The organism is Paenibacillus terrisolis, from assembly GCF_056171975.1.
Map to the genome: position 1 here is coordinate 57672 of NZ_JBKFGG010000016.1, position 174128 is coordinate 231799.

Genomic DNA, 174128 nt, shown 5'->3' on the forward strand with positions numbered 1-174128 from the left:
TGGGCGAACCAACGGTGGAGAAAATGCTGCATCCGTTGTTTAACAGCCTCCAAGTACCTGAAGCATTGGGCAGCGCCCTTTCTTTTATCATCGCATTTATTGTGATTACTTATTTTCATGTTGTCGTGGGGGAATTGGCTCCCAAAACGGTAGCCATCCGCAAAGCGGAAGAAATCGCCATGCTTACGGCTAGACCATTGATTCTGTTTACCAAAATCATGCGCCCCTTTATCTGGGCCTTGAACGGTTCGGCAAACCAACTGGTGCGCCTGTTCGGCATTAAGCCGGCCTCCGAGCATGAAGACGCGCACTCGGAAGAAGAACTGCAAATCATCCTTAACGAAAGCTTCGAAAGCGGCAAGATCAATCAGAGCGAATACGGTTACGTCAACCGGATTTTTGCCTTCGATAATTTGCTCGCCAAGGAAATCATGGTGCCGCGCACCGACATGGTGTGCTTATATATAGACAAGTCGCGGCAGGAGAATCTGGATATCATTAAAGAACAGCAGTATACCCGTTTCCCGGTTGTAGACGGCAGCAAGGATAACGTTATCGGGATCATCAATACGAAGCAAATTTTTCTCGCCTATGACGGCAACCCGGATTTGGAGCTCGGCTCCCTGCTGCAGCCGGTGATGGCGATTTCGGAGGTAACTCCGGTAAATGAGCTCCTCAAAAGAATGCAGCGCGAAGGCACCCACATCGCAATCCTGATCGACGAGTACGGAGGAACGGCCGGACTGGTCACTATCGAGGACATTCTGGAGGAAATCGTCGGCGAAATCCGCGACGAGTTCGACAAGGAAGAAGAAGAACCGCTGATCCGGCTAAGTGAAACTCATATCATCGCCCAAGGTACTGTAAACGTTAATCATATTAACGATATCCTGCTTACCGACCTCAATACCGAGGATGTGGACACCATCGGAGGATGGCTCTACGGCATGTATCCGGGCATGGATGTCGGCGAAACGCTGGAGCATGAGGAGTTGACCTTCAAGCTTCTGGAAAAAGAGCCTCACCGCTTCAAAAAGCTCGAAATCGTAAAACATATCGGCAAAGAACAAGCCTTGAGCCACGCGTAAAAATGGCGTTGTACGTCACGCGGCTCACAGCGCGGGTCGCAGTGTTGGGTTCAATGACGGCGGTAATCGGCAGGTCGACCATATGCGTTCCCTGCTGAAAGCACAGAAGGCCTGCGATAGTTAGTCTCCCATTCATTTTTGGGGAGCCTCGTGGTTCGAAATAAACATAAAAAGACGCTCCGGCGTCTTTTTTGCATGCGTAGGGACCGAGCGTACTTAAGTTTTGTCGTGACTTACGTTGACGAAGCGATCACATTGAGCCAAGGTTCATGTCTCTCGGTCCTTCGCGATGGCCGGCCTTTGTTCTCACGTGTTTCACCGGCTCTCGAACCTACATTGTCTTAGACCCGCTAACGCCGACTGTCACACTTCGTCACTTCCTCAGTTCCACAGTCAGTTGGACACCCTTCTGCAGCTCATCCCCCCGCTGTTCGCCAACGGTCACTTCGACACTTCCACTGTCCCTCTGTCCCGTTTCACGTCCACCGCCATCGTCCCTACCTCACTCTAACGGACCGGAAAAGCGTTATTTCCGCTTTTTCCGCCCGAAAACAACTCTAACGGATTCAGTTGACCTTATTCCGCTCATTTCCCCGCTATTATTACTCGTTTGCGCCAATTAACGACTCCTGAGTCCGTTAGAATCGGGATACCTGTGGCTTTTGCTAAATAAGGACACTGGAGTCCGTTAGAATTCCGGAGGCAGCGGATATCCCGAAGGTTAGAAGCTAACCGGCAACACTGTTCCATCAACTCCTGTACTCCCCGGCATTTTATCCAACGGCATCTTTATGACGTCAACATCTATATTCCATCTGCACCAATTTTCTGAAGGCGTCCATATCCCTGCTGCACTTATCGCTCATTCACTGCTATTCACTCTTATTCACCGCTTATTCACTCTCACTGCTCCTTCACTTTCATTCACCGCTCCAGCTTCTCCCGGACCTCGGCAACCTCGCTATCCCGAGGGAGCTCATCCCCATAGCGAACTTTATAATACAAGGAGAGCAGGGATCCCACTCCACCAGGCAGATTTTCAATGGAGATCCGCCCCTTGGGAGTGCCGTTATGGTCTGGCCCCATGCCCCGATGACCGGTCTGGTCAAAGCGCGGTGTGTTCAAGGTTGAGCCCAGAGCTGGGTTTGGAGCTGGGTTTGGAGCTGGGTTTGGAGCTTGGCCCGGAACCCGGCTCGACTCCATTCCCGTTTCTTTACTCAGATCGGCACCTAAGAGCCTGCTTCGAAAGCTGTCCCGCTCGTTACCGGACTGCCCTCGGCTTTTAGGTCCACCTTTTCTCGAACGCTGACCAGGGTTACCGCCAGGATTCTGCCCCGTGTTCGGCCCCGTGTTCGGCCCCGTGTTTTTCTCCTTGCCTTTGCCCCGCTCCATGTTTTTGCCATGTTCCTTGCGCTTCCCTTGCTCCATCATGCCACGTGCCAGCTGTAGATCCTCCGCCAATTCCAGCGGTGTCAGATGGGGGTTGATTTCATAACCTTCATCGTATCTGGCGCGCAACTGCCGACGATACAAGAACCGTATCCGCTCTTTGTTGTCTTTCATATCCTCCCAGCGCTCCCGGCGCCGGCCGGGAGCGAACCAAGTGTCTCTCACATCCATCAATTTGCGCATGGCCGCTTCCCAGGAAAAAATATTGGCTTCTTCGTCCCGGTAAGCCGCCTGTTTTCCGACTCTTCCTTCACGGCGCAGCAGGGCAAGCAAACGATCGAGAGTTTGCCGCCAAATTCCGCCCGCATTCCGGTACAGCCAATAAAGCGCGAATCCGGCAATGGCAATCAACGCCGCGGTTCCCAGCACATAAAAAGCGACGTCCAGCAGGTGAGACAGCAAGCCCGGCTTATTATCCGCGGGCGGAAACATTGGCTGCGGAGGGGGCGGTTCAACCGGCTGAGGCTTTGCCGGAGCGGTTGTTCCCGGCCGGAACAACCAGCGTACCACGCTCTGCACGAGCCGCCATATTACACCGCCTATCCAGCGGCCCGCACCCGCGGCAAGCAGAACGGAAACGGCGACAATGGCTGCGATAAAGAGCTGATTATGACGGCGCAGGCCACCCGGCACCCGTTCGGATGGATCGCCGGACAGCGAACTGTATTTCAAATACTGGTGATTGGTCACCAGAAGAGTCAACGCCAGAACCGCGATCCCTGCCCATGTGATCAAGGGCCGCCAAACCTCTAGCGACGGGATCCGCGGAAACGCGATCCCCGCCGCGAAATATAAAAGCACGCCGGTCCATTGCATCCGGTAGTTGCCGATTCGGGAGGCCGCCGTCAAGCCCTGCAGGAAACAAACCGCGCCGGCTATAGCAAGCAGCACGGCATCAACGGACACTCCTTCGGCGGAAATGACCAGAGCGGCCAGTGCCGCACCGATCAGGACGGATGTTCCTAACCGCTGCCAAAGCATTCGCAGGCGTTCCATAAGCAGCACGCCAAGCAACAGCAAAAGCGGCAGCGCGAAAAGCCACTCTACCCGGAACCCCGAAGGGAACGAAAAAGTGGCGAAAACCAGCCAAAGCGGCAGTAAAAGTATGGTCTCAAACAAGCACGTAAGCAAGCAGCGCAGCGATTGCTTTTGAAAAAAGGAAGCAGCGGATGGCATGATCAAACCTCCCACGCGGATGTTAAATTCTGCCGAACAGATCCATCATACCATAATCCCCGCCTACCGCCGCGTCAGCAATCCATCCTAAGGTTGAATTTTTCAAAATTAAGGGCCTCGAATCCGGCCAATAATCAATAAACCCCCGCCTCTCTTTTTTGAGAAGCGGGGGGCGAACTGCCTTAGCGATCCTTACGGACACCATTGCATCTTTCACGGACCACCTTAGTAGTCTATCACTGGCACCTACATTTTTCACAAACAGCTTCGCAAGCTTTCGAATCACACCGCCGAAGTTTCGCTGAAGCCGATATGCTGTACAAGCAGCGGATTCTTCCGGGACTCCGTTTCAAATTCGACCATCTCGCTCAGACCGTCATAAAGCGTATATCCCGGCTCCCACCACAGCTCTTCCCTGGCTCTGCCGTTATCCAGCACGCTGTGCTCAATGTCGCCGGCTTGAGCGGGGAGAAACTGCGGGGAGACGTTCCTTGCGCATAGTTCCTTAAGAATATCGACGACCTCGAGAAGAGAAACGCCAACCCCGCCGCTGATGTTCATAACCTGTCCTTTCCCGCCCCGAAGCGCGGCTGCGTTGGCATTGGCCACGTCTTTAACATAAACGAAATCCCGAGTTTGTTTTCCGTCGCCATAGATTTCGAGCGGAAGTCCGGCCATCATGCGCTCAACAAATGCGGTGAGAACGCCGTCTTCTCCCGTTCGGGTCTCCCGAATTCCGTATACATTGGCATATCTAAGAATCGTATAATCGAGATCATGACACCGGGCAAAGGATTGGACATACATTTCCGAGACACGTTTCGACACGCCGTAAAAAGACACCGGCTCGGTCACGTGATTTTCTCCTACCGGCATTTGACGGGGATTACCGTATACCGCAGCGGACGAAGCGTACACGAGCTTTTTTACCTGATATTTGACACATTGCTGCAGCAGGTTGACCGTTCCCATAATGTTGTTTTCGGCATCGTCGGTCGGATTCAGCAGCGAACGGCGCACGCTGACCTGCGCGGCCAGATGAATGACGCAGTCCGGCCGTTCTTCGGCAAATATAGCTTCCAGCTTGTCGGAAATGATATCCTGTTGATAGAATGTAACCGACTCGTCCATATTTTGCGTTCTGGCAGGGGTTCTGCGGTCGACAACAACGACACGATCCCCCAGTTCAATGAGCCTTGCCACCGTATACCTGCCGATAAACCCTGCTCCCCCGGTTACTAGTACCTTCATCCGATCTTACTCTCCCATTCCTACGAAAATTTTCAGTCTCAACACCATATGTCAGGAAGATGGGAAATATACGAATACGCATTTTTTTCTTTTATTTTCGTAAGCATAATATACAAGTCCGCTTCAAAAACACTCCAAGGCAGCGTGAAAATATGAAAAAGCCGAAAAAAAAGAAGTTTTCTCCGGTTTTGTTGCTGCTTGCCGGCTTCGTGTTCTGCCTGGCGATTCCCGCCTTCATCACAATATGGCCGGACCCGGACCGTCACCTTCCTCCCGCCGTGCTGAACGTCAAAGAAGCAGGTGCCAAAGGCAACGGCTTAAGCGACGATACGGAGGCATTTGTTAATGTGCTGAGAAAAGCGGCTTCCTACCGGCAAGGAGCTCGGGTCATCGTCCCGGCCGGCACATATCTCATTGGGGTTAAGAAGCCGCTTCAGCTTAACAGCAACATTACCCTCATCGGTCAAGGGAGACCGGTGCTGAAGTTCGGCGTTTTGGATCAAAACGGCTTCGGATACGAAGCTGTTGCCGTCAACGGCAGCAATATCGGTATGGACGGAATCGTCATCGACGGCCAACGCCGCCTGCTCCGCGGCATCGGCATTCATACCGGCTCTTCCAATGTGCAAATCGCAAACAGCGTCATTCGGGATCTCACGCAATCGGACAATCCCCAAAGCGGGATGTACTCCGCCGTGGTCTCCGGTATCATGATCTACGGCGGCACCTCGGATATCGATATTGAGGCATGCACCATCACGTCGGTCTCGGCAATCCATTCGAGCCCCGTAGCGCGGGGGATCATGGTTCTGTATGAGCCCGGGCAGCCCATCGCCCGCTCCGTGCGCATCGCCGGCAACGCAATCTCGCATATTACGCCGCGAGAGGATGCCGACGGAATATTTTTTGACAAACCTCAGACAGGTTCCGCCCTCTCGAACTCCGTCATTGAGAACAATATCATTCACCACGCCGCCAAAAGAGGCATCAAAATTTCCGCTCCGGGAATCATTATTCGAAACAACCGCATCACGAACCCCTATTCGGGAAATAACCATTACTTGTTTCCGGCCGAGGAAACGCTGCCGCAGGACATGTATTCGGCCATTTCCGTTTATGCCAGCGAGGTTACGGTGTCGGGAAATATCATTGACGGAGCCGGCAGCTACTATGCGGCCATCGAAGCGGATTCGGGCCCTTTAACCGGGATCGTCATCGAGAACAATACCATTTCCGGAGGTAGCGGATCAGCTACTCCCGCTCCGGACTCGAGTGGCATCCGTCTTGGCGACGTCCGGGAATTCAGCATTACGGGCAATACCATCGGTCATGTGGAGACGGGAATACGCCTTGATGAACAGAAGGGACTACCCTCGTCACAATCTCCGATCGAAGACGGCAAAATTGCGGACAACCGCATGCAGGATGTGGAAACCCATATCCGGCGGCCGCGGTAAATCCGGATTTACCAAGCCCGACAGACCGGGATACAAACAAAAGAACCTTACTTCTTCCGTACAAACGGAAAAAATAAAGTCCTAAGGCTTCGACTGTTTTCATTTCGGCGGCAGCATTCCTCCGATTTATTTAACCGTAACATTCACGTTTGTAGAGGCGGTTCGTACAGTAAAGGTCTTCGCCGTAATTTTGTTGCTCAAACAAGAAATATTCTTCTGAACGTAACCGCGAAGATAAGTGCTGAGATCGATGCCGCCGCCCTTGCTCATCTTGATGATGTTGTCTTTGATTAGTCCTGCCTCCGCATTTTGCCACGTCCACACGGCGCGCTCGCCGTTCGTTATCGTGTTGGAGAGAATCCGGAAGTCCTTGATATTGCCGAGACGAATGGCCGTTGTGCCCGTGATGTTGCTTTTATCCCCCATGGCGAGGGTGTTGTTCTGAATCGTGACCGCATTCACCGCAGGGCCCGCCGACACTTCGATGGTGGCGTAAAAGCTGCCGGCGCCGCCGATTTTATTGCCGTCCGCAACGTTATTGCCGCCGTAAATGCTGATTGCGGAATACATATCGGGAGCAAGGCTGCCTTTTTGCGAGCCTTGATATTTGTTGTTGTTCAAATACGGGTTGTTGATCTCATTCCCGCGGACGATGACTCCTTCGGCGTAAATCTTGATCGCCCGTTTGGCGCAATAGTCGAATCGGTTGCCTGCGATCAAGCCGGCGACGCTTTCCCCCTGGTTGTTATCCATGGCCGGGTCCTCGTAGTATACCCCATCGCTATCGTCCGCCGGAGTGATATGGTGAATATAGCAATTTTGAATCGTGACGTTCTTGGCCGCGCGTTCCTTGCTGCCCCAGGTCGTCGTTACGTAAATCCCCCGGGCAACCAGACTTGATCCGGTTGGATTTTGGGCGGCCACCTTTGAAACTTCCGAATCGGTAATAGCGATCGCGTTTGTATTGCCGTAAACGACAATTCCCGACACTACGCCGGTATAGAACTCGCTTTTACGGTCCGTGCTATGAGTCGCGTTCGCCGCCGCTATATTCGTTACCGTAACCTGCGAGCTGCCTCCGCCAATGACGAGCACCCGATTAACCCGCTGATTGCCGTCCAGCGCAACGCCGGCGATAATGATGTTCTTGCCGGTCGCCCGTATGAGCTCCCAGCCAAAACTGCCGGATGCCGCTTTGATCACGGAAGACCGTCCGTCGCCCTTGATCGTCGTATTCGAGCCAACCGTCAGCGTCTTCGCCGGGTTGACCAAATAGACGCCGCTAGGAAAGTAGACAGTGTCCCCGGTCTGAGCCGCCTGATTAAGCGCTTTTTGAATGGCCGCCGTATCGTCGGTCACCCCGTTTCCTTTCGCGCCAACCTTGGTTACCTGAATCATGGTTATACCCCTCCCCTTGTCCCTGCAGACGCACCTACAATGTGACATCTTTTTTGGGAACCAGCATTTTTTCGCATTCTATAATGTTATTAAATGGCTGGAAGACTTCAGAGGTAAGCGGTATTTGCACCAAGGAAATTGACTCATATTTCGGGTAGGGCGAATTAGGCGTTATTAAAAAGATCAGGCTGTTGATTCGGCGGACGAAGGGACCTCCGGAATCGCCATCCATTCGATGCCGTTGCCGTTTAAACTCAGCTGCTCGGCCGTTTCCAGTAGCCTAACTCCCTGATGACACGAAATAATCAAATAATCGGTGTCGACGGAGTCCGATTCTAGCTCAAGTTCAAGCAGGCGGATCATGGACACGGTCCGATCCAAAACCATCCTCGCCATAACGCTCAGGAGCGTCTCCAATTGATCCGTCGGCGCGAGCGGTTCGACCCGGACCGGTTCTTTGAGGCCGTCAATCAGCCGCCCGTTGCATAGAAAACCGGTCTCTATGCCGCTGCGCAGCGCATGTTCCGCCACCGAAGCGGCGTACCGGATTCCGAGCTCGATCCGCTCCGGTTCAGTGACCGTTCTCCACATGGAGTCGCTATCTTCTACATTAAGGCAAATCATCAGCCGGTGATCGGCGGTAAAATCGCGCTTGTGCACCTGCAGCATCCCGGTGCGGGCCGTGGCCTTCCAGTTGACCTTTCCCATGGAATCGCCGGGACGGTATTCCCGTATTCCCGCCGACAGGAATGGGTCTTCCACGATCCAGCGCCGCACGGCAAGCTCGCCCAGCCAGCTGTGGTTCGGGAGCGGCAGCTCCTGCAGCGGGAGAATGCGCGGATAAACGAGCAGCTCCAGATTTAGCGGATATCGCCGGACTTTGGCCACAAGGCCCAGCGGATCGCCGGTCGTTAACGTGGCCGACTCCAACCGGAATAGTCCCCTCCGAGAGCAGACGACTTCATGCCGCCGCGTAATTTGCCGGTACGGCCGAAGGTAAAAAAGGCTGATGTGGTTTTGATAAATTTCACCGGCATGAATCGCGAGGTTGCTCTGATTGCCGAACGTCAGCCCCGCGTCGATGCTGGACTCCAGCCGCAGCCAGGGAAGCGGCAGCAGCTTCGCGTTGGAGATAACCTCGACCATGTCGACGGACTCCCCTTCAAACGCGGCATTTCGGGAAAAATAACGGGTATAATGAACCGCTTTGAGCGCCCGGCGCTGATAAATCCCGGCCAACAGCAAAACAAGCAATACCGCCGTAACAATAAGCCAAGGCAGCTGCATGATTAATCCCCCCGCGTCCCCTTCGCCACCGGGACAGCTTCTGACGGCACCGCCACATTTTCAAGCACCATGCGTACGATTTCGCCTCCCTGCCGTTCTCCGGTTTTAAGCCCGTGGCGAAGCAACAGGCGATGGGACAGCACCGGTGTGGCAACCTTCTTGATATCGTCCGGTGTTACATAATCCCTGCCTTGCACGAGCGCATATCCCTGGGAAGCCCGAAGCAGCGCCCCGCTGGCCCGAGGACTTGCCCCGAGCTTGACCTCCGGGGCTTTCCGAGTCGCTTCGGTAATCGTCATAATATAGCCGAGCAAATCGTCATGAACGCGGACCTCCGCCGAGCAGCGCTGAACTGCCGCGATCTCTTCCCCGGTCGCGACCGGCCTTAACCCGGCCAGCGGGTCGCTGCCGCGAAAACGCCGCAAAATATCGATACCCTCCGCAAAGGTGGGATAGCCCATCTCGACCCGCATCAAGAAACGGTCGAGCTGCGCTTCGGGCAGCGGAAACGTTCCTTGCTGATCAATCGGATTTTGCGTGGCAATGACAAAAAACGGAGCAGCCAGCGAATGAGTCACCCCGTCGATCGTCAACTGGCGCTCCTCCATGCACTCCAGCAGACTTGACTGCGTCCGAGGCGTTGCGCGGTTGATTTCATCGGCCAGCAGCACATGCGTGAACACCGGACCAGGACGAAACTCAAAATCGCCGGTCTTTTGGTTATAAAAATTGATGCCGCTAAGGTCGGAAGGCAGCAAATCCGGCGTAAACTGAATGCGTCTGAACTCTCCGCCCAGCGATTTGGCGAGCGCCTTAGCCAGCAGCGTTTTTCCCGTTCCCGGGACGTCCTCGAGCAAAACATGCCCGTTCCCGAGCAGCGAAGCAAGCAGCAGATCAACAACCTCGTTTTTGCCGACGACCACTTCCGCGATATTTTGGCGAATCCGTCCGATTATGTTCGCCGCGTCCTGTAATTCCATAAGTACGACACCGCCTTATCAGGTTATGTAAACTTAGGTTTCTATGCGTAAATCATACCACAACCCAGAAAAAACGGCCCCTTTCGGGGCAAATGCGCCGCGAGTGGGACCGTTTATGATCGGTATGCCGCAAAGTTGTCAATTTCCGCCGTTAGCGCGGGTTCAAACTTGCGGTCTCTTGGTGAAAATCTGGAAGCTGACGCCAAACTTATCCGTGACTATGCCGTAGGCAGGGCTGAAATATGTCGCTTGCAGCGGCAGGTCGACTCGTCCTCCCACCCGCAGCGCTTCGTAACGCTTTTCGGCTTCTTCCGCCGTGCCCGCTGTAACGCAGATCGACACTTTCCCTCCTGTCGGATGGGGTTCACCCGGAAGGCTATCCCCAACAAACAGCTCCGATTCCCCGATCTTCAACACGGAATGAGCAACCCTGCTTTTGGCCTCTTCAGGCAGCGGCGACCCCGGATTCTCCGGCGCCTGCCCGAAAGTCTGCTTAAAAAGAACAACGGCGCTCAGCGCTTTCTCGTAAAACCGAATCGCTTCCTCGGTTCCGCCGTCAAGCGTGATAAACGGGTTAAGCAACATCGTCATCAATACCACTCCTCATTGGTTTGAATAGCCAGCCAACCGTTCTGCTGGACTTAATCCTTATTGTAGAGGATAATAGTGACAGGTATTGTCATAGATATAAAAACGAATGGAGCCTTGCGTATGTCCAAATCCAAAAGGCTGATGGAATTGATGATGACGGTCAACCGCAAGCGAAAATTTACCGTCAAAGAGCTGGCCCAAGAGTTCGGGGTCTCTCCGAGAACGATATTAAGGGACCTGCAGGAGCTGAGCGAGCTGGGGGTCCCTTTGTATTCCGAGGTAGGTCCCCATGGCGGCTACCAGGTGCTCAACGAAAGAATTCTTCCTCCGATCGCTTTCACCGAGGAAGAAGCGGTGGCCATATTCTTTGCCAGCCACGCCCTTCGGCATTATTCGTTTCTGCCGTTTGAGCCGGAGGCCGCTTCGGCATTGGGCAAGTTTTACAACTACATGTCGGGCGATGTCCGGGACCGGATTGACGGGATGAAAAACCGGTTCGACTTCATAACGCCGGTTCGCCGGTCGGAAGCCCCTTTTCTGGCGGTTCTGCTGGATGGGGCGATTCGGCAGCAAATCGTCACCATCGAATACGAATCGCAAGGCGGCAAGTCATGCCGGGAAATTCAGCCGGTTGGCATATATGCGAGCAACGGGTTATGGTACTGTCCGGCCTATTGTTTTGAGCGGGACGATTTCCGCCTCTTTCGCTGCGACCGGATCGCTTCGGCCGTTTGCGGACCGGCCGGCCGGAACCCCCTGGACCTTCGGCACGTTCATCTCGGCAACTGGGAATCGTTTGCGAAATCGAAGCCGGCCTACGCCGATTTCTATGCAGAGCTGAGCCCGGCGGGGGTTCAGGCCTGCGAGGCCGAACTGGCCCGGCGCGTCAAGCTGGTGATCCGCGAAGACGGTACCGGCTGCTTGAAGGACAGAGTGCCAACAAGCGAGATCCCCTTCTTGGCCCGTTTTTTCATCGGCCTCGGCCAGGAAGCCACCGTCAAAAGTCCTCCGGAGTTGATCGATTCCATACGGCGCAGCCTCTCGGAGATCATGGCGAAATATTCGAGAGAGGAGTAAACAAATATGAAAACACTTGAATCCGAGCGATTGATTCTGAGAGATTGGCGGGATAGCGACGCTGCCGACCTGTTCGAGTTTGGCCAAAGCTCCAGTATAATGAATGCAGGATGGGAAGTTCACGAGAATATAGCCGAAAGTCTTGAAATGATCCGTTTGTTGATCGCATCTCAGGAATCCTGGGCGATTGCGTTACAAGAAAGCGGCAAGGTCATCGGATACTTTGAGCTTCATGATACGAACAGATATGACCGCTATAAAGAAATAGAATATATCATTTCGGACGATTATCATAACCGGGGATACGCTACGGAAGCTGTTTTGCGGGTATTGGAATATGCTTTTTCCGAGCTTGATTTATTGGTTGTGGCGGTTTGCCATTATCCTCATAATGCGCAATCCAAACGCGTCATCGAAAAATGCGGTTTTACCTATGAGGGAACCCTGCGCAAATACAGCAAAAATTTAAGCGACAGCGTGCGGTATTCCATGATCAATGAAGATTGGGCCGCCCGCAATGCCACGCGGCGCTATTAAATGCCTCCCCGTCCCTGAGCGGCTAGCCGCTTACTTGAGATACCAAGTGTTTAAGCGCCTCTAGCAAAAAAAGACGGCACAGGGCCCCCCCATGTGCCGTCTTTAGTTATTTCGAATTCCGCATTATTTCAACTTGGCGACGCTCACGGCAACCTTCTCGATTTGCGCTTTGCTTAGCGAATGGTCGGGGGAGCTGATCGTTACGAATCGATCGTCCAGCTTAAAGCTCAACATCGGCGTGTCACTCGGCGTATACCACTTGGCTTGAACGCCGTTCGACAAGGTTACGGCGGTGCTGTCATATCCGTCCGAATAGTCTCTTGGCGAAATGTTCACGGTCATTTTCTTAAAGATCAGGTTTACGCCGTCATCCGTGGCAGCGACCTTTTGGTAAACGTCTCCCGAAATCATTTGTTTAGGAGCATAGGCTGCTTCGAAACCTTCGAATTTGGCGAATTCCTTGCGGATATTCTGCAGCTCCGCCGAGCTGTATTTGATATCCGTCAAAGTGTTCGCGGTTTCGCCCTTTGAACCGGATTGGCTGCCGGAGCCAATGAGAACCTGATGATTTTTTGCGTCATAGGATACCGGAACCTTCAAGGCGTCGGCAACCGAACGTACCGGAAGGTAAACCGTGTCGCGATAGGTGATCGGCGAGAGTTTGCCCCCTTTACCGTCCACTGGCGTATATGCGGTTCCGTTGACTTTGATCGAGAGATCATGGTTCAAATAAGCCGTGATTTTTTGCAGGTTCGTTCCCGCATAAACGCCTGCTGCTCCCGTCACTGTCATTCCCAGCACCATCAGCGATACAATGGATTTTTTTGTCATTTTGTTCATTTTTATTCTCTCCTTTTTCATATTTTCTCTTTATTTGAAATCGATAATCTGCGTTGCCGAAATCCCGTCTTTATCCGAGGCAGTGACCCCAAGCCGGGTGCCGGAAGGGCTCCAGCTGAGCGGATAGGTCGGAAATGCGTTAGGGGCGACAAGCGATACTTTGCCGGAATCCGAGCTAAAAACATACACTCCGTTCATTCCGCTCTTCTCCTCGGTGTATACGGCAAAAGCGAGCTTGGACGAATCCGGCGACCAAATCATATAAGGCAGCAAATCTCCTTTTCCGATCAGCGAGCCCTGGAGGCTGCCTTGGGAATTGTACATGCGCAGCTCCGTCCCTGGCCGCTCCTTGGTCGGCATGGTCGAAACGGCGATGCGTTTTCCGTCCGGGGACACCATGAAGGAACCCACTTCATGAATCAGCGTCTCCGGCTGGCTTTGCCCCGGTTCGAATCTTTTTAAATCGTGATGATCGTCCGTATAAAAAATCTGCCCCTGCCCCGTGCCGAACTGCGAGAAGTACTCTACCTCGGGATCATGAAATTCCAGCTTTTCGGACTCGCCGCTTACGGAAATTTCGCGAAGTTCTCCGGGCCCGTTCATGGAGCCGGCCGCCAGAACATACGTGTCATCGCCTAGCCAGCCGCCAAGTTCCAAATAGTTTTCCCCCTTAACTTCAACGCTTTCGCCCGTACTCAAATTTTTCACGAAATTGCGCGCGGTGTATTTGTCCTTCCACTTCTGAACGAAGCTGTACTTTCCGTCCGGGGATACCGTTTCCTTGATAACTTCCCCTTGCTGAGCCTCCGCTCCAGTGACCGTGCGCAGCTGTTTGTCGATGGCCAGATCGTATATCGAAGTCGTGTAGGAGTATTTCGCCTCCTCCGTGTCCGTGCCGGGCTTCACCAGCTTGGTCGTGGTGATTTTCACTTCCGTCTCGGATAGCCAGCCTTCGATATTGGCGCCCTCCAAGCGATGAATCCGTTCAATGGCCACTTCGCGGCTTTCACGGTTCCCGGAGTTCTTGACTACCGTCAGTTTGCGGTCTCCCCCATTCTGATCGTCGGGATGAGCGGAGCTCCCCGGACTCTGGATGCCGCCGGGACTCACAACCTTCAGCCCGCTGTTCTGGGACTGGCAGGCCGCCAAGCCGGCCGCAAGGATAAGCACTGAGCCGATTTTCAAGGCATTCGGTGTTCTCCAACGCTTAAGCTTCATAACAGGTCCTCCTGAACTTTTATTGAACCAGGGAGCTTCCGCCGTAGGCTTGGGGCGTCCCGCTTGGCTGCCCTGCTTCAAGTTTCCCTGTTGACTACAGTATAGGAGCGGGATATCTCCAAAACATATCCGGCTTGTAACGAACCTGTAAACAATATTCCCAAAAAAACGCAAAACATGAAACAGCCAAAAACGATAAAGCGAGGCTGTCCCAAAAGTAATATGGCTCATTTACGAACCGCTTGCTTAACTGAAAAAGGAATCCAAAGTGAAAGAAAAGATGGTGTCAGGGGCTATCCCTGTACCATCTTTTTCTATTGGGTCTATTGCCGCTTTCTAAGCAAATCGTCGGGAAGTGCCGGGCAAGTGAAAGCCATCCGATCTCCGGGCTGGATTACGGCAAGTTTCGAATTGAAAACGCCGTAAGCTTTGGTTGCCCTTGATTCACAGCGCGCAGGCCTGCGTTCGGATCCGCGTGAGGGCTTGCATGACCGGCAGTCCGGTCAGCCGGAGTGGGCTCGGCATCGAGAAAGAGCTGTTCGTGCGCAGCCGGGTTGAGCCCCATCGGGTTCGGATCCGGCATACTTTTGCCACGCAGGGGCGGCGGTCGCTGAAAGGGGCCGTCCTGGCCTGGAATCAACATAAGCGGCAAAAGGCGACTCCTCGAACGATTTCTCGAATAGCGGTATAAAATGGCCTTATTTCACTTCGAAACCGCATTTTTCCAAAAATAGCGATGCAAAATGGCCCTATTTCGGCAAAATGTCCAAAACCGAGGGAACAAGGAGCCTTTCTGAAGAAATAAGGCCATAAGACGGCGCTATTCATTTGGAATGAGGCCTCTCCAGTGGAAATAAGGCCATAATAGACCGCTATTTTATGTGTCGGAAGGATGCGGCGTTTGGGGATGTCGTTGACCAGGGTTAAGCAGACTAAACCAGTCCATTTGTTCTAACGCAAATCCTCGAAATCGATCCGGCAAGTTTTCTGCTCTGTTATTATGATGAGTTTACTATATTTTCTGCGAAGATCATTTTCAATTCTCCGGCGCATCCGGATTGGGGCGAAAGGCAGGAAGCTCAATCACGAACCGCGAACCGGTATCGTCCGACTTGTCCAGCCAAACCCGGCCATGCTGCTTCTCCGCCAAGCTGCGTACGAGCGGCAAGCCCAGCCCCGTTCCTCCCGTCGCTCTCGACCGGTCGGCGCTTACCGTATAAAACGGTTCAAAGACCCGGTTTTGCAGTTCGGCGGGAATCCCGATCCCCGTATCTTCGACCTCAATGCGCATGACCATCCGGCCCTCTACATCCGTCTCCAAACGATTGAACAACATGACGCGTCCGCCGTGTTTATTGTACTTGACCGCATTGTCCAGCAAATTCAGCACCATATGCGTCAAATTATCGGGATCCGCCCAGACGGTTCCTTCCGTTAAGCGGGTTTCCAAAGTGACTTCACTTTGCGCGGCTTTGGCCGCAAGCCGTTCCGCCGCTTCCTGAAGCAGCGGTTTTACCCGGACGTCTTCCGCTTTGGTTTCAAAATCGTACACGTCCATGGAAGACAGCTGCAGTGCTTTCTCCACCAGGCGGTACAACCGCTCGGCTTCCTTGCCGATTTGCTCGCGGGCCTGCTCCAGCAGTCCCGGATCATCCCGGTACATTTCCAGCAGATCGGCATACGCCAAAATGGAGGTCAGCGGTGTTTTCAGCTCGTGGCTGATGTTGCCGATGAACTGCTTTTGCTGCTGCTCCAGCTCCTGCAGCCGGGCGATGGCCGCAAGCAGCTTCCGTTTTTCTTCCGTCAGTTGGCTGACCGAGGACGAGATGCTCCGGCTCATCTCGAAAATCCCCTGGGACAGTTCTCCCAGTTCATCGCTGCGGCGCACCGGCGGCACCTCCAGGTATTGTCCCTCGCCAATCCTCCTGAATGCGGCATTCAGTTTCCCGATCACGTTCACCTGCCGGTAAACGTATAAATAGCCGATCAGGAAACCGGCGGCCAGCACAGCGGCTCCGGTTAAGATAAACAGCTTTTGGATGCGCGCGTAGAAGGCGTACTGCTCCGCCAAGGAAGCATGAAATTGCACCGTTCCGAGAAATTGGTCCGCGTTATAAAGCGGGGCGAGATAGAGCACCTGGTCCCCTTCGGTAATGTAAGCCGACTGCCCTTTGGCCGTGTAGGCAAGCGCATCCTCCACATCGGCCTTCGGCTCGATCGGAAGCGAGGTGCCGGCAAACGTGCCGTCCGTTTTGTAAAGCGTCACCGCCATGCCGCTTTGTTCCCCGAGATCCACGGCCAGCCGCTGTCCGCTCTGCTCCATAAACGCATCCGGAACCACCCTTTGTCCGGTCAAATATTCCTGCCGTACCCGCAAATTCGCCGCATCCGCCTGGTGGGCAAAAGACTGCTCCAGCCTGGCGCGCTGATCCTCGCGGATTCCCGCCAGCACCAGCGTGCTGAGCACGATCATCACAAAGGCCAGCAGCAAGGCGAGCATCAGCAGCATTTTTCCTCTGAGGCCGATCCTTAGTTTCACGTTCGCTTTCGCTGTCATCGTTAGGGCGTCCTTGTACTTTTATAGCCGATGCCGTACACCGTTTGGATCAATCCCTGCGCATCTCCCAGTTTTTTGCGGAGCCGCTGAACATGAATATCCACCGTGCGGGTTCCTCCGGCGAAATCCATCTCCCAAACAAGCTCCAGCAAAGCTTCCCGGGAATATACGCGCTCCGGGTTCCGCGCCAGCAGCGCCAGCAGGTCGAACTCCTTCGGAGTCAGCTCCAGCGGCGCGCCGTTCACGCGGACCGTTCGGCCGAACGGATCGACAGCAAGCGCACCGAGGTGCAGGACCTCCTGCTCGGGAAGGGCAGGGGCGGCGTTTTCATTTCCGCGTCTGCGGGACAACGCCTTGACCCTGGCGATGATCTCACGCATATCGAAGGGTTTGGTCATATAGTCATCGGCGCCGAGCTCCAGCCCCAGCACCTTGTCGACAATATCGTTCTTGACGGTCAGCAAAAGGATGGCCGGCCGATCCTCCCGTCCCTCCAGCCTGCGGCACACCTCATATCCGCTCAGCCGGGGCATCATCACATCCAGCACCATCACGTCGGGCCTGAATGTCTCCACGGCACCCAGCGCCTCCTGGCCGTCTCCCGCCGTTTCCACGGCGTAGCCTTCCCTTTGGAGGGCATAAGCAACCGCACCCGAAATGCTGGCTTCATCATCCACTACGAGTACCTTAACCAAAATCGTCCACCTCTTTTCGCTGCCTCTTTGTCTGGCCTGGCTGCAGCCTACCGCAGCTCCTCGCCTCTTAGACGGTCCTCGACTTCCCGAAGCGTCGGCAGCGCCGTCATCGCTCCTTTGGCTGAGGCGGCAAGCCCGCCGGACACACTGGCAAAGCGGGCCATCTCGGCCGCTTCGTCCGGCGTAAGCCGCCCGATCCCGCCCTCGTACCGGTCCAGGCGGTACAACAAAGCGGATACGAAAGCGTCTCCCGCCCCCGTCGTATCGACGACGTTCACCTTCAGCGCCGGCACTTGCCTAGCTTCACCCCGAACAACCACGATACTTCCTTCGCCGCCCCGGGTGACGACGAGCAAAGGAACGGCGTACTTAGCCGCAAATGCCTTGGCCTTATTAACCGTTTCCCGTTCGTGGCCAGGGAAGTTAATGGTTTCGGACTCCACCGCCAAAAATTCCAGCTCTTCCTCCGAAATCTTTACAAGGTCCGCTTGGTCCATCATCGACAAAATCACGGCTCTCGCCGTATGCTCATTCTCCCACAAGCTCAGCCGGAGATTGGGATCATAGGAAACGATCAGTCCGTTTTGGCGGGCGAGTCTGAGCGCTTTAAGCGTTGCGCTTCTCGCCGGTTCGCCGATCAGGGAGATCGACCCGAAATGAAACACGCGGTGATCCCCGAATACATCCGGGCGGATCTCCTCTTCACGCAAAAACCGGTCGGCGCCAGGGTTAAGAAAAAACTCGAAGCTGCGCTCGCCGCCTGGCGCCAGGGTCACAAAAACAGCCTCGGTACGCGCCTCTTCCGAAAGGATCATGCTCTCCGTGTCCACGCCGTACTCCGCCAACGTCTCCCGCAAAAACCGGCCAAGTACGTCCCGGCCCACCTTGCCGATAAACGTTGACTTCGCTCCCAGCCGGGCAGCACCGACGGTCACATTGGCCGGCGCTCCGCCGGGACTTTTGCGGTAAGTCGAATTTTGTTCGTCGAGCGGGATAAAATCGATCAGCGCTTCGCCGAGCGAAATAATCCCCTGCCTTCTTTCCTTCATCTGCATTCTCTCCTTTGCCATAGGACTAAATACAACACGGACAAATTCGAACCTCTTTCGAATTCAAGCGGCTCCAGGGACTTACCCCGCGGAATGCGCGCCTCCCGACAGGTTCAAGCCAATCACTCCGGCGATGATCAGCATCAGGCAGATTGCTTTAAGCCAGTTCATCTGTTCCTTAAAGAAGATCATGCCTACGACAACAATGAGCACCGTGCCAAGCCCCGACCAAATCGCATACGCCGTTCCCACGTTCAGCTTTTTCAAGGACAGACTCATCGAGCCGAAACTTAATATGTAAAATACCGCCATGGCCACCGACGGCCACAGCCGTGTAAAACCTTCCGACAGCTTCATGAACGTCGTGCCGCACACTTCGAATAAAATCGCCAACCCCAGCCATACATAAGCCATAGTTACTCCTGCTCCTTTGGTTATTGTCGGGCGAAATGAAAGTTACTCCGCGAAATACCCGTTCGCCGCCGCCCTTTTTCCAGTGTATAGCAGTTAACGGCCGCCTGCAAAAAAACGCAGCTGATGAATATTGGGGCCGGAGCCCCAAATTGCGGTGCCCGAATCACCGGATTGTTGCAGGTACAAATTTGCCGTGATGCTTTACCGGGAAGTTTTGCCGGGAACTTTGCCTGGAGCTTCGCCGGGATACTGCTTTAAAACTCTGCGAGACGGCCGGTATGAAAAATGTCGAATTTCACATAACAATGGGCGCATGGATCAGGCAAAGCGGCTGATATGATGTTTAATGCGCTGCAACGGGAAATTGGTCTATGTAAATCGCTAAAATGTTGGGTTTTGTGCAGCAATCGGATCATCATCCTGGCATTAGCTGCGAAATGTTGTACTTTGTGCAACAATTCAACCGTAATCCGCACATTTATGGCCGAATGTTGCATCTTGTGCAACATTTTTGACCTTAGCGCCCGTTTTTCAGCCGATTTGCTGAAATATGTTGCACTTTATGCAACAATACCCGGCTGCAGCCGTTCCTCCCGCTCAAAAATTTGCACTTTATGCAACAATTCCTGAAGGCGCCTCCCAATGTGATTACTAAATGCGACCTTAAGTAACTTCTAACGCAACTCCTAATGCGACACTATTGCGACCTCTATTGCAACTCCTAACGTGACCTCTAATGCGAACCCTAATGCAACTTCCTAACTTGACTCCCAATGTAGCTCTATTGCGACTCCTAAGGCGTTTACCAACGCAGCCGCAAAAAAACAGAAAAAGGCCCCCGCAACATCTTTACGATGCCACGGGAGCCTTTTTCTGTCAATTTAGAGATATCAACTCTGTCCGATCGGCCCGCGTTTCAATGAACCAAGGCCGGGGAGCTTAAACGTGAATGCCGACCGTTACGATCTCGCACGGTCCGGTCAGCAGCGACAAGCCGCCTGCGGCATTCCCGGCGATCGGCTGGGCTGTTTCTTCCAGAATCGTCGTTTTGTAGAAATGGCTGTGCGAAATATTCAGGCTCAATGTCAGTTCCGACATTTTGCCGCTCATGTTGTACCAGCGAAGCATCAGGTCGCCCGACTCTTCGTTCATTTTCAGCGAAGAGAAAGCCAGTTCCGCGCCTTCCCATTGCAGCGCCGCATAGGAAGGAGTCAAGGCTCCGTCATGCAGTCCGGTTTGGGACAACGTCCACGGAACCTGGAATTGATAGGCTTCGGCATAAGCGCCGGAGGCCATGCCGTCCCCGTTGTGCGGGATCAGCTCCATACGTGCGGTATGCACGCCAAGGCACTGCGCTTCCGGTGTCGGGAACAAGCCCCAGTCGCCGAGCTCGCCCACCGAACGCAGCAGCGTGACCGCAATCGTGTTGCGGCCGTCGCGCAGCACTTCGTATTCGTTCAGGCCAAGGTTGGCCACCGTTAAGCCTGCCGTACCGTCGCTGACATCGACAAAAGCCTGTTGGTGCTGAGTATAGCTCGGATTTTCCCATTCCGGAGCCGGCTCATTGTCCCGTACGGCGATTTCGAACATGGAATCGGCGTTGTGCACCGAAGCGGCCAAATCGGTCGGGAACAACGCCCGTACCCGATGGTCCTTCGCCGTGTTGTCGATGGTCGTTTCGATGTGCAATCCCTTGCCGGCCGCTTCCAGCGACACTACCGTCCGAAGCTTCAACACGGTCGTCTGGTTGCTTCGTCCGGCTTTGCGCCAAGGATAATACACAAGCTCCCGCTGTTCTTCATCGAGCTTGGCATCGCCCGAGGCCGGAACCTCCCAATCGTGGCGAATTTCTACGGAAGCGCGGTAAGGTGCGTCTTCCAGCACCCGGATTTTGGCCGTGAGCCCCTTCGTCGTAAGCGCCCGCTCGCCGTCCGGTTGTCTGTACATATATTCGTTGCCGATATCGCCGGTATCTTCGTAAACGCCAAGATCCGTGAACCGCCGGCCCGTCGATTTGTCCGTTAATGCAAACGACCCGTCTTCGGCGATTTCCACCTTGAGCAGATTGTTCTCCATGACCATATCTCCGGTAAAGAGGGAAATCCGTTTGGAAGGGGCCGCCAAGCGGCGTACCCAAGCAAAAGTGCGGAAGCCGAGGGCCGCGATTTGATCCGCCTGGAATGTGATTCTTACCCGGCGGCACATATAAGACTGGCGGAATTTATCGTCGGGAAGGTCGTATCCGAACAACAGTCCGAGATCCTCCACCGTGCAAGGCACCGTATTGCCCTTTTCATTGACCAGTTCCCGGCCGGAAAGATCAACGGACTTCATCCGGCGGGCTGTTTCTTCCAGACCGAGGCCGTCCCTCAAGTACAAGCGCGCGGCGTCAAGTTCGATGCTCACCGTTCCCGTACGGGTCCAGCCCGTCGTGTTCATGACGATCAGCGGCAGCGGGTCCTCGCCGAACTTGGCGAAAATGGACGTGTTTACCGCTTCGGCGATCGCCGTTTTGCTGTCGTCGATCAGCGATTCGGCTACGTGGCGGCTTTTGGCATAACGCGTCACCATCTCGCGGTGCACTTCGTCCACGCTGCAGCCGCAAATGCTGTCATGCGGATGGTTCTGCATCAGCGTCTTCCATGCATACGTAAACAGGTGATGCGGATAATCCTTGCCAAGCAAACTAGCCATCGAAGCGAGCGGCTCCGCTACTTTTTCCAGCAGCGCCTGCCCTTCCTGATTCATCTGCTTCAAATAGACGCGGGCCGAAGCCGTGTTGACCAGCGTTCCCCAACCGTCGGTCCGCTGGCTGCGCAGCTCGCCCTTCACCGTGGAGAGTTCGCGGTCCAGCGCCCCGTCCAGCGCCCGCAAATAGTCCGGAAAGTTCGAATGGACGAACTCCGTATCCGGGTAGAGCTTTTGGGCCGTGCGGATCGCTTCCGGCAGATCAAGCTGCAGCGGCTGATGGTCGCAGCCGTTCATGAACAGCAGCTCGCCGGTCGAAGCGTATTTCTCCGCGTCGGCCAGCTTGCGGTCCCAGAACTCTCTTGCTTCCGCCTCGTCCACCGGTACCTCGTTCCCGTTGGAGTACCAGTTGGCGAACAGGATGCCCAGCACCTTGGAACCGTCGGGTCCTTCCCAGATCAGCTCCGAAAACGAGGATTCATAACCGCCATCGGAGACGGTGTTATTGAACCCCGTCGGCTTCACGCCGCGGCCGAAAAAGGCGTTCTTGATGCCCGACTGCTGCATCAGCTGCGGAATTTGTCCGACAAGTCCGAACGTATCGGGAAAATAACCGATCTTGGACGGCTCGCCGTATTTTTTCGCGTCTTTGTGCCCGATTTGCATGTTGCGGATATTGGCTTCCCCGCTCGTCAGGAACGCGTCCTGCAAAATATACCAAGGACCGATCAGAATACGGCCCTCTTGGATGTATTTCTCCAAGCGTTCCTTGTTCTCCGGCCGGACCTGAAGGTAATCCTCCAGAATGATCGTCTGGCCGTCCAGATAAAAGCTTTTGAACTCGGAATCGCCGTCCAGTTTGTCCAGCAGAGCGTCCACCAGCTCGATAAGACGCACATGGTGCTTTTCATAAGGCAGATACCATTCCCGGTCCCAGTGGGTGTGGGAAACGATATGCGCCGTTCTTTGCTTCTTCATGGGCCGATCCCCCGCTTTCATGAAGGCAACCGGGCGAAATACTCCAAAGATCGCTTCTTCGGAATCATTCCGCCCTCGTGCCATCGAATTCTTTTGGCTCAAACTTATCTCTTACGCTTCCAAAGGGTACTCTTCCATGTATTTCAGCAGCTCATCCACGGTCGTGAACGCAAGTCCGGTTACTGTATCTGCGCAGCCGTAGTAAATGGCGATCCGGCCGGTGTCGGCGTCGGTCAAAGCCGCGCACGGGAAGGTCACGTTCGGCACGTCGCCCGTTAATTCGTACAGCTCTTCCGGGCCGAGAATATAGTTGCGGGAACGGGCTTTAACGATCCACGGTTTGTCGATGTCGAGCAGCGCCGCGCCCATGCGGTACACAAATCCGTTGCAGGTGTTGATCACGCCGTGGTAAATCAGCAGCCAGCCCTTGTCGGTTTCGATCGGAACCGGTCCCGGGCCGATTTTTTTGGACTGCCAAGCGGAGGCGTCGCCGTTAATGGTGCCCATCACGTAGCGGTGTTTGCCCCAGAACGTCAGGTCCGGGCTCACGCTGTAGAAAATATCCCCGAACGGTGTATGGCCGGTATCGCTCGGACGGCTGAGCATTGCGTAATGTTCCCCGATTTTACGCGGGAACAGCACTCCGTTGCGGTTGTACGGCAAAAAGGCGTTTTCCAGCTGATGGAACGTTTTGAAATCGGTCGTGTAGGCGATGCCGATCGTTGGGCCGTGGTAGCCGTTGCACCAGGTGATGTAAAAACGGTCTCCGATTTTGCAGACGCGCGGATCGTAACGGTATTCGCGTTTGGTCACTTCCTCGTCGCCTTCGAACACGATCGGCTCATGGTTGATTCTCCAGTTTATGCCGTCATCGCTGAAGCCTGCGAAAATGTCCATGCTGACCGATCTCGAGTCGCAGCGGAACACCCCGGCAAATCCGCCTTCAAAAGGAACGACGGCCGAGTTGAACACGCTGTTGGCATTCGGGATGGCGTGGCGTTCGATGATCGGATTGGCCGAATAGCGCCAGACCGGCGCATTCGTTCCGGCAGGCTTATCCTGCCAAGGGATGTTTTTCAGGGACTCGCCGATAATTTGGGTCATGTTTCTCTCTCCTTTGGGGTTGAAAAGTGTATAGATCGTTGTGAAATCGCTCATCTGGGATACAAAACTTACCGAAATCCCGCTCCGGTTCAGGTTCAATAAGGCCATCCGTGAGGCTTCCCACAGATCCTAACGGGCCATAGCCACGTTATTTCGGTGAAATCGAGGGCTTGCAGAACGTAACGGACTCCCTTGACCTTATTCGGGGTTTCGGCGCATCTTTCCGGCCTTTTTCAAGCAAATAAGAACACGTCGATCCGTTAGAAATTGAATCGCCCATTTGGGCGGCCAATAAGGGCTCTCAGATCCGTTAAGCCGCTGGCGGCCTAAGACAAGCCAGTCTAGCCAGTTAAGCCGCCCCTCTAACCATCGATCTTCCCTTATATCGTCGAAAATTACAAAATGCCTTCCTTCATCGCCCGGTACACGAGCTGCGAGAACAAGCTGTTCGACCAGGCGAACCATTTGCGGGTAAAGGTGTTCGGATCGTCGGCATGGAAGCCCTCGTGCATGAAGCCGGTGCCCGCGTCCGTCGCTTCCAGCATCGCGATCATTTCCAGCTTCTCTTCCTTCGTTTGCGCCGTGATGCCCTGCATCGAAAGCGCCATGTGCCAGATGTAATCCTCCGGCGTGTGCGGGCTGCCGATGCCTTTGGCCACTTTGCCTTCATAGTAGAACGGGTTGGCTTTGCTCAACGCAAACCGTCTTGTATTTTGATAGATAGGATCGTCGGCGCCTACATAACCGAGATACGGAATGGAGACGAGCCCCGGCGTGCCGGCGTCGTCCATCAGGCAGTAGTTGCCGAAACCGTCGGTTTCGTAAGCATAGATCGGCCCGAATTCCGGGTGCCGGTAAATGCCGTACAGCTTGATGCCGTGATCGACTTCAAATTCCAGCTCCTTAAGCTCAGCCAGGAAGTCCATGTCGCGGAATACCCATTCCGCGAACTCCTGCATCTGACGAAGCGCAACGACGGCAAACATGTTGCCCGGAACGTTATAGTGGAAATCGCAGGCGTCGTCGCTTGAGCGGAAGCCGGACCAGATCATTCCGGTGTAATTTACCGGCATACCTAGGCCGTTATTTCGCAAGGAGTCGGTCGGGATGCCATTGTTTCGGCTGAAGCGGTAAGGTGTCTGCTCGAAATGATGCTGCTCGGTTTTAAACAGATCGTAAATGCGGCGCATCGCCGATTTGAAGCCGGCGTCGAAAATGTCGGTCAATTCGGTTTCTTTCCAGTAGGTATACGCAAGACGGACAACAAAGCAAAGCGAGTCGATTTCGTATTTCCGTTCCCAAACCCACGGAGACATCTCCGTCACGTCCGTCGTGTTCCAGTGCCAATCGTTGGCGAGTTCATTAAAAGCGTTAGCGTACGGATCGATATGCACATAATCAACATGGCGCTTGATCAGCCCGCGGATAATGCGCTGCAGATCGGGATCATTTTTGGCAAAAGGCACATAATGAATGACCTGTTCGACCGAATCCCGCAGCCAGGATGCCGGAATGTCTCCGGTAATCACAAATGTCGTGCCGTCATCCAGCAACTTCGTCGTCGTTTCCAGCGTGTTCGGAAAACAGTTCTTGAACAGCTGCAGCAGCTTCGGACGGTGTTTCAGCTTTTCGTCGGCCTCCGCCAGTACGTCCTGGATGGACTGCGGAAGTTCCAGCTTCGGCATCGGGATTTTAGGGAGTCTAAATTGTTCCATTGACGGTTTCGCTCCTTTTTCGGATGAAAATCTATGACGCTGTTCTATTCGTTCGGTTAGCCTTTGATTTTAATCGTTTTGATTTCATAAGGGTTAAATTGCAGGCTGATGGGACCGATCTCATTGTCCACCGGCTCCAGCTCCTGCTCCAGCGCGTTCGACAGGAACACCCCGGTGTAAGGCAGCAGCCAGCTCAGCTCTACGCGTTCGCGTCCGCCCGCCGATTCGTACATGCGCAGGACGACTCCATCCCCGTCTTCGGCTGGTTTTACGGTGTCGAGAACAACATGTTGACCGGTGAAACCGACAAAGGAATACCGGCTTGGAAGCAGCCCCGCTTTGGCGGCGGAAGGCACGGCCTCCAGGGTATGATTGAGCTCGGCGGCTGCCCGCAACGTATGGGCTTCCTGCCAACTTCCGGCATGCGGGTACAGCGAATAAATGAATTCATGCTCACCCAGATCGGCGGTGATATCCGGCCATTTCGGCGCCCGCAGCAGGGACAGGCGAATGGTGCTGCCTTGAATGTCGTAACCGTATTTGCTGTCGTTCAGCAGGCTGACTCCATATCCCCGTTCCGAAACATCGGCAAAACGGTGGCCGCACACCTCATATTGCGCCTGCTGCCAGCTCGTATTGCGGTGAGTCGGACGCTCCAGCGCGCCGAATGGAATTTCATAAGTGGCCGTTTCCGTAACCACATCGATGGGAAAACCAACCTTAAGCAGCTTATGAGCTTCGTTCCAATTCACTTTTGTGCGGAAATCGATTCTTGGGTTCCGATGGTATAACACCATATCCTGCGTAATTTCCGATTGTCCCAGTTTCCAGCGGAAGCGCAGGACGTCCTGAACCGATCCGCGAGAAACGACGCGCTTCTCCAGCAGCACCGCGTCGCCGGCCGGCTGCTGTTCGTACCGGCTATCGATATCCCAGGCGTCCCACAGCGTCGGACGATCATGGAAGAAGTGAAAGCGGTTTGCCGCTTCCCCCGGGATGACGATCTCGCGGTCCGCGCGCTTATCCCACAGGCTGATGATTTCACCGCGGTCATTAAACCGGATCCGGTAGTATTCCGTCTCCCAGCCCTCCAGCGCGGAGTGCTCGGCCGTCTTCACCGACGTATCCGCATTCGAAGAACCCTCGGTATGAGCCGTTTCTTCGGTTCTCAGCCAAATCGTTTTATAACCGAATTTCGGCACCTCGGGAACTTGGACATAAAGCATCGGCCCAGTACCCTCCGTACTGTCTGCAACCGCATCGAAAGCAAGCCGAGCTCCGGTCTCGTCGTAAACGGCGATGTTCCGGATATCCATACCGGATTCGCTTAATTCACCGGCCGAAATCGACGCCACGCCCGTATAATCCCAGCCAAAGCTGTTGAACACGATATACGGCAGACCTTCGCCTTCCGTCGCAACGAGCCCGGCCAGTGCGGAAAGTCCGTTAGCGAGTCCGGCATTCCCGTGCTTGAATACATCCTTATATTCCTTCTCCGAAGTTTCATAGGCTTCCGTGATAGCCGAACCCGGAATGATATCATGGAACTGGTTGAGCAAAATCAGCTTCCAGCCTTGGTGCAACAACCGGCCAGTCTGCAGTTGCAAATCCTCGCTCATAGTCGGAGCCGCCAGCGCGCTCCAGATTTCCGCTTCCCGGTACAAAATCTCGGCTCTGCGGTTGTTCCGCTTATTGCGCCCGTGCGTCGTGTATGTTCCGCGATGGAGCTCGAGGTACAAGTCTCCGCGCCACTGCGGAAGCTGCGGCTGCGCCGCCTCAATCCCCGCGAAAAATTCCGCCGCCGTGCTGTATTTGCTTGCCGGCTGTCCAACCATCAGCTCTGCGCGGTTAATGTATTCCAGCATTTCGCGGGTGATCCCGCCGCCGCCGTCTCCATGCCCGTAGAGCAGCATCTGCTCGGGATGTGCGGCTTTTTCCCGGTAAGATTGAAAATGATCGTGAATGTCTTTGGGAAGCGTATTTTCGTTAACCCCATGATTGAGGTAGGAAAGAATCCGTGTGCCGTCAATGCCAACCCAGTGGAACAAATCGTACGGGAACACGTTCGTATCGTTCCAGCCCAGCTTGGTCGTCATAAAATAATGGATGCCGCCATGCCGCAAAATCTGCGGCAAAGACGCGCAGTATCCGAACGTATCCGGCAGCCATTCGATCTCCGATGTCACTCCGAACTCTTCCTGATAAAACCGCTGTCCGTACAGCATTTGCCGGATCAGCGACTCTCCGCTCGGGAGGTTCAAGTCAGGCTCCACCCACATGCCTCCGACCAGCTCCCAGCGGCCTTCCTTGATTCTCGTCTTCACCCGCTCATAAAGCTCGGGATCGTTCTCCTTCAAGTAAGCGAACAGCTGCGGCTGGCTTTGGGCGTAACGGTATTCCGGATACTCGTTCATCAAAGCGTCCACCGTCGAGAACGTGCGGCTCGTTTTGCGCACCGTCTCCCGCGCCGGCCACAGCCAGGCGATGTCGATGTGGGACTGGCCGATCATGTGCAGCAGCCCTTCGGCATTCCCGCCGATCCGGCGCACTCGCAGAATCAGTTCCTGTTCCAGGGCAGTGACAGAATTTCCTTCACGTATCGCCGCCTCGTCCAACAACATGTAAGCATCCATAACGTGATGCAGCGCTTCAACCAGCCGGATGCGCCGGAAATCCTGCTCCGGCAGAAGCACGGCGGAATCGCGTACCACGGTCGCCGTATACAGCAAGCTTTGAACCGGCCCGTTCACCAGTACCAACTGGCTGTGGATGCTGGAGATCGGCGGCTGAATATTCGCCTGCCGGTTCAGCGGATCCACCGGTTCCGGGATCGGATCAAACAGCTCGATCTCCAGATCAAGCGGTCCCCGAAACGCCCCTTTTTCGGGCTTCAGGGTCACAAAGGCATGATTCCGGTCCAGGCCTTGGAACGAATTTCCGTTGACGCGAAGCAGGCCTTCCCCTCCGGACTCGAATCGGAGGCCGACATGCCCTTTGTCCCAGCCGGCCGGGAGCTCCTCAAGCCGGGTCCGAAAGAAAAATGTCGTCCCCTGGGTACTCGGAAACCACTCTAAATTTTGCCCATCATATTCGATGGCAAGCTCTTTGTATTTTCCGGGATATTGATAGATCGAAGATGTGATCTCCCAATCCTGCAGTTCCTTTTGCTCCAACCACACCGATTCCGACAGTTCCCGGATAAAACGTTTGATTCGCTCCATTATCGCTCACCCTCCCGCACTGTCAAGCCCATGCTTTGCGTATCGTCTTCCGCATGCTTGCCAATGTAAATCCGGAACGCGCCGGGTTCGACCACCGGCTTATAATCACGCCCGATATACTGCAACTGCTCGGCGCCGACCGTAAAACGGACGACACGGGTTTCTCCGGGATCCAAATGGACTTTTCGGAAACCCTTGAGCTCTTTGCCGGGTCTTGTGACCGTGCTCGCCAAATCGGAAACGTACATTTGCACCACTTCCGAGCCGGCCCGCCGGCCCGTATTCGTAATTTCAACCGACACTTCGGCCGTTCCGTCCGCCGAAATCACCTCAGGCTGAACGGTAAGTTTGTCGTAGCTGAACTCCGTGTAGCTAAGCCCGAATCCAAACGGATAACGGGGCTTGGAATCGTCTTCGAGGTATCTTTTCCCCCGGGAACGTTTGGCATTGTAATACACCGGCAGCTGTCCGACATGCTTGGGGACCGAAACGGTCAGCCGGCCGGAAGGATTGACATCGCCGAACAGGATATCGGCGACCGCATGGCCGCCTTCCTGGCCCGGATACCACGCCTCCAGAATCGCGTCGGCATGTTCGTCCACCCATGGCTCGGCAATCGGCCGGCCGTTGATGTACACCACCACAAGCCGTTTGCCCAACTTGCGGACTTCCTGCATCAGCTCAAGCTGCACGCCGGCCAGTCCCAAGGTCATGCGGTCGATGCCTTCGCCGCACTCCATGTCATTCCACGAATCGTCCGTTACCTTGGACGCGCCGGTCTTAAGATCGATCGTTCCCTCGCCAAAATCGCGCGCGCTCGAGCCTCCAACCACCATCACAACCGTATCCGCCTTGGCCGCGCAGGCCAAAGCGCTCGCAAAGCCTTCCCGCGAGTCGCCCTTGATCCGGCATCCTGGAGCGTACAATACGCGTCCTGAACCATCCGACAGCTTGGCCTCAATGCCTTTCAGCACCGTCGCGACCTTGCCTTGCGGCTGAGGAGAAGTGTAATCGCCTAACTGGTTGTAGCCCTGGTCGGCGTTCGGGCCGATCACGGCAATCGTACCGGTACCACGATCCAAAGGGAGCGTCTCCCGGTCATTTTTCAAAAGAATTATTCCTTCCGCCGCAATTTGGCGTGCCAAGGCGACATGCTCTTCGCTGCCGATCAGCTCCTCCGCTCTTTCCGAATCGGCGTAAGGATGTTCAAACAGGCCAAGCTTGAATTTCAGCGCCAGCACCCGGCGCACCGCCCGGTCCAGCACCTCCGTTTCGAGCTTGCCCTGACGTACCGCCTCAGTCAAATATTGACCGAACATCTCGCCGGACATCTCCATGTCGATTCCGGCCTTAATGGCCTGAACCGACGCGTCAAGCCCGTCTTTCGCCACATCGTGTCCGCCGGCGAGCATGTTGATGGCGCCGCAGTCCGTAATGACCATGCCGTCAAATTCCCACTCGCCCCGGAGCACGTTCTCCAGCAAATCGGCGTTCACCGTACAAGGAACGCCGTCAATTTCGTTGTAAGCCGGCATGATGGACAACGCCCCGGCTTCCACCGCTTTCCGGAACGGATACAGGTCCACTTCAAGCAGCTCCCGCCAGCCCATATGAACCGGGCCCGCGTTTCGTCCGCCCTCCGAACTGCCGTATCCGGCAAAATGCTTCAGCGTCGCAACCACGCTGTCTTCGCGATCCAGCGCCTCGCCCTGCAATCCCTCGACGGCCGCCGCGGCCATCTCACCGATCAGGTAAGGGTCCTCGGCGAAGCATTCCTCCGTACGGCCCCAGCGCGGGTCGCGGACGACATCCAGCACGGGCGAATAGGTGACCGCGCCGCCTTGCGCGCGGGTCTCCGCCGCCACCGCACGGCACATCTCGCGGTACAGCGGCACGTTCCAGGTGCTGCCGATCGACAGCGGAACCGGAAATACCGTGCCTCCGATCGCCATGTGTCCATGCGAGCACTCCTCGCCGATCAGGATCGGAATACCCAGGCGCGAATGCTCCACCGCATAACGCTGAATCAAATTGACCGCTTCCGCTCCGGCTTTCGGGGACAGCCCGTTTTCCAGCGTCACTCCGGTCCAAGGATCGGCCCGAAGCACGCCGTAAAGCGAGCCGATGCCGCCGTTTTCCACCTGCCGTTTGAACGATTCCTCAAGCTCCACGGAACCGTTTATATGTTTATAGGTCTGCCATCCGAACGGCTGTACGAGCTGGCCAACCTTTTCCTCCAAAGTCATGCGTTCGAGCAGATCATCGACCCGTTCCCCAGTTGGTTTCGTTTTATCTTTATAGATCAGCATCTCCACTGCTCTCCTGTCCGCCTTAGAGTGTTTGCATCGAATTGAATTATTCCTTAACGGCACCTACCGTCAGGCCTTGAACAAAGTAACGCTGAAAGAAAGGATACGCGAAAACGATCGGCAGCGTTGCAAGCACAACCATTGCCATCCGCGAAGTATCCTGAGGAATCGATTGCATCGCAGCCAAGCTCAGCGAGCTGTTCTGCGAGTTTTGCTGGATGAACTGGATGCTGGACTCAATCCGCATCAGCATCGACTGCAGCGGCACCAGATTCGGATTGTCGATATACAAAAGCGCGTTAAACCAGTCGTTCCAATAGCCAAGCGTACTGAACAGCCCGATGGTGGCCAGTCCCGGCAGCGACAGCGGCAGCACGATGCGCAGGAAAATAAAGAAATCCCCCGCTCCGTCGATCCGGGCCGATTCGATGATCGCTTCCGGAACGCTCGTGCTGTAGAACGTGCGAAGAATCATGATATAAAAAGCATTCATGGCCAGCGGCAAAATCAAAGCCCAGAGAGTATCCTTAAGGCCCATCAATTGGGAAACGACCATATAAGTCGGAATCATCCCGCCGTTGAACAACATGGTGATGATGGCAAAGACGGAGAAAAATCTGCGGTAACGGAAGCTCTTCCGCGAAATGGCGTAAGCGTACAGCGAGATCAAGATCAAGCTGACGAGTGTGCCGATAACCGTAACCATAATGGTTACCCCGTAAGAACGGAGCAAGGTGTCCCCGCTTTGAAACACGAACTTGTAAGCCGCGAGGCTCCATTTGGCCGGAATCAGCCGGTAGCCGTCGGTGGCCAGCGCTTTCTCATCCGTAAATGAGATGATAACGACGAAGATAAATGGGAACACGCACATAAAGGCAAAGATTCCCGCAATAAGATTCAGAACGAAATTCCATCCACGCGAAACATGGTGAAAATCGCGTTTTTTTCTGATTAGTTCCGCCATACATTGACACTCCTTTCAGCTTTTCTAGAACAAGGCGCTGTCTTTATCGATTTTGCGCACGATGAAGTTGGAAACCATGACGAGGACGAAGCCCACAACCGATTGATAAAGGCCGGCAGCCGTACTCATGCCGATTTCCCCGGTCGTTTTCAGACCGCGATATACGTAAGTGTCGATGACGTTCGTAACGGAATACAGCGTTCCCGAGTCCCTTGGAACCTGATAGAACAAGCCGAAGTCGGCGTAAAAAATCCGGCCAACCGCAAGCAGCGTCATGATGATGATAATCGGAGACAGCAGCGGAAGCGTGATGTTGAAGACCTGCTGCCGTTTGCTGGCTCCGTCGATCATTGCCGCTTCATACAAGGATTTGTCGATGCCCATGATCGAAGCCAGATAAACGACGCTGTTGTAGCCGATGGCCTTCCAGAGATTGACGAAAACCAATATATAAGGCCAGTATTTCGGGTCGGAGTACCACTGAATCTTCTCGACGCCAAACCAGCCCAGCACTTGATTGAACATCCCGCGGTCCATGCTCAGGAAGCTGAAAGCAAAGTACCCGACGATAACCCAGGACAGAAAATACGGCAAAAACATCCCGGTTTGATAGACCTTGGCCAGCGTTTTGCCTACCAGTTCGGACAGCAAAACCGCCATTGCCACGGAAAGCACCAAACCAAGAACGATAAACGCAATGTTGTACAGCAAAGTGTTCCGCGTTATCACGTAAGCGTCGCTTCCGTTGAACAGGAACTTGAAATTGTCCCAACCCACCCATTTGCTCTTGGTTATGCTGGCCCAGAAGCCTTCACGGTTGAACCGGTACTGTTTGAATGCCACCACGGTACCTACAAGGGGCAAGTAGGAAAAGAAGAAAAACCAGATGGCACCAGGCAGCACCATGAAGAGCATGACTTTGTTTTTGATGAGGTTCTTGAGAAATGCAGCCATAGCGTTCCCCTCCCGAATATAGAATGAAAAAGGATCGGGCGCACTTTCACCCGCCCGATCCCCTAATGCGAAATTGTTTATTTATTACTTACCGTTAGCAGCTTTCCAGGCGTCAAGCTGGCTTTGGGCTTCGGCGATGACTTTGTCAAGACCGGCCTCTTTGAACTTTTCGATTGCTTTTGGCAGATACGAATCAGGATCAACCGTACCGGTCATCAGCGAGGACCAGAATTGTTCTTTCACGTTTTGTACGGCAGCCATTTCGGTAGCCACTTTCGTACCGTCGAAGTTGAAGCTCAGGATTGGCGAGTTTTTGCCTTCGGCGTTAAATTTCTTGAATTGATCCCATTTGTCGTCCGGGTCGTTCGGGTTCAGATACAAGAGCATGTTGTTGCCCAAGGAATACGAAGGCATATCATAGTTTTTCGAATCAGGCAGGTTTTCCATGTGAGTATCGTCAATCTTCTTGTAGTGCGTACCTTCGATACCGGAGTCGACCATGTTGCGAAGCACCGGATCGGTATTCAGCAGGTTCAGGAATTCCATCGCTTTTTCAGGGTGTTCGGAGTTCGCGGAGATCGCCATGATCGAACCTTGAACCGAGTTGTTGTTAATGATCGCGTCGCTGGCAGGTACGGATACTACAGGATATCCGTAGGATGCGGACCAAAGGTTGTCGGCGAGCGGTTGAGTTTGCGCTTTATCGGTAAACCAGTTGCCGGAAGTCGTCAAATCGTTGGTCGAACCGGTGGTTGCCGCTTCAGGAGCGATGTAGCCGGCTTGATAGTATTTATGCATCGTTTCCAACGCTTGCTTCATTTCAGGCGTTTCCAGCACGTCTACGATTTTGTAGTCCGTTGTGTCAAGCTTCACGGCCATCGGCAGGTTTTGAACGACATAGTCGTAAGGAACGGTAGGAATGAAGTTTTTGTCCATGCCGAACGGAGTCACGTTAGGTTCGCCTGCTTTGATCGTTTTCAGCATCGGCTCCAAATCCTGCAGGGTGTGTACGGTGGAAATATCGAATTTGTATTTGTCTACGAGATTTTTGTTGAAGCGCCATACTTCCTCAGAAGGAAGCTCTTTGTTGGCAGGAATGCCGTAGTTGTGTCCGTCAACTTTCGAGCCTGCCAGGAACGCAGGGTCAATGGCTTTTTGCAGATCTTGACCGTATTTGTTCAGCAGGTCGTCAAGCTCCATGAATGCGCCTTTTCTGGCGTTTTGCACATAATCAAATCCGCCGGAAGCTGTAAAGATTATATCCATAGGTTCGCCGGAAGCGACATTGACTTGCATTTTTTGAGGGTAGTCGCCCCAGTCGATCATTTTCATCGTAATCGTGGCGTTGATTTTTTCCGTCGTATACTTGCTGACTTCTTCCATAACCTTGTCAACGTCTTTTTGCGGTGTGCCGATCGTGTACCAAATCAGGTTAACCGGCGCTTCCTCTTTAGTTCCTCCGTTATTTGCCGAGGAGTTGTTCGCGCTGTTGCCTCCCGCGTTGTTGTTGCCCCCTCCGCATGCGCTTAAAACGAGCGTTAAGGCCATCAACATCGCGAGTACGAACGAAAAGCTTCTTTTTCCCTTACTCATGTGTGTTCCTCCCTTTTGAAGTGCTTTTCTTCTAATTTACTTCACCTTGCTATGATGCTTACCGCCGGACTTTTTATGTTGCTATTGTTTCCGGCTGGTGTATTAACTACTCTAACCTTACCGGATGAAAGCAGTTTCAAAAAGAAGATAAATTTAATAAATCGAGGTACAAATTAAAGAAAACGTTTTCTGAAAACAAGAAAAGCACCTATAAGGTGCCCATTCGCGGAAAGTTCATTCTCATGTCGTTTACATCAGCTGAGAGCTTTATAATCGGTCGGTGAAATGCCTACATATTTTCTGAACTGCTTGTAAAAATATCCGATCTCCCAGTACCCCACATTGCGGGCGATTTCATGCACTTTAAGATTGGATTTCTTGAGCTGCTGCTTGGCCATTTCGATCCGGTATTTATTGATATATTCCGCAAAGGATTCTCCGGTTTCCTTATGAAACAGCTGCCCCAGGTATACGGGATGGATATGATACTGCTGCCCCAGCGTTTTCAGTGACAACTCCTCGGCATAATGGCCGTGAATATGGCTGAGCACCTGATTTACCACCGGATTTTTGCTGTCCTGCAGCAGCGAGTTCACCGTCTCTTTGGCGACCGTCTGGAGAGCCGCGATCAATTCGTTCATGCTATTGCAGCTTCGAACCCGGCTGAGTCCCTTTTTGAAAATATCCGTTTCATCCGTATGTTTGATTTGCTCAAGCTCCATTTTGAACCTGACAACCAGCTCCAAGGCCGCGTTATGCAGGTCCTCGGGACGGACGCCCTCGATTTTCTGCAGCTGCTCGACATCGCATTGAATGCGCTCCATCAAGCCTTCCTGGTCTCTTGCCAAAATCAGCTTGGCATATTCATCCCACGGGATACCTGCGTTGCGCTCTTCGCTGCCGTCCAGGGACTCCAGCGCCTTGTATTCGATGATCCGGCGGTCCGGATAGATCATGAAATATTCCAGCGCCCGCTTGGCTTCACTGTAGCTGAGGGACGCCTCATCGGGCAGTTGACCCACGCTGCCGATTCCGATCCGGACCGGCTGCCTATGCTCGTCAAGTTCGCGGGAGAGTTCTTCCAGCACCGCGACAAAATCCCGTTTGCCTTCGGCCCAGTTCAGCAGCGATCCGATTACGACCAGATCCCCGTCCACATCGCGGAACGGCGTGATTCTATCCTGTCCCTTCAAGCGCGTAAAAATTCGTTCGAAGCTGTCCTGCTGACTGCCCTCCGGCCGAAGCACGGCCACCACGATAAACGGGCAGTTCATAAACAGCCCCAGCAGCTGCGCACGTTCCGCAAATTCCGCGGCCGCGATATGTCCGGTTACCCAGCGGTAAAGCGTATTGTCCTTCAAGATTTGAACGTCAAACGCGTTGTACAGCTCTTCGGACCTCAAGCTGTCCAGCTTTTCCACCGTATTGCGGAGCGTCGACTCCAGTTCTTCCACATTGATCGGCTTCAGCAGGTAATTTTCGATCCCCAGCTTCATGCCTTCTTTAAGATAATTGAATTCGTTATAGCCGCTCAGGATAATGGCCTTCAGGTCCCTGTGGAGCTTGCGCGCCTCGGAAATCAGGGTCAAGCCGTTCATCACCGGCATCGAGATATCCGTGATCAGCACGTCTACCGGCTTGATAGCCAGCGCTTCCAGCGCCTGCTGCCCGTTTTCGGCCTGCCCGACGATTTCCAACCCTAAAGACGGCCAATCCAAAATATCATATAAACCTTCAATGATAAACGGTTCGTCATCAACGATAAATACTTTATACATCTTCAGCATCCGTTCCTTCCCGATTCGGATAACGTATTAGGATGGTGGTCCCTTCGTCCGGCCGGCTCTCGATTTCAATGCCGTACGGCGCTCCGTACAGAAACCGCAAACGGCTGTGGACGCTGCGGAGGCCGAACATTTTATCCGTTTCCTCCGTTTTGTCCAACTCCTCGCGAATTTCGGCCAGCCTGTCCGGCGGGATTCCCTTCCCGTTATCGCTGACCACAACGATCAGCATTTCCTGTTCTTCCCGCACCTCGATCTCCAGACAATTGTCATACTGGTCGGTCTTGATGCCGTGAACGATGTAATTTTCGATCACCGGCTGCAGCGACAGCTTCATTATCGATTTGCCGTCCAGCTTCGGATCGGATGTGATCGTATAATTAAACTTATCCTTATATCGGATCCGGAACAGCTCGAGATATAAGCGGCAGGCTTCCATCTCATCCCGCAGCGTATATATTTTTTTCGTCTGCACGAGGCTCTTGAACAACACGGACAGACTGTAGATCATCTCTCCCACGTCCTTGGCGCCTTGGGAGATCGCCCTCATCCGGATGACCTCCAGCGTGTTATAGAGGAAATGAGGATTGATCCGCGCCTGCAGGGCTACAAGCTCCGTCTGCTTTTGCTTGATTTCCGCCTTGAATACCCGGTCAATGTACAAATTAAGCTCATCGAGCATGTCGTTGAAGCTTTTTGAAATTTGCCCGAGTTCGTCTTCCCGTACGTCGGTGATCCGGGCGGCTAAATCTCCGTTTCGCACCTTCCGGGTGAAGCGGATGATCCCGTGCGTCCGTTTGGCGAAATTGCTGATGAAGATCGAAGGAATCAAAATGGCGAACAAAATGCAGATCGCGCTGACCGTCAGGATCGTATTTCGCAATCCGCGATAGGTTTTGGCCAAGTCCCGCTGCGGCACCGCGCTGAGCACCGTGAAGCCTCCGCGGCTTTCCGTCAGCTTAGTAAAGGTCATCCCGGCCCCGGCTATCCCGTTATCGTAAACCGAATTCACCTGATCCAAATAGGGGTATCTTCGTCCATAATAAGTATTGGAGGAATCGAACAGGACCATACCATCGCCTGTCAGCACCAGAATCGATCCCTTTAAGTCATCTTTATAATTGGCAAGGCTGTTCCAAATCTTGTCCGTATCGAAATAAACGACCAACTGGCCGATATTTTTCAAGAACTGCCGGTTACTGATCGGAACGCGAACCGAATACATCGGTAAATCCGGCAGCCCGATCGTTTTGCGGATCCAGATGTTGGCCGCGGAAACGTTGGTACCCTCCTGCGAATACATCACGTCCGGCACATAGGAATGCACCGCGTTAGTGGAAATGATTTTAAAATCCATAAAATTGCTATAGGCATAAAGCTGCTGCTGATTGGAGCTGTACAGCATCAGGCTGCGAATATCGGGATCGTCGTCGACCGCGTTTTGAAAATAGGACATCGGGTCGGTCGTAGAGCTGTAGAACCGGTCCAGCCGGTAATTAACGTAGTCCTGATAGGGGTGTTCAAGAAAATAAGACGTAATTCCCGAAAGCTCGCTATCCCGGTATACGTCGCGAATCATTCCCTGCACGGAATCATACTTGGAGCCGATGTAATTGCTGACGCTTTCAATCGCCCGTTTCTGAACGTCCAGCTGTCTCTGCACGGCCGACTCCGACATGAATTTGAACATCAGATAGGAGAACGTGATGATCGTAACGATGGTGATCACCGAGAAGAACAGAATGATCTTCATGAACAGATTGTTTTTGAAATAATTGCGGTAAATCATTCCGATGCCGATCCCCATGCCTGCGCCTCCTTAGTCTAAATGTCATTATAACATGGCAGGAAGGATCATGTTTAAGCGTTCGGGTTCACCCCCGGTTCGCTTGCTCTTTGACAACCGGAATCCAGATTTCCACCAGGTAATCCTCAGCGTCGACATCGCCGCCAAAATATTTTTCGATCGTTGGCAGCTCGGCTTGTTTATAAATGCTCTGCGGCAGGAATTCTCCGTAAATTCTCCCCCACGTGTTTCCCAGCGCCGGGTTCAGCGGGCCTCTGGATTCAAAGACCAGCCATACGGATTCGGGAATCTCCACGATTTTCATATATTCCGCAATGCCCTTCTCCGTCTCGATTCCGACCATATAATCGTTATAGCCATGTTCGTCGTATCCGAAACAAATGCCCAGCGTGCATGGATTCAGGCCGATTTCAAGCAGTCGATCCACGGTTCCGTCCCGTTTGCACTCGTCCCAAAATCCGGGCGTTATATTATGATCCAGAGATGAGGTTACGATCTTTCCGGCGACATAGAAACTTTCTCTCTCGACTAAACGATAATTCATTTCCACTTCCCCCTCAATTTTCAATGTAAAGGACAAGCGAGGACAGGACTTCAGCTTCGCATTGCGCTGCCTGGCCGCCATGGGGGTAATACCGTGGAGCTTCTTGAAAGCGACGCAAAAAGCATCCGGCGATTCGTAGCCGTACTTGACCGCAAGATCGATAATCTTCTCGCCGCCGGATTGCAACTCGAATGCCGCCATAGTCAGCTTTCTTCTCCGAATATAATCGGACAGAGTAATTCCCGTCATCAAAGAGAAGGTTCTTTGAAAAGCACCGGCGGAGCATAAGGCTATCTTCCCGATCGCCTCATAGCTGATCTCCCCGTCCAAATGATCCTCGATATATTCGATGACTTGATTAAGCCGGTCCGTCCAATCCATAGCCTCGTTTCCTTTCGAAATAAATTATAAAGGGTGCCGGAAATGCTGCCCCGTCTTTTATTAAACCAGAAATAACGGAAGCTTGAAGCATTTAGATCCAAAAAAAGAAGAGTGTGCCCCAAAAGTCATCTATGGTGGCTTTTGGAGCACACTCTAAAACTTATCATAACAACAGAGTAGAAAAATCTGCCGGGTCGCTGCCAGATACGGATTGACTTCGAAGATTTGCGTTAGAACAAATTGTCTGCTCTGGTCTGTTCAGTCCCCAAACCCGCATCCCCCTCCGACACTTATAATAGCGGTGTGATATGGCCTTATTCCACTGGGAAGCTCTCATTCTTGATGAATAGCGCCGTTTTATGGCCTTATTTCTTTCAGAAGACCTCCTTTCCCCTTGATTTTGGACGTTTCACCGAAAATAGGGCCCTTTTGTACCGCTATTTTCAGGAAAATGCGGTTTCGAAGTGAAATAAGGCCATTTTATACCGCTATTCGGGAAATCGCCGTTTATTATTGATTCCAACCTGCCTGCGTACAAGCAGAGCATCCTCGATGACGAGCTCACTCCGGCCGACCGGATGCCGGCAAGTCCGGGCCCTCACGCGGACCTCCTCGCCATCATCAAGGGCAATCGAAGCTCACGGTGTTTTCGACCTCGCGATTTGCCGGAATCCAGCCCAGAGATCAGAGGGCTTTTACTTGCCCGGCACTTCCAGCGATTTGCTTAGAAAGCGGCAATGGACACTATAGCAAAAAAGGTGGTGCAGGAACTGTCCCCTGGCACCACCTTTTCTTTTACCTTTGATCCCTTTTCAGTGAAGTGAGCGGTTCATTAAATGAGCCAATTTACTTCTGGGACAGCCTTTTCTTTCCTCAAAAAACGGATCGGTTATAGCTTTCCTTTAGCCGCGGAACTCCTGCAACCCTTCGTTCAGCGCACGAGTCGCCGAATACACTTGCTGATACAACTTGAACAAGCGGGCGTATTTGTCGACGTTCTCGGCAATCGGCTCATAGGTAGCGCCATATCCGATAAACTTGTCGGCGCATTCTTTCAGGCTCGCAAACCAGCCGCTCCCGACGGCAGCCATCATGGCGGCTCCCATCGCCGGGCCTTGCTCGTTGTTCAGCGAAACGACCGGCTTGCCGAAAATATCGGCTTGCATTTGCAGCCAAACCGGATTTTTCGCGCCGCCGCCGATCGAAATCACGCGGTCTACGGAAATGCCTGCCTGCGTGAACAGGTCAAAGGACTCCTGCAGCGAAAAGGTGATGCCTTCCATCACGGCGCGGGCCAAATGCTCGCGGCGATGCGTGCCGGACAAGCCGATGAAGCTGCCGCGGATGATGCTGTCCGCATGCGGAGTCCGTTCGCCCACCAAATAAGGAGTGAACAGCAGCCCTTCCGAACCCGGAGACACGTCGCCTACCGGAGCCAGCAGCTCATTGAAACTAAGCTCTGGCGCCAGTGAATCCTTGAACCAGGTCAGCGAATATCCCGCCGCCAGCGTAACGCCCATGGCGTAAAAGGCCCCCGGATGCGCATGGTTAAAGAAATGCACCTTGCCGGCAAAATCTTTGTTTTTGTCTTCTTCATAAGTCAAAACAACACCGGACGTTCCTACGCTGCACAACGCGTCGCCCTTGCGGACGATACCGGCGCCCACCGCTCCGCAGGCGTTGTCCGCGCCGCCGCCGAACACTTTGGTCGAAGTCGTAAGCCCCGACATCTCGGCAAATTGCGGCAGAATCGTGCCGGTTCCTTCCGTACTGCCCACGATAGGAGGGCAGAATCCGTCCGGCAGTCCGAACGCCTTGGCGATTTCCTCGCTCCATTGTCCTTCGGGCACGTTCAGCAGCAAGGTTCCCGCCGCGTCGGAAATTTCCATATGCACCTGTCCGGTCATCCGGTAGCGCAAGTAGTCTTTCGGCAGAACGAAACGGGCCGCTTTCGTGAACAATTCCGGTTCGTTCTCCTGCACCCACAGGATTTTCGGCAGCGTAAAGCCTTCCAAAGCGGCATTACGCGTAATCTCAAGCAATTTGCCGCCGAGTTTTTGCTCGATTTCGCGGCATTGCTTCGTCGTCCGGGTGTCGTTCCACAAAATGGCCGGGCGAAGCACCTGATTTTGTTCGTCCAGCAGTACCAGTCCGTGCATTTGGCCGGAGAATGATACGCCCTCGATGTCAGCCGCCTGGATACCGCTTTCACGAATCAGCTGCTGCAGACAGGACACCGTTCCTTTTACCCATTCCTCCGGATTTTGTTCGCTGTAACCCGGGCGTTCATGAATAAGCGGATAAGAAGCGGAGGCTTCCCCTTTAATCTCGCCGTCTTGGCTCACCAGCAGCGTTTTTACCGAGCTCGTTCCAAGATCGATCCCAATCACGTATTTCATCCGTTTTTTCTCCCTTCGCATTCGATCGCCCGCGTCCTTCACTTTTATAATAAAAAGGGACGACGAGCGTCCCTTTTTATTTTTACGTATAGGTTAACAAATGAAGAAACACTGGCCGGACCAAAAATTCTTCCCTTTTACTTCGTGTTGAACAGATATTCGTTCAAGCGGGCTTTGACCAGCTCGAGGTGGTTCGATTTGTTAACGATTTTGCTGTTTTCCAGCGCGTAGGCTTCCAGCGTTTTGAAGTTGGCTTTGCCGGATACGATGTCTGCGCCGATACCGGATTTGAAGCTGGAGTAACGTTCGTCAAGCAATTTGTCGAAGAATTTGTCTTCGATCATTTTGCCGGCCACTTTCAGGCCTCTGGCGAAAGTATCCATACCGGCGATGTGAGCGTAGAACAGGTCTTCCGGTTCGAAGGAGCCGCGTCTTACTTTGGAGTCGAAGTTCACGCCGCCGGATCCGAGACCGCCGTTTTCAACGATTTCATACATAGCCAGCGTAGCTGCATACAGATCTGTCGGGAATTCGTCGGTATCCCAGCCGAGCAATACGTCGCCTTGGTTGGCGTCAACCGAACCGAGCATGCCGTTGATGCGCGCTACGCGCAGTTCATGTTCGAAGGTGTGGCCGGCAAGCGTAGCATGGTTCGCTTCAAGGTTGAGTTTGAATTTATCTTGAAGGCCGTATTTTTGCAGGAACGAAATCGTGGTAGCCGCGTCAAAATCATATTGGTGTTTCGTAGGTTCTTTTGGTTTAGGTTCGATCAGGAATTGGCCGGTGAAGCCGATTTCCTTCGCATAATCGATTGCCATGTTGAAGAATCTTGCCAGGTTGTCAAGCTCCAGACCCATATCGGTATTCAGGAGGGATTCATAACCTTCGCGGCCGCCCCAGAACACATAGTTTTCTGCGCCAAGTTCAACAGCCGTTTCCAGGCCTTTTTTCACTTGAGCTGCCGCATAGGCGAATACATCAGCGTTCGAAGTCGTAGCAGCGCCATGAACATAACGCGGATTGGAGAACATGTTGGCGGTGTTCCACAGCAGTTTAACGCCGGTCGCTTTCATGCCTTCTTTGATTTTGGCTACGATAACGTCCAGGTTGGCGTTGGATTCTTTCAAGGTTGCGCCTTCAGGGGAGATATCGGCGTCATGGAAGCAGAAATATGGAGCGCCGAGTTTCTCAACGAATTCGAAGTTAACTTCTACGCGAGCTTTAGCCAGATCGAGACCGGTAACCGTTTCCCAAGGACGGATCATGTTGCCTTGACCAAACGGGTCGCTGCCGTTCATTGTCATGGTATGCCAGTACGCAACGGCAAAACGCAGATGATCCTTCATCGATTTACCGAGTACTACTTCGTTTTCGTTATAATGTTTGAATGCGAGCGGATTTGTAGAACCTGCGCCTTCATACTGGATTTTGCTGATGTTTTTGAAATAACTCACTTTAAGTCCTCCCTACCTGATTTTGGGTTTAGTAAGCCTTTACATCCGACTTTTTAAGATTAGCATGCCTCTCCTTTTGGTGCGGCATGCTTTTCACACATAGATCGTATCACGTTCCACTTTGTTTGTCTAGTAAACTAACAAAGTTATTGATTTTTATGCGGGTACCTGTGTTATGATGCTTGTATAAACTTCAATATATGCGATATACGCAAGCCATCTGGAGGAAGAAAGATGAAAATAACAGGCGATCAGCAGTTGATCAAAAAGATGAACAAGACCATCGTCCTGGATACGATTCGGGGGCGCCAGCCGCTATCCCGGGCTGACATCTCTGCTGCCATCGGCCTGAATAAAGCGACGGTATCTTCGCTGGTTTCCGAACTCATCGACAGCAGACTCGTCACCGAAATCGGTCCCGGAGAATCCAGCGGCGGACGCAAGCCGACGTTGCTGCTCTTTAACCGCAGCGCGGGTTATGCGATCGGAATCGATATTCGCGTCAACGACCTTCTGGCGATTCTTGTGGATTTGGAAGGAACTGTCATCCAAGAGAAAGCGGTGGCGTTAAGCGATTTTTCCCCCGAGAATGTAACGGAACAAATCCGGAAAACGATCCGTCTGCTCAGCAAAAAGGTGCCTGAATCCCCTTACGGCATCATCGGCATCGGCATCGGCGTTCCGGGTCTCGTGGACGAGCACAGCTTCGTCGTCTCCGCCCCCAATCTCGGCTGGGATCATGTAAACCTGCAGGACGCGCTGGTTCCCGAATTCGGAACCAACGTTCATATCGATAACGAAGCAAACGCGGGCGCAATCGGCGAGAAATTATTCGGAGCCGGGCGCGAAGCCGCCAACCTGATATATATCAGCCTTGGGGTCGGCATCGGATCGGGCATCATTGTCGGCGGGGAGTTGTATCGGGGAACCTCCAACTTTTCGGGAGAAGTCGGCCATATGACCGTGGCCAAAGACGGACCGCTTTGCCGCTGCGGCAATCGGGGATGCTGGGAGACGCTTGCTTCCGAAAAAGCCCTGCTCGACCGCGCCGTCAAGTTATGGAAGCATCCGGTCCCGGATCTGAACTATATCCTGGAGCAAGCCAAAGAAGGCAACGCCGAAGCGATTGCCCTCTTAAACGAAACGGGCTCCTATCTGGGAGTGGGTCTAGCCAATCTCGTCAACATCCTGAATCCCGAGCTCATTGTCATCGGGAATCGGCTATCGGTCGCGGGTGACCTGCTGCAAGACTCTATGCTGGAGACCCTGGAAAATCGGAGCCTGTCCTACCATCGGAAAAAGACGCATGTAGCCTTTGCTAATCTCGGCATCCGTTCGACCGCATTAGGCGCGGCTTCCCTGCCGATTACCTCTTTTCTGTCCGATCCCGACGTAAGCGCAGAGAACCCGGAGCATTCATGAATGCCCGGGTTCTCCGCTTTTTTATTCATCCAGTCCGTATACGCGGCGACTTTGCGCAAGCTCAAAAACTTCGCTCTCCGGCAAAGGCCGGCTAACGAAATACCCCTGCACCAGATCGCATTTGGCCCGCTTAACAAGCTGCATTTGCTGCAGCGTTTCTACCCCTTCCACCACAACCTGAAGGCCCATTTTCCGGCCGATCAGCACGATCGCCCGGGCCAGCGACCGGTTGTCCCTCTGATCCGGAACCTGCTCGATAAACGTCTTGTCGACTTTCAGTGTCGTAATTGGCATCTGTTTCAAATATCCCAGAGAAGAATATCCGGTGCCAAAGTCGTCGAGCGCGATTTGAATGCCTTTTGATTTCAAATACTCCAGCTTGGGAATCAGCAACTCGAAGGATTCCATGATGATCGATTCCGTGATTTCCAGTTCCAGCAGTTCAGGCTCCAGACCGGTTATACCGAGGACACGCTTCACCATGTCGATGAAATCCTCTTGGGCCAGCTGAATCATCGAAATATTCACCGATATTTTAAAGCTTCCGCAGCCCTCGTCCTGCAGCCTTTTGGCAAATTTGCACGACTCCGTAAGCACCCATTCCCCGATGGGAATAATCAGCCGGCTGTCCTCGGCGATTTTGATGAAATCAAGCGGCGCCACAAACCCCAGCTCCGGGCTGTTCCAGCGAATCAAAGCCTCGAAGCCGATAATTTGTCCGCTTCTGAGATTGACCTGCGGCTGGTAATATAATAAGAATTCGCGGTTTTGAATCGCTTGGCGGAGATATTTTTCGATGATGACACGCTTGTTCAGCGATTCGATCAAAGACGAGTCAAATACGACGTATTTGCCCTTTCCCGCCACTTTGGCGGCGTGCATCGCCACATCCGCATTTTTCAAAATCTCTTCCCCGCTGTTTCCGTCCTCCGGATAAAAGGAAATGCCTATACTGATCGAAACATACAAATCGCTTTCGGAGATTCGGAACGGCTCTTTGAACCCGTGGATCAGCTTGTCCGCGAGAATGAGCGCTTGCTCTTTTCCATTCACCCGTTTCAAAAGAACAACGAATTCATCCCCGCCCAGTCTATACAGGGTGCCGATAACGCCGACCAGTTCGGCCAATCTCGAGCTGACCTCTTTAAGCAGTTGATCGCCGATCTTATGCCCCAGCGTATCGTTAATATATTTGAAATTATCGGTATCCACGAATAATAATGCAGCATTTCCCTGATGGAGCGTCAGAAGCGATTCCAGCTCCTCCAGCAGTGAGAGCCGGTTCGGCAAATCGCTAAGCGCGTCGAAGTAGGCCAAATGCCGCAGCTTGTTCTCGTACAGCTTCCGTTCCTGAATATCGATACCGGCCACAACGAACAGGTCGGGATTTCCCGTGATGCCGCGAATAACGGTCGTTCTGAAAAGAAACGCTTTGGGTCGATCCCGGTCGGCGCAGGTCAGCAGCATTTCGTGATTGTCGACGAATTTCATCGCGAGCGCGTCGTCCATCAGGGCGGCCAGTTCCGCATACCTCTGCCCCATCCCTCGGATCCTGTCGTACTTCCTCCCGACGGCGTCATCTTCCTTGATTCCCGTCACCCACTCCGCATATTTGTTGAAACGGACGGTTTTTTTGTCGCTTTGCACGGCCCAGATGAACAGGTTCGTATGATCCAGCACTTCTTTGGAAAATTCCCGTTCCCCGTGAATGGCTCTTCTCAGCCGGTTGATATACAGCTTGAGCAGTACATAACTGAGGCCAATCAGAAGAACTACTCCGCATCCGATTAAAATGTACCGGTTTCGAATGCTGCTTTGATAATACTCCGAGTGCTTGAGAAAATACCTCTGATACATCTCTTCATAAAGTCCGGTCCCTTGCAGCGCGTCGATTCGGCGATTGACGTAGCTGACGAGTTCGGGCTTCTTCTTGCTGATCCCATAGGCGACGTCCAGCGGGTACAAATCGCGCAGAACCTTGCGAATATTCCCGGTCATTTCATGCTTAACGATGAGATAATCCACGACGTTCTCATTCTCGAAGAGCAGATCGATCTCTCCCCGTTCAAGGGCGAACAGCCCTTCCTCGACGGTGGGGAAGGATTTGTACGTTGTGACATCCGCCTGCTCCCGCAGAAGCCGTTCGGAATACTGTCCGGCCCCGACGCCAACCTTATAATGATTTAATGTCGAAGGAGTTAATTCCCCGGTAAATCCGGGACTTGCATAAACCCCGATGTATGTACGCATGACCGGCTTGGAGAATAGAACTTCCTTCTTCCGGCTCTCCTGAATCGCCATTAACCCGACAGTGTCGATCTCTCCGCTCTTTAGCCTGTCGTAGGCATCCTCCCAATTGGAGGCTGAGTAGAGGAGTGCGAAATCCTCATCCGGAAAAATGAGGTTCGTCAGTTCCAGATCGAACCCGGTAGGATATCCGTTCTGGATGAATTTGTAGGGGGGATAATCAAGCTCGGTCTGATATTTGACCGCTTTTCGCTCGGCAGATACCGGCAACACAAAACTATTCACAGTAAGCAAGATTGTGACTGCGTACAGCATGATCCTGAGTATCCGCTTCATTTCGAAATCACCCTTTATTGTCGATATTCAGCGTATTTTGTTCCATATTATCATAATTTCAAAGGGACAAATAGGAAATTTTGCCTGGGGTGGCCTATCTACAAAAAAAGCCGAATTCCTTCCCTTTTCTTCGGGTAGAATCGGCGCAAATCAGTCACTTATTTGCTCGGAATGTCGGGCTCCTCGTGAGCATCCAGAAACGGTTTGTTCACAAAATAATACATAAAACCCATCAGAAGTACTCCCCCGACCAGATTCCCAAAGGTAACCGGCACAAGATTATGGATGAGACCGGCAACCGAAATCGAGCCCGGATGATTGAGAACCAAAGCGATGGCGAAGGTGCACATATTGGCGATGCTGTGCTCGTAGCCGGAGATGAAGAAGCAAAACACAAACAGCATCATGGCGAACATTTTCGCCCCGTCTCCCTTCAGCGACATCGGAATAAAAAAGGCCAGGCAAACAAGCCAGTTACAAAGGATAGCCCGGAAAAACAATTGCAGCGCCGAGGTGGTCATTTTATGCTCCACTACGCTCAGCAGGAAGCCGTTCACTGACGCATCGTTAAACAGGCCCGTCAAGAATATAAGCAGTGCAAAGCTGGCCGCCCCCAAAATATTGCCGACGTAGCTGAACACCCACAGCTTGACGACTTCGCTCCAATCCAGCTTCTTGCGCAGCGCGGCGTACGTGTAGTAAAAGGTGTTGCCGGTGAAAAGATCTCCCCCGCCGTAGGCTATTAGAATGATTGCGGCGCCGAAGGTGATCGCGGCCATCGGATAAGTGAGAGGCGAGTGCTCCAGATAAAAATAATTCCCCGTCTTAAAGGCGACGATGACCCCAAATCCGATGAACATGCTCGCAAGCATGGCTCTGGCGATGTAGCGCAGAAGGCTTTGCCGATAAATTTTATGCTTTTTCAACGCCAGCTCTTCAACTTTCAAAAGCGATTCGATTTCCATAGGGCCTCCCGTTAAATTTCCTCATTTTCCATATATCTTGTCCTGTGCCGGGGAACGCCATGCTCCATTTTTGCGATCGCTTATTTACAATCCGGCGATAAATGTGCATAATAAAATCAGAATAACTTGATAATGATTATCATTATTGATAACTCGTTTAATCAGAAATCCTTAGTTGAGGAGACGACGTCCCATGAGAATATCGGCACGCTCACGAAAAATATCGCTTGGAATCGATGATTATCTCGATCTGCTTAATCTTGCCGCCTATTTGGGCGACGAAAAGTGGCAGAAAGAAATCATCCGCAAGCTGGAAGTTTTGCAGGCGAATTTGTCGGACATTCGCAGTTAAAATCAGGTGTGTATCCCGATTTTAACCGATGTTATGATATTTGTCACAACTTTTACACATTGTATCCGGTAATGCCGCCACTATATGCGAAGAGGGTGTCCCGAAAAGTCATCTACGATGGCTTTGGGGCACCCTCTAAAATTTATCATAACCACACAACAGAGAAACCCTGCCAAATCGCTGCCGGGTAACGGATCGACTTCGTGAATTCCCTCCGACACTTAAAATTGCGGTATTTTATAGCCTTATTTCCACGGGAAGGCCTCATTCTGAATGAATAGCGCCGTTTTATGGCCCTATTTCTGCAGAAGAATTCTTTTTTCCTCGGTTTTGGACATTTTACCGAAAATAAGACCATTTTGCATCGCTATTTTTAGGAAAATACGGTCTCGGAGCGAAATAAGGCCATTTAAGACCGCTATTCGAGAAATCGCTGTTTGCCCGGCGAAGTACAGGCAATTTATCGAAGCCGGATCCGTATGAGCAGCCGGCGCAGTCGAGCCCGAACTAGTCCATCCTCGGGTGGCGAGCCCACTCCGGCTGATCGAACCGCCGGCAAAGCCGGCCCGCACGGGAAGCTGTGCGCTGCATCAAGTGAAAACTCCATCCGTTCGTTATCATTTGGATCATGGCAAATCGGAGCTTCCCATCAAATAACGGTCAACTTCACGCGCAGCTTGACGGCCTTCGTGAATTGCCCAAACGACAAGGCTTTGCCCGCGCCGCATGTCGCCGGCGGCGAATACGCCTTCGACGTTCGTTTTGAAGCAGCCTAGCTCCGCCTTGGCGTTGGTGCGCTCATCCTGCTCCACGCCAAGCTGGTTCAGCATCCCGTTCTCCGGCCCGGTGAACCCCAAAGCCAGCAATACCAAATCCGCCGGAATGACCCGTTCACTGCCGGCAACCTCTACCGGAACGACACGGCCCTGCTCATTTTTCTTCCATTCCACCTGAACCGTATGCAGCTCGGTTATCCGGCCTTCGGCATTTCCGGCGATGCGTTTCGTGGAGGTCAAATACTGCCGCGGATCCTGGCCATACAGCTTCGCCGCTTCCACTTGACCGTAATCGGTCTTGAGCACCTTCGGATATTCCGGCCATGGATTTTCAGGCTGACGGGTCAACGGAGGCTTCGGCATGATTTCCAGTTGCGTCACGCTGCGGCAGCCTTGCCGGATAGCCGTGGCGACGCAGTCCGTTCCGGTATCCCCGCCGCCGATGACCACAACATCCTTGTCTTTGGCCGACAGGAAACGGCCATCCTCCAGTCCGGAATCGAGCAGACTCTTGGTATTCCGGGACAGGAACTCCATGGCTTGATGAATTCCGGCAAGCTCCCGGCCTTCAACGTTAAGGTCGCGGGCTTTCGTCGCCCCGCCGCAGAGCACGATGGCATCGAACTCGGTTTTGAGTTCTTCCGCGGAGATATCTTTGCCGACCTCCGTTCCGGTAATGAACGTGATTCCTTCGGCCGCCAGAAGATCAACGCGGCGCTGCACCGTCCCTTTATCCAGCTTCATGTTGGGAATGCCGTACATCAGAAGCCCGCCGATCCGGTCAGCCCTTTCGTACACTGTTACTTTATGGCCGGCTTTGTTGAGCTGGTCGGCGCAGGCCAGTCCGGCAGGGCCGGACCCGACAACGGCGATTTTTTTGCCGGTACGGGCCGTAGGAATTTTCGGGGCGATTAAGCCATCGGCAAACCCTCTGTCGATGATCGCTTTCTCGATGCTTTTGATGGTTACGGGAGCTCCGGATTTGCCGACGGTACACGCGCCCTCACATGGGGCCGGACAGACGCGTCCGGTGAATTCCGGAAAATTATTGGTTTTATGCAGCCGTTTCAGAGCCTCTCCCCAGATCCCCCGGTATACCAGATCGTTCCATTCCGGGATCAGATTGTGGAGCGGACATCCCGAAGCCATCCCCGACAGAAGCCTTCCGACATGACAGAAGGGCGTTCCGCAATCCATACAGCGTGCGCCTTGCGTTCTTAACTTGTCTTCCTCTAGCGGAACCGCAAATTCCCCCCAGGAATTGATCCGATCCAGCGGCTGAATCTCCGCGGGAACCTCGCGCTTGTATTCCAAAAAACCGGTTGCTTTCCCCATTTCCATCCCCCTGTTCTTATATCACTTATGCCGGTCGGCTCAAGGCCTGACCAGCCTGCACACATAAGGTTGCGCTATCGCATTATCACTATAAAGCAATAAACCGCACGGCTGTGACCGGTCACTAAATATATACATGTTACCACCTGAAGCCCGGTCTCCAGAATGAAGAAGATCACTAAAAGAAATCGATTGATTTCCCCAATAGGCCGATTGTATGATGGACTTATGCAGTGTCAACAACGGTGACGTTCTCCCGTATGACGAACATCGTCAGAATAGAACACTTATATGGTTCATTTCGAGGAGGCCATAGGTATGGACGATCAGGAAATCAAGTATTCCCGCTTCGAATCGATTATCGATTTCTCTGCACTGCTGCAATCCATTGACACCATGAGCGTAGGTCTTGCTATTACAGATCCTCATTTGCCGGACAATCCGCTGGTCTACGTAAATCAAGGGTTTGAGAGAATTACCGGTTATTCTCCCGAGGATGTCCTGATGCGGAACTGGCGGCTTCTTTTGGGAGAGGATACGGACCAGGAAAGGCGCGAGATCATCCGTCTGGCCATCAAGGAGAAACGTGCCGCTACCGTAACGTTCAAAAATTACAAAAAAGACGGGGAACCATTTTGGAACCAATTCATCCTTATTCCAATCATGGATTCCGACGAAGTAGTAATGTATTACATAGGCCTTTTGTTTGACGTATCCAAAGAAATGGAAGAGCGTTCCATCTCGTCGGAGCAAATCAGCCAGTTTGTGATCTTCGATCCCATTACGGGTTTGCTGAACATGAACCGGTTCAAAGAGCTGATGCATACGAAGCTAGCCACGGCTCAGGCCGAAAAAAGCGCCGCCGCCGTGCTTCGGGTAAACCTCAACCGGTTTCGCTACATAAATGAAAGTTATGGGGAAAGCACCGGCAATGAGCTGCTTCGGGGAGTTGCCGAGCGGCTGACCGTTTCTTTTCCCAAAGGAACCCCGATCTGCCGCAGCTTTGCCGATGAGTTCATCGTGCTGATCTCCGACATTTCCGATCCCTTGCAAATACATAAAATGGCTTTAGAATTAAACGATTCTTTAAAGAAACCTTATATGCTCTCCGGAGAAGAAATCAGCATCGGATTTGGTCTGGGCATCAGCATTTTCCCCGATGACGGCCAGGATGTGACACTGCTGCTGAAGCATGCCGAACTCGCCATGAAGGAAGCCAAATCGGAAGCGCTGAACGGCCCGCACTATTTCGACTATTACTTAATGGATAAGCTGATCGAACGAGTCACCATCGAGAAAAAACTGCCCCGCGCTTTGTCCGAAGGGCAATTTGAACTGCACTATCAGCCCAAGTTCGATTCCGCCGCTATGACTCTGACCGGATTTGAAGCTTTGATCCGCTGGAACGATCCCGAGCAAGGACGAATTCCGCCGGGCAACTTCATTCCCATCGCCGAGGACTCCGGCTTCATCGTACCGCTGGGGGAATGGGTGCTTTGGGAGGCCTGCCGGACCAATAAGAAATGGCAGGACGCCGGATATCCCAAGCTGCCGATTTCCGTAAACGTGTCGGCGATCCAGTTCAGGCATCCGAATTTCGTCCGTACGGTGGAGAGCGTGTTGGAGCAAACCGGGCTGGAACCCCAGTATCTTGAACTCGAGGTTACCGAAACCCTGCTGAACAATCCCGTGCTGATCAAGGAAACGCTGAATTCGCTAATGGAACGGGGAATTTCCCTTTCCGTTGATGATTTCGGAACGGGTTACTCCTCGATCAATTATTTGAAGTCGCTGCCGCTGCAGGTATTGAAAATCGACAGAACTTTTATTCAGGAGACGCCTTTCTCCGAGCGGGACAGCTCATTGCTGCTCTCGATCATTCAGCTTGGCAAATCCTTGGGAATGACGGTTCTGGCCGAAGGCGTGGAGACGAAAGAGCAATTTGTTTTCCTTCAGGAAAACGGCTGCGATCAGATCCAAGGGTTCTATTTCAGCCGTCCGTTAAGCGAGTCGGCCATGGAAGAGATGCTGATTACGAACCAGGGTTAACCCTGCCGCGCACAGATCCCAGCGCGTGATGCAACCTGGTCAATCAATCCAAATAACGCGGTTCCCCTGTGGGCGGTACCTGCATGACTAAGGAAAAGCCATGAAAGTGGTGCTCCATTGTTCCAAGAGAGCTCCCCTGTCCATGGAAATAACGGCACTTTAGGGTCTTATTTCGCGGATCCTGGCGTGTTCTTCACTAATAGGAGAACTTTTGGCCCTTATTTTCGAGCAGGCGGTGTAAAAAGCGGCGATTTCCCGGCGTTCTGCGGAAATAGCGCCCTTCCCGACCTCTATTTCACACCCAACAAGCGTTATTGATACAATAGCGACCTTTTGTTTCCTTATATTAGGATGTAGGTGGCTGAGTCGCTAATAGGGGGCATTGGATCGTCTTCTTCTTCCCGACCCAAAGCTCCCCCGCCATGCTCACCTTATTTCAGGAACCTTCTGCCGGAATCCGTTCAAGACAAAAGACGCAAGCTTATTTGGGCGGTACGGCCCTGAAGCTTGCGCCTTTTTACGTTGGCACGCGAACAACTGAATCAGCCCTTTCCTCTCCCCAGCGGATACCGGTAAAAGAACCATAAGGCAAGCAGCAAGGCGACAACCGGGATGCCGCCGAGCAGCCAATGGATTCCCGCGGCGACGGATACCGGCTGGATCGATTGATGAGCGCTGTACCCGGTCCATTCCAGAACGATCCCCATCAGCGCCGCCTGCAGCGAGACGCCCCACCTGACGATGAATCCGTTCATGCCGAAATACATTCCTTCCCTGCGCGCCCCGGTTTTTCGCTCATCCTCGTCAATAACCTCGGACAGCATAACGTCGAGCAGTACGAGCAGACCGGCCAAACCGACGCCAACCGCGGCGGCGGTAACGACGGCGCCGGCCGAGTGCGTGACAAAACCAAAAGGCAGCAAGGCCGCCATGTAGCATAAAACCGCCGCCAGCGCTCCGCGGCGGGGACCGAATCTCGCCGCGATTTTCCCCCACAGGAAAACAAACGGGATCGCCGTCAGGAAAATAGCACCGAGCAGAATCGTGTTAAAGCTCTCCTCTTGTCCCAGCACATATTTTGTGAAGAACGGAATTCCCGCAGGCAGCAGCGCAAAAGTAAATTGCACGAGAAAGCTGCCAATCACATACCAAACGAAAGCCCGGTTCCTGAACGTATGACGAATCGCTGCCCCCAGCTGAAAAGAACCTTGCGCTACTTCGGGATTCTCACGGCTCCCCCAAAGCGATACGCCCAAAAAGATCGCGGCGACGACGCCGAAGACGATCCCCATCGCTCCCCAGCCTATCTGCGAATATAAAAGCGGCGGAACGGCGACGCCCAAAATCATTCCGATGATTCCAAGCATCTGCCGCCACGATGAAACGTACGCACGGTCTTTGATGCTGTGAAACATTTCCGGGAACAGGGAAGAATAATTCAGAACGACCAAAACAAACAGCGCATCGTACCCGAATACCACGGCTATAAAGTATGGAAACGCCCATGTTTCCGACGCGGGCGGCATCCATAGCAGCGAAAAAACGGCGGCCAACGGGATCGTACCGAATAAGATAAACGGAATCCGCCTGCCGAAGCGGGTACGGGTGCGGTCGGACCAGTGGCCGATCAGCGGATTAAGCACGGCGTTCAATATACCGTGAAATACCATGGCAAGACTGATCCAGGCCGGGCGGACGCCCAGCACGTCGACATAATAATAAACCAGATAAGTCGCAAACGCCTGCGCCATCAAATTAACCGACAGATTCCCGGAGCTGTAAGCAACCTTTCTTAGCTCCCGACCGCCGGGCCGCGTAGTAATCCGCTGCATCCGCTTAGCCCCCATTCTTTGGGTTCATGACTGATTCTGCCGCTGCAGGTTTTGCAGATCCCGCCAACGGATCATGACGATTCCTTCTTCTTTCAGCGCATTTTGCACCTCCGGGTCGCGGAACATCCGGTAGTCCCACTCCCGCTTCTCCCATTCCGAATGAATTGCCTTCAGCTCTTCCGTAGCGAAAGCGGGATGGATGATGATTTCGGAGACGCCGGGCTGCAAATCCCGCAAAACGCCAATCATGTCGCGCCTGTAGCTCTCATAAGTTTCGCCCGGCTGCTTGTCGAAGGCCAGGCCGATAAGCTCGTCAAGGATGACGACGCCCATGCGGTCGGCTAGCTCCGTGACCCGCGCCGCCAGATTCGTCGCCTCGGGCTGGACGCCGCTTACGTCGGGAAGCGCCCGCGGCATGCGAAAAGGCAGTCCATAGCGGACGCAAACCTCAAATACGACATCGAGGAACGTTCTTCCCGTCGCAATTCCATACAGGCTGCCCATGTGGTTGTCGAGGTGAGTCGGTTTCATCCCGAACGCAAGCGCCATCTCAACCTGGCTGAGGATTTCCGTACGAACCTGCTGCTTGCTCGCCTCTTTTTCAAAGGTCGTGATATCGGCGGGAAAATACCCTTCTTTCGTGACCAGCGTATGGGCATCCGCGTTACGAGTCACCGGTCCCCATTTGTACCCGCTCCATTCGCTGGTCGTCGTCAGATGAACCCCAACATCGTATTCGGGATGCGAGGCGCTCCAATCCGCTGCCTCCTTGGCCCAGCCGCACGGAACCATCAGCGTGGCCGAGGAGACCGCTCCTTCCTGCAGCAGCTGCTCGATCGCCATATTCTCCGAATGGCACATACCAAAGTCGTCCGCGTTTACGATTAACAGCCTTGTTCCCGGTTCATATCCCAAACGTTGTTCCAATGTCATGAGGTCCATCCTCCATTCTGCTATGTGGTCCAGCCTTAGATTTTAGCGCTTACATTTTATGTGAGATCAAGCTGCGGCTCTAGTTACGGATAGAGCTTCGAATCCTTGTTGACGACATACGTGTTCGCGATCCAGTCATGAAGCCCGCGCTTCTCCTTGCTGAATGCAACCATGATGTAGCCGATAAAAAGAATTACAGCGGATATTATCTCGGCCAAATATCGTCCAACCGACCGCAGATAGGAAATGCGCTCTCCTTCTCCGTCCACGATCTTCGCGCCGAGAGCCGCTTTTCCGAGCGTTCCCTGCAGTTGGGTGCAAGGCAATATGGTAAAGTACAGGAAATCCAAAACCCGTTCCTGCCAATCCGAAGTGGGAAGAAACCAATACACAATGCCAAGCAGAACCGTGTCGATCAGCAAAGCCAGCAATCTTCTCCAGAACCCGACATAGATCGTATCCGGGTCCCGATAAATCATTTCCCGCTGCCCTTTATGCATATCGCTGCTTGAGGAATATTGGTTTTGATTTTGCCAGTCTTGATATGAAGACATATGAGCAACACCCTTTCTTTATAGAGCACTCCTGCTCTATTCATATGAACGAACTCTGGGTTGTATTTCCCGAAAATGCATTCGTTTGTCGTATTCGCCCAATTTCCTGAAGATTCCTCTTTTTCCTGCAAGATTGGACGGTAAACCTGTGAATGGGTAAAAAAGAGGCCGGCCGTTTCCAGCCAGCCCGATAATATGAAGTTTACTTGCGAACGAGATACCGGTAGGCCGACACGCCGTAAAATCCAAGCCTAACTTACAACTCCAGCGCAGCGGCGTTATTTGACAACACCTGAAGATACATCCGCGGCGGCAAGCACATCCAGCATTTTGATATCGGCCGCTTCGGCAGCCATCATCTTCTCGTTCATCTTAGCCACCCCTCAAAAAAATCACGGTAGCCGCGTTTCATCACGGTGCCGGAGAACATTTCAAACGCATACTCTCGATTATCGGGAGAGTATTTCAGCGGCGAGGCCGCCGCCATATTCACCAGCTCGAACCAGTTTTGCTCGTTGCCCGCAAAGGCATGGCGCGAGCTGATATGACCGTAGCAGGGATGCTCGGGTTTTACGACGATTTTCCCCATGGCGAGCGCTTCGGTCAGCGGCATGGCGAAGGTGTCGAATCTGGAGCAGCTCCAATACACCTTGGCCGAATTCATCAGTGCAAAAATATCATCCTGGCTCAGAGCGAACTTGAGGGTTACGTTGCCCGGAATATCGTACTTCTTCATGCTTTCCCGGTAACGCTCCCCGCCGAACACCATGACGACGTCCTTATCGGAATTTTGCCTTGCATACTCCAAAACAAGATCCGGACGGCGGTTCTCCTCGTCCCGACCGATCCACAGCACCCGGTTATCGACAATCGCATCCGGGTCAAAATGCTTTTCCGCCAGCTTTTCGTTAAACCCGATCGGAATCACGTCGACATCCGTAACGCCAAAGACATCCCTCATCTGTCCCCGCAAAAATTCGGTCTGCACAATCGCTTTATCAACGATGCCGTAAAACGGCTTCATCATTTCATATCCCGTCAGTGCCGGATCGGGGAAGCTGTGCGGGAACAACACGCTGTTCTTGATAAACATTTTGAGAAACGTAAATCCGGAAACGGTATAAATCACATGCTCAATACCTTGGGCATATATCTGATCCAGTACGATATCGTAATTGACCAGATCGCCTTTTTCATGCTCATATCCCGGAATCCAGTCGTGTCCGCCGACATGCCGCTCGGGAGAGATAAAAACAATCTCGACGCCAAGCTCAAGGGCGATGGCGCGCAGCCGCTCGGCAAACACGCGGGGACCCTGGGACTCGGCAAACTGGATTTTGCGCATCACAAGTCCTACTTTTTTCATGAAAGCCTCCGATGAAATGTGGTTTCAAAACGCTCCAGCTGCTCCATGCAGCCGGACAAATTCGCCGCCGTCTCGTCCCGCTGAACCAATAAGCGTTCGCGTGGCCAAACGCTTTTGCCGCTGACCAGATCTCCTTGTATCAGCAGCAGCATCCACAGGGAGAACACGGCCGAAAAGCGGCAGTAATCACGAAAAAAAGCCTCTTTATCCCAGGGCACGCCGTGGCGAGCCGACTCCTTCAAGTAAACAACGATGATCCGCTCACGATCGTTAGACGCGGTTGGCTTGGCGAACAAGGGATGAGACATATCGATCAGATGGAATAAATCCCACAGCGGAGAGTTCAGGTGTGCATGCTCCCAATCGAAAATATACAAGCGCCCGTCCCCGGCGACGGCATAATTACCCAAATGCAAATCGCCGTGGGAAAGCACTTTTTGGCGCATGTCGAATTTTCCTTTCATTATATCCGGAATTTGCCGGAAAATCCTGTCAGGCAGTCCCAAGCGGTCCAATTCGCTTTGAACCTCGCTGCGGCGGTTAAGCAGTTCGGCGGCAATGGATTCAATGCGCGGCTTAGGCCCGAGGTCGGACAACCCCGTCCATTGCGATGGAGACTGCGCGTGCCACCATGCCGCCAGCTTAGCAACCCGCAAGGCATGCTCCAGCCGATATTCGTGTTGCAGCGGCCCCAGGTCCTCAAAAATCGACCAGCTTTCCCGCCCCGTGCTTTCCCCCGAATCGTCAAGCAAGCGCGGAAAAACCGGCGGAAAAGAGCGGAGCACATTCCGATACACATATGTTTCACGATCCTGCGTATCCTCGTTGGTCAACGGTTTGAAAATATAACTTTCCTCCGGAGAAAGAAAAAAACGTTCCACAAACCGGCCGTTCATCCCCTGATAAAGAGGTTCTCTGCGCCAAAGCTTGCTTCCGTCCAGTGTTCCGTCCGGCAATACGTATTCGCTTAACTTTGTCATCGTCCTCGTACCCGATTTCATGATATTTTTTACGCCGACTTCTATTCACAGCAGGCCTTAATTTAAAAACGATTATCCTAAGGGTACTCAATGACTAAAAAGATTGTCAAACAAGAATTATTTCAATTTTAAGATCACTGGGCAAATATCCACTTTTCCTCTCTTGCCAAGCGCGTATCGGTTGTATAATGGGTTTGATCAACGAGAGAGGCGTCCATGAAATATTACGGTTACAGGGAGAGTGTTTCATTTGAAGCAATCGATCGACCCGGAGGTTAGCGGCTGGCTGCATGCCGAAGGTTCCCGGCTCCTGAACGGAGACGGAAACGAAATCCTGCTGCGTGGTGTGGGACTAGGCAGTTGGCTGCTGCCGGAAGGTTATATGTGGCGTTTTCCGGAGCAGGGAGACCGGCCCCGCCGCATGGAAAAAATGGTTGCGGAGCTCATCGGAAACGAGAAAGCCGCGGAGTTCTGGGAGACTTATTTCGAACGCTACATTGCCGAAGCCGATATTCGCCAAATGGCCGCAGAAGGCTTCAACTCCGTTCGTGTCCCGATCAATTCCAGGGTGCTTATCGCCGGCACCGATCCGCTGCGCTACAGCGAGGCCGGCCTGAAACTGATCGACCGGGTCATCGGCTGGTGCCGCGATCATCGGCTGTACGTCATCCTCGATCTGCACGGAGCCCCCGGCGGACAGACCGGAGCAAATATCGACGATTCGGAAAATGACTTGCCGGAGCTGTTTACGAACGAAGCTTACCGGGAGCAAACGATCGAGCTCTGGCGGATGCTGGCGGACCGGTACAAGGACGAATGGATCATCGCCGGATACGACCTGCTCAACGAGCCGCTGCCGGAGTGGTTCTCCGGTTATTACGAGCGGGTCATGCCGCTTTACAAGGAGATCGTGAAGGCCATTCGGGAGGTGGATTCCCAGCACTTGATCATCCTTGAAGGCGTGCACTGGGCGACGGACTGGTCCATCTTCGACGAGAAGATCGACGACGACCGGCTGATGCTGCAGTTCCATAAATACTGGAGCAATCCCGATCAGGAGAGCATCCAGGCCTATCTCGACAAGCGAGACGAATGGAATGTGCCGATCTTTATGGGCGAAGGCGGCGAGAACAATCTCGATTGGTACGTTGGGGCCTTTCGCTTATACGAAGAACTGCGGATTTCATGGAACTTCTGGACCTGGAAAAAGATGAAAACGGTTAATTCCCCCTTCTCGATTCGAATGCCGGAGGATTGGCACATGCTAACCGCTTATTTGGAAGGCGGGGAGAAGCCGGATGCCGCTAAGGCCGAACGCATCTTGCGGGAATATCTCAGCAATCTCCCTCTGGATCGCTGCGAGTACCATCCGGAGGTTGTCCGCGCCTTGTTTAGAGCGGCTTCGGTTCGGATTCCTGCCGTCTTTTACGGCTTTGGCGGGGAAGGAGACGGTTTCGGCATTCGGGAGCGGCGTTCCCGAGGCGATATCGATTACCGGGCGTCGGACGGGACGGAAATCCGCTTCGTGGCGGAGGAACCCGGGAAAAAGGTCAGCTTCCGGCATCACGGCGGGCAAACATGGGCCGCGGAAGATTGGCTTTGCGTTCGGTTGGAGCCCGGAGAGTGGCTGGCGTACGATTTCACGGTAAATTCGGAGGAAAGTGGGCTTGCTGCGTCGGGGGCAAAGGAATACAGTCTTTCGCTATCCCTGCTGGCCGAACATTCCGCTGGCGCTAGCGTTACCGTGGAAATCAACGGTGACAACACCGGCAGTGTCACCCCGGAACGCGCCGGGAAATGGGAGAAGGCCGCGTTGGCGCAGCCCTTTCCGCTCCAGGCCGGTGAGCACCGGATCGTACTGAAGGCCGCGGCCCATCCCGTTCAGCTTCAATGGCTGTCCGTGGCGGAATTGCCGCGATAACATGAATAGCCCGGCAGAGGGGCGGGGCTGTCGTGATCTATCGTCGCGGCAACGGTGACCGTTGCCTCTGGGGTGAAACGAGGAGCGAGGCCGCAGCGAGTACCTTACCTTGGCGGTTGAGGGATGTGATAGGCCGCTACGTTTACCGTCACCTCTGGTGTGGAGCGAATGGCGAGTACCTTCATCTCTAGCGTGGAGCGGAAGTGATTTGCCGCGGCCATTGCCCTCGACTCTGGCGTGGAGCGGAAGCGCCAGGCCGCTACGTTTACCTTCACCTCTAGCGTGGAGCGGAAGTGATTTGCCGTGGCCATTGCCCTCGACTCTGGCGTGGAGCGGAGTATTAGCTGGAAATGCTCCCGTTAATTTGCGCTGCAATGACAATTTGGCCTAATTAACGGGAAAAGCTCCAACTAATTATTGGATTTATTGCTTTCAAAGCCATTTAGGCAGAAATTAAATGGAGTTTTTCCTGTTATTCTCCCGGAAGGCCTGAAATCCTCGTGATTAACATGAGGATTTCCATCTAAATTGGCACCAGCCGGCATGTAATTGGCAAAAAGGCGCAACTGAATTTCCGATCCTGACTCAAGGATCGGGATTCAGCCGCGCCTTTTTAATATACTCGCGTTCACCTGCCGCCTTACCGGATGCTCCATTCGAATTCCAGAGGGGCGGAACCCGTCAGTTCAACGCTCCGCTTATCCGGCTGGCAAGTGCCGACGTAGCCTTTAAACCGGCGGCTGTCCAGTCTCCGTTCGCCGCAGTCCAATACGGCCTGCATCGAAGCCGGCCGAACCCGCAGTTCCACCGTTCTGCTCGCACCCGCCGGAAGCTCTACCCGTTTGAAACCGGCGAGGCTGTGGTTGAGGACCGCGAACGGGGATTCCAGGTCCTTGACGTAAAGCTGCACGACTTCTTCCACCGGAAACGCCCCGGTGTTAGTGATCGTTACGCTGACACGGCAATCCCCCCCTTCGGCGATTTCTTCCGGCGCCTTCAAGTCCGACAACACCGCTTGCGAATAAGTTAGGCCGTAACCGAAAGGATACAAACTGTCAGCTTTCATGTAACGGTAAGTCCGCCCCTCCATTCGGTAATCGGTGAAGTCCGGTAAATCGCCCGTGCTCCGATAAAACGTAACAGGCAGCTTCCCGCCCGGCGAGCAATGACCGAAGAGAATGTCGCAAACCGCCGTTCCGCCCAGGCTTCCGGGATACCAGGCGTTCAGGATCGCGCCGCAGTTCCTGTCGGCCCATTCAACGGCCAAAGCGCTGCCCGTTCCGAGCACCAGCACGGTCGGTTTACCTGCGGCGACGACCTGCTCCAGCAACTGATGCTGAATACCGGGCAAGCGTAAGTCGGCCTTGTCTCCACTGGCGTAAGGGTTGTTCGCGTCGCCTTCCTCGCCCTCGAAATCGGCGTCCATGCCAAGGCAAAGAATGACGACGTCGGACCGCGCCGCCATCGCTACGGCCTCCGAGATCCTGTCGCCGGGCTTGGCGCCGTCCTCAACCGTGCTGCGGGCCATATGGCAGCCCTCCGAATAATAAACACGGGTCTCCGGCGAGACCGCCTCGTGAATCCCTTCGAGAATCGTCGTATACTTCGATGCCGTGCCAAAATAATTCGCTTTGAGCATTTTTTGGCTATCCGCATTCGGGCCGATCACGGCGATGGAACCGATTTTCGTCTTATCAAGCGGGAGCAGCCCGTCGTTTTTGAGCAAAACCATCGATTTGCGGGCCGCCTCCAGCGATTTGTCCCGATGTGCCCGGCTGTCGTTCACCTCATATGGAATCATGTCGTATTCGGTGGACTCATCAAAAACGCCGAGGCGGATGCGCGTGCGCATAAGCCGTTCCGCCGAACGCGAGATTTCCTCCTCGGTAATCATGCCTTCGCGATAGGCCTCCATGAGATGAAGATACGTATTGCCGCAGTTGACGTCGCAGCCGTTTTTGAGCGCCAGCGCCGCCGATTCCGCCGCAGTCCCCGTCACTTTGTGATGGTTGTGGAAATCGCAAATTGCCCCGCAATCCGATACGACATGCCCCTGGAAGCCCCAATCCCCCCGTAAAATTTCTTCCAGCAAAGTCCGGCTGCCGCAGCACGGCTCCCCGTTCACCCGATTGTACGCGCCCATCACACTTTCAACCCCAGCCTCCCGAACGCAGGCCTCAAAGGCCGGGAGATACGTTTCGTACAAATCTTTATTGGAGACAACGGCGTTAAATTCGTGCCGCCCTTTCTCCGGACCGCTATGCACGGCGAAATGCTTGGCGCAGGCGGCCACTTTCAAATGCTCGCCTTCTCCCTGCAGCCCTTTGATGTACGCCACACCCAAGCGCTCCGTAAGGTAAGGGCATTCTCCATAGGTTTCCTGTCCTCTGCCCCACCGGGGATCGCGAAAAATATTAATGTTTGGCGCCCAGAACGTCAGCCCCTTATAAATATCGCGGTCGTTTTGCCGCAGGCTTTCATTATATTTAGCCCTGGCCTCCGTCGAGATGATATCGGCGATGTCCCGCAAGTAGTCCTCGTCAAAAATGGCGGCAAGCGCGATGGCCTGGGGGAACACCGTGGCCGTTCCGGCACGGGCCACGCCGTGCAGACTCTCGTTCCACCAATTGTACTCGGGCACGCCCAGCCGTTCAATGGCCGGGGAATGATGCAGAAGCTGCGCCGCCTTTTCCTCAAGGGTCATCCGCCCGACAAGATCTTTCGCCCGTTCTTCCGCGGTATATTCCGGGTCTAAATATATCGGTTTATCCATTTGCGACTCCCCCGTTTTCATCGATCCATACGCTTTGCTTCAGACGGATATCCTCGCTGGAGCTTCCCGCCATAATCTCAAACTCTCCCTCTTCGACGACCCATTCCCATCTCTTGTTCAACAGCTTGAAGCTGTCGAAGCCTAAGGTTATTTCCACGGTCGCCGTTTGGCCCGGGGCGAGAGATATTCGTTTGAAGCCTTGAAGCTGCTTCATCGGGGTGACGATCGAACTCTTCACATCCCGGATGTATAGCTGGGCCACCTCGTCCGCCGGAACGGAGCCGGAATTCTTAACCTCGAACAGCGCGCGGCAGCCGTAGGGCTCGCCGCCAAGCGCCTCGATCCGCAGGTTGGCATACTCGAACGAGGCATAGCTCAGCCCGTGGCCGAACGGGAACAGCGCTTGGCGCGTTCCTTCCAGATATTCATTGCTGCCCCCCGGAAGCAGCGTGTAGTAGCATGGAATATGGCCTACGCTGCGCGGAAAGGAAATCGGCAGTTTGCCGGACGGACTAACGTCCCCGAACAGCACGTCCATGATCGCTTTAGCCCCGAATTCCCCGCCGAACCAGGCCGCGACAATCGCGTCTGTATTCCCGTTTTCATAACTGAGATCCACCGGTTTGCCGTTTTCCAGCACCAGTACAGTCCGTTTTCCAAGTGCGCAAATCCGTTCAACCAGCTCACGTTGCCGGCCGTAAAGGCGCAGATCGGTACGGTCCATCCCTTCGCCGCTCGTCATCTTGTCGTCCCCGCAGACAAGCACGATCGTATCGCATTCTTCCGCCAGCTTGACCGCTTCCTCCAAACGGCCGGTGCGGCTGTCCAGGCAAAGAGATAATTGGTTGCCGTTCACATCGCACACAAATTCGACCTCAAGATCGTGCTCGGCGCCATCCACAAAAGTAAACTCACATTCCGGAATCCGCATTTTGTCCGCACCGAAGCTTTCGATCACCGTCACGCCGTCCACCTTCACCCGCACGCTGTCGCCCGAGGTAAACACCAAACGGCCCGTAAACCGCTCGCTGTCACCGAAATCCCGCGTGTTCACCTTCAGCTTCCCGGTCATGCGCACCGAATAACCCACGAAATCAAGGTCGCGGTGCGGTTTGGCCAAGATCCAGTTAAAATTGATGCGCTTCGCGTGGTCCTGCCCGACCGGTTCTCCGGCAAATTGACCGTTATTGTAATAAGTCAGCGTTACTCCGTCCGCATACCAGGAGTCCGGAACCGGATCGATGTCGTATTCGGTGATTCCACAGCCGTCACTCTGCCGGACGACCGTTCCCGGAACGGCTTTGACCATTTCCTCGTAAATGGAATTTACCGTGTACCCGTACGGCACCGAGGAATAGCTGCCGATCCGCTGATGGCCTGAGCTTGGTCCGATCAGCGCAATGGTTCCGCCGGTTTTGGGCAGCGGCAGGACTCCTTCGTTTTTCAACAATACAATCGATTCCCGGGCGGCTTGATAAGACAGCGTCTTATGCTCGTCGCACCGGATGATCTCCCGGTAACGGCCTTCATCCGTATAAGGGCGCTCGAACAGACCCAATTCAAACTTCACCCGGAGAATGCGGGATACGGCTTCGTCGATGACGTCCTGCGAAATCCGGCCTTCCTGGGCAAGACGGATCAGCGTGTCCTGCCAGTAACGGTTCGGGAAATCGAAGCCCTGTACGTCGAGCCCGGCGTTCACCGCCATCTCGATGCTGTCCTTACTGTCCACGGTCATGAAATGCTGCGTCTTCAGGCGGTTGACCGCTCCGAAGTCGGCGCGGACATAACCCTTCAGGCCGTAACGTTCCTTCAGCACCTCGCGCAAATAATGCTCGGAGGAGATGACCGTTTCGCCATCGATGTTGTTGTAGGAAGCCATGGCGTTATACGCGCCCGCTTTTCGGATGCCGGCCTCGAACACCGGCAAGTAGCTGGTTTCCACCTCGCGCAAGCCGACGCGGGCCGAAGAACAGTTCGTGCCCCCTTCGGGAATCCCGTGCACGCAGTAGTGCTTCGGCTCGGCGGCAACCGCGTCGGGCGCGGAAATATCCGCACCCTGCTCCCCGGTAATGATCGCGTAAGCCATGGCGGAGGACAGGAAGGTGTCCTCCCCGAAGGTTTCCTCCACCCGCCCCCAACGCGGTTCCCGCGCCAGGTCGAGGTTCGGGGCCAGGATTTCCGCGATCCCGAGACTGCGGGTTTCGGCGGCGATCGCATGCCCGATTTTCTCCACCAGCTCCGGATGAAACGTCGCCCCCATGTTGATCGGCATCGGAAATACCGTTGCCCCCGGATAATTGATGCCATGCAGCGCTTCCCCGGTGAACAGGCAGGGGATACCAAGCCGCGTTTTTTCCACAAAATATTTCTGCAGCTTGTTCAGCACTTCGGGAGAGGAGTATACATCATGCACAAACCCCATGCCGGTTTGGCCGATGCTCGCCTCCACTTTGTCCCAATGAAAATCGGAATCTTCCGCTACGGCGCAAAAATGCGCCTCATGCACCTTGGTGGCCAGTTCCACGCCGCGGATCATGTCCATTTGGGCGACTTTTTCCTCCAGCGTCATTCGGGCAAGAAGATCCTCCGCCCGTTTATCGGCCGGCAAATCCGGATTCCGGTATGCTTCTGCCTGCGGTTTCATATATTGAGTTCCTTCCTCTCTGTTCAATACGAAACTTTTACGGTCTTGATTTCAAAAGGACGGAAGACCAATTCGGCCTCGCTTGTTCCGCCCAGCAGCTCCAGGGCCTCCTCCAGCATGTTGGTGATTTGCTCGGCCTTGGCGCCGCCACCGAGAGACAACTTCGTCCGCGTATAGGTTCCCTCGGCTTCATACAGGCGCAGGATAAATGCACGTTCGGCGTCCTCGCAAGGCTTCACCGTCTCGATGATCACGTTCTCCGCTTCAATACGAGCAATAGGATCGACCTCGCTCTCGCCCTGGACGAGCAGATGCGGGTAATTGAGTTCGTAAGCCGGACGGATGACCGAGCCCGCGCCAAACCCTTCATCGTGAGGATAAAACGAATACGTGCATTCATGTACGCCTTTGTCGCCGCGGAAGTCGGGCCGCATGCCGCCTTTGTGCAGCGTCAGCCGCATTTCTCCGTCCTGAACGGAAATCCCGTATTTGCAATCGTTCAGCAGAGCAATGCCGTAGCGATTCTCCGAAAGATCGCTGTACTTATGGTTAACTACCTCGAACATCGCTTTCTCTTCATTGGTGTTCCGGGTCGTCGGGCGGCGAAGATAGCCGAACTGAACCTCCTGGCGGACAAAGTCCGTATGGATGGAGGTGCTGAACGCCGTTTTCAGCAACCGGTGCTCATCCTGCCAATCCATCACCGTTTCAAACCGCACTTCGGGGCTGTCGGCGTAAAAGATCATATCCTGCCGCACGACCGACCGCGGTGAAATGCGGTATTCGCTGCGGATGCGGAACTCTGCCGCGCCGTCACAAACGACACTCCGGGACAGCAGCTTGGCGGAAGGAGCCAGCTTGAGTTCGATATCGGCGTCGATATCCCAATTGTCCCAGGCTTGCGGAACATCTTCCGCCATCAGGAACGAGTTCAGCGGAAGTCCGGCGCCGCGCAGCTCGCGGCCGTTTCTTTTGTCCACGAAGGAGGACATGAAGCCGTTTTCGTCAAACGTTACTTTCGCAAACGGCGTCTCCAGCGTGTCTCCGGCATAGGCAAAAACCGAAGCTCCTTCCGGCTTTCCTTTCGTCAGCTTCAAAGATACCGAGGAGAAGGCGGGAATCGTCAGGCCGGATACCGCCAGGACCCGGTTTCCATGGAGATCCTCGAACAACTGCTGCGCATAAGCGCCCTCAACCCTCCAGTCTCCTTCGCCGTCCACGGGCAGATATACCGTATCCTTCCGGTCGAAAGACAATGGATTCACGACGGTCACCCGGCCTTCCGCCGGGCGGGAAGATATGCGCTCCTGAAGCAGCTTGCCGCCGGTTTCGAGCAGGGCCGTCATTTCTTCAATGCATTGGTCATGCGCCTTCGGAATGCTGGTGCCCGGCAGCGTGTCGTGGAACTGATTGACGAGCAGCGTCTCCATCAGCGGGCGAATGCCTTCGCTCGAAGCAATACGGCCCGCTTTGACCGCTTCATTGACGGTAATGTATTCCAGATTGCGCAGCAAAATTTCCGCTTTGCGGTTGTTGCGCTTGATGTTATGCTGGTTCGTCAGCGTGCCGCGGTGAAGCTGCAAGTACAGCTCGCCCGTATGCGTCGACGGATGGACCACCGACTCCTCCAGCTTCCGCATGAATTCCCCTACCGTCACATGAGCGGAGCGCGGAACGCCTTCCAGATCCTTGATCCGGCGGGTCATTTCGATCATTTCGAACTGCGGACCGCCGCCGCCGTCGCCAAATCCGTAGGAGACCAGCCGCATATTGTTCACCGTTTTCTCTCGAATCGGGTCCCGGCTGTGCTTGCCGTCCACCACGAGATCGATCAGGTTCGCCGCATCCGGCCAAACATGTGATCTGTTGAAATGGGTGAGCACCTGCGTTCCGTCGATTCCTTTCCAGTAAAAGGTTTCATAAGGGAACTCGGTCGTATCGTTCCAGCTCAGCTTGGTCGTCAGGAAATAATCCACGCCGCAGCCTTTCATGATTTGCGGAATCGCCGCGCTGTAGCCGAAGGTGTCCGGGAGCCAGAACACGTTCGACGTAAAATCGAAATGCTCCCGCGTATACCGCTGTCCCCACAGGAACTGGCGGATCATCGATTCGCCCGAGGTCAGGTTGCAATCGCATTCCACCCATACGCCGCCGTTGGGTTCGTAACGGCCTTCTTTCACCTTTTGTTTGATGTCCTCGAACAAAGCGGGGTAATGCTTGCGGATCATTTCCGTATGGTAAGCCGAGCTCTGGATAAACTTATATTCCGGATACCGCTGCATCAGATTGATCTGGTTCGAATACGTGCGCGCGCACTTCTTGATCGTCTCGTCGCGATGCCACAGCCAGGCCGTATCCATATGCGAATGCCCGATCAGCCCGGCAAAAGGGGCGGAGGCGGAATTGGTCGCCCGCAGGGCCTCCTTTAGCAGCGGCGCTGCCTGGCGCAACGCGGCGTAAAAGGTATCCGAATCGACCGCATCCGGCGAATAATAGAGAATTTTATGCGCTTCCATAAGCACGTTCACGACGGAAGCGCGGCGGAAGCTGTTTCCGTCCAGCGAGGCCGCCAGTTGGTTTAGCGTTTTCAAATCAAAATAGAAATCGGTGACCTCTTCGTTCATCAGGCAAATGTCCACGCCGCCGTATTCGTAATCAAAGCTTCTCATCCCGATTTCTTCAAACGGCATGCAGCCCTTGACGTAGTGCCCGGCATAATATTCAAGCGCAATCTCGATCGGTTCGTCCGTTCCGGCGTTTTGCTTCAGCATGTCGCAGTAATGATTGCCGTGGCCCGTGACGACGATTTTGCTCGCAAAGGTGCCGAAGGGCTTCCCATCCACCCACAGCATCGCTTCGTAGCCCTCGATCTTCGGCATGATGTACAGGGTTTTCCCGTCATGCTCCGGCGGCACATGATAGGTTCCTTTAAACCAGCAGTAGGTGCCCTCCCCCCGGTAACGGTCTCCCGGCCGGCATTCCTCAAACCGGCTGTCCTCCGGAATGGTATGCCACTGCCGGTCGGTGTGAAATTTGCTCATCGTTACTTGTCCGATCGCGCGGAACAAAAAGGGCTCCAGCGTCGTTTCGAACCGCGTCAGTTTGCCGAGCATGCGCTCGATCTGTTTCTCGTTCAACATGAATGATGCCTCCCGCCAATAAAATGGAATAGTTCAACTTTATTCAACTTATTTGTTCTACTTGCCTATTTGATATATCATATTATTTCATCGCATCGATCAAATTGCAACGCAAATTTTATTTGATATACTAATCTAGGATGAAGAGGCAATACCTAAGGTTCACCCTGTTCGTGAATGAGATTTCGGGAGGCGTTGAATTTGTCGCTAAAATACGGAAAAGAAAGAGATTTCCCCGCCCCGCGCTGTGCGGCGGGAGAACGGCGTGATATTGGGGTCGAGATGACGGACGGTGTGCGGTTAATGACCCATTTGTGGCTAACGGAGGACAGCCGCCCCGCCCCGGTAATCTTGGTGCGCAATCCTTATGTGGACGGGGGATTTCAGCCCGACCCCGAGGTTGTGCTTTTGTCCGAATACGGTTATAACGTCGTTGTTCAGGAATGCCGCGGCCGCGGTTCCTCCGGCGGGGTCTGGGAGCCGTTCGTCAATGAGAAGCGGGACGGCCTGGACACGCTGGACTGGATCATCACTCAGCCTTGGTGCGACGGGAACATCGGCCTATACGGCGGCTCTTATTTGGGATTATGCCAATGGGTTATGGCGAACAGTCTGCCTCCCGAGGTGAAAACCCTTTATGTCTCGGTTATGGGCACCGAACAGCACCGGTTTATGTACATGGACGGCATGTTCCGTCCGGACATCTTCACGACCTGGTCGGTCACGAACGCCGCGGCCGATCTTGGGGGGCGACCTCCTCAGGACCTCGAAAGACAGGCGCGCGAATTCCGGCCGCCTATTGAAATGGACCGAGCCCTTTTGGGAAAAGAGCTCGATTGGTACCGCGCATTCCTGATGAATCCCGGTGCCGGTGATCCGTTTTGGCAGCAGGGATTTTGGGACGAAGTACGCAAGATTCCTTCCCGGCTGACTGTTCCGATCTGCATGGTTGGGGGATGGTTCGATATTGCGCTGGAAAATATGGTCTTGACCTATCGGCGGATCCCGGAAGAAATTCGGGGGCGCAGCCGTTTTATTATCGGCCCTTGGGTGCATTCGCTTGCGCCTCACGGCGACCGCGAGTTCCCGAACGGAACCGCAAACGGCGGGAACGGAGGTTTTCGCGAGGTGCTGGGATGGTTTGACCATACGCTTAAGCATATTCCGTACGAAGAGGAAGTGGGTGTTATAAAGACTTACGTTATCGGGGAGGACCGCTGGGAAAGCCGGAAATCCTGGCCGCCTGTCGGGATAAGCCGCACTTACTACCTTCACGGAAACGGAGAACTCTGCGAAACCCCGGACCCTAAAGATCATTCCGCATCCTACGTTTACGACCCACTCGATCCGGTGATCACCGTCGGGGGCGGCGGACTGCTGTCGTCTTTCGGCGAAGCTCCCGGAGAACCCCGGACGGCGTGCGCGCTGCAGCCGGAGCCGAATTACCGGCCCGATGTCATTAGCTTCCTGTCCGCTCCGCTGGAAGAGGATATCCGTCTGGCCGGTTCGATCCGTTCGGTGCTGCAGGTGAAATCAACAGCGGAGGATACCTCCTTCACGGTAAAAATCAGCGAGGCGCAGCCGGACGGCCGCACCTTTAACATAGCCGACGGCATCACCACGCTAGCCTACCGCAGCGGTTCGGCCTCAGCGCTCCCGTATTCGCCGGGCAACCTTAAGGAGATTGCGCTTGAGCTATGGCCCATCGCCTGGACGATCAAAAAGGGCTCACGCATCCGTTTGGATATTTCCTCATCAAACTTTCCGGCGTATCATGTTCACCCCAACATGGCGGGAAACTGGGCTATGCATCAAACCACGCAACCTGCCGTTCAAACTCTGGTTTGGGGCGGAGCTTGCCAAGCCTGCATAGAACTTCCTGCTCCGGCAAGCCATGCGGACTGAACTCCGGGAACATTGACATGTTTCAAAGGTCTGCTACACTATGATATATGACAAATATGTGTCGTTATGTATTAAAAAGACCTTTCAATACCAAGAACCGGAGATAAATATGCCGAACAACCCGCCCAAATTGTTATATCAAACCATAAAAGACGATATCCTTGCGCGCATCAAGCAGCGCCAATTCTCGTACGAGGAGCCGATCTGCACGGAGAAGAGCCTGTCGGAGCAATACGGCGTCAGCCGCATCACCTCCAAAAGGGCGATCGACGACCTGGAGAAGGAAGGCATCCTTTACCGCAAACGCGGGGTGGGAAGCTTTGTCCGCCGCCTTCCCGCCGCCGGAGAGCCGAATCCTCAGAATGAGTCCGGCCCAAAGGATTCAGGGACAACAGGGAGAACCATTCCTTTGATTCTCCCGTTCTCTATCCACCAAGGAGGGATGTTCCGCATCGTCGAAGCCGCCGCCAGACGGCTTGAAAGCATGGATTACCATTTGGCCATTCACATTTGCGAGCAAGACGAACAAAAGATGAGGAATCTGCTGCTTCACCTCCATGCTCAGGATATAGACACGTTGATCTGGTATCCTACCGGCAAGGAAATGTATCTTGATCTTCTGAAAATGTTCACGGACGAAGGCAAACGCGTCATCATTCTGGATAAGCCGCATGAGATAAGCTACTTAAGTAATGTCGTCTGCGATAATTTCGGCGGAAGCTACATGCTGACCAACCACTTGATCGACTATGGACACCGTAGCATCGCCTATATATCCCGGTTTTCCACGCTTGAAGTAACCAGCTTATCCGACCGTTACCAAGGCTTTGTGAAGTGCATGAAGGATCGTCATCTTGACATCAACCCCGATTTCGTAAAAATAAACATCGATACCGACCATCATATGCTCAAACATATCATCAATAGTCTCTATAAGGCCGGGGTAACGGCGATCGAATGCGAAAACGACGAGGTAGCTTTTAACGTTTATATGTGCTGCCTGAGTCTGTCCCTTTCGGTTCCCGGCCAAATGAACATCACCGGATTCGACAATATTGAATGGGCGGTTACCGGCAGCGCGCAAATTACGACGGTGGATCAAAATTTTGCCGCGATCGGAGAAACGATTGCCGAGCTCATTCTAAGCGAAGACGCCAAACCCGTATCCAAAACAATCCCCGTCCATCTTGTTCCAAGGGCCTCGACCGGGCCTGCGGCGAGCTGAACATGAAAACCCGGCTCATTGCGGAGCTTGTTTCCTCTCTTCGCAGCGAGCCGGGTTTCTTATTTTTCACTCATCTTCAAAATGGCCGACCGACAACCCTCCGATAGAGATATTGCCGTGACCGCCCGAAAGTTTGACCGCATTCGTAGCACCCGGTTCTAAACGAACCGTAAAAGAAATGCGGCTCGCAAGTTCGAATTCGCTCGCGTCTCCGGTAGATGGCGCGTTAAGCAGGGAATAGTCGGCGCCGTTAACTTCCAAATTCAGCTTGGCTAACGGTTCCTTTGTCTCGTAATGGACATGGAGCGTTGATCGTCCGCCGCGTCCGCCGTCCACTTGTTCAAAGCGGCAATAAGAGCCGCTTTCTGCGAATCCGGCGGCGGCAGTTTCTCCCGTTTCCGTCTTCGTCAATACGGCGCCGCCACCCGTCAGGCTGCTTACAGCCGGATAAAACTTCAGACGGCGTTCCGCTCCCGGTCCCTCTGATGCCTCCGGTCGCCCGTCGACGCGCTTAACTCCGGTCTTGGTTTGGATGACCGTCCGGACCGTCCCGTCCGCTTCGAAATGCAGCTCGTCGATGCATACGCTTCGCAGATTGCCGTGTCCGGAAATCGCCTGGTTATGGTAGAACAAATACCACTGTCCCCGATACTCCGCCACCGAACCATGCGTGGTCGAACACCCCGTCGGCTCCAGAAAGATGCCTCTGTAAGTCCACGGACCCAGCGGATTGCCGCTTGTCGCATACCGCATCCGATTGTTATCCTCAAGGTTGTCGGCATAAGTCAAATAATAAATTCCGTTCCGTTTAAAGACCCATGCGGCTTCATGAAAATCCTCGAGGCCTTCCATATCCCGCATGACTCCTTTAATCGAGATCATATCTTCGTTCAGTTCTCCGCCCTGGCATTTGCCTCCGCCGCCGTAATACATATACGCCCGGCCGTCTTCATCCACGAATACGCACGGGTCGATCATGGCAAAGCCGCCCAGTCCTTCAATGTACCCCTGATCGGTGAACCCGCCGGCCGGCTTGTCGCTGACCGCCACTCCGATTTTCCAGGTATCGTTCCAGTCGGAGCCGCTCGGGTGCGGGTAATAAAAATAATACTTGCCGTTCTTAAACGCGCAGTCGGGCGCCCACATGAATCCGCCCTCCGGACGGCCCCAGGCCACGCCGCCGGAATTGAGAATCTCCCCTTCGTCGACCCAGTTCACGAGATCGCCTGAAGAAAATACATGATAGGCATCCATAAGGTCGCAACCCCTCGGCGGATCGACATCATGAGACGCATAGATATAAATCCTTCCGTCCTCCCAGACATGCGCTGACGGGTCAGCCGTAAAAATCGAAGTAATCACCGGATTGCCGGCGGCAATCCTGCCGCTGCCCGCCGAAATGTACTTGCTGGTCATTCTTCTCCGCCTCTTTCTTTGAGAATTTCAATCGTATAAACGGCCCCTGCTCTCGCGTCCCAGCGCGATGAGCCGTTTGGATTCGTTTCTGGATCTATCGGCTGCCCGTTTTCGGATACCCTCATGTTTCGAACCGTTCGAACCGTGCATACTCCGTCACGGCCGGCCCGAATAGCTGCATGATCCAGTGTTCCTCCGGACCAGAACAGGTCTACCTCGTATCCCCCTTTGGCCCGCAGTCCCCGGACTTCGCCCTCTTTCCATACCTCTGGAAGCGCGGGAAGCATATGCAGCTCGCCCGCATGGCTCTGCAGCAGCATCTCGGAGATCCCCGCCGCTCCGCCGAAATTCCCGTCAATCTGGAAGGGAGGATGATTGTCGAGCAGATTGGGCAGAGTCGAATGCGCCAGGAGGGCTTTGATGTTTTTTCCCGCCTGTTCTCCGTCCTCCAGTCTCGCCCAAAGGTTGACGATCCACGCCCGGCTCCAGCCGGTATGTCCGCCCCCGTTTGCTAGACGGCGTTCCAGCGTAATGCGGGCGGCCTTCGTCCATTCGGGAGTTCCCCGAAGGGTAAACCGCGTTCCGGGATGCAAAGCAAACAGATGCGAAATATGCCGGTGCCCCGGCTCCGCTTCCTCATAGTCCTCCAGCCACTCCCGGAGCTGTCCGTGCTTGCCGATTTCCGGCTGCGGCAAGCGGCCGCGCAATTCCCTCATTCGCCGGGAGAACTCCTCATCGGTGCCGAGGGTTTCAGCCGCCTGGATACAGGCCCCGAACAATTCGTGCAGAATCTGGCTGTCCATTGAAGGTCCCGCGCACAGGATGCCGGTGGTGCCGTCCGGCAGCAGATAGGTATTCTCCGGCGAAACCGAAGGAACGGTGACGACGCGTCCATCCGGCAATTCCACCAGATAGTCAACGAAAAACTCGGCCGCCTCTTTTAAAACCGGGTACGCTTTAGCCAAAAAGTCGAGATTCTCCCCGTACCGGTAATGCTCCCAAAGATGCAGGCACAGCCAGGCAGCTCCCATCGGCCAGTAGGTGGAGGGAACGTAGATGTCCTGAGGCGCCGTATCCGCCCAGATATCCGTATTATGGTGAGCTACGAACCCCCTGCAACCGTACATTTCCCGGGCCGTCCTTCGTCCGGGCTCGCGCATCCGTTCGATCATTTCGAACAATGGCTCGTGACACTCGGCCAAATTGCCGGATTCCGCCAGCCAATAATTCATCTGCGTATTGATGTTGATTGTGTATTTGCTGTCCCAAGGGGGCAAGAACCGGTCGTTCCAAATCCCTTGCAGGGTGACCGGCAGAGAACCCGGCCGGCTGGACGCCGCCAACAGATAACGGCCGAATTGATAATACAGGGCGACTAGTCCCGGATCTTCGGCGCCTTCGCGCACCCGTTTCAGCCGAATGTCGGTCGGCAGCCGCTCCGCTTCTTCTCCCAATTCGCCGATACGGATAAATACCCGTTTCATGAGCGCTCCAAAATCACCGATATGGCGCTGCTTTAATGTCTCATAATCCATGAGCCCCGCCTGATCGGCCGTTCGCAGCGCCGCCTGCTCCGGCTGAACATGCCGGAATGAAGTCGCCGCGGATAACAAGAGGGTAACCCGGTCCGCATGTTCCACGATCACGTGCTCGCCGACGATTTTTGTCTCTCCGCCTTCGGCATTGACTCGCAGCACGGTCCGAAAATCGACCCCGCCCGTTCCGCCTCCGTTTCCCCTCATGACCAGCGTATGATCGTCCGCTTTGACCAGCTCGTCAAGATAGCGGTTGGTGTCTCCGCGCGTTAACCGCGCTTTAAAGCTGATGGCTCCGGGAGCGTCCGATACTATGCGCACCGCAAGAACCTGGTCAGGATGGCTCGTGAAAATCTCCCGCGTGTATCGCACATCTCCGGCTTCATAACCGATGCGTACGATTCCGGTTTCCAAATTCAGCTCGCGCGAATAGGCCTTAATTTCGGAATCGTGCTCAAAAGCGAGCGACAAATCCCCCAGCGGCACATAATGGCGCTGGCTTTCCGGAGTCCCCGACAAGGCCTCCACCGCCAACTGCTCCGCCTTCCGCACCCGGCCCTGCAGCAGGTCGCGGCGGATCGTCTCCAAATGTTCCAGGGCATCCGGATTATTGCGGTCCCGAGGACCGCCGTACCACAAGCTATCCTCATTAAGAGCCAACCTTTCCCGAGTTGGCCCCCCGTAAATCATTGCTCCCAGCCTGCCATTTCCGACCGGAAGCGCTTCCTCCCAGCGGTCCGCAGGACCTGTGAACCAAATTCTGTACATTAACAATGCCTCCTTAGGTCAAACCCTGATACATAGACTAAGGATCTGCGTGTCCGCGCCGGCATCCGCCTCAGTTTTTACATGACGTGCGTTCCTGAAGCGAAAGCTCCCTGTAAGCTGATGGAGTCAGGCCGACCTGCTTCTTAAACGCGGAATAAAAATGGCTGCTGTTCGGATATCCGCACATTTCCGCGACATCACTGACCCGGTACTCGTCGTTTTTCAGCAGCTCCTTCGCATGATCGATCCGCACCTTGCGGATATATTCGCCGGAATTGATTCCCGTCACCTCTTTGAAGATCTTGGACAAATAGTTCGGCGTATAGCCCGCCCGTTCGGCCAATACCTCCACGCTTAAGCAGTTATCCCGGTAGTTCTCTTGGATGTATTGCATGATTTCCTCTACTTTGCGGTAGAACTTGTTCTCCTTCAGCTGCTTGATGCCCTCCAAGCTGCTGCTGTAATCCTCAAACTGGCGAAGCAGCCAATCCGTCGCCTGCTCAAGCGTTTCGATCTCCGTAAAAATCAGGTTCAATTCGCCAAACTGCACGCCAAGCCGTTTGTTCTCGTCATTGATGATCTGATTCATTTGAGTAATGCAAACCAGAAAAATATGAAACAGCGCCTGAACGGCATCGGCATAAATAAATCCTTTTAAAATGTAAGTCCCGTTTTGCAGCCCCTCCACGAAACCCTTGCGGTCATTTTGCACAATAGAGGAAATCAGCTTCTTCTCGACTTCGGTTGGCAGCCCGTAGCTGCGCGTCAGCATCTCTTCCGCATATTCCGGATAGATGATCCTGCCCGGACCAAGCACGAAACGCTGCTGAAGCATTTCCAAAGCCTGCGCGTAGACGCCGGCAATGTCTCCATCCTCGGCGGGATCGCTGACTCCGACGGTGACCGTAACGCCATGAGACGCGACTTGCTTCTGAATTTCCTCCAGTACGGAGAGCAAATGTTTGGCATTGTCCGGCCAGCCCTCGGCTTTGCCGAGCAAAACGGCGACCTCGCCCTTGGGCATTTGCACGGCCTCGTAGCCGAATTCGCCGTCGAGCCGTTTCGTAACGCCCTCATACAGCAGCGAGTCGTTCAGCGCCATCTCTCTTCCGTCCAGCCTTGAATAAGCGTCGATCTTAAATACGCACAGCCGCAGACGCTCTAGCCCGACCCGCAGGCCGTGATCGGCAATTTCCGCAGCCGTTGGCCTTTCGGGACCCGTTGCCGTCAGCAGGCTTCTAAGAAAGCTCTCCTTCACGATCTGAAGATTGTTCCGGTTCTCGTCTTCCAGAGAACGCATGCGCTGCAGCGTTTCCGTATACACCGACCGGATCAGCGAAATATCGCCGGATTGACTGTTCTCCACATTGAACTGGGATCTCCGGAACAATTCGATCAGGTTCTGCACCGGATTGTACAGTCTTTTGGAAATCAGGAAAATCGCCACCAGACATAGAATTAAAATGGTCAAGCACACGGCGAGCAAGCCGTTTCTTTTATCCTGAATCGGTTTCACGAGGCTTGCATAAGGCGCCCGGCTCATTACGTACCAGTCTGTCGAATTGTTGCGCACAAACGCCACCAGCGACCGGTGATGTCCCTCCTCATCGGAAATGTTCCCGCTTCTTGCGGACATCTTCGTCACCGCGGCGAACGAAGAAGTATCCTTGACGCTTCCGCCGATTTTTCGGGCATCCGTGTGCGCAAGCAGGATTCCCCGATCGTCGGCAATCTGCAGCACATCTCCCGACTTCTCCAAGTAATCCCGGGCAAAAAGATCCTCGTCCAGATTAATGATCACCGTTTGCTGATCGCCGTTCATATTCCGGTTCGTGTATTCCATGCTGATGACGTAATCGACGTTTTTATTGGTCAAAAAATTCTGCGAGTTGTCCGGCTTGACCAATTTGGTCAGGTAGATGGTCCGTTTGCCTTCCGTGCTTTTGCGGTAGGTTGCGCTCTGGTCGATAAAGCCGGACGCGTCAAAACCGGGCTCCCCTTCGCAAATATATTCGTGAATGGCGGAATTATAGACGAAAATCGAATGAATGTACGGGTTGATTTGGCGGATATTTCTGATTTGGATCCGGGCTTTGTTGCTGGTGAGCGCATCGCTTGCGCTGGAGGCCAAAAAGTAATTGATATCGTCATTCACTTCAAGGTTGAGAAAAATTTGATCCATCTCTTTAAAAAGGTTATCGATATTGCCGCTTAAAATCTCAAGTCCCTTCACCTGTTCCCGTGAAAGTTGGCCGAATAGCGTTTGAGAATAAATGTTTGAAAAAACGAGGGTCATGGTGACGATCAGAATCATCGTCAGCGCCGTAAAAGACAGAAGAATTCGGATGAATAAAGAATCCCATTTCAGTCTTATTATCCTAGCCATCGACCCACCCTCTCTATTAAGCGCTTTCAATCAATGGTTCCAAGTATAGATGAAAAGGATCGCGAATGGCAATGGGAACGCGGAGCCATTCGCGATGACCTTTCGGAGGATCTATCGGACTGGAAATTTATTTGCCGGCCATGAATTCATCCAATTGCTTCTGGACTTCGGCCACGATTTTATCGGTTCCGGCGTCTTTTTCCTTGGCGATGAAGTTCGCCACATCCTTATCGACGTCCTTTACGTTGATCCCGCACATCAACAGGTTGCCCTGCTCGCTGCGCAATTGCTCCCGTTTGGCGACCTCCGTCTTGATACTCGTCTGATCGGGAACAAAATAGTTTACCGTCGAATTGATTTGGTTAGGTCGATTGATGAAGGCGTCGTACGTATCGTAGTATTTTTGCGTATGCTGTTCATCGAGCTTTTGGAAATCCTTGCGCCAGAAACCCCATTGTCCCGGCCAATCCAGGTAATTGGTCGGTTTGCCGTTGCCTTGTCCCGGCATATACATGACTTTGTCGCCATCCAGCTTGTAGGTCTTATCCACGATACCGTAAACTACGGCGTCGTACAGCTGTTGATTGGTGGTGAGCTGTTCCAGGAACATCAGCACCCGTTCGGGATTGGCCGCATTTTTATTGATCGCTACGATGTTATCGAGCGGCGAAGCCAGCACCCATTTATTGTCGGGGTAGAACTCGGACCAGGTTTTTACGGCACCTTGCGCTTCCAATTCAGGTTTAAACGGATGGGGATTTTCCAAAATCCCTCCGTCAATCTGGTTGATCGACGAGCCTAAAGTTCCGGCGGAAAAGTCTCCCTCCGTTCCTTTCGTCGCCAGCAGGTTGCGCGGAATAAGGCCTTCCTCATTCCATTTCTTGGTGTAGGATACGTACTCCTTGAAAGCTTCGGTTTGTTCCCACGGAATCACCTTATGCTCCGGATCGTCGATTTTGACGACCAGGCCCATGGCATTCAGATTCTCGTACTCGTATTTTTCCAAGAATACCTGCGCAACGTCGCTGAACCAGCTGTCCGGGCGCCAGGTAATCGGCAGGATTTGCGGAGAGGCTTTTTTGGCGGCACGGAGATATTCGTCCAGCTCTTCGACGGTTGTTACTTTATCCTTCGTGTAACCGCCTTTTGCCGCCAAATCACCACGGTACCAAACGATCGGCTTAATGCTCTTCTTCAGCGTCCACGGAGCTCCATAGACCCGCCCCTTGACCCGGATCGGATCGAGCAGGTTCTCCTTGGTGTAAATCTCGTTCAGCTTGGGAGCGTACTTCGGCAGCAAATCCGTAATATCCAGATATGCGCCGCGGTTCATCGCATTGGAGAAGTCGTTCCAGTTCGCGTCGAAATTCAAATCGTAATCATCGCCGGAAGCTTGCAGCAGCTTCATCTTGTCTTTATAGTCGTTCCAGTTGACGAAATTGATTTCGAATTTGGCATTGAGCGTGTCCTTGGTTAATTCGGAAACATAATTCCAGACCTCGTCGGTCGCTTGCGGTTTATCGCCGGGAAAATAAAACCGCAAAGTAACCGGTTTCAATTTACCGTCCTGAGTGCCGGAGTTCTCCGCGCTGCTGCCGGAGGAGTTTCCGTTTTCTTTATTTCCCCCGCCGCATCCCGCCAGCAGCCCAGCTGCCAGCAGAACGGCCAAACCAAGAGTAAACGCCTTCCTGAATCTTGCCATACTTGTTCCCCCTTTAAGGATAATTGTATATGCTTAACGGCAATTCTGCCGGCCAAGCCTTGTCGATTCGCCAAAACCTCGGAATGATAACTCCGCCAGATTAGCCTTTGATGGCGCCCATCATAAGTCCTTTGACGAAATACTTCTGCAAAAACGGGTAGAGAAAAATAATCGGGCCGATAGTGATGATCGTTGCGGCCATTTTGACGCTTTCTTTCGGCACCATCTGATCCGCGCTTGTCGCAAGCACGCTTGAATTGGCCAAATAGTCGACGTTCGAAATGATGGTCCGCAGCAACAACTGCAACGGCTGCAATTCGATATTGTCGATCAGCATCAGCCCGAGCCACCAATCGTTCCAATAGCCTAATGCGATGAACAGGCCAACGGAGGCAAACACGGGCGTCGATAATGGCAGAATAATGGACCAGAGCGTACGGAACTCTCCGGCTCCGTCGATTTTAGCCGACTCGTGCATTTCCTCCGGAATGGAAGCAAAATAGTTTCGCATGAGGAAGACATTGAAGCCGTTAACCAGCGACGGCAAAATAAGCGCCGCCAGATTATTATGAAGATGCAGGTATTTGACACACACGATATACCAAGGAACCATGCCTCCGTTAAAAAGCAGCGTGATCAGCACGTATCCGGAGATAAACCGCCGGTATTTCAGACGGCGCAAGGACAGCGGGTAGGCCACCATTGCGGTGACCGCCAGGCTGCCGATCGTCCCGAATACGGTCGCCAAGATGGTTACCTTGTAACCGGCCAAAATGACATGGAGCCGTTGAAACAGATAGTTGTAGGCGGTGAAATCGAAATGCTTGGGAAAAATATTGTAGCCGCTCGTCAGGATATCCATCTCCCGGGTCATCGAGCTCGACAGGATGATAATAAACGGCACGACGCAAAACAAAGCGAGCAGGGCAACAAAGAAATTAAGAACCGCTTGCCCCACGGTAAACGATGAACGAACCTTCATGACGGGACCTCCTGTGCGCAATCGAATTTTAAAAAAGTGCCGAATCGCTTTCATATTTTCGGGCTACTCGATTGCTGATATAAACCAATGCAAAAGCGAGGACAGACTGATAGAAATTCGCGGCGGCGGCCATTCCCATGTCCCCCGCTCCCTTCAAGCTGCGGAACACAAAGGTATCGATAACGTCCACCGTGGAATAGATTTGGGAATTGTCGCCGACCAGCGCATAAAACATCCCGAAATCGGAATTCATGATACGGCCGACCGCAAGCAAAGTCAGAACGACAATGGTAGGGCGCAGCAGCGGAAGCGTAATGTAAAGGGTCTGCTTAAATTTAGTCGCGCCGTCGATCGTTGCGGATTCGTAGAGCGTATGATCAATCCCCATCAGCGTCGCCAGGTAAATGATGCTGTTATAACCGACGCTTTTCCAAACGAAAATGACGGCAATCAGAAACGGCCACGCCATCGGTTTGGAATACCAGTCGATCTTCTCCAGTCCCCACCGGGCCATAAGCTCGCTTAACATCCCGTGCTCATAGCTCAAAATGTTATAGGCGAACACGCCGACCACGATCCAGGAAATAAAATACGGAAGCAAGGTAAGCGATTGCGATACGCGCTTGAACCAAACCGAACGGATTTCGTTAAACAGAATGGCCACCAGCACATTCAGGAAAGTTCCTACGGCAATAAACAGCAGGTTCAGCAGAATCGTGTTCCGGGTCACGCCGACCCAATTGGATGAAGTAAAAAAATACCTGAAGTTCTCGTAAATCGGATGCGCCCAGGAACTGCGAAAGATCCCCGTGCTCAAATTGAAATTCTTAAAGGCAATGATGATGCCCACCATCGGAAAATAGCTGAACACCAGCAGCAGCAGGATGGCTGGTAAAGTCATCAAATACAGCGTCCGGTGCTTGATCAGCTCTCTGACCAAAACAATCTCCCCCTCCATGATTTAATGTTTTTACTGATCTCTCTAATCAATTGCTAATCACTTGGCGAATTAGCGAAAGCCATAGTTCAGTTTCGTGAATCCGCTTTCAGTTTTATGCTAGCACGGTCTCCCGGCGCCTTAAACTTTGCCTTCCGATGATTTTGTTGCGATTTCTACGATTCCGGGGTTTCGTTTGCTACGATTTTGTTGCGATTTGTGGAATGGGTCTGGTGTTCAAGCACACAAAAAAGCCGTATCCAAGCAGATAAATCTGCTCGGATACGGCCTAGGAAAACAATTATGGGTGTTACGGAAGAGTAATCGGATTAGAAGCCGAAGACAAACTGTTGGTTGCTTTGGTTTGATCTTTGGAGACTGATAGAACGTAAGCTTTGTAGGTTCCTCCGCTTACAATCGGGGCGCCAAATGCATCTAAATCATTAGTTGTTAGCGAAAGCGGCCTTTGTATTCCCGGATAAACAAGGTTGCGCTGCAGAGTATTAGCGGTGGTCAAATTCAGATCAGGACTCGCCGGTACAACAAAGACAACATAAGAACCAATTTGTTCTTCATTATCTGCTTGATCAAAATCGACCTTGAACCCAGTTCCGTCTAGCGTTACTCTCACGTTGTTTGCCGATGGTACCGGCAAAATAGGAGCATTAACCTGGAATGGATCAGATGCTTGGGATATTGCATTTACCGTACTGTTCCGCAAATCTGCCATAGTTAGAACATACACTCTGTAACTTTGCCCTGGTGCAATATTATTTCCAATGATGTCGGTAGTGGCTGCGGTTAATTGCAAGCTTGTATTTCCTGTACTTGGTGCCACCGAAGTAAAATTACTCTTAAGCGCATTGGCTTCATTAAGCCCGAAGCTTGACACGCTGTCAGGAACAATAAAAATACGATAACCAGAAATGATAGTCAAATTAGCTACTCGCGTGAAGTTAACGGTTATATCCTGACCGTTTCCAACCCCATTGGGATTAACGACTACGCTCAAATTTGTCACCGGACTAACCGCCGAATTACCAACAAGCGTTATTGGATCTGAAGGAGATGACAAAGCGTTCCTTCCGGCATAACTGCCGCTGCCTAACGATAAGATAAACACCGTATAGCTTACGCCGTTTTGAATTTTTGCACCGCTGATGTCATTGGCGGAGTTAGTAAGCACTCTTGTAATGGTTCCACCAGTTTTGCTTACATCCGTATAATTGCCGCTTCTAACTCCATTGGCCGCCGTCAAATCAAAGCTGCCAGATGCGCTTGTTGGAACTACCAAAATTCGATAACCGCTAATTTTCGTTTCATCCGCTGTTTTCCCGAACGAAACCTCCAGATCGCGGCCATCTCCGTTATCACCTATATCTCTTAAGGTAGGTTTTGAAGCCGGTCCGACACTTAAGTTACTCGACAAAGTAATCCACCCTGAAGGGGAAGACAACGCATTATTACCGGTATAAGCTCCGGTGCCCACAGATAAAATATACGCTCTGTATGTCGTCCCGTTTTGGATCAACGTTCCGTCAGTGTCTCTCGTTGATGCGTTGAGCACCAGGGTGAATGGCCCGGTCTTGTTTACCGAAGTATAGTAGCTATTTGAATTGGCTTTTGTCAAATCAAAACTGCTGCTTGATTTTACAATAAATACGCGGTAACCACCAATGTTCGTGTCATAGGCCGCACGTGTAAACTGTACCTGCAGATCCTGACCATTACCGGTATCATTCACGTCCGTCAAAGTCGGAGGATTCGTCGCACTCACCGCGTTGGTCCCCAACGTAATTGCCGAGGAATACCCGGAAAGTGCATTGTTCGCGGTATTGCCGTCATTGCTAACCGACAGAACGAAGACCCGGTAGCTCACTCCGTTTTGGACGAGAGAGCCGTCCACGTCTCTTGCTCCGGAGCCCAGTACTTGGGTAAGCGTGTTTCCGTTCTTAGAAACATACGTATAATAGCCGGACGAGTTGGCATCGTCGACGTCAAAGCTGCTGTAGTAGGCCGATTTGACCACAAAGATTTTGTAGTAGCTGATGTTCGATTCGTCCGAAGCCCGGGTGAACTGAACCTGCAGATCGCGGCCGTCACCGTTATCGCCGACATCGCTCACGGACAGATTCGAAACCGTGCCTACCCGATAATTGTTCGACAGCGTGATCGCGCTTGATGCCGAAGACAAGCCGTTGTTCCCCGAGTAAGATCCTGTGCCTACCGCCATCACGAACACTCGGTAGCTGACTCCGTTTTGGAGATAAGAGCCGTCCACATCTCTCGTGCCGGAGGACAAGGCCTGGGTAATGTTATAGCCCGTCTTGTTGATCTGCGTATAATACGAGCTTGACACGTTATTGGCTACGGATAAGCTAAAGCTGGAATAATTGCCCGCTTTCACCACAAAAATTCGATAAGCGCTGATTCTGGATTCATCGGAGATTTTGTTGAAGCTGACCCGCAAATCACGGCCATCCCCGTAATTGCTGATGTCCTCGACCTTCGTGATGACCGGGGCCGCCACGGTATTTACCCCAAGGGTGATCGAGGTAGAAGCCGAAGACAGCTTGCTGGCCGCCGTCGACGTATTGCTGCTGACGGACAGAACAAATGCGGTGTAAGATACCCCGTTTTTGATCAGATCGCCTGATGTATCTCTCGAGGAAGACGACAGGTTCGCCGTCATCGTCGAATTGCTGCCCGATTTGTTCACGGTCGTGTAATAAGAGCTTGACAGGTTATTCGCCGTCGTCAGACTGAAGCTGCTCGCGAGCGAGGTTTTTACAATGAACACCCGGTAATTCGAGATATTGCTTTCGCTGGAAGCCCGCGTGAAGCTGACGGACAAATCGCGGCCATCGTTATAGTCGCTGATATCGGTAGCTTTGACATTCGCCACCGCCGCTACAGATGTGCTGTTCACCAGCGTAATGGCCGGCGAAGGATTGGACAACGCGCTTTGGCTGCCGCTTTTTCCTACGGCCAGAACATACGCCACATAGGACTGGTTCGCTTGAATCAGCGCGCCATTGACGTCACGGGAATTGGACGACAGCGTAAGCACCGGATCCGCTCCCGTCGTCAAATAGGTCGTATAATTGGAAGAAGACACCTGCTGCGCTGCCGACAGATTAAAGCTGGAGGCATTGTTCGCCTTAACGATCATAACCCGGTAATGATCAACTCGCGACTCGTTTGAAGACTTCGAGAAGCTGACCTGCAAATCCCGGCCATCCCCGTAATTCGCCACATCGCGTAAGGTAACGTAAGAAACAGGGCTCGGATCCGCAGTCCCCCCGTTGTTGCCACCATTTCCGCCGCTCGAGCCGGAAGTGATCGTGACCGTTTGGGTCTTGCTGTTCCAGGCAACGTCATTGTCGAGGGATTCGCTGACGAACCGGACCGGCACCATCGTTCTTCCTTTCACGGCCTGTGCCGGAACATCCAGGAAATAAGCTTGATTATTGATCGTTGCGGTTTTCGAGTTCAATTTCAGCACGACTTTGGTACCGTTCTTATTTGCGGTTACGATTTTGGTTGACGAATTATAGTCGACCGTAGCACCCAGCGATTCGAATATGGCCCGAAGCGGAAGCAGTACCCGCCCGCTCACCGTAACCGGAGCCTGGTCCGTGTACAATCGATTTCCGTCAATATAGATGCTGATCGCCGACGCAGCCTGAACCGGAGCCTGCTGGAACAGCGGTACTACCAATAAAGCGGCTAAAAGGGCTGCCCAAATTTTTTTCACACGCTCAACCTCCCATGTTCTTTAAAAGAGTGCTAATTATTGCCTTTCCCTATTTGACGTTCTCATCCGGTAAAAAGTTTCTTCCGTCTGGACGCAAATGAATATTTCCACTGAATCCGAAGTGCCCGCCTTACCCGTTAAGTCTGGAACTCAAAGTCTGACGCCAGCTTGCGGATAACTCCGGAAGGCTGAGAATCCGCCGGATGCCGTCCCCCTCATGCTTGTCCAAATGCATAATGCGATTGGCAAAGGCCAGCGTAACTCCCTGGGGATGCTTTTCCGTCCGCCGCAGTTCATCCCCTTGGTTCACGCGGCCCTCCCGGAGGACCCGAAAATAATAACCCGTATAACCGGTTTGCTGAATTTTCAAAGGGAACTCCGGATTTCCGTGTTTCATTCCCACTTTGAAGCAGGGTTGTCTGGGCTGGCTGACCTGCACGATCGCCTCTCCCCATTCGAAAGTATCTCCGATGCATATGTCATCCTCAAGCAATCCTTCCGTAGTCAGGTTTTCGCCGAAAGCTCCAACCGTGAGCGTCTTCCCCAACTCCCGCTCCCAAAAAGCGTACCGTTCGAACGGATAGACGCATACCGCTTTATCCTTGCCGCCATGGTGAACAAGATCGGCTTGTCCGTCTCCCTCCAAATTGACCCAAGACAAGTAAAGCGATCCTTGAACCGGACTTTTGTGTATTCCGGTCATGACAACCTTGCCGTTATGATTCGCTTGATCCGGTTTGCCTACGTTCAGTGAGCGGATCGCCATCCTTGCCGTCACGTTGTTCCCTCTCCCTTCAATTCGTTGAACTTCATATCTGCTGAGATTCATTATATCCGCACTGGAAAAACTTGTCTTCCCCCTATTTGCTCAAAATGAAACGAAACTTCCCGTGCCCCTCATCCGTATTAATTTTAGGTAAGTCAAAATCAGTCGGAATCATGACCTTAACCTAGAAAATATAAACTTTCCATTCGAGAGGATACCCTAAATGAAACTTAAACTAAAACGCATTGTCATCGTTGGAACTATGGCGATCGTCGTCACCATCAGTCCAAGCCTGACCGGTTACTTGTCCAGCACCGCGTATGCCGCGAATTCTTTAAAGCAATCCAGCCAAAGCAGTTCCACGGCGAATACGAAAGACGAGCTGAGTGAACGCCTTGGCCTCACGCCGGATGAATCGGTGTACGATGAGCTGCTGCAAGGCCATTCTTTGGCCGATATAGCCGCTTCCAACGAGCAGGACGTGCAGGGCATCATCGATTTGCAAATCGGTCAGATGCAGGAGCAGCTCACCAAACGGTTTCTTCAAGGAAATTTGTCAAAAAGGGCTTATGAAGAGCAACTTAGGGAACTCCCCGACATCATCGCGGACAGCGTCCATAACCGATATGCGGCAATTACGGAAAAATAACGAAACGGCCCGGCGCATAAGTGCGTCGGGTCTCTTTATGTTCGGCCGCAGCAGAAGGAATATCAGTGTGATCCGACGAAGTTAGAACGCTGCATGATATTTTCGTGCATGGATTGCAAGGATTTATCTATCCCGGTCTCTTATAATTTGGCTTGAAAGGAGGGTCTGCATGGATTGGCTTGAACGTATGAACAGCGCCATGGAATATATTGAAACGCATCTTTTGGAGGATATCGATTATGACCGGGCTGCCCTGATCGCCTGCTGCTCGACTTATCATTTTCAGCGGATGTTTTCTTTTATCACCGATGTGCCGCTGTCGGAATACATCCGGCGAAGACGGCTGACGCTTGCGGCTTTCGAGCTTCAAAGTGGAGACAGCAGGGTGCTCGATATCGCGTTGAAATACGGATATGAGTCGCCCGAAGCGTTTTCAAGAGCGTTCAAAAAAATGCACGGAGTCATGCCTATGTCAGCGCGCGACAAAGGCGTGCCGCTTAAAGCCTATCCGCGGATGTCCTTTCATATATCGATTAAGGGAGATGCGGAAATGAATTATAAAATCGAGCAAAAAGAAGCCTTTGAACTGTTTGGCGTATCAACAAAAATTAATGCAGCCGATGATCAACCGTTTATCGAAATTCCGGCGTTTTGGGACAAATGCATTTCAGGCGGCATCGTGGATCAGATTCGCCAAGCTGCCGGACTGGATGAGAACGGACAGATCCATACGGCGCTGTACAATAGCCGGGGCGATCAATTTTCCTATATGATCGGGTATTTTATGCCGCAAGCCGGTCTGCCTGACCGGTTTGAAAAGCTTGCGGTTCCGCCGCAAACCTATGCCATATTCTCGACCGGCGTATATCCGGACGGCCAAAGCGATATTCACGGGTTATGGAAAAGAATTTTTACGGAGTGGTTTCCGACATGCAATTACGAGCATGCGGAAGGCGCCGAATTTGAAATGACCTATTCCCGAGGCAACGACATGTATGAAATGGAAGTTTGGATCCCTGTGGTAAAAAAAGCGGACGCGTGAACTGAACAATTACATGTATAAACTAAACGCCCGCCAAGGTGAATATTTCTTTCTTGTCGGGCGTTTTCCATGAGAGGCGGCAAGCCGGTTTATCTCCCTCTTTTAGGCAGCAGCTTGACGTATTCGTCGGACAGCTTCATTAGTTTCAGCACATACTCATAATCGTCCCGGTAAGCGGTAATATCGGCGACCGGCTTTAGGGTTTTCAGCGAAACCGCGGTGCCGTCCTCGAACCCTTCCCCCGGAACGAACATCACGTCATCGTTAAAAAAGGAACCGGTCGGAAGATAATACCGCATGCCGACCGCATTTCTGTCAATGTTCAGCAAATCTTGCCCCAGCGCAGTGAACCCTTCGTCCGCGAGCGAAACTCCGAGAAGATTCGCAATCGTTGGCATAATGTCCACTTGGCCGCCGGTCCGTTCCACGACTTGGCCCGCTTGAACGCCCGGGACATGCACGATAAGCGGAATATTAAACCGGCTGATCCGGTCGTCGTAAGGAACACCCAGCTTGGAGCTGATCTCCGAGGCGCTTACGGCATCAGGCTGCAATCCGAAATGATCCCCATATATCACTAGCATCGTATGGTCCCACATTTCCGCCTGCTTCAACCGGTCGATCAGGGCGCCTATGGCATAATCTGTGTAGTTGACCGCGGTGATGTAGTTGCCCAGCACCGTTCCATCCATATCCTCCGGCAGCTTAATATGACGCTTATCCTCCGGGACGACAAACGGCGAATGGCTGGACGTCGTTATGAACTGGGCGTAAAAAGGCTTTGATTGCGCCTTCAGTTCCTGCAGCTTCTCCACGCCAACCCGGTACATCTCCTCGTCGGAAGCTCCAAAATCGTTGAAGTGATCGTTTTCGTAATAAGGCTTGTCATAATATTTGTCGAAATGAAGCGCCGGGTACAGCTTGTTGCGGTCCCAAAAAGTAACCTTGTTGATATGAAACGTGTCCGCCACGTAACCCTGCTGCTGGAGCAGGCGCGGCAGACTGGGCAGCTCCCTGCTGCCGTACCCGGTAGACATCGCCTCTTCCGCCGTCGGATAGATGGAAGTGTTCGACATGAACTCGGCGTCCGAAGTGTTGCCCGGTCCAATTTGCTGAAATACGTGCGGAAAATACAATCCTTCTTTAGCCAGTCCATTAAGGACCGGTGTCACTTCCTGGCCGTTCAAAGATAGATGAACCGAAAAGTTCTGGAACGACTCCATCTGGATCACGATCAGATTCATACCCTTAGCCGCGCCAAAATATTGAGGTTTCTCCGCTTGTCCACCTGACTTATAAGGATAACCTGCCTGAAGAGCCTTAATTTGAGCAACCGTTTCGTCCAAATTCCCTTCCGCAATCTTACGGTCCTCTTCATGATTCCGAATGGCCGCATCAACCTGGAAATTCAGAAATCCGATGCTCTCCGCGCGCACCAGCTCGTTGTCGATGCCTTTCCCCTCACGGATATAAAGACCCGACAATACCAAACTGACAACCAAGAGCACGGCAACGATGATTTTTTGCAGCGTACCTCCCCCGGTTGGCCGGTCCGTCCGAAAGCTTAATCTCCTTTTCGAACGGGCACGTCTTGCGGAAAATAAAAATCGCAGTAAAAGCAGCACAAGCAGATCGGCGAAATAAAGGAACTGTTCCGGCTGCAGCAAAGCGCTTACGCTGGCTTTGACCTCCGGTACCTGGTTTAAACCGCTAAGCACGGCGTAGGTGGGCACGGTTCCAAAATAGGCGTAATATACCGTGGCCGCGAATAAAATAAACGAAAATAAAAAGTTGAAAGCCCAAAATGCGCCCCACTTGGCTTTGAACGGCGTCAAAAGATCAACCAGGCACAGCAGCGCCAAAACGGACAAGGCATCGCCCGGAACCCCGTCAATCTGAAAGCCCGTGTAGAAGAAATAACGCATAAGTAATAATTTCAGCAGAATTAGCATGAACGTAATGACTAACTGGTATCGGTTCGATTTCAAACGGTTCCCCATCTCTCTTAACTTTCTTTTTACTCCTAGTTTACAAAAGTCTCGATGATCTAACTATCTATTATAGCAGAACCCGGAAAATCGTCGAATTCTATCGTCCAAAAGTAAATACCAGTTATTTTTTCGGGAAATTCATAGTATGATGTTGTCGAAGTTGAACTGTATTTGCCGACCCTCGTCATGAAAGGGGTTTCATCATGAAGAAGATCTGGATCGTTTATTTGCTGCTGATCGCCTGTTTTCTGCTGTACGTGCTGGATTACCGGTCCCAAAGCCACTTGAACGAGCAGTGGAAAACCGGAGGATTACGCGGAGAAATCGAAGAGAAATACGTGATGGTTACGTTTCAAATGGGTATCGATTATTGGAAAAGCAGTCTGAAGGGCTTTGAAGACGCCGCCCAAGCGCTGAATGTTTCGGTGGAATACCGGGGCGCGACGCAGCGCGACATTCATGAGCAAATCACGGTGCTGGAGCAGATTATCGCCAAAAAACCGGCGGGCATCGCCATTTCGGCGATTCATCCCATGGATCTGACCGAGACGATCAACAAGGCGGTCGATGCGGGCATCCCGGTTGTGCTGTTCGATTCGGACGCTCCCGGAAGCAAAGCCTATTCGTTCCTTGGGACGAATAATTATAACGCAGGCGTAGAGGCCGCCCGAAAAATGGCCGAGCTGACCGGCGGACACGGCGAAATTGCCGTCGTCACGACGCCGAATCAGCAAAACCACCAGGACCGGACCAATGGATTCAAAGACACGATTGCGAGAGATTTCCCCCGCATGCGCGTGATTACCGTCAAAAACGGCAAAGGCGACCAGCTTGCGTCCAAGCAGTCGACGGAAGTCATTTTGCAGGATTACCCCGGAATCGCCGGAATATTTGCCACGGAGGCCAACGGGGGCATCGGCGTAGCGGAAGCGGTGCGTGAGCAAGGTGGCAACGCGCGGCCAAAAATCATCAGCTTCGATACCGACAAAGGTACGCTGGATTTGGTCAAAAGCGGGGATATCTCCGCCACGATGGCCCAAGGGACCTGGAATATGGGGTATTGGTCCCTGCAGTTCCTGTTTACGCTCAAGCATCCTTTGAACACCGCGCAAATTCCCGGCTCCCCGCCGCTTCCCGAACGGGTCGATACGGGTATCACTGTCGTCACGCGGCAGAATGTGAATGATTACTATGCAAAATAATCAAGGATGGAACCTCACCCGCCTAACGCTGAACAATTTGCCGATTCGGTATAAATTGATCGTGCACTTTCTGCTGATCAGCATCCTCCCTTCGATCGGGCTCGGTCTTTTGACGAATTGGACGGTAAACCGCGTCATCGAGCGCCAGGTCACGGATAATACCCTGCAATTGATCGGCAAAGTCAATAAATCGCTCGAAACGTACGTGGAAAACTTGCAGAACATGACCTACTTCATTTCTTTCAATCCCGATGTGCAGCGGTTTCTGAACGCGGGACATCAGCCCGGCGCCGCGGCGAACGCCTCCGAGGAGCTGGACGATTACGACATGCGGAAATTTCTGCAGGGCTTCACCACACTATACTCGGAGGTGGCCGGCATCATGGTCGTAAACGGCCGGGGCGAATATGTCAGCAACGAGATGTACGCGCGCACGACCAAAGACCTGACACAGGAGTCTTGGTATCAAGATGCCGTCAACAACAAAGGGATCTTCAAAGTGATCGGACATCCGCATAACCGCAATGTCACGACCCACGTCAATTACAAGGACAGCGAAGTTGTGTCGGCGGTGCGCGCGATTCTCGATCCCGATACGCAGCAGGTCAAAGGCGTCGTGCTTATCGATCTGAAGCTGCGCGTCATTGCGGAAACGGCGCAGGATGTCAGGCTCGGAAAGACGGGATATTTGACGGTCATCGACGATAACGGCGAGCTGATCTACGCCCCTTCCGACCCGTACACCAACAACATTCCCTTGGAATGGCTGAGCCAAGGCGGATCGGGAACGTATTCCCGCGAGGTGGGCGGCCGGGATCTGCAGTTCATTTACCGCTCTTCCCCGTTTACGAACTGGACGACGGTTGGCGTTTTTGCCATGGAAGAGTCCGCTTCGGAAATGAGGGAAATTCGTTTTTATGTCGTCAGCTTCGTGTTTATCGTCTGCCTGTTGGGCATGACCGCCTCGTTCTATCTGGCCCATTCCATTTCAAGGCCAATCGGGCAGTTGATGTCCTTTATGCAAAAAGCCCAATCCGGCGACCTGACGATCCGTTACTGGGGCGACCGTTCGGATGAAGTCGGCCTGCTGGGCCGCCGTTTCAATGCGATGTTAATGCAGATCAACCGGCTGATCTCACTGACCGAACTGCAGGAACGGCAAAAACGCGAAGCCGAGCTGCGCAGCCTGCAGGCGCATATCAAACCGCATTTTCTGTACAACACGCTGGATACGATCCATTGGATGGCCCGCCGAAAAGGAGCCGAAGATATCGCGGAAATGGCCGAATCGCTCTCCAAGCTGTTCCGGATCGGCTTGAGCAAAGGCAACGACATCATTCCACTGAATGATGAGATCGAACATATCCGCAGCTATTTGCAGATTCAGCATGTACGGTACCAAAACAAGCTGGATTACACGCTGAACATCGCGCCCGAGATTCAAGGCGTTTATGTCTTGAAGCTGATTTTGCAGCCGATCGTGGAAAATGCCATTTATCACGGCATCAAGGAGCGCCGGGGGCCAGGCCGAATATGGATCGAAGCCTCGGAAAGCGACGGGGATTTGATTATTGTGATCCGCGACGACGGCAAAGGCATTCCTGCCGACAAACTGGCCGCTCTACAGCGGGAGCTAAGCTCGGTCATCCCCGCCTCCTCCGAATATGGCAAGCCCCGCCACGAGCAGGAAGCCGGCGGCGATTCCAAAGGATACGGGATGCTGAACGTGCAGGCGCGAATGGCGCTGACCTTCGGAGCCCGCTACGGCCTAGGCATCTATAGTGAAGAAGGCCAAGGCACAACCGTAACCGTAACGCATCCGTTAATCCGGGATATCACCAAACGATGGGAGAGAACCGAACATGAATGAACAACGCAGCGAGACCACGCCCCAAAACCGGGATTTCCTATCCCCGGATTTTCGCTGGAAGGTGCTGATTGCCGACGATGAAAGCATTATCCGGGAAGGCATCCGGGAAAGCGTTGACTGGGAGAAACTGCGTCTTGAGGTAGCCGCCGAAGCGGAAGACGGAGAGGAAGCGCTGGAACTGGCGCTCCGCCATACCGTACACATCCTATTGGTCGATCTCAATATGCCGATCATGGACGGGATTGAGCTGATGAAGCGGGTCCGGGAAACGCTCCCGAACTGCAAGATCGTCATCATCACGGGCCATGACGAATTCACCTACGCGCAGAAGGCGATCCGGCTCCAGGTCAAGGATTACATTCTGAAGCCGGCCAACCCCGCCCAGCTTGAAAAGGTGCTGCGGCAGGTACGGGACGAGCTGGAGGAAGAGACCGCTTCGCAGCTTCATATGCTGACCGCCTCCCGCCAGATCTCCAGGAGTTATCCCCTGCTGCGCGAACGTTTTTGCCAGGAGTGGATGGAAGGCAACATGAGCGGGGAAGAAATCTACGAGCAGCTGCAGTTTCTGAAGCTGCCGGTTTCCTGCCCGAATACGCTCGGCGTCATCCGCCTGAACGAATCCCCCGGCTCCCCCGTTTCGATGAAGGAAGACGAGCGTCAGCTCTATCTGTTTGCGGTCGAAAATATCGCTTCCGAGTTACTCGATCCCTACACCAAGGTCGTGTTTCGCGACCCGTTTGGCTTTATCGTCGTATTGCTCTGGAGCTTCGCGGCGGAAGCCGATTTTCAGCGGATCGAAACGACGGTCCGTACCTGCCTGAAGGTCGCTGTCGACCTTCACCTCGCCGAAGGAAACGGAGATGTCACCACGATACCCGACGTTTATCGCAAGTCCAAGGCCTCCGTGCTGCAGGAAACCTCCGTCTCGCCGCTCGTGCGCCGGGCCAAACAATATATGCTGGAGCATTTTGCGGGCAGCGAACTGACGCTGGAAAACATGGCCCAAGCCCTGCAGACCTCTTCCGTGTACTTAAGCCGGGTCATCAAGCAGGAGCTTGGGACTTCGTTCAACAGCTATTTGACGCAGATCCGCATCCGCAGGGCATCCCAACTGCTTAACTCAACCGAGATGACGATGAACGAAATCGCGGAGCTCGTCGGCTACGAGACGCAGCATTACTTCAGCACCGCCTTCAAGCGGGCCACCGGCATCTCCCCCCTGCAGTACCGTAAAGGCGTCTCCAAAAGTTAGTTCGATTTTTATAAAAAGAGTAGTTTTATTGTAAATACACCCCCCGCCCCCGTTGATATACTCACAACTGAAAACGCATTCAACATTCAACTTCATTCTTCACTCAAAAAACGGGGGGTACGGCAAATGAAAAGATTGGCTTTTTTACTGCTGGCATTCACGATGGTATTCGCGCTGGCGGCCTGCGGCCAAAACGGCAGTAGCAGCAGCGGATCGGGCGGCAGTTCCGGCTCGAACAGCAGCAAAGGTACGGTCGGGATCGCCATGCCGACGAAATCGTCGGAACGCTGGGTGAATGACGGCAACAACATGGTGAAAGAGTTCGAAAATCTGGGATACAAGGCGGATCTCCAGTACGGGGAAGACGTCGTGGAAAACCAGGTGTCGCAAATCGAAAACATGATTACCAAAGGCGTCAAAATTTTGGTGATCGCTTCGATCGACGGATCGGCGCTGACCGACGTGCTGCAAAAAGCCCATGACCAAAATATCCAGGTCATCGCGTACGACCGTCTGATCATGAACAGCGAATACGTTGACTATTACGCCACCTTCGACAACTTCAAGGTCGGCGTGCAGCAAGCCTCCTATATCGAGGACAAACTCGGACTTAAAGACGGCAAAGGCCCGTTTAACATTGAACTGTTCGGCGGATCGCCGGACGACAACAACGCTTACTTCTTCTATGACGGGGCCATGTCGGTCCTGCAGCCGTACATCGACTCCGGCAAGCTCGTCGTGCGCAGCGGCCAGACCAAAATGGAGCAGATCGCCACGCTCCGCTGGGACGGCGCAACCGCCCAGGCGCGGATGGACAATTTGCTGAGCGCTCATTACGCCTCGGAAAACGTCGATGCGGTCCTCTCTCCTTATGACGGCATCAGCATCGGAATTCTCTCCTCCCTTAAAGGCGTAGGCTACGGATCGGGCAGCAAACCAATGCCGATCGTAACCGGCCAAGACGCGGAGCTCGCTTCGGTGAAATCGATTCTTGCCGGCGAGCAAACGCAAACCATTTTCAAAGATACCCGGGAACTCGCCAAAAAAGCCGTAGCTATGGCCCAAAGCATTTTGGAAGGAACCGAAGCCGAGGTGAACGATACCAAAACCTACGACAACGGCGTAAAAGTAGTGCCTTCATACTTGCTCGAACCGGTTTCGGTCGACAAAGACAACGTGGAATCAACGCTGGTCGATACCGGCTATTACACCAAGGCGGATCTCGGATTGTAGACCCGGCGGCACCGGGGGATTCGAACCCTTATCATTTTTCAAAGCGGGCGGTCACTTGGCCGCCCCTAACCTTTTAACAACGATGGGAAAGGCCTGGTGATGGGACTTGAGCGGCTACATTTTGGAGATGAGGGGCATTACCAAAACGTTTCCGGGCGTCAAAGCGCTCAGTAACGTGAATCTGCAGGTCAAAGAAGGCGAAATTCACGCCCTCTGCGGAGAGAACGGCGCGGGCAAGTCCACGCTCATGAAGGTGCTGAGCGGCGTGTATCCGCACGGCTCTTATGAAGGGGACATTCTTTTTAAAGGACAGACTTGCGAATTCAAGGATATCAAACAAAGCGAAAATCTCGGTATCGTCATTATCCATCAGGAATTGGCGCTGATTCCCTACCTCTCGATCGCGGAAAATATTTTTCTCGGCAACGAGCAGAGCAAACGGGGACTGATCAATTGGAACGAGACGACGGTAAAAACAAAAGATCTGCTGCGGACCGTCGGACTGAATGAAGCGCCGGGCACCCACGTGCTGAACATCGGTGTCGGCAAACAGCAGCTCGTAGAAATCGCCAAAGCGCTGTCCAAGCAGGTCAAGCTGCTGATTCTGGACGAACCGACGGCCGCACTGAACGAAAGCGACAGCGAAAACCTGCTGAATCTGATCCTGGAGTTAAAAAATCAGGGAATCACGTCGATCATCATCTCTCACAAATTGAACGAGATCAAAAAAGTGGCCGATACGATTACGATTTTGCGCGACGGCCGGACGATTCAGACCCTCGACATGGTGAAGGACGAAGTCACCGAGGATATCATCATCAAAGGCATGGTCGGCCGCGATTTGACCAACCGTTATCCGGAGCGCATGCCTGAGATCGGGGAGACCATTTTCGAGGTGCGGGGCTGGGAGGCGTACCATCCGCAGCAGGAAGACCGGAAAGTGCTGGATGATATCAACCTGCATATTCGCAAGGGGGAAGTCGTCGGCATCGCCGGGCTGATGGGCGCGGGACGGACGGAGCTCGCGATGAGCATTTTCGGCCGGTCTTACGGCAGACATATCAAAGGGCAGCTGTTCCTGCACGGCAAAGAAGTGCGGTTCGATTCCATCAGTCAGGCCATCGAGCATGGCGTGGCTTACGTTACCGAAGACCGCAAGCAGTACGGGCTCATTCTGATTGACGACATCAAGCGGAATGTTTCGCTCGCGAGCCTCGGCAAGCTCTCGAAGCTCGGCGTTATCAACGAGAACGAAGAGGTGCTCGTCGCCGAAGATTACCGGCGGAAATTAAACATCAAAACACCTGGCATTTTGCAAAAAACGGTCAATTTAAGCGGGGGCAACCAGCAAAAAGTCGTCCTGAGCAAGTGGATTTACGCGCAGCCGGAAATTCTGATTCTGGATGAACCGACGCGGGGGATCGATGTCGGCGCCAAATACGAAATCTACTCCATCGTCAACCAGCTTGCGAGCGAAGGCAAGGGCATTTTGTTCATTTCCTCGGAGCTTCCGGAGATTCTCGGCATGTGCGACCGGATTTATGTAATGAGCGAAGGCCGGATTACCGGCGAAGTGGCCCGCGAGGATGCCACGCAGGAAGTACTGATGAAATCCATGACTCGAGGCAGGGGGTAGGCAGATGCAAGCGCTAAACGATCTTTTCAGAAAAAACATTCGCCAATACGGGATGATTATCGCCCTGATTTTCATAACGGTATTATTTCAGATTTTGACGGACGGCATCCTGCTTAAGCCGCTGAATGTTACGAATCTGATTCTGCAAAATAGCTATATTCTAGTGCTGGCGATCGGGATGGTGCTCGTCATCATCACCGGGCACATCGATCTGTCGGTCGGCTCCATCGCCGCCTTCATCGGCGCTTTGGCCGCGATCATGATGGTCGACATGAACCTCCCTTCTTACCTGGCGGTCGTCCTTTCTCTGCTTATCGGTGCCGTTATCGGAGCCTGGCAGGGATTCTGGGTCGCTTACGTCAAAATACCGGCGTTTATCGTCACCCTGGCGGGCATGCTGCTGTTCCGCGGCCTGACGATGATCGTGCTCGGCGGACAATCGATCGCGCCGTTTCCGAAATCGTTTCAACGCATCAGCTCCGGGTTTATCCCGGATTGGTTCGGCGGAAGCAGCATCCATATTCTGACCGTCGTGCTCGGCATCGTCCTTTCCCTGCTCTACATCTGGCAGGAATGGAGAGACCGCAGAACGCAGATCAAATATAATTTCGAAGTGCCTCCGGTATGGATGTTCGTGTCGCAGATCGTCGCGCTGGTTGCGATCATCAATATCTTCACGTATGTGCTGGCGACCTACAACGGTCTTCCTAACATTCTGATCATTTTGTTCTTCCTGATCGTCATTTACTCCTTCGTCATGAGCCGAATGGTGGCCGGACGGCATATTTACGCGCTTGGCGGCAACGAAAAGGCCGCCAAGCTGTCCGGGGTCAAAACGACTAAAGTCACGTTTTGGGTATTCGTGAACATGGGCGCGCTGGCGGCGTTATCCGGGCTCATCTTCGCGGCCCGGCTCAATGCCGCCACGCCAAAGGCCGGCACGAACTTTGAGCTTGATGCCATCGCGGCTTGCTTTATCGGCGGAGCTTCGGCTTCCGGCGGCATCGGCACCGTCATCGGCGCGATCATCGGCGGCCTGGTTATGGGCGTCATGAACAACGGGATGTCCCTGGTGGGTCTTGGAGTCGACTGGCAGCAGGGCATCAAGGGCCTGGTGTTGCTCCTCGCCGTCGCGTTCGATATTTACAACAAATCGAAGACAAACTGACTTTAAAATGCGTCAAGCTCCCGCCGGGCGGTTTCGCCGGACGGGAGCTTGATTTTTAGCAATTACGCAATATCCTTATAGTCCACATTCCGGATCGCCAGATACGCGACGGCGATGCCGATGACCGCCGCCACGGCGGGAATAACAATAAAGCTGCTCAGCGTAGCATCGCCCGAACCAAAGTTACCGTTCAAGACCGAGGCCAGAATCACGGAAGAGATAACCGTAGTAATAACCGAGTGTTTCCTCATGCCGAAATAGAGCGGAATGAGCCCGATACAGCTGATCATGGCCGAGTTTACAACAGCCTTTGCGCCTTGTTCCATGAGCATGGATGCGGTAAGTATGTCCGGCACGAAATGGGCATAACGGTTATACGCGTAAAATCCGGCGAACACCAGAACCCGGGCAACGATCCCGAAAATGAACGTAAACAAGGCGACGATGAGAATCTTGGCGGTCAGCGCCTTTTTCCGCTGCAGCGGATACATGAAAAGAACCAGGATCGAGCGGCTTCTATACTCATCGATGATGTATCTGGAGAGCAATGACCCGGCAAAAATGGTAAATGTTATGGAGACGAAGAGATTGGAGACCGAAAATATCTCTTCATAACTGCGGAACGACTGCTCGGTGGTATCATAATTGACGAGAACGATGAACAATAAAATGATGAAGGTAGCGAGGAACCCGCCCCAAATGCTGCCTTTGATTTTATATTTTTTAAGCTCCAGCTTCATTAAATTAAGCACTCAGATTCCCTCCGTTCAACAGACTCAGGAAGTAATCTTCCAGCGAGCCGATTTTCTTGTGGATCGAATCGATCCCCACGTCGTGCTGAACCAACGTTTTAGTGACCTCGTTTTGCCGTGCATGCTCATCATAGATGCGGATCGTGGAGGAGTCCAACACTTTCAGGTTCGACAGATTCAACTGATTGGAAAGCACGAACGAAGCTTTTTGGCTGTCGCTGACTTTTACCTCGATGTAACCCGTATTTCTCTCGCGTACCTTATCCATCGCAACCTCCTCGATCAGACGTCCGTGATTGATCACGCCGATCGTATCCGCCATCTGCTCCATCTCTCCTAAAATATGACTGGAGACCAGCAGCGTAATGCCGTATTCTTTGGACAGCATTTTGAACAGGTCGCGAATCTCTTTGATCCCCACCGGATCCAGTCCATTAATGGGCTCATCAAGAATCAGCAGCTCCGGCTTCGTAAGGATGGCTCTCGCGATCCCGAGCCTTTGCTTCATGCCCAGCGAGAAATCTTTGACCGGCTTGTTGTCGATATTTCGCAGGTTTACCATGTCCAGCACGTCATCAATCGATTTCTTGTTGTAATACCCCATGTACTCGCAGTGCAGTTCAAGATTCTCTCTGGCTTTGAGCCGGTCGTAAAAAATCGGATATTCAATGATCGACCCCATACGGCCAAGCTGATGGTAGGATTTCGGCGTCAGCTTCTCCCCGAAAATCTCGATCTCCCCATTCGTTGGTTTCACCAGATTCGTCATCATTTTCATGACCGTGGTTTTTCCCGCTCCGTTCGGCCCCAAAAACCCGTAGATTTCGCCCTGCTTGATATTCATGCTTACGTCGGAAACCACTTCCCGGCCCTGAAACACTTTCGTCAACTGAAAGGTTTTAAGAATGCTGCTCATGTCCTCGCTCCTTTTCTTAACGCTCTCTTGCTTCTGTTTTTATTGTAGCGGGCGAAACCGGTCATATTTATTAATCAATTCTTACTTGTTTCTTAAGAGTGCGTCGAGACTTCATCCATATGCAAAAAGCCTAAAGAACAGGTTCTCCCTGCTTCTAAAGGCCTGTTTCCGAAAGAAAATTCTAAGTTGGACTAGGGATGTGCGTATGGAGGCAGCCGTATGAGACGTTCTTTCGATCGCTGTTGTTCCCGGATTTCTATGATTCTATAAATTCAAATGAAGTCGAAATCCGCTCACAAAGGCGACCACTGCCGTTTCTGCCAGAACATCTCACACTCTTGCCTGAATCCCGCGCTATATCATTCAACTTCAAAGTTAATAGCGGAACGATTTAAGCTGCAGGGTGAACATCGTCTTCTCATACGGCTTGCTGAACAGAAGGACGTCGCCTCCTAATTGCTGCGCCAGCCTTTTGGTGATCGTGAGGCCGAGGCCGCTTCCCTGATAAGATTTGTTTCGGGAATCCTCCAGCGTGTAAAGCCGCTCGAACACCCGGTTTTGATGAATTTCCGAAATGCCTTTGCCGCGGTCCCACACTTCGATTTGAACGTGCTCCTCGTCCTGTTTTAAGGTGAGGCCCACGATATTCCCTTCGCTGCCGTAGCGGATGGCGTTGGAAATCAGATTGTTCAGAATGCGATCCAGGGCGGTCTCGTTGGCGTAGGCGTAGATCGGCTCCTCCGGAATCCGGATGTCCACCTCAATGCCCTTGCCGGTCAAAACGTCGTAAAATGCAAGGATATTCTTACGGCACACCTCATTCATTTGAATCCGAGTCAGAGGAAGCGGCTGATCCCCCGATTCCAGCTTCGCCAGGTCGAAAAACTGCCGGATCATGTCCATAACTTCATGCGCCTTCCGCTGCACTTTGTCCAGTAAATCCTTTCTTTCTTCAGCCGGCATACCGGGATCGAGCTGAATGGCCTCCAAATACCCCAGCACCACGGTAAGCGGCGTTTTTAAATCGTGTGAGATGTTGGACAGCATTCTGCGAATCGAATGCTCCGCGCCGGCCCGCTCCGCCATGATCCGCTGGTTATGCTCCAGCAATCGATTGATGTCCGAGAGGAATACCCTCAGCTCCCGGTCTTCCGTGAACAGCAGCAATTTCTCCGCCGTGTTCTCGGCAATAATCCGATCCAGCTTGTCGTGAACATGCCGCAGTTGGCGGTTTCTTTTTCGATTGAAGTCGTGCGCCCGGTACAAGAGCGCAAGCAGAATCACAATGATGCCGATCAGCAGGGTTATCATCATTCCACCCCGGCCCATTTGTAGCCGATGCCCCATAACGTCTGCAAATATTTCGGATCGGACGGATTTTCTTCGATTTTCTCCCGCAGCCGGCGGATATGTACATTAATAACATTTTCGTCGCCTAAGTAATCGTCGTTCCAAATAAAGCCGTAAATTTGCGCCTTGGTAAACACGCGGTTCGGATTCTTGAGGAACAGCTTCAGAATCTCGGCCTCTTTGGCGGTCAGCTTGAATGTTTCTCCGTTTTTTTGCACCAAAAAGTTATCGAGATCAATGCTAAGCCCGCCCAGCACGACCAGCGAATCCGATTTATCCTCCGCTTCGGGGCGGGCATACAAGGTCGCTCTGCGAATGGCCGCCTTGATCCGGGCCGTAATCTCGATCAGGGAAAACGGCTTGGCAATATAATCGTCCGCGCCGAAGCCAAGACCGATCGCCTTATCGATATCGTTGTCCTTGGCGGACATAATCAGAATCGGCACGGAGCTGGTTTCCCGCACTCTTTTAATCGTCTCGATCCCATCCAGCTTAGGCATCATGAGATCTACGACGAGAAGGTCGAACGACTCGTTTTGGAATAGAGCCATGCCGTCCTCGCCATTATTGGCGGACCGGATGACGAAGCCCTCTTTGGCCAAATACCCGGCCAGCATGTCGATAATCGAGGCATCGTCTTCCATGATTAAAATTTTATGCGGCACATTTTTCACCACCATCCGATTTTCCCCATTATACAACATGCCCGCGGATGTTAGGTGCTATTTGTATAAGTTGAACCTGTGGATGAACGGATAAGGGGCGGCGTGTGAAATATTCTTCCGATCGCTGTTGTTCCCGGATTTCTTTGATTCTATAAATTCTATCAACCGCCGGCATGTTTTTGAGATTGCCGCAGGGCCGGGGTATAATGAGAAAATAAGGATAATTCGATTAATTTTTACAGGCAGGTGACACTTTTGTCCAGTTCCCATCTTACCAAAAAGGCGCTCGCCGCCTCACTGAAGCAAATGATGAGCCGTGTTCCCCTGAACAAAATCACCGTGAAACATCTCGTCGACGACTGCGGTCTGAATCGGCAAACCTTCTATTATCATTTTCAGGACATTTACGAGCTGCTCGGCTGGATTTATCAAACGGAAGCCGTAGACGCCATTGCCGGAGAACGAAGCTACAACACCTGGACCCACGGATTTTTAAAGATTTTCAAATATATCGAGGAGAATAAAACCTTTTGTCTCAATACGCTTAACTCGCTCGCTCGAAGTCATCTGGACGCTTATCTGTACGCCGTAACAAACCGGCTGATCATGGGGGTCGTGCAAGAGGTGTCCGGCGAAATACGAGTGAAAGAAGCGGACAAGCTCTTTTTGGCCAATTTTTATACGTTGGCGTTCACCGGCCTTGTGATCCAGTGGATGCGCGACGGCATGAAGGAAAAGCCGGAACGGATCATTGAAAATCTAAGCGAGCTAATGGAGGGAAACTTCGAGCGGGCCCTGCATCGGTATGAACAAAAGGGATTGCCGTCGAAAATTTAGACAATCCCGCGCCGATGTCCAAAAACCGTACACTCGCTCTCCTTTGATGATTTCAAGCTCTCCGCGAAAGGAATACATTAGGGTTGTTCAAGTATGAGCACAACCTGACAAAAACCTTTGGAGGCGACGGTTATGACAGCGGATTACAGCGGCAGACAAGTGTATTTTGTGGGTGGAGGCATTGCGTCCCTCGCCGGTGCGGCATTCCTGGTAAGGGATTGCGAGTTCCCCGGAGAGCAGATTCATATTATTGAAGAAATGAAAATCCTCGGCGGGAGCAATGACGGAGCCGGTGACGGCGAACAGGGCTACGTCATTCGCGGCGGCCGGATGCTGAACGACGAGACCTACGAGAACACCTGGGACCTGCTCAGATCGATTCCTTCCCTGGATCATCCGGGACTTTCGGTCAGAGATGAAATTGTAGCATTCGATATGGCGCATCCGACGCATTCGAATGCACGTCTGGTCAATAAGAACGGAGAAGTGGCGGACGTCAGTTCCATGGGGTTTGATATGGGCGACCGCATGTCCATGGTCAAGCTGATCATGACGCCTGAAGCAAAAATGGGAAAATCGCGGATCAACGACTGGTTTGGGCCTCATTTTTTCACGACGAATTTCTGGTATATGTGGGCAACCACCTTTGCCTTCCAGCCTTGGCACAGCGCAGCGGAGCTGAAAAGATACATGATCCGGTTCATGCATGAATTCCCGCGCATCCATACGCTGGAGGGAGTAACCCGGACGCCTTACAATCAGTACGATTCCATCATTCTTCCCCTGCACCGGTACCTGGAGAAATATAACGTCGACTTCAAAATGAAATGTACTGTAACGGATCTCGATTTCAAGGACGGAGAAGAGATTACCGTTACGAAGATGCATTATGCAAAAGACGGAGCGGAAGGCGTGCTGGATATCCGTGAAGGCGATTTGGTCATCGTCACGAACGGATCCATGACCGAAGGCTACAGCCTGGGTTCGATGTCGAAGGCTCCGAAGCTGAACGCCAAGGGAAGCGGCTGGGCGCTGTGGGACCGGATCGCCGATAAAAAAGCCGGATTCGGCAATCCTTCCTCCTTCGATGACCATATCGACGGTTCCAAATGGGAGTCGTTCACGGTGACCTGCCAGGATTCGCGCTTCTTTGATCTCATGGAAGCCTTCTCCCGGAACAAAGCCGGGACCGGCGCGCTCGTGACCTTTAAGGATTCCAGCTGGCTCATGTCGATCGTGCTGGCTCACCAGCCCCATTTCCGCAACCAGCCGGAGCATGTCAAGGTGTTCTGGGGATACGGGCTGTTCCCGGATAACATCGGGGATTACGTGAAGAAGAAAATGTCCGACTGTACCGGCAAGGAAATCTTGACCGAGCTGCTCCATCATCTCAAATTCGAAAAAGACATGAACGCCATTATCGCCTCGGCAAACTGCATTCCCTGTATGATGCCTTATATTACGGCTCAATTCATGCCAAGGGCGATTGGCGACCGGCCGAAGGTGATTCCCGACGGATCGACTAACCTGGCGTTTATCAGCCAGTTCTGCGAAATCCCGGATGATGTCGTATTTACCGAGGAGTATTCCGTACGAGCGGCAAGAATCGCCGTATACGGGCTGCTCGGAATGGATAAGCCGATTACCCCGATTAATCAATACCACTACGACGTGCGGACGCTGCTTCAGGGGTTCGTGACTTCGTTCCGGTAAAAACATAAAGAAGGGTTGCTCGCTAAACGAATCATTTTCGTTCGCGAGCGACCCTTCTTTTGATAACTTGACCGCCTCTCCTATTAGCAGGCTGTCATGTGACACATAAAACAAACCACTCTTACTTGTCCACTGAATGGAACCTACGCGATTGGCTTCTTTCTCTGGACATCTTTATATATACTCTTGTTATATTTATTGATCAGACCATCAAGAATGATTGACTGAGTAATGACCCGCTTATGCCTCAAACCATATCGTTGTGCCAATCGGTTTAACTCTTGTCTCTCAACTTCTATCCTATGTCTTATTATCTCTGAATTATTCATAGCGCTCTCACCCTATGAATATTTTAGAAGATGTTGCCAAATATTTCATAATGAAACCTACTGCAAATTATAAAAAAATTCCAATTTTCAAGTGAATAACATAAAAAAGGACCGGCCATAATAGCCGATCCCTTCACAAAAAGCCTTAAACTTAACCCCAACCGTGAGCAAATGTAGTAAATATCCCCGCAGATACAAAGAAACTAAACATAAGCGTAGCCGAAACCACCCAAGACATTGTCTTTTTCATTTTCCCACACCTCTCTACAAATTTTATAGAATTCAATGCATTGATCATCAGCCGCAAAGCGGCGGTTGACTTCAAATAAAACCATGCTGTTAACGATTGCATCTTTGCTGTTCAAAGTAATAAACAACCTCAAGCTATAAAGCAGATTGTTTAAACCATCTTTGTAAGAAGCCTGCCTAAATTTATAAATAGCGAAGTTCTGAAAAAACACGGAACATCGAAATATATAAGAAGGTTCTTTATAACTGATCTTCAATGTTCCTTGCGTAAACCAGTTGTCCTTGCCAAACTGCCTATACTGATCGATTTCACCGCTAAACTTATCCAGAATATCATCGATGAAAAAGTTATGCCGATTAGCGGATTCTATCAGAGTAATTAATCCTTCCACAATTTCATCCGGATGTTCTTCCAAGAACCGGACGTACAAAGGGATTTGCGAATGATTGCCCGACTTGATTTCTCCTACCATGTAATTGGCTTGGGCAAACATTTTTAAAAGCTCAACCTCGGCCAATCCGGACTCATCCAGACCTCGGAACCAGCTTAAATCCGCATACTCGCCAATCCATCTCTTGGACTCTTCAAACATTCCCCTATATTCATAAGAACCTGCTTTCATTAAATAGGCTCTGCCGTAATAATAGACAAGGGGACGAACAGGCTTGAATTCCGGCTGTTTCCAAGTATCCTTTTCACTGAGTTTTTTGGCCAGTTGGCACAGCTCATCGGCGTAATATTCTACTTCCGCCCAGTTGAACTTTACCGCATTGGCTTCTGCCAGCATCAACAATCCGTCCAGCGCATAGGATTCCGGCAAACGAAACCGATAGGGAAGAAACTGCATGGCAGCTTGATACCCTTTACGGCTGTCCGTCTGATAGACCTGAAAAATCCTGTAGTAGCTCATCGAAAGACGCTCCGAATGACTTGAACGCTCGCTTTCGATGACGCTTTCGTAGAGAATGACGGCCGCTTCCTTCCAGCCTTGTTCGTACATCAATTCCGCAGTTTCGAAAATTCCCGATATTTGCTTCAGATCTTCAAGCAAACGACACAACATTTGTTGGATGTACTCGTAAAGCTGCAGCTCGGCGCAGCGCATTAGGAACGGCCGAAGCCTCCGCCAATGAGGCGCTCCGGAAGTAAAACATTCCTCGACGTATAAATCATAGAAGTGGCCTTCAGAAAATCCCATCACCGCGGTAATCCGATCCAGCTGTCCGATCGATATGGGCCGGTTGCCGTTAATAATACCGCTTAACGTGCCGACGTTCACCCCAGCGGATTCCGCAAAGTGATGAAGGGTAAAACCTTCGCTCTTGATGTAGTCTTCCAGTTCCGCGCGAATCGTGGTTGTGGATATCAAAAAACTATCACCCCCCCGAATAATCCCGCCTGTTTGCTACAAAATGAACCTGATTTCGCTCTGCACAGACAACTAACGCCATCTTACGACATCCAAAATATTGAAATTGGTATTATACTGTGATAATAAGGCTAATTTTGTAAATAGTCAACAAAAAATAAGCCAAAAACAGACATTTTTGCCTGCTAAATGGCTTATTTTTGCGGAAATTTACCTATTATTGTCAGATCGTCAAGTCCGCCGCAGCCGCATTCGACTCGACTTGCGCCGGATTTTTACATCCCGGAATGACCGTGGTTACGACGGGATGCTTCAAGCACCATGCCAGCGCCCACTGAGCCATATCCACGCCCTCAGGCACTTCATTGAGCCCAATTTGCTGGACTTCCTCCAGCTTGCGGCGCGTGCTCTCGGGATCGTGGCGATGGCGCACGTCGGTGCTGTCAAACACGGCGCCAGGTTTATACTTGCCGCTTAAATAGCCGCTTGCCAGCGGAACGCGGGCCAGCACGCCCAGGTCCTGCCGTTCGCACGACGGAAATACGCGATTTTCCGGCACTCGGTCGAGCCGGTTGTAAACGACTTGAATCGCCTGCGAGTTCACCTTCGTGGACGCTTCCGTTTGATGCAGATTGTCGTTGCTGCCGATAGAAGTACCCAGATGACGGATTTTGCCCGCTTGAATCTGCTTGTCCAGCGTCGTCCACAGCTCGTCGTTGTCAAATGCCGCATCCGGCCCGGAATGGAACTGGTACAAGTCGATATAATCCGTCTTCAACGATTTCAAGGAAGCGTCGAGCTGCTTCAGGACTTCTTTGGCGCCAAATTCGTCCGTCCGGGTAAACCGCTCATGGAAGTGATGGCCGAATTTGGTAGCGATAATCCACTCGTCGCGCCCCCGCCGGCTAAGGTAATCGCCGATAAACGATTCGGACAGATGATCTCCGTAGCATTCCGCCGTATCGATCAGATTAATGCCAAGCTCTTGCCCTCTGTCGAGAATCGCGTCGACCTCGCTTTGGCCAAATTGCAGTCCCCATTCTCCGCCAAATTGCCATGTTCCGATTCCGATCACGGAAACGTTCAATTCGGTTTTGCCTAAACGACGATATTTCACAGTCATCCCTCCGATTGTTCTCTATGGAATACGGTTCTATTATAAATTTTTCCGTACGCCAAGTCACTTTTGGGATGGGCAAATCTTCCGTATAGATCTGATCGCGTTATAAAGGAAGCGGGCGAAGCAGCCGTGAGACGATTTTCAACACATCGATTTTCGTGGAAAACAATTTTTCTCCCAAACGGCCGTTCAAACTTTTAACCAGCTTATCCTTTGCGTTATCGTCGATGGATTCGAAAAATCTGCGCAAAACGAGCGAGTTGTCATAGTCCTTGCGGAGTTCCTTCGTCGTTTCCATGTACGAGGACAAACCGCAAAGATCATCCGCGGCATAAATTCCGGAGAGGAGGGAAGGAATTTGGCCGAAGCCAAACAGCGGCATAATGGAACCGAAGCAATTCCCGGTGAACAGGGAGTTGCCGATTCGGGGGTGCAGGCATTGACCGATAATATAACCGTTAATTTCAAACTGGTCCGTGACTTTTAAATCTTGATCCAGGTCGGAGCAAACTCTTTCAAAAAATCTCCGCCACATCTCTTCGATATCGCGGTTAACCGTGTCCTCATACTCCGGAAAAGCCAGCGTAATATTGGCTTCCTTGTCCGAATAGGGGATCATGTAGCCGTAACCCTTGGGCGCAAAACGATCATCAAACCAGCACATGGCCGTGTAGCGCGAAAATTCCCCGACTACGGTAGCGCCCTTGGCGGTTGCCGTTAAATCTTCGCGATAGTTTTTCACGGCTTTGGCGTACTCGGCGTCCCCGGTTGCCACAACGACATGGGAGAAATCCTTGACCAATCGTTCATAGGTATTTTCCGAATGAAAATGAATCTTTGATTGCACCTGCCGTCCAAGCTGGCTTTCAAATGAATTTTCGTGCCGGCCCCGCAGATTGCTGAACCCGAACTGTCCTGTTAACGCCGCCGTTTCGTTGACGGAATGCATCACGAACTCGCCGATATTCCCCGTCGGATGCAAATAGATTTGATGCTGATCCGCCATAAAGGCGATATCGTCCCGGATCGGACGGGAAAATAACGAAAGAAGCACTTCTCCGTTCACGAACCGGTCTCCCACGGTGCTTCTTTTCTCAAAAATTACCGGAGTAATCCCATGTCTCTCCAACTGAATCGCGCAAGCCAAGCCGGATATGCCGGCCCCCATAATCGCCACTTCCATCACGATAAGCCTCCATTCCAATCCATCACGGCTTATTGTCACCGACTTTGGACGGAAGTAAACATGATGGAATACTCTCTTGGAAATCGCTGCTGTAGATCAGCCTTCCTCCATGAATTTGATCAGTTCATCGTTAAATTTATCGCGTTCCTCATAGAACAGCGCGTGCCCGCTGAATTGAAACCAAACCAGTTTCGAGCCCGCAATTCCCCGGTGCATGGCAACCGCCAACTCGGGGTAGCAGATTTTATCGTGGATGCCATGCAAAATCAAAGTGGGAACCTGGATTTTACCGAGATCGGCAAACAAGGTCTCATCCCGGAAGGACATGGCTACTTTGGCCGTGGAATTACCCGACGCTGCAAGCTCAAGCTGCATGATCCAATCGCTGAAGGGCCCGGACAGGTGTCTGAAGAAAAACAGATTCTCCAGGTTCCGCAGCATGTCCGGCCGGTCTTTGTAGGTTTCCTGAATAACCTGGTCGATTGCCTCCCGGGTCTGGCCATACGGAAAATCCGGTCGCTGCGTCACGCTTGGCGCCGCCGCTCCGAATAAAGCCAGTTTGGCCACTCCGTGGCCTTGATGCCTGGCCATGTAACGGATCGAGGTTGCTCCTCCGTAGGAATGTCCCCCCAAAGTAAAGTCCCGCAGCTTCAGAGCCTGAACTACTCCGTGAACATCGTCGGCCATTCGGTCCAGATTGTACGGTCCCCAAGGGTGATCGGAGTGCCCAAAGCCGCGCAAATCGATGGCGACGATACGGTATCCTTTAGAAGGCAATACGTTAAATTGATATTCATAGGCTTGATGGTTAAGCGGCCACCCATGAACCAGCAGAATCGTCTTGTCTCCCTCCGGGTTTAAATCCTCGACGTAAATTTTGACATTTTGATCCACCCGAACGTAATATCCCATTTTCGGTTCCCCCGTTTTCATCATGTCTTATGAAACAACATACTCGCACAGGGGAATATGGGTGAATACCTACCCCAAATAAAAGCAAAACAGGCCGGCCAAGAATTCCTTGACCGGCCTGCTTATAAAAAAACGGTTTAGAAGTTATCTTGAATTTCAATGCGCTTGGTCCGGGCTTGCGGCCGTTTTGGAACTTCGAGCGACAGGACCCCGTCTTTCAATGAAGCGCGGATGCCTTCCTCGTCGATGTCCTGTACGTAAAATCTCCGGACGTATTCGCCGTAACGCCGCTCCTTGCGGACGACTTGCTGCTTGTTGTCTTCGACGCTGTCTTCTTCCTTGCGAACCGCCTTGATCGTCAAGTAAGGGCTCGCATAATCGATGCCGATGTCCTCTTTCCGGAACCCGGGCAATTCGGCCTCAACCAGATAGGAGGTTTCGGTCTCCCGAATATCCGTTCGAAACGACATGGCCGAATTTTTCAACGGCGCGAAGAAATCGTCGTTAAAGACATCATTCAAGGATTTCGCCAGTTGACTAAATGCATCTTCTCTGTGTCTTCCAAAAGGAATCAAATCAAACATCATCCATTCCCCTTTCTTTGACCTTATTTGACCTTACATCCTCATTATATGCGGGCTTTACGGCATTGACAAAACCGATTTACCGTTATAATGCGCCATTTTGGCTTGTTTTAGTCGGTTATGGAAAGGAGATATGGCTCCGGCTGTTGGTTTGACCTTTTTTGACTTTCAAGCTTTTCCTTCTATTTATTCCTGGTTCTCATTGACGATAACCGATTGGGATTCGGGCTCCCAAGTGACGGTTGCCGCAAAAGCTTCGCTAATGAAGCGTACAGGCACGACCGTACTGCCATTGATAACGGTTGCAGGCGCATCCAATGCTTGCTCTTCCCCATTGATGTAGGCGGTGGAACTGTTCAGGACGAGCTTCAATGTTACTCCGTCTTTGGTGACGGTAATGGACTGGTCCTCAGGATTCCATTTTACTTCAGCCTGCAGAGTTTCGGAAATCGCACGGAAAGGCACCAACGTATTTCCATCTTCTACGACCGGGACCACCTCCGTTTCCGGCTTTTCGCCGTTGACGTAGAGCTTGATTCCTTTTTTGCCCAGCTTGTCGTAGAGCTTCCCGAGCTTTTTATAAGATTCGATATTCGTAACGTCGGCCAGTACGGCTTCCTGCTGCAGATCCGCCGCTTCTCCAATGTTCCCGCTCTCTTCCATCATATCCGCAGCCGTCGATAAAGCCGCCGCTTGATCCTTGATCTCCTGCAGCTCGGCTTTCATTTCGTCCGTCAGCTTAGTATCGTATTTCGTCAGCAAAAGATCGGCCAGCACCGCACCCGCCGGCTTGTCCTTGACATTTTCGATGGCGTTGAGCAGGCCTTTATAACCGTTGTGACCTTGCGAATCTTTCTTTCCCCCTTTGCCGTCACCGTCAGGCTCCTGTCCTTCGTCCGAAGGCTCGGTACCTTCGGGCGGCTGCACTTCGCCCGTATCCTGGCCTTCCTCCAAGGCTTACAACGTTTGAGTCGTTACTTCCGCTTTTTTGTCAGTTCCGTTCCCCTTTCCCGGCTTGGCTGCCGCCGTTCCGGCCATCAAACTCATGACCAGCATACAGGACAGCGCGATGATCCAGCTTTTTCTCATGTTCGCGTTACCTCCTTGATGATTAAGTTATCTATTATTTCGGAAGGTGCCTCGATATTTGTGACAGGATCAGTTGAACAAAATACCGATAAATTTTAAAAGCCCCCCGGAAACAAACCGGGAGGCTTTAATCAAAATCGATATTTAACCGAACGGAAGTCCCGCGGACTTAAGCCGGTTTGCTGATGAAACAAACGTGAGAAATAATGCACGGAGCTGAAATGATATTTTTCGGCGATTTCCGTAATGCTTAAACCGGTATGGAGCAGATCCTCTTTGGCCCGGCCGATCCGGAACCGGTTCATGTACTGGACCGGAGTGCATCCGGTGGCTCTTCGAAACAGGTCGAAAAAATGTCCCCGGCTTAAATTTAACCCGGCATAATACGATTCCAGCGGTTTGGGCGAGTCATGCAGAAGATCCTGCTCCATCATCTCAAGCAGCCTGCTGATTCGACGGTCCGGAATCGGCCGGTCCTTCAGCATGAAGTGCAGGAAATGATCGATAAACGCCTGAAAGTTCCGCTGTACCGCCAGGCTGCGCATAAACGTCTGCTCGTCCGTAAAATCTCCCGATTTGTAAAAGCTCCGAAACAGCTCCGTCCATACCCGCAGCGAATCAACTTCGGCCTTCACCGGAAGCTCGTAGGGAAAACCCGGTCCCACAAATGCCGGCTCCAAAGGAGAGGGCGGATAACAGATCGGACAGGCCCATTCGAAAGCGCTGGCCCGCTCCACATAATGCCAATCGAAATAACAGCAAATATGCACCATGGGCTCGTACGAATCCGCCACCCATTCATGGAGCTGGCCCGCGGGCAGATATACGAGTGAACCGGGCGCTACCCGAACAGATCGCCCTTCCGTTCGAAGAAGTCCCCGCCCCTCACTAACGAGGTAGACCGAACTGGTGTAGCAAATTCTCGGCGAACTGGACTGCCCTTTAGCGAAAGGATATCGGGTAGCCAAATAAACGTAAGGGTGCAAGGAAGAGAAATTCATGTCGTTCCCTCTTCTTGTTCATGAGGCCGTTTTACTTGGCGGCGGAGTCCAAGTTTGCGTCGATGGCTGCAGTAAGGTCCTCATAAGTGGAGCCTTCCACCAGCTTGCCGTCGACCATAAACGACGGAGTTCCGTTCACGCCGTAATTGGCGGCCGTTTTAAAATCTTCTTTTACCGGAAGCATGTACGTGTGGTCCTTCAGATCCTTGGCAAAACGGTCGTAGTCGATGCTGTCGATGTTCTTCTTGACGAAGTCGATCAGGAAGTCTGGCGTGGCCCAAATCTTGGTCTCATCGCCCTGATTCGCGTACAGCTTATGCTTGAACTCCCAGAACTTGTCGTTGTTCTGCGCCGCAATCGCTTCACCGGCGCTGGCCGCCATGATCGAGTCCCGATCAATGAAGGCGAAATTCGTAAAGAACATTTCCACTTTTCCGGTGTCGATATAATCCTTCTTGAATTGGTCCATGTAAGTCGCATCCCACTCTTTGCAGGATGGGCATTTGAAGTCGGCAAATTCCATGACTTTCACCTTGGCGTCCGGGCTGCCTAAATGCGGCTGCTTCTCGTACTTGAGACCTTCCGCCACAAAATCTCCGCGAATTTCCGTATAGTTTGGCAGCTCTTTCAGTTCGGCGGATTGTGCGCCTTTCACGTAAACGATGACGCCGGCCAGCACGATTAAACCGATAGCGATTACCGTAATCACATAGAGGCTTTTCGAGTTCGTTTTTTTACCTTTTTCCACTTTTGTAGCCATAATCAACCATTCCCTCCATGTATTTTACAATTCAAGGATCAACATCCATTTTAATGTAAATTCTTCGGTGTGGACGTAATTTAGATCACACGAAGTTCATGATTCAACCGGTAAATATGGCCAGATTCCAAAAGTAGCTTCGCCTCTCGATCTCCGGTACGGACCATCGCCGTGCCCGAACTGAAAGCTTTGATTGCGGCGCCCGTCAACTTGCCATTGCTCCAGTCGATATCGACTTCCATATTGCCGTTTGCGCGCAATCCCTTCACCGAGCCGCTTCCCCATTCTTCCGGCAGCGCCGGAAGCAGATGCAGATCTCCGGCCGCACTCTGCAGCAGCATTTCGGCAACGGCCGCCGTACCGCCGAAATTCCCGTCGATGACGAAAATATTGGCCTCCGCGCCGGCGATCCCGGATTTTGAAAAGGAAAGCATATTGTCCAGACACAGCTCGCCGATCAAATGCGAAATATGCTTGAGCGCCCGGTTTCCGTCATGCAGTCTGGCAAAAAAGAGGCCAAACAACGCGGCGGTGAACTCCACATCCTCCAGATCATGCCGGGCCATCCGGTTTTCCAAGGTGACTCTGGCGGCGGCGCTAAGCTCCGGCGTTTTTTCCGGGGTAATTTGATGGCCCGGATATAAAGCGAACAGGTGGGACAAATGCCGATGCTCCGGCTGCGCCTCCTCATAATCCTCAAGCCATTCCTGCAGTTGGCCTTTCTTGCCGATTTGCAGCGGCGGCAGCAAGGAAATGGCCTGCTCCCACTTTTGCCGCAGCTCAAGATCCGTGTCCAGCTCGCGAGCGGCCTTCAGGCAAAATTCAAACAGCTCACGGACCAACACCTGATCCATCGTCGTCCCCATGGACAGCTGCTGCTGCTCTTCCTCCGAACTGCCCGTATAAAAGCTGTTCTCCGGAGAATTGGAAGGCCCCGTAACCAGCCACCCATATTTCGGATGCACCGTCATATAATCCATGAAAAATGCCGCCGCTTCCTTTAATACCGGATACCCCACGGATGCCAAAAATTCCCGGTCCAGGCTGTAGTTATAATGCTCCATCAAATGGGTGGCGATCCACAAGCCGCCGGTGACGTTTAGACCCCAGGACGTATGCCAGCCGGGATCGGTAAAACCCCATACGTTCGAGAAGACATGGGCCACCCAGCCTTCGCATCCGTAGAATTCTTCGGCCGTTCTGCGCCCGGCTTTGGAGAGATCCTCGACGTAACGCATTAACGGAAGATGGGATTCTCCGAGATTCGCGATCTCGGTCGGGTAATAGTTCATTTCCGTGTTGACGTCCAAATGGTAGTCGCAGCTCCAGGCCATCCGGTTCGCTTCGCCGTCATTCCAAATTCCCTGCAGATGATGCGGCAGAGGCGAATCCCCCCGCGAGCCGGCGATCATCAGATAGCGGCCATACTGAAAAAACAGGGCCAGCAGCTCGGGATCGTCCATTTGTCCCTTTTTGAACAACCGGATCCGCTCGTCCGTCGGAAGCTTGGAGTTGTCCGTCCGATCAAGCTGAAGGCTAACTCGGTCGTACAGAGGGCCGTAATCGGCGATATGGCCGGACTTCACGCGATCGTAGCCTTTGGCCGCGGCAGCTTCAATCTGCCGTTTGCTCTCTTCAAGCCAGAGCCCGCCTTCTTGCCGGTAATCCGTGTTGACCGCAAAATAGATAGAGGCTTCATCGGCACCGCTGACGACGATCCGCCCCGCTTCGCCGCGAACCGAACCGCCTGAAGCAACAACCTTGATCAACCCTTGGCAAGCAACGCCGCAAGTTCCGTCGCTATGCATGTCCTCCGTCGCTTTTCCTGAAAACGCTAAGGTATGGCCGTCCTGAAGCTCCGTCTGAAACTGAGGCGTCCGCCCCTTGAGCGCAAGCGTAAATGAGACTCCGCCCTTGTCCTCGCTCCAGATTCGGGAGGCCACGACGCCATCCGGATGCGAAGCAAGCAGCTCGCGGCCGAACTTCTTGCCATGCACATGGTAGGAGGATTGAACCAGGGCATGATCCAGATCCAGCTCTCTGCGGAAATCATGGGCGCCGGCGGGTTTTGCGAATTCGAGACGGACGTCGCATAAGCTGAGGTTCGTGCCGAAATTTTTCTTGTCCGGCATCAGATATTGTTTGGCCAGACGATCTCCGCCCTCGTAATCCCCCTGAAAGAAATGGTCTCTCATCCGGTTCAGACGAACCCGGCTGTCCCCGGAAGAAACGCGCTCCGCCTCGTCTGCCTTTCCCGACCAATAAGTCACTTCCGTCATGCACCAGACTTCACGTTCGGGCGACGAGATCACGACCGCGCCGATTCTGCCGTTTCCGGCCGGCAGACCCTGAGGCCAGCTCTGCGCGGGACGGGAATACCATAGCTTCAGATTATTCATCAAGCACCATCCATCCTGTTCTATATTCATCAAGCGGAAACGGTGTACGCTCCCGCAGATTGGCTTATGAATCCAAGGCGGCCTAAAGATGCAGGCCGCCTTGATTTAGTTCACCCGAATTTATTGCTTTTTGCCGATTGTCAATTTGCTGAAAGCCGAAGAATCATAGGATTTTTGCATAATATCCAGATACCCGGTCAAGTTCAGACCGTCGAAGCCTTTGACATAAGAATCCCAATCCTTGTCCAGGCTCTTGTTGCCGGTGATGAATTGCAGCGCGTTTTGGTTGACATAGTTGGTAATGTTGGTTTGCATCATGCTGGCTTCGTCCGCAGAGTTTTGATCGATCCAAACACCCCAGTAAGGGAACACTTGATCCGGCTGTTTGCCGTCGTAGTTGTCTTTGGTAGCATCGAATAATCTGCGTTCATAAGCATCGTCATCATAGATATCGGTTGCTTGAACTTGAGAGTTGCGGAAAGCGGCATCCAAATCGTATTGGCCGAGCGAGCCCCAAGAATTGTTATGCGGCTTTTCGCCGGCTTTCAGGTTAATAGACGCCCATTTCGGTTCGATTGAATCGTCCAGCGCTTTTTCGCCCGGTTCCGGTTTACGCCAGTCGACATTTTCAATCCCGGCATTCGCCTGAATTTCTCCTTCGAAGGTGTAAATGTAATCCAGCATTTTAATCGCGGCGACTTGCGCTTCTTTGCTGGCCTTGTTGGTCAATACGAACGAAGCCCCTTGGTTACCGGTGTATTGCGTGGTCGCAAAACCGACACCGTTTGGTCCCGTAATTGGCGGGATCGAATTATAGTCTTTGGAATAACGGTTGCCGTCGGAAATATCAACGAAAATGGCCGGGTGCATGCCTGCCCCTGCGCCGAGAATTTGCGCATCCCCGTTTTCCCCGATTTTCTTGAACGCATCAGCGTTTTGCGTAAAGGCCCCCGGATCGATCAACCCCTCATCGTACAGGGATTTGATGTAAGCAAGACCATCTTTCCATTCGGTTTTGTTGGCGGCGAAGTCGACTTTGCCGTCCTTCATCGTCAAATAAGTACGGTCGTCGTCATAAATAAATGCGTTCATCATGAACGGAATGACGTGTACGCCGAAGGTTTCGATGGAACCGCTAAGCGGCACTTCGTCTTTTTTGCCGTTGCCGTTCGGATCGCCATTTTTAAACGCTTCCAACATTTTCTTGAAATCTTCGGTTGTCTTCGGAGTTTCGATGCCAAGCTTCTGCATCCATGTGGTGTTCACCCACAATTTGTTCGGGAAAGAGCAGTGATAACAAGCGCTCAGCCCGTTGATCCCATAGATTTTGCCATCCGGAGCCGTATTCATGGCCGCATAGTCCGGATTGTCTTCCAGTGTCTTTTTCAAGTTCGGTGCATATTGATCAATCAGATCGTTCAAAGGAAGTATAACCCCTTGTTTGCCGTAACGCATCAAATCATTCTGTGAAAAATTATCGATGTACGGAACCAGCAGGAACAAGTCCGGGTAGTCGCCGCTGGCCAGCGAGATTTGTCTCTTTTCCGGAGCGCCGTCAAACGGAACCGTCGTCCATTTAAAGTTGATATTGAACTTGTCCTGAACCACTTTCGTAAATGCGCTCGTTGACAGGTCCTGATTGTTCGCCGTATCCTGATCGGCAAATACGCTGATCGTCACCGGACCGGCCGAGGCGGAGCCGTCATTCCCCGATCCCGAGTTGCTTGAAGCGTTTCCGTTGTTGCCGCCTTTGGAGCAGCCCGACAAAATCAGCGTCAAGGCCATTACGCACAGGCATAAGATCTTCCAATTTCTTTTCATACGACCTCTCCCTTTGAAATGAAATAGTTGCCATGCATAAACCGCGCTTCCCTGCATTTATCTTCTCTGGGCATCCCCCCTTTAAGAGGTGATTCAAAACCGCCGCTGCGTTACCCTTTCACAGAACCGATCAGCATGCCTTGAACAAAATAGCGCTGTACGAACGGATAAATAATCAGCACCGGTAAGCTGGCAACCACGATGAGCGCATACTTGACCAGTTCGAGCTGCTGCTGCTTCTCGACCATCAAGCCCGCGTCCATGTTGCCGCCGTTAGAGTTCAGAATCAGGATGCTCCGCAATACTAGCTGCAGCGGATAAAGCCCCTGCGATTTCAAATAAATCAAAGCGTCAAAATAAGCGTTCCATTGTCCTACGGCATACATCAGCGCCAGCACCGCGATAATCGGCTTGGATAGCGGAATGACGATGCTCAGAACGAATCTGATGTCGCTGCAGCCATCGATTTCACTGGCCTCGGCCAGTTCGTCGGGAATCGAGGTGCTGAAAAATGTCCGGGCGATGATGACCTGCCAGACCCAAATCGCGTTCGGAATGAGCAGTGCCCAGCGCGTATCGATCAATCCGAGCGATTTGACCACCATATAGCTCGGGATCAGGCCCCCGGCGAACAGCATAGTGAAAACGATGAATACCATAAGCGCCCCGCGGCCGAAAAACGTTTTGCGCGATAAAGGATAGGCGATCATAATCGTCAGCGATACGCTGATCAGCGTGCCGACCGCGGTGTAAAACAATGAGTTTCCGTACCCGCTGAGTACCTGGGAATTTTGGAAGACCGCCTTGTAGCCTTTCAAAGACACATCCACCGGCCATAGCCAAACACGTCCCGACGACACGGCGGCCGGACTGCTGAACGACGAACTCACAATATAAATCAACGGGTAAAGCACGACCAGCAGCGCCGCGAACAAAAGCACATAAACGATCCCCAAAAATATCCGGTCCCCAAACGATTCACGAACGGTATTTTTGCGTCCTGCCATAACCATAGCCATAACCTGTCTCCTTTCTGTAATCCCCTACCATAGGCTGTTGTTTGAGATCCGCTTGGCAACGAAATTGACCACAACCAACAGAATTAAGTTGATTACGGAATTAAACAGGCCGACCGCGGTCGCAAAGCTGTAGTTGGCATTGAGCAACCCGATTTTGTACACGTAAGTGGAAATAATTTCGGATGTGCTTAAATTCAGCGGATTCTGCATCAGATAGATTTTTTCGAAGCCGATTGCCATCACATTGCCGACGCTCAAGATCAGGATAATGACGGCAGCCGGCATGATCCCCGGAAGATCGACGTTGATGATCTTTTGAATTCGGTTAGCCCCATCGACCTTGGCGGCTTCGTAAAGGGACGGGTCGACCCCGGCCAGAGCGGCCAGATAAATAACCGCGGAGTAACCGGCGGTTTGCCAAACGTCCGACCACACATAGATCGACCGGAACATTCCCGGGCTGCCGAGGAAATTGATCGGATCCATGCCAAGTCCGCCCATTATGGTATTGACGATACCGAGACGCGGCGCAAAAAACAGCATGATGATGGATACAACGATCACGTTGGAAATGAAGTACGGCGCATAAGTCACGAGTTGAACCATACGTTTAAAGCCCTGGCCTTTCACCTCATTGAGCATTAAGGCCAGAATAATCGGAATCGGAAAGCTGACCGCCAGCAAATACAATGAGATGAACAGTGTGTTCTTTAGCAGGCTCAGGAAAGCCGGATTATGAAAGAACAGCTCGAAGTATTTGGTCCCGGCCCATGGGCTGCCCCAGATTCCTTTAATGACGTTGTATTCCTTGAAGGCCAGGACTGCGTTGCCCATCGGGATATACTTGAAAATGATAAAATACAAAACCGGCGGTATGACCAGCAGATAAAGCTGCCAGTGTCTTCTTAAGCTTTTTGCCGCCTTCCCTTTGAGTCCCGGAGACGTGCTTTCTTTCTTCCGTCTTGTTTGTTTTGTTGCCAACTCCGTGGTTGCCAGATGAATCCCCCCCTGTTGATACCGCTCCGTCCAAATTGTACGGCTCGAAAATTTGTGAGCGCTTACGACCCGATGGTAGCGCTTTATCGGCAGGACCGTAAAGGTACAATTGGGGAAAAAAGCGTACGTTTGGCCGTTTCGGCGAGCGTACGCTTCTTACTCCGGCGTACAGTTCTCGCGGCATGCTTGGCAGCGGCAGCGGTACGCCTATAAGGGATTGCAAAGAGCCCTGCGGAAGACTCCTCTTCCGCTTAATTTTGACGGTACACGCTTGGAGAAATTCCTTTGACGCGCTTAAAAGCGCGGCGGAAGGAGTGGCCGCTGTTGTACCCTACCCGCGAGGCGATCTCATCGATCGTCAGTTGGCTTTCTCTCAGCAGCTCGGAAGCTTTTTGAATGCGGATCAGCTCCAAATAATCGGATAAATTCTCCCCGGTCTGTTCCTTAAAGATATGGGAGATAAATTTCTCCGGACGTTTGAGGGAATCGGCAATTTGGCACAGCGAAAGGTTGGCGTCCCCGTACTCTTTTTCGATCAGCTGTTTGATCAACTGTACGGTCTCCCCGTGGAAATCGTTTTTCCGCTGAGTGATGCCCTGGCTTATTTCGTACATGATCGCTTTCAGGCTCATCCGGAACGAATCCACCCGGTCCGTAGGCTGTACCTTGGCGATCTGGTTCTTAAGCACCTCGGCGACTTCTTCGTCGTAGAGCGATTTTTGATCGAGCAGCTTGAACAGCGTTCCCTTCATCTCGACGATGAGCTGCTGTCTCATTTCAATGGAGAGCTCGCGGTCGCCGAAGTTCCGGGCGATGATCTGGTCCACAATCCGGAGACCTTCCTCGAATTCCCCGGCTTTCAGCGTATTAAGCAGCCGCTGTTCCGTTTCGATCGGATAATAATACATGGCCGTTTCCTTGACGATATCGCGGTACCAGGTAATTTGCCGCTCCGCCGTGTACTGGGCGTATTCCATCGCCTGCTGCGCCTCGTCAAACGACCGGCCGATATCCAGCAAGGTTTTATAACAATTGCCCATGGCCATGCTCGCGGTAATCCTGTATTCGTTGAATGCGCTTTCAAATAGCAGGGAAATTTTCTGCTCGAATAACCGCTTGTCTTCATCCTCGAAACCGTTGCCGGCCGGGTAAAGAATCGCGATTTTATCGGAATCCCAGTCCGTGATCAAAAGTTCAGGTTCGGTTTGCAGCAGCAGCGGTTTCAGCATCAGCCGCGCCAAGCTTAGTTCATGGATAATTTCCTCATTGTCCAAACCGCCGTATCCGTTGATTCTGATCAGGCCGACATATCCGCATCCGGCATCCAGCTTAAGTCCGATTTGCGAAGAAACCGCGTCGATTTCCTGAATGGAAAGGAATTCGCCGATCAGCAATCTTTTGATGAACGCGTCCTGCAGGAACGGCAATTGCCTGCTCAGTTCGGACTCCAACTGCTGGTTGTTCGTAATCAGCCTGGTGATGCTCCCGGCCAGGAAGTCGTATTCGTTTTTGGCTCCGTTTGGACCGGCCGTAACCTGTTCTTTGAATACACGCAGCAATCTGGCGATCGGCGCGCTGTTCCGGTAGGACAACGTCATGATGATTAAAAGGCCGATGATCGCGGCGGCGGCCGTAACCGTCCACGTCACATGTTCGATTTTGTTGGCTTGCACCCGGATGACTTTTTCAGGAATGCCCGCCGTATACAAAAAGCCGGAGGTCGGGGATTTGATCGAGATCAGCATCGTCCCGTTTTCGAAGAACTGCTGGTCTCCTTCTTCCCCGGAAGGGATGTGGGACAGTTTTGAGACCGCGCCGGGCTTGATGCCGCTGGATGCAATCGTGTTTCCGTTATGGTCGGTTATGAGCGCCCAGCCGCCGAACTGATCGGACACGCTGTCGAGCAAGCTGCCGATTTTCTGTTCGTCGACTACGACGACGACATTGGCCAGAGGTTTACCTAAGCTGCTGACCGGCAGCGATTGGATGAACGTAATGACGGAGTGGTTTTCTTTGTTTCGGATAAAAGGCTGCATAGGAAGGATTTCATTCTGGTACGACTGATTCAGGATTTTCTCCTTCCACTCCTCGAAAGACATGTTGGCGTAGCGGTTCAGCTCATAGAAGTGCTCCGGGCGAAAGTATAGAGAATCCGGCGTCAGAATAACGTTGTAATTATTGAAGTAAACATAGAAATTTTGCAAAAAGTCGTTTGTTCGGCTGTAGTTGGCCAGTTCCTTGGACATTTTCCACAGCCCGTACACATTCGTCTGCTCCCACTGCGGCTGCTCCGTAATCAACTGCCCCAGGTCCTGATTGATCATCAGTTGTTTCGTGAAGCTCCCGACCTCGGTTAACCGGGTTTCCAGGATCTCCTTACTTTGATTGAGCATGATCCGGCTATTCTCGATGGAACTGGTCTCCGCGACGTCGACCGAAGCGCGGTACGAGAAATAGCCGGCGATATTCGGCAGCAGCAAAACGATCAAATAGGATATGACAAACTTCCGGAACAGCGGCGAGAAAGTTATCTCCTTCATAATCATGCTCTCTCCTCCCACTTGCAAACGATCTCTACCGCTTAATTAGCCAAAAACTTCATGATGCGTTGGGCGGTACCCGTGCTTCGCTCATCCTTCATTCCGGTATTGCGGATCGTAATTTGCATACTTTGAGGTTCCGACTGGGGCAGAAACGTCGCGATGACAGGCCGGTATGCCTGGAGACACCACTCATCGAACAGGTTCACCTGCACGAAAGGAGCTCCGTTGACCGAATATTCGAAGATTCCCGTGTCCGGGCCGCAAAACATCAGAACACCTGCGCTTTTCCCGTAAACGGAAAAGGTTGCAGAAGCGCCCGAAGCGTCAGCGTAAATATGCTCCGTATGAAAGCGCCAATTCATGATTGGCTCCGATTGCAGTCCTTTGCGGACAAAAGCTTGCACTTGATCCGCGGCTGAGAGGTCAAGCAGGGCGCCGTACTCATAATTCCCCGGTTCTATAGGCGACGGCAGTTTCGAGTTTGGAAGGCTTTCTTGAGAATCCGCAGACTCTCCGGGCGCAGCAAAAACCTGCTCCAAATAATCGCATAAATAACCGGCGTATTTCGCATATCCCGCATCATTCGGATGAACTCGATCGGGAGCAAGCTCCTCCCATTCGATTTGCCCGGAAGAAATCAGCTCGTATACTCCCGCCGCAAAGTTTACGGAAGGAATATCATAGTGGGCGGCCACCTCTTCGTGAACGGCAATGTTAAACGGTATGCCTTCGGTCAGGTTTTTGTCCGCAGCCGTATAAAGGAAGCAAATATCTCCGCTTGGATTAAGCCGCCGAAATTGCCTAACGATTCCCTCCATGCCGCGAATGGATTCTTCCCGGTCCGTTCCGTCGTTCACACTGAATTCAACAAACAGCAAATCGATTTTTCCGTGAGACAATACGTGTTCTTTCAGGCGATGTGCTCCGAAGGTCGAGTCGGTGCCTCCTACCCCCGCATTGATGCAGGTTACCGCGGCCGGGGAGAAACTTCTCTTTATATACTCTCCCGTCAGCGCGCGATAACTGGTTTCGTCCGGCTTCGACGCTCCGTAGCCTTCCGTGATAGACCCTCCCAAAAAAGCGACGATAATCGGCTCACGCCGTTGCAGCTTGCCGGCTATCTCCGGCAAACCCTTGCGCGGATTGACATAACGTGCATTGGACACACTGTACTTCTCCATTATTTAACCCCCTCTTGAATGTTGTACTGCTGAGTCCAGGCCGCATACATAAGGCATCGTAATGGTAACGCTTTTATTGGCAATTCGTAAAGGTACAATTCGGCTTTTCAGCGTACGATTCTTCCTTTTAAAAACCGGACGTCCCCTCCCTTCCGGGAAATTGATCCGACGATCGTGCAACTTTTGGACACCTCGCTAAATACATCCGCCGGCCGTTCGGATAAATTTGAATTGTTGTAGAAGAAGCCTACCTCGAGGAGGAGAAACAGTGCAAGATATCAGGTCATATCAAAACGGACGAATATATGCATTTGAACGAGCAAAGCGGCATAATCTTCGGTTTAACGGTCCGGCAAGCGGCTTTTTTGAAGGGGCTCTGCTGGGCAACGGCGGAATGGGTGTTGTCGCAACGTCCCGCCCCGATGCGGTTTTGCTTCATTTCGGACACAACAACGTATGGGACATCCGGATTGCCGAGGAGCACGTCGATGAAATCGGAACGTTTCAAGAGGTGTACGACAAGTTTGCTTCGCTTCCCGAGGACCTCTCTTCGTTAACGGAAGATCCCTGGTACCGGAAATATTGCGATATGGCCGGCGAAAACTACCGCAAGTCCTACCCGCGGCCGATGCCTTGCGGCTCGCTGCTGCTCCGGTTCGACCGGCGCGAAGCCGAGGTGCTGGGTCATACGCTGCACATCGCGGACGGACGCTGTACGGTCGATTTCCTGTTCCGCGGCAGACCCGCGGTGCTGGAGCTTTTCGTAGACGCCGAAGCGGACCGGCTCTGGATGCGTGCGGCCGACGCGGAAACCGGGGAAGGGATCCCGCTGTTCCGGGAAGTCAAGCTGATTCCCGACCCGGATACGCCCGCGGAATTCCCCGCCGCCGTTGTTCAAGCGAACGGGCAGGAGGGAACGGACGTTCAAGCCTTCACGCAGATCCTGCCCTTTGCCGAGGCGCCTTCCGCTCCTTATATCGGGCATCCCCAGGATAAGGCATTCCGGCTGGCCGTTCGAACCGCCGGAATAGGGTGGCCGGGGAGCGGTGAAGATGCGGCCGTGCCGGTCGAAGAGCAAAGACAGGCCTTCGCCGCCTGCGCCGAGCTGTGGGAAGGCTCAAGAGCGTGGGTCGAAGCGTCGCCGGAAGCCGGAACCGCCGGAATGAGTTGCCCTCCCGAATTGTCAGGCTATGAGCATGCCCGGACACGGACCGCGGATTGCTGGGAAGATTACTGGAGCCGCTCCGCCGTGGCTTTGGAAGACGAGTTCCTGGAACGGGTTTGGTATAGGAACCTGTATTTTTTAAACTGCTCCGTCAAAGAAGGCGTTACCTGCCCGGGCCTGTTCGCCAATTGGAGCTACCGCGGCATCGGTTCGGCCTGGCATGGCGATTATCACATGAATTACAATACGCAGCAGCCTTTTTGGGCGGCGTTCTCCAGCAATCATCTCAACAAGCATCTGCCTTATGCGGACATGGTCGATCATGTGCTTCCGGTCAGCCGCAAATGGGCCAGGGAATATTATGGCCTTCGCGGCGCGTATTTTCCTCATTCCGCTTATCCGGTGGAAATGACGATGATGCCTTATCCGGTCCCGCATTGGGGCTGGGAGGTCTGCGAAACGCCGTGGACCGTCCAAAGCCTGTGGTGGCATTACCTGTATTCAATGGACGTAAGCTTCCTCCGGGAACGCGCTTTCCTGCCGATGAAAGAAGCGGTGCTGTTTATGGCCGACTATATGAAGCGGCCGGAAGCTCAAGGCGAACGTTGGGGGGATGACAAATACCATATCTTTCCCACTGTCGTTCCGGAGCTCTATGAGATTGCACCGGGCTTTGCAAGAAACAGCGACTGCCTCATCGACTTGACGCTGAGCAAATTCGTCTTCCGCGCCTTCATAGAGGCCTGCGGCATTCTGGATCAAGAGGTTCAAGAAGCGGAGCTGCTGCGGGAAGTGCGGGACATTTTGGACAGATTCCCGGACTACCCTACTGCGGAATCGAAGAGGGGCACCGTCTTCGTTTCGGTGGCCGGGGAAGATCCCGAAACGGTGTACAACGTGCCGATTCCGATCACGACCGTGTTTCCGGGAGAAGAACACGGTCTTCACTCTTCGGCCCGCGAATACGAAATCGCGGCGAATTCCTATCTCAACCACCGCAACGAAGGCGGGAATGAGCTGGTCTTCTATCATTTGGCCGGAGCCCGGCTGGGCCTCCTTGATCTCGAACGGTTCAAGCGGCAGATCGAATACTGCCTGCTGCCAAACGGGACTTGCACCGACCGGGTGCTGATGACCGGCGGGCGTTATTCCGACACCTTGGACTTCGATTTTATGGCCGAAATGGGCGTCTGGTTCGAGAACTTCGCGCTGCCGGCCGTCATTAACGAATGCCTGCTGCAGAGCTACAACGGGACGCTGCGGTTGTTCCCGAACTGGCCCGCGGATAAAAAAGCGGAATTCCGCACGCTCCGCGCGGTTGGCGGGTTTCTGGTCAGCGCCGCCTTCGAGCGTGGAGAAGTGGCATGGATCGAAGTCCTGAGCGAAGCGGGCGCCCCTTTATCCCTCCTGGCACCTTGGAAGGAAGGCGCTATGGCTGTTCGGCCCGGCGGCGCCAGGGAACATTTCCCCGGCTTCGACGGGACGGGCGGAGTCGATGCCGTCTGCCGAATGGCAACGACCGCCGGCGAGACGATACGCATTGTGAAGCAAAGCTGATCGGGATACACAAACAATATGGAAAAGGTCGAGGAAGGAAAACGTGGGGTTCCTTACTCGACCTTTTTTGCTTATTACCGTCTTTTCTTTACTCGCCGTTTTGGCTTATCCATCGGGTCTTCCATTCGTTCGCAGCATGGCGCCGGCCGCCCGAAGATTAAATCGTAACAGCCAGTCGCTGCAATATCCCCTATTCGTGTCCCGGTTCTTACCCGCGACGAAAATACTCACCCGGCCCTTCCGGAAATTCGCCCAATAAGAAAAAATAGCTGCATAAAGTACATTTAATTTTGCATTGTTAAGCCGAAAAAGGCCCAATAACCCGAATTAAGTGCAGAAAATGCAGCTATTTCTTTAGGCAGAGGTTCCGCCGGATATTTAGATGTACTTCTTACAGTTAGTTGCTGCCCGGATTTCATCGAATGAAGCGGGCGGTTCGGCTATGCGTGGCTAGGGCTAGAGACCGTTTGAATCAGCGGCCTCCGCACATGTCATTAATCCAAACGCCGCAATTGAACAAGCTGGCTGGCGTAATCCCCGCGGAGTGTCACCGGCAGGCCGACATTCATCAGCGTCGAGCCGTGCCATACCGGAGCAGGACCGTCCTGATCAAGCTCCGACACGACTTCGTAACGCGCGTCAGAGTCCAAGCCCTGCAGCGCGATCCGTATCGCCCCATAGCCGAAATACTGCGCCTGCCGGAACGCGAACACGACAATATCCTTGCGGTCGCGGCCGATATACTGGCTGGCGGAGATGTCCCCGTCTTCGAAGGACGCAAGCCGGTATAAGCTGCCGCCGGCGATCACATGGCGAAACTGCTTGTACTGCTCCACGTAGCGCCCGGCTTCGGCCACTTCTTCAGCGGACCAGTTTCCAATGTTCGCTCCGATGCCGAGGCCACCCATCATGGCGCTGTGGAAGCGGAACGAAAGCGGCAGCCGTCTGCCGTTCATGCCATGCGGCGATTCCGTGACCCAACACATCATCACGGATGGGCTGTAGGCATATGAAAAGCCCTCCTGAATCGTCAACCGGTCGCGGGCATCTGTGTTGTCGCTGATCCAGGCCTGATCTGCGTACCGCAAAATACCGAGGTCGATTCTCGATCCTCCGCCTGCGCACGTTTCGAATTCAACCCGCGGAAATCTCCGGCGCAATTCGTCCCAGATTTCGTAGAGGTGATCCACATGCTTCACCCATACCGATTTGTCGGCATGCTCCCGCAAAGGTACCGCTCCGGGTTCAGTAATCGTGCGGTTCATATCCCATTTGATAAAGGAAATATCGTACGAGCCGAGCAAGTCCGACATAAATTCAAGTACGAACTCCTTGACCTCGGGTTTGCCCAAATTGAGCATCAATTGATTGCGAAGCTGCGTGCCTTCGCGCGTCGGGAACTGATACACCCAGTCCGGATGCTGACGGTACAAATCGCTGTCCGGATTAACCGACTCCGGCTCCACCCAGATCCCGAAGTCCATGCCCAGGCGCTTAACCTCGTCGATCAGCTCCTGCAGCCCATTCGGGAATTTCTGCGGGTTCACCTGCCAATCGCCTAGACCGGCCCGGTCGCTGTTCCGCGCGCCAAACCAGCCATCGTCGACCACGAACCGCTCGACGCCCATTCGGGCCGCCTGTCTGGCCAGTTCCAATTGCCCCTGGACCGTAACCGCAAACTCGGTGGCTTCCCAAGAATTATACAGCACTTTTCTTTCCCGCGTGCCGGGAAGGACATATTCTCGCTCATATTCATGCAGGTTTCGGCTCATCGCCCCAAATCCGCCGGAAGCATAGCCGCCCGTAAAGACCGGCGACGCATAGCTCTCCCCTGGCGCCAGCGTAAAGGCGCTGTCGAAATCGTTGATCCCGCCGCCGACGCGGACGTGGCCAAAGCTTGATTTTTCGAGCACGATTTTCCAGTTACCGCTCCAGCCCAGTGCGCCGAACCACACCTTGCCCGAGGTTTCGTCCGCCTTGCCGTTATCGACGGCAAACCACGGATTGGCATGCGGTCCCGTGAATCCTTGACGGGATTCCAGCACCTTTTTGCCCTCCGACAGCGGCTGCGTCCGCAGTTGGAATTCGCCCGCCCAGCGTCCCGTCACATGCGTCAGCCGGTAATCCGGCAGCGCCGGAACGGACCAGGCTGCCGCCATGACTTGATCGATACGGACCGGAACGTCTTCTTCATTGTGGACCTTCACATACCGTTCGATCAGGTCGTGCTTTTCAATAACCCGGTAGCAGATCTCCACCCGAAGCCGGTAAAAGGCATCCTTCAGCCGAATCACCAAGCGGTCTTCAGCCGGAAGCTCGAAGCCGGCGTATTGCAGCTTCAAATCGCGCACGCCGTTCCCGAATCTTACTTTCAGGCAAGGCTCGGCATAATGACTGCCGCCCCATCCTCCATACTCCTCCGCATCGCGGTTCAGATCGGCGTCAAAAGAACTGTGATGGCGAAGTTCCAGCAGTTCGGCGCATTCCGAGGCCTCAATCGGTTCGCCCCAGTGCAAATGCTGAATGGTTCCTTTCTCGTTGACGCCAAACACATAAGACGTCCGGGCCGTACGGATTTCAAACAAATTCAAGGATTCCAAGCATGAAATTGACAACGATAGTCCCTCCCATTTTCCATTAACCTTTGACGGCGCCGGCTGCGATCCCCTTGATGATGAATTTTTGCATGAACAGGAAGAACACAATGACCGGGATCATCCCCATCACGGCATACGCAAACGCCAGATTGAGATCGCTGCTGTACTGTCCGAAGAAAAAATACTGCTGCAGCGGGATGGTTCGGTATTGATTGTCCTGCAAATATAAAAGAGGCAGCAGGAAGTCGTTCCAAATGTAAAGCGCGTTCAGCACGACTACCGTGGCCGTCACCGGTTTCAATAACGGAATAATGATCCGGGCGAAAATTCCCGGCGTGGAGCAGCCGTCGATTTTGGCGGCTTCTTCGATCTCCCTGGAGATTTGGCGGATAAACGCCGTAAAGAACAGAATCCCCGTCTGAATGCCGAAACCGCCATAGATCAAAATAATTCCCCAATGCGTATCCAGCATGTGGAGCGTTTTTCCGAGTTTGTACAGCGGAAGCATCGTGACCTGGAACGGAATCATCATGCCCGAGAGGAAGATCAAAAACAAAATATTATAAAACGGCTTGTTTCTGCGTGCGATGGAATACCCCGCCAAGGCGGACACCAACACGATAAGCACCACGGATAATGTCGTGATGATCAAGCTGTTCGTAATGGCAAGCGGAAACTTCGAGGTCTCCCAGGCATGCGTGTAATTGGCGAAATTCAGGCCCGGCGGCAAAGCGTAGAAACTGTCGAAGGTCTGCTTGGACGTTTTGAGCGACATCAATAATGCGACATATAACGGAAACAGAAACACCAGCGCCAGAACAAGAAAAATGACAAAAGCAAGCGTTTTGTTCGTCTTCATTACATTTCAACCTCCCGTCTTCTGGAGATCGACATTTGGACGACCGTGACGATGACGAGAATGAGGAAGAACATCATCGAAAGCGCCATCCCGTACCCGCCTTTGAAGGAAGAGAACGAAGTCCGGTAAATGTAAGTCGACATCACGTCCGTGGCGAAACCGGGACCTCCGCCCGTGGTAACAAAAACGAGATCGAACACTTTCAGCGAGCCCGTCAGCACCAGCAGCAGGTTGATCGTAACCGAAGGCGCCAGCAGCGGCAGCGTGATGTGCAGGAAGTTTTTCCAGGTCCCCGCTCCGTCGATTTTGGCGCTTTCGCTTAGCTCGCCCGGAATCCCCTGAAGCCCCGCGATATAAATGATCATCGGCGAACCAACCCCTTGCCAAAGCGCGATCAGAATCAGCCCGAACAAGGCCTGATCTGGATTGCCGAGCGGGCTGGATGCCGATATGCCGAAATGGCTGAGCAGATTCGGGATCCCCGTGCTGTAGTTGTAGCTCCAGACAAAACCGGCCAGCACGATGGAAATGACGCTCGGCAGGAAAAAGATCGTCCGGAACATGTTGCGCAGCGGCAAAAAGGAATCCAGCACCAAAGCCAGCAGCAGCGACAGCAGATTGACGAGAATCGTCAGAATAATCGCATATTTAAACGTGTGCCATAAAGCTCCCCAAAAGTCGGAGTCATGAAAAACCTGCACGTAATTATCAAATCCAACGGAAGCAAACGAATTCGAAACTCCATCCCAGTTCGTGAAGGAGTACCTTGCTCCCATGATCAGCGGTATCACGACCGCCATAATGAACAATAACGTTCCCGGCAAAATAAACAGGACATACCACATTTCGTTTCGTACGGCTCTTTTCCAGTTTCCCATAGGCTTATCCTCTCCTTGATGAACGGAAGGCACAGGCCCTGCCCATGCCTTCTGTCCATGAAGCTCTATTTATGATTTTTGCTGACCCAATCGTCCAAATCGGCTATGATCTGATCCATCGTCGTTTTCTTGAAGAACAATCTTTGCAGGTTTTGGTCGAACTGAGCGCGCCAGTCAATCGTGGTTTTGGCCAGGAAGAGCTGGGAGTCGTAAGTTTGAGCATTGTCAAAATACGGCTGCAAATCTTTGAGGGCCGGAGCGATGTCGGTCGAAGTGCCCTTCACGTAGCTGAGCGATTTGATATTGTTGACCCACAGGTCCCCGCCTTCTTTACTGGACATGAACTCCAGGAATTTGAGGGCGGCTTCCTTATTTTTGGTCTTGCTGCCGATCGCCAGCGAAGCGTCCGCGTTGAAATCGAGTTTGTTCAGGCTTTCGTCGTTGCTGAACGGATACGGGAAGTAGCCCAGGTTGTTGTTGTACAGATCCGGGTTTTTCTTCTCGATGTCCGGCAGCGGCCAGGTGCCCATGTACATCATGCCTACGTCGCCTTTGGCGAAGAGGTCTACCGCGCCGTTGTAATCGACGCCGAGTTGGTCCTTGTTGCCGAGTTCAAAAAGCTTCAGCGCATGTTCCATTGTGGTCTTGATCGCCGGGTTGTCGGCAAATTTCGCTTCTCCGGTTTCGATCTTGTCGAAGAAGTCCGGTTGGTTCTCTACGAGCGCCGTGTTGCTCGGCAAGTCGCGGGTATCCCACATCGTCAGCGTCCATCCGTCCTTCCAGCCCAAAGCAAACGGTGTTTTGCCGGCAGCTTTGATCTTCTCGGCGGCGGCGATCATGGCGTCATAGGTTTTTGGAATCTCAATGCCGAGATCCTTGAAGATTTGTTTATTGTAGAACACGGCGATCGGGTTGGCGTTCAGCGGCATAATGTAGTTCTTACCGTCCGTCGCTTGGCCTTTCACCACGTTTTCGTCAAAATTGTTCAAAAACGGCTGTCCGGTCAGGTCCATCAGATAACCGCCGTCGGCAAACAGCTGCGTATTAAATCCGGCATTCAGCGTAAACACGTCAATGATGTCGCCGCCGGCCAGCTTGGTCTTGAGCAGCGTGTAATAATCGTCGTATTTGACCGGTTGAACCTCAACCTTGATATTGGGGTTCTCTTTTTCGAACTGCTCGACGATTTGATTGATTTGATCGGTAAAGTCACTTTTGAAATGCATGAATTTGATCGTCACCGGTTTATCCGAGGAACCGTCCGAGCCGCTGGAGCTATTGGTCGTTCCTTGGTTTTGGGTGCCGCCGTTAGCGGACGATGCCGCATTGTTGTTCCCTCCGCAAGCCGCGAGCAGCATGCTCAACATCAGGATGCAAAGGCTAAGAGACATCCATTTTTTCTTCAATTTTGTTTCCCCCTTCGTCTTTTCTTCAGACCGCGGACGCGAGGCTGTAAGCGCTCTCCCGTCCTGTCTATATCGTACCGATCCCAGGGAAAACCCGGAATAAAATAAATTGGCGAGCTCATGTTCAATTTTTTGTGTTCCGATTTTCGGTGAGATGCCGATCTCGGTATTCCGAAGGCGTGAGACCCGTGTTTTTCCGGAAAACCTGGCTGAAATACCGCTGGTTTTCATAACCCACGAGCTCCGAAATCTCGCTGATTTTCCGCTCCGAACGGCTGAGCAGCTCGCAGGCCTTTTCCACCCGTTTACGCGTAACGTATTCGATGAAATTTTCCCCGGTCACCGATTTGAACAGCTTGCTCAAATAACTGGGGTCCATGTGGAATCGAGTGGCCGTGTCGATAAGGCCCACATCCTCAAAATAATGACCGTCCAGAAAAACGGCGACTTGGCCGATCAAATGGGTGGGCTCCGATTCTTTCCGGCGAGGACCAAACGTTTCGATTGCTTCCAGCCATTGCTTCAAGAGCTGCCGGGCCTCCCGGATGTCCATGACCCCGGCGACTGCCTGGGGAGTAAACACGGGCGGGCTGTCGGAGCCGATCCCTTGCAGCTCGGACATTGCGAGATCCATGATTTTGCCCAGTTCATGATGAACCTGGGAGATCGTCATCGCCGCGTTGTCCTCTATCTTGCGCGTGTAATCCTCCAGCAGTCTTGCGCTATCCTTCAAATTTCCAGAGGCAAACGCCTGGCGGATTGCCTGCAGGTCGAAGGAAGATAACATTTCCGGCCCCGGCTTCCCGCAAGGCTCTCCCGCCCGGGCGACCGTCAGTCCGGCTCCGTTCAGCCTTTCCCGGCCGATGGCCTGATTGCAGGCGCGATACGCTTCGGGAAGCTCCGCCAGTTGGCCGCAAGCGGGGCCGATCCCGGCGATAACGTCAAGACGCAGCATTTTTCCCACCGCATCGTGAAAAGCGTTCAGCCATGCAAAGGAACCGTCTTTGCCGAGCTTCTCCTCGGGTAAAATCAGGCATAATCTCATGCGCCCGTCGGAGCGATAGACGAGGGCCTGTTCATCCTGCAAAATCTCGTGCAGAATGTTCTCGATGCTGAACATGAGCAGATCCGCGTTCCCGTGAAAACCGTTGCGGGCCGTTTCAAGAAACTGCCGGAAAGCCATGACGACCAGCCGGTAGCTTTTCAGCATTTCCGCCATTTGCAGCTCTTCCGCACGCAGCTCCATATCCGACCGGTTGGCGATGCGCTGGCTGGTCACGTTTTGCAGAAACACGGCCCGTTTCAGCTTCCAAATCTCCCGCGTCTCCATTTGCTGCTGCCTCTGGCTCATTTCGCTGCGAATCGCTTCCAGCGCTTTGGTCACGGAGAGGCGTAGCTCCGAAATGGAGACCGGCTTCAGCAAGTATTCACACGCCTGGTATTGAATCGCCGCCCTTAAGTATTCGAATTCGGAATACCCGCTGATCACGATGACCCGGATGTCCTTGTGTTTGGCGTGAAGAATCTCCAGAAATTTCTGCCCGTTCATCACAGGCATGTCCATATCCGTCACCACGATATGCGGCTTGCCGATCTCAATCAGCTCCAGCGCCTCTTCCCCGTGCCGTGCCTCTGCGATCACTTCCACGTCCAGGGCAAGCTCGTTGATCATCCGGCTGATCGATTTACGCCCTAACGACTCGTCGTCCACAACCATCACTTTATACATTGCCGGCCCCCCGATGCTCATATGGAATGGTGATGCTTACCGTAGTCCCTTCTCCGGCTGTACTGTCCAGCTTGAGGCCATATGGCGGCCCGTAAAACAATCTAAGCCGTTCATGCACGTTCCTAAGTCCGATCGATACGCCGGAAAATACCTCCGAGGACGGATGCTCAAGCGCCTGCTGCAGCGCGGCCAGTCTCTCCGGCTCCATCCCCGGTCCATTGTCCCGGATCTTGATTATAATGTCTTCGCCCTCCCGGGCGGCCGATACTCCAATGCTGAGCGCGCGGCTTTCGTCTTTGCGCAAGGCATGCACGATGATATTCTCGAGAATCGGCTGCAAAACGAACCGGATGATCGGACTGTCCATCAGCTCCGAATCCACCTCAAACTCCGTCTGCAGCAAATCTTCAAAACGAAGCTGCTGAATGTACAAATAATTGTTCAAATGCGCCAGCTCATGGCCGATGGTCGACGGCATATTCCCCTCGTAAAAGCTGTAGCGGAACATGTCCCCAAGCGCGCGGCACATTTCGTGAATTTCATAGTCGCCGATCAAAATGGCCTTTCCGCCGATCGTTTGCAGCGTGTTATATAAAAAATGCGGGTTGATCTGCATCTGGAGGGCAAGAAACTGCGCTTCCTTATTCCGCAGCTGCATTTTGTATTCTTTCTCAATAAGCTCCTGAATCGTTGCCGTCATAAAATTAAAATTAGACGTCAGCTCGGACAAATCGTCATGCCAGCGGTACGGCTTCAAAGTGACGTTGAAATTGCCCTTCCGAACTGCCCTCATCGCCTTGCCGAGCGATTTGATCGGTTTGGTGATGGACTGCTGAGCCAGCATGGAAAACGCGGCGATGACCAGCATGACCAGAACGAACGCCATAATCGTGATCCGCAGCGTCGTGCTTCGGTTATGGGCCAGCTCCGTGCCGGGATAAACGACACTTAGGCCAATATTGGAATGATCCAGCGAGGAATCGCTAATCAGCAGGTTTTGCTTATCGGAAAAATGAAGATTATGCTCATTGCTGTCGTCGAGCGAAGCCGGGGAATGAAACGGAGCGATTTCCTCCGCATAGCTGGCGTTCGTCCGGTAAAACACTTCGCCCCTGCCGTTCTGCAATACGATTACATTCGGCTGGCGGTTGTAAGTCTCGACCTTTTTAACGAAATCCTTGCCCTTCACATAAAAAATCAGCGTCCCGTACTTCTTCTTGTAAAACGGGTCGTAAATCGTCATCGCGTACATAAAAAGGTCCTGCCGCAGCACGGGGTCCTTATAAACGAACATCAGGGAATGCTGAAACGGCAGATCCAATATTTCCTTGTAATGCGGTACATTTTCGTCCAAACGGATGGCATCGTAGCTGTCGGCTCTCGTCCAGGTGTCCTGAAGCGAGTTGTTGCTGCCGTACACCATGATTTTGATAATGTCCGCGTTGTTGCTAACGGCGAGCCGATAATAGCTGGCCAGTGTTTCCCTTACATTGATGATATTTTCGTCGTTATAGTTCGTTCCGTATTCCATCAGATCCATCACCCGCTTAAACCCGTATACCTGCAGCGCCGAAGTGGAAAAGCTGCGAAAATACTGGTCCAAGTAGTCGGACAAATATTCGGCGTTCTGGTCGGAGCTGCGAACCATCGTTTGCTCCAGAGAACGGGTGCTCGACTGATAAAACAAATAGGACAAAATCAGCAGGGGGAGCAAGGAAATCAGGACCGTGACCCAGACGAATTTGGTTCGAATGCTCCGGTTCATAAACAACCATTTGATCAAATGCGAGCGCCCCCTTGCTGTTTGTATGTTTAACTGTGTTAGGCCAAGCCCCGGATGCTGCTCGAACTGGTTTATACACTAATAAGTTTAGTGCGCCAAATGTATCATTCCAGCCGCGTTGACTGGTCATTGGACTAAGTAGCGTTGTATCAAATTGAACACGGTCGTGCGGTATGGCTGAAATGTTGCATTTTGTACAACATTCTGGGCTGGGCCAAGCGATACTAGCTGAAATGTTGCATTTTGTGCAACAAATTTGGCCTTAACGGCTGTTTTTGAGGCGATTTGCTGCATTATGTTGCACTTTTTACAACAAAACGAGCGGCAGCCCTCCGAAATGGTCAAAAATGTTGCACTTTTTACAACATTACCGCAAAGAGGTGACTCCTTATTTGGAAATCCGGTTCGAGCGCCTAAATTGCCAGTCGCCATACTAGAAAAATGTTGTGTTTGGTGCAATAAGTTGAGCATAGGCAGGCCATTTCACACAATATCCAATGTATAGACTGGGCTGCGACACTGAATTGTTGTGTTTGGTGCAATAAGTTGAGCACGGTCGTGCGGTAGGGTCAAAATGTTGTATTTTGTACAACATTCTGGGCTGGGCCAAGCGATACTAGCTGAAATGTTGTATTTTGTGCAACAAATTTGGCCTTAACGGCTGTTTTTGAGGCGATTTTCCGCATTATGTTGCACTTTATACAACAAAACGAGCGGCAGCCCTCCGATATGGACAAAAATGTTGCACTTTTTACAACATTACCGCAAAGAGTGTGACTCCTTATTTGGAGATCCAGTTCGAGCGCCTAAATTGCCAGTCGCCATACTAGAATTCAGCCGGACCCCGTGAAAACCGGCATTATTGCGAGCTATTTAACTAGTTGGATCCGATTAGTCTCATTCGCGGAAAAACTGGACAATCGCAATGCCGCAAAAATTCCCGGTCCGGCAAGCTTGATCATTCCGCGGCATTCCGCAGCGGCATCACATAATAGAGTGTAATCGCCCTTCCCGCTTGCTTCGCGACTATTCTACGCTGACCTCCAGGTACCAGCGGTACTCACCGTGCGGCGGAACAACCGCGGCTTCGCCGTGCTCCATCGCGTGCCGGAGGCTGTCCATACGGCCGGTGGCAGGCTCGATGGCCACGTGATAATTGCCGTTAAAGCCGCCGTAATTGGCCCAAACGGCCAAATAAGGGACCCGGTCGGCCGGGAAGCGGAACGTCAGGGCTTCGCCCGTCTCGGGGTCGCTGATTCCGGCCGCGCCGGCCGCGGCTTTGCCGACGAAATAATACTTCTCGGCGAACTTGCCGGCATCCGGCTCCATCAAGCTGAGATCCACAGGACCGTCGGCGGTTTGGACAACCGGCCAGGAACGCAGATCCCCAAACGTACCTAGACGCTGCCCCTCCGAATAGGATACCTCAATTTCGGTAAATCTTTCCGGCACATGCAATTTCATGCCCGCATGCATCCGAAGCAGCGGGTGTGCCGCCCATAAAAACGAAAACGGCGACGCCGACTTGTTCGTAACGATATATTCCAAGCGCAAAGTCCGCTCATCGTATAAAGAAAATGTTTTCTCCAACAAATAAGGAAACTCGGTGCCACCCACGCTGCAATGCAGCCCTGCTTCCGTGATACGGTCCTGCCAGGGTTGCGACCAGACCTCCCCGTGATCGGGAATCGGCTTGCCCTGCCATGGCTCTTGCGGATATGCGCACGGATCGATGCCGGGGAACATCTCGTCCCAGCCGCTTTCGTCTCCGGCGGCAAAGGAGGAGCCATAGCCCCCGTTACCCAGCGGTTTCCCGCTGTGCCACAGCCATTCCCGGTCCGTCTTGCGGTTCCGCAAGGAAATCATCTTGCCGCCAAGCGCCGGAACGATGCATACGGAAAGCTCTCCGGTCTCCCCGATCCAGGCGGAATACCCTTCCGCTTCGGCTTTTCGCCATTGTACCATGGGCAACCTCTCCTTCTAAATGAGACTTGCCGCTCCAATCGGAGCGGCCTGAAGTCTCAAAACCATATTTACTTTAGTCAATCATTTTCCGGTGTATCAAAGCTCCTTGATGGCCCGCGTCGAGCCCAAGCACTTCATTAAAGCGAGTTCCCGCTTCCTCGGTGCGGCCGAGACCCAAAAGGCCCAGACCCAGCATGTAGCGGCAGTGAGTTTCGTTCCGCAAATTCAGATCATCCTCGAACACGAGGAAATCCGGAAGCGATACGGCAAAATAGTCGAACTCCACGTCGTCGAACAGATGTTTTTCCGCATAGTCGATCAGCTTGTTGAAGCGCCGCTTGGCTTCGCTTTCCACCTGCAGCTTTTGCCAAGCCAAACCTTGGTAGAAAATCATATCCGGCGGCTGGTCGTTGTAATACATCGCTCCGGCCGGCTCCTCCAGCCCTTGCGAGGCGACGGTCCAGCATTCTGCCGCGCGTTCCTTTTGTCCAAGCCCTTCATAGGCTTTTCCCAGATAGAAATAAATATTGTTCTCCTGGGCTCCGGAAAGCTTGCCTTCCCCAAGGTTATGCGGGTAGATCAGCGCTTTTTCCAGCAGTGAAACGGCTTCTTCGTAACGGCCTTCTTTCAGCGCACGCTTGCCGAGCTCCACATGGGCAAATACATGCTGTCCCGTGACCTTGCCTTCCCCGCCTTCCCATGGGTGGAAAATGCGGACTTCCAGCGCATGGATTGCTTCTTCGTGACGTCCCAGAGAGTTAAGCAGCGTGACGTATTCCACATAGAGGTCATCGCGTTTTTCGACGAGTTCCTTATACTGCTCCAGCTTGGCAAAACGCTGCGCCGCAGCGAGACCGAGTTTCTTGTACAGCTGGTCCAGCTCGTAAAATACACGGGCGTCCGAAGTATTCAGCGCGAATGCTCGTTCCAGCGATTTCAGCGCCGCTTGCTTGTCGTTTTGTTTATTGTAATAAGCCAGCGCCAGATTCCGGTGGACGGTCGCAAAATCGTCTTTCACGGCGCGGGACGCCTCCCAGTGCGCAATTGCGTCCGCCGGCCGCTTCTTATCGTACATCCAGTTGCCCAGATAATAGTGGGCTTTGTCATCCTGCGGATCGGCCTTGATTGCGCTCTCCAGCACAAGAAGATCCATCAGGCTGTTCGGGAAGCAATAATCCGCTGGAGCCGCTTTGCCGCCCAAGCGGTGCGCGGCAGCCAAGTCCGCGTGACCGGCCCGCTCATAAGCGTAAGCAAGCGTGTAGTGCAGCATCGGATATACCTTGGCGGAAGCGGATGGCGTAATCCGGTTCATGACTTCGACGGCTTCGGCATAGAGCCCGCTGCCGATGTAGTCCGACGCCAGCTGCAGCACGTTGTGCTCATCGTCGCGCATGAAGCGTCTGAGCTCGGCCAGCGCAGCTTCCGCTGCGTCGGTTTCGCCGAGGGCAAGCAGCGCGGCCCAGCGTTCGTTGGCCGCTCCAAAATCGGCGGGATCAAGCGCCAGCGTCTCTTCCGCATACTCGCGCGCTTTCGCCGGAAGCCCCAGCTTGCGCAGCAGCGCCGCCTTCAAATGCCGCGCCTTAAAGTTGCGGCTACCCCGAACCAGCGAACGCTCAACGAGCTCGAGCGCTTCCGCAAAGCTGCCCTTGCCGCAAGCGATCGCGGCCAGGGAGAAATAGCCGCCGTCCTGCCATGCGGCGGACCACACGGCTTTGTAGAAGGCCGCAAACGCCTCGTCCTCGCGGCCCTGCATGTTCAGCGCTACGCCGAGCTGGTAGTAGGCTTCGCTGTCGTACGGGTTCGGGTTGCGCCACGTGAGCGTTTTAACCGCCGCGCGGAAATGCCCCTCGGCGTCCGCGAACCGGCCGCGCCGCAGCAGCAGCGTGCCGTAGGCGATGTTGATGCGGATGTCGCCGGCGTCCCGCTTCAGACCTTCGAGATAATAAGCCTCCGGCTCAAAGGTAGCGTGCCGATACTGCTCCAGATGCAGGCCGGCCAAATAGAGCTGCTCGTTCGTCTTCAGCTCCTCAGGTTTCGGCAGCGGCTTTGCGGCTTCCGGAACCTGCTCGATCGAAGGTTCCGCCGGGCGGTAGGAAATCAGCGCACGACCCTCGCGGTTGCGAATGGTCACGGTCAGATCATGCGGCCGGTCGGCTTCGTCAAGCGTCACTACGGACTTGTACGTCGAAGTCGGCGAGAGCAGCACCGTATCGGACACATATGTCCGGCGCGCGCCCTTCAGTTCAATGACGGCGCCCTCATTAGCCGAAGTGGCATACGCCAGCACCGTAGCGGTACGCGCCGATTCGTCGACCTCCAGGTTGACGGCGGCTTCGATCGACGCGTTTTTGACGACGCCGATGTCTTTATAAGGCATGAAATACTGCTTAAAGGATTTCTCTTCATAAGGCGCAAGCCAGGTGAAGTCCGGCTGATTGTCGGTATACATCCCGGTCATCAGTTCGATATAAGGGCCGTCTTCGTCGGTCAGGTTGCGGTCCCAGGCTTGCCCAAACTCGCCATTGCCCCAAGTCCACTGCTTTTTGCCCGGGGATACGTGGTGATTCGCGACATGCAGCAGGCCGGCCTGAACCCCGTGGTCGTATCCGCCGACAAAATTGTAGTCGGATTTGTAAGCCATGTAAGATGTCGGCACCGGGATGTTCTTATAGCGGGAAATGTCGACGCCTGCGGAATAATCCATTTTGTAATACGTACCGGTAGCAATCGGGAAACGGGATACGTCCCGCTTGCCGTGGTCAAATACGGCGGTTACGTCCGGCGGAAATACCGACTGCGTATAGTCGTTGACCGCGACGGCCGGGTTCGCCCACCACAGAAAGGTCTGCGGTTCCGGCGTCCGGTTGTACAGCTGCGCGGAAATTTCCAGATAGGCCTTTCCGGGATGCAGCGAGAACCCTGCCGTAACTTTCGTGCCGTTCATCCGGTCGATTTCGCCGATTAACACGGTAGCGCTTCCATCTTCATTCCGCTCCAGCCGGTATTCCACCGGGCCAAAGGTGTTCGGACGATGGTGCTGCGGCCAGTTGAATTCGATGCCGCCGGAAATCCACGGTCCCGCAAGACCTACCAGCGCCGGTTTGATCACGCGGTTATAGTAGACGAAATCGTAATTGTTCGTTTTGTCGAGCGCCCGGTAAATCCGCCCGCCGATTTCCGGCATGATCTCGATCCGGACATATTCGTTCTCCAAAATTACCAGCCGATAGCTGACATCCGTCTTCTCATCGGCGATTTTATCGATGACCGGATGGGGATATACCCGGCCGGAGCTTCCTTGGTAAACCCGTTTTTCCAGGAACATCGGGTTTTTGTCCGGCTGTCCTACCCCATACGTCGGGATCAGCTTATCCTCTTCCCAAGCGCGCACTGCGGCGGCCGAAGCGGCTTTTTGCTGCTCTATGCTCATTAAAGGATCCCTCCTAATTTAAAATGTGGCGAAGCGTTTCCCCTCGCTTACCTTTACTCTACCGCCGGACAAGGCGGAATCCAATTGACGAAATGCGGGAGATGATGGATGATATTCTTATTCAGAGAGGAGGTCTGTCCCAAAATGGATCCCATTCGCAAACCGGAAGGGTTCACCGCGCAGAAGTTGTTCGTTTTGCCGGAATACCTGCAGAAGGAATTGGCCGAAACGGACCTTACCCGCACGTTGTTCGTCAGCGACATCGGTTTTTTCCCCAGTGCCAAATATCACTTCCGGGAAAGACCCGCTGGGTCGGATGCCAATATTTTCATCTATTGCGTAAGCGGGGAAGGCTGGATTGAACGCACCGGAGCAAGCTCCGGTCAAGCTGAAGGAACTCATAAGCTGGAGGAACGGCAGCTTGCCGTCATCCCGGCGGGAGCGCCGCATCGCTATGGAGCCTCGGCCGACAAACCATGGAGTATTTACTGGTTTCATCTACAGGGTGGTCATGCGGCGGAATTGATCCGGACCTATGGCCTGGATCAAGGCGGACCGGTAACGCTGCCCCTCAGCGTGCATTCTCAATTCATGGAGCAGTTCGACCAGTGCTACAGCCTGCTTGCCGACAAAACCTATTCCATGCCGGTCCAGATTCACGTCGCCCAAACAATGCGCCATCTGCTCAGCAGCATCGGGCTCAGTGCCGAACGTTCGGCGCAGGACCGCAAGAGGGAGCGTTATCTGGACGAAGCCCTGCGCTACATGACCGAGCGGCTGGCGGAGTCCATCACGCTCCCCGAGCTCGCCAAGCATACCGGGTTGTCGAAGCAGCACCTCGTCTATCTGTTCAATCGCGAAACCGGCTGCCCGCCGATCGAATATTTCCTGCGCCTCAAGATGCAGCGCGCCGGACAACTGCTCGACTTGACCGATCTCAGCGTCAAAGAGGTGGCCGGAGCCGTCGGCATGGCCGACCCTTACTATTTTTCGCGGATGTTCAAAAAAATAATAGGGTACTCTCCGACGGACTATCGGAAAATACCCAAAGGATAAGGATTACTTGATCGACCAGCTTGCTCCGGAATCGGTTGTTGCATATTCAACCGTTTTCTCCTCCGTGTCGCCGGGGAACTTGACTTTCAAGACGCCGTTTTGCGGATGCTTGGCGTCGAAAACGGGCGGATACACATCGCCGTAACGCGCTTCCTTCGGAAGGTCCAGGTTCTGGAGCTCCCAAGTCTTGCCGCCATCCGTAGTCCGGTACAAGGGAGCCGGCGTATTCCCGTGATAGGTAGCGGTGATCCAGCCCGTGGATTGGTCAATGTAGGTTACCCCCGTGACGTAACCGTGGATGGTACCGGAGACATCGGCTACCTGGCGCCAGGATTTCAAGTCGGCCGAGGATTCGAACAGCAGCTTGGTCATCAGCCCGGCGGCCGGCCCGGAGGTAACTACGGCCCACACCTTTCCTCCGCCGTTCTCCGTCATGGAAACAAACAGGTTTTCTCTCGAGATCGGCGTACTCAGGCTTTCACCAAGAGTTATTTCCGCAGAAGTCCAAGACGCTCCCCGATCTTTACTGTAGAATGTGTAGAGCCTTGACTGCGGCTCAGCCTTACCCGTGTAAATAAACCAGCCTTTGGAATCTCGCGAGTCGGAAAATATCAGTTTGCCCCCCTCCGGCAGCTCCGAAGGCTCGGGATAGCTTGTTTTCGGCTCCTCGGCAATCGCCCCCGGAGTATCGCCTAAATTGGGCTGTTCGTCCATGTTCTTCGCCATATTCTTCAATGAACTAGGCGGAGAGCCTGGGGAAGGGACGTCTGCTCCTGGAGTACTCTGATTGGCTTGTGTTCCTTGTGTTCCTTGTGCTTCTTGAGTTTCTTGGGTGCCTTGAGCGCTCTCCGCGCACGCTTGCAGCAGCAGGGCCAAAGCCAAAACGATAACCAACCGTTTCATTATCAATGCTTCACTTCCGTTCCTATCCTGATACAAGAAGAATAGGACAAAAAAACGGCCGATAAGTATCATATCCGTTTCAAAAATCATACTTTATTGTTACAATAATGCTATATCATAAGGAGGCGGTAAAAATGAACGGCTACCTCTTTCATTCTCCTTCTTCGGACTCCAACGATCCTTACGCCTACAAAGCCCGCATCGATGCGGATCGGACGCAGTTGCTAAATAAAGGCGTCCCGGGATTATGGAGGCAAGTCAGCAATTTGCTGATTCTCGTCGGCATTCTGGTGCTCGTTGTTCTGCTGATCAAAATCTTCTAAATAAAAATGACCTGCCGCCGCTCCTGGCTGAAGGTCATTTTTTTCTCAGGCCATTCAACTATTATTTTCCCAAATACTCTCTCAGCACCGAAGCGATGATGAAATGATCTTCGCCTTCGCCGGGTACGCCGGATACCGTGATCGTTCCGACAATCCCCACGTTTTTGACGATAATCGGAAATGCTCCCGGCTCTACGCCAAAATCCTTGCGCTCCAGAAAATAAGATTCGATCGTCGTTTCCGTGACTCTGAACAGGGTATTCATGTAATACGAGCTATGGCTGAAATGATCGACCACGTTGTTTTTGCGGGCGACCCACAAATCGTTGTCCATCGTGGCTCCATCCAGCTTGCTGTAGAACAGCTCCTGTCCGTTCCGCTGAATCAGGATCACCATTGGCGCGTCAACTTTCATCGCCTTTTCCACAATTTTCATGCCGATTTCGACCGCCGTTTTGTTGGTAAACTCGGAAAATTGCAGGTCTTCTTCGTCCTTCAGCAGGCTCTCCAATAAAGCGTTATAATCCTTCACCCGAGACACATCCTTTTGCCGATAATGTTATGTAAACAGCCTAAATTATACACCCGGGCGAGGCGGAATGAATAGGCGAAACGTCATGAAAACAAGTGCATAACCGCAGACCGGGAAATCTTTCATTTTCCTGCAAAACTGCAGTTTTTTCACTCGAGTAGGACTATACTTTGCAAAATACCTGCAAAAGTGCAGGCTTTCGGTCTGCAATGCAGCCATTAGAGGCGTATCCGGCTAAAAAACTGCATTTTTGCAGGTTCTTGCGTTCAACTCTTCCATTGAGTCGCAAAAGCCTGCACGATTGCAGGTTTTTATCAACGAAACAGCAATGAGGTGCTCCAAAGGTGCCTACAGACATCCAAGTCCATGTTGTTTACAATGTACGTCTGTTGATTTAAGGGCTATTTCATGTTCGAACGTTCTGCAATACGCGATCCCCGAAGATAAGGTACTCCCTCTTATTCTCTTATTAAAGAACGGGGACAATGGATGTGTCGAGAAAGTTCACCGTATATCCATTGTTTTTTATTCTTGAGCGAAGCTGCGTTCCAACAGTGGGACGGATCTCGAGAATGACTGTGACCTCAATAGTTGCGGAATATCCAACTAAATAAACGGTCGCCCTTTCACTAATAAGCAACACAATATCTCAATAAGGCATGGCCTTACCGTCCCGATCGATCATCCAGGCCGAGGAATCGGCTTCCGTTTTGCCCTCGAGCAGGTCAAGGATGCTCCGCGCGGTATCGTCCGGGCTGCCCGGCGCCTTGCTGCCGCCCATGGAGGTCCGCATCCAGCCGGGATGCAGAGCATAAACCATAAAGCCCCGCGGCGACAATTCCCTGCGCAGCTGCGCGGTGAAAAAATTCAACGCGCTTTTGGACAAGGCGTAGGGATAGTCCCGGCCATAAGCGCCCGTAAAGCAGCCGGCTTCCGAAGACACGTTGACGATGCGAGGATGGGCGCTCTCCGACAGCAATGTCAGAAAATGCTTTACCATTTTCATCGGCCCGTACAAATTCGTCCGGAACGTATTTTCGACAGCGGCAAATTCAAGCTGTTCGATTGTCTGCTCCCGCGCCAGCAAAATTCCCGCGTTATTCACCAGGGCGTCAATCCAGCCCCATTTGGCGGCCATCGCGGTTTTGGCTTTGGCGACCGATTCCTCTTCGTCGACGTCCAGCTCAAGAAGGGTCAAACTGCCCTGCGTTTCGTTCTCCAGCTCTTCCAAAGCACCAATATCCGTATCGATCGTGCGAATGCCCGCCGCCACCTCATGTCCGCGTATTAACGCTTCTCTCACCATTTCATAGCCCAAACCCCGGCCGGCGCCGGTGATCAGTATTCTCATAATCGCTGATTGCCTCCTCTTTTCCAAGAATCCCCTTACCGTTCATAACGTATCTTGTATCCCGAAGAAAATCAATAAACAGAATTACAGCACAAATGCCTATATGGGTGAATATGATGCATCATGTTAAAAAGGAGGAGTTATTCATATGCAACCTATGCCAATGCCAAAACCGATGACCGGCACGATGCCGAGTTCCACGATGCCCAGCATGCCCAGTATGCCGAATATGCCCAACATGCCTGTACCGACGCCTTACGGAGGAATGCCTACACAGGTGAGCCCCGCATCTCAAATGCCAATGGACTATTCCCACAAAAACCATATGATGGACATGTGTAAAAAGTATCATCTTCATATGGTCCGTATCCAAATGTCGGATGGTTCCATCCACGAAGGGATCATCGACGGTATGGACGACGATCATGTTTCCCTGCTGATTCCGGCGGGAGAAACGGACATGGACGGCCGGGCATTCTTCGGAGCTCCGTTTGGTACCCCGTTTTTCGGCGCACCGTTTCCCCGCAGATTCCGCTTTTTCCGGCGTCAATTTTTCCCGTTCTTCGGGCTGCGCAGTTTGTTCTTCCCTTTCTTCATCTAAGCCGGCATTTCATTCTCAAAAACAACGGCCTCTCGCCCGCGGGCGACGAGGTCGTTGTTTTTGATTGCTTTCCTTTGCGCCGGTTATAATTTCTTTAAGTTCGGCTGCCGAAATAAACGCGTCTTCCGATCCGCCCCACAAACAAACGCAGCTTCCGTATATGCTCGGTGTCAAGCTCGAGAACCTGTTCCTTCAGGTAGGCCGATACAGTGGCCCCCGGCTTGCGGCGGAGGTTCAGCGCATTGATGATTTCCTCCGACGATCTGATCCCGATGCCATGCCCGTAAAACCGGTTGTCATCCATCAGTACGACGTTCTCGCCTTGCCACTCCGGGGTTTGCGGGTTGACGTCCGGGTTTTTGAAATACAGCACGTCTCCGGGATAGGCTTCACTCAATTGATTGCTGGTATTAAACCTCAAATCGTTATCGTAGTGCCAATCGTACAAAACCATGTCTTTGAAATACGCGTTAAAAATCTCGCTGCCCACTTGATCGAGAATCGCTTTGTACAATACGATGACGATCGCCATTGCGCATTCGAACGCGTACATGGGGCCGTTCCGAAAAATATCGGCGATGCCGTCGGACGGCCTTACGCCGGGTTTCAAGCTGAAACCGCCATTGGGCATCCGGTTCCAATACCATTCATTGCATCTCGATCTATCATAGGCCGCGAATTTGACTCCGCTATTCTGCAGCGCTCTGGCCGAATTCACGATTCCGGCTCTCATCTGCAATTCGAATTGCAAGGCTTCCAAAGATTCATAACGGTATCTGGCTCGACTTGCTTCCTTGCGCTGCAGGATTTGGCTTTCAAACGGCGGGAGCATCAGCTGGCCAAGCCGTGCTTTGTCCTCGGGGGGAAGAATGATCAAGCGTTAGCCCTCCTTCATTTTTTCAAGTAATCGTTTATGAGACTTTGTATAGGTTATTGTACGTGCGGAATGCGAAGTTGGTGTTTAGCCCTCTTGAATATACAAAAGAGGGGCGGCTCCGGAAGTTGATGATCAACAGCCGGGCACCCCTCTTTTAATTACTCCGTGGCGGAAAGAAGCCCTATCCCTCTGGCCGTATGCGGGCAAGCTTTCTTGTGAGCAGTACGCCATGGAGGATCACCAGCATGCTGCAGACCATGGCCATAACCAGAGCGGCTTGATCGCTGGCGGTTAGGAGGTCGAACCCCCCGTGCCAAAGGATGACCGGTACGATGCTCCAGCGGCTGCTTTTGCACAGCCAAGCCAGCAGCACGGAACCGTAAGCCAGGCTGATCGCCCAGCCAAGAATGCCCCATCCCATCGCCATATACGTCGGGTTAAATCCAAACGCCGGAGCATGCCAAACCATCCAGATCAAAGCAACGATCAGGGCGCTTTTCAGCAAAGAGTATCGCCTGTGCAGCTCAGGCAGTAAATATCCGCGCCACCCGGACTCTTCGCCGAATCCGAACGTGAGCATCCATACGATGGCCGTCTCCCCAATATTGAACCCCGGCAGCTTGGATGATAATCCAAAGCTTCGCCAATCGGGCCATTCTCCGGTAATCGCCGCTTGCACAGACACCGAAACAACGCCGTACGCTAAAGGAAGTCCAATCGCGACAAGCAGCCATTTACCATTAAAATGAAAAGAAAAAGTTCGTTTCGCCCAAGCCGCAAGCCCTTTTCTCCCGCCCTCGGCTCCCGCAACGGCCACAGCACCCAATAAAGGACCGAAGGATCCCCAATAAAATTGGCCCGGAAACACGGGAATCTGTGTCCGCCACAAATGATGGATCAGCAGCGGCAGCCACAACAGCCAGGTAAATCCAAATGCTGCGGCGATAAAAATCACCACGTTCTTGTTCAACTCGGGGTTCCCCCTCTTCTTTGGGAAATCTCGTCCTACACCTAAACATACTATGTATATCGGCTTGAATCCAATTCCGCTTATTCGTCTGGCCGGAGTGAGTGCCGTTGACGCAAAAAAGGCCCTAATCCCTTGCAGTTCAGGGACTAAAGCCTAGCTTTCATGGCGGGTCTAAACCCGAGAAATGTTTACACCTGCTGAATCTGAATCAAATTCGTGGTGCCCGCCTGGCCCAAAGGAAGACCCGCGGACAGTACAACCGTATCTCCCTTTTGAACATACCCGGAATTCACCGCGCTTTGGATCGCCGAGGCGAACATTTCGTCGGTCGTCGTCACCGGGCCACCAAGGAAAGGAAATACGCCGGACAACAGACAGACCCGAGTCAGCACGTTCTTGTGATGGGCAATCGCCAAAATCGGCGCCTCGGGGCGATACTTGGATACCATTCGAGCAGTAAAGCCGCTTTCCGTCGAGGTGATAATCGCTTTGGCGCCCAGTTCCAGGGAAGAGCTGACCGCGCTTTGGCTGATGACCTCGGTGATGTTGGTGGCGTGCAGCTTTCTTTTCCGCAAAAACTGCTCTCTATAATCGATCATCGCCTCCGCCTTCCCGGCTACCGCCGCCATCGTCTTCACGGCCGGAATCGGGTACTTGCCCGCAGCGGATTCACCGGACAGCATCACAACATCGGCCCCTTGAATGACCGCATTGTATACGTCACTGACCTCAGCCCGCGTCGGACGAGGATTTACCTGCATCGATTCCAGCATGTGGGTGGCCACGATGACCGGCTTGCCGGCCAGATTGCATTTGTCGATCATTTCCTTCTGCATCATCGGGACATCTTCCACCGGAACCTCGACGCCAAGATCGCCGCGAGCTACCATAATGCCGTCGGAGGCTTCAATAATCCGGTCGAGGTCCTGAACGCCTTCTTCGTTTTCGATTTTGGAGATAATCTGGATATTTGCGCCGCCGTTCTCTTTGAGTATCCTCCGAACTTCAAGGATATCCTCGGCCCTCCTAACGAAGGAAACGGCGATCATTTCGACACCCTGCTCCAGCCCGAAATGGATATGGCGGACATCGCGTTCCGTCACCCCGGGCAGCGTCGTCCGTATGCCGGGCAGGTTAACGCCTTTAGTTGGCTTCAACTTGCCGCCGTTATGGATTTTGCAGCGGATATCCGAGCCGTCCACGGACATAACCCTCAGGTCGATCAATCCATCGTCGATCAGGATACGGTCGCCGGAATGGACCACGCTGGGCATATCGGGATAGTTGACGGAAATCCGGCGCTCGTCCCCCTCGATCTGCTCGGTCGTCAATACGAGTTCTTCGCCGATATTCAGCTGCACAAAGGGCTCCTTCAATTTGCCAATCCGTACCTCCGGCCCTTTGATATCCATCATGATCGGGACGAATGTGTTTAATTCCGCGGCGGCATGCCTTACATTATTGATCCTCCGTACGTGTTCCTCCAGCTCTCCGTGCGCCATGTTCAGCCGGCCGACGGTCATTCCGGATTGAATCATTTCTTTCAGGTCCGGGATCGAGTCGCAGGCCGGTCCCAGCGTACATATAATTTTAGTCCGCAGCATGAATATAATAATCCTCCTTCAAGTTGCCCATTGCTAAAGAGGCATCGCAAGCTTGGGCAGTTTCATGAAACGATCAGCTATAGTATGCTGATTTTTGGCATAGACCATCCTTACATTCCAGTTAAGATTACGTCATCTACCGAGCGGCGCGGACTTTTTAAAGCAGGGTCGACGGGATAACCGATCCGAAACGTAAAGACGCTTTCCTTTGCCGTTAAACCCATCAGGCCGCTGAAAGCCGTCTTGTAGGAAGGCGCCTTCCCCAATTGACGCTCGCGGTCGATCCGTTCATTGAGCTGGTTGAGCGGCTGCATCGCAAGGCCGTGGCGGGTGGCCCAAAGATGCATTCTTTGCCACAGACGTCCCGCGGATATCAGCTCCGTCCGGTCGGAGGAATGGCTGACGACGATGCTGCCAAAAGCCGATGCGGTCGGGACCTGAACATTTTTGGTGCCGTTGTACCAATATTCGTTCTCCGTCTTCAGCGATACGGGGAACAGCTTGCCGAGCGCCCGAATCAGAGACGAATTGCCCGACGCATCCATCGTAATCCCGTCCCGGCGAATCTGCAACTCTCTCCAGTCCTGCCGGTACCAGCGATGACTGTCTCTCGCCTGCTCGAAATCCGCGGCGACGTCATGCGTCGCTTTTATGATCAAATCCCCGACCTTGGCCTTCCGATCCTGCTCGTGAAACCAGACCACATCGACGCTTGCCAGATCTTTGCCCAAATCGCGAAGCTGATTCAGCACGGAGACCGGCACGGGCCGCTTCGTATCGTATTCACCCCGATGCGTATGCCGCCGCGGGATCGACGAATACAAGTCGGATATCATGGGAGCGCTTTGCGTAAGGCTCACCGTTGCAACATGAACATGCTCAAGCGAACCCGGAATCAGCTTCTCCTTCGTTGCGTAACCCCCGGCCGCGGCGGCTAAATGAAAGTTCTCCAAAAAACAACCCGAGCTGATGTACATTTCCCGAAAAAAAGGATCCATCGTGCCGTTGTGACGGGACAAATCGGTATACAGCTCCACTTGGTCATTGCTTAACCGGACAATCCATGGCTGGGTATTATGGGCGTTGGCCGCCAAAATGGAAGCCTGCACGAAGGAAGCGAATTTATGCCCTCCGCTCGCGCTTTCTTCTTCCCACAGGCTCCATCCTTCATACGCCGGTCCGCGCCCGGTCGAGAATACGCCTTTGGTCACGGACATCCAGGTTCCCGCGCCTGCGAGCAAAACCCCCCCGCCGACGGCTGCCTTCAGAAAATTCCGCCGCGTTAACGATACCTTTTTCTTCTCCCCTGTTTGCTCCGCCGATGTTTCCTCCGTTTGCTCCTCCAACTGGCTCATTGGACACCTCCGGTAAGATTATGTAGTGGCATTTCACACTTTTGCCATATAGCTTTTCTTTAGTTTATCTAGGTCAGATCGCAGCTTAACTCAGATAGGGCCGTAAAACGCTCATCAGAATTTCCAGCCCGTATTCCATTTGCTCTTCCGTCACTTCACCTCCGCTCAGCTCGACAAAAGCCAGCCAGTTATTGGAAATCAGCCAGCAGGCGATCAACAGCTTTCTCCGTTCCTCCGGGTCCTTAGGTCCGCTAAAAAGGCCGCTTTCGACCAAATGAACGGCAAATTTCTCCTGATCCAGCAGGCGCTGCCTCACGATGTCCATGTGGCTGTGCTGCAGTTCCCCGTCCAAGCGAACCAAGCTCACGGCCTCCCGGTAAAAAAAACGGTACCTCCACAGCAGCTCGTAATTCAGCTTAATCTTGTCCAGAAATGTGGCTAAGGTTAACGACTCCCCTGCGGACAGCGACCATACTTCGTCCCATTCCGCAAACATCCGGTCCAGAATTGAACGGATAATCTCCGTTTTGTTTTTGTAATGATAATACAAGTTTCCGGGGCTGATGCCAGCGGCCTGAGCAATATGATTGGTCGAAACCGGAGCTGTCCCCTGCTCGTTAAACAGGCCAACGGCGGCATCCAAAATTCGCTGTTTCGTATTCACTTTTTTGCCTCCGAATTTACGATTAGAGTAATTACTCTAAATTTATCCGTTCATTGAGGATTCGTCAACCCCGCCACGCGAAAAAGGCCGTCCCAATAGCCTTTGGAGCGACCCTTGGGACAGCCTTAAGTTGTGGATGCATCATTTTTTTGTGTATTTATGCCTTATTCTATCAATGATCCGAATCAATAATCCTAAAAGAAACGTAATCAGTCCGAAATTATACAGATTTTCTGCTAAAGAACCAGGGTTAACAGTCAGCAATCGTATTCCGAAAAACCAAACTATGGCGCCTATAATTGTAATGACGATTCCCAATATCTTCAAAACAAACCCCCTCTAACGTATTAAAATACGATAATAGCAGGTCTCCCTAGGCGATGGTCATAACTTCGTATTGCTCGGCCAGCTCCAGAAAATGCCCCATGCTGGACACTTCTCCTGCAGCCAAACGATCCTTGATCCCGTAATAGTTGACACAGGTACCGCAGGCCAATACCGGCACGCCCCGTTCGGAAAGTTCCTTCAGGTGTAAAGACGCAAAGGAATCCTCCGTTAGGCTCAGCACGCCTTCATTTAGGCAAAATACCGCCGCCGGCAGCTGTTCCCGCTGCTTCAGCAGCGTCAGGAAAGTTTCCAGCAACTGCGTGCCAAGCTCCCGATCCCCTTTTCCCATACTGTCCGTAGTAAGCAGGATCACCTTGTTCTTCATTGGTTCTCTCCCTTTCCTTCGCCCGAGTTCAGCTTGGAATCCAGCAGCCGGAATGCCTGCTCAAGGGCATCCTTCGGAACGCCGGCGTACCGGTCGCCGATGCTCACTTCGAAAGAACTGCCGGTTTCGCCCATTTCTTTGACGTAATGCGTAAATCCGATGCCCGTGGCCTCATATACCTCGATCAGCGCAGCTTCCACCCGCTCTTTCGGCAGGGCGATGTGAACGTGGAACATGTTGGTCGCGGGTTCGGCCGGCAAGGTGGCCACACCGCTTAACCCGTTGTATAAACCGGCCAGTTCCTTGGCTTGTTCATAATAGCCGCCCATGAGCTCCACCCGCCGGTCAAAATAATAGTCCGAGCTGATAATGTACGGATACAGGCTGATCAAATCCCCGCCATGTCGTCTTTTCCACACCTTCGATTCCTTGGTGTATTCCGCATCCCCCGCCAGAACGGCTCCGGCGATCCCGCCGATTCCTTTGTAAAAGGAAACATACACGCTGTCAAAAAGAGCGCAGATTTCCGCCGCGGTCTTTCCGTAAAACGGCAGCGTCTCGAACAAACGCGCCCCGTCCAGATGCAGCTTGATGCCTTTGGACCGGCAGTAGGCGGAAATGGCCTCCAGTTCTTCGTAAGCAGGCAGCTGGCCGCCGATTTCGCGCTGCGGCAGCTCCAGCAGGAGGCAGGCGATCTCCTCTTGCAGGTTCTCGACATCCTCAAGACGGATCAGACGGTCTTTATCGGCGAGCAGTACGGATTCGATTCCATGCAGCTCCTTCAAGCCGTCTTCTTCATGAATTTCCAGGTGACAGAGCGGATGATACGCAACCCGCTTGACCCCTTTGCAATCGCACCAGATCCGAAGGCCGATCTGCTGCGCCATTGTGCCGCTGGGGAAAAAGACCGCGGTCTCTTTGCCCAAATGTGCAGCCAGCTTGGCTTCAAAATCTTCAATGACCTTTCCCGTGCCGTACATATCGCTTTCCGTGCTTCCGTCAACGCTGTCCAGCGCGGCTTTCAGCACGTCCACGTTTCTTTTCCCATGCCCTCCAAGCTGATAGGACGTAAGGTTGAAGGCTTCGAGCAGCGATTTGGTTTCGCTCATTCGTTTCAAGGCCTCTCTTTCATGCCAGTAGTTAAAGCTTGAACCGGCTTACCTCCTGGATCATTTCCCGGGATAACTGCTCCAGCGACTGAATCGCCCCCGCAATTTCATTGTAGGAGCTCGCCAGTTCAATCGTTGAGGCGGAGATCTCCTCGGCGGATGCGGAGTTTTGTTCCGCCACCGCGGATGCGGAGCTCGCCGTCAGAAGCACGCGATTTTTGTCCTCGTTCACGGTAATGACGGACGAAGTGATGTCTTCGATTTGCGGCAGCATCTCCCGGATAGATTCCATGATTTCTCCGATCGCTTTCATCGTTGTTATAACAACATCCGTCTGTTCCGTCAACACATCGCCGGTTTTGGACATGTTCGCGGAAACCGCCCCCATCTCTCCCTCGATTTCGCGAAGCAAATCGTCGATCCCGTGGGAAGAGTTCTGGGATTGCTCTGCCAGCTTGCGGATTTCACCCGCAACTACGGCGAACCCGAGCCCGGCTTCTCCGGCCCGAGCCGCTTCAATCGAAGCGTTAAGCGACAGCAAGTTCGTTTGGTTCGAGATTTCCCCGATAAACTGAGTGATTTCCGTAATGCGGTTCAGGCTGGACGTCAAATTGGAGACTTTATCATGCGTCTCTCCGAACGAATCGGCGATGCCCGTAACTGAATCGACCAGCTCTTTTAACTGGCCGCTGCTGCTGCTCGCCTTGTCGTTAACTCGTTTAGCCGCTTCGTCGACCGTTTCCAAGGAACGCGTAATGGCGTCCAGTTGTTCTCCCAAGGACTGAAAGGATTCCGTCATGGAAGTCAGCTCTTCCGCCTGGTTCACGGAGCCGAGCGAAACCTCCTGAATAGCCGTGGAAACCTCGCTCACGCTGGTGTCCATAACGCCTGAGGATGCCGCCAGGGATTCCGTTTGGCTCGTTAAATGCAGGGAGTCCTGCTGGATTTTTTGCAAAATGCCGCGAATCGACTGAATCGTCTTGTTGAGCGCCCGGTTCATGATGCCGAATTCATTGCCGAGCTGGCCGTTGAACTCTACGGTCACATCACCTTCGGCCACCACTTGGACTTTGCCGATAAACTCTTTAATCGAGGAACGGATCATAGCCACCACAAAGAACGAAATGATGCTAAGCAGGATCAGAACGGCGACGAAAATGACGACAAAAATCCGGATGCTTTTTTCATAGAGGTCCTTAGAATTCTGGCTTTTCTCGTTGGCCGTATTCTTCTGGAAATCCACCGCGTTAATGATGTCCTGGGTCAGTTCATTCCCTGCATTGGCCATCTCCACGTTGGTTAACTGCGGATCCACGGTACGGCCTTGTTTTCTTTCCTCGATCAGGGACGGAAGGTAATTATAATATTTCTCATAGCTTGCCGTAGCCTTTTGGGTCAGCTTCGCTTCTTCCGGATTACTTTGGGAGGCGGCCTCATTCCGTTTTAGAATCTCCACGATTTGTCCGTTTAAATCGTTTAAGGTAGTGACCATGGCTTCGTCATAGTCGCGATCGATAATTTTGGTCACGGTATTGCGCAAAATCCCCATATGACCGTTTACGTCCTCCCAGTCCTTAAGCTTGGGCAGCACGTCGGAATTGATCTCATTCGTTATTTCGTATTGCTTGGAAATATTTACGAGTCCGACTACTCCGATCGCCGTCGTCGCCAAGATGGAAAGCAGCCCGATCATAATCACGCTTTGCACCATTTTAATTCCCTTTAGCCTGGCTCGAATCCCTTTCATATAAAGCCCTCCCGCATATGAGTAAGTGAGTAATTACTATTTATAATCGGTTGTCGAAAATCGTTTGGTTAGCGTTTCTCGAATAATGTCAAAATTTGACGAATAGGTTCAGCACCTAAAAAAAGAACACCCAAATAACGGGTGTTCCAGGCTGTCGAGAAACCCGGGGTGTTTTACGCCTCCGGTTTTTAAACGTTTTCTTCGTCAGCCAAGGCCGGCTAGCTTAGCCCCAGCCTTGCAATACCTGCAATGAACCGGGTTTTCTTGTCTCGAGTGCTTGAAACTTCAAAATACCTGCAAATCTACGGTAATTTCAGAGCGAAAAAAGCCTGCCAAATGCCAAGCCAACTCCGAGAATGTGCTTCATAATCAATGGTCTGCTCTCGTCAACAATGTCCCAACGACATTTCAAAACGCCGCATCCCTCAGACACTTGAAATAGCGACCTTTTAGGACACTATTTCCACGGGAAGGCATCATTCTGAAGGAATAGCGCCGTTTTATGGCTTTATTTCTTCAAAGCAGCTCCTTTTTTTCCCGGTTTCAGACGTTTCTCCGAGAATAAGGCCCTTTTGCGCCGCTATTTTCTGGAAAATGCGGTTTTGGAGTGAAATAAGGCCCTTTTATGGCGCTATTCGAGAAAATCATTCGGGACATCGCGTTCGTGACGGTCGGCATCGGTTAGGGCTGATTTCAGGCCGGGCCGGGTCTGGACGAGGATAGTCCAGTTCAGCGCTCGCCGCCCCGCGGCAAAAGCACAAGTTCCAGCTGCGGCTGCCCGAACCACTGCATGATGATGGCGTCTTTAGCTTCGGAGCTTGCCGAAAGCCAGCCCCGCAATCGGACAGCCACTTACACTTGCCGACGACTTACTCTTGGAAACAAGACGTGGGTTTCTCGACAATCTGAGAACACCCGAATAACGGGTGTTCCTTTCAAACATAACCTTTTCAAAAAAATCCCCTGCCGTTTTTCACAGCAGGGGATTCCCTTATTTAAAATCGTTTATTTTTTAGTCACGAGCTCCAAATCGACCGGAATCGAGGCTTCAACCTTTTCGCCTTTGGCTGTTTTGATAGCTGCGCCGACGGCTTGTTCGCCGATCGCTTCCGGTTTTTGCGCCACCGTGGCGCCCATCGTTCCGTCGTTTACGGCTTTCACCGCGTCGTCCGTGGCATCAAAGCCAACAACGAGGATGTCCTTTTTGCCGGCGGCTTCAATGGCTTGCAGCGCGCCAAGCGCCATTTCGTCGTTATGGGCAAACACGGCTTGAACGTCACTGTTGCTTTGCAAAATGTTTTCCATGACCGACAGCCCTTTGGCACGGTCGAAATCAGCTGGCTGCGAAGCCACCACTTTCACGCCGTCTTTGCCGTCCACGGCTTTATGGAAGCCTTCGCCGCGGTCGCGGGCCGCGGAAGTCCCGGCCGTTCCTTGCAGTTCCACGATGTTGCCTTTGCCGCCGAGCTTCTCAAGGATAAAGTCCCCGGCCATTTGGCCGCCTTTAACGTTGTCGGAAGCGATATGCGATACCACGGTGCCTCCGTTGGCCGCACGGTCAACCGTAATGACCGGAATGCCGGCGTCGTTGGCCGATTCCACGGCGGTTACGACCGCGTCGCTGTCCGTCGGGTTAACCAGGATGACATCCACTTTTTTCTGAATCAGGTCTTCAATGTCACTGATCTGCTTCGCCGTATCGTCCTGGGCGTCGACAACGATCAGCTCCGCTCCCGCGTCTTTGGCCGCTTTCTCGGCGCCTTCCTTCAGCGTGACGAAGAACGGGTTGTTCTGGGTAGAAATCGACAGGCCGATCGATACCTTGCCGTCCGCAGCCGGTTTATTACCCGTGTCCGGCTTCGAGCCGGTATTCGCTTCGGTACCCATGGAGCAAGCTGTCAGCAAAACAAACCCGGCAAGCAAGAGGGGAAATCCGAAAGTTCTTTTTTTCATGATTAGTTGCCTCCCTATTCTTGTAGTTATTTATTTTTTTTCGAACGGTCCAGCAGTACTGCGACTAAAATGACGGCCCCTTTAACAACCTGTTGATAGAATGAAGATACGTTAAGCAAATTAAGTCCGTTATCCAGCACGCCGATAATCACGGCGCCGATCAGGGTGCCCACGATCCATCCCTTGCCGCCCGACAAGCTGGTTCCGCCGAGTACGACCGCGGCGATGGCGTCCAGCTCGTAAGAAGCGCCCGCCGTCGGCTGGGCCGAATTCAGCCGGGAGGTCAGGATCATGCCGCTGATGGCGGCCAATAAACCGCTGATCGAATACACGAACACCTTTATTTTGGAAGTGCTAATCCCCGATAGCCACGTCGCCTCCTCATTGCTTCCGATCGCGTAAACCCGCCGACCGAAGGTGGTATGTTTCAAAATGATATATAATACTGCAAACGAGATGACCATCCAGATGATTGGCATCGGGATTTGCAGAAAATATCCTTTTCCCAGCATCGCGAAGTCTTTGTTCATGCCCGTAATCGGCTTTCCGTCGGTGTACACGAGCGTCAAGCCCCGGAAGATGGTCATCGTAGCCAAAGTCACGATAAACGGAGCCAGCCGGCCTTTTGCGACGAGAAATCCGTTAACTGCGCCCATGGCCATCCCTGCTGCAAGTCCGATGATGACGGCGAACCAGGTGTCCATGCCTCCGGCCATCAGACCCGCCGACAAAGCGCTCGACAGGGCGAGAATGGAACCGACGGAAAGGTCGATGCCTCCCGTCAAAATCACAAACGTCATGCCGAATGCGATCAACGCGTTAATCGATATTTGGCGCAGCACATTCAGCAGATTGTTGACCGACAGGAAATTGTCCGCCGTCACCGAAAGGACGATGATGATCAGCAGCAGCCCCGCCAATGAACCCAGTCCCTGAAAATTCAACTTTTTGCGCTTTTGTACGCCGAGTGCGTCAGTTTGCATGTTGTTCTCCTCCCCCTGTCGCGCAGGTCATGATTTTCTCTTGCGTCGCTTCGTTTTTGTTAAATTGTCCCGTGATCTTTCCTTCATGCATAACGAGGATCCGGTCGCTCATCCCCAGCACTTCGGGAAGCTCGGAGGAAATCATCAGGATGGCGACGCCTTCCGCGGCCAGTTTGTTCATCAGATCGTAAATTTCCTTCTTCGCCCCGATGTCCACGCCTCTCGTCGGCTCGTCCAGAATGAGCACCTGCGGCTTCGTGGCCAGCCACTTGCCGATCACGACCTTTTGCTGGTTGCCGCCGCTGAGTGAACCGACCGTCTGGGCGCCGCCGGACGTTTTGATGAACAGCTGCTTGATCATGCTCTCGGACAGCTGTTTCTCCCTCGCCCCGCTCAGGAAGCCGAGATTGGATACCGAAGCCAGATTGGTCATCGACAAATTATCGCTGACGGACATCTGAAGCAGCAGCCCTTCGTCCTTGCGGTCCTCCGTCACCAGCGCAAGCCCGGCGCGGATCGCATGAATCGGACGCCGGATGGATACCTGTGCGCCATTGACGGAAATCGTTCCGCCGTCAACCTTGGTCACTCCGAACAGCGCTTTGGCCAGTTCGGTCCGCCCGGCTCCCATTAGCCCGGCAAGTCCGACGATTTCGCCCGCCTTCACGGAGAATGTGATATCGTGCAGAACCCCTTTTTGCGTGAGTCCCTCTACCTTCAGTTTCTCGGCGCCGAATTTGATGTCTACTTTGGGGAATCGGTCTTTGATCTCACGGCCGACCATCATCTTGACGATTTGGTCCATATTCGTCTCGGACACCTTCTCGGTGCCGACATACCGGCCGTCGCGCATGACCGTGATCCGGTCGCACATCCGGAAAACTTCCTCCATCCGGTGCGAAATGTAGATCATCCCGACTCCCCGTCCCTTCAAGGAAGCGATTACATCAAACAGGGCGTCAATTTCCCGGTCGGTCAATGCCGCCGTCGGTTCGTCCAAAACTAGGATCTCCGTGTCCATTGATAGCGCTTTCGCAATTTCGACCATTTGCTGCTGGCCGACGGACAAATCGCTGACGATCGCGCCCGGATCAATCGCAAGTCCGAGCATCGACAAATATCGGGCCGACTCCTGCTTCATTTTGCGCCAATCGATCAGCTTGGTCGGTCCTATCGTAAATTCTCTGCCGAGAAAAATATTTTCCATGACGGTCAAATGCGGGATCATATTCAGCTCTTGATGGATCATGCCGATACCGAGCTGCTGCGCGGCCGACGGAGACGATAAGGCTTGCTCGGCACCTTTGATTTTCACGGTACCGCTATCCTTGTCGTAGATACCATTCAGTATTTTCATCAGCGTGGATTTGCCCGCGCCGTTTTCGCCCATCAGGGCGTGCACTTCTCCGCGTTCAAGCGAGAATTCCGCCTGCTGCAGCACTTTTACATTGGAAAAGCTTTTGTCGATTCCCTTCATCTCCAGCAGTTGTGCTGTCATTCCTGCGCACCTCCTTCTTAGAACGTTACGCCCGATTGCAAAATCACGTTGGCGTACGCCGTACACTCGCCGGTACGGATCACCGCCTTAGCCTGACGGGTCAAAGCTTTGAGCTCCTCGTGACTTACGCGGCGGCCCTCCGCTCCTTCCAGCAGTTCCTCCGTCCGCCGTAACAGCTCCGGATTCGCCGGCAGCATTTCACTTGCTACCGTAAAAGCTTCCACTTGCATTTCTTCCAGTATGGTCTCCAATGTTTCCTCGTAGCCCGGAACGCCTTTTCTGAGAGCCAGATCGATGCGTTTGACGCCGGGCGGGATCGGCAGCCCGCTGTCCGCAATGACGATGGTGTCCGTGTGCCCAAGCTCGCTGATCAATCTCGACAGCTCGCTGTTGATGATACCGATCTTTTTCATAGCATTATGCCTCCGTCCTATTCTGCTCCTCCATAAATCGCTTGATGTCCGCTTGCGTTGGCATTCCCGCCTGCGCGCCGAATTTCGTTACGGCCAGCGCCGAAGCCGCCGATGCGAAATCGATCGCCTCCGCCAAGTTTCGGCCGGATGCGATGGAAATTGCGAGGCCGGCGTTGAAGCAATCGCCGGCACCGGTCGTGTCCACGACGGGTACCTTGTAACCCGGCACCGTGCGCACCGCGCCATCCTCGGCCAGAAACGCCGAGCCTTTGTCTCCCAGGGTCGTCACAATATGGGACGCCCCCATCTCCCGCATCCGCCGCATCGCCGGCTCCAGCGCTTCGCCTTCCGCGCTTGCTCCGGCGTATCGGCCAAGCTCGGTTCGGTTTGGCGTCAGATAATCGACCAGTCCGAACAGCTCTTCCGGGAGCGGCTTGGCCGGCGCGGGATTCAGGACGACCGGCTTGCCCAAGGATTTCGCTTTGCGTGCGGCGTATAATACGGTGTCCGCCGGAATCTCCAACTGCAAGAGCACGATATCGGCCTCCCGCAGCTTGTCCTCGCAGCGGTCAATGTCCTCCGGCCCCACCAGATCATTTGCCCCCGGCACAACGACGATGCTGTTGTCTCCTTCGGAGACATAGATCGAAGCGACGCCGGTCGCCACGCCGGGTACCCGCTTGACTCCCGAGGTATCGATGCCGTCCTCCTCCAGGCTGCGCAGCAGTTCGCTGCCAAACGCGTCTTCGCCAACGGCACCGATCATGGCCGTTTCCGCGCCCATCCGGGCCGCCGCCACCGCCTGATTGGCGCCTTTGCCGCCGGGAATGAACCGGATGCGTTCGCCCATGATCGTCTCTCCGACCTTCGGGTAGCTTGGTGTTTCCACCACCAAATCCATATTTAAACTTCCGATAACGACAAGCTTGGGTTTATTCATGGACGGCTCTCCTCCTTAATGTCGATTCTCTGGCGATAAGCTTCACGTCCAATTCGTACAGCTGGTCCTCTTCCAGCGTGCCTTCGATCTTCTTGATCAGCAGGCGGGAAATGAGCGCTCCCATGTCATAAATAGGCTGGGCGATCGTCGTAAGCTCCGGCGTGGTGATTTCAGTCGTCTGAATACCGTCGAAGCCGCATACGGCCACTTGCTCTCCTACCCGGATACCCATTTGACTGAGCGCCTTGAGCGCCCCGATGGCCATCAGGTCGTTGCCGGCGAAAATCCCGTCGATATCGGGATGCCGCTTCAGCAGCCGCTCCGTCGCCTTCATGCCTTCGGCGATCCGAAAGTTCGCCGGCTCCAGCAGCGTTGGCGTGTACCAATCGAAATCCTGCACCGATTGTTCAAATCCGATAAGCCGCTCTTTCCCGGTAATCAACTGCTGAGGACCGTAAATATGGGCGATTTTGCGGCAGCCTACTTCAAGCAGATGCTGAACCGCCATCATGGCGCCTTCGCGGTTTTTCGAGCGGACGATGCTAAAATTCTCTTCATCCGGCCCGCGGTCCAGGCATACGAACGGAATACCCAGCTTCGTCAACATATCCGCGTCGTCATGTCCGAAGGTATTGGAGGCGAAAATGATGCCGTCGATATATTTCTGCTTCAACGTTTCGATGTACCGCTTCTCTTTGCCGCCCTGATCATCCGAATTGCCGATGATAACCGTATATCCGTAAGTCGTCGCTACATCTTCCACCGCCCGCGCCAAGTCGGAAAAGAAAAGGTTCGAAATATCGGGCAAAATAAGCGCGATGGTGTTGGTCCGCTTTCCTGCGAGCCCCCGGGCTACCTGGTTCGGCATATAATTCAGTTTCTCGACGGCGTTTTTGATCGACTGTTCCGTTTCCGCGTTCACGTATCCGCTTTTGTTGATGAAACGCGATACGGTTGAAACGGAGACCCCCGCCAATTTGGCTACATCACGAATCGTTGCGATGGTAATCCCCTCTTCTCCTGCTATGGTATCGATACCATAGTTTATCCACACAACTAAATTATTCCCTTTATTAGCTTATTGAAATCATATAATTGAATATGGTACCGCTTCCACATGTTCAATATAGCATATTGTTTTCCTAAACGCAATCTACTAAAAATTACTAGAATTCACGATGTTCATCCCGCCGGCCCGAACGCAAAAAAGCCTTCAAACCGCCCATACGGGCGCATTGAAGACCTTTTGAGTCTTGCAACTTTATTCAAAACAAATCAAGATGCATTGAGTATCATCCATAACTGCCATTTTGCGGCGATTTGTACGCACGGTAATTGTACATGGCGGATACGCCTGAACTCACCTGCCAAAAAGACTTGGCTGACGGAACCCGGCTATTGCAATTTAAACACGTTCGTCAAACCGTTCATATTTTCCGACAGCTCTACCAGTTCGCCGGAGGTTTTATCGATGCGGGTAAACAGTTTCTCCTGGGTGCTCAGTTTGTCCTGAATTTCGCTCGAGACATGAAGACCGGATTTAATCGTATGGTTGATATCCTCCAGCGTAGCCGTCATCTCTTCCAGGGAAGCGGCCTGCGTGGTCACGCCTTCCGAGATATCCGTCAGCATGTCGAACGTGCTTTCCATGTTGTCGATAATGTTGTCGATGCTAACCTTCACATTATTGGACTGAAGAACGCCAAGCCGAACTTTGCCCTCCGTAGCGCTAACCGCCGAAACGACGTTTTCGGTCCGAACGCTCATATCCTGAACCAGGCTGACGATGCCTTCCAGGGAAGAGCCCGTATCTTCGGCGAGCTTGCGGATTTGACCGGCGACGACGGCGAAGCCGCGTCCTTCCTCGCCGGCCCGAGCCGCTTCAATGGCCGCGTTTAAGGCGAGCAGGTTGGTTTGATCGGAAATTTGCTTGATGATATGCACGATTTCCGTAATTTTCTTGCTTTGCTCTTCAAGAGCAAGCACTTCGTCGCTGACGTTCTTGGTGCTTGCCGCCAGGGCGTCGATCACGCCGACAATCGAATCCACGGAGCCTTTGCCGTCTTCGGCGGATTCCTTCACGGATTGGGCATACTCGGAGATTTTGCCGGCCCGCTCGGCGGTGACCTGCGATTGCTCGGTAATCCCGGAGAGCGCAATGGAGGTCTGCTGCAGGCTTTCCGCGTTTTGATTGAAGCTCCATAACAAGCCTTTGACCCCCTCGGTAATTTCATGTACCTGAGTATTGGCTTGCTCGATAATTTGGTTCAAGTCCTCGGAGGATAGCGTAACCTTCCGCGAGGAAGCTTGGATCGTGGAAATTAAGTTTTTCAGATTGTCTCTGGCTTTAAGAAGGGAACGGATCATCTGTCCGGCTTCCCCTTGCTGAATAGCATCGATTTGCAGCGTCAAATTATTGTCGGCCATCGAATCCGCGAGCTTGATCCCCTTCTTCAAAGGCCTAATGATCAAGGCTTCGGAAATCAGCGCGGCGAACACCTCGAAAATGATAAAGATCACGAAGGATCTAATCAGCACCTCAGCCGACATGATTTGAAAAAAGTCGTGATATTGGCTGTAAGAAAGACTGACAATTACAGCCGCGTTGGAGACGAAAATGGCTAAAAATACCAGTATCATGATACGGGTACGGATGGAAACGTTCTTGACTTTGTTCATGCCCTCTACCACCTGTTCTCTATTGATATAAGTGTAAAATACGAATCGATAAGATAGATTATAAGTTTCCGGTTTCCACCATGTCAAATTTTGTCGACACCTTATCCCGTGGGGGTGAAATCGGATTCATCATAGAAACGAATGGCAATTTCAGGTACAATGGGATTTGTTATCCTGATTCACAAAAACGGAGGTTTTTTTCATGGTGAATGTAAAAGGGAAATGGGCGCTGATCACCGGGGCCAGCCGGGGAATCGGCTATCAAACGGCGGTGTTTATGGCGCGTCAAGGATGCAACCTGATTCTGCACAGCAGAAATCTCGAACATACGAAAACAATGGAACAGGAGATCCGCGACCTCGGTGTCCAGGTATATTCCGTACAAGCCATGCTGGACAAGCAGGAAGAAGTGGTCGCCATGCTGGACGCCATCGAAGCCAAAGGAACCGCGGTCGACATCGTGTTTAACAATGCGGCCGTTCAAATCGCTTACCGTACCGATTACTGGAAAACGCCGGTGGAGGATTTCGAACGAAGTTTCCAAATCAACTTCATCTCTGTCGTAACGATCTGCAACCGCTTGATCCCCTCGATGATCGGACGCGGCTTCGGGCGTGTCATCAATACGACCAGCGGGATCAAAAACGAGCCCGAGCAGGCCGGTTACGCCGCCAGCAAAGCCGCTCTCGACAAATTCACGAAGGACCTGTCCTCCAGAGTTAACGGAACGGGTGTCATTCTGAGCCTGGCCGATCCCGGATGGTGCCGGACCGATCTTGGCGGCCCACAGGCGCCGAACTCGGTGGAGAGCGTGCTGCCCGGCATTGCGGTCGGAGCTTTTGTGAACGATCAAAAAAGCGGCCGCTGCCTGAACGCGCAGGAATTCGCCGGGCTTACACTTGAAGAAGCCGTAGCAAAAGCGGAAGCCCAGGAGCCGATTCCTTACGTCATTTAAGATTGTCCCGAGTAACCCACGCCTCACTCGCGCTTCATGCGCGAATGGGGCGTTTTTCTTTTTGGCAACAATAAAAACATAATAATAATCGATACTTTTTTATTGTAAAACGATAAATTATATGTTAAATTCAAAATTGAAAATACACTAAATGAGGTGCGTTTGATGAAACGGGGAACAACTCTTTTTTTAAAGCTAACAGTTTTTCTTATTGCCATTCCGGTTCTGGCTATGTGTATCTTGGGGTTACCCGCGATAGCAAACGATTCGGCTGGGCATTATCCGGTCGTTTGGCTTTACTCCTTTTTAATTGGCGCTTATGCGGCGGCGATTCCGTATTTTATTGCGCTGTACCAAGCTTTCAAGCTGTTGATCTATATCGACAGAAATGACGCGTTCTCGGAATTATCCGTAAAAGCATTAAAGAATATAAAATACTGCGGAGCCGCAATCAGTATCCTGTTTGTGGCAGTCATGCCGCTTCTTTATTTCGTTGCGGAGGATGAAGACGCTCCGGGCATCATCGTGATCGGATTGGTCGTTATTTTCGCCTCTATTGTGATTGCGGCCTTTGCCGCGCTTCTTCAAAAGCTGCTGAAAAATGCTATAGATATAAAATCCGAAAACGATTTGACGGTCTGAGGTGGGAATTATGGCGATTATCATCAATATCGATGTGATGCTGGCGAAAAGGAAAATGAGCGTAACCGAGTTGTCGGAGAGGGTCGGAATAACCATGGCCAACCTTTCTGTGCTAAAAAACGGAAAAGCAAAAGCCATCCGGTTCTCGACCCTAGAGGCCATTTGCAAAGCGCTGGAATGCCAACCGGGGGATATTTTGGAGTATCGGCCGGAAGAGGAGGTTTGAATAGCGCAGAAAAAGCCTGCCAGATCGCTTCCAGGTACCGGATCGACTTCGAGGATTGGATTTGCGTTAGAACAAATGGTTCAGTTTTCTCTGGTTTTCTCTGGTTTTCTCTGGTTTTCTCTGGTTTTCTCTGGTTTTCTCTGGTCTGGTCCGCTCTACTCTGGTCAACGACGTCCCGAAACACCGCATCCCTCCGACATTTAAAATAGCGGTCTTAAATGGCCTTATTTCCACTGGGGAACCCCATTCTGAATGAATAGCGCCATTTTATGGCCTTATTTCTTCAGAACAGCTCCTTTTCCCCTCGGTTTTGGGCTTTGTGCCGAAAATAGGGCCATTTTGTACCGCTATTTTCAGGAAAATGCGGTTTCGAAGTGAAATAAGGCCATTTTATGCCGCTATTCGAAAAATCGCTGTTTATTGTTGATTGCAGGCCAGGACGGCCTTGCTGGCGGCAGGCGCGTTTTACAACGCTAGAACGCCATATTATATTTTTGAACGATCTTGTCGATCACCGGTTTGATTAAGGAGTCGTCGACCAGGGATCGCTTGTCCGGCAGGAACAGCTGCAGCTTTTTGAAGTGGTAATAATCATAAAGGACCTGCTCGATGGATACCTGGTTCCGCAGTAAATATTTCACGTCGAGAAGCTCGCGCAGCAGCACGTCATCCTGAAGGACGATAAACTTCTCGTTGACCGGACTGAAAATGCCTCGTTCTATCCCTTCCCGGTAAAATTCCGCCGCCTGCTGTTCCCGCACGGATAATGCGTTTCTCAGCCGATTGTATTGCTCGGGATAATAAGCCTGGAGCTCTCGCAGCAAAATATCCGTAACGGACCGGACCAACAGGGCGGACTGCTCGAACAGCTGCTGAAACCGGATTCCGAACACGGCATCCCCCATATCCTCCGTCGTCTGCAGCACGAATTCGCCGAAATATTCGACATACGTGTCCATAAGCCCTTCGACGACTTCATCCTTGGAGGAAAAATACTTATACATGGTGGCGCGGCTAACATCCATATGCTTCGCGATTTCATCCATCTTCATATTTTGAAAGCCCTCTTTGATGACGACGGCATTGAGCTTTTTCAGCATTTTGGCTCTCGACGCGCTCAGATGATCCGGTATTTCCTTCATTTGACCGACCTCCCTATTACTTCTCTTTATTATACATGAAAAAATCAAATAAAAAACACACATATTACATTATAGACAAAATACATATTTTTTGTTTACTTTGCATCAAGTTGGTGTTATCCTCTTATCGAAAGCCGGTTCGGCGAGTGCGCACCCGAATCCGGCCAATCCGATTGTCAGAAAGAGGGATTTTCTTTGAAATTAAGCGCCAAAATCGCTTTACTCAGCTGCTGCGTCATCGTTACGTTTGCCAACATGCTTGCTGCTCCAGCCGTGAAATTGCTCGGGAACGAGTTCCCCGGCACAAGTTCGCTGCTGATTCAGTGGGTTGTCACATTGTCTTCCTTGTTTATTTTGCCGACCTTGTTTTTGGCCGGGCCTTTATCGCGAAGATTCTCGCGCAAGCACATCATTATCGCGGGACTCATCATATATCTAGTTGGCGGCGTGGGACCCGCCTTCATGAATTCGGTTCCCCGGATTCTCGTTTTTCGAGCTATTCTTGGGCTGGGGATCGGCATCGTCGCTCCAACGTACAACTCGCTGATTGCGGAAAATTTCCAGGGGCAGGAGCGTTCAAGAATGAACGGGCTGGTTTCCGCGATCAACGGCCTTTTCGGAGCCGTGTTCATGGCTTTGGGCGGGTTCATCGCCTCCTACGGCTGGAGAAACGTATTTCTGATGTACGCTTATGCCGTTGTGCTGCTCCTGCTGGTATCGTTCCTTATGCCGAAATTCCCGCCGGTACAAGGCGGCAAGCAAAGACAGGATACTCGCTTTGCTAAAATACCGCCTTTCTTCTATGCCGTAGCGCTCGCAGGCGGACTTCACGTCTTGTTGTTCTATACGATTCCGGCCAATTTGTCTCTGTATTTGTCGGAGACCGGCATCGGAACGGCATCCACCGTCGGATTTTTGACCGCGCTGGCTTTGATCGGATGCTTTATTTCCGGCCTCTATGTGACTCGATTAAGCGGGCTCATGAAGAAAGGACTGGTTCCTTTCGCGCTGGCGCTCTACGGAGCGGGGTTCCTGCTCGAAAGCCAGGCCCATGCCGTTTGGATGATGGCGTTATCCATCGTTCTCATCGGCTTTGCACAGGGCGTTTTATTCACCTTGTCCTTCAATAAAACGGCGGAAATTGTGCCTAGAGAACGGATGACCGCCGCCGTATCCATACTGCTGGCCTGCATCTATTTGTTCCAGTTCTTCTGCCCATTGTTCCTGGAAGGCATTCAGTCCCTCTTCGGGTTCGCCACCAACCGGGGAACCTATCTGGTCCTGGCCGTGGGAACGGGATTGGCCGCCATTGCGTTTCTGTTCAGGCTTGGCGGCAGTAAAGCCGCCGCGCCGCTTCATGTTTCGGATACGGCAAGCGGTAACGCGGAATAAACCTGCCCTCAGGCGGGCAAGCCTTCGCCGTTTCGCAGCATATCCATCAAAACCTCCATCGCTTTCGTATAAAAAGGGGTTGCCTGCGTGGCCAGAGAAAATTTGCGGATAAAAGGGAAGCCTTTGATCTTCAGCGTTTTCAAGGTCCCGAGGGCGACCTCTTTTCTTACCGTCCACTGGGACAGCAAGCTGATCCCAAGCCCGGCCTCCACCGATTCCTTGATGATCTGCGTGCTGCCGAACTCCATGATTTTGCGGGGATGAATGCCGTGTTCGTTGAACATTTTATCGACCGCTTCCCGGGTTCCCGAGCCGGACTCGCGGACGATCCATGTCTCTTCCTCCAGATCCGCAATTTCAATCGGGGTTTGATCGCCATAACGATGACTCGCGGGAGCAATGATCCACATGGCGTCATCGGCGATCGGTTCGATATGCAGCTTTTCATGCTGAAGCTCCCCTTCAATGACTCCGAGATCAAGCCGTTTCCCCGCAAGCAGTTCCTCGATTTCCTTCGTATTGCCGATCGTGATGGTCGGCCGGATATTCGGATACCGTTTCATGGCCTCGGCAATGATGTGCGGAAGCACGTACTCCCCATACGAATAACTTGCGCCGATCGCGATCTCCCCGCTTGCCGAATGCTTCATATCCTCAATCAAATAATTCATCCGGCCGTATAGTCCGAGTATCTCTCGGGCGTGATGATACACGATTTCCCCGGCTTTGTTCAGCCGGACATATTTATTGCTCCGTTCCAGCAGCTTCGTCCCCATCAACCGTTCCAGCGATTGAATATATTGGCTCACCGCCGGCTGGGTCATGTGCAAAAACTCCGCCGCTCTCGTAAAGTTTCCTTTCTCCGCTACGGCGACAAACACGCGCAAACCCGGGTCCATGTAAAATCCCCTCCATTTTAAACGTATTGTTGACACTAATTCATAACTAATTACTTATGACAATTATTATAATGATTTATTTTACTTATGATTAAACCCGATTTATGCTGTGAATGCAAATCATTCGGAGGTGATCTTATGGCTGCCGAAGCCAGAAATACAGAAACAGAATCTAGAAATGCGCCAAATCCATCCGGCAACCCGCCGGGAGCAAAAACCATCCAAGTCAAAAAAGTTCATGCCGCCCTATTCAAAGGAATCGGCTTTACGTTTATCATTGCGCTGCTTGGATACGGGCTGGCATATGTGCCCGGGTTCGACCGCGCCGGTCAGTTGGCCTGCTCGATTATCCTGGCGGTCATTTACCGCCAAATTTGGGGCTACCCGGAGAAGCTTCGCGCCGGAATCCAATTTTCGGGCAAAAAATTGCTGCGCCTTGCCATCATTTTGTTCGGGCTGAAGCTGAATATTGACGTGGTTCTGCATCAGGGGCTAGGCCTGCTCGTCCGCGACGCGGCGACGATCGGTTTTGCCATCGGCGTCACGATGCTGCTGGCCAAATGGCTCCGCGCCGACGTGCCGCTCAGCCTACTGCTTGGCATCGGGACGGGGATTTGCGGCGCGGCCGCGATCGCCGCCGTCTCCCCGATCCTCAAGGCCAAAGAAGAAGACACGGCCATGGGCGCCGGAATCATCGCGCTGGTGGGCACAGTGTTTGCCGTCGCCTACACGCTGATTCGGCCGTTGATCCCTTTGTCGGCCTTGCAGTACGGGATGTGGACCGGCGTAAGCCTGCATGAAATCGCCCACGTAGCGCTCGCGGCAGCTCCGGCCGGACAGGACGCGCTCGCCGTAGGCCTGCTGGCAAAGCTCGGACGCGTATTTTTGCTCGTTCCGTTCAGTTTTATTTTAATGTGCCTCGTTAACCGTAAAGCAAAGCGTAAGGGCGAAGCCGAACAAGGCGCCAAAATCGAATTTCCGTGGTTTTTGATCGGATTCATCGTCATGAGCCTGCTGGGAAGTTATCTTGTCGGAAGCTACATCGTCGTCCCTGCGGGAGTCATGAACGGTATTGCCAAGGTTACCACGTTTGTGCTCACGATGGCCATGGTTGGCCTCGGCCTGAACGTGAACCTGAAAGAGCTCCGCTCCAAAGCGCTGCGTCCGCTTGCCGCCATGCTGATAACCTCGATTCTGCTCTCAACGTTGACCATGATCTCCTTGGCATAGAGAACATCTATATAATCATCAATATTTATAGATGTTATTTAACACAAAACCGGATAGCCGTTCATATCGGAATGACATACCTGGCTTACTCTGATATTAAAGAAAATCAAAAACCAGGAGGGTGTCCGATTTGATCAAACAACGAAACCGATGGCTGATGATTTTGGCCGTATTGATGCTGTCTTTCTCCCTTGCCGCCTGCGGAAACAACGCGGCAAACAACGGATCCGCGAATTCAGGCAACAACGGATCCGGTACGAATGGCTCCGCGCCCGCTAACGCCAGTGGAAATACTGCAGGAGACGCTTCGGCAGCAGCCGGAAATAAGGCGGAAACGGAAGCCGAGGCGGATCAACCAAAATCCGATGAACCGCTTGTTGTTTACCTGAACGATTTTGACGAAATCATCAAACCTCTATTTGAAGAAGCAACCGGCTACAAGCTGGAACTCGTAACCGGCAACGGAGCGGAGCTCGCCTCCCGCATTGAAGCCGAAAAAGCAAATCCGCACTGGGATGTCGTCTGGATGGATTCGATGCCAACCATCGACCAAATGGGCAAAAACGGTGATCTGCTTACGGATTGGACGCCAAGCAATGCCGGCAATCTGACCGATTTCGCAAACTCCGTCGTACCGGCTAACCACTCCTATTATCCGACCGGCGCTCACGCCGCTTCTGTCATCATTTACAACACGGACGCATACAGCGCCGATAAAGCGCCGAAAACATGGGCGGATCTGACCGATCCGAAATTCAAAGGCGCCGTGGGCATGGCCGATCCCGCCGTGGCCGCACCAGCTTATCCGTTCGTCGCTTGGTTTTTCCAAAATCAAGGCATGGACGCGGGCAAGCAGTACTTTGACAGCCTGATGAAGAACGGCATGCATGTTTATCCGAAAAATCCGAACGTGGCCAAAGCCTTGACCGGCGGAGAAATCAAAGCGGCCGCCCTGCAAGAAAGCAACGCATACACGCTCAAAAATGACGGCGCTCCGGTAGATATCATCTGGCCGGCGGAAGGTTCGCCAGCTTCGGTTCGCGTAGCCGCCATTCAGAAAAACTCGCCGCATATGGATGCCGCCAAAGCGTTCGTGGAGTTCCTGCTTGATCCGAAAACCCAGCAAGCGCTGATCGACAAAGGGGAAGAAAGCTATTTCGAGCCTTCCGCCAAAGGCGTAACGCCGAAACCGGATCGTGCCAAGGATGCCAAGCTGGTCGTAGCCGAAGCCGGTTGGGCCGGCGAGCATGAAGGTGAAATCAAGCAATGGTTTGCCGATAAAGCGGTGAAATAACAAAGATGTCCAAAATATTCGCTTATGGAAACAGGACTGGCTGGTTTGTACTAGCCGTCCTGTTCCTCCTTATTTTGCTGCCGCTGGCAGCCGTCGTGATTCAAGTGGCGCTTCCGGGAATATTTTTCGGCAAGTTCGAGTGGGGAGATCTCGCCCTGCTTCTTGATGTTTTCCGGCGGCCGCTCTGGTTCGTCTCCCTCAAAAACTCCCTGTTGCTCGGCATCGGCACCACCATCTTCGGAACCATCGTCGGTGGTGGGCTTGCCATGGTCCGATCGCGGTGGTCTTTTCCCACGGCAAGACTGCTTGATCTTACCGTATGGCTGCTGATCATTACACCGTCGTTCATTCTTGCGCAGGGCTGGGTCATGTTCGCGTCCGCCGACGGGCTTGCCGCCAAATGGCTGGGACTTTCCGGTCTGCACTCGCTGGTGTTCTCGCCGGGCGGTCTGATCGTCGTCATGACGCTAAGCAAATTTCCGTTCGCCTATCTGACGATCAGCACCGCGCTTGAATGGAAGCTCGATCGCTTAAGTGAGGCAGCCCGGATGTCCGGTGCCTCTCCTTGGACGGTCCTTCGTACCGTCGAAATTCCACTGCTGCTGCCGGCCATTTGCTCCGGCGCCATGCTCGTGTTCATGGATACGGTGGGGGACTTCGGTCTTCCGGCTTCGATCGCCACGGTTTTCCGGTTTCCGACTCTGCCCTATTCGATCTATTCCGCGCTGTACACCTCGCCGATCCGGTTCGATATGGCGGGAGCGCTGTCGTTTTATCTCGTCTTGCTTATCGCGCTTGCCATGAGCGTTCAATTATACGCCATGCGCAAGGCACGGTTTGATTTCCTGTCTTCAAGGGCTACGCGAAGCGTTGCCAAACGACCGACCAAAGGCGTATACGCGTTTACGGCCGTCAATCTCGTCTTCGTAGCCATCGTGATCGGCATTCCGCTGGGCGCGAACCTGCTGATGTCCGTGACCGAATCGTATTTCGGCAAAACCCGGTTAACGCTGCAGTACTATCGTCAGGTGTTCAGCGGCGAGGGAGCGCTGCTTAGCGGCTTGCTTCATTCGCTCGAAATCGCCGCGGTCGCGGCCTGCATCGGGCTCGTCGCCGGATTCTTGGTCGCTTATGTTCTCACCTATTCACAGTTCAAGCTGCGTAAGGCGATTGACGTCATTTCCCTTGTCTCGCTTGCCGTTCCCGGCATCGTTCTCGGCATCGGCTATATTTTCATCTGGAACCAGCCTTGGCTGGAGCATGTCGGACTGCTGCTGTACGGGACGCCGTGGATCCTAATCCTGGCCAGTGTGGCGGGAGCCATCCCCGTGATCGCCCGGGTGATCACCGGATCAATGGCCAAAGTGCCGGGGCAATTGTTGTCCGCCGCGCAAATGCAGGGGGCCGGTTTCACCACACGGATCACGACCGTTCTCGTTCCGTTGATACGCGGGGCTCTATTGTCCGCCGGACTCGCCGCCTTCGGGGCCAGCGTGTTCGATCTGGCGATCGCCTCCATCCTGTATCCGCCCAATTTCATGACCTTGCCCGTCGTGATCAACAAAGCCTTCGAGGACTTGGATTTTGGGTTTGCCGCGGCGGCTACCTTGACCGGCGGCGGCCTGGTCATCATCATTATTTGGCTGGTTGAACTTATGTTTAAGCGAAGCCGGAACATTACGGGAGGAACCACGATATGAATCCAATACTAGAAGTCGAGGGGCTCGGCAAAGCTTACGGCTCCTTCACCGCGCTGCACGAAATCAGCTTTGCCGTACAGCCGGGCGAAATCATCAGCGTCCTCGGCCCTTCCGGCTGCGGCAAGTCAACGCTGCTGCAGCTTATTGGGGGGCTGCAGCAGCCGGACCGCGGCGAAATCCGGCTCCGCGGGCAAAGTATCGCAACGGCTTCCCGCTCGCTTCCGCCGGAAAAACGGCGCATCAGCATGGTGTTTCAGGATTATGCGTTATGGCCTCATATGAATGTGTTCGACAACATTTCTTACGGACTTCGCCTGCAAAAAACGCCCGCCGACGCCGTTCGGCAGCGGGTTGCCGAGCTGGTCTCCCTCCTGCATCTGGAGGGACTAGAATACCGCCTGCCGCCGCAATTGTCGGGCGGCCAGCAGCAGCGCGTCGCCATCGCCCGCGCGCTTGCGACCAAGCCGGACCTGCTGCTGCTCGACGAGCCGCTGTCCAATCTCGACATGCGCCTGCGGATCGAAATGCGGGCGGAAATGGCCTATTTGCTCCGTCAGCTCGGCACCACGGTGTTCCATGTTACGCATGATCCCGAGGAGGCCTTCGCCATGGCCGACCGGCTGATGATCATGCGGGCGGGCGCCGTCGACCAGATCGACCTGCCGCAAAACTGCTACCGGCTGCCGGCGACCCGTTCGGCGGCCATGCTGCTCGGCGCAGGCAACCGCCTCGCAGGCGAACGGGCCCGCTTGCGGGATGGCGGCAGCGCCATCCGCGTCGGCGACGCCGTCCTGCGCGGCGTGGAGCCGGCCGGGGAAGCCGGCGGCGCCGCAACGGCAAGCGCGCCGAGCGCTGCAGACGCGGCGGAGCTGCTGTGCCGGCCGGACGCGCTCGCCTGGCTCGGGGCGGACGCCGCCGCCACGCCTGATGGCGCGCGGACGAGTGCCGCCCGCGCGGAATCGGCCGCCGCGCTGGAGCCCGGCACAGCCGGCGGCGTTTCCGCAGCCACCCGCGATGCCGCCAGCAGCGCCGAGGGTACCGCCGCTTTTAGCGCTTCCGGTGCCCCCGGCGCCAGCGTCGCCGCAGCCAACCTGCTGCAAGTGCAGATTCTGCATAGCATTTTTGAAGGCAATCACTGGCGCGTGCTGGCCCATACCGAGGACCGGCAGCCCGTTTCTTTTTTGCATCATTCCCAGCTCGAAGCGGGGATACGGGGAAATTTGAGCTTCGCAGCCTCCGACGCCTATCTGTATCCCGTCGACAATGAAAGGTAGATCAATATGGCACGTCTCTTTGTCATTTCCGACATCCATGGACATACAAAAGGAGCCCGGCAGCTGCTGGACTTGGCCGGGTATTCGCCCGACACCGATAGACTTATCCTGCTCGGCGATTTTATGGACACCGAGCCGGTCACCTGGGACGCCCTCGAAGATGCCCGTACCCTTACCCGCCAAGGCGCTATTGCGATCGCGGGCAATACGGAGCTCTCGCTGCTGAAGTCGGCGATCCAAAAAAAGCTTCAAGAAGACGCGCCTTTCGCAGATCGCTCCGCTGATTTGGATTTCATTCGAGGGCTGCCGCTTTACAAGCAGCTTGACTCCTATCTGTTCGTACATGCGGGCCTGAAGCCGGGAGTTCCGCTCCACCGCCAATCGGTGGCGGATATGACGACCATCCGCCAGGAATTCTGGAACAGCGACGAACGGCTGCCGTATCAGCAGATCATTTTTGGCCATACGCCAACCCAAAGAATGGGTGCCGAACCCGGGGAGCTGTGGTTTGGGCCCGGCAAGCTCGGCATCGACACCGGAGCAAAACACGGCCTTCGGCTCACCCTCGTGGAATTGACCGATCAATTGACTTATTCTTGTTCGACCGATCCGGCTAACCTTTACAAAGATATCCGCCGGTCGGCCTTTCAGCTCATTCCGGCAGCCGGCAGCCCTAGCCCCGGGCTGCTGCGGCCGCAGCAAAACTAGATGTAACGGGCTAAGGGGCCAGACCATTCACCGAGAGCTGGGTCAAGTTCAGGCAGACCGGATGAGATGCGGCTCCATAACGGAGACTGCCAGCCACGACGGGATTGGAACCCAAGAAGGCTAACTGATTGGCATCCAAACCAAATTAACTCCAAATCATCCCGTTAATTCAGCCGTAACCGGGTCTAACACACTAACTAACTCCATTTCCTCCAGCTAAATTAGC

127 protein-coding genes (1 of these 127 only partly in view) are annotated in these 174128 nt (G+C 53.0%); 34 read left to right on the top strand and 93 right to left on the bottom strand.

Annotated features, from left to right (window positions below; all coding sequences use genetic code 11):
• On the top strand, window positions 1-1088 hold the 3' portion of the coding sequence (locus ACI48K_RS14945; protein ID WP_475028409.1) for a hemolysin family protein. The gene continues 241 nt to the left of window position 1, outside the view; 1088 of the gene's 1329 nt are visible here — the last part of the coding sequence; its start codon lies off the left edge, out of view; the stop codon is at window positions 1086-1088.
• Between the two features lie 924 nt (window positions 1089-2012).
• On the opposite strand, the gene ACI48K_RS14950 is transcribed toward ACI48K_RS14945, so the two are convergent.
• Window positions 2013-3713, bottom strand: a complete 1701-nt coding sequence (locus tag ACI48K_RS14950; RefSeq protein WP_475028410.1) for a hypothetical protein — start codon at window positions 3711-3713, stop codon at window positions 2013-2015.
• 282 nt (window positions 3714-3995) lie between these two features.
• The gene (locus ACI48K_RS14955) at window positions 3996-4964 is read right to left on the bottom strand and encodes an NAD-dependent epimerase/dehydratase family protein (RefSeq protein ID WP_475028411.1); all 969 of its coding nucleotides are present in this window, start codon (window positions 4962-4964) and stop codon (window positions 3996-3998) included.
• Window positions 4965-5116: 152 nt separating this feature from the next.
• On the opposite strand from ACI48K_RS14955, the gene ACI48K_RS14960 reads away from it, so the two are divergent.
• Window positions 5117-6421, top strand: coding sequence for a glycosyl hydrolase family 28-related protein (locus ACI48K_RS14960; protein WP_475028412.1), 1305 nt, complete (start codon window positions 5117-5119; stop codon window positions 6419-6421).
• 126 nt (window positions 6422-6547) lie between these two features.
• Here the strand turns inward: ACI48K_RS14960 and ACI48K_RS14965 are convergent, their stop codons facing one another.
• The 4 genes from ACI48K_RS14965 to ACI48K_RS14980 form a co-directional block, all read right to left on the bottom strand.
• Entirely contained in the window at window positions 6548-7819 is a 1272-nt protein-coding gene (locus ACI48K_RS14965; RefSeq protein WP_475028413.1) for a glycosyl hydrolase family 28-related protein, read from the bottom strand.
• Window positions 7820-8002: 183 nt separating this feature from the next.
• The gene (locus ACI48K_RS14970; protein WP_475028414.1) at window positions 8003-9106 is read right to left on the bottom strand and encodes a DUF58 domain-containing protein; all 1104 of its coding nucleotides are present in this window, start codon (window positions 9104-9106) and stop codon (window positions 8003-8005) included.
• A 2-nt stretch (window positions 9107-9108) separates the two neighbouring features.
• Entirely contained in the window at window positions 9109-10086 is a 978-nt protein-coding gene (locus tag ACI48K_RS14975) for an AAA family ATPase (protein WP_475028415.1), read from the bottom strand.
• Window positions 10087-10248: 162 nt separating this feature from the next.
• Window positions 10249-10677: a VOC family protein gene (locus ACI48K_RS14980; RefSeq protein ID WP_475028416.1), complete on the bottom strand. Its 429-nt coding sequence runs from the start codon at window positions 10675-10677 to the stop codon at window positions 10249-10251.
• 120 nt (window positions 10678-10797) lie between these two features.
• Here ACI48K_RS14980 and ACI48K_RS14985 point away from each other — a divergent pair, with 120 nt between their 5' ends.
• Entirely contained in the window at window positions 10798-11754 is a 957-nt protein-coding gene (locus tag ACI48K_RS14985; protein WP_475028417.1) for a helix-turn-helix transcriptional regulator, read from the top strand.
• Between the two features lie 6 nt (window positions 11755-11760).
• The gene (locus tag ACI48K_RS14990) at window positions 11761-12291 is read left to right on the top strand and encodes a GNAT family N-acetyltransferase (RefSeq protein ID WP_475028418.1); all 531 of its coding nucleotides are present in this window, start codon (window positions 11761-11763) and stop codon (window positions 12289-12291) included.
• A 123-nt stretch (window positions 12292-12414) separates the two neighbouring features.
• Here ACI48K_RS14990 and ACI48K_RS14995 read toward each other — a convergent pair whose 3' ends face one another.
• On the bottom strand, window positions 12415-13131 hold the full coding sequence (locus tag ACI48K_RS14995; RefSeq protein ID WP_475028419.1) for a hypothetical protein: 717 nt from the start codon (window positions 13129-13131) through the stop codon (window positions 12415-12417).
• A 30-nt stretch (window positions 13132-13161) separates the two neighbouring features.
• A complete protein-coding gene (locus tag ACI48K_RS15000; protein WP_475028420.1) occupies window positions 13162-14349 on the bottom strand; it encodes a TolB family protein in 1188 nt (395 codons plus the stop codon).
• A gap of 487 nt (window positions 14350-14836) precedes the next feature.
• On the opposite strand from ACI48K_RS15000, the gene ACI48K_RS15005 reads away from it, so the two are divergent.
• The gene (locus ACI48K_RS15005; RefSeq protein WP_475028421.1) at window positions 14837-15040 is read left to right on the top strand and encodes a hypothetical protein; all 204 of its coding nucleotides are present in this window, start codon (window positions 14837-14839) and stop codon (window positions 15038-15040) included.
• A gap of 345 nt (window positions 15041-15385) precedes the next feature.
• Here the strand turns inward: ACI48K_RS15005 and ACI48K_RS15010 are convergent, their stop codons facing one another.
• From ACI48K_RS15010 to xylA, 17 genes are all read right to left on the bottom strand, one after another.
• Complete coding sequence (locus ACI48K_RS15010; RefSeq protein ID WP_475028422.1) at window positions 15386-16906, bottom strand: sensor histidine kinase; 1521 nt, start codon at window positions 16904-16906, stop codon at window positions 15386-15388.
• Between the two features lie 2 nt (window positions 16907-16908).
• On the bottom strand, window positions 16909-17601 hold the full coding sequence (locus ACI48K_RS15015; protein WP_475028423.1) for a response regulator transcription factor: 693 nt from the start codon (window positions 17599-17601) through the stop codon (window positions 16909-16911).
• Window positions 17602-17648: 47 nt separating this feature from the next.
• Window positions 17649-18650 carry a carbohydrate kinase family protein gene (locus ACI48K_RS15020; protein ID WP_475028424.1) on the bottom strand — a complete coding sequence of 334 codons (1002 nt, stop codon included), beginning with the start codon at window positions 18648-18650 and terminating at the stop codon, window positions 17649-17651.
• Window positions 18651-18731: 81 nt separating this feature from the next.
• The gene (locus ACI48K_RS15025) at window positions 18732-19064 is read right to left on the bottom strand and encodes a DMT family transporter (RefSeq protein ID WP_475028425.1); all 333 of its coding nucleotides are present in this window, start codon (window positions 19062-19064) and stop codon (window positions 18732-18734) included.
• Between the two features lie 939 nt (window positions 19065-20003).
• On the bottom strand, window positions 20004-22730 hold the full coding sequence (locus tag ACI48K_RS15030; protein WP_475028426.1) for an alpha-mannosidase: 2727 nt from the start codon (window positions 22728-22730) through the stop codon (window positions 20004-20006).
• 111 nt (window positions 22731-22841) lie between these two features.
• Complete coding sequence (locus ACI48K_RS15035) at window positions 22842-23834, bottom strand: glycoside hydrolase family 130 protein (protein WP_475028527.1); 993 nt, start codon at window positions 23832-23834, stop codon at window positions 22842-22844.
• A gap of 395 nt (window positions 23835-24229) precedes the next feature.
• Window positions 24230-25549 (bottom strand): glycoside hydrolase family 125 protein, encoded by a 1320-nt coding sequence (locus ACI48K_RS15040; RefSeq protein WP_475028427.1) that lies wholly within the window; start codon window positions 25547-25549, stop codon window positions 24230-24232.
• A 56-nt stretch (window positions 25550-25605) separates the two neighbouring features.
• Entirely contained in the window at window positions 25606-28770 is a 3165-nt protein-coding gene (locus tag ACI48K_RS15045; RefSeq protein ID WP_475028428.1) for an alpha-mannosidase, read from the bottom strand.
• The gene (locus tag ACI48K_RS15050) at window positions 28770-31079 is read right to left on the bottom strand and encodes a glycoside hydrolase family 3 N-terminal domain-containing protein (RefSeq protein ID WP_475028429.1); all 2310 of its coding nucleotides are present in this window, start codon (window positions 31077-31079) and stop codon (window positions 28770-28772) included. The genes ACI48K_RS15045 and ACI48K_RS15050 overlap by 1 nt, the downstream gene beginning before the upstream one ends.
• Before the next feature lie 46 nt (window positions 31080-31125).
• Window positions 31126-32043, bottom strand: coding sequence for a carbohydrate ABC transporter permease (locus ACI48K_RS15055; RefSeq protein WP_475028430.1), 918 nt, complete (start codon window positions 32041-32043; stop codon window positions 31126-31128).
• A 24-nt stretch (window positions 32044-32067) separates the two neighbouring features.
• Window positions 32068-32997 (bottom strand): ABC transporter permease, encoded by a 930-nt coding sequence (locus tag ACI48K_RS15060; protein WP_475028431.1) that lies wholly within the window; start codon window positions 32995-32997, stop codon window positions 32068-32070.
• 84 nt (window positions 32998-33081) lie between these two features.
• The gene (locus ACI48K_RS15065; protein ID WP_475028432.1) at window positions 33082-34590 is read right to left on the bottom strand and encodes an ABC transporter substrate-binding protein; all 1509 of its coding nucleotides are present in this window, start codon (window positions 34588-34590) and stop codon (window positions 33082-33084) included.
• Between the two features lie 254 nt (window positions 34591-34844).
• The gene (locus ACI48K_RS15070; protein ID WP_475028528.1) at window positions 34845-36368 is read right to left on the bottom strand and encodes a response regulator; all 1524 of its coding nucleotides are present in this window, start codon (window positions 36366-36368) and stop codon (window positions 34845-34847) included.
• Window positions 36361-38181, bottom strand: coding sequence for a sensor histidine kinase (locus ACI48K_RS15075; RefSeq protein ID WP_475028433.1), 1821 nt, complete (start codon window positions 38179-38181; stop codon window positions 36361-36363). The genes ACI48K_RS15070 and ACI48K_RS15075 overlap by 8 nt, the downstream gene beginning before the upstream one ends.
• A 67-nt stretch (window positions 38182-38248) precedes the next feature.
• The gene (locus ACI48K_RS15080; RefSeq protein WP_475028434.1) at window positions 38249-39106 is read right to left on the bottom strand and encodes an AraC family transcriptional regulator; all 858 of its coding nucleotides are present in this window, start codon (window positions 39104-39106) and stop codon (window positions 38249-38251) included.
• Window positions 39107-40008: 902 nt separating this feature from the next.
• Window positions 40009-41505, bottom strand: coding sequence for a xylulokinase (xylB, locus tag ACI48K_RS15085; RefSeq protein ID WP_475028435.1), 1497 nt, complete (start codon window positions 41503-41505; stop codon window positions 40009-40011).
• 137 nt (window positions 41506-41642) lie between these two features.
• Window positions 41643-42959, bottom strand: a complete 1317-nt coding sequence (gene xylA, locus ACI48K_RS15090; protein WP_475028436.1) for a xylose isomerase — start codon at window positions 42957-42959, stop codon at window positions 41643-41645.
• A gap of 234 nt (window positions 42960-43193) precedes the next feature.
• On the opposite strand from xylA, the gene ACI48K_RS15095 reads away from it, so the two are divergent.
• The gene (locus ACI48K_RS15095; RefSeq protein WP_475028437.1) at window positions 43194-44381 is read left to right on the top strand and encodes an ROK family protein; all 1188 of its coding nucleotides are present in this window, start codon (window positions 43194-43196) and stop codon (window positions 44379-44381) included.
• Between the two features lie 21 nt (window positions 44382-44402).
• Here ACI48K_RS15095 and ACI48K_RS15100 read toward each other — a convergent pair whose 3' ends face one another.
• Window positions 44403-46964, bottom strand: coding sequence for an EAL domain-containing protein (locus ACI48K_RS15100; RefSeq protein WP_475028438.1), 2562 nt, complete (start codon window positions 46962-46964; stop codon window positions 44403-44405).
• Between the two features lie 158 nt (window positions 46965-47122).
• Window positions 47123-47929, bottom strand: coding sequence for a formate/nitrite transporter family protein (locus ACI48K_RS15105; RefSeq protein WP_475028439.1), 807 nt, complete (start codon window positions 47927-47929; stop codon window positions 47123-47125).
• Between the two features lie 193 nt (window positions 47930-48122).
• Between ACI48K_RS15105 and ACI48K_RS15110 the strand changes: the two genes are divergently transcribed.
• Window positions 48123-48281 (top strand): hypothetical protein, encoded by a 159-nt coding sequence (locus tag ACI48K_RS15110; protein ID WP_475028440.1) that lies wholly within the window; start codon window positions 48123-48125, stop codon window positions 48279-48281.
• A 626-nt stretch (window positions 48282-48907) separates the two neighbouring features.
• Here the strand turns inward: ACI48K_RS15110 and ACI48K_RS15115 are convergent.
• Complete coding sequence (locus ACI48K_RS15115) at window positions 48908-50392, bottom strand: glutamate synthase subunit beta (RefSeq protein ID WP_475028441.1); 1485 nt, start codon at window positions 50390-50392, stop codon at window positions 48908-48910.
• Between the two features lie 318 nt (window positions 50393-50710).
• Between ACI48K_RS15115 and ACI48K_RS15120 the strand changes: the two genes are divergently transcribed.
• Entirely contained in the window at window positions 50711-52441 is a 1731-nt protein-coding gene (locus ACI48K_RS15120) for a putative bifunctional diguanylate cyclase/phosphodiesterase (RefSeq protein WP_475028442.1), read from the top strand.
• A gap of 542 nt (window positions 52442-52983) precedes the next feature.
• Here ACI48K_RS15120 and ACI48K_RS15125 read toward each other — a convergent pair.
• The 5 genes from ACI48K_RS15125 to ACI48K_RS15145 all read right to left on the bottom strand — a co-directional run bounded on the left by ACI48K_RS15125 (window position 52984) and on the right by ACI48K_RS15145 (window position 58106).
• Entirely contained in the window at window positions 52984-54273 is a 1290-nt protein-coding gene (locus ACI48K_RS15125) for an MFS transporter (protein ID WP_475028443.1), read from the bottom strand.
• 24 nt (window positions 54274-54297) lie between these two features.
• Window positions 54298-55206, bottom strand: a complete 909-nt coding sequence (locus ACI48K_RS15130; protein WP_475028444.1) for a polysaccharide deacetylase family protein — start codon at window positions 55204-55206, stop codon at window positions 54298-54300.
• Between the two features lie 83 nt (window positions 55207-55289).
• On the bottom strand, window positions 55290-55760 hold the full coding sequence (locus ACI48K_RS15135) for an RDD family protein (RefSeq protein WP_475028445.1): 471 nt from the start codon (window positions 55758-55760) through the stop codon (window positions 55290-55292).
• A 367-nt stretch (window positions 55761-56127) separates the two neighbouring features.
• Window positions 56128-57126, bottom strand: a complete 999-nt coding sequence (locus tag ACI48K_RS15140) for a glycosyltransferase (protein WP_475028446.1) — start codon at window positions 57124-57126, stop codon at window positions 56128-56130.
• The gene (locus ACI48K_RS15145; protein ID WP_475028447.1) at window positions 57123-58106 is read right to left on the bottom strand and encodes a phosphotransferase family protein; all 984 of its coding nucleotides are present in this window, start codon (window positions 58104-58106) and stop codon (window positions 57123-57125) included. The genes ACI48K_RS15140 and ACI48K_RS15145 overlap by 4 nt, the downstream gene beginning before the upstream one ends.
• 250 nt (window positions 58107-58356) lie before the next feature.
• On the opposite strand from ACI48K_RS15145, the gene ACI48K_RS15150 reads away from it, so the two are divergent.
• Window positions 58357-60027, top strand: a complete 1671-nt coding sequence (locus ACI48K_RS15150; protein WP_475028448.1) for a cellulase family glycosylhydrolase — start codon at window positions 58357-58359, stop codon at window positions 60025-60027.
• Window positions 60028-60667: 640 nt separating this feature from the next.
• On the opposite strand, the gene ACI48K_RS15155 is transcribed toward ACI48K_RS15150, so the two are convergent.
• Genes ACI48K_RS15155 through ACI48K_RS15165 form a run of 3 tightly spaced genes read right to left on the bottom strand, consistent with a single transcriptional unit; the run spans window position 60668 to window position 68587 of the window.
• Window positions 60668-62800, bottom strand: a complete 2133-nt coding sequence (locus ACI48K_RS15155; protein ID WP_475028449.1) for a glycoside hydrolase family 3 C-terminal domain-containing protein — start codon at window positions 62798-62800, stop codon at window positions 60668-60670.
• The gene (locus ACI48K_RS15160) at window positions 62793-65447 is read right to left on the bottom strand and encodes a glycoside hydrolase family 3 C-terminal domain-containing protein (protein ID WP_475028450.1); all 2655 of its coding nucleotides are present in this window, start codon (window positions 65445-65447) and stop codon (window positions 62793-62795) included. Before ACI48K_RS15160 ends, ACI48K_RS15155 begins: the two co-directional genes overlap by 8 nt.
• Before the next feature lie 23 nt (window positions 65448-65470).
• Window positions 65471-68587, bottom strand: a complete 3117-nt coding sequence (locus ACI48K_RS15165) for an alpha-mannosidase (RefSeq protein ID WP_475028451.1) — start codon at window positions 68585-68587, stop codon at window positions 65471-65473.
• Window positions 68588-68788: 201 nt separating this feature from the next.
• On the opposite strand from ACI48K_RS15165, the gene ACI48K_RS15170 reads away from it, so the two are divergent.
• Window positions 68789-70492 (top strand): CocE/NonD family hydrolase, encoded by a 1704-nt coding sequence (locus ACI48K_RS15170; RefSeq protein ID WP_475028452.1) that lies wholly within the window; start codon window positions 68789-68791, stop codon window positions 70490-70492.
• Window positions 70493-70601: 109 nt separating this feature from the next.
• Window positions 70602-71717, top strand: coding sequence for a GntR family transcriptional regulator (locus ACI48K_RS15175; protein ID WP_475028453.1), 1116 nt, complete (start codon window positions 70602-70604; stop codon window positions 71715-71717).
• A 66-nt stretch (window positions 71718-71783) separates the two neighbouring features.
• Here the strand turns inward: ACI48K_RS15175 and ACI48K_RS15180 are convergent, their stop codons facing one another.
• From ACI48K_RS15180 to ACI48K_RS15215, 8 genes are all read right to left on the bottom strand, one after another.
• The gene (locus ACI48K_RS15180) at window positions 71784-73133 is read right to left on the bottom strand and encodes a family 43 glycosylhydrolase (protein WP_475028454.1); all 1350 of its coding nucleotides are present in this window, start codon (window positions 73131-73133) and stop codon (window positions 71784-71786) included.
• Window positions 73130-75436, bottom strand: coding sequence for a glycoside hydrolase family 95 protein (locus ACI48K_RS15185; RefSeq protein ID WP_475028455.1), 2307 nt, complete (start codon window positions 75434-75436; stop codon window positions 73130-73132). The genes ACI48K_RS15180 and ACI48K_RS15185 overlap by 4 nt, the downstream gene beginning before the upstream one ends.
• Before the next feature lie 70 nt (window positions 75437-75506).
• Window positions 75507-77822, bottom strand: coding sequence for an AraC family transcriptional regulator (locus ACI48K_RS15190; protein WP_475028456.1), 2316 nt, complete (start codon window positions 77820-77822; stop codon window positions 75507-75509).
• A 127-nt stretch (window positions 77823-77949) separates the two neighbouring features.
• Window positions 77950-79524 (bottom strand): extracellular solute-binding protein, encoded by a 1575-nt coding sequence (locus tag ACI48K_RS15195; RefSeq protein ID WP_475028457.1) that lies wholly within the window; start codon window positions 79522-79524, stop codon window positions 77950-77952.
• A gap of 100 nt (window positions 79525-79624) precedes the next feature.
• A complete protein-coding gene (locus ACI48K_RS15200; RefSeq protein ID WP_475028458.1) occupies window positions 79625-80506 on the bottom strand; it encodes a carbohydrate ABC transporter permease in 882 nt (293 codons plus the stop codon).
• Window positions 80507-80534: 28 nt separating this feature from the next.
• Entirely contained in the window at window positions 80535-81446 is a 912-nt protein-coding gene (locus ACI48K_RS15205) for an ABC transporter permease (protein ID WP_475028459.1), read from the bottom strand.
• A 307-nt stretch (window positions 81447-81753) separates the two neighbouring features.
• A complete protein-coding gene (locus tag ACI48K_RS15210; RefSeq protein ID WP_475028460.1) occupies window positions 81754-85200 on the bottom strand; it encodes a stalk domain-containing protein in 3447 nt (1148 codons plus the stop codon).
• A gap of 130 nt (window positions 85201-85330) precedes the next feature.
• A complete protein-coding gene (locus tag ACI48K_RS15215; RefSeq protein ID WP_475028529.1) occupies window positions 85331-85966 on the bottom strand; it encodes an MOSC domain-containing protein in 636 nt (211 codons plus the stop codon).
• A gap of 223 nt (window positions 85967-86189) precedes the next feature.
• On the opposite strand from ACI48K_RS15215, the gene ACI48K_RS15220 reads away from it, so the two are divergent.
• Both ACI48K_RS15220 and ACI48K_RS15225 read left to right on the top strand, forming a co-directional pair.
• Window positions 86190-86615, top strand: a complete 426-nt coding sequence (locus tag ACI48K_RS15220; RefSeq protein WP_475028461.1) for a hypothetical protein — start codon at window positions 86190-86192, stop codon at window positions 86613-86615.
• A gap of 169 nt (window positions 86616-86784) precedes the next feature.
• On the top strand, window positions 86785-87657 hold the full coding sequence (locus tag ACI48K_RS15225) for an AraC family transcriptional regulator (RefSeq protein ID WP_475028462.1): 873 nt from the start codon (window positions 86785-86787) through the stop codon (window positions 87655-87657).
• Window positions 87658-87746: 89 nt separating this feature from the next.
• On the opposite strand, the gene ACI48K_RS15230 is transcribed toward ACI48K_RS15225, so the two are convergent.
• Window positions 87747-89657, bottom strand: a complete 1911-nt coding sequence (locus tag ACI48K_RS15230) for an LTA synthase family protein (protein ID WP_475028463.1) — start codon at window positions 89655-89657, stop codon at window positions 87747-87749.
• A 194-nt stretch (window positions 89658-89851) separates the two neighbouring features.
• On the opposite strand from ACI48K_RS15230, the gene ACI48K_RS15235 reads away from it, so the two are divergent.
• The 6 genes from ACI48K_RS15235 to mmsB all read left to right on the top strand — a co-directional run bounded on the left by ACI48K_RS15235 (window position 89852) and on the right by mmsB (window position 98009).
• Window positions 89852-90850: a substrate-binding domain-containing protein gene (locus tag ACI48K_RS15235; protein WP_475028464.1), complete on the top strand. Its 999-nt coding sequence runs from the start codon at window positions 89852-89854 to the stop codon at window positions 90848-90850.
• On the top strand, window positions 90831-92720 hold the full coding sequence (locus ACI48K_RS15240) for a cache domain-containing sensor histidine kinase (RefSeq protein ID WP_475028465.1): 1890 nt from the start codon (window positions 90831-90833) through the stop codon (window positions 92718-92720). The genes ACI48K_RS15235 and ACI48K_RS15240 overlap by 20 nt, the downstream gene beginning before the upstream one ends.
• Window positions 92713-93972: a response regulator transcription factor gene (locus tag ACI48K_RS15245; RefSeq protein WP_475028466.1), complete on the top strand. Its 1260-nt coding sequence runs from the start codon at window positions 92713-92715 to the stop codon at window positions 93970-93972. Before ACI48K_RS15240 ends, ACI48K_RS15245 begins: the two co-directional genes overlap by 8 nt.
• 126 nt (window positions 93973-94098) lie before the next feature.
• Window positions 94099-95205, top strand: a complete 1107-nt coding sequence (gene chvE, locus ACI48K_RS15250) for a multiple monosaccharide ABC transporter substrate-binding protein (protein WP_475028467.1) — start codon at window positions 94099-94101, stop codon at window positions 95203-95205.
• 106 nt (window positions 95206-95311) lie between these two features.
• Window positions 95312-96841 carry a multiple monosaccharide ABC transporter ATP-binding protein gene (gene mmsA, locus ACI48K_RS15255; protein ID WP_475028468.1) on the top strand — a complete coding sequence of 510 codons (1530 nt, stop codon included), beginning with the start codon at window positions 95312-95314 and terminating at the stop codon, window positions 96839-96841.
• Window positions 96842-96845: 4 nt separating this feature from the next.
• Entirely contained in the window at window positions 96846-98009 is a 1164-nt protein-coding gene (gene mmsB, locus ACI48K_RS15260) for a multiple monosaccharide ABC transporter permease (protein WP_475028469.1), read from the top strand.
• Window positions 98010-98071: 62 nt separating this feature from the next.
• On the opposite strand, the gene ACI48K_RS15265 is transcribed toward mmsB, so the two are convergent.
• The 4 genes from ACI48K_RS15265 to ACI48K_RS15280 form a co-directional block, all read right to left on the bottom strand.
• Window positions 98072-98761 (bottom strand): ABC transporter permease, encoded by a 690-nt coding sequence (locus ACI48K_RS15265; protein ID WP_475028470.1) that lies wholly within the window; start codon window positions 98759-98761, stop codon window positions 98072-98074.
• Window positions 98754-99677 carry an ABC transporter ATP-binding protein gene (locus tag ACI48K_RS15270; RefSeq protein WP_475028471.1) on the bottom strand — a complete coding sequence of 308 codons (924 nt, stop codon included), beginning with the start codon at window positions 99675-99677 and terminating at the stop codon, window positions 98754-98756. Before ACI48K_RS15270 ends, ACI48K_RS15265 begins: the two co-directional genes overlap by 8 nt.
• 375 nt (window positions 99678-100052) lie before the next feature.
• Window positions 100053-100988, bottom strand: coding sequence for a sensor histidine kinase (locus ACI48K_RS15275; protein ID WP_475028530.1), 936 nt, complete (start codon window positions 100986-100988; stop codon window positions 100053-100055).
• Window positions 100988-101707 (bottom strand): response regulator transcription factor, encoded by a 720-nt coding sequence (locus ACI48K_RS15280; protein WP_475028472.1) that lies wholly within the window; start codon window positions 101705-101707, stop codon window positions 100988-100990. The genes ACI48K_RS15275 and ACI48K_RS15280 overlap by 1 nt, the downstream gene beginning before the upstream one ends.
• Window positions 101708-101938: 231 nt before the next feature.
• Here ACI48K_RS15280 and ACI48K_RS15285 point away from each other — a divergent pair, with 231 nt between their 5' ends.
• Window positions 101939-102529, top strand: a complete 591-nt coding sequence (locus ACI48K_RS15285) for a TetR-like C-terminal domain-containing protein (protein ID WP_475028473.1) — start codon at window positions 101939-101941, stop codon at window positions 102527-102529.
• Window positions 102530-102661: 132 nt separating this feature from the next.
• On the top strand, window positions 102662-104242 hold the full coding sequence (locus tag ACI48K_RS15290; RefSeq protein WP_475028474.1) for an oleate hydratase: 1581 nt from the start codon (window positions 102662-102664) through the stop codon (window positions 104240-104242).
• 143 nt (window positions 104243-104385) lie between these two features.
• On the opposite strand, the gene ACI48K_RS15295 is transcribed toward ACI48K_RS15290, so the two are convergent.
• The 16 genes from ACI48K_RS15295 to ACI48K_RS15370 form a co-directional block, all read right to left on the bottom strand.
• A complete protein-coding gene (locus ACI48K_RS15295; RefSeq protein WP_475028475.1) occupies window positions 104386-104571 on the bottom strand; it encodes a Spo0E family sporulation regulatory protein-aspartic acid phosphatase in 186 nt (61 codons plus the stop codon).
• A gap of 203 nt (window positions 104572-104774) precedes the next feature.
• Window positions 104775-106190: a helix-turn-helix domain-containing protein gene (locus ACI48K_RS15300; RefSeq protein ID WP_475028476.1), complete on the bottom strand. Its 1416-nt coding sequence runs from the start codon at window positions 106188-106190 to the stop codon at window positions 104775-104777.
• A gap of 223 nt (window positions 106191-106413) precedes the next feature.
• Window positions 106414-107307, bottom strand: a complete 894-nt coding sequence (locus ACI48K_RS15305; protein ID WP_475028477.1) for an aldo/keto reductase — start codon at window positions 107305-107307, stop codon at window positions 106414-106416.
• Between the two features lie 106 nt (window positions 107308-107413).
• Window positions 107414-108493 (bottom strand): NAD(P)/FAD-dependent oxidoreductase, encoded by a 1080-nt coding sequence (locus tag ACI48K_RS15310; protein WP_475028531.1) that lies wholly within the window; start codon window positions 108491-108493, stop codon window positions 107414-107416.
• A gap of 99 nt (window positions 108494-108592) precedes the next feature.
• Window positions 108593-109408 carry an alpha/beta fold hydrolase gene (locus ACI48K_RS15315; protein ID WP_475028478.1) on the bottom strand — a complete coding sequence of 272 codons (816 nt, stop codon included), beginning with the start codon at window positions 109406-109408 and terminating at the stop codon, window positions 108593-108595.
• Window positions 109409-109545: 137 nt separating this feature from the next.
• Window positions 109546-109992 carry an Hsp20/alpha crystallin family protein gene (locus ACI48K_RS15320; protein ID WP_475028532.1) on the bottom strand — a complete coding sequence of 149 codons (447 nt, stop codon included), beginning with the start codon at window positions 109990-109992 and terminating at the stop codon, window positions 109546-109548.
• A 186-nt stretch (window positions 109993-110178) separates the two neighbouring features.
• On the bottom strand, window positions 110179-110946 hold the full coding sequence (locus tag ACI48K_RS15325; protein ID WP_475028479.1) for a copper amine oxidase N-terminal domain-containing protein: 768 nt from the start codon (window positions 110944-110946) through the stop codon (window positions 110179-110181).
• A gap of 3 nt (window positions 110947-110949) precedes the next feature.
• Entirely contained in the window at window positions 110950-111081 is a 132-nt protein-coding gene (locus ACI48K_RS15330) for a hypothetical protein (RefSeq protein WP_475028480.1), read from the bottom strand.
• Window positions 111082-111212: 131 nt separating this feature from the next.
• Window positions 111213-112082, bottom strand: coding sequence for a helix-turn-helix domain-containing protein (locus ACI48K_RS15335; RefSeq protein ID WP_475028481.1), 870 nt, complete (start codon window positions 112080-112082; stop codon window positions 111213-111215).
• Between the two features lie 31 nt (window positions 112083-112113).
• Window positions 112114-112842, bottom strand: a complete 729-nt coding sequence (locus tag ACI48K_RS15340) for a DsbA family protein (protein WP_475028482.1) — start codon at window positions 112840-112842, stop codon at window positions 112114-112116.
• An 80-nt stretch (window positions 112843-112922) separates the two neighbouring features.
• Entirely contained in the window at window positions 112923-115241 is a 2319-nt protein-coding gene (locus ACI48K_RS15345) for a glycoside hydrolase family 95 protein (RefSeq protein ID WP_475028533.1), read from the bottom strand.
• Window positions 115242-115361: 120 nt separating this feature from the next.
• Complete coding sequence (locus ACI48K_RS15350) at window positions 115362-117062, bottom strand: type 2 periplasmic-binding domain-containing protein (RefSeq protein WP_475028483.1); 1701 nt, start codon at window positions 117060-117062, stop codon at window positions 115362-115364.
• A 110-nt stretch (window positions 117063-117172) separates the two neighbouring features.
• Entirely contained in the window at window positions 117173-118081 is a 909-nt protein-coding gene (locus tag ACI48K_RS15355; RefSeq protein WP_475028484.1) for a carbohydrate ABC transporter permease, read from the bottom strand.
• Window positions 118082-118105: 24 nt separating this feature from the next.
• The gene (locus tag ACI48K_RS15360) at window positions 118106-118915 is read right to left on the bottom strand and encodes an ABC transporter permease (RefSeq protein WP_475028534.1); all 810 of its coding nucleotides are present in this window, start codon (window positions 118913-118915) and stop codon (window positions 118106-118108) included.
• Between the two features lie 413 nt (window positions 118916-119328).
• Window positions 119329-121617 (bottom strand): helix-turn-helix domain-containing protein, encoded by a 2289-nt coding sequence (locus ACI48K_RS15365; RefSeq protein WP_475028485.1) that lies wholly within the window; start codon window positions 121615-121617, stop codon window positions 119329-119331.
• Between the two features lie 41 nt (window positions 121618-121658).
• Entirely contained in the window at window positions 121659-122801 is a 1143-nt protein-coding gene (locus tag ACI48K_RS15370) for an SGNH/GDSL hydrolase family protein (RefSeq protein WP_475028486.1), read from the bottom strand.
• 268 nt (window positions 122802-123069) lie between these two features.
• Here ACI48K_RS15370 and ACI48K_RS15375 point away from each other — a divergent pair, with 268 nt between their 5' ends.
• Entirely contained in the window at window positions 123070-125523 is a 2454-nt protein-coding gene (locus ACI48K_RS15375) for a glycosyl hydrolase family 95 catalytic domain-containing protein (RefSeq protein ID WP_475028487.1), read from the top strand.
• 494 nt (window positions 125524-126017) lie between these two features.
• Here the strand turns inward: ACI48K_RS15375 and ACI48K_RS15380 are convergent, their stop codons facing one another.
• The 8 genes from ACI48K_RS15380 to ACI48K_RS15415 all read right to left on the bottom strand — a co-directional run bounded on the left by ACI48K_RS15380 (window position 126018) and on the right by ACI48K_RS15415 (window position 140170).
• Window positions 126018-128138, bottom strand: a complete 2121-nt coding sequence (locus ACI48K_RS15380) for an alpha-galactosidase (RefSeq protein ID WP_475028488.1) — start codon at window positions 128136-128138, stop codon at window positions 126018-126020.
• A 22-nt stretch (window positions 128139-128160) separates the two neighbouring features.
• Window positions 128161-128979: a carbohydrate ABC transporter permease gene (locus ACI48K_RS15385; RefSeq protein ID WP_475028489.1), complete on the bottom strand. Its 819-nt coding sequence runs from the start codon at window positions 128977-128979 to the stop codon at window positions 128161-128163.
• Window positions 128979-129857 carry a carbohydrate ABC transporter permease gene (locus ACI48K_RS15390; protein WP_475028490.1) on the bottom strand — a complete coding sequence of 293 codons (879 nt, stop codon included), beginning with the start codon at window positions 129855-129857 and terminating at the stop codon, window positions 128979-128981. The genes ACI48K_RS15385 and ACI48K_RS15390 overlap by 1 nt, the downstream gene beginning before the upstream one ends.
• A 65-nt stretch (window positions 129858-129922) precedes the next feature.
• Entirely contained in the window at window positions 129923-131263 is a 1341-nt protein-coding gene (locus ACI48K_RS15395; protein ID WP_475028491.1) for an ABC transporter substrate-binding protein, read from the bottom strand.
• Between the two features lie 124 nt (window positions 131264-131387).
• A complete protein-coding gene (locus ACI48K_RS15400) occupies window positions 131388-132992 on the bottom strand; it encodes a helix-turn-helix domain-containing protein (protein WP_475028492.1) in 1605 nt (534 codons plus the stop codon).
• Window positions 132985-134775 carry a sensor histidine kinase gene (locus ACI48K_RS15405; RefSeq protein WP_475028493.1) on the bottom strand — a complete coding sequence of 597 codons (1791 nt, stop codon included), beginning with the start codon at window positions 134773-134775 and terminating at the stop codon, window positions 132985-132987. The genes ACI48K_RS15400 and ACI48K_RS15405 overlap by 8 nt, the downstream gene beginning before the upstream one ends.
• 1026 nt (window positions 134776-135801) lie before the next feature.
• On the bottom strand, window positions 135802-136740 hold the full coding sequence (locus ACI48K_RS15410) for a DUF4432 family protein (RefSeq protein WP_475028494.1): 939 nt from the start codon (window positions 136738-136740) through the stop codon (window positions 135802-135804).
• A 73-nt stretch (window positions 136741-136813) separates the two neighbouring features.
• Window positions 136814-140170, bottom strand: a complete 3357-nt coding sequence (locus ACI48K_RS15415) for a tetratricopeptide repeat protein (RefSeq protein ID WP_475028495.1) — start codon at window positions 140168-140170, stop codon at window positions 136814-136816.
• A gap of 144 nt (window positions 140171-140314) precedes the next feature.
• Between ACI48K_RS15415 and ACI48K_RS15420 the strand changes: the two genes are divergently transcribed.
• A complete protein-coding gene (locus ACI48K_RS15420; protein WP_475028496.1) occupies window positions 140315-141226 on the top strand; it encodes an AraC family transcriptional regulator in 912 nt (303 codons plus the stop codon).
• A 3-nt stretch (window positions 141227-141229) separates the two neighbouring features.
• On the opposite strand, the gene ACI48K_RS15425 is transcribed toward ACI48K_RS15420, so the two are convergent.
• Window positions 141230-142129: a WD40/YVTN/BNR-like repeat-containing protein gene (locus ACI48K_RS15425; RefSeq protein ID WP_475028497.1), complete on the bottom strand. Its 900-nt coding sequence runs from the start codon at window positions 142127-142129 to the stop codon at window positions 141230-141232.
• A gap of 134 nt (window positions 142130-142263) precedes the next feature.
• On the opposite strand from ACI48K_RS15425, the gene ACI48K_RS15430 reads away from it, so the two are divergent.
• Window positions 142264-142452: a hypothetical protein gene (locus tag ACI48K_RS15430; protein WP_475028498.1), complete on the top strand. Its 189-nt coding sequence runs from the start codon at window positions 142264-142266 to the stop codon at window positions 142450-142452.
• A 61-nt stretch (window positions 142453-142513) separates the two neighbouring features.
• On the opposite strand, the gene ACI48K_RS15435 is transcribed toward ACI48K_RS15430, so the two are convergent.
• Window positions 142514-142984 carry a heme-degrading domain-containing protein gene (locus ACI48K_RS15435; protein ID WP_475028499.1) on the bottom strand — a complete coding sequence of 157 codons (471 nt, stop codon included), beginning with the start codon at window positions 142982-142984 and terminating at the stop codon, window positions 142514-142516.
• Between the two features lie 649 nt (window positions 142985-143633).
• Complete coding sequence (locus ACI48K_RS15440) at window positions 143634-144335, bottom strand: SDR family NAD(P)-dependent oxidoreductase (RefSeq protein ID WP_475028500.1); 702 nt, start codon at window positions 144333-144335, stop codon at window positions 143634-143636.
• Between the two features lie 148 nt (window positions 144336-144483).
• Here ACI48K_RS15440 and ACI48K_RS15445 point away from each other — a divergent pair, with 148 nt between their 5' ends.
• Window positions 144484-144936 (top strand): hypothetical protein, encoded by a 453-nt coding sequence (locus ACI48K_RS15445; RefSeq protein ID WP_475028501.1) that lies wholly within the window; start codon window positions 144484-144486, stop codon window positions 144934-144936.
• A gap of 94 nt (window positions 144937-145030) precedes the next feature.
• On the opposite strand, the gene ACI48K_RS15450 is transcribed toward ACI48K_RS15445, so the two are convergent.
• The 15 genes from ACI48K_RS15450 to ACI48K_RS15520 all read right to left on the bottom strand — a co-directional run bounded on the left by ACI48K_RS15450 (window position 145031) and on the right by ACI48K_RS15520 (window position 162440).
• Window positions 145031-145813 carry a protein-glutamine gamma-glutamyltransferase gene (locus ACI48K_RS15450; protein ID WP_475028502.1) on the bottom strand — a complete coding sequence of 261 codons (783 nt, stop codon included), beginning with the start codon at window positions 145811-145813 and terminating at the stop codon, window positions 145031-145033.
• Between the two features lie 181 nt (window positions 145814-145994).
• Window positions 145995-146783: a lysostaphin resistance A-like protein gene (locus ACI48K_RS15455; protein WP_475028503.1), complete on the bottom strand. Its 789-nt coding sequence runs from the start codon at window positions 146781-146783 to the stop codon at window positions 145995-145997.
• Window positions 146784-146971: 188 nt separating this feature from the next.
• The gene (gene pyk / locus ACI48K_RS15460; RefSeq protein ID WP_475028504.1) at window positions 146972-148387 is read right to left on the bottom strand and encodes a pyruvate kinase; all 1416 of its coding nucleotides are present in this window, start codon (window positions 148385-148387) and stop codon (window positions 146972-146974) included.
• Between the two features lie 110 nt (window positions 148388-148497).
• Window positions 148498-149742, bottom strand: a complete 1245-nt coding sequence (locus ACI48K_RS15465; protein ID WP_475028505.1) for an Acg family FMN-binding oxidoreductase — start codon at window positions 149740-149742, stop codon at window positions 148498-148500.
• 85 nt (window positions 149743-149827) lie between these two features.
• A complete protein-coding gene (locus ACI48K_RS15470; RefSeq protein ID WP_475028506.1) occupies window positions 149828-150406 on the bottom strand; it encodes a TetR/AcrR family transcriptional regulator in 579 nt (192 codons plus the stop codon).
• Between the two features lie 373 nt (window positions 150407-150779).
• Complete coding sequence (locus ACI48K_RS15475) at window positions 150780-151118, bottom strand: DsrE family protein (protein WP_475028507.1); 339 nt, start codon at window positions 151116-151118, stop codon at window positions 150780-150782.
• On the bottom strand, window positions 151115-152227 hold the full coding sequence (locus ACI48K_RS15480) for a threonine aldolase family protein (RefSeq protein ID WP_475028508.1): 1113 nt from the start codon (window positions 152225-152227) through the stop codon (window positions 151115-151117). Before ACI48K_RS15480 ends, ACI48K_RS15475 begins: the two co-directional genes overlap by 4 nt.
• Window positions 152228-152258: 31 nt before the next feature.
• On the bottom strand, window positions 152259-153974 hold the full coding sequence (locus ACI48K_RS15485) for a methyl-accepting chemotaxis protein (protein WP_475028509.1): 1716 nt from the start codon (window positions 153972-153974) through the stop codon (window positions 152259-152261).
• Window positions 153975-154979: 1005 nt separating this feature from the next.
• A complete protein-coding gene (gene rbsB / locus ACI48K_RS15490) occupies window positions 154980-155927 on the bottom strand; it encodes a ribose ABC transporter substrate-binding protein RbsB (RefSeq protein WP_475028510.1) in 948 nt (315 codons plus the stop codon).
• Window positions 155928-155953: 26 nt separating this feature from the next.
• Complete coding sequence (locus ACI48K_RS15495; RefSeq protein WP_475028511.1) at window positions 155954-156910, bottom strand: ABC transporter permease; 957 nt, start codon at window positions 156908-156910, stop codon at window positions 155954-155956.
• On the bottom strand, window positions 156900-158408 hold the full coding sequence (locus ACI48K_RS15500) for a sugar ABC transporter ATP-binding protein (RefSeq protein ID WP_475028512.1): 1509 nt from the start codon (window positions 158406-158408) through the stop codon (window positions 156900-156902). The genes ACI48K_RS15495 and ACI48K_RS15500 overlap by 11 nt, the downstream gene beginning before the upstream one ends.
• A 17-nt stretch (window positions 158409-158425) precedes the next feature.
• A complete protein-coding gene (gene rbsD, locus ACI48K_RS15505; protein WP_475028513.1) occupies window positions 158426-158821 on the bottom strand; it encodes a D-ribose pyranase in 396 nt (131 codons plus the stop codon).
• A gap of 4 nt (window positions 158822-158825) precedes the next feature.
• Window positions 158826-159761 carry a ribokinase gene (gene rbsK / locus ACI48K_RS15510; protein ID WP_475028514.1) on the bottom strand — a complete coding sequence of 312 codons (936 nt, stop codon included), beginning with the start codon at window positions 159759-159761 and terminating at the stop codon, window positions 158826-158828.
• The gene (locus ACI48K_RS15515) at window positions 159754-160764 is read right to left on the bottom strand and encodes a LacI family DNA-binding transcriptional regulator (RefSeq protein ID WP_475028535.1); all 1011 of its coding nucleotides are present in this window, start codon (window positions 160762-160764) and stop codon (window positions 159754-159756) included. The genes rbsK and ACI48K_RS15515 overlap by 8 nt, the downstream gene beginning before the upstream one ends.
• Before the next feature lie 392 nt (window positions 160765-161156).
• Window positions 161157-162440, bottom strand: a complete 1284-nt coding sequence (locus tag ACI48K_RS15520) for a methyl-accepting chemotaxis protein (protein WP_475028515.1) — start codon at window positions 162438-162440, stop codon at window positions 161157-161159.
• Window positions 162441-162642: 202 nt separating this feature from the next.
• Here ACI48K_RS15520 and ACI48K_RS15525 point away from each other — a divergent pair, with 202 nt between their 5' ends.
• The 3 genes from ACI48K_RS15525 to ACI48K_RS15535 all read left to right on the top strand — a co-directional run bounded on the left by ACI48K_RS15525 (window position 162643) and on the right by ACI48K_RS15535 (window position 164263).
• A complete protein-coding gene (locus tag ACI48K_RS15525; RefSeq protein WP_475028516.1) occupies window positions 162643-163395 on the top strand; it encodes an SDR family NAD(P)-dependent oxidoreductase in 753 nt (250 codons plus the stop codon).
• A 165-nt stretch (window positions 163396-163560) separates the two neighbouring features.
• Window positions 163561-164037: a DUF2975 domain-containing protein gene (locus ACI48K_RS15530; protein WP_475028517.1), complete on the top strand. Its 477-nt coding sequence runs from the start codon at window positions 163561-163563 to the stop codon at window positions 164035-164037.
• A 10-nt stretch (window positions 164038-164047) separates the two neighbouring features.
• Complete coding sequence (locus ACI48K_RS15535; protein WP_475028518.1) at window positions 164048-164263, top strand: helix-turn-helix domain-containing protein; 216 nt, start codon at window positions 164048-164050, stop codon at window positions 164261-164263.
• A gap of 473 nt (window positions 164264-164736) precedes the next feature.
• Here ACI48K_RS15535 and ACI48K_RS15540 read toward each other — a convergent pair whose 3' ends face one another.
• Entirely contained in the window at window positions 164737-165405 is a 669-nt protein-coding gene (locus ACI48K_RS15540) for a TetR/AcrR family transcriptional regulator (RefSeq protein ID WP_475028519.1), read from the bottom strand.
• A 195-nt stretch (window positions 165406-165600) separates the two neighbouring features.
• Here ACI48K_RS15540 and ACI48K_RS15545 point away from each other — a divergent pair, with 195 nt between their 5' ends.
• Entirely contained in the window at window positions 165601-166797 is a 1197-nt protein-coding gene (locus ACI48K_RS15545) for an MFS transporter (protein ID WP_475028520.1), read from the top strand.
• 8 nt (window positions 166798-166805) lie between these two features.
• On the opposite strand, the gene ACI48K_RS15550 is transcribed toward ACI48K_RS15545, so the two are convergent.
• The gene (locus ACI48K_RS15550; RefSeq protein WP_475028521.1) at window positions 166806-167696 is read right to left on the bottom strand and encodes a LysR family transcriptional regulator; all 891 of its coding nucleotides are present in this window, start codon (window positions 167694-167696) and stop codon (window positions 166806-166808) included.
• A 138-nt stretch (window positions 167697-167834) separates the two neighbouring features.
• Here ACI48K_RS15550 and ACI48K_RS15555 point away from each other — a divergent pair, with 138 nt between their 5' ends.
• The 5 genes from ACI48K_RS15555 to ACI48K_RS15575 all read left to right on the top strand — a co-directional run bounded on the left by ACI48K_RS15555 (window position 167835) and on the right by ACI48K_RS15575 (window position 173902).
• Window positions 167835-168926 carry a YeiH family protein gene (locus ACI48K_RS15555; protein ID WP_475028522.1) on the top strand — a complete coding sequence of 364 codons (1092 nt, stop codon included), beginning with the start codon at window positions 167835-167837 and terminating at the stop codon, window positions 168924-168926.
• 130 nt (window positions 168927-169056) lie between these two features.
• Window positions 169057-170220, top strand: coding sequence for an extracellular solute-binding protein (locus ACI48K_RS15560; RefSeq protein ID WP_475028523.1), 1164 nt, complete (start codon window positions 169057-169059; stop codon window positions 170218-170220).
• A 5-nt stretch (window positions 170221-170225) separates the two neighbouring features.
• Window positions 170226-171920, top strand: a complete 1695-nt coding sequence (locus ACI48K_RS15565; protein ID WP_475028524.1) for an ABC transporter permease — start codon at window positions 170226-170228, stop codon at window positions 171918-171920.
• Window positions 171917-173194: an ABC transporter ATP-binding protein gene (locus tag ACI48K_RS15570; RefSeq protein ID WP_475028525.1), complete on the top strand. Its 1278-nt coding sequence runs from the start codon at window positions 171917-171919 to the stop codon at window positions 173192-173194. The genes ACI48K_RS15565 and ACI48K_RS15570 overlap by 4 nt, the downstream gene beginning before the upstream one ends.
• Window positions 173195-173200: 6 nt before the next feature.
• Window positions 173201-173902, top strand: coding sequence for a metallophosphoesterase (locus tag ACI48K_RS15575; protein WP_475028526.1), 702 nt, complete (start codon window positions 173201-173203; stop codon window positions 173900-173902).
• The last annotated feature ends 226 nt before the right edge of the window (window positions 173903-174128 follow it).

What these genes read in the sequence shown, in the direction of transcription:
- ACI48K_RS14950 (WP_475028410.1), bottom strand. Translation starts at nt 3,713, where the DNA reads ATGCCATCCGCTGCTTCCTTTTTTCAAAAGCAATCGCTGCGCTGCTTG.
- ACI48K_RS14955 (WP_475028411.1), bottom strand. Translation starts at nt 4,964, where the DNA reads ATGAAGGTACTAGTAACCGGGGGAGCAGGGTTTATCGGCAGGTATACG.
- ACI48K_RS14960 (WP_475028412.1), top strand. Translation starts at nt 5,117, where the DNA reads ATGAAAAAGCCGAAAAAAAAGAAGTTTTCTCCGGTTTTGTTGCTGCTT.
- ACI48K_RS14965 (WP_475028413.1), bottom strand. Translation starts at nt 7,819, where the DNA reads ATGATTCAGGTAACCAAGGTTGGCGCGAAAGGAAACGGGGTGACCGAC.
- ACI48K_RS14970 (WP_475028414.1), bottom strand. Translation starts at nt 9,106, where the DNA reads ATGCAGCTGCCTTGGCTTATTGTTACGGCGGTATTGCTTGTTTTGCTG.
- ACI48K_RS14975 (WP_475028415.1), bottom strand. Translation starts at nt 10,086, where the DNA reads ATGGAATTACAGGACGCGGCGAACATAATCGGACGGATTCGCCAAAAT.
- ACI48K_RS14980 (WP_475028416.1), bottom strand. Translation starts at nt 10,677, where the DNA reads ATGACGATGTTGCTTAACCCGTTTATCACGCTTGACGGCGGAACCGAG.
- ACI48K_RS14985 (WP_475028417.1), top strand. Translation starts at nt 10,798, where the DNA reads ATGTCCAAATCCAAAAGGCTGATGGAATTGATGATGACGGTCAACCGC.
- ACI48K_RS14990 (WP_475028418.1), top strand. Translation starts at nt 11,761, where the DNA reads ATGAAAACACTTGAATCCGAGCGATTGATTCTGAGAGATTGGCGGGAT.
- ACI48K_RS14995 (WP_475028419.1), bottom strand. Translation starts at nt 13,131, where the DNA reads ATGAACAAAATGACAAAAAAATCCATTGTATCGCTGATGGTGCTGGGA.
- ACI48K_RS15000 (WP_475028420.1), bottom strand. Translation starts at nt 14,349, where the DNA reads ATGAAGCTTAAGCGTTGGAGAACACCGAATGCCTTGAAAATCGGCTCA.
- ACI48K_RS15005 (WP_475028421.1), top strand. Translation starts at nt 14,837, where the DNA reads ATGACCGGCAGTCCGGTCAGCCGGAGTGGGCTCGGCATCGAGAAAGAG.
- ACI48K_RS15010 (WP_475028422.1), bottom strand. Translation starts at nt 16,906, where the DNA reads ATGACAGCGAAAGCGAACGTGAAACTAAGGATCGGCCTCAGAGGAAAA.
- ACI48K_RS15020 (WP_475028424.1), bottom strand. Translation starts at nt 18,650, where the DNA reads ATGAAGGAAAGAAGGCAGGGGATTATTTCGCTCGGCGAAGCGCTGATC.
- ACI48K_RS15025 (WP_475028425.1), bottom strand. Translation starts at nt 19,064, where the DNA reads ATGGCTTATGTATGGCTGGGGTTGGCGATTTTATTCGAAGTGTGCGGC.
- ACI48K_RS15030 (WP_475028426.1), bottom strand. Translation starts at nt 22,730, where the DNA reads ATGAAGAAGCAAAGAACGGCGCATATCGTTTCCCACACCCACTGGGAC.
- ACI48K_RS15035 (WP_475028527.1), bottom strand. Translation starts at nt 23,834, where the DNA reads ATGACCCAAATTATCGGCGAGTCCCTGAAAAACATCCCTTGGCAGGAT.
- ACI48K_RS15040 (WP_475028427.1), bottom strand. Translation starts at nt 25,549, where the DNA reads ATGGAACAATTTAGACTCCCTAAAATCCCGATGCCGAAGCTGGAACTT.
- ACI48K_RS15045 (WP_475028428.1), bottom strand. Translation starts at nt 28,770, where the DNA reads ATGGAGCGAATCAAACGTTTTATCCGGGAACTGTCGGAATCGGTGTGG.
- ACI48K_RS15050 (WP_475028429.1), bottom strand. Translation starts at nt 31,079, where the DNA reads ATGCTGATCTATAAAGATAAAACGAAACCAACTGGGGAACGGGTCGAT.
- ACI48K_RS15055 (WP_475028430.1), bottom strand. Translation starts at nt 32,043, where the DNA reads ATGGCGGAACTAATCAGAAAAAAACGCGATTTTCACCATGTTTCGCGT.
- ACI48K_RS15060 (WP_475028431.1), bottom strand. Translation starts at nt 32,997, where the DNA reads ATGGCTGCATTTCTCAAGAACCTCATCAAAAACAAAGTCATGCTCTTC.
- ACI48K_RS15065 (WP_475028432.1), bottom strand. Translation starts at nt 34,590, where the DNA reads ATGAGTAAGGGAAAAAGAAGCTTTTCGTTCGTACTCGCGATGTTGATG.
- ACI48K_RS15070 (WP_475028528.1), bottom strand. Translation starts at nt 36,368, where the DNA reads ATGTATAAAGTATTTATCGTTGATGACGAACCGTTTATCATTGAAGGT.
- ACI48K_RS15075 (WP_475028433.1), bottom strand. Translation starts at nt 38,181, where the DNA reads ATGGGGATCGGCATCGGAATGATTTACCGCAATTATTTCAAAAACAAT.
- ACI48K_RS15080 (WP_475028434.1), bottom strand. Translation starts at nt 39,106, where the DNA reads ATGGATTGGACGGACCGGCTTAATCAAGTCATCGAATATATCGAGGAT.
- xylB (WP_475028435.1), bottom strand. Translation starts at nt 41,505, where the DNA reads ATGAAATACGTGATTGGGATCGATCTTGGAACGAGCTCGGTAAAAACG.
- ACI48K_RS15095 (WP_475028437.1), top strand. Translation starts at nt 43,194, where the DNA reads ATGAAAATAACAGGCGATCAGCAGTTGATCAAAAAGATGAACAAGACC.
- ACI48K_RS15100 (WP_475028438.1), bottom strand. Translation starts at nt 46,964, where the DNA reads ATGAAGCGGATACTCAGGATCATGCTGTACGCAGTCACAATCTTGCTT.
- ACI48K_RS15105 (WP_475028439.1), bottom strand. Translation starts at nt 47,929, where the DNA reads ATGGAAATCGAATCGCTTTTGAAAGTTGAAGAGCTGGCGTTGAAAAAG.
- ACI48K_RS15110 (WP_475028440.1), top strand. Translation starts at nt 48,123, where the DNA reads ATGAGAATATCGGCACGCTCACGAAAAATATCGCTTGGAATCGATGAT.
- ACI48K_RS15115 (WP_475028441.1), bottom strand. Translation starts at nt 50,392, where the DNA reads ATGGGGAAAGCAACCGGTTTTTTGGAATACAAGCGCGAGGTTCCCGCG.
- ACI48K_RS15120 (WP_475028442.1), top strand. Translation starts at nt 50,711, where the DNA reads ATGGACGATCAGGAAATCAAGTATTCCCGCTTCGAATCGATTATCGAT.
- ACI48K_RS15125 (WP_475028443.1), bottom strand. Translation starts at nt 54,273, where the DNA reads ATGCAGCGGATTACTACGCGGCCCGGCGGTCGGGAGCTAAGAAAGGTT.
- ACI48K_RS15130 (WP_475028444.1), bottom strand. Translation starts at nt 55,206, where the DNA reads ATGACATTGGAACAACGTTTGGGATATGAACCGGGAACAAGGCTGTTA.
- ACI48K_RS15135 (WP_475028445.1), bottom strand. Translation starts at nt 55,760, where the DNA reads ATGTCTTCATATCAAGACTGGCAAAATCAAAACCAATATTCCTCAAGC.
- ACI48K_RS15140 (WP_475028446.1), bottom strand. Translation starts at nt 57,126, where the DNA reads ATGAAAAAAGTAGGACTTGTGATGCGCAAAATCCAGTTTGCCGAGTCC.
- ACI48K_RS15145 (WP_475028447.1), bottom strand. Translation starts at nt 58,106, where the DNA reads ATGACAAAGTTAAGCGAATACGTATTGCCGGACGGAACACTGGACGGA.
- ACI48K_RS15155 (WP_475028449.1), bottom strand. Translation starts at nt 62,800, where the DNA reads ATGGATAAACCGATATATTTAGACCCGGAATATACCGCGGAAGAACGG.
- ACI48K_RS15160 (WP_475028450.1), bottom strand. Translation starts at nt 65,447, where the DNA reads ATGAAACCGCAGGCAGAAGCATACCGGAATCCGGATTTGCCGGCCGAT.
- ACI48K_RS15165 (WP_475028451.1), bottom strand. Translation starts at nt 68,587, where the DNA reads ATGTTGAACGAGAAACAGATCGAGCGCATGCTCGGCAAACTGACGCGG.
- ACI48K_RS15175 (WP_475028453.1), top strand. Translation starts at nt 70,602, where the DNA reads ATGCCGAACAACCCGCCCAAATTGTTATATCAAACCATAAAAGACGAT.
- ACI48K_RS15180 (WP_475028454.1), bottom strand. Translation starts at nt 73,133, where the DNA reads ATGACCAGCAAGTACATTTCGGCGGGCAGCGGCAGGATTGCCGCCGGC.
- ACI48K_RS15185 (WP_475028455.1), bottom strand. Translation starts at nt 75,436, where the DNA reads ATGTACAGAATTTGGTTCACAGGTCCTGCGGACCGCTGGGAGGAAGCG.
- ACI48K_RS15190 (WP_475028456.1), bottom strand. Translation starts at nt 77,822, where the DNA reads ATGGCTAGGATAATAAGACTGAAATGGGATTCTTTATTCATCCGAATT.
- ACI48K_RS15195 (WP_475028457.1), bottom strand. Translation starts at nt 79,524, where the DNA reads ATGGCAAGATTCAGGAAGGCGTTTACTCTTGGTTTGGCCGTTCTGCTG.
- ACI48K_RS15200 (WP_475028458.1), bottom strand. Translation starts at nt 80,506, where the DNA reads ATGAAGGTTCGTTCATCGTTTACCGTGGGGCAAGCGGTTCTTAATTTC.
- ACI48K_RS15215 (WP_475028529.1), bottom strand. Translation starts at nt 85,966, where the DNA reads ATGGCGATCCGCTCACTGAACGTAGGCAAACCGGATCAAGCGAATCAT.
- ACI48K_RS15220 (WP_475028461.1), top strand. Translation starts at nt 86,190, where the DNA reads ATGAAACTTAAACTAAAACGCATTGTCATCGTTGGAACTATGGCGATC.
- ACI48K_RS15225 (WP_475028462.1), top strand. Translation starts at nt 86,785, where the DNA reads ATGGATTGGCTTGAACGTATGAACAGCGCCATGGAATATATTGAAACG.
- ACI48K_RS15230 (WP_475028463.1), bottom strand. Translation starts at nt 89,657, where the DNA reads ATGGGGAACCGTTTGAAATCGAACCGATACCAGTTAGTCATTACGTTC.
- ACI48K_RS15235 (WP_475028464.1), top strand. Translation starts at nt 89,852, where the DNA reads ATGAAGAAGATCTGGATCGTTTATTTGCTGCTGATCGCCTGTTTTCTG.
- ACI48K_RS15240 (WP_475028465.1), top strand. Translation starts at nt 90,831, where the DNA reads ATGATTACTATGCAAAATAATCAAGGATGGAACCTCACCCGCCTAACG.
- ACI48K_RS15245 (WP_475028466.1), top strand. Translation starts at nt 92,713, where the DNA reads ATGAATGAACAACGCAGCGAGACCACGCCCCAAAACCGGGATTTCCTA.
- chvE (WP_475028467.1), top strand. Translation starts at nt 94,099, where the DNA reads ATGAAAAGATTGGCTTTTTTACTGCTGGCATTCACGATGGTATTCGCG.
- mmsB (WP_475028469.1), top strand. Translation starts at nt 96,846, where the DNA reads ATGCAAGCGCTAAACGATCTTTTCAGAAAAAACATTCGCCAATACGGG.
- ACI48K_RS15270 (WP_475028471.1), bottom strand. Translation starts at nt 99,677, where the DNA reads ATGAGCAGCATTCTTAAAACCTTTCAGTTGACGAAAGTGTTTCAGGGC.
- ACI48K_RS15275 (WP_475028530.1), bottom strand. Translation starts at nt 100,988, where the DNA reads ATGATAACCCTGCTGATCGGCATCATTGTGATTCTGCTTGCGCTCTTG.
- ACI48K_RS15280 (WP_475028472.1), bottom strand. Translation starts at nt 101,707, where the DNA reads ATGGTGGTGAAAAATGTGCCGCATAAAATTTTAATCATGGAAGACGAT.
- ACI48K_RS15290 (WP_475028474.1), top strand. Translation starts at nt 102,662, where the DNA reads ATGACAGCGGATTACAGCGGCAGACAAGTGTATTTTGTGGGTGGAGGC.
- ACI48K_RS15295 (WP_475028475.1), bottom strand. Translation starts at nt 104,571, where the DNA reads ATGAATAATTCAGAGATAATAAGACATAGGATAGAAGTTGAGAGACAA.
- ACI48K_RS15310 (WP_475028531.1), bottom strand. Translation starts at nt 108,493, where the DNA reads ATGGAAGTGGCGATTATGGGGGCCGGCATATCCGGCTTGGCTTGCGCG.
- ACI48K_RS15315 (WP_475028478.1), bottom strand. Translation starts at nt 109,408, where the DNA reads ATGGGATATTACGTTCGGGTGGATCAAAATGTCAAAATTTACGTCGAG.
- ACI48K_RS15320 (WP_475028532.1), bottom strand. Translation starts at nt 109,992, where the DNA reads ATGTTTGATTTGATTCCTTTTGGAAGACACAGAGAAGATGCATTTAGT.
- ACI48K_RS15330 (WP_475028480.1), bottom strand. Translation starts at nt 111,081, where the DNA reads ATGAGAAAAAGCTGGATCATCGCGCTGTCCTGTATGCTGGTCATGAGT.
- ACI48K_RS15335 (WP_475028481.1), bottom strand. Translation starts at nt 112,082, where the DNA reads ATGAATTTCTCTTCCTTGCACCCTTACGTTTATTTGGCTACCCGATAT.
- ACI48K_RS15340 (WP_475028482.1), bottom strand. Translation starts at nt 112,842, where the DNA reads ATGGCTACAAAAGTGGAAAAAGGTAAAAAAACGAACTCGAAAAGCCTC.
- ACI48K_RS15345 (WP_475028533.1), bottom strand. Translation starts at nt 115,241, where the DNA reads ATGAATAATCTGAAGCTATGGTATTCCCGTCCCGCGCAGAGCTGGCCT.
- ACI48K_RS15350 (WP_475028483.1), bottom strand. Translation starts at nt 117,062, where the DNA reads ATGAAAAGAAATTGGAAGATCTTATGCCTGTGCGTAATGGCCTTGACG.
- ACI48K_RS15355 (WP_475028484.1), bottom strand. Translation starts at nt 118,081, where the DNA reads ATGGCTATGGTTATGGCAGGACGCAAAAATACCGTTCGTGAATCGTTT.
- ACI48K_RS15360 (WP_475028534.1), bottom strand. Translation starts at nt 118,915, where the DNA reads ATGGGCAACGCAGTCCTGGCCTTCAAGGAATACAACGTCATTAAAGGA.
- ACI48K_RS15365 (WP_475028485.1), bottom strand. Translation starts at nt 121,617, where the DNA reads ATGAAGGAGATAACTTTCTCGCCGCTGTTCCGGAAGTTTGTCATATCC.
- ACI48K_RS15370 (WP_475028486.1), bottom strand. Translation starts at nt 122,801, where the DNA reads ATGGAGAAGTACAGTGTGTCCAATGCACGTTATGTCAATCCGCGCAAG.
- ACI48K_RS15385 (WP_475028489.1), bottom strand. Translation starts at nt 128,979, where the DNA reads ATGAAGACGAACAAAACGCTTGCTTTTGTCATTTTTCTTGTTCTGGCG.
- ACI48K_RS15390 (WP_475028490.1), bottom strand. Translation starts at nt 129,857, where the DNA reads ATGGGAAACTGGAAAAGAGCCGTACGAAACGAAATGTGGTATGTCCTG.
- ACI48K_RS15400 (WP_475028492.1), bottom strand. Translation starts at nt 132,992, where the DNA reads ATGTATAAAGTGATGGTTGTGGACGACGAGTCGTTAGGGCGTAAATCG.
- ACI48K_RS15410 (WP_475028494.1), bottom strand. Translation starts at nt 136,740, where the DNA reads ATGGTACAATGGCGAAAAGCCGAAGCGGAAGGGTATTCCGCCTGGATC.
- ACI48K_RS15415 (WP_475028495.1), bottom strand. Translation starts at nt 140,170, where the DNA reads ATGAGCATAGAGCAGCAAAAAGCCGCTTCGGCCGCCGCAGTGCGCGCT.
- ACI48K_RS15420 (WP_475028496.1), top strand. Translation starts at nt 140,315, where the DNA reads ATGGATCCCATTCGCAAACCGGAAGGGTTCACCGCGCAGAAGTTGTTC.
- ACI48K_RS15425 (WP_475028497.1), bottom strand. Translation starts at nt 142,129, where the DNA reads ATGAAACGGTTGGTTATCGTTTTGGCTTTGGCCCTGCTGCTGCAAGCG.
- ACI48K_RS15430 (WP_475028498.1), top strand. Translation starts at nt 142,264, where the DNA reads ATGAACGGCTACCTCTTTCATTCTCCTTCTTCGGACTCCAACGATCCT.
- ACI48K_RS15440 (WP_475028500.1), bottom strand. Translation starts at nt 144,335, where the DNA reads ATGAGAATACTGATCACCGGCGCCGGCCGGGGTTTGGGCTATGAAATG.
- ACI48K_RS15445 (WP_475028501.1), top strand. Translation starts at nt 144,484, where the DNA reads ATGCAACCTATGCCAATGCCAAAACCGATGACCGGCACGATGCCGAGT.
- pyk (WP_475028504.1), bottom strand. Translation starts at nt 148,387, where the DNA reads ATGCTGCGGACTAAAATTATATGTACGCTGGGACCGGCCTGCGACTCG.
- ACI48K_RS15465 (WP_475028505.1), bottom strand. Translation starts at nt 149,742, where the DNA reads ATGAGCCAGTTGGAGGAGCAAACGGAGGAAACATCGGCGGAGCAAACA.
- ACI48K_RS15475 (WP_475028507.1), bottom strand. Translation starts at nt 151,118, where the DNA reads ATGAAGAACAAGGTGATCCTGCTTACTACGGACAGTATGGGAAAAGGG.
- ACI48K_RS15480 (WP_475028508.1), bottom strand. Translation starts at nt 152,227, where the DNA reads ATGAGCGAAACCAAATCGCTGCTCGAAGCCTTCAACCTTACGTCCTAT.
- ACI48K_RS15485 (WP_475028509.1), bottom strand. Translation starts at nt 153,974, where the DNA reads ATGAAAGGGATTCGAGCCAGGCTAAAGGGAATTAAAATGGTGCAAAGC.
- rbsB (WP_475028510.1), bottom strand. Translation starts at nt 155,927, where the DNA reads ATGAAAAAAAGAACTTTCGGATTTCCCCTCTTGCTTGCCGGGTTTGTT.
- ACI48K_RS15495 (WP_475028511.1), bottom strand. Translation starts at nt 156,910, where the DNA reads ATGCAAACTGACGCACTCGGCGTACAAAAGCGCAAAAAGTTGAATTTT.
- ACI48K_RS15500 (WP_475028512.1), bottom strand. Translation starts at nt 158,408, where the DNA reads ATGACAGCACAACTGCTGGAGATGAAGGGAATCGACAAAAGCTTTTCC.
- rbsD (WP_475028513.1), bottom strand. Translation starts at nt 158,821, where the DNA reads ATGAAAAAGATCGGTATCATCAACAGCGAGCTGTCGAGATTGATCAGC.
- rbsK (WP_475028514.1), bottom strand. Translation starts at nt 159,761, where the DNA reads ATGAATAAACCCAAGCTTGTCGTTATCGGAAGTTTAAATATGGATTTG.
- ACI48K_RS15520 (WP_475028515.1), bottom strand. Translation starts at nt 162,440, where the DNA reads ATGAACAAAGTCAAGAACGTTTCCATCCGTACCCGTATCATGATACTG.
- ACI48K_RS15525 (WP_475028516.1), top strand. Translation starts at nt 162,643, where the DNA reads ATGGTGAATGTAAAAGGGAAATGGGCGCTGATCACCGGGGCCAGCCGG.
- ACI48K_RS15530 (WP_475028517.1), top strand. Translation starts at nt 163,561, where the DNA reads ATGAAACGGGGAACAACTCTTTTTTTAAAGCTAACAGTTTTTCTTATT.
- ACI48K_RS15535 (WP_475028518.1), top strand. Translation starts at nt 164,048, where the DNA reads ATGGCGATTATCATCAATATCGATGTGATGCTGGCGAAAAGGAAAATG.
- ACI48K_RS15540 (WP_475028519.1), bottom strand. Translation starts at nt 165,405, where the DNA reads ATGAAGGAAATACCGGATCATCTGAGCGCGTCGAGAGCCAAAATGCTG.
- ACI48K_RS15550 (WP_475028521.1), bottom strand. Translation starts at nt 167,696, where the DNA reads ATGGACCCGGGTTTGCGCGTGTTTGTCGCCGTAGCGGAGAAAGGAAAC.
- ACI48K_RS15555 (WP_475028522.1), top strand. Translation starts at nt 167,835, where the DNA reads ATGGCTGCCGAAGCCAGAAATACAGAAACAGAATCTAGAAATGCGCCA.
- ACI48K_RS15565 (WP_475028524.1), top strand. Translation starts at nt 170,226, where the DNA reads ATGTCCAAAATATTCGCTTATGGAAACAGGACTGGCTGGTTTGTACTA.
- ACI48K_RS15570 (WP_475028525.1), top strand. Translation starts at nt 171,917, where the DNA reads ATGAATCCAATACTAGAAGTCGAGGGGCTCGGCAAAGCTTACGGCTCC.
- ACI48K_RS15575 (WP_475028526.1), top strand. Translation starts at nt 173,201, where the DNA reads ATGGCACGTCTCTTTGTCATTTCCGACATCCATGGACATACAAAAGGA.